We start from the raw sequence: 199,424 nt of genomic DNA, 5'->3' as shown, positions 1-199,424 counted from the left end.
TCTTGCCATGGTCAACGTGACCGATGGTGCCGATGTTGCAGTGCGGCTTATTACGTTCGAACTTTTCCTTGGCCATCGTCTCTTACCTTCGCGCCGGCGGGTGTTGTTGGGGTGACTCATATGGGGAGCTGGAGCGGGTAGCGGGAATCGAACCCGCATCCTCAGCTTGGAAGGCTGCTGCACTACCATTGTGCTATACCCGCCTAATCACCCAGTGAGGGCTAGCGGGGTCGCGATCGGCTCCCGGTCTCTGGCTCTGGGACCCGTCCTGGGTTCAGGACGCCCTGCCCTCGGAACTCGTCGCGTGCATGGTGGGGGAAGCAGGACTCGAACCTGCGAAGGCGTACGCCAGGGGATTTACAGTCCCCCCCCTTTGCCACTCGGGACATTCCCCCAAGCACGCGACGGAGTTCCGAAGCCGGCGGCCTTTACCCGGTTCAATGCGCAACAGCAAGCCGTTGAACTTCGAACTGGAACAAAAGCTTCTTGGACCGGTGACGGACGATGCTAAGAGCAGCGCCGGCGGCCCGAGAAGCCCTTGGGGCCCCAAATCGGAGCGCGTCTTATAGTGTCCTCTCATTCCGAACGCAACGACCGGAAACGTCCTTCTGCACCCGGACGCGATTTTCGTTCCAAGCCACGGAATAAAAACGAGTTTTCTCGCGGCCAAGGTGACGCCAAGGACTGGATCTGGGGGACTCACGCCGTGGAAGCGGCGCTTTCGAACCCCCGCCGACCGGCTCCGAAGCGCCTTCTGGCGACCCCGGACCGGGCCAAGCGACTCGCGCCGAATCTGCAGAAGCTTTCCTGCCTGCAGGTGATGGAGGGCCAGGAGATCGCCAAGCAGCTGCCGCAAGGCGCGGTGCACCAGGGCCTGGCGCTGAAGATCGACGAGCCCGAGGCCATGAGCCTCTTCGAGATGGGGACGCCGGCGAAGGGCCTCTTGGTCATGCTGGACCAGATCACCGACCCGCAGAACATCGGCGCCATCTTCCGCTCGGCCGCCGCGTTCGGGGCCACGGGGGTCATCCTGCAGGATCGCCACGCGCCGGTGCTGTCGGGCGTGCTGGCCAAGACCGCCGTCGGCGCGGTCGACAAGGTGCCTTACGCGCGCGTGGTCAATCTCTCCCGAGCGCTGGAGGAACTGGCCGAACTGGGCTGGCGCGCTATCGCCCTGGCCGGCGAGGCCGAAGAAAGTCTCGAAGCCGTACTCGACGGACAGGCGACTGTACTTGTTCTGGGTTCGGAGGGCGAAGGTGTCCGCCGCCTGGTCGCAGAGCATTGTGATGCCTTGGGAAAGATCCCGATGCCGGGTGGTTTTGAGAGCCTGAATGTCTCGGCAGCGGCCGCGATCGCACTCTACGAGGCGTCCAGAGTTCGCCTCAGGGAAGAATTGAGTTCGTGAATCCTCTTTAACCGTTTTGATTTCGTCGCAAGCTCGTGCTTTTCTCGCGAACAGTGGTCCGCGAGCGCCTGCTCGCGGAGAATTTCGACATGGGATCGGGGGACCCGATGTTTGTACGTAATGTACGCGTGGCCGCTCTGGCGACTTCGGCGGCCGGTGTGCTGCTGCTGGCCGGGTGCAGCGCTGGCGACCAGGCCAGTGCGCCGCCGCCGCGCAGCGACTACCAGCAGGCCGATGCGGGTACGCCGGACCTGATGGGCGCCGCGCCGGCGCCGGACGCCAGCCAGGCCCAGGACGGCCTGCTGGGTGGTCCGGTGGCCGCGACCGGCGACACCAGTGTGTCGTCGCAGCCCCTGCCTCCGCCGCCCGCGCGCAACACGCATCTGAAGACCTGGCGCCGTCCGGACGGCACGCTGGTTACGGCCATGCGCCCGATCGCCAATCCGAAGGGCTCCAGCCGCTACGAGCAACAGCGCCCGGCCGCCAAGCCGCACCGCGTCTATGCGACCATCCCGGCGACGCCGAAGCCCGCGCCGCATCCGGTCGCCAAGCCGGCCGTGGCCGCTAAGCCGGCGATCGTGGCCAAGCCCGTCGCGCCGAAGACGGTCGCTCCGGCCCCCGCGCCCGTGCAGGCCGCCAAGCCGGTGCTGCCCGCGACGCCGCTGAACAAGCCGCCTGTCGTGGCCGCCAAGCCGGTCGTTCCGGCAGCTCCGGCCAAGCCGGCCACCAAGCTCGAGAAGCTGCAGGCCGCCGTCGCGCCTGAGGCCACCAACGGCGCCGTCCTGGCCGCCGGCGAGAGCCTGGGCAAGAACCAGCCGGGCCAAGTGACCCTGTCGCTGCCGGCCACGCTGGGTGACCTGATCAAGCAGGAAGCCGCCAAGCTGGGCCTGACCAAGGCCGCCAAGAAGACCAGCGCCTACGCCGAACTGTCGGGCGAAGGCTATGAAGTCACCCCGAACGGTCGCCAGACCGCCGTGGTCAAGCCGGGCGAGCCCACCACCTTCGCGTGGCAGGTCAAGCCGGGTCCGGAAGCCAAGGGTCAGCTGAAGTCGGACTTCGGCCTCGAGCTGAACGGCGCCAAGCAGCCGCAAGGCTTCGCCCTGGGCACGATCAGCAAGCGCGTCGCCGCCCTGCCGGAAAAGGTCAAGAAGGGCTTCGGCCAGCTCGACCTGGGCGCCCTGAACGGCAACATCTCGCTGCCGGGCCTGGGCTCGGTGCCAATCAAGACCGCCCTGGGCGTGGCCCTGGTGCTGCTGGCCCTGATCATCCTGGTCGGCGTCTCGCGCAGCGCCTCGGCGGCCCGCCGCAAGGCCGAGCGTCAGCGCAAGTACCGCACCCTGACCGACTACGGCCGCAACGAGATGGAGTTCGAGGATCCCAAGCCCTCGTCGGCTCACGTCTCGTACGTGAACCCGTTCGTGGCCGCCGCCGGTGGCGCGGCCGTGGGCGCTGTGGCCGCCTCGGCCATGTCGCACCATGACGATCACGGCCACGGCCATGATGATCACGGTCATGGGCACGGTCACCACGACGCCCATGCCGCGCCGGCCGACCACGGCCACGGTCATGACGATCACGGCCACGCGGACCACGGTCACGCCGATCACGGCCATGGCCACGACCTGCACGCCCAGGCTCATCCCGAGCCGCACGCGCCGGCCGAGCATGTCTCGTACACCAACCCCTTCATGGCCAACACGTCGGGCCATGACGACCACAGCCACGGTCACGAGGCTCACGCTCCGGCCGATCACGGCCACGGCCATGACGAGCACCACGCTCCGGCTGACGGGCATGGCGACCATGGCCACGACGCCCATCACGGCGACCACGGCCATGCGGCTCACGACCCGCATCACGCCAAAGAACCCGAGCACGCCCACTAAGGCGAGCGCCTGAAAAGCGGACGCCCCGGATCACCGATCCGGGGCGTCTTTGCTTTTGCGCCTAACCCGGCGTTTTGCGCCTTGCATCGCTGGGCGCGTCACCGCATTGAGGACGCATGTTCGAAGCTCTGAGCGCCAATCTCGGCGGCCTGCAAGGCCCGCTGACCGCCCTGCTCCAGGTCCTGATGATCGACCTGGTCCTGGCCGGCGACAACGCCGTGGCCGTGGGCCTGGCCGCCGGCGGCCTGCCGCCCAAGGACCGCAAGAAGGTCATCCTGTACGGCCTGGGCGCCGCCGTCGTGCTGCGCATCAGCTTCGCCTTGATCACCACCTGGCTGCTGGGCGTCATCGGCCTCTTGCTGGCCGGCGGCTTCCTGCTGTTGTGGGTCTGCTGGAAGATGTGGCGCGAGATGCGCGAGCAGGCCGCTCACGCCGAGGCCATGGCCGCGATCGACGGCGACGACAGCACCGAACCGCCCGTCCGCCAGGCCAAGACGTTCAAGCAGGCCTTCATCCAGGTGCTGATCGCCGACGTCTCGATGTCGCTGGACAACGTGCTGGCCGTGGCCGGCGCGGCCCGCGAGCACCCCGGCATCCTGATCTTCGGCCTGCTGCTGTCGATCGCCCTGATGGGCCTGGCCGCCAGCGCCATCGCCAACCTGCTGCACAAGCACCGCTGGATCGGCTTCGTCGGCCTGGCCATCGTGCTGTACGTCGCCCTGCACATGATCTGGGAAGGCCACCGCAGCGTGGTCATGGACCTGCACCAGACGGGCGCCTACAACGCCGCCGCCCCGGCCCCGCTGGACATCCAGCCGGACGAAGTGGCCCAGCACAACAAGCACAAGTAGCCGGGGCGTTCAGCGCCCCGGCAGCGGCGGCAGGTCCAGTCGTCGCAGCTCGGCCATCTTGGCGTAGAGCCTGAGGATCGCGTGGTGGCGCGCCGTGTCGCCCCGCGTCTCGACCTCTTCGTGCAGACCGATCAGCGCCGTGCGCAGGGCCGCGTTGACGCGGTCCAGGGCCGAGAAGGTCAGGCCCTCCGTCGACGGAATTTCCGCCACGTCCAGCCCGTAATCGGCCGCCGCCTCGTCCAGCACGGCGCGGATGGCGATGTTCTCGGCGACCCGCGCGGCCACGCCGCGCTCGGTCTCCTGGGCGGCCAGCAGCGACAGGATGGCGACGATGGCGACCTTGCCGGCCATGAACTCGCCCTGCTGCTCGGGCGGGCCGGGGTCCATCATGCACAGGAAGTTGCCGACCAGGACGTCGGGCAAGCTGGGGGTCATGACAGGTCCTCCAGACGCAGCAGCATGGCCGCCAGGATCTCGTCATGACGCCGGGCGGTATACCAGCCCGACACCGCCAGGATCGGCTCCTTGAAGCCACCGTCGCGATATTCCTTGGCCGCCGAGGTCCAGATCGCCTGGCCCTTCACCGCCGCGAACAGCGACCACCAGGACAGCGCCTCTTCGTCGACCGGCAAGCCGCTGGCCCGCGACCAGATCGCCAAGGCGTCGGCGCGCGGGACCATGCCCGCGACATTGGCGGCGTCGAAATGGCCCCACAGCGGATCGATCGCCCAGGCCAGGTCTTCGAGCGGATCGCCCAGATGGACCATCTCCCAGTCCAGGATCGCCAGGATCTTGCCCGCCCCGTCATGCAGGAAGTTGCCGGTGCGATAGTCGCCATGCACCACCCGCACCGCCGTCGCGGGTGGCGGCGGCTTGCGACGCAAGGCGCGGATGGCGGCGCGGACAATCGGCTGCGGATGCTGCTCGTCGGCCTCGATCACGTCGGACCACTGGTCCAGGCCCACACGCCAACAGTCCTCAGGCGTCGGCGCGGGCGAGGCCTTGGTCAGCGGCAAACCGGCTGGATCGGCGGCGGCGATGATGCCCAGGATCTGGAAGAAACGCTCGCCGATCGCCCGGGCGTGATCGCCATACGGCAGCACCGTGAACGGCGAGGCCGCCGCCCCGCCCTCGACCCGTTCCATGATGAAGAACGGCCGCTCCAACTCCGCGCCCTGCGCGTCCATGGCCACCGGGCGCGGCGCGGGCAGCTTGTCGTGGAAGCTCTCCAGCGCCAGATATTCGAGATTGCGGTCGGTCTCGATCAGGCTGCCGGTGGGATCGCGGCGCAGGATCAGCGGGCGGGTCTCGTCCCCGACCTTGGCGGCGAAACGATAGGTCTCGCGACTGGCCCCGCCGGGGATGCGTGAGAGGTCCGCGACCGTGGCCGGCTGACCCCAGGTGCGGGTGAGATACGCCTCCAAGCGCTCGGCCAGGCTCACGGGGCCATGTCCAGGATCGCGGCGAAGCCCGACGGCGCGTGCGGGCCGATGGCCAGTTGCTCGAAGACGCCCCTGCCCTTTCGCTCACGGCCCGCGCCGTCGACATAGGTCACGTCGCTCAGGGCCTGCACGTGCAGCAGATGCGGCATCTTGCGGTCCATCTCGGCGGTGACGAAGTCCTCGCGTTCGACCTTCAGCGCGCCGTGGTTCAGGCCATGGCCCCAGACGGGGTGGTTGTAGCCGAGGCCCAGCATGAAGAACTCGGTCTTGGGTTCGACGGTCACGGAGCCATCGGCGCCGAGATCGATCGTGGCGGCAGAGGCGTGGCGCGTGCCGCTCTTCCAGGCGATGGCGCAGGCAGACTGGGCGAAGCCGCCGAAGTCGTCCTCGCGGCCGCCGTCCTCCAGCCAGACCGCGCGGCGGTTCCAGGCCCGGCCCAGCTCGTCGTCATTGGTGTGGAAGAAGAGACTTCCGTCCTCGAAATTGCACGGCGCCCACAGCCAGAAGAACTGCGGCAAGGCCGGCGGGGCCAGTTCCTGCGGGTCACGCGCTCCGACGGGCCGCACACCCCAGGAGCGATCGCGCGTGCCGACGAAACCATCCACGCTGGTCCGCACGCCATCGACCTCGATCCAGCCCGAGTAGCGTCCGTTCTGGGTCAGGCGGGTGTAGTCCAGCAAGGTGCGCGGACCGTTGCGGCGGACAAAGCGCGGCTCCTCGATCGGGAAGGCGCGGCCCTCGAAGACGATCTCGGCCGCGATGCCCTGCTCGGGCGCGGCGACGGTCAGCTTCAGGCGCTGCAGCGGCGTCTCGACCGTGATGCTGATCGGCCCGACGTTCAGGTCCATCCGCTCCATCTTCAGCCAACGGCTGGCGTGGAGGTTCACCTGCTTGCCATCACGCATCACGCAGAAGGCCGCGTCGGCGATGTTGAGGTGCGGATAGACCCCGAAGGCGGCGGCGAAGAACAGGTCGCTGCCGTCGCCTGCCGGCGCGTAGCCGTTGAAGAAATAACGATCGTAGAAGTTCCGATCCGTCCCGGCATAGGCCACGGGTTCGGGCGTCTGATGGATCGGGTAATCGTCGCCCCAGGTGAGCGCCATGCCGTCCTCCCCTGTTCGCTACGGCGCTCTCATTCCGTAAGGAAGCGGCGTCGCTTTACGTCCAGGTGAACGACGTTAAGGTCGCGCTCTGCGATTGCAACGGTGACGGAACGTAAAGCGGATGAAGGCCTGGACTCCCCGGATCTGGACAGGCCTCGCGGCGGTCAGCGGCTTGCTGGCCGTGGTGTTCGGCGCCTTCGCCGCGCACGGCATGTCGCAGCCCAAGCCGGTCGAGTGGCTGCACACCGGCTCGCAGTACCAGATGGCCCACGCCCTGGCCGTGTTCGCCGCCTTCGGCCTGCACCGGGCGGGGATCAAGGGCATGGGCGCGGCGGCGGCCTTCTTCCTGGCCGGGACCCTGCTGTTCTCAGGCTCTTTGTACGCCATGGCCTTGGGCGGGCCGCGTATCCTGGGCGCGGTGACGCCGCTGGGCGGGCTGTCGCTGATGATCGGCTGGGCGGTCCTGGCCTGGCGAGCCTTCGGCTGGCCCGCCGACGATCAGGCCTGAAGCTTCTTCCCGCCCGGCAGGGCCAGGAAGAAGATCGCCAGGGCCGAGCCGACCAGGCAGGCGAACATCACCCCGGCCACCGGCCGCGGCGTGCCGTCATGCAGCAGGCCGCCAGCCCACGAGGCCAGCGCCCCCGCCCCGAACGAAGCCGAGCCCATCAGGGCCGAGATCGAGCCGGCCCGGCGCGGATCGACGCTGAGCGCCCCGGCCATGGTGTTGCCGCCCATCAGGCCATACATCGACAGGGCGCAGAACAGCAGCGGCAGCACCGTCCACTGACCGCCCCAGCCGGTGAAGGCCGCCAGGCTCAGCAGGAAGGCCGCGACGATCGAGGCGATGCTGGCCTTGCTCAGCACCTGGTCCGGGAGGTTTCTGCGGAGCAGAAGCCGGTTGATCTGGCTGGCCCCGATGATGCCGACGGCGTTGAAGGCGAAGATCAGGTTGAAGACCAGCGGCGAGTGGCCATAGGTCCCCATCACCAGGTCCGGCGCGCCCGAGATGTAGGTGAACAGCACCGCCCCGTTCAGCGCGCCGGCGATCGCATAGCCCATCAGGCGGCGCATGCCGAACAGGGCGACATAGGCCCGCAGCGGGTTCTCCGACCGGGCTTGGGCTTCCGTTTCGGCAGAGCGGGACTCGCCCAGGCTGACCATCACCCACAGGGCGATCAGCGCGCCGAAGCCGACCAAGGTCCAGAACACCCCGCGCCAGCCGGCGAAGAACTGCACGACGCCGCCCAGCTGTGGGGCCAGCACCGGCGCCAGGCCCATGATCAGGGTCATCAGCGACAGGACGCGGGCGGTGTCGGCGTGGCTGAAGCGGTCGCGGACCACGGCGCGGGCGATCACCGCCCCCGCGCAGCCGCCCAGGGCCTGGACGAAACGCGCGGCGATCAGGATCTCGATGCTGGGGGCCAGCGCGCAAACCGCCGAGGCGGCGATGAACACCCCGATCCCGATCAGCATCGGCAGGCGGCGGCCGAAGCGGTCAGAGGCCGGGCCGTAGATGATCTGGCCGATGGCCATGCCGGCGAAGAAGGCCGCCAAGGTCGTCTGGGTCTGCTCGGGTCCCGCGTGCAGGCTGCGTCCGATCGCCGGCAAGCTGGACAGGTACATGTCGATCGACATCGGCGCGAAGGCCGTCAGCGCGCCCAGAAGCAGGACGAGACGCCACGGAACGGCGGCGGGCGGCGAAGCTGCGTCAGTCATGGGGCCTTCTACGCCTTTTCGCCCCTACGGAAACCTCAAATGGCGCTTGCCCGGACCCGATGCGGGCTCCACGGTGATCAGCAATCACCTAGAAACGCGGGAGGACGAGCGGTCATGACGGTCAAGAATCCAGGCCTGCCCGAGCCCCAATACGCCGACGTCAACGGCATCCGCATGGCCTATTACGAGGCCGGTCCTCGCCAGGGCGTGCCGATCGTCTTCTGCCACGGCTTTCCCGAACTAGCCTTCTCGTGGCGTCACCAGATCGCCGCCCTGGCCGCCGCCGGCCGCTGGGTAATCGCGCCTGACCAGCGGGGTTATGGCCTGACGCCGGGTCCGCAGGCCATCGAGGCGTACGACATGGAGCACCTGACCAGCGACCTCGTGGGCCTGCTGGATCACCTGGGCGTCGAGAAGGCGATCTTCGTCGGCCACGACTGGGGCGGCATCGTCGTCTGGCAGATGCCCCTGTTGCACCCGGACCGCGTGGCCGGCGTCATCGGCCTGAACACGCCCTTCACCCCGCGCCTGCCGCTGGATCCGATCGAGATGTTCCGCAACGCCTATGGCGAGGACATGTACATCGTCCACTTCCAGAAGCCCGGCGAAGCCGACGCGCGGCTGGGGGCGGATCCGGAGCGGACCATCCGCTTCTTCATGCGCAAGCCCAAGGGCAGTCAGGACGAGTTCCTGGGCCGCCCCGCCGAGCGCCGCAGCCTGGCTTTGCAGGACGCGCTGCTCCACTACGACCCGGCGACGGACGACAACCAGTTTCTGGAGCCCGAGGAGCTGGCCTTCTTCGTGGAGGCGTTCGAGCGCACCGGCTTCACGGGCGGCATCAACTGGTACCGCAACTTCACCCGCAACTGGGAGAAGGCCGAGAGCCTGCCTCGCCGGATCGACGGCATCCCGTGCCTGATGATCATGGCCGAGCTGGACGTGGTGCTGCCGCCGGCCATGGCCGACCGCATGGGCGACCAGATCTCGGATCTGGAAAAGGTGCTGATCGAGGGCAGCGGTCACTGGACCCAGCAGGAAAAGCCCGCCGAGGTGAACGCCGCGATCCTGGACTGGCTAGACCGGCGCTTCTAGTTCTTCGACGCCAGCATCAGTTCGGCGCGCCGGCGCATGGCGGCCGCCAGCTGCAGCATGGCCAGGGCCGAGACCTCGTCGCGCTCGGCGGCGCGCAGGCTGTAGACATTGGCCATGGCGAACAGCGCCTCGATCCGGTCGACGCCCTCAGCCCCAAACATCTCGCCGATCTGACGGTCGAGCTCGGCCAGCTGCGCGGGATTGAGCATCTCGAGCAGTTCGTCGTCGGAATAGTCTTCGGGCGTTCGATTCATGGTCGCAACATAACGCTTCATACGGCGCTCGCATCCCGCGTCTCGCGGAAATTCTGTACTCAAGCCTCCAGCAGCGGCGTGATCAGCGTGTCGAAACTCTCCGTGTCGAAGGCCCCCGCCCGCGCGTGACGCACCAGGCCCTGCCGATCGATCACATAGGTGGTGGGCACCGCGCCGCCGATCACGCCGTAGCCCTTGCCCTTCAACCGACGGATCAGCGGAAAGGACAAGGCGTCCGACAGCGGCTTCAGCTTGTAGGTCGGCACGGAGCTCTCCGTGGCGATGGCGAAGATGTTCAGGCCCGCCTGTGGATGCCGGCGCATGTAGGTGTCCATGACCAGCATCTCGGCCCGGCACGGCGTGCACCACGTCGCCCAGTAGTTCAGGACCACGACCTGCCCGGCCAGCTGAGCCTGGGTGAGCGTCCGGAAATCAAAGGTCGTCACCTCGTACGCCGGGGCCGGCGCGCCCAGCATCTCCTTGCGTTCGCGCGGCTTCTCGGCCGCCTGTGTCGCCGACGCCAGACCCGCGCCCGCGAGGCCGGCCAACATATCTCTGCGTCTGATCATGCGCTTCCCCGATCGCGCGGAAGGGTGCGATGCAAATCGGCTCAACTCAAGGGAGACGCGCGAGTTTGCGATGATCCGTTCACAGGCGGATACAAACCACGTTAGGGTTAGTCTCATGGATCGTAACGCTTCCGCCGCCGTCATGGGCTCCATCGGCCGACGTGGCCTCTTCCGTGAGGTCGAGCCGTTCTCGTTCGGCTGGCTGCCGACCGGCGGCCAACACGAGATCTATTACGAGGAATGCGGCAACCCGCGCGGCAAGCCCTGCGTGATCCTGCACGGCGGTCCGGGCGGCGCGGTCAATCCGACCATGCGGCGGTTCTTCGACCCGACCAAGTGGCGCATGACCCTGTTCGACCAGCGCGGCTGCGGCCGCTCGCGCCCGAACGCCAGCCTGGACGACAACACCACCTGGAGCCTGATCGAGGACATCGAGCGCCTGCGCGAGCATCTGGGCGTCGAGAAGTGGACCGTGTTCGGCGGCTCGTGGGGCTCGACCCTGGCCCTGGCCTACGCCATCAAGCACCCCGAGCGCGTCTCGGGTCTGGTCTTGCGCGGCATCTTCCTGCTGACCGAGCGCGAGCTGCGCTGGTTCTACCAAGAAGGCGCCTCGATGCTGTTCCCCGACGCCTGGGAGCGGTTCCTGGCCCCGATCCCCGAAGACGAGCGCGGCGACCTGATGGCCGCCTATCACCGCCGCCTGATCGCCCAGGACCGCCGCGTGCAGCTGGAAGCCGCCGCCGCCTGGAGCCAGTGGGAAGGCGACACCATCTCGCTGCGAGGGCCGGAGGCCCGTCCCCCCAAGTTCAATGAAGAAGACTTCGCGATCGCCTTCGCGCGGATCGAGTGCCACTTCTTCACGAACAAGGGCTTCTTCGACCAGGACGGCTGGATCCTGAAGAACATCGACAAGATCCGCCACATCCCCGGCTGGATCGTCCAGGGCCGCTTCGACGTCGTCACCCCGCTGGACAGCGCCTGGAAGCTGCACAAGGCCTGGCCCGAAGCCCGCTTCGACATCGTCTGGGACGCCGGCCACGCCTCGACCGAGCCCGGCGTCATCGACGGGCTGGTGCGGGCGACCGAGGCGGCGCTGGTCAGCAGCTAAGGCCGGCTTATCTCGTAGAAGCAGCCGGGTTCCCAGATCCCCCGCGCCGGAGCGTAGGCCGGCCCCTCCCCCGTCAGGCGCATGCCCAGCCGGGTGAGGATCGCCCGCGAACCGGGATTGTCCGGATGGGCCTGGGCCACGATCGTCTGGGTCGGCAGGATGTCCCACATCGCCGCCAAGCCGGCCGTCGCGGCCTCCAGCATGTAACCCTGCCCGTGGGCGTGCTCGGCGAGGTGATAGCCGATCTCGACCCGGCCGTCGGGCGCGCCGCCGCCGAAGCCACCGATCAGCACGCCATCCGAAAGGCGCTCGATGGCGTAGCCCGCATGCCAGCCTTCACGCGCGCCTTGCCGGGCTTCGGCGATGCGTTCGGCGGCGATCTCGATCGTGACCGGATCGGGCCACGAAGTCAGCCAGCGGATCACCGGCGGCGTCAGATTGGCGCTGAGGGCCTGCGCGTCCTCGGGTCGGAAGCAACGAAGGCGAAGGCGCGGCGTGACGAGGACGGGCAGCAGCTCGGCCTCGCCTTCCGCCATCAGACCAGCGAACCCTTGCCGCTGGTCACTTCGGTGTAGCGGTGCACGCGCACAGACTGAACCAACCCAAAGCCCACCATGACCGTCAGCATGACGGTGCCGCCGTACGACAGCATCGGCATCGGCACACCCACGACCGGAGCCAAGCCCATGACCATGGCGCCGTTGATCAGCACATAGAGCGAGAAGGTCGCCGTCACCCCGGCGGCCGACAGGCGTCCGAAGTGGCTGTGGCTGATCGAGGCGATGCGCAGGGCCATGAAGATCACCGCGCCGTACAGGAACAGCACGCCAAAGCACCCGACGAAGCCGAACTCTTCGGCCAGGGTGGCGAAGATGAAGTCGGTCTGCTTCTCGGGCAGGAAGTTCAGCTGGCTCTGCGAGCCCAGGCCAAAACCCTTGCCCAGCAGGCCGCCCGAGCCCAGGGCGATCTTGGATTGCAGGATGTGATAGCCGTCGCCCGAGGGATCCTTCTCGGGGTTCATGAAGGTCAGGATGCGGTTGCGCTGATAGTCGTGCAGCCCGAACATGATGAAGGGCGGGATGGCCACGGCGGCCATGGCGCCCAGCGCGGCCATGATCCGCCAGGACAGGCCCGCCAGCATCATGATCGCGCCGCCGGTCGCGCCCAGCAGGATGGCGGTGCCCAGGTCAGGCTGCTTGGCCACCAGCAGGAACGGCACGCCGATCATCGCCGCCGGGATCAGCAGCCACCACGACATCCGCGCCCGATCGGCCGAGAGGCCGTGGTAAAAGCGCGCCAGGGCCAGCACGAGGCCGATCTTCATCACCTCGGACGGCTGGAAGCGCAGCGGGCCGACCTGCAGCCAGCGCTGGGCGCCCAGCGAGATGTCGCCGACCAGGTCCACCGCGACCAGCAGCAGCACCCCGACCACATAGATCGGATAGGCCGCGTTGAACCACCATCGCAGGTCGCACATGGCCAGGGCGATCATGATGATGAAATAGACGCCGAAGCGCAGCAGGTGCCGATCGGCCCAGGGCTCCCACGAGGCGCCGGCGATCGAGAACAGCATCAGCCCGCCCGTCCCCGCGATCAGGGCCAGGACGAGGCAGAAGGTCCAGTCGACCTCCATGAACTTGATGACCGGACGATCACGTTCGCCGGGCCGGGTCAGGCCGCCACTCAGGGTCATCGGGGGCCTCCCTGCGGGGTGGTGGGCGGAACAGGCGCAACGTCCGGCGCCGGCGGCGCGACGCCCTCGACAGGATCCTCCGGCGCGACGCCTTCCATGATGTCTTCCGGAGCGACCTCGGGCAACGGCGCGGGACGCTCGATCCGGGCGCGGATCTCGGGATCCTTCAGCAGCGCCACGCGCATGACTTCACGGGCGCGCGGCGCGCCGGCGGTGGCGCCGCCCATGCCGCCGTGCTCGATGATGACCGCCACGGCGTAGCGCGGGTCGTCATAGGGCGCGAAGGCTACGAACAGGTTGTGGTCCTTCAGGCGCCAGATCGTGCCCGTGCCCTTGCGGTTGGCGACGCCGTCATAGCTGCGCACCTGGGCCGTACCGGTCTTGCCGGCCATCTGGACGTCGCCCAGGCCCAGCTGGCTCTGGCGATAGGCGGTGCCGCGCACGTCGTTGGCCACGGCCGCCATGCCGCCGCGCACATATTCCAGGTGCTCCTGGGTGAACGGTAGGTCGGGCACGGCTGCGCCGCTGGGCTGCTCGACGCCACCGACCGACTTGATCAGGCGCGGGTTCAGGGCCTTCTTGCCGTTGGCCAGGCGCGCGGTCATCACCGCCAACTGCAAGGCGTTGACCGTCAGAGCCCCCTGCCCGATCCCGTAGCTGGGGGTCTCGCCCGGAAACCAGATCTGGTTGGCCGGATTCTTCTTGAACGCCCGCTTCTTCCAGGCCCGGTCAGGGACGTTGCCCTTCTTCTGGCCGGGGATGCCGATGTCGAACAGCTGGCCAAAGCCCATGGCCCGCGCCGCGGTGGCGATGGCGTCAGGGCCGACCTTCAGCGAGGTCTGGTAGAAATAGACGTCGCACGAGTTCTTGATGGCGTCGTGCATGTTCTGGGGGCCGTGACCGCCCTTTTCCCAGCAGCGCCAGACCCGGCCGCCATAGTACCAGCTGCCCGGGCAATTGATCCGGATCTCCGGATCGATGCCGGCGGTCAGCGCGGCCAGGCCGACGGTCGGCTTGAAGGTCGAGCCCGGCGGGAACGTGCCGGTCAGCGACTTGTCGAGCAGCGGCTTGCGCTCATACTCGGCCAGCGCCTTGTACTCCGCCCCCGACAAACCCTTCACGAAGCGGTTGGCGTCGAAGCTGGGCGCCGAGGCCATGCACAGCAGGTCGCCGTTGCGGATGTCCATCACGACGATCGCGCCGCTCTCGTCGCCCATCACCTCGAGGGCGCGGTTCTGGATGTCGGCGTCCAGGGTCAGGCGGACTTCGGCGCCGGGCGACGGCGGGATGTCGCCGGCCGGATCCAGGCGCACGACGCGCCCCTGGGCGTCCACCTCGGTCTTGGTGGCGCCGGCGCGGCCGCGCAGCTGCTTGTCGAAGGCCTTCTCGACGCCCTGCTTGCCGATCCGGAAGCCCGGATGGTGCAGCAGCTCCTGGTCCTGGGTCGCGTCGCCCTCGGCCGCCTTCAGGTCGCGGTCGCTGACCTTGGCGACATAGCCGATCACGTGGGCGAAGGCGCCGCCGAACGGATAGACCCGCACCTCGCCCATATCGGCGGTGACGTTGGGCAGTTCCGGCGCGCGGATGTTGATGCGCGAGAACTCCTCCCACGAGAGGTCCTCCATCACCACGACCGGGGCCTTGCGCGGGGCGCGGGCCAGCTCCTTGAGCACGCGCGTGCGGCGGGCTTCGTCGATCGGCGCCAGCTTGGCCAGGTCGGTCAGGACGGCCTCGGCGTCCAGGCCCTTGTCCTTGTTGATCATCAGCCGGAAGTTGGGCCGGTTGGACGCCAGCGACACGCCGTTGCGGTCCAGGATCAGGCCGCGCGGCGGCGGCACCAGGCGGTAGTTGAACTGGTTGCCGGCCGAAAGCTTCTGGTAGCGCTGGGCCTCGACCAGCTGCAACTGGGCCAGGCGGCCTCCCAGGGCCAGCAGGCCCAGGCCCGTGAAGCCGCCCAGCAGGAACGCGCGCCGGTGGAAGACCCCCTGACGCTCGTTGACCTCGAAGAAGAAGATGGACGGTTCGCTCATGGCCTCACCGGAACCGCACGTCGGCGTCCTCGAAGCGATCGACCAGGCGGTGGGCGAACGGGAACAGCAGCGCCGTCACCAGGAACTGCCAGAAGACGGCCAGCAGGCTGGGCATGGCCAGGCTGTCGAGCATGGTGAAGAGGAAGCCCGCGACCATGGTCACGGCCGTGACCCCGGCGAACCAGGCCCACATCATCGGCCGGCTCTGGCCGGTCATGGCGTTGCGCAGGATCAGGACCATGGCGTAGGCGACCAGCAACGACAGGCCCCACAGGCCCGTCGGCCCGCCCCAGAAGATGTCCAGGAACAGACCCAGGATCAGCAGGGCGAACGGCGCCAGGATCGACGGCCGGATCATCGCCCAGGCGAAGGCCGGGACCATGGCGAACACCGGCTCGGGCAGTTGCAGGCCCCAGATGCGGATCGGCGCGGCGAACAGGATGGTCGCCACGATGCACAGCAGCATCGGCACGCCCAGCCAGCGTCCGGGGTTCAGCGCTCGCCCGCCGCTCATGCTCATTGGGGCGCGCCCGTGGGTGCGGGAGCAGCCGCAGCCGGCTTCGGTTGAGCCGGCTTGGGCGCGGTCGGCTTCGGCGCGGTTGCCGGCTTCGGCGGAGTGGTCGCCGCAGCGGGCGGGGTCGTGGTCGCAGGCGCGGTCGGCGTCGGCGCCGGCTTCGGAACCGACAGGATCGAGGTCTGCGGATCCTCGGTCGTCACCGGCGGCAGGGTCTTGGCCTGCAGCTCCTTCTCGTTCGCCAGCTGGGCGAAGTCCTTGAACAGCAGGATGCGGATGAAGTCGATCGACGACTGGTCGGCGAACAGCACCACGCGCCAGCGACCGTCCAGGCCCTTCACGGCCGCGCCCACCGGCAGGCCGCGCGGCACGACGCCGCCGTCGCCGGAGGTCACGACCCGGTCGCCCTGCTGGATCGGATCGACGCCGCGCAGGTATTCAAGCTTGGGATTGGGGCCGCCGTCGCCGGTCAGGATGGCGCGGGCGTTGGTGCGGTCGATCATCACCGGCGTGCGCGAGGCGATGTCGGTCAGCAGCAGCACGCGGCTGACACCGTGCGAGACGCCGACCACGCGACCGACCAGGCCGCGCTCGTTCAGGACCGGGTTGCCGACCACGATGCCCTTTTCCGAGCCGGCGTCGGCCAGGCGGGTATTGGCGAAGGGGCCGCGGCTGTCGCTGACCACGCGGGCCGAGGCCATCGGGATCGGCGGATCCGTGCGCAGACCCATCAGCGACTTGAAGCGCTCGTTCTGATCTTGCAGGGCCAGGGCGCGGTCACGCCACTGCCGCATCTCGGCCAGTTCGACCTTCAGGCGGCGGTTCTCTTCGGCGGTGAAGAAATAGCTGCGGACGAAGTCCAGGCCCAGGCCCGTCCAGCGGCCCGGCGCGGCGATGGCGCCGCTGACCGGCTTGGCCACGACGTCCACCGTCTGGCGGGTGACGCCATAGGCCTGCTCCTGGAGTGTCTCGCGACGATCGGCCAACAGGAAGGCGACGGCGATGACGGCCGCCACGATCAGGGCCACCGCCGCCGTCCAGGTAAGCGGCACTTTCAGGTCGCCGAGGGGACCTTCGCGAAAGGGCACGTACTTGTATCTCCCGGCGCCCCCCGAGGCGCCACTAGAGCAATGTTAGCTTACGCCAGCGTGGATTCCAGAACGCCCTTCATCCACTTCGGGTGCTCCAGCACCTTGCCGCAGCCCAGGGCCACGCACGACAGCGGATCGTCGGCCACCGTCACCGGCAGGCCGGTGTGGTCGCGGATCTCGGCGTCCAGGCCGCGCAGCAGCGCGCCGCCGCCGGTCAGCATGATGCCCTTGTCGGCGATGTCGCTGGCCAGTTCCGGCGGGGTGGCTTCCAGGGCCACCTTCACGGCTTCGACGATCTGCCCGACCGGTTCGGCCAGGGCGTCGGCGGCTTGCTTTTCGCTGATGCGGACTTCGCGCGGCACGCCCTGCATGAGGTCGCGGCCCTTGACGTCGATCGACAGGCCTTCGCCGTCGGCCGGCGCGCGGGCGGTGCCGATTTCCTTCTTGATGCGCTCGGCGGTCGTTTCGCCGATCAGCAGGTTATGGTGGCGACGCATGTAGCTGATGATCGCCTCATCCATCTTGTCGCCGCCGACGCGGACCGAGCGCGAATAGACGATGCCCGACAGCGACAGCACGGCCACTTCGGTGGTGCCGCCGCCGATGTCGACGACCATCGAGCCGGTCGGCTCGTGGATGGGTAGGCCGGCGCCGATCGCGGCGGCCATCGGCTCGTCGATCAGGCCGACGCGACGGGCCGAGGCGTTCAGGCAGCTGTCGTTGATGGCGCGGCGTTCAACGGCGGTGGCGCCCGACGGCACGCACACGATCACCTTGGGGTTCACGAAGCCCTTGCGGTTGTGAACCTTGCGGATGAAGTACTTGATCATCTCTTCGGCGACTTCGAAGTCGGCGATGACGCCGTCGCGCATCGGGCGGATGGCTTCCATGTGGCCCGGGGTGCGGCCCAGCATCTGCTTGGCCTCTATGCCCACGGCGTGGACGATCTTGCGACCGCCGACATTACGCAACGCCACCACCGACGGTTCGTTCAGAACGATCCCTTTGCCCTTCATGTAGATGAGGGTGTTGGCCGTTCCGAGGTCGATGGCGATGTCGTTCGAGATCACGCCGAAGAGGGAAGAGAACATTGAAAACCCTGACTGAGGGGTATGAGGGGCGTTACGGACTTCAGATCGAGGAGAAGGAGCCTGATCCGCCCAGAAGACGGGGTCGGCGGAGAGAAAAAGGCTCCTACTTCAATTCAATGCGAGGACAACATGATTCCCGCATTTGGCGGATTCGATCCGGTCAACCTCTCCAGCCGCTCGACGGGAGCGCCGCCCCCTGGCCGCGCCGTCGTCCGAACGGCCAAAAGCACGCTGACGCCCGCCCGTTTGCCCTGCGAAAGCGTTGAATTCAAGGTCTATTAGCGCGGTTTCCGAAGGCTTTTGCGGCCAAGGTCGCCAAGCACCCGAACATGGCGAAATCTAGCCGAGCGCGGCCATGACAACCCCGACCGCCGTTATCGCTCCGGCGGCCATCTGGAACAGCGTCAGACGCTCCTTGAACAGACGACGCCCGGCCAGGGCGGCGACGGGCATCTCGACCACGCCGACCGCCCGCACCGGCCCGACGGGCGACAAGGCCATGGCCGTGAACCACAGGCCCGAGGCCGCCGCCCCGCAGAATCCCGCGCCCAGCGACTGCTTCCAGGCGGCCAGCACGGCCTTCAACGAGTCGGGATTGCGCCAGGCCAGCCAGGCGGTCAGGCCCACGGTCTGGATCGCCTGGACGACCAGGACGGTGGTGAAGGCCGCCGCCGGGGGGTGGACCGGGTCCAGGGCCAGGGCCGCCTGACGGAAGCAGTTGGCGCACAGGGCGAAGGCCGCGCCCGAGGCCAGGCCGGCCAGGATCGCGCCCTTGCGGATCACAACCTCGCCCCTCGGCCAGGACAGGGCGGCCAAGCCCGCGGTCGCCACCAGCCCGCCGGCCCAGGCGATCGGGCCGACATGGTCCTTGAACACCAGCGCTCCGAAGACCAGGGCGAACGGCAGGCCGCTTTGCTGCAAGGCCGTGCCCAGGGCGAAGGACGAGCGGTGCATGGCCGTCAGCATCGCGGCGGTCGCACAGATCTGGAACATCGCGCCGGCGACGCAGGCGATCCAGAACTTGGCGTGCGGATGGAAGTCGAGCCCCGGCGTCAGCAGCACGGCGATCCCGGCGAAGACGGTGGCGAACGGCAGGCCGAACAGGAAGCGCACCAGGGTCGCGCCCCAGGGCCCGGCTCCGCCCATGACCGAGCGCTGGGCGGCGTTGCGAGCGACCTGGAAGATCGTGGCGACGATGGTGATGGGGATCCAGATCATGGCTCAGCGCCTCGCCGCGACGATCAGACCGGACGCCCACGCCAGGCGCGTCACGATCAGGTCGGGATGATTGTCCAACCGTTCGACCAGGGCGTCGACCCGCGCCTGGTGGCCCTCGGGCCAGTTCGGCTGGGGCAGCATGTCGTCGATCACGTACAGCCCTCCCCGTTTCAGCAGCGCCAGGGTCTGGTCCAGGGCCTCGTACTTGCCGGGCCAGGCGTCGGCGAAGATCAGGTCGAAGCTGCCCGGCGGCTGCGCCAAGACGTAGTCCAGCCCATCGGCCAGCACGATGCGCAGGCGCTCGTCCTTCAGGTGCTCGCGGGCCACGTCCTGGACCACCGCGTCGACATCGACGCTGACCAGCCGCGCGCCGGCGTCCAGGCCGGCCAGCAGCCACGCCGTGGCCAGGCCCGTGCCGGTGCCGAGCTCCAGCAACCGCCCGCCGGGCTTGCTGGCGGCCAGGAGGCGCAGCAGCGCGCCGGTATCGGCCTCGGAGGGCATGTCGAAGCCGAGCGCGGCCGTGCGGGCCTGGATAGCCGCCCAGGCGGGCGGCGCGGCATGGGCGTTGTCGCCGAACATCACGTCGATCCTTACGCGGCCCTTATGCGCAAGGGCCTGTTTCCGAATGGAGCCCTTGCGGGCCTTGGACGCACAAACACCGGGTCGGCCCGCCGTGCGGACCAGTCAGAAGAAGGCTTACCGACCATGTCGCCCCACCCACTTCGTCAAGCTGCCCAGTTCCTGCTGGGCGTGCCGACCGATGGGATCAATCCCGCCCTGGACCGCATGCTGGAGCTGGCCCAGGCCACGCCGCTGTGCTTCGTGGCCGTCGCCGGTCCCGGCGCGGGCGAAGCCATGTGCCAGCTGTGGCGTCGCGGCTATCAGCGCGTCGAGGCCGCCCGCCGGGCCACCTGTGGCGCGGCCGACGAACGCAGCGACGTGCTGCTGGTGATGGACTGCCAGAACCTGCACGACACCCGCGCGGTCATCGCGGCGACCTACGCCATGCTGCGTCCGGGCGGCACGCTGGTGATCGACGCCAGCGCCCTGCTGGACGAACTGCCCCGCCGCGCGCTGGCCGACAGCCTTCGCGAGTTGGGCATGGACGTGCAGCCCCAGGCGCACCTGAGCGCCGAGATCCTGGCCACGCGGCCGTTCAGCAACCGTCGCGCGGCCTAAAGGCTCGCGACGCGCTTCCAGTTTGGGAGCTTGTGGGGAACCCGGCCTGGCGCGAGCCCGGCCGGGTTTTCCAGTTTAGAAGCCGCTGGCGATCGCCGCTTCGGGCCGGCTCTTCTCTTTACGCGCGAAGAGGTTGTTGAGCGCGTTCACGTACGCCTTGGCCGAGGCCGTGAGGGTGTCGGTGTCGGCGGCCGCGCCGGTGGCGATGCGGCCGTCCTCTTCCAGACGCACCGAGACCTGGGCCTGGGCGTCCGTGCCTTCGGTCACCGCGTGCACCTGGAACAGGCGCAGGGCGGCGCTGTGCGGCACGATCTTGTGGATGGCGTTGAACACCGCGTCGACCGGACCATCGCCGGTGGCTTCCGCCGTGCTCGAGACGCCGTCGACGTCCAAGGTCAGCTCGGCCGACTGGCCGTCGGTGCCGGCCACGACCCGCAGGTGCGAGACGCGGATCTTCTCCGAGCCGCGCGCCAGGGCGTCGTCGACCAGGGCGATGATGTCGTCGTCGTAGACGTGCTTCTTGCGGTCAGCCAGGTCCTTGAAGCGGCCGAAGGCTTCCTTCAGCGCGTTCTCGCCCAGCTCGTAGCCCAGGTCCTTCAGCTTGGCGCGGAAGGCGTGGCTGCCCGAGTGCTTGCCCATGACCAGGCTGGACGGGGCCTGGCCCACCGACTCCGGCGTCATGATCTCGTAGGTCTCGCGGTTCTTGAGCATGCCGTCCTGGTGGATGCCGCTCTCGTGCGCGAAGGCGTTCTTGCCGACGATGGCCTTGTTGTACTGCACCGGGAAACCGGTGATGGCAGAGACGTAGCGGCTGGCGCGGGTGATGTGCGTGGTGTCGATGCCGGTCTGGTAGGGCAAACGGTCGCCGCGCACCTTCAGAGCCATGACGATCTCTTCCAGCGCGGCGTTGCCGGCGCGCTCGCCCAGGCCGTTCACGGCGCACTCGACCTGGCGCGCCCCGCCCTGCACGCCGGCCAGGCTGTTGGCCACGGCCAGGCCCAGGTCGTTGTGGCAGTGGGTCGAGAAGACGACGCGGTCAGCGCCGTCGACGTTGTTGACCATCCAGTTGAACAGGTCGGCATATTCCGACGGATAGGTGTAGCCCACCGTGTCGGGCAGGTTGATCGTCGTGGCGCCGGCCTTGATGGCGGTCTCGATAGCGCGACGCAGGAACTGGCGGTCGCTGCGGGTGGCGTCCTCGGCCGACCACTCGACGTCGTCACGCAGATTGCGGGCGTGGGTCACCGAGCGGGCGATCACGTCGATGACGGCGTCCGGCTCCATCTGCAGCTTGTGCTTCATGTGCAGGTCGGACGTGGCGATGACCACGTGGATGCGGCCGCGCTGCGTGGGCTTCAGGGCCTCGGCGCAGCGGTCGATATCGACCTGGTGGGCGCGGCACAGGCCGGCGATGGTCGAGTTCTTGACGATCTTGGCCACTTCACGGACGGCCTCGAAGTCGCCGTTCGAGGCGATCGGGAAGCCGGCCTCGATGATGTCGACCCCCATCTCCTCGAGGATCTTGGCCAGTTCCAGCTTTTCTTCCAGCGACATCGAGGCGCCGGGCGATTGCTCGCCGTCGCGCATGGTCGTGTCGAAAATGACGACGTTGTCGCGCTTGTCGGAAGCGCTGTTTGCTACGGAAGTCATGGAGATACTCGTCGAATGGGGTGTCTGCGTGCGGGCTGCGGGTTCAACTGTCCCCTGTGCGCCCGGCCACGACGATGCGCGGCCCCTAGAGCGCCCAGGGGCTGGTAAGCAGAAGCGGAAGCAGCTTGCGCGCGACGGTCATGGCGCACTTTCTACACAGCAGCCCAGAACCGAGCAAGCAATTTGCGCCGGCGGACCAATCGGCCGCAGCCGGCGCAATTATTTTCCAGGCACCGGTTAATTCGGGCGCGTAACGATCGGGAAATCCGTCGGGAAGGCGTCGAACCAACCCGTCATCCGGCCCATCGCCGCGCGATCGCCCTCAAGCTTGACCTCCCCGCTCAGGATTTTGGGGAGCAGCGACTTGCCGGTGAACAGCGAGTCCAGGAACAGCGGCCGCGCGACCGTCAGGGTGGCGTCGGCCTTTTCGCTCTCTCCGGCGGATTGGGCGACCAGCACGCCGTTGCGCACCTCGACCAGGAACCGCTCGTTGCGATCCGGGAAGACGAAGACGATGCGCAGGTGGGCGTCCTTGGCCTTGTCGGGATTCAGGCGCACCGACAGCACGTCGAAGATCATCTGGCTATCCAGCGCCGCCAGCATGTCCATCGGCGTCATCGAGGGCGGCAGCTTGCGCACCCCGCCCCGCAGCTCGTCGGCGCCGGTCAGGTAGATGTTGCGCCACAGGCTGTTCTCGGTCTGGTAGCCCAGCTGCGTGTAGGCGGCGGCCAGCAGCGTCTTGGCCTCCTTGTCGCCGTCGTCGGCCATGACCGCGTGGTTCAGCAGGGACGCGGCCCAGGCGTAGTCGCCCTTCCCCGCCGCCTCCTTCGCCATCGCCTTGACCTTGGCCGCCCCGCCCATGGCCGCGACATAGCGCTTGCCCGCATCGGCCGGCGGCGCGGGAACCAGGTGGGCTGGATTGGCGTCGTACCAGCCCATGTAGCGCTGATAGACCGCCCGGCTGTTGAAGCTCATCGAGCCGTAGTAGCCGCGGTTGAACCAGTCCTTGGCCAGGGCCGGCGGCAGCTCGATCTTCGCGGCGATCTCGTCGCCGGTCAGGCCCAGGTTCATCATCCGCACCGTCTGGTCGTGCAGGTACTTATAAGCGTCGCGGTGATCGGCCAGGAAGTCGCGCACCACCGCCCCGCCGAAGCGCGGCCAGCCGTGGCTGGTGATCATGGTGTCGGACACGTCGCCGAACAGCCGCAGGGACTCGGTCAGGTCGTCGGCCCAGGCCTTGCTGTCGCGAACCAGCGCGCCGCGTGGCGTGAGGATATTGTGCATCGAGACATTGGCGTTCTCGGCCATGTCCAGAATGCGCAGGTCCGGGAAGTAGAGGTTCATCTCGGCCGGGGCTTCGGTCGAGGGCGTGTACTGGAAGCGGACCTTCACCCCGTCCAGGGTCAGTTCCTGGCCCGTGTGGTCGACGATCACCGTCGGCGGGATCAGGGTGATCGAGCCCCGGGCGATGGTCTGGCCGATGCCGGAGGTGATCTGCCCCTCCACGCCCGGCGGCAGCATGATGCCGAACTGGTACTGGGCGCGGCGGCTCATGGCGTTGCCAGCCAGGATGTTCTCGGCGGCGACCTCCTCCATGAAGCCCTTGGGCGCGACGATGGCGACCTTGCCGGCCTTGACGTCGGCCTCATCCACGACGCCGCGCACGCCGCCGAAGTGGTCGCTGTGGCTGTGGGTGTAGACCACCGCCTTGACCGGCAGCTTGCCCAGCTTGTCGTTGACCAGGTCCAGGGCCGCCTTAGCCGTCTCCTTCATGGTCAGCGGATCGATGACGATCCAGCCGGTGTCGCCGCGCACGAAGGTGATGTTGGAGATGTCGAAGCCGCGCACTTGATACACGCGGTCCGACACCTGGAAGAGGCCGTGCTTGGACAACAGCTGCGCCTGCCGCCACAGGCTGGGGTTCACGGTCGCCGGCGGCGCGCCTTTGAGGAAGTCGTAGGCCGCCAGGTTCCAGGCCGGCTGGCCGTCGTCGCGCTTGATCAGCGGATCGGCGCGGGTGCCCAGGAAACCCTTGTCGGCGAAGTCGAAGTCTTGACGGTCCTCGACGGGCAGGCTGGCCGCGAAGGCCTTCTGCTTCTCGACCGTGATCGCGCTGGCCGGATCCCCTGCCCGCGCCGCGCTCGCCGTCATGACCAAGGCCAGCACGCTCGCCGCGACCATTCCCTTGCGCATTCCACCCTCCCGCTTCTTATTTGAAACTTTATAGTTTCATTCTACATAGCACCGATGACCGATGTCGCGAAAGTCCCCAGAGGCCGTCCGGGTCAGCCCAAGCCGCGCGTCGACAAGGCCGCGCGCGGCCTGGCCGTGCTGGAAGCCGCCGTCGAGGTGTTCGCCGAAAAGGGCCTGCAGGTCGCTACCATGCAGGATGTCGCCGACCGGATGGGCGTGGCCAAGATCCTGATCTATCGGCTCTATCCCTCGCGCCAGAGCATCATCGACGCCCTGTTCGGCGAGATGCTGGCCCGGATCGAAGCCGACGCCGGCCGGCCCTGGGGCGGCTATGGCTCCAGCATCGCGCGGCTGGTGACCCTGTCGCGGAGCAACCCCAAGCTGGCGCTCCTGCTGTTGCGCGATGCCAGGGGAGCGCCGGAGGCCGTGGCTTGGCGAGAAGCCCTTGAGGCGCTGCTGACCAAGCTGATCGAGCCGTTCGTGGCCCCCACGGCCGGCGCGTCGGAGACCCAGCGCGCGACGTGCAAGCACGCGGCCCGCACCTTCATGCCGTTCGTGATCGAGGCCTGGGCCGCCGGGGTCGAGGAGACCGACGGCATGACGGATGAAACCCGCACCCGCTGGTTCGGCGAGATCGTGAAGGCGTGGCGCGAGGCGACCTACGCCGCGGCGGGGCTTAGCCCTCCTGCTCTTCCGCCGCCTCACGCTTCTTGAGCCAGGCGCGGCTGACCAGGCCCATGGCCAGCCAGATGACGATGGCCAGGGCGATCATGACGATGTGCTGCTTGCCGCCGCCCTTCATCGCCTGGACGATCGAATTGCCAGCGAAGGCGGTCAGGGCGATCTTCGGGATGATGCCAATGGCGGTGCCAGCCGCGAAGTGGCGCAGCTTCATCGGCGTGACGCCGGCGGCCATGTTGACCACGATGAACGGCGCCGAGGGCACCAGGCGCACGATCAGGCTGGCCATGAAGCCGTTCTTGCCGATCATCCGCATGAACTTGTTGACGCCCTCGCCCGCGAAGTCGCGCAGGATCTTCGCGCCATAGGCCCGGCCCAGCCAGAACCCGACCAGGGACGAGACCAGCGTGCCGATCCAGCTGTAGACAAAACCCGTCCATGGCCCGAAGGCCACCACCGCCGCGGCGATCAGCACGAACTGCGGCACGCCCAGGAAGGCCATGACCGCGAAGGCCGCCACGGCCGCCGGCAGGGCCCAGGGCCCGCTGGCCGCGCCCAACCAGTGCTCGACCGCCGCCTCGCCGTTGACGCCCAGCAGCTGCGCGCCGAACAGGAAGACCACGCCCACGCCACCGAACAGCACGAACGAGACCGCCACCGTGCGCCAGGCGCGGGCGTCCATGTTCGTGAGAAAGTCGATAATGCGGCGGATCACGGCCCCTCCTCGCGCAGGCGGCATCCTGGGTCAAGCGGCAGGGTCAAGCGGCGCCGCTGAAACGGCGGGCGGACATCTGCCGGAGAACGAGGCGTTTTTCGGACCACAGCCCCGAAACGCGATCCGGGGACGACATGATTCGCGCGCTGCGACATTTCGGTTGCGTGAGCTTCACATGACAGCGTTACTTATCCACAGGCTGCAAGGGCAGAAAACCTTGGCCCGGTAAGGAGTTTGATCGTGAAGACCCTGGCTGTGATCTCCCGCAAGGGCGGCGCCGGCAAGACGACGCTTTCGGTCAACCTGGCCATCACGGCCCACCTGGCCGGCCTGCGGACCATGCTGGCCGATATCGACCCGCAACGCTCGGCCTCGGACTCCCTGCGCGCCCGCACCGGCGACGGTCCGGTGCTGTCCGAGATCAACGCCGGCAAGCTGTTCTCGACCCAGGTCCAGGCCCAGCACAGCAATTACGACGCCCTGGTCATCGACACCCCGGCAGCGCCCGAGGCCGACGGCCTGCAGGCGATCAATTGCGCCGACCTGTGCATCCTGGTCTGCCGCCCGACCTTCCTGGACATCGCCTCGGTGGTCCGCTCGGCCGAAGCCGTCCGCCGCCTGGGCAAGAAAGGCCTGATCGTCCTCAGCCAGGCCCCCTCGCGCCGCAACGGCTTCGAGCCGCCGGCCGTGCTGAAGGCCGCCGAGGCCCTGCGCTTCACCGGCATGCCCCTGGCCCCGATCGGCCTGCGCGCCCGCACCGCCTTCCAGCAGTCGGTCGCCCATGGTCGGTCGGTGTGCGAATGGGAGCCGGGTTCGGCCGCCGCAGAGGAAATCTCGCGCCTGTGGGACCTGATCGCCCCGATGCTGCTGACAGCGGATCGGAGCCACAGCGCCCAGGCGGTCTAGGCGCCTGCCTTCGAGATTTCGGAGGACGCCAAGCAGCCACGCGAGCCTGACGCCAATAAATCCCCAGATTGAGTTTCTGTTTACACCTTCACCATAACAATGATCGCCGTCGGTGGTCTTGCGACCTCTAGAAGTCGCGAGCCGGGGGACGGAGCGAGTAAGCCGTGAAGACGATTGCGGTACTGTCGCGTAAGGGCGGTTCGGGCAAGACGACACTCGCCGTGAACTTGGCCCTGATGGCCTTTCTGGCCGGCCGCAAGGTCATGCTGGCCGATATCGATCCACAACGCTCCGCGTCGGACGCGCTGAGAGCGCGCACAGCCCCGGGCCCGAGCCTCTTCGAGGGCGGCGGCGGCAAGCTGTTCAACGCCAAATCGAACGCCATGCGCGAGGGCTACGACTATCTGATCATCGACACGCCGTCGGCGTGCGAGGGCGACGTCGCCCAGGCGGTGAACCTGGCCGACCTGTGCCTGGTGGTCGGACGCCCCTCATTCCTGGACCTGGCGCCGATCGTGCGCACCGCCGAGGCCGTGCGGCGGCTGGGCAAGGGCGGCTTCCTGGTGCTCAACCAGATCCACACGAGCAAGCCCGACGCCTCTCCGGCGGCCTGCCCCGACATCCTTGAGGTGCTGCGCTTTTGCGGCCTCCCCCTGGCGCCGCATGGCCTGCGCTCGCGCGACGCCTTTCAGAAGGCCATGGCCCAGGGCCGCTGCGTGGCCGAGTGGGAGAAGGCCGGGCCCGCCGGTCGCGACCTGGAACTGCTCTGGGCCTTCGTCGAGGCCAATCTGGACGGCCAGCGGGCCGCGATGATGCCGGCCGCCCTGGCGGGATAACGCCGCTCGACCATTCCTGTCTTCTTCGCGGGGCTTGGCCTGACTAGGGTCCACGCCTCAGCGATGGAGCCACAATGAAGATTCTCGCCGTCTCCGGCAGCCTGCGCGCCGCCTCTTACAACACCGCCCTGCTCCACGCCGCCCGCGAGCTGGCGCCGGAGGAGATGACGATCGAGGTCTTCGGTCTGGGCGACCTGCCGTTCTTCAACCAGGACGTCGAGGCGCAAGGCGATCCCGCCCCGGTGGCCGCCTGGAAGGACGCCGTGCGCGCCGCCGACGGCCTGCTGATCGCCTGCCCGGAATACAACGGCGGCCTGACGGCGGTGCTGAAGAACGCCATCGACTGGGCCTCGCGCGGCAAGCCTGCCCCGCTGGACGGCAAGCTGGCCTGCGCGCTGGGCGCCAGCCCCGGGATCACCGGCACCGTCCGCGCCCAGGACGCCCTGCGCCTGAACCTCAAGCGCACCGGCGCTGACCTCGCCCCGCTCAGCGACATCCTGGTCGGCCAGGCCCACACCAAGATCGAGAACGGCAAGCTGACCGACGAGCGCACCCGCCAGGCGATCGCGCGTCACCTGGCGAGCTTCGCGGCGGTGCTCCGCGCGCGGGCCTAGTCGCCGGCCAGCTTCTTCAGGTCGTAGTCCGGCCCGAAGTCGAGCACGAACACCGGTCCCAGGAACACGGTCTGCTTGGCCGAACCCAGGTGCAGCGACACGTTCGCCCCACCGGCCGGGATGTCCATCGAGGCCCGGCCGGGCACGGTGTACATCTTCCATTCCGCGCCGCTGACCTTCACCGCCCCTTGCGTCGCCGCGTCATAGGGCGCGGCGGCCTGCTGGACGCGCACCGCCGACAGATTGGCCTCGGCCGCGCCGCCGTCGACCGCCTCGGCCTTGGCCCAGAAGGCGACCAGGATGACGTCGTTCTTGCTGACCTTGCCGGTGATCGCCTGCTGGGCGCCGACTTCCCACGGCTTGTCGCTGGCCTTCGAGACCTCGACCCGCATGCCGCCGCCGCCGGCGACGGTCTTGTCCTTCACCGGGCTGTTCTTCTGGTTCGCCCCATAGACGGTCCAGTTGGCCGACGGCTTGTTGATCGCCTTCTGCAGGATGTCGCCGTCGTCCGACTGGGCGAATCCCGACGAGGCCGCGCCCAGCGCCAAGGCCACGACGGCCAGGGCGAAATACAGAATCTTCGTCTTCATGGTGGTTTCCCTCCCCCTTTGGCCGTCATCGCGGCCTTGCGTTTCCCCCGAGGGCCGTCCCCGTTCGCCGGAGATCGATCCTACAAATGGTAGCGGTATCTTGGAGATCGGCGACGCGCAAGAACGCCGGTCCCCAAAAGCGTCGCCAAAATGTCTTGGAGCGCGGCCTTGCTGCGTTGCGCCATGGCCAGCGGGAGCGTAAAGACCGCCGCAATCCTGAAACGGTCCTTCCAACGGACCAAGTCACCCCAGGGGAGTTCTGCAAGATGTCGCTCGAGTCCGCCGCACTGCGGCGCATCGCACCGTCGGCCACCATCGCCATCAGCGCCAAGGCGCGCGCGCTGAAAGCCGCCGGTCGTGACGTAATCGCCCTTTCCGCGGGCGAACCGGACTTCGACACGCCGGACAATATCAAGAATGCCGCCATCGACGCGATCAAGGCCGGCAAAACCAAATACACCGACCCCGACGGCATGCCCGAACTGAAGGCCGCCATCTGCGCCAAGTTCAAGCGCGAGAACGGCCTGGAGTACAAGCCGAGCCAGGTCCACGTCGCCCCGGGCGGCAAGCCGGTGATCTTCAACGCCCTGGTCGCCACCCTGAACCCGGGCGACGAAGTCATCATCCCCGCGCCGTACTGGGTGTCGTACCCCGACATGACCCTGCTGGCCGGCGGCACGCCCGTCTCGGTCGAGACCACCGCCGAGAGCGGTTTCAAGATCACGCCGGAAGCGCTGGAAGCGGCGATCACGCCCAAGTCCAAGTGGCTGATCATCAACAGCCCGTCCAACCCCTCGGGCGGCGCCTATAGCCGCGCCGAGCTGCAGGCCATCGCCGACGTGCTGCTGCGCCACCCGCAGGTCTGGGTGCTGACCGACGACATGTACGAGCACCTGGTGTTCGACGACTTCGAGTTCACCACCATCGCCCAGGTCGAGCCCAAGCTCTACGACCGCACCCTGACGATGAACGGCGTCTCCAAGGGCTATTCGATGACCGGCTGGCGCATCGGCTACGCCGCGGGTCCCGAAGCGCTGATCAAGGCCATGGGCAAGATGATCAGCCAGACGACCTCGAACCCCTGCTCGATCTCGCAGTGGGCCGCGCTCGAGGCGCTGAATGGCGTGCAAGACTTCATCAAGCCGAACGCCAAGCTGTTCCAGGAGCGCCGCGATCTGGTCGTGTCGATGCTGAACCAGGCCCAGGGCCTGCAATGCCCGACGCCGGAAGGCGCCTTCTACGTCTATCCCTCGTGCGCCGGCCTGATCGGCAAGACCGCCCCCTCGGGCAAGGTCATCGAGAGCGACGAGGACTTCGCCGGCGAACTGCTGGAAGCCGAAGGCGTGGCGGTCGTGCACGGCGCGGCCTTCGGCCTGTCGCCGTTCTTCCGCATCAGCTACGCCACCAGCAGCGACGTGCTGGAAGACGCCTGCCAACGCATCCAGCGCTTCTGCGCCAGCGTAAAGTAGTCATCCATCGCCCGCCGGTCCGCCCCTCGGGTGGATCGGCGGGATGATTTCACGCTAATGAACAGCTGTCGCGCTAGGCGGCCATATGGAGGCCGCCGACATGGCTCGCACGCCGAACTACTCCTTCGAACGTCAGGAACGCGAACGTCAGAAAGCGCGTAAGGCCGCCGAAAAGGCGGCCGAGAAAGCCGCCGCCAAACAGGCCGCTCAACCGAGCGAGACCCCTCCCCAAGACCAAGACGGCAATTGAAAGAGCGTTCGTGATCACTTCGACCAACTACAACCACGAGACCGTCGCTCTCGACGGCGAGCATTTCTCTGCTTGCGAGTTCCGTGGCTGCCGCCTCGTCTATTCCGGCGGCGAAGCGCCGATCTTCGACAACTGCCGCTTTGAAAACTGCGAGTGGAAGTTCGACGACGCCGCCGAACGCACCCTGGCCCACCTCAAGCTTGTCTGGAACAACGGCGGCAAGGCTCCGGTCCAGGCGCTGATCAAGGAGATCACCGGCGGCGGGCGCTAGGCCCTAGTCGTTGATCCAGTCCGTCAGGCCCTCGCGCGCGTGGACCTCGCGCAGCGCCGGGCGCTGACGGATCGTATCCAGATAACGCTTCAGGTTCGGCCAGGCCGTCGCGGGCTTGGGCATGTTGCGGGTCCAGCGGCACAGGATCGTCGCCAGCAGGTCGACCGTCGTGAAGTGGTCGGAGACCAGGTAGTCGCGGTCCGCCAGTCGCGCGTCCATCCGCGCCAGGCCGGCCTCGATCCGCTCGCGGGCCGCCTGTTGCACCGCGTCCTGCGCCTCGCCGCCCGCCGGCTCGTGCGGATAGAACCAGGCGCGGAAGTTGGGCTGGAAGCTGTTGGCCAGCCAGAGAGTCCAGCTGAGGTACTCCGCCCGCTCGATCGTGCCCAGCGGCGGCGCGAAGCCGGCCTCAGGGTGGCGTTCGGCCAGCAGGGTCGCGATGCCGGCCATCTGGGTGACGGGCGCGCCGTCGATGATCAGGGTCGGCACAACGCCGTCCGGGTTCAGCGCCAGATATTCGGGCGTCTTGTGCTCGGCCTTGTCGAAATCCAGCAGGCGGGCCTCGAACGGGACGCTCAGCTCCAGCAGCATCCAGTGGATGGCCGTGCCGGCCGTGCTGGGCGAACCATAGAGCGTGTACATCGAGGACTCTCCGCGCTGATGGCCGGGGATAGGCGGCTGCTTCTGCGAGCCGGTCAAGCAAAAGGCCCCCGCCCTTTCGGGCGGAGGCCTTTCATGTTTACCGAGCGTGCGCGGCTTCAGTGCTTCTCGCGCCATTGGGCCTTGGCGTCGTCCTTGGTCAGGGCCAAGTGCACCTTGTCGTCGTCGATATATTCCACCCACGACAGCGGGATCAGGTGGTGCTTGAAGCCGCCGCCCAGGTCCAGCTTGGCCAGCTCGATCTCGCCGTTGGCGATGTGGTCCACGCGGCCGACGTGGCCGCCGTCCGAGCCGACGACTTCCTGGTGTTCCTTGATCTGCGAGAGGTCGATCATCCGTCGTCTCCTGGGTTAGAGCGGGACCGTCGCGGTCCCTCGCGACATCAAACGGCCACGTCTCCAGTGAAGTTTCAGCTTGCCATGCACGCATGGATTGTTCTTGATACGTTCCTGAAGACCTAGAGGACGAGGCATGAGCTTCCGCGCCCTTTTCACCGCCGCCCTGTTGCTGGTCGCCGGCCCCGCCCTCGCCGATCCCGCGATCGGCAAGCGGGTCGACGCGATCTTCGCCGACGACGCGGTGACCCTGACCGAGGCCGGCAAGACCTTGCTGGTCTATCGCACCAAGCCGCTGGATCCCGCCGCCGAACCCGGCCGCGCCAACTATGTCGGCCAGCTCTACGCCCCCGACGGCACGGCCCTGACCGAGGACAAGCCCGGCGACCACCCGCACCAGCGCGGCGTCTGGTGGGCCTGGATGAAGGTGCAGTCCGACGGCAAGACCGTCGCCGACGGCTGGTACATGAAGGGCCTGACCTACTTCGTCCGCTCAAAGACATTCCTGGGCGACGCCGAGGGCGGCGGCACCCTGACGGTCGATGTCGACTGGATGGTCAATTCCGGTCCGGAGCTGGTCTACATCGCCACCGAGACCACCAAGGTCACGGTCCGCCCGCTGAAGGCTGGCAGCCGGCGGGTGGAGTTCGATACGATCATCAAGTCCCGCGTCGACGCCCTGGGCCTGGGCGGCAGCGAGGATGATCGCGGCTTCGGTGGCTTCTCGATCCGCCTCGTTGAGCCCGAGAAGCTGACCTTCTCGTCGGGCGGCAAGACGATCGTGCCGAACGGCTCGGCGATCACGGCCGGGGCCAATATGGGCTTTGCCTGGACCGACGCGGCCTCGCCCGCCTGGGCGGTGGGCCTGGCCTGCAAGGCGAACGGTCAGGCGATCACGCGCTGGATGCTGTATAATGACCGCTCGATGCAGAACTGCGTCTTCCCCGGCCGAGCGCCGCTGGTCCTGAGGAAGGACGAGGTGTTGCGCCTGCAGGAGACGCTGGTGATCCGTCCCGTCGCGAAGAAGAAGACCCCGTAGATCCATGGCCGACATCGTCAATCTGAACCAGGCCCGCAAGGCCAAGGCCAAAGCCGACGACAAGACCCGCGCCGCCGAGAACCGCGCCAAGTTCGGCCGCACCAAGGGCGAGAAGACCCTGGACGCCGCGCGCGCCGACAAGCTCAAGCGCGACCTCGACGGCGCCAAGCGCGAGGACTGAGGCCCTGGCTGGTTTGAAGAAGCGGTCGGTGAACCTGGCTGGCCACGCAACCTCGCTGGCCCTGGAGCCGGAGTTCTGGGCCGTGCTGGAACGCGCGGCGACCGACCAGGCGCTGAGCTTGGCCGGCCTGATTCAGAAGATCGATCTGGAACGCGGCGAGCGCCCGCTGGCCTCAGCGTGTCGGGTGTTCGCGCTAGTGCGGGCCAGCGCCTAGCGAAACCTCGTCCTTCGACAAGCTCAGAATGAGGTTTCTATTGGTACGGCATCAAAAGTAGTCCTCATCCTGAGCCTGTCGAAGGACGAGGACGGCCCCTACCGCTGCTCCACCGCCGGCCGGCGCTGCGTCGGGATCGGCACGGGCTGCGGGTTCGGCCCCTGACGCAGGGCCGAGGGGATGTCTCGGATGCTCTGGCGCAGGTCGACCTTGTCGCCGGCCATGACGCCCAGCTTCCAGGCGCCCCAGACCGCCAGCACCAGCACCGCCACGACCAGCAGCGCGGCCATCAGGCCGCCGCCACCGTCGCTGCGATGCGCATGGTCGTTATGAGCGAGTGTGCGCGCCATGATCAGCCGCCCGGCGCCTTGGGCGCTTCAGGCAGTTTCGGCGCATCGGGCAGCTTGGGCGCCGAGGCCGAGATGTTCACGTCCACCCGCTTCTTCTGGGTGAAGCCGCCGGACATCATGAAGAAGGCGAGCACCGCGACGATGACCACAAGCCCGCCTACGATGAACGCCAAGCCACTGTTGCCACCGCTGTTGCTGGTACCTTCGGCCATGAGAGTCTCCGCGCCATGCTGGCGTTGTTGCTGTTGGCGGATCAACGGTACGCGAGCCGGGAGGTTCCGCTTCGGCTGTCTCTAGGGACTTAAGTCCCGCGCACTTTGTGCTACATATGTTCCCATGTTTCCCGATGATGACTCGGCCGGCTTCCCGGGCGACCTCCCCTCTCCGCGCATCTCCGACCTGGCCCGGCCGCAACCGCCGACGGGCGGTCATGCCATGCCCAACTACCTGGACGGCCTGAATCCCGAACAGCGCGAGGCGGTCGAGACCACCGAAGGCCCGCTGCTCGTTTTGGCCGGCGCCGGCACCGGCAAGACCCGCGTGCTGACCACCCGCCTGGCCCACATCCTGGCCACCGGCAAGGCGCGGCCGTGGGAGATGCTGGCCGTCACCTTCACCAACAAGGCCGCGCGCGAGATGCGCGAGCGGATCACCCACATCATCGGCCCGGAGGCCGAGGGCCTGCGCTGGCTGGGCACCTTCCACTCGGTGGCCGCCCAGATCCTGCGCCGCCACGCCGAGCTGGTGGGGCTGAAGTCGAACTACACGATCATCGACACCGACGATAACGAGCGGCTGCTCAAGCAGCTGATCGAGGCCGAGAACATCGACGCCAAGCGCTGGACCCCGCGGATCCTGTCGCAGATCATCGACAACTGGAAGAACCGCGGCTGGACGCCCGACCGCGTCCCGGCCAGCGAAGCCGGCGAGTTCGCCAACGGCAAGGGCATCAGCCTGTACCGTCAGTACCAGGAGCGCCTGCGCATCCTGAACGCCTGCGACTTCGGCGACCTTTTGCTGCACAATATCAGCCTGTTCACCGGCCATCCCGACGTGTTGGACGAGTTCCAGCGTCGCTTCAAATACGTGATGGTCGACGAGTATCAGGACACCAACGTAGCCCAATATCTGTGGCTGCGGCTGCTGGCCCAGGGCCGCCAGAACGTCTGCTGCGTCGGCGACGACGACCAGTCGATCTATGGCTGGCGCGGGGCCGAGGTCGACAACATCCTGCGCTTCGAGCGCGACTTCGCCGGCGCCAAGGTCGTGCGGCTGGAGTGCAACTACCGCTCGACTGAGCACATCCTGGCCGCCGCCTCCGGCCTGATCACCGCCAACAAGGGCCGCCTGGGCAAGACCCTGTGGACCCCGGCCAAGGGCGGCGAGAAGGTCAAGGTCAGCGGCGTCTGGGACGGCGAGGCCGAGAGCCGCATGATCGCCGACGAGATCGAACGCGCGAAAAAGGCCGGCCGCAAGTACAACCAGATGGCCATCCTGGTTCGCGCCAGCTTCCAGATGCGGGCCTTCGAAGAGCGCTTCGTGCTGCTGCAGATCCCCTACAAGGTGGTCGGCGGCCCGCGCTTCTTCGAACGGGCCGAGATCCGCGACGCCCACGCTTACTTGCGCCTGATCCAGTCGCCCGACGATGACCTGGCCTTCGAGCGCATCGTCAACACGCCCAAGCGCGGCATCGGCGACACCTCGGTGCAGAAGCTGCTGCAGATCGCTCGCCTGAGCGGGATCTCGACCGTCGAGGCCGCCCGCCAGATCATCGCCAGCGACGAACTGCCGGCCCGCACCCGCACGGCGCTCAGCAACTTCATCCGCGACCTGGACCGCTGGCGCTCGCTGATCGGCAATGTCCACCACCAGCGCCTGCTGGAGACGGTGCTGGAAGAGAGCGGCTATACGGACGCCCTGCGCCTGGACAAGGGTCCGACCAGCCAGACGCGGCTGGAGAACCTGAAGGAACTGGTCCAGTCGATGGGCGCCTTCGACACGCTGGAGGCCTATCTCGAGCACGTGTCGCTGGTCATGGACCTGGACCGCGAGGCCACCGGCGACGCCGTCTGGATCATGACCCTGCACTCGGCCAAGGGCCTGGAATTCCCGCTGGTCTTCCTGCCCGGCTGGGAAGAAGGCGTGTTCCCCAGCCAGCGCAGCATGGACGACAAGGGCGAGAAGGGCCTCGAGGAAGAGCGCCGCCTGGCCTATGTCGGCATCACCCGCGCCCGCGAGGAGGCCCGGATCAGCTTCGTCGCCAACCGGCAGGTCTATGGCCGCTGGACGTCGCAGCTGCCGTCGCGGTTCGTCGACGAACTGCCGCTGGCCCACGTCGATGCGGCGTCCGAGACCGGGTATTACGGCGGCGGCCCCGGCATGCAGTCGACAGCCGCCTCGCGCTGGGACGACCCCGGCACGTCCGCCTTCCAGGCCGGCAGCTACGACAGCCCCGGCTGGAAACGCGCCCAGGAACGCACGGCGGGCTTCGGCGAACGCAACGCCGCCTGGCGGGGCCCGCAAGGCGTGCGCGCCGGCTCGTCCGCCCGCTCGGCCCCGATCGAAGGCGAAGGCCGCCTGGTCGCCGTCTCGGCCCCGACCAGCAGCGCCTATTCGCGCGGCGACCGCGTGTTCCACGTCAAGTTCGGCTACGGCCAGGTGAGCAGCATCGAGGGGAACAAGCTGACGGTGGCGTTCGACAAGGCGGGGGAGAAGAAGGTCATCGACAGCTTCGTCGAGAAGGCTTGAGGTCGCCTAGATCCTCCCCCTAGCGGGGGAGGTGTCGGCGTAGCCGACGGAGGGGGAAGAGGCAGGCTCAGCAGCACTTCCCCCTCCGGCCTTCGGCCGCCTCCCCCACTGGGGGAGGATCTATGTCCGCGCCCCGATGCCGCAGGGGTTGAACGCGACACGCGGCTAACCATATGGTACTCAGGAAGCCGCCAACCGCTTCAGCCCAAGACGGCTGAACCTCACGGCGCTCCTACCGCCCACCGCCTCTAACGGCCACCGGGCGCTTATCTCCACCCTTTAAGGAATATCGGGTCCGGCGACACGCCAGGCCCTTGTCTGGAACTTTATGAAAACCACTGTTACCCGCGAAGCCGCCAAGCGCGCGCCCCGCAAGATCAACACCATCCGCACCAACACCGCGCCGACGCGCGCCGCTCAATCCGACTGGGTCTGGCCCGGCCTGACCCGCGCCCAGCTGCGCGACATCGTCATCGACCAGATCGGCTGACCAACAGCGTCTCCCAGGCGCCGACCACCACCAGCGCCACGGTCGACAGCATCGACAGCACCAGCGGGCTCACATGCCCCGCGATCGGAACCAAGGCCGCCAGCAGGCCTAAGCCGACCAGTCGCGTCAGCGACCACTGCTTGAACACCGCCAGCTTGAAGACCAGCACGCCCAACAGGAACAGGGCCGGCCCGCCGATCACGGCGGCGGCGACCTTGAAGTCCGTATGGCCTGAGGCGTGGTGGATCACCCACTCGTCGCCCACAGCCGCCACGATGATCCCGGCGATCGGGATCAGGTGACTGTAGGTATAGGCCAGGCGGGCGATCGCGCCGGGGTCCTCGGACTCGGCGATGGCCTCGCTGGCCGCCTCGGCGGTGAACGAAAAATAGATCCACCACATGGCGATGCTGCCGACCAGCGCCGTAGCGAAGGCCGCCACGGTCTCGAGCGTCCAGGGCATGCCGACCACGGTGGCGCCGGTGACGATGATCGACTCGCCCAGGGCGATGATCGTGAACAGCGCCGTGCGTTCGGCCAGGTGGCCGCCTTCGACGACCCAGTCGCTGGTGGCCGAGCGCCCCAGCCCCGGCGTCCAGAACCCGACCAGCGCCGACAGGTAGTCGATGCCGATGGCGATCGCCCAGGCGATCAGGCGCGCCTCGTCATGCAGCAGGCCGCCAGCGATCCAGAACACCGCCGACAGCGTCACCCAGGCGAAGATGCGGCCGACGTTCATCCGATGCGCCGGCTCGCGCCACGTGCTGATCAGGAAGAACAGGCTGCGGCCGACCTGGATGAAGGCATAGGCGCCGGCGAACATCAGGCCGCCGCCCTCGAACGCATTGGGGATGGCGGCCGACAGCACCAGCCCCGCCGCCATCAGCAGGAACATCATCAACCGCACCGGGACCCGCTCGGGGTCCAGCCAGTTAGTGATCCACGACGTGCAGACCCAGGCCCACCAGACCGCCGCCAGCAGCATGGCCGCGTGCAGCACGCCCAGCGGCGTCGGATGATGCAGAACCGCATGCGACAGCTGGGTCACCGCGAACACGAAGACCAGGTCGAAGAACAGCTCCACATAGGTGACGCGGGCGTGTTCGTGCTTGTGGCGTTCGCGCAGCAGCGGGCGGGTCGTGGTCATGCGGGGTCCCCTCGCCCCTCACACTAAGGCGAGTCTCGCGAACCTTTTCGGCCTCTCGCGCGCTATGCCGACATGGACGCCCGCCTTGAACATATGCTGGCCCGGCTGAAGGGCTTCGCGCTGACCCGCCCTGTGGCCTATGGCGCGCCGGCCTGCGCCGTCATCGGCATCCTGGCGGGTCTCGCCATGAAGACCGGACCGCAGGACGCGGGCTATACGCCCGAGATGGAACCCGTGCTCGCCGCCTATGAAGCCCAGGCCGAGCCGATCGCCTGGCCGGCCGGCAAGACGCCTGACTATGTGGTCGGCACCGACTTCCTGAAGATGAGCCAGCCGCCGCCCGTGCAGATGGTCTCGTACGACGAGCCGGCCTATGCGCCGCCGCCGGAGATGGACGTGCCGCCCCATGTCGTGGCCCAGCATGGTCCCGCGACGCCGCCTCCGCCCGCCGACGCGCCGCATTGGGCGTCCGAGCGTGGCGACATCCTGAACGTCTCCTTGCCCGAGGACCGGCAGCCGCGACAGCCGCCCGTCCCGACGGTGCTGGCCGAGGCCGCCGACGTCGCCGCCACGGGCATGACCTCGCGCTGAAGGCTCGCTTTTCGCCGCCTTTGACGCTAACAGGCGCGGATGACCGACTACACGCCCCAGCAGATCGTCGCCCGCGGCACGCGCATTGAATCCGAGACCGCCGCCGACGCCATCGACAACCATCCGGGCCTGGAAGGCGCGACCTACTCGATCCTGGAAGAGGACGAGGACAAGAACGTCTGGCGCATCGACGCCTTCCCGACGACGCAGGAAGAAGACGAAAGCCTGATGGCCCTGCTGGGCGAGTACGACCTGAAGGTCGTGCGCGACACCCTGGCCGACGCCGACTGGCTGGCCATGGCGCTGTCGGGCCTGCCGCCGGTGCGCGCCGGCCGCTTCTTCGTCTATGGCATGCACGATCGCGGCCGCCTGCCGGCCAGCACCGTCAACCTGCGCATCGAGGCCGGCGCGGCCTTCGGCACGGGTCACCACGGCACGACCGTCGGCTGCCTGCAGGCCTATGACCGTCTGCTGAAGGCCAGGAAGTTCAACAAGGTGCTGGACGTCGGCGCCGGCACGGGCCTGCTGGCCATCGCCGCCGCCCGCACCGGCACCAAGCTGGCCGTCGGCACCGATATCGACAAGCCCTCGGTGCGCATCGCCAAGGAAAACGCCCAGGTCAACAAGGCCAACGCCCGCTTCGTGCACGCCTCGGGCCTGGGTCACCGCCTGGTCGCCCAGAACGCGCCCTACGACCTGGTGTTCGCCAACATCCTGGCCCGCCCGCTGATCAGCCTGGTCCAGGACATCAAGCACGCGCTGGTTCCGGGCGGCACGGTCATCCTGTCTGGGCTGCTGCGCACCCAGGAGCGGATGGTCAAGGCCGCCTACCTGTCGCGCGGCTTCAAGGTGGTCAGCCGCATCCACCGCGATGCCTGGGCGACGCTGGTTCTCCAGCGGCCCTAGGAACCTCCCGCATCGGGGTCACGTTTTCTCGGCCAGAGACATTGGCCGAGGAGCCGCCCCGATGACCTATACCGATCCCAACCTTCCCCCGCAGGAACGCCCCGTCGAGCGTCGCGTCGAGATCCACGAGCGCGGCGGCGTCGGCGGCTGGCTGGTCGCCGGCCTGATCGCCATCGTGGCGGTGATCGCTGTCGGCTTCCTGGCCATGCGCCCGACCTCGAACGATCCGAACCAGTTGCAGGCCGCCCAGGAACAGGGCCGCCAGGCCGGACTGGTCGAAGGCGCCCAGGGCGCGGCCCAGAACGCCCAGATGGCCGCCGAGAACGCCGCCCGCGAGGCCCGCACGACCGCTGACCAGGCCCGCGCCGACACCGCGCAGGCTGCCCGCAGCGCCGCCCAGTCGGCCCAGGACGCCGCCGACCGCGCCGCCTCCAGCCCCAACGACCAGGCTGCCTCGCCCGACAATCCGCCGGCGCAGCCCCAACAGTAATCCGTGAAATAATCGACCCTTCCCAGGCTCGGGTCGGGGGATTACATCCGAGGCATGCGCCAGACCTTCGATGAATCCACCGACCCGTCCTTTGGTCCCAAGCACGTCCCGCTGATCCGCGCCGCCATGGCCGCGCAGGGTCTGGACGGCTTCCTCGTGCCGCACGAGGACGAGCACCAGAACGAATATCTGCCCGCCGCCAACGATCGCCTGGCCTGGGCCAGCGGCTTCACCGGCTCGGCCGGCGCGGGCGTGATCCTGAAGGACCGCGCCGCCGTCTTCGTCGACGGCCGCTACACGCTGCAGGTTCGCGACCAGGTCGACCAGGGCGTCTTCGAGATCCGCGACCTCGTCGAGGGCGGCGTGCCCGCCTATCTGGAGACCGCCGAGAAGGGCGCGGTGATCGGCTACGACGCCCGCCTGCACAGCCCCGCCGCCCTGGACGGCCTGAAGGCCGCCGCCCACCGCGCCGGCGCGGTGCTCAAGCCCGTCGCCGCCAACCCGGTCGACCAGGCCTGGGGCGAGGCCCGCCCGGCCCAGCCGATGGCCCCGATCGTCCCGCACCACGTCGAATATGCTGGCGAAGAGTCCAGCTCCAAGCGCGCCCGCGTCGGCGCGTCGGTGGCCGCCTTCGGCGCGGACGCCACGGTGATCACCGCCCCGGCCTCGATCGCCTGGCTGTTCAACATCCGCGGCGGCGACGTCATCCGCTCGCCCCTGCCGCTCTCGCAAGCCATCCTGAACGCCGACGGCACGGCCCGCCTGTTCATCGAGCCGGCCAAGGTGACCGAGGATCTGCCCGCCTGGCTCGGCAACCAGGTCTCGCTGGAGACCCCGGACAAGCTGGCCGAGGCGCTAGGCGATCTCTCCGGCAAGAGCGTGGTGGTCGACCCGACCCAATCCTCGGCCTGGTACTTCGACATGCTGGCCGCCGCCGGCGCCAAGGTCGTGCGGGCCATGGACCCCTGCACCCTGCCCCGCGCCTGCAAGAACGACATCGAGCTGGACGGCACCCGCGAGGCGCACAAGCGCGATGGCGCGGCTCTGACCCGCTTTCTCCATTGGCTGGCCACCGAGGGCCAGATCAATCCGCCGGACGAGAAGGAAGCCGTCGCAAAGCTGGAAGGCTTCCGCGAAGCCACCGGCCGGCTCAAGGATCTCAGCTTCGACACCATCGGCGCGGCCAACGGCCACGGCGCCCTGCCCCACTACCGCCCGACCGAGCGCAGCAACGAACGCGCCGCGATGGGCTCGCTGCTGCTAGTCGACAGCGGCGGCCAGTACCTGGACGGCACCACCGACGTCACCCGCACCGTGGCGATCGGCGAGCCGTCGGCCGAGATGATTAACCGCAACACGCTGGTGCTGAAGGGCCACCTGGCCATCGCCCGCCTGCGGTTCCCGGCCGGCACCACCGGTTCGGCCATCGACGCCCTGGCGCGGATGGCGCTGTGGGCGCACGGGCTGGACTACGACCACGGCACGGGTCACGGCGTCGGCGTCTATCTGGGCGTGCACGAAGGTCCGCAGCGGATCTCCAAGGCCCCGAACGTCATCGCCCTGCAGCCCGGCATGATCGTCTCGAACGAGCCCGGCTACTACAAGGACGGCGAATACGGCATCCGGATCGAGAACCTGGAAGTCGTCATGCCGGCTGAGGACGTCCCTGGCGGCGACCGCCCGATGCACCGCTTCGAGGCCCTGACCCTGGCCCCGATCGACCGCCGCCTGATCGACAAGACCCTGCTGACGGCCGAGGAAGTGGCGCAGTTCGACGCCTACCACGCCCGCGTGCTGGCCGAGATCGGACCGCGCGTGGAGCCCGAGATCCGCGCTTGGATGGAAGAGGTCTGCGCGCCGCTCTAGGTCGGCGCCTTGACCGCGTGCAGGGCCATCTCGGCGGCGAACTCCGCGTCGCTGACCGGCTGCTGGGCGACCAGCAGGCTGCAGTCGACATTGTCGATGATGTAGGCGCCCGACTTGCCGCTCCACCAGCGCTCCAGGAAGCTGCGGCGTCGATGGCCCAGCACGACCAGGTCGGCGCCGACCTCGCGGACGAAGTTGCTGATCGCCGAGGACGGGTCGCCCCGGACGACGTGACCGGTGGCGTTCAGCCCGACGCTCTTGAGCTTGCCCACGCCCTCATCGACCAATTGTTGGCTGGCGGCGGCGATCTGTTCGGCCGCGCCGGGCTGGACGCCCTCGGCCATGGCCACGGCGGCGTTGTCGCCCAGTACGCAAAGCAGCCAGACCCTGGCCTCGCAGCGCAAGGCCAGCAGCGCCCCTTCCCGCAGGGCGCTGCGCGCTTCATGGCTGCCGTCGAAAGCCAGGACGATCTTCTGGTACATGCGCACCTCCCCCAAGGAGTTTTGAGGAAGGCTAGGTCAGACCCGGCCGGGAGTCGACGCGCCCTATTTCAGGCGTGTCCACTTCTGGGTCTTGCACAGCGGCGCGACGATGCAGCCCTTCAGCTTCAGCTCGTTGGCGCTGAGCAGCTCGATCGTGCCCGAATAGGTGCCGCCGTCCTCGGGATTGTAGACCTTGCCGCCGGTCCACTTGGTCGGCCCGCCGGTGAAATCGTACAGCATCTGCAGGTTCTTCAAGGTGCGACCGCGCTGGGCTTCGTCCTTGTTCTTGACGTCCTTGCGGGTCGGGTCGGTCTTGATGTGGTCCGAGGTCACCAGCTTGCCGCACAGGCTGTTGCCGCAGTGGGCGATCTCGACCTGGCCGCCGTTGCCGGGCGTGGCCCACAGGCCGGTGACGTCGGCGGCGAAGGCCGAGCCCGACACGAGCGTCAGGGCCGCGGCGATCAAGGCGGTGCGGATCATCTGTTTCTCCCTAGTGCGCGGCTGAAACGCGCGTTTGGGTCCCTCGTTGCGCGATCCATCCAGTCAGGACAAGAGCCAAGGCGAAAACGAGGCGGGAATTGCGGTTGCGGCGATGCGCCTCAGGCCCAGGCGCGGGCTTTGCGAGCGCCCGCCGCCGCGCGCGAGGGCGTGTAGCCGTCGGGATCCAGCCGGCCCAGGCTCATGCCTAAGCGCCCCGGTAGCTCCCGCACATGGCCCAGGCTGTTGAGGCTGGTCGCCGCCAGCGCCACCTGCCCGCAGGCATAGGCGTCGCCGGCCGCGTCGTGGTGCTTGAAGTCGACGCCCAGGTGGCCGCAGACCACGTTCAGCTTGTGCGACGGCAGGTCCGGCCACACGCCGCGCGCAACCTGCACCGTGCACAGATAGTCAAAGCCCGGCGCCGGCACGTCGTAGTGCTCACAGCTGCGGCGGATCACGCTGATGTCGAACGAGGCGTTGTGGGCCAGGACCAGCGCGCCCTCCAGCTCGGGTCGCAAGCGTTCCAGCACGTCCGGCCACTCCTCGGCGTCCTCGACATCCTGAGGGCCGATGCCGTGGAAGGCGATGTTGAACCGCGCGAAGCGGTTGCCCGGCGGGCGGATCCAGTGGTGCTCGACGCGCGCCACCTGGCCGTCCTCGATCCAGGCCAGGCCGATGGAGCACGGGCTGGACCGCTGCTCGTTGGCGGTCTCGAAGTCGAGGGCGATGACCTTCATCAGGCGCCCACCATCGCCAACCACTCGTCCTCGGTCATCACCTGGATGCCCAGCTCGGTGGCGGTCTTCAGCTTGGAGCCCGCGCCGGGGCCGGCGACCACGAGGTCGGTCTTCTTCGACACCGACGAGGCGACCTTGGCGCCCAGGCCCTCGGCCTGCGCTTTCGCCTCGTCGCGGGTCATCTTCTCCAGCGAGCCGGTGAAGACGATGGTCTTGCCGGCCACGGCCGTGTCGGTCTTGGGCTTGGCGACCGGCTGGATGTCCAGTTCGGCCACGAGGTTGTCGACCTTCCGGCGGTTGTGTTCCTCGGCGAAGAAGCGGGCCAGCGACTGGGCGGCCACAGGACCGACGCCATCGACGGCGGCCAGGTGCAGATAGTCGTCGCCCGGCGCGCCCGAGGCGGCCTCGACCAGGCCTTGGGCGAAGGCGTCCCAAGTCCCGTAACGCTGAGCCAGGGCCGCCTTGGCGGGCTTGGTCAACTTCGGGACAGCGTGGCCGATCTTGATTTCCAGGTCCGCGGCTTCCGGCCACGGATCGGCCAGCAGACCGCCCTTCCCCGCCTCGATCAGCAGGTCCAACGCCTTGGGGCCGACGCCCTGGGCGGTGGCGAGTTCCAGATAGGTCTCGCCCGGCAGGCCCTTGGCGGCGGCCTCGGCGGCGGCTTGCAGGTCCTCGAAGCGGTCGAAGTTGCGGGCCAGCACGGTCGATGTCGTCTCGCCGATGTCGCGCGCGCCCAGGCCGTAGATCATCCGGTCCATGCCGATGGTGCGGCGGGCGTCGATGCCCTTGACCAGGTTGGCGATCGAGGTCTCGCCATAACCGTCGCGCTCGCGCAGGGCCGCCAGCTTTTCCTCGTCCTTGGCCAGGCGGAAGATGTCGGCCGGCTCGGTGATCCAGCCTTCGTCGAAGAAGGCCTGCAGCTGCTTTTCGCCCAGGCCCTCGATGTCGAAGGCGCGGCGGGAGACGAAGTGGCGCAGGTGCTCGACCCGCTGGAACGGACAGGCGAACTCGCCGGTGCAACGGCGCACCACCGACTCCTGGCCCGAGGCCGTGACCTCGCGGGTCAGCGCCGTCTTCAACGGGCACTCGCAGACGTGAGGGAATTCGTAAGGCGCCGGCGCCGGGTCGGGACGCGCGGCGAGGTCGACCTCGACGATCTGCGGGATGACATCGCCGGCGCGCTGCAGGACGACCGTGTCGCCGATGCGGACATCCAGGCGGGCGATCTCGTCGCCATTGTGCAGCGTGGCGTTGGTCACCGAGACGCCGCCGACGGTGACGGGCTTCAGCCGCGCGACCGGCGTGTGGGCCCCGGTGCGGCCGACCTGGATATCGATGGCTTCCAGGATCGTGCGAGCCTGCTGGGCCGGGAACTTGCGGGCGATGGCCCAGCGCGGCGAGCGCGAGACAAAGCCCAGGCGGCGCTGCTGTTCCAGGTCGTCGACCTTGTAGACGACGCCGTCGATGTCGAAGTCCAGGGTCGGGCGCAGCGTCTCGAACTGGGCGTAGACGTCCAGCAGGCCCTGGGCGTTCTCGACCCGCTTGGCCGGCGGGGCCGTGGTGACGAAGCCCCATTCCGCCAGCTTCTCCAGCGCGCCCCACTGGCTGTCGGCGAACGGCGCGGACACCAGGCCCCAGGCATAGCCGAAGAACCGCAGTGGCCGCTGGGCGCTGATCTTCGGGTCGATCTGGCGGAGAGACCCGGCGGCGAAGTTGCGCGGGTTGGCGTAGGTGCGCTGGCCGGCTTCCTCGGCCGCCGCGTTGAAGGCGGAGAAGGCTTCGAGCTCGACATAGACCTCGCCGCGCACCTCGATCACGTCGGGCCAGCCCGAGCCCTTCAGGCGGTGGGGGATGTCGGCGATGGTGCGCAGGTTGGCGGTGACGTCCTCGCCCACCCGGCCATCGCCGCGCGTCGCGCCCTGGACCAGCACGCCCTTCTCGTAGCGTAGCGAGGCCGACAGGCCGTCGATCTTGGGTTCGGCGGTGTAGGCGACGGTGTCGGAAGGCGACAGGCGCAGGAACCGCCGGATGCGGGCGTCGAACTCGGTCGCCTCGTCATTGGAAAAGGCGTTGTCGAGGCTGAGCATCGGCACGCCGTGCTCGACCGGCGAGAACTGCTCGGCCCGCGCCGCGCCCACCCGCATGGACGGGGAATTGTCGCGCACCAGGTGCGGGAAGCGGGTCTCGATGTCGAGGTTGCGACGCTTGAGGGCGTCGTACTCGCCGTCGCTGATCGTGGGCGCGTCCTGCTGGTGATAGGCCAGGTCGTGGGCGGTCAGCGCGTCGGCCAGATGCTCCAGTTCCTCGACGGCCTGGGCTTCGGTGAGGTCGGCGATGGGGATCAAGGACACGTCGGCGAATCCGGAAGGCGGGAAGTTCCGGCAGGTTAGCAACGTGGCGCGGACCTTGCGACCGAAGGCTTGAAGGAGCCTTCGATGTTCAAAGCCGGCACAAATACCGCCCTGCCCGTCCTGTCACGGGACGGTCCGCTGGACGCCCTGCGCTTCCTGGCGGCCCTGTTCATCGTGCTCTACCACGTGGCCGAGCGGGCCCCGGTGTCGCTGTTCAGCCTGAGCCCCGCCTTCGGGCGTGGTTATCTGGCGACCGACTTCTTCCTGATGCTGTCGGGTTATGTGCTGGCTCGCACCTACGGTCCGCGCGTTCTGGGGGCTGAAGTCGACACTCTGGGCTTCCTCAAGCGCCGCGTGCAGCGCATCTGGCCGTCGCACCTGGTGATGCTGGCCGCCTTCGTCGCCTTCTTCGTCGGGACCTCGGCCATCGGCCTGGCCCCGCAGAACCCGCAGTGGTTCGCCTGGGACCAGCTGCTGCCGCAGGTCTTCCTGGTCCAGGCCTGGTTCGTGCCGGGGACCTCGGGCTGGAACATGCCGACCTGGACCCTGTCGGCCCTGATCGCCGCCTACGCCCTGTTCCCGATGGTCTGGCGCAAGGTCGCGGCGACGCAGCGTCCGCTGCAGCTGCTGGCCATGGGCGTCTGCGCCTGGGTGGCCATCGACTTCACGGCCCTGATGGCCTTCGACGTGCCCAGCTATCAGCTGCCGCTGAAGTTCGGCCTGATCCGGGGCGTGCCGCTGTTCATGATCGGCCTGCTGGTCGCCCGCCTGCCGGTCACGACACTGGCCCGCCGCCAAGCCCTGCCGCTGGCGCTGGCCACCCTGGCCATCGTCATCGGCATCCAGGGCCTGGGGAATTTCGACCACTTCAGCCTGGCCCTGTTGGCCTTCCTGATCTACGCGGCCGGCGCTTCGAAGCCGCGTGCGTGGCGCTGGGCGGGTCAGGCCGGGAAGCTCAGCTTCTCGCTGTTCCTGACCAATACCCTGACGGCGGCCGTGTGGTTCGGCGTGGTGCGGATGGTCGAGAGCAAGCTGGGTCTGCCGACCGCCGCCGAGTGGGCGCTGTGGGCGCTGGCCATCCCGGCGACGATCGTTGTCGCTTGGGTGTTCGAGCGGATGGTGGATGCGCCGCTGCAGAAGTGGATCAAGAACCGTCGGGCTAAGCCGCTGGCGATCGACGCCACACTGGTCAACGCCTAGGAACAGAAACCTCGTCCTTCGACAAGCTCAGGATGAGGTTTCTACTGAACCGCTGTCAAAAGTAGTCCTCATCCTGAGCTTGTCGAAGGACGAGGACGGGCTCTAAGCCATCAACGCCCGAGCCGCCGCCCGCGCGGCTTCGGTGACCTCGGCCCCGGACAGCATCCGGGCGATCTCTTCCTCGCGCTGAGCGGGGGTCAGGGGTTCGACCTTGGTCCGGGTCGAGGTGTCGTCGCCGGACTTCGAGATCCGCCAGTGGGCGTCGCCACGCGCGGCGACCTGGGCCGAGTGGGTCACCACCAGCACCTGGGCGTTGGCCGCCAGGCGCTTCAACCGCAGGCCCACCGCGTCGGCCACGGCCCCGCCGACGCCCTGGTCGACCTCGTCGAAGATCATCAGCGGCTGAGGCCCGCCGCTGCGCGTGGCCAAAGCCGCCTTCAGCGCCAAGGCGAAACGCGCCAGCTCGCCGCCGGAAGCAATCGCCTCCATCGGCCCGAACGGCGCGCCGGGATTGGTCGAGATCTCGAAGGCGATGCGGTCCAGGCCCGTCGGGCCGGCGCGGTCCTCGGCCAGCGGCTCAACCGCGACGCGGAACTTGGCCTTTTCCAGCTTCAGCGGCGTCAGCTCGGCCTCGACGGCCTTGGCCAGGGCGTCGCCAGCGGCGCGGCGTTCGGCCGACAGGGCTTCGGCGGCGTAGAGGAAGGCCTCGCGGGCCTCGGCGGCCTCGGCGTCGGCGACCTTCAGGGCGTCTTCCGAGGTCTCGATGGCTTGCAGGCGGGCGGCGAACTCGGCGCGCTTGGCCGGCAGGTCCTCGACCAGGACATTCAGCTTGCGGGCCATGCCGCGCAGGGCGAACAGCCGCTCCTCGGCCTTTTCCAGGCGGTCGGGTTCGAACTCGAAGCTCTCGGCGACATTGTCGATGGCGGCAGTGGCTTCCTGGGCCTCGACGATGGCGCGGTCGACGGCCTCGCAGGCGGCCGACAGGCGGGTCATGGCCGTGCCCTCGGCGGGCGCGCCGGCTTGCAGCGCGCGGTCGCGGGCCCGTTCCAGGGCGCGATAGGCCTGGGCCAGCTTGCCCGTGAAATTGTCGCCGCCCAGGGCGTCCTGGGCCGAGGCGATGTCGGCCATGGCCTTTTCAGCCGAGCTCAGCAGCGCCCGCTCGTCGGCCAGCGCCGTCTCCTCGCCTTCTCGCGGATCCAGGCGGTCCAGTTCGGAAAGGCGGAGGGTCAGTTCCTCGGTCTCGGCGGCGGCGCGGCCGGCCAGGTCCCGTAGCTCTTCGGCTTTCGTGCGGGCGGCGCGCCAGCCGCTCCAGGCCGCGCCGACAGCGCCGACCGACACGCCACCAAAAGCGTCCAGCAGGCCGCGATGGGTCTTGGGATCCAGCAGGCCGACCGTCTCGTGCTGGCCATGGACCTCGAGCAGCAGCGCGCCGAGATCCTTCAGCACGCCCACGCTGGTGGCCTGGTCGTTGACGAAAGCGCGGCTGCGGCCATCGGGCGACAGCTGGCGACGCAGGACCAGGTCCTCGTCGCGAGCGTAGTCCAGACCCTTCTCGTCCAGATAGGCGAAGGCCGGGTGGTCGGCGACCAGGGCGAACATGGCGGTGGCCGAGGCGTGGCCGGCAGCCCCGCGACGCACCAGGCCGGCGTCGGCGCGCGCGCCGGTGGCCAGGCCCAGGGCGTCCAGGATGATCGACTTGCCGGCCCCGGTCTCGCCGGTCAACGCGGTCAGGCCCTCGCCTATGGCAAGGTCCAGGCTCTCGATGAGCACGACGTCACGGATGGAGAGGCCGATCAGCATGAAACGCAAGATCGCCGGGAATCAGAGTTTTTCAAAGCGCAAAGACAGAACAAAACAGGATCAGGCCGTTTCCGACGTCCGATCCTGTCGTCGTTACATGCCGAGCACGCCCATCAGGCCCTTCTTGGCCTTCTTTTCGCCGGGGGGCGCCAGGGTCGTGGTCTTGTCGCGCGTCAGCACGCGTTCCAGCGCATTGCGCTTGGTGCCGGCCTTCAGCGGCTCGACGGCGGGACGCAGGCCGTTGTCGTTGAGCAGCTTGTAGGCGTCGGCGTACCAGCGGTCGCCCGGGAAGTTGTAGCCCAGGATCGCGCCGTTGCGCTTGGCTTCGTCCAGCAGGCCCAGGGTCATGTAGCCCTCGACCAGTCGGAACAGAGCTTCGGGCGTGTGCGAGGTCGTCTGGTGACGCTCGAGCACGGTCTTGAAGCGGCCGATGGCGGCCAGGGTCTGGCCGTTCTTCAGGTAGTAGCGACCGATGGCCATTTCCTTGCCGGCCAACTGGTCGTTGACCATGTCGATCTTCAGGCGGGCGTCGGTGGCGTATTCGGTGTTCGGATAGCGCTGGACGACGTCGCGCAGCGAGGCCAGGGCCTGCTCGGTGGCGGCCTGGTCGCGGTTCACGTCGACGATCTGTTCGAAGTAGCAGATGGCCTTCAGATAGAAGGCGTACTGGGCCGACGGGTTACCCGGGTACAGCGAGATGAAGCGGTCGGCGTCGCCGATGGCCTCGTTGTATTGGTTGCCCTGGTAGTGGGCGTAGCCGGTCATCAGGATCGAGCGGCGCGACCATTCCGAATACGGGTGCTGGCGCTCGACCTCGCGGAAATAGTCGACGGCCTCGTTCCAGTTGCCGCGGTCCAGGCGATCGGCGCCAGTGGAGTACAGCAGCTCGACGGGGCGCTCTTCGTAGGCGAGGCTCGGCTTCTTGGACTTGCCGGCGCAGCCCGCCACCGACACGGCGGCAAGCACAGCGGCGATAGTGACGGCCGAACGTCCCGAGAAATTACGAAGCACGGAGTCTCTCACCTTCGAAGCAAACGCGCGCCCCTGCGCCGTGCAAGGCTTCTACACCACGCCGTGAAAGGCGCAAATGCGAAGGCAAAGTCCGTACGCGGGGAGCTCCCCTTTAGACCGCTTCGGCTAGTTCCGACGCGAGAGCGCGAAGGCGCCAGGCGCGCGGCTGGGACAGCAACGCTCTAACCACGGCGTTATTGAGGCCGTGACCGGCCAGAACGCCTTCGAAGCGGCCCAGGATGGGCTTGCCCAGCACATACAGGTCGCCAATGGCGTCCAGGGCCTTGTGGCGCACGAACTCGTCCGGACGGCGCAGGCCTTCCGGGTTCAGCACGCGGTCGCCGTCGATGACCACGGCGTTTTCCATCGAGCCGCCACGGGCCAGGCCGATGGCGCGCAGGGCTTCGACGTCGCGGACGAAGCCGAAGGTGCGGCAATCCGACAGCTCGGCGCGGAACGATTCTTCGTCGACGACCAGGTCCACGGCCTGACGGCCGATGGCCTTGGAGCCGAAGGCGATCTCGAAGGCCACTTCGAAACGATCGGCCGGCAGCAGGCTGGCGCGCTTGTCGCCGTCCTCGACCGTGATCGGGGCCAGGATCTCGATATATTGGCGGACGGCTTCCTGCTTGCGGCGGCCGGCGCGGTCCAGGATCTGGACGAAGGGCTCGGACGAGCCGTCCATGATCGGCACTTCCGGGCCGTCCAGCTCGACGACGCAATTGTCGATCGACAGGGCCGCCAGGGCCGCCATCAGATGTTCGATGGTCGAGACGCGAACGTCGTCGCCATTGCAGATCACGGTGCCCAGTTGCGTCTGGCAGACCGACTCGGCGGTGACGGGGACACGATTGTCGCGGTCATGCACATCGGTCCGCACGAAGATGATCCCCGCGTCGGGAGCCGCCGGGCGCACGGCGACGCGCACATGCGCGCCCGTGTGCAGGCCGATCCCCGCAAAGATCACCGGCCCTGCGACCGTGTGCTGAAAATAACCCGAAGCCGACACTAGAGACCCTTATCGTTGGACGGACAGCTCTGCGGCTATCCTATCGCCCCGCTTAAGCATGTAAGGAGGATGCTGCGTCGCGGCAAAGCAAGTCCTGTTTCGGATTGTTACGCGCTAAGCGACGGATTTTATTACGGATTTGTCACGCGAACGCATACGCCGAAACAGACCGCCGATCGGCGATCCGTGGTCGGGAATCTCTTGCCCGGCGGCCCTAGCCGGTGGCGAAAAGCGGGACTAGGCTCCGCCGCCAGATGGGATAACCGTTTCCGGGATTTTCGGTTTCATGATCAAGACCTTGCGTTTCGCGGCTTCGGCTGTCGCCCTCTCAGCCGCCCTCGCCGGCGTGGCTCATGCGCAGGCGCCGCAAAAGCCGCACGTCTTCACCGCCAAGGACATGGCCAGCCTGGATCGCCTGTCCGATCCGCGCGTCTCGCCCGACGGCCGCTTCGTGCTCTATTCGGTGCGGACCATGAACTATCCGGCCAACAAGGCCGCGATGTCCCTGTGGGTCGCCGACCTAAAGACCAAGATGGCCCCGCGCCGCTTGAAGATTTCGGACGGCGGCGCGTCCAGCGGCCGTTGGAGCGCCGACGGCAAGGCCATCTATTTCTCGTCCAGCCGCGCCGGCGGGACCGAGCAGGTGTTCAAGACCGACGTCAGCGGCGAAACCGCCACCCAGGTGACCTCGGCCCCGTTCGACGTGCTGGCCTACAAGGTCGCGCCGGACGGCAAGAGCATCGTCGTCGGCCAAGCCGTGTTCCCCGACTGCCCGGACCTGTCGTGCACCGAGGCCCGCCTGGCGGCCAAGACCGCGACCAAGGCCACCGGCGTCGTCTATGACAAGCTGTTCGTGCGCCACTGGGATACGTGGAACGACGGGACCAAGAACCACCTCTTCGCCTGGAGCCTGGACGCCAACGGCGTGGCGGCGGGCCAGCCCGTCGACCTGATGAAGGGCTTCGACGGCGATACGCCGACCAAGCCCTACGGCGGCGACGACGACTTCTCGATCAGCTCCGACAGCAAGCTCGTGATCTTCTCGGCCAAGATCGCCGGCAAGGACGAGCCCTGGACCACCAACTACGACATGTGGGGCGTCCCCCTGGACGGCTCGGCCAAGCCGGAGAACTACACCGCCAAGAACAAGGCCTGGGATACGGTCGAGATCACCTCCCCGGACGGCAAGCTGATGGCCTATCGCGCCATGAAGCGCCCGGGCTTCGAGGCTGACCGCTTCGCGATCATGATCTGGGACGAGGCGAGCAAGACCGAGCGTGAGCTGGCCCCGACCTGGGACCGTTCGGCCGACGCCATCGCCTGGAGCCGCGACGGCAAGACGATCTACGCCACGGCCCTGGACGTCGGCCAAGGCAAGCTGTTCGCCATCGACGTCAAGACCGGCAAGGTCACCGCCCTGACCGGCGACGGCCACGTCACCGCCTTCGACGTGGGGCCAAACGGCATCGTCTACGCCTCCGACTCGCTGAAGAGCCCGTCCGAGCTGTTCCTGCTGCCCGCCAAGAAGGGTCCGCCGATCCGCGTGGCCAGCGTCAGCGACGAGGCCCTCAAGGACGTGGCCTGGGGCGAGCCCGAGCAGTTCGACTTCAAGGGCTGGAACGACGAGACCGTGCACGGCTTCGTGCTGAAACCCGCCAATTTCGACCCGGCCAAGAAGTATCCGGTGGCCTTCCTGATCCACGGCGGCCCGCAGGGCTCGTTCAGCAACAGCTGGTCGTACCGCTGGAACCCCCAGGTCTACGCCAATGCCGGCTATGCCGTGGTGATGGTCGATTTCCATGGCTCGACCGGCTACGGCCAGGCCTTCACCGACGCGATCAGCCAGCACTGGGGCGACCGCCCGCTGGAAGACCTGCAGAAGGGCTGGGCCTTCGCGACTCAGAAGTACTCGTTCCTCGACGCCGACCGCGCCTGCGCCCTGGGCGCCTCGTACGGCGGCTACATGGTCAACTGGATCGCCGGCAACTGGGCCGAGCCGTGGAAGTGCCTGGTCACCCACGACGGTGTCTTCGACACCCGCGCCATGGGCTACGCCACCGAGGAGCTGTGGTTCACCGAGTGGGAGAACGGCGGCACGCCGTGGCAGAAGGGCACGACCTACGACAAGTTCAACCCGGTCGATCACGTGGCGCAGTGGACCAAGCCGCAGCTGATCGTGCAGGGCCAGCTGGACTACCGCATCCCGGTCGAACAGGGCCTGGGCGCCTTCACCGCCCTGCAGCGCAAGGGCGTGCCCAGCAAGTTCCTGTACTTCCCCAACGAGAACCACTGGGTGCTGAAGGCCCAGAACTCGGTGCAGTGGCACAAGGAAGTGCTGGACTGGCTGGACCAGTGGACGGGGAATAGTCGGCCCGGCAAGTAAGGCTCAGAGACGGCCCGTCGCCACCGCCAAGGTGAGGCGGGCCTTCTTCTCCAGCTCGCCCATCTCGCGTCCGGCCACATAGGCCCGCGCCAGCGCCGCCGGGGCCACGGCCGGGAAGGCCGCCACGGGCAGGCCCCTCACCTCGCCGCGCGCGGCTCTTAACTGATCCTCGACACGACGCTTCAGGTCGGCCTGCGTCCAGTCCGCCGGTAGCCGGTCACGCCCGGACTGTTTCAGCCGCCACAGGCCCGACAGCCCCCAGGCCCGCGCCGCGCCCTTAACGGCATGCGGGTCCGCAGTCGGGTCCAGCCGACGCGCCGCCAGCACCGCCAGCGCCCCGGCCGTGCCGTCGACATAGGCCAGCACCGCCGCCTCGTCCTTCAGCGGGCCTTCATCCAGGTCGGTGAAGCGGGCTTCCGACAGCGCCGCCAGGGCGTTGGGGTCGAACTTCGAGGCGGCCAGGGCCTCGACATTGGGATGCTTGCGCGGGGTCTTGCCGGCCGCGATCTCTTCCATGGCCTCGCGCCACCAGGTCAGGCGGATCTCGCCCATCAGGGCGTTGGTCACCCCGCCGGCCACCCGAGCCAACTCGTAGTTCATGGCGAAGAGCGCGATGACGTCGGCCCGCGCGGCGGCGTCGCCGATGAAGCGGCTGGCCAGCCAGCGGTCGGGATCGACGCGGCGGACGAGGTCGTCGAGGGTTTCGGTGTCGGCCATGAGCTCAAAACGAAGAAGGCCCGCCGAACCTGGCGGGCCCTCCCCTTACAGCGTGTCGCGCCCGGCGTCAGCCGAACAGCGTCTGGTTCATCGCCATGGTCGCCAGCATCGGGATGCTGAGCAGGGTGTTAGTGCGCGAGAACAGCATGGCCAGCTTGGCCGCCTTGGCCTTGGCGTCGGCGTCCGCCTCCACGATGCCCAGGGCGATCTTCTGGTTTGGCCAGATGAAGACCCAGACGTTGATGAACATCACCGTGGCCAGCCACATGCCGGTGCCGATGAAGGTGAAGCCCATGTCGACGCCGGGCGTATAGCCGCCGGCCAGGCCCAGGGTGGCCGCTTCCAGCAGGTAGCCGCGGCTGAAGGCCAGGATCACGCCCATCACCCAGGTGAACAGCGCCGCCCAGCGGAACCAGAACAGGGCTTCCGGCGCGATGTACTTGCTGACCGCCGGCTTCAGCTCGGCCGGGATCTGCGGCATCACCCGGATCTGCACGAAGTTGAAATAGTACAGCAGCCCGATCCACAGGATGCCGAACCAGACGTGCAGCAGCCGGAAGATGGCTTGGAAGTAGCTGCTGTCATGGCCGTGCGGGCTGTGCCCGTAGCCGATGATGATCACCAGGCCCAGCACGACGCTGACGATGATGGTGTTGCGGAAGTTCGAAAGCAGTCCAGACATCGGTTTCCCCCTCGGATCCCTATTGCTTGAACAGGACCTTAGGACCGTTTGCAGAGTCGGGCAAAGTCAGCGACTTCACCCTCTCCGGGACTTGGAAGATCAGACCGCGATCAGGGCCGCGGCCATCCGCCGGCCTTCGCTGGCCAGCACGTTGTAGGTCCGCGCGGCGGCCTCGGTGCTCATGAACTCCAGGCCCAGGCCCGCGGCCTTGATCGCGTCGCGGATGGGACGCGGCGGCAGGGCGTTGACCAGGCCCGTGCCCAGCAGGACGAACTCGACGGCCCCACCGGCGGCGAACACCTCGGCGAAGGCCTCCGGCGTCAGGTCCGCCAGGGTGGTCGCGGCCCAGTCGCGCGGCTGATCGTCGATGATCAGCAGCGAGCCGGGCCGCCAGTCGCCGGCGACCCGAAAGCCGCCGCCGCCCCAGGCGTCGATGGACGGCGGCTGACGCATCAGGGACGCGAGGCCGCGCCGAGCTTGATCGGCGTGGCTTCTTCGTCGCCACGCTTGACGCCCCACACCAGGATCAGCGGCAGGGCGATGTAGATCGACGAATAGGTGCCGATGATGATGCCGAACACCATGGTGAAGACCAGCGGGAACAGCACCGGACCGCCGAACGCCATCGTGCCGCCCAGGGCCAGCAGGGCCGTGGTGCCGGTGATGATCGTCCGCGACAGACGCTCGTTCTCCGACAGGTCGATGATGTCGCGCAGCGGGGTCGTCTTGTACTTGCGCAGGTTCTCTTTCAGACGGTCGAAGGTGATGACCTTTTCGTTCATCGAGTAGCCGATGACCGTCAGCAGGGCCGCGATTTCCGTCATCGAGAACTCGATGCCCACCACCGACAGCAGGCCCAGGGTCAGGACGATGTCGTGGATCACGGCCACGACCGCGCCCGTGCCGTACGACAGGCCGAAGCGGAACCAGATGTAGCCCAGGGTCAGCAGCAGGGCGACGCCCAGGGCCTTGAAGCCGGACATCAGGAGCTCGCCCGAGACCTTGGCGCCCACTTCCGAGCGGCTGGTCACCTTCAGGTCGGGGAAGCGCTTCACCAGCTCGGTCTCGACGTGCTTGGACGCGGCCGTGGCGGCCTCGCCCTCGGCGGGACGGAACTTGACCATGGCGGCGTTCGGCGAGCCGAAGCCCTGGACCTGGCCGTCATGGGCGCCGATCTGGTCCAGCGCCGTGCGCAGCTCGCCCTGAGGCACCGGGCGCGGCATGTTGATTTCCAGGGCGACGCCGCCCTTGAAGTCGATGCCCAGGTTCAGGCCGTGGAAGACCAGCGAACCGATCGAGCCCAGGATCAGGATGGCCGAGAAGACGGCCGCGACGGGGGCCCAGCGCACGAACTGATAGTGGGTCGCGCGCGGGATGTAGCGAATGAGGGGCCAACGCATGGTCGGATCTCCTATGCGATCGGCAGCTTCTTCGGCTTGGTGGCCTTGAACCACCAGCCGATGAGCACTTGCGTGATGATGATGGCGGTGAACAGCGACGTGAACACGCCGATCACCAGGGTCCAGGCGAAGCCCTTCACCGGGCCCGAGCCGAAGCTGAACATGATCAGGCCCGAGATCAGGCTGGTGATGTTGGCGTCCAGGATCGAGGTCAGGGCCAGCTTGTAGCCGTGGTCGGCCGCGGCCATGGGCGTTCGCCCGGCGTTGGCCTCGTCGCGCATGCGCTCGTAGATCAGCACGTTGGCGTCGACGGCGACGGCCAGGGTCAGGATCAGGCCGGCGATGCCGGGGAAGGTCAGGGTCGCCTGGGTCATCGACATGATGCCGATGATCAGCAGCACGTTGATCACCAGGGCGATGGCCGCGAAGCCGCCGAACAGGCCATAGGCCAGGATCACGAACACGAACATCGACAGGGCGCCGATGGCCAGCGAGATCGAGCCGGCCTTGACGGCGTCGGCGCCGAGCTCGGCGGTCACGGTGCGCTGGTCTTCGATGTTCAGCGGGGCCGGCAGGGCGCCCGAGCGCAGCAGCAGGGCCAGCTCGTTGGCGCTCTGGGCCGTGAAGCTGCCGGTGATGATGCCGCTGCCGCCGGTGATCGGGTCGTTGATCGTCGGGGCCGAAATCACCTGCTTGTCCAGGACGATGGCGAAGCGCTTGCCGCGATTGCGGGTGGTGACGTCGCCGAACTTCTTGGCGCCCGAACCATTGAAGGCGAAGCCGACGGCCGGCGAGCCGTTCTGGTCGAAGGTCTGCGTCGCGTTGGTCAGTTCGTCGCCCGACACCACGGCGCGCTTCTTGACGACGTAGACCGGCGCGAAGCGGTCGCCTTTCAGCAGTTCCGAACCGGGCGGGATGCGGCCAGCCTGCATGTCCTCGGGCGTGACCGTCTCGTCGACCATCTGGAAGGTCAGCTTGGCGGTCTTGCCGATGACGGCGCGCAGGCGCTCGGGATCGCTCTCGCCGGCCGCCTGGATCATGATCCGGTTGGCGCCCTGGCGGTTGATCGAGGGTTCCTTGGTGCCCAGGCTGTCGATACGGCGACGGACCGTCTCGATCGACTGGTCGACGGCCTTGGCGGCGTCGGCGCGGATCGCTTCCGGCACGTATTCCAGCTGGATGCGCTGATCGCCCTTGCCCGTGACCGCCACGTCCTTCCCGCCGATCACGCCGGCCAGCGGCGCGCCGATGTTCTTGCGCAGCACGTTCATCGCGTCGTCGTAACGCGAGGCGTCACCGATGCGGACGCTGACGACGTCGCCCTGCTGGGCCAGCTCGCCGAACGGGATCTGCTCGTTGCGCAGCTGGAGGCGCACGTCTTCGACCAGGTTCGACAGGCGTTCGCGGTGCAGAGCGTCGGTGTCGACCTCGTACAGCAGGTACGAACCGCCCTGCAGGTCGAGGCCGAGGTTCAGCTTCTGGTGCGGCAGCCAGCCGGGCATGGCGTCCAACGTCTTCTGCGGAAGCACGTTGGGCAGGGAGAACAGGATGCCGAAGATCACCGACAGCGTAACGGCGATGATCTTCCAGCGGGAAAGGGTCAGCATGGATCAGTGACTTTTCAGGCGGCGTCCATACGAACGCCTCGAGACAGGGTTTTAAAGCGCCTTAGTTCTTGGCGTCGTTGGCCGCGGCCGGTTCGCCCTTGGCGCGGACCTCGGTGATCATGCCCTTGACGACCTTCACGGTCACGCCGCTGGCGATCTCGACGCCGACTTCCTTGTCTTCGACGCGCATCACCTTGCCGATGATGCCGCTGGACAGCACGACAGTGTCGTTGCGCTTCAGGTTGCCCAGCATGTTCTGGTGCTCTTTGGCGCGCTTCTGCTGCGGACGGATCAGCATGAAGTAGAACAGCACGACCATCAGGAGGATGGGGGCGAGCTGGATGATCTGGGCGTTCAGGTTGTTCATAGGGACTCCGAGAATTCCGTTAGGCGCGCCGCCTTCAGATAGGGTCGCGCCAAGTCGGCGGAAGCTATGCGTTCGCCTCCCCTTTTGCAATGCAAGCGCACCCGGTATGCAGCGTGCCCATGACTGAAGCGTCCACTCCCCTGCTCGCCCGCATCGCCGACGCCCTGGACCGCCTGGCGCCGCCGCCCCCGCCCGCCCCGGATTTCGGAGCCGCGCGCCTCTTCCGGCACGAGCCCCAGAGCGGCGCCTTCGTACCCGCGCCGGACTATCCGCTGTCGCTGGACAGCCTGGTCGGCATCGATCGCCAGAAGACCCGTTTCGTCGAGAATCTGCGCCGCTTCGCCGTGGGCGTGCCCAGCAACCACACCCTGCTGTGGGGCGTGCGCGGCACGGGCAAGAGCTCGGTGACCAAGGCCGCCTTCGTCGCGCTCGCTGACGAATTCGCCGACCTGAAGCTGATCGAGGTCGACCGCGACGAGGTCACCGCCCTGCCGCCGCTGTTCGACCTGCTGCGCGCCCGCTCCGAGCGGTTCGTGGTGCTGTGTGACGACCTCTCGTTCGAGGACGGCGCGGCGGCGGCCAAGGCCCTGAAGTCGGCGCTGGAAGGCGGCGTTTCAGGTCCGCCCGAGAACGTCCTATTCGTCGCCACCTCGAACCGCCGCCACCTGATGCCGCGCGACCACGTCGAGCGCCAGGGCGCCATCGCCGCCGCCGAGAACGCGGAAGAGGAGATGAGCGTCTCGGACCGCTTCGGCCTGTGGATCGGCTTCCCGCCCATGGACCAGGACACCTACCTGGCCGCCATCCGGGGCTATGCCGAGCAGTTCGGCCTACACGCCCAGGACCTGGACCGCCGCGCCCTGCAGTGGTCGACCCAGCGCGGCGCTCGTTCGGGCCGGGTGGCCTGGCAGTTCATCCGCGACCTGGCGGGCGAACTGGGCGTGAAGCTGCCGGCCTAGTTCCAGGTCGGCCCTTGCGTGGCGATCATATGTGAGAATAATTCCCGATTATGGGAATCACATCTGACGCCGTCGAGCCTTCCGACCACGCCCTGGCCGCCCGCCTCGAGGCCCTGCGCCACGAGCGCGGCCTGTCGCTGGACGCCGCCGCCGGCCTGACGGGCCTCAGCCGCGCCACCATCTCACGGATCGAGCGCGGCGAGACCAGTCCGACCGCCAACGCCCTGGGCCGGCTGTGCGGCGCCTATGGCCTGACCATGTCGCGGCTGATGGCGGCGGTCGAGGAGAACGCCCCTCGCCTGCTGCGCGGCGCCCTGGCGCCCCAATGGCGCGATCCCGAGAGCGGTTACCTGCGCACCCTGATCGCCCCGCCCAGTCAGGACTACGCCACCGAGCTGGCCCTGGGCGAGCTGCCGGCCGGAGCCGAGATCCACTATGACGGCCGCCAGGCGCCGGGCCGCGAGCAGTTCTTTTACCTGCTGGAGGGCGCGCTGAGCCTGGACGTCGACGGCGAGACTTACCGCCTCGAACCCGGCGACTGCCTGCGCCACCGGGGCGTCGACGCCGCCCGCATCGGCAATCCCGGCGCGGTCCCGGCCCGCTACCTGATCATCAACAGCACGACGACCTGAGCCCATGACGCAGCTTCGTATCGTTCCCGGCGACTTCGACGACGCGCGGGTTGTCGCCCTGCTGGCCAGCCACTTCGCCGCCATGCGCTCGACCGGCCCCGAGGAGAGCTGTCACGTCATGCCGCTGGACGCCATGCGCGAGGCGGGTCTGGACTTCTTCGCCGCCTGGGACGGCGAGACCCTGGCCGGCGTCGGGGCGATCAAGCGGCTGGACGCCGAGCATGGCGAGATCAAGTCGATGCACACGGCCGCCGCCTATCGCCGTCGCGGCGTGGGCCAGGCGACGCTGGATCACTTGATCGCCCATGCGGCCGCCCTGGGCCTGTCGCGCCTGAGCCTCGAGACCGGGGCCGGCGACTTCTTTGTCCCCGCCCGGGCCATGTACGCCCGCAACGGCTTCGCCGATTGCGAGCCGTTCGGCGACTACAAGCCCGACCCGAACAGCGCCTTCATGACCCGCCAGCTCTAAAACAAAACGGCCCGCCTCTTTCGAAGCGGGCCGTTTGTTTTTAGCGCGGCAGGACCAAGGCCGGATCGACCGGCTTGGCCTTGTCCTTGGGCGTGGGCGCGTAGCGCATCTCGAAGTGCAGCTTGGGCTCGTTGGTCCCGCCAGTAGCGCCGACGGCGCCCAGCTGTTCGCCCTGACGCACGTCCTGCTGCATCTTCACATTGATGCTGGAGAGGTGGGCGTAGGCCGTGACCCAGCCGTCGGCGTGACGCACCAGCACCAGGTTGCCGTAGCTGGGCACCTGGTTGCCGGCATAGGCCACCTTGCCCTCGGCGGCCGACAGGACCGGCGTGCCCGAGGCGGCGCGGATGTCCAGGCCGTCATTGCGCTGGCCCGTGCTCTTGGCGCCGAAGTCCGAGATGATCTCGCCACGCACCGGCCAGGCGAACTTGCCGCGGCCCGAAGCGATGATCTCGGCCTCGGTCGGGGCGGCGCTGCTCTCGATGATCGGACGGGTCGTCGACGGCGGCGGCGTCACCGGCTGGGCGGCGATCGGCGCGCTGGGGCGCGAATAGGTGTTGCCGCTGGGCTGGTACGGTACCGGGCTGGACGGGGTCGGGACTGGACGCGAGGTGGTCGGCGACTCGACCTTGGCGTAGCTGTTCGACGGCGTCGACGGCGCCGGCTTGGTCACCGTCGTCGTGGTCTTGATCGGGCCCTTGTCCTTGAAGCCGTCGGGCAGGACCAGCTTCTGGCCCTTCTTGACCGAGGCGCTGGTCTTCAGATCGTTCTCGGCCGCCAGTTCCTTGACGCTGACATTGAAGCGCTTGGCGACGCCGGTCAGGGTGTCGCCGCTCTGGGCGACATAGGCCTTGGACGTCGTCGCCGGGCCTTTAATCTTCGCGCCCAGCTTCAGCGGCTTGTCGCTGTCCAGGTCGTTGGCGTCGGCCAACTCCTTGATGCTCATGTCGAACTTGCGGGCGATCGCGGTCAGGGTGTCGCCCGACTTGACCGTGTGGACCTCGCGCGGGCCGGCCACCGAGACGACGGCGCCGGTGACGCTGAGCGTGGTGGTGCTGACCTGGGTGGTCGCCGGCTCTTCGTCGGCGGGCGGGGTGTAGGTCGGGCGCGAGGGCGTGGGACGGGTCGGCGTCGGCGCGGCGGGCTCGGCGCCGGCCAGGCTGGTCGACGAGCCGGGCGTGCCCGGGATCACCGTCGTGGTCTTGATCGGGCCCTTGTCCTTGAAGCCGTCCGGCAGGACCAGCTTCTGGCCCTTCTTGATGGCCGAGCCGGTCTTCAGGTCGTTCTCGTCGGCCAGGGCCGCGGCGGTGACGTTGAAGCGCTTGGCGATGGCGAAGATGGTGTCGCCCGTCTGGACCACATAGGCCTTCTGCTCGCTGGCGGGGCCGGTGATCTTCTGGCCCAGGCGCAGGGTCTGGCCCTTCTTGAAATCATTGTCCTTGGCCAGGTCGTTGACGTTAACGTCAAAGCGCTTGGCGATCGAGGTCAGGGTGTCGCCCGACTTCACCACATGCACCTGCGGCTTGCCCGGCACAGTGACCACCGAACCCGTGACGGTGGTGGTGACGACGGTCTTGGGCGGAACCGGACGGATCACCGGCTGTGGGGCCGGCGCGGGCGGCAGCTCGGTGCGGCTCACCGGCGGGGCCAGGGGCTGGCTCTGGATCGGCTGAGGCGGCGGCAGGCGCTCGCTCTCGGGGGGCGAGGTCGGGACGGGCGCCTCGGCCTGCGGCTGGGCCGGAGCCTGGGTGATCGGGAAGTTCGGCGTCGGACGCGTGGTCGCCGGCGCGGGCGCCTGGCCTTCACGCGCCGGATACTGCGGCGCGTCGGTCGCGCAGGCGGAGAGCGTTCCAGCCGTCAGGGCGATCACCGCCGCTTGCGTCCACAACTGCCTCATAACGTCTCCTTTCCCGCCGGAGCCACCAAAGGGCTTCGTCAGGGTGAATCAACCTTTAACACCGAAGGTCGCGGATGCCGCGACCTCCAAACTCACTGATCCTTGGCGACGCCCGCCAGCAGCGGCACGAAGCGCACGTCGCACAGGATCTCTACCCGGAAGCCCCCCTTGCCGTCGCCGGCGTAGCGGCGAAGGCTCTGCACAGGCCCCTTCCCGACCGGCGCGACCAGCACGCCGTTGGGCTTCAGCTGCGAAAGCAGCCGCTTGGGATCATCTTCGGCCGCAGCCGTGACCATAATACGGTCGAACGGCGCCTGTTCGGCCCAACCTTCACCACCGTCCCCGAATTTGGTGATGACATTGGTCAGGCCCAGGGTGTTGAAGCGGCTCTCGGCCTCCTTCATCAGGGTCCGGTAGCGCTCGATCGTATAGACGAGGCGCGAGACCTTGCTGAGGATGGTGGTCTGGTAGCCCGACCCCGTGCCGATCTCCAGCACGCGCGAGCGCGGCTCGACCGTCAGGGCCTGGGTCATCAGGCCGACGATATAGGGCTGGCTGATGGTCTGGCCGCAGGCGATCGGCAGGGCCGAGTCCTCCCACGAGCGGTCCTTGAAGAGGTCCGGCGTGAACAGGTCGCGCGGCGTGGTCTCGATGGCCTTCAGCACCTGCTGATCGGTCACCCCCTGGTCGCGCAGAGCCTGCATCAGGCGCGGCAGGTCGGCCTTGGCGTTCTCGGCGGCCTTGGTCGTCCTTCCGCTCATTCGCTCACCTTGAGCTTTGGCGGAGCGCCGCCCAGGACGCTCTTCAGCTTGTGAACGCTTTCGTGGTGCGTCAGGTCGATGTGCAGCGGCGTGACCGAGATGCGCCCCTCGTAGATGGCGCGCAGATCGGTGCCCTCCACCGGCTGCGAAGCCTTGGCCGAGAAGCCCATCCAGTAGTAGTCGCGGCCGCGCAGGTCGGTGCGCTTTTCCATGTTGCGCAGCAGACCGTCGCGGAAGCCCTGGCGGGTCACCTCGACCGCCGTGACCTCTTCGATCGGCAGGGCCGGGAAGTTGACGTTCATGACCACGTCGCTCGGCCAGCCCACCTCCAGCAGGCGCTGGACGATGCCGGGGCCGAAGTGCTCGGCAGTCTCCCAGTGGGCGACAACCTCGTCGTGGAAGAAGGTCATGGTCTGCGACAGGGCGATCGAGCGGATCCCGTGGGCCATGCCCTCGATCGCGCCGGCCACCGTGCCCGACAGGGTGACGTCCTCGGCCAGGTTCTGACCGCGGTTGACGCCCGACAAAACGAGATCCGGCGCGGGGCCGTCGATCAACTGCTGCACGGCCATCATCACGCAGTCGGTCGGCGTGCCTTCGACGGCGAAGCGGCGGTCGTCCAGCTTGCGCACGCGGATCGGGTCCGACAGGGTTAGGGCCCGGCTGGCGCCCGACTGCTCGTATTCCGGCGCGCAGATCCAGACATCGTCGCTCAGGGCGCGAGCGATCGTCTCCAGGGCCTTCAGGCCCGGCGCGTTGATGCCGTCGTCGTTGGTGAGGAGGATCCTCACGCATCGCCTCCGATGTGGGTGACCCCGCCCATATAGGGCTGCAGCACGGCCGGGATGTGGATGCGGCCGGCCTCGTCCTGATAGTTCTCCAGCACGGCCACCAGGGTGCGGCCGACGGCCAGGCCCGAGCCGTTCAGGGTGTGCACGAAGTGGCCGCCCTTCTCGCCAGTCTTGCGGTAGCGGGCGTCCATGCGGCGGGCCTGGAAGTCGCCGCAGTTCGAGCACGAGCTGATCTCGCGGTACATGTCCTGCGACGGCAGCCAGACTTCCAGGTCGTAGGTCTTCTTGGCGCCGAAGCCCATGTCGCCGGTGCACAGCAGCATGGTGCGGAACGGCAGCTCCAGCTTCTTCAGCACGGTCTCGGCGCATTCGACCATGCGCTGGTGCTCGGCTTCCGACTGGTCGGGCGTGGTGATCGAAACGAGCTCGACCTTGTAGAACTGGTGCTGGCGGATCATGCCGCGCGTGTCGCGGCCGGCCGAACCGGCCTCGGCGCGGAAGCTGGGCGTCAGGGCCGTCAGGCGCATCGGCAGCTCTTCCTCGGCCACCAGCTGCTCGCGGACGATGTTGGTCAGCGAGACTTCGGCGGTCGGGATCAGCCAGCGGTCGTCTTCGGTGTGGAACAGATCGTCGGCGAACTTGGGCAGCTGGCCGGTGCCAAACAGCGCCTCGCTCTTCACCAGCAGCGGCGGGCTGATCTCGGTGTAGCCGTGCTCGACGGTCTGGACGTCCAGCATGAACTGGCCGATGGCGCGTTCCAGGCGGGCGATCTGGCTTTTCAGGACCACGAAGCGCGCGCCGCTCATGCGGGCGGCGGCCTCGAAGTCCATGCCGCCCAGGGCGTGGCCCAGGTCGACGTGATCCTTGGGGGCGTTCAGCTTGCCGGCCGGCAGGGCCTTGGCGTCGCCCCACACGCGCTGCTCGACGTTACCGCTCTCATCCTCGCCCACGGGAACTTCCGAGGCCGGGACGTTGGGCAGCGAGGCCAGCAGCTCCTTCAGCTTGCCGCCGACGATGGCTTCCTCTTCGGCGGCGGTCGCCATGACGCCCTTCAGCGCCTCGACCTCGGCCATCAGGCGCGAAGCTTCCGCCTCGTCCTTCTTGGCCTTGGCCATGCCGATCAGCTTGGAGCTCTCGTTGCGCTTGGCTTGAGCTTCCTGCAGGGCGGTCTGGGCCGCGCGCAGCTGGGCGTCGAGTTTCACGGCCTCGGCGGCCGCGCCCGACCGGCCCTTGCCCGACCAATGCAGGTCGAACGCTTCGGGATTGTCGCGGATGGCCTTGATGTCGTGCATCGAACGCTAGCTCAGAAGAGGCAGGAGAAACGCCCTCTCTAAGGCGCGTCGGCGGGGGCGCCAAGCTTTCCGGGCGGCCTGCCCGGCTCTCAACGGCTTCGTGATCCGGCGCGACGGCGGCGAAACCTGGGCGTCATTGCGCGAAAACCCGATTTCGGGACACGTGCGACCGCATGACGCAGGCCTAAAAAGCCGTTCTTTCCCTGTTTTCGCGCCGATCCGCACGAACCATCCAACTGTTAACGGAAATTAGCCGCGCTTTGTCATGACGGCTTAATCCCGATGCCCGAAAAGCCGCGCCAAGTTCAGTACGCGTCCTTTTTCAGCGGCCCTCCCCGGCCCTCCCGATCATTCATTAGGAACAAGAAACACCATGAAGACGTTCGCCGCTTTCGCCGCCCTCGCCATCGCCGCCGCCATCGCCGCCCCGGCCGGCGCCAAGACCGCCGCCGCTGAAGTCCGCGTCTCGATCGCCGGCAAGAACTCGGTCCAGATCGAAAACGACATCAAGGCCGCCGCCGCCGCCGTCTGCGCCGACAGCTCGAAGCTGAACGCCCAGGACTGCATCGAAGGCGCCACCACCAGCGCTCACCGCCAGCTGGCCTCGCTGCTGCGCGCTCGCGACTCGGGCAAGGCCTTCGCCAACGAAACCGTTTCGGTCGTCCGCATCTCGCTGAAGGGCAAGACCCGCGACCAGATCCACTCGGAAATCCGCGCCGCCGCGGCCACGGTCTGCAAGGCCCAGCCGAACTTCAGCGTCGTGAGCTACCAGGCCTGCGTGACCGACACCGTCCGCGCCGCCAAGGCCCAACTGCAGGCGCGCATGGGCGCCGCCGCCTAAGTTTTCACTCGCTTATCTGAGTGGAATACGGAGGGCTCCGCGGCTCAGTCGCGGGGCCCTCTTCGCGTCTATGCCCCTCCCCTTGATGGGGAGGGGTTGGGGTGGGGTGACCACGGCGGCGGACGCCAGGCGCCGAGGCCAGCTCAGCAGTCACCCCCATCCCGACCTTTCCCCATCAAGGGGGAAGGAGAAGAACCCCTAGACCGACACGATATCCGTGCCGGCTTCTTCGTCGTCTTCCCGCTTGCGGCGGCGTTCGATCAGCCACACGCACCAGATCGAGATCTCGTAGAGCAGGCACAGCGGCACGGCCAAGGTGATCTGGCTGATCGGGTCCGGCGGGGTGACGACGGCGGCCACGACGAAGACCGCGACGATGGCGTAGCGACGCCCGGTGCGCAGCATCTGCGAGGTCACTAAACCCGCCAGGCCGCCCAGCGACAGCACCACCGGCAGCTGGAAGCTGAGGCCGAAGGCCAGCAGCAGGGTCGTGACCAGGGTCAGATATTCCGACACCCGCGTCTGCAGCACCACCTTCACGCCGTCGCCGACGATCTGCTGGCTCAGCGAGAACCACAGCACGAACGGCAGCATCACGTAATAGACCAGCGACGCGCCCATCAGGAACAGCACCGGCGAGGCGATCAGGAACGGTAGGAACGCGTTGCGCTCCTTCTTGTACAGACCCGGCGCGACGAAGCGGTACAGCTGCCAGGCGATGATCGGGAAGGCGATGATGATCGCGCCGAACGCCGCCAGCTTGATGTTGGTGAAGAACTGCTCCAGCGGCGCGGTGGCCTGCAGGGTGATTTGGGCCAGCGAGGCGGCCGGGACCTTCTTCACGCCGATCAGCGCCAGGATCAGATCGAACGAGCCGTGATGGCCGCCGGCGTCCTGCACGGCCTTCAGGCCCTCGGCCACCGTGAACGGGCGGACCAGGAACAGGAAGATCGGTTTGACGAACGCAAAGCAGATCCCGAACGCCACGGCGATGGCGCCGACGCAGATGATCAGGCGGGTGCGCAGCTCGACCAGATGGTCCAGCAGCGGGGCGCGCGAGGACTCGATCTCGTCCTCGGTGTCGTATCCGATGGCTTTATCGTTCACGAGACGATGTCCGAAGCGGTCGAGCCGCCGGCCTTGGCGGCGCGCTTACGCGGCGCGCGGACGGCCTTCGGGGCTTCGACGGTAATGTCTTTCTTGGTCGCGGCGGCGGCCTTCTTGCGCGGCGCGGCCTTGGCGGGCTCGACCACGGCCGGCTCGGCAGCGGCCACAGCCTTCTTGCGCGGCGCGCGCTTGGGCTTCTCGACAATCTCCACGCCGGGCTCGGCCGGTGGGAGGATCGCGTTGTCGGTGGTCAGGGCCGGATTGTGGATCTCGCCCCCGGCATAAGGATGCATTTGCGTCGCGCCGCTGGACAGCGAGGCGTCGATGTCGGCGAAGACCTGGTCGACGCCGGTGTCCTGCACGGGATTGGTGAACTGGCCGGCGCGCATGGCCTGCACTTCGCGGCGCAGCTCGTCCAGTTCGGACTGGCGCGCCATCTCGTCGAAGCTGGCTCGGAATTCCGAAGCCATGCCACGCATGCGCCCGACGAACTGGCCGAGCTTGCGCAGGAGAACGGGCAAATCCTTGGGACCGACCACGATCAGGGCGACGGCGGCGATGACAAGGAGTTCAGTGCCGCCGATATCAGGTAGCATGGACGCGCCTTAGAACGGCGGAGCGTTACTGCCCCCCGCGTGGTTGGATCGTCGCGCGCGAAGAGCCCCTCCCCGCGCGCCCTAAAGCCTTACGACTTGCGAAGCTCTTCGGCTTCCTGCTCGGTGCGCGGCAGCGCGCCCTTGGCCTTGTTGTCAGCCACTTCGCTGCTCGTGTCGTCGTCCTTCAGGCCTTCCTTGAACGCCTTAATGCCCTTGGCCGCATCGCCCATGATGCCCGACAGCTTGCCGCGGCCGCCGAACAGCAGCAGCACCACAATGGCGACGATGATCCAGTGGATAGGACCGAAACTTCCCATAACCGAGACTCCTTGCGACAAGCGCCCTGTAGCCGCTGTGACGCGTCGTTACAACATGCCGGACAATATAGGCGCTCGCGGGGCCGCCGACCATCGTTCACCCTGCGGGCGAGACGTCGCGGGAGCCTCGGCAAGTTCTGCTCGGTCAAGTTGACCGCCTGGCGAAGCTTTCACCGAACCCTTACGCCACAAGCCGTTGAAAAGCATAGCTAAGCGCAACTGGCGCGGTTCTTGCCAGAATGTCGCACCCATTGTGTCCGGGAGCGCGTTCGCATGTCGATTTCCTCGATCGGTTCTTTCTCCCCCTACGCCGGGGTCTCTCCCGGCCTGAGCACCTCGTCCAACGCGCCGGTCGGCGAGCCGTCGGCCCGCGACGAGTTCCTGAAGTTCCAGAAGATGACGCCCGCCGAGAAGATGCGGGCCATGATGCTGGCCAAGCTGGGCGTGACCGAGGAAGAGCTCAAGGCCATGAAGCCGGAAGAGCGCAAGAAGGTTGAAGACAAGCTCAAGGAAATGATCAAGCAGGAGGTCGAGCAGGACCCCAACCGCAAGGATCAGAAGGGCCTGGTGGCGAACATCTTCGCCTAGTCCGCCTTTTCAGGCTCGCCCAGGAAGTCCTGGGCGAACTCCGGCTGTTCGCCGTCGTCCAGGTCCAGCGGATCCTCGTCTTCGTTCGGGCGCAGACCCAGCGGATCGGGCACCGAGAAGCCCGGCGGCAGGTTCATTTCCAAGAGGCCCGCGGCCTTCATCTCGGCAATGCCCGGCAGGTCACCCAGATTGGCCAGGCCGTAGTGCTCCAGGAACGCGTCCGTCGTCCCGAACGTCACCGGCCGGCCTGGCGTGCGGCGACGACCGCGCATGCGGATCAGCCCCAGCTCCAGCAGGACGTCGATCGTGCCCCGGCTGGCCTGGACGCCGCGCACGGCCTCGATCTCGGCCCGAGTCACCGGCTGGTGGTAGGCGACGATGGCCAGGGTTTCTTGCGCGGCCTTGGACAGGCGGCGCGGCTCCTCGCGCTCTTCCGTCATCAGGAACGACAGGTCTTGGGCCGTCTGAAAACGCCAGCGCCCGGCCACCTCGACCAGTTCGATCCCCCTGCCCTCATAGCGCGCCCGCAGGCCCGCCAGGCCGGCGGCGATGTCCGCCCCTTCCGGCAGGCGCTTGGCCAGGTCGACGTCGCTGAGCGGCTCGGCCGCCGCGAACAGCAGGGCCTCGATGCAGCGCTCGACGAAGAGAGGTTCCAACTCGACGGTCATTCGATGACCTCTAGCGGCTCCGCTCTCGTCCGCAAGTAGATGTCCTTGAAGTGTTCCAGCTGGCGGGCCTCCAGGATGCCTTCCTTCACCAGCTCCAGCGAGGCCGACAGGGTCGAGGCCAGGTAAGAGGCGGGCGTTGGGCCGTCATCGTCCTCCAGCGCCTTCTCGATCGGGGCGATGGTGGAAAGGACCGTCCAGTCCTTCATCTTCGGCAGCAGGCTGCGCAGGCGGTCGCGGGCGTCTTCCAGCGGATAGGCCGTGGGCGGGCGCGGCGCGTAGTGGCGGCTGTGCTCGCGCTTGCGCTGCTCGATATAGGCGCTCATCAGGCCGTAAAGGTCGCCCTCCAGCCGGGTCGAGGAGACGATCTTCACCGCTTCCGGATCGCCGCGCATGAAGACGTCCTGCTTGAGGATCGGACGTTCCTTGAGGGCCTCGACGGCCTTGCGCATGACGTCCAGCTTGGCCAGGCGGAAGGCCAGCTGGGCGGCCATTTCCTCGGCGGGCGGCTCCTCGGCCTTGGCGCGTTCGGGCTTGGGCAGCAGCAGGCGGGATTTGAGGTAGGCCAGCCAGGCGGCCATCACCAGATAGTCGGCGGCCAGCGAGAACCGCACGCGGCGCGCCTGCTGCACGAAGGCCAGATATTGCTCAGCCAGCTTGGTGATCGACAGCTGCAGCAGGTCGACCTTCTGACTACGCGCTAGCGCGAGCAGGACGTGCAGCGGGCCTTCGTAGCCGTCGATATCGATGACCAGCGCCGCGCCGTCTTCGGCCGCTTCATCGGCGGCGGCAAAGTCGAAAGTGGGCTGGAAGCCCGTGTTCAAGCGTACTTGCCGTCGAACGCCGCGTCGAAGCGGGCGCGGGCCTCGGCCACGTCGAAGGGCTCGGGAACCTTGACCAGACGGCCCATCACGGCCTGGGCGCGGCGACGAGCTTCCTTGGAGAGCTTGCCGACACCCGACATCACGGCCTTCATCTCGGCCATGTCGCCATTGCAGTGCAGGACGACGTCGCAGCCGGCCGACAGGCTGTCCTTGGCGCGCTGCTTGAAGTCGCCCGACAGGGCCTTCATCGACAGGTCGTCGCTCATCAAGAGGCCGTCGAAGCCGATGGACTCGCGGATGATTTTCTTGATGGCCTTCTTGGACGTCGTGGCCGGGTTCTTGCGGTCGATGGCCGTGTAGACGACGTGGGCCGTCATCGCCATCGGCATGTCGGACAGCACGCGGAACGGCGCGAAGTCGCGCTTGTCCAGCTCGTCCAGCTTGGCCTTCACCACCGGCAGCTCCAGGTGGCTGTCGCTCATGGCGCGGCCGTGGCCGGGGATGTGCTTGATGATCGGCAGGACGCCGCCGGCCAGCAGGCCTTCGGCCGCCGCGCGGCCCAGGGTCGCCACCTGCTCGGGCGTGTCGCCATAGGCGCGGTCGCCGATGATCTCGTGGCCCTTGGGATCGGGCACGTCCAGCACCGGCACGCAGTCGACATTGATGCCGAGGCTCAGCAGGTCATGGGCGATAAGGCGCGAGCCCAGGCGGGTGATCTCACGCGCCGTCAGCGGGTCGTTGGCGACCAGGGCGCCGTAGGCGCGGCCCGGCGGATAGATGCGCCAGTGCGGCGGTTGCAGGCGAGCGACGCGGCCGCCCTCCTGGTCGATCAGGATGGGCGCGTCAGGCCGGCCGACCGTCTCGCGCAGGGCCGCCGTCAGGGCGCGCACCTGGTTGGGATCGGCGATGTTGCGCTTGAACAGGATGAAGCCCCACGGCTTCACGTCCCGGAACAAGGCGACCTCTTCGGCCGTCAGCGTGGTGCCGGCGCAGCCGAGGATGGCGGCGGAAGACGAGGCGCCCATCAGGAGGCTCATTTGACGAAGCAGGACTTGCCCGAGGCCGAGATGGCCTCGCAGAACGCCTTGGCCGCTTCACGCGAGGCAAAGCCCGTGACCGAGGTGCGGTAGAGCGTGGCGCCGTTCTTATCGATCGCCTCGACCTTCTTGCCCTTGCCGGCGGCCAGGCCGGGGGCCAGGCGGGTGGCTTCGGTCCAGGCCTTGTCGGCCAGGGCGGGCGAGGACAGCGCGCCGATCTGCACCGAGGCCGGACCGGAGGCGGTGGCGACAGGCTTGGGAGTCGGCGCCGGGGTCGCGGCGGCGACCTGAGCAGGCTTGGGCGCTGCGGCGACCGGGCGCTGGGCGGCGGCCGTGGCCAGGGACTCGATGGTCGGGGCCGGCTTGGCGGCCGGGGTGGCCGGCTGGGTCACGGTCGGCGCGGGCTTGGCGGCCGGCAGAGCGGCGGTCTGGACCGGCGCGGTGGGCAGCGGCGCGGCCGGACGGGCCTGAGGCGTCTCGGGCGGCGCGGCGAAGGTCGCCGACGGCTGCGGGTCCTCGTTGTGATAGATTTGCAGGCCCGCGGCGGGGTCCTGCGGCTGGCTGCCGGCCGGCGGCGGGGTCTTCATCTGGGCGACCTCGGTCCCCACGGCCTGCGGCGGCTCGTTCGGATTCCGGATGCCGCCGCGATAGATCATCACCACCGCGACGACCAGCGTCACCAGCACCACCGCGCTGATGATCAGGGTCATGGGCAGAGGGCGAGCGCCGCGCACGGGCTGACGCGCGTCGAACGACAGCGGCGCGTCGGTGGGCGGCGTATAGGCCCCGCGGTGCGGATCGGACATTTCAGCTAGGCTCCAAAGTACTCAGGCACGCGGATCGAACGCCTCGAATCAGACGCGCGCGACCCTAGGTTACCCTTCGAGGGCGCGTCTCAGAAGCGTCCGCCCCGCTCAGGTGGCAGACTTCAAGCCGCTCGCGTCCCCGTTCCGAGTCTTGAGCCTTACGGCCTAGTTCCAGACGTCGAGGTGGAACAGCTTGCGATGTTCTTCTATCGCGAAGCGGTCGGTCATGCCCGCGATATAGTCACACACCACGCGAGCTCGGCCGGCTTCGTCGCGGTTCTGCGACTTGGCGAACCAGACGGTCGGCAGGACCTCCGGCTCCCTCAGGAATAGCGTGAACATTTCGCCGAGAATACGGCGAGCCTGGCTGCGGGTGCGGTTGACGCGCCAATGGCGGTACATGCGCTCGTAGAGGAAGGCGCGCAGGCGGGCCAGGTCCTCGGCCATGTCCGGCGAGAAGGCGACCAGCGCGTGGTCCAGGCCGCGGACGTCGTCGGCCGAGCTCACGCCGGTGGCGGCGGCGCGCTGCAGGGTCTCGCCCATCACGTCGTCGATCATCGCGCCGATCATGCGGCGGACGGCTTCCAGGTGGGTCAGGCGCGGGTCGAGGTCGGGACGCTCGCTCTTCACCGCGAACAGGATCGGGCCGATCAGCGGCACGTCCAGCAGTTCGTCCAGGGTGAACAGGCCGGCGGTGACGCCGTCATCGACATCGTGGTTGTTGTAGGCGATGTCGTCGGCCAGGGCCGCGACCTGCGCCTCGGCCGACGCCCAGGTGTTCAGGCCCAGCTCGTACTCGTTGTCGTACTTCTGGATGGCCTTCCAGGACGGCTTGCCCAGCTTGTTGGTGACGGGGCCGTTGTGCTTGATGATCCCTTCCAGGGTCTCCCAGGTCAGGTTCAGGCCCAGATAGTCCGGATAGCGGTGCTCCAGCTCGGTCACGACCCGGAACGTCTGGACGTTGTGGTCGAAGCCGCCGTACTCGCGCATCTGGATTTCGAGCTCATCCTCGCCGGCGTGGCCGAACGGCGGATGGCCCAGGTCGTGGCCCAGGGCGATGGTCTCGGCCAGGTCGCTGTCCAGGCCCAGGGCCGTGGCCAGCGAGCGCGCCACCTGCGCCACTTCCAGCGAATGGGTCAGGCGGGTGCGGAAATTATCGCCCTCGTGCGCCACGAAGACCTGGGTCTTCTCCTTCAGGCGGCGGAAGGCCGAGGTATGGATGATGCGGTCGCGATCGCGCGCGAACGGGGTCCGGGTGCGGCTTTCGTCCTCCTGGAACCGGCGGCCCTTCGATTTGAAGGGATCTTCGGCATAGGGCGCGCGGGGGACGAAGTACGGGGTCGAGGACATGAACCGCCTTTATCGCGTTTGACCATTTGACCTCTTCCGTAGAGGCCGCGTCACCCTCATATAAGCGCAAGGTGACTTTTCCACAGCCATGACCCAGACAGACTTAACGCTTTCCGAAAACGCCGCGCGCCGGATCAAGACCATCGCCGCCAGCGAGGGCCGCCCCTTGATGCTGCGCGTCGCCGTCGACGGCGGCGGCTGCTCGGGCTTCCAGTACCGCTTCGACCTGGTCGACACCGTCGAGGACGATGACCTCAAGGTCGAGCGCGACGACGCCGTGGCCCTGGTCGACGTCGTCTCCCTGGCCCTGCTGAAGGGCTCGGAGATCGACTTCGTCGACGAACTGGCCGGCGCCGAGTTCCGCGTCCGCAACCCGAACGCCAAGACCAGCTGCGGCTGCGGGGTCAGCTTCTCGATCTAGGTCGGGACAAACTGTAAGAGCGTCAACGCCACTGCGCCCCAGGCCAGCGGGGCGGCCATGGCGGCCCAGGACAGGGTCGTCTCGTTCTTGCGCCACAGGATCCAGCCGGCCAGCGGGGCCAGCAGGCACACCACCCAGAACGAGGCGGCGAACACGAAGCCCAGCCAGGCGACCGGATTCATCAGGTTGCCGGAGCGGTCGAAGACCAGCGGCGTGAAGATCGCCAGGATGCCGCCCAACACGGCCAGGCCCAGGCATGCGCCGGTGGCGACGACCATCAGGATGACCTGTCTCTTGTCGATCGTTCGTTTGCCCGACTTGAGCGCATTCGTCATGGGCTCTAGCCTCCCGCCGCTGTCTGGAGCCGTCAATGCGTATAGCCACCTGGAACGTCAATTCGATCAACGCTCGCCTGGAAGGCGTGCTGGCCTGGTTCGAATCGGAGGCCCCGGACGTCGCGGTGCTCCAGGAGATCAAATGCGTCGACGAGAAGTTCCCGACCGAAGCCTTTGAGCGGCTGGGCTACAACGTCGTCGTCCACGGCCAGAAGACCTATAACGGCGTGGCCCTGCTGTCGAAGTTCCCGATCGACGATGTGCGCAAGGGCCTGCCTTTCCTGTCCGAGGACGAGGTCGACGAGCAGTCGCGCTACGTCGAGGCGGTGATCAATGCGCCCACGCCGTTCCGGGTGGTGGGCATCTATCTGCCCAACGGCAATCCGATCGGCACGGAAAAGTTCGACTACAAGCTGGCCTGGATGCGTCGCCTGCACGCCCACGCTGCCGGCCTGTTGGCCTTCGAGGAGCCCCTGGTCATCCTGGGCGACTACAATGTCATCCCCGAGGCCGAGGACGTGGCTAATCCCGAAGCCTGGCTGGGCGACGCCCTCTATCAGCCCGAGAGCCGGGGCGCGTTCCGGGCGCTGAAGAACCTGGGCTTGGCCGACGCCTACATGCAGGTCGACGGCGCGCCGGGCGGCTACACCTTCTGGGACTACCAGGCCGGGGCCTGGCCGCGGAACCTGGGGATCCGCATCGACCACCTGCTGTGCTCGCCCCAGGCCGCCGACCGCCTGGAGGCCGTCGTCATCCACCGCGACGAGCGCGACAAGGAAAAGCCCAGCGACCACGTGCCGGTGGTCGGCCACTTCCGCGACTAGCCGCCGCCTGTCCCAGAAACACGACTCTCGCTAGCCTGAGCCTCACTATGAGCGAGCTTGCGCGTCTCCTTCTGTTTGTCGCCATCGCCGGTACGGCGGTGACGTTCCTCGGCAGCCTGGCCATCTGGTACGGCGACGAGGACCGGCGCATCCGCCGCGCCCTGCGCAATGTGCTGAAAAGCGAGCCAGAAGGCCTGATCGTCGCACGCGGCCGGGGTCGCGGCGCGGGCTTCTCGTTCGCCACCAACCTGTTGGCCGTGGCGTGGGACCGGGGCGCCTGGTGCCTGGTCTATCGCCTGGACGAGATGATGGGCGCCGAGCTCTTGGTCGACGGCCAGGTGATGGGCCGCGTGTTCCGGGGCGAAGGCCGCCGGGCCATCGACCACGTCGCGCCCCAGGCCGAGCGGGTCACCCTGCGCCTGATCTTCGACGATCCGCGCCATCCCGACTTCACCCTGGACCTGTGGGCGCCCGGCGACGAGCAGCGCCGCGAGACCGCCTCGCCGGCTGAACTGGTGCAGGAGGCCAACCGCTGGCTGGCCCGCTGCGAGGCCATCGTCCGCCGTCCGCTGCCGCCGCGTCCGGAGAAGCCGGTCGCCGCTCCGGCGACAGTCGCCACTCGCCCGGCTCCCGCGCCCACGCCGCCCCCCGCTCCTCTGGTCGACGACTTCGACGACGAGGCGTTCGAGGACGAGGACGACGACTTCCAGGCGCCGCCTCCGCCCCTGCCCGACACCCCGCCGCCGCTGTCGCGTCGCTCGTCGTTCGACAACGTTCCCCGCGCCGGCGCGGCCCGCCCGATCTCGCGCCCGAGCACGCCAGCGCCCGCGCCGGCTCCGGCTCCGGCTCCGGCCAAGGCGCGCCCGGCCGAGCCCGACATGTTCGACGACCCGCCGTGGGACGAGGAAGATGAGCTGCCGGCTCTGCGTCCCGCGCCGGAACCGGAATACAAACCCGTCTCGAAGGCCCGTCGCGAGACCGCCAGCGACCAGGACGAGCTGCCGTTCGACTTGGACGACTAGCGCCGATCACGCTTTCGGGATCGGCTATCGCCGTTCTGCCTTTTTCGATTGCTGCGACGCAGCGACGGGCGTAAAGCGCCGGCCGCCGGTCGCGAACCGGCGCTTTGGAGCCTCGTGCTTGCATGGCGGGTAAAGACCCCCTCGCCGCGTCCGAACCAACCACCCCGACAACTCAAGCTTCCCACCACACCGGTCACGCGGCGTCGCGTTTCTGGCCGTTGGCGCTGGGCAGCGTGGGCGTCGTGTTCGGCGACATCGGCACCAGCCCCCTCTACGCCTTCCGCGACGCGCTGGGCGAGGCCGCCCGCGACGGGCTGGTCCGTCCCGAGATCATGGGCGTGCTGTCCCTGGCCCTGTGGGCGCTGATCCTGGTCGTGACGGTCAAGTACGTCCTGTTCCTGATGCGCGCCTCCAACAAGGGCGAAGGCGGGGTGCTGTCGCTGATGGCCCTGGCCCAGCAGGGCGCGGCGGGCCGCACCGGCCTGATCTTCGCCCTCGGCGCCATCGGGGCTGCCCTGTTCTACGGCGACGGCGTCATCACCCCGGCGGTCTCGGTGCTGTCGGCGGTCGAGGGCCTGAAGTCGGTCAAGGGCTTCGAGCACTGGTTCGGCACCCAGGAAGTCATCGTCGTCAGCCTGGTGATCCTGACAGGGCTCTTCAGCTTCCAGGCCAAGGGCACGGCCAAGGTGGCCGGCATCTTCGGCCCGATCATGGTCTGCTGGTTCCTGTGCCTGGGCGCCCTGGGCGTCTGGCACATCAAGGACGATCCCAGCGTGCTGGGCGCGATCTCGCCGACCTACGCCATCTATTTCCTGACCCACCACGGCCTGACCGGCTTCCTGGTCATGGGCGCGGTGTTCCTGACCGTGACGGGGGCCGAGGCCCTGACCGCCGACATGGGTCACTTCGGCCGCGGACCAATCCAGATGTCGTGGTTCGGCCTGGCCCTGCCGATGCTGGCGCTCAACTATTTCGGCCAAGGAGCTCTGGCGTCCAAGGCTCTGACGATCGCCGAGGCCTCCGGAACCGCCCTGCCCAACGCCGACTGGTTCTTCCTGATGGCCCCGCACCAGTGGCGCCTGGGCCTCGTCTTGTTCTCCGGCGTCGCCACCGTCATCGCCAGCCAGGCGGTGATCACCGGCGCCTTCTCGCTGACCCAGCAGGCGATCCAGCTGGGCCTGTTGCCCCGCATGGACATCAAGATCACCTCGTCGACCGAGGCCGGCCAGATCTATGTCGCGCCGATCAACTGGCTGCTGTTCGTCGGCGTGGTGCTGGTGGTGCTGTCGTTCCGCTCGTCCAGCGCTCTCGCCCACGCCTACGGCATCTCGGTGACCGGCACGATGGTGGTGACCACGCTGCTGGCCTACATCGTCGTGCGCCACGTCTGGAAATGGCGCCTGGTCACGGCGCTGGCCCTGATCGTGCCGCTGTTCGCCCTGGACCTGACCTTCTTCACCGCCAACCTGCTGAAGGTGCTGACCGGCGGTTGGGCGCCGCTGGCCCTGGGCGCGGGCCTGTGCCTGCTGATGTCGATCTTCGTCAGCGCCACCGAGCGCCTGCGGCTCAAGCTCAGCAAGGACGGCCTGCCGTTCGGCGACTTCCGCGAGATGATCCTGCGCCGCCCGGCCGGCTCGACCGCCGGCACCGCCGTGTTCCTGACCTCGGACCCCGACACCACCCCGCCGGCCCTGATGCACAGCCTCAAGCACTTCAAGGTGCTGCACGAGCGCAACGTGCTCTTGAAGGTCGTCGCCGAGACCCGTCCGTATGTGCCCGACGCCGAGCGGATCGAGACCCAGACCCTGGACGACCGCTTCTCGCTGGTCACCCTGCGCTACGGCTACATGGAAAGCCCGAACATCCCCAAGGCCCTGGCCGCCTGCCGCAAGCAGGGCCTGAAGTTCGACATCATGAGCACCTCGTTCTTCGTCAGCCGCCGCACCATCGTGCCATCGACGGCCAGCGACGCCCTGCCGGCCTGGAAGCGCAAGCTGTTCACCTTCCTGACCCGCAACGCCGCCGACCCGACGACCTTCTTCCACCTGCCTCCGGGCCGGGTGGTGGAGCTGGGCACTCAGGTCAGTTTGTAGGACTCTTCAAGTGCCGGCCCAGCGCGTCGATGAACAGGCGCGTCTTGGCCGGCACCAGGCGGGCGCTGGGATAGACGGCCCAGATCGACCAGGACTCCAGCACCGCATCGGCCAGCGGGATCTCGACCAAGCGGCCGGCGGCGACGTCCTCGCGGATGTTCCAGTCCGACAGCATGGCCAGGCCCAGGCCGCCCAGGCAGGCCATGTGCAGGGTCTCGATCCCGCTGGCGGTGAAGCGTCCGGCCACGCGCTGCTGTACCGGCTTGTCGCCGATCATGAAGGTCCAGTGGCTGACGCCGGTGATCGCCAGGCACTGGTGGTCGGCCAGGTCGGCCAGGATCTTCGGCGCGCCGTGCTCGGCCACATAGGCCGGCGAGGCGTAGAGCTTGCGCGGATTGCCATCCAGGCGGCGGGCGATCAGCGAGTTGTCGCGCAACACCGCGATGCGGATGGCCACGTCGATGCCGCTGGCGACGATGTCGGTGATGGCGTCGGTGACCTGCAGGTCGACCTGCAGGTCCGGGTTGGCCCGCATGAAGGCCGGGATCATCGGCGCGACCATCTTGCGCCCGAACGGGGCCGAGGCCGTCACCCGCAACATGCCCGAGGCCCCGGCGCTGGAGGGCCGGATCGCCGCCCGCGCCGCGGCCTCGCCCTCCAGCATGGCCTGGGCGTGGGGCAGGAACGCCTCGCCCTCGGGGGTCAAGGACAGGGCGCGGGTCGTGCGGTGGACCAGTCGGGCTCCGACCTCATCCTCCAGCGCCGCCAGCCGGCGCGAGGCGGCCATCGGCGCGATGCCCAGCCGGCGAGCGGCCGCCGCCAGGCTTCCGGCCCGCGCCGCCTCGACAAAGACGCCTACGTCCACAAGATCCATTATATCGAATTCCGATCGTCCGACTTATCTATTAAGGCCCATTATACTCGAATTCGATAGCCCATACATCCCGGCCCGACGGAGAGCGAACGCTGCTCTCCCTGGAGCCGACCATGACCTTCATCATCCCCCGCACGGCTTTCAAGGCCGCGCCTTTGGGCCGGGGCCTGACGTTCTCGATGGCGACCGCCGCCGGCCTGGCCGTCGCCAACATCTATTACAGCCAGCCGATGCTGGGCCTGATCGAGCGCGACCTGCCCGGCCCGCTGACCGCCTTCGTGCCCACCGCGACCCAGCTGGGCTACGCCGCCGGCCTGCTGCTGCTCGCGCCCCTCGGCGACCGCGTCGAGCGCAAGACGCTGATCGTCGTCCAGTTCATGGCGCTGGCCTTCGCCCTGGTCCTGGCGGCCCAGGCGCCCACCGCCGGCTGGCTGCTGGTCGCCTCGCTGCTGCTGGGCATGGCAGCCACGGTCGCCCAGCAGATCGTGCCGCTGGCCGCGCATCTGGCCCCGGCCGACAAGCGCGGCGCCACCGTCGGCGTCGTCATGTCGGGCCTGCTGTGCGGGATCCTGCTGAGCCGCACCGTCGCCGGCTTCGTGGCCACCGGCCTGGGCTGGCGGGCGATGTTCTGGCTGGCCGCGCCGGTCGCCTCGGCCGCCGGCTTCCTGATGGCCGCTACCCTGCCGCGCAGCAAACCCGACAGCGACCTGTCGTACGGCGCCCTGCTCGCCTCGCTAGGCAAGCTGTGGGCCGAGCACCCTGCCCTGCGCCTGGCCGCCTTCACCCAGGCCAACCTGTTCGCCGCCTTCACCGCCTTCTGGACGATCCTGGCCCTGCACCTGCAGGAGCCGCGCTTTGGCCTCGGCGCGGACGTCGCCGGCGTGTTTGGAATCGTCGGCGTGGTCGGCGTCATGGCCGCGCCCCTGGCCGGACAGTTCGCCGACAAGCGCGGCCCGCACCTGGCCATCGCCCTGGGCGCGATCCTGACCCTGGTCGCCTGGCTGATCTTCGGCCTGTGGAGCTCGGTCGCCGGCCTGCTGATCGGCGTGGTGGTGCTGGACTTCGCCGTGCAGGGCGCCCTCGTGTCGAACCAGGCCCTGGTCTACGCCCTGAAGCCTCAGGCCCGCGCTCGGCTGAACACCCTCTTCATGGGCGCGATGTTCTTAGGCGGCGCAGGCGGCTCGGCCGCGGCGGCGGCGGCCTGGACCCATGGCGGCTGGAGCGCGGTGGCGGTGCTGGGCGGCGGCCTGGCGATGATCGCCGTGCTGCTGCAGGTGTCGGGCGGAAGACGGCGCTAGCGGCCCTTGCGCTGCGCCGCCACGGCCTGACGGACGGTCCGCAGCCACGGATCGTCCGCCTTGGGCACGGCCAGATAGCCGGGACCGCGACGCCGATAGTTATCCCAAGGGATGACCTCGCCCACCAGCGCTCCCTTGGCGTCGCGGAAGACGAGGTAACGCACGCCCTTCAGCGCACCGGGGAAGGACAGGCACGTGCCCGGCGTCAGGTTCAGGGGCGTCAGCTCCACCGCCGTGATCACGGGCGCGTCGTTGTACATCGCCAAGGACTGGATCGTGCTGTCCGACGCCGGCCCGACACCGGTCAGCTGGAAGCGCTTTGCGCCCTGACCTTTGAGCGTCTCCACGACCCTGTAGCTGAGCCGCGTCACCTCGAACTCGTCGGCCAGCGACACCTGTCCTTCGAACAGGTCCTTGCTGTAGCGGATCTGGCCGGGACCGCTTCCGAACGCCTTTCGGGCGAACGGGGCTGACGGCAGGCGCTCGGACCGCTCAACGACCACGATATCGATCGCGGCGGCATGGGCGACCAGATGCTTGGCGAGATAGGCCAGAGACGGCTGGGGTCCCCCCGCAGGCACACAGGCTTGAGCCGCGCTCGCGCCGAAGCTCAGAACGGTCGCGAAAAGGAGCGTCCCGAGCCGCTTCATGTTCAGCCCTCCGCCGCCCACTCCACCGCCAGCGCCAGGTCCAGCGCCCGGGCGGCTTCCTCACCGGTGACCACCGGACGCGGGGCCTCGCCGCGCACGGCCTTCAGGAAGCCGGCGACCGACAGGCCCAGCGGGTCCTTGCCGGCCGGGGTCTCGGTGAAGTTCTCGATCAGCGGGAACGGGGTGGTGTTGCGGAAGGTGCGAGCGAGAAAGTCGATCTCGACCTCGCCCGAAGGGTAGACGACCTTCATCGTCCGCTCGCGGGCCTCGGCCACGCGGGAGCTGTCGAAGATGGCGATGAAGCCGTTGTCGAAGGTGGCCTCGGCCCTCACCCAGTCCAGCGAGCTCGAGCGGGTGACGTCCCCCTCGCCTTCCACCGTGATCGGCTGGCCTTCGCAGAGGGCCAGCGCCAGGTCGATGTCGTGGATCATCAGGTCCAGCACCACCGAGACGTCCAGGTTGCGGTCCGAGGGCGTGCCCCGGCGGACGGCTTCCAGGCGCAGCGGCTGCTCGGGAATGTCCAGCAGGCCCATGGCCTGGAACACCACCCGCTCCTGATGACCGCAGGCCAGCGGCACGCCGGCCTTGGCGGCGGCGGCGACCATCTTGTCGGCGTCCTCGGGCGACACGGCGATCGGCTTTTCGGAATAGACCGGCTTGCCGGCCTTCAGCGCGGCCAGGGCCGGCGCGGTGTGGTGAACGGCCGGCGCGGCGACCGTGACCACGTCCACCTCGGCCAGGAAGGCGTCGATGTCGTCGAAGGCCTTGGCGCCCAGCGGACCGGCCAGGGCCTCGGCGCGGGCCAGGTCGACATCGTAGACGCCGACCAGCGTGACGCCGTCCAGCTCGACATACTTCTTGGCGTGATAGCCGCCGAACACACCGGCGCCGACGACGCCTGCCTTGAGGTCTTGGGTCATGCCGGCTGTCTACCGCGCTTCGGGACCGCTTAGAAGCACTGGAGACTTCCGTAAGGGCGCGCTAAACATCCGTTTAAATTAGCAACGCTCGCCAAGAGCCTGTCGGAGGAAACCCATGACCACCTCGCGTGAGATCCGCCTGAAGAGCCGCCCCGTCGGCCTGCCCAAGGCCTCGGACTTCGACCTGGCGACCGTCGAGCTGGCCGCGCCGGGCGACGGCGAAGTGCAGGTCCGGAACCTGTGGATGTCGGTCGACCCCTATATGCGCGGCCGCATGTATGACCGTCCCAGCTATGTGCCGCCGTTCCAGATCGGCCAGGCCCTGCAGGGCGGCGCGATCGGCGAGGTCACGGCTTCCAACGATCCGGACTTCAAGCCGGGCGACATCGTCAACTCGATGTTCGGCTGGCGCGAGGCCTTCAACGCCAACCCGAAGGCCCTGGCCGCCGCCGGCATGGGGGCGATCACCAAGATCGATACGCAAGGCGTCCCGCCCCAGGCCTTCTTGGGCGTCGCCGGCATGCCGGGCATGACCGCCTATGCCGGTCTGCTGCGCGTCGCCGCGCTGAAGGACGGCGACGTGGTGTTCGTCTCGGCCGCCGCCGGCGCCGTAGGCTCGGTCGTCTGCCAGATCGCCAAGCTGAAGGGCCATACCGTGATCGGCTCGGCCGGCGGGCCCGAGAAGGTCGCCTTCCTGAAGTCGATCGGCGTCGACCACGTCATCGACTACAAGGCCACGCCCGACGTCGTCGCCGAGCTGGCCAAGGTCGCGCCCAAGGGCATCGACGTCTATTTCGAGAATGTCGGCGGCATCCATCTGGAAGCGGCCATCAACTCGGCCCGCCCGTTCGCGCGCTTCGCCCTGTGCGGGATGATCTCGCAATATAACGAGACCGGTAAGCCGGAAGGCCCGTCCAACATCATCCTGGCCGTCGGCAAGAGCCTGCGCCTGGAAGGCTTCATCGTCTCCAACCACTACGACCTCTATCCGCAGTTCGCCAAGGACATGGGCGAGTGGATCAAGGCCGGGAAGATCAAGTGGAACGAGACGGTGGAAGATGGCGTCGAGCGTGCGCCGGACGCCTTCCTCAAGCTGTTCTCAGGCGAGAACCTGGGAAAGATGCTGGTGAAGCTGAAGTAGAGGCCTACTCGCGGGGTTCGAGCTTCGACAGCTCGAGCCCCGTCGAGGTCTTCTTGAACTGGAACTTCACCCGCGTCCCCGGCGTGATCGGGGCCTCGGCGATGACGTCCGCATAGACCTTGAACTGGTTGCGGCCGGGCTTGAGGCCCGCCGCGCTCGCGCCGTCGTGATCGAGCGTGAGAATCTGGCCGTCCAGGCTGGAAATCACCCCCTGCGCGTCATAGGCGGGTAGCGATTCCGTTGACGGCATGGCCTCGACCACGCCCGGTTTTGAACGGCCGTCCTGCGAAGCTTGTCCGCATGCGGCCAAGCCCAGAACGGCGATGGAAGCGACAAAGTACCGAATATTCATAGCCTTACCGAAATTCCCCAAATCGGCGAGCCCCGCTCGCGCGACGCGTTTCCGATGTTTTTTCTCGCAACTGCGAAATCGGCGTGATTTCCGGTAGCGAATTTGTGATCGAAGTTTTACTGTAGGGATGACCGGCGGCTCTCCACGCCGGTTTCGACCGTCACGAAGCTGTCACAACCGCCCTGCCCGTCCCTAGCGGATGCGCAGGCCAGCGGAAAGAGGCTCCAGGCGTCGAAGCGTACGGAGAGAGCCCGGCCCGCCGGAAAAGTCCGAGATCTGACGATATGAGCGATCGCTCCAGCCTCTTCGACGTACGCTCCTCCACGAGCGTCACCCTCGATCAGGTCGTTCGCCGTGACACGGTCGAGATCCCGGCGGAAGTGCCGCTGGCCATGCCCGTCCAGCCGCTGGGCTTCTGGCAAGGCGGCTCGCGCCGCGCCACGGCGCTGGCCGCCAACATGACCATGCGTCGCTGGATCGTGGCCGTGGCGACCATCATCATGGGCTTCGCCGGCTGGAAGGCCACCTTCGACACCGTGGCCCTGGGCGGGGTGACCCGTCTGGAAGCCGTGGTCGTGGTGCTGCTGGCTCCGCTGTTCCTGGCCCTGTCGCTGTGGTTCTGCACGGCCGTCGCGGGCTTTGCGATCCTGCTGGGCAAGCCCAAGGATCCCCTCGGCATCGACGGCGAAGCGCCCATGCCCAAGCTGCACACACGCACCGCCATCCTGATGCCGGTGCACAACGAAGACGCCGCCGGCGTCTTCGCGCGCCTGCGCGCCATGGACGCCTCGATCGCCGAGACGGGCATGAGCCGCCACTTTGACATCTTCGTCCTCAGCGACACCCGCGACGCCCAGGTGGCCCTGGCCGAGCAGGCCTGCTTCGCCCGCTTCCGCCGCGAGGCCCACAGCAACGTCTTCTATCGCGTCCGCAAGGAAAACACGGGCCGCAAGGCCGGCAACGTCGCCGACTGGGTGCGCCGCTGGGGCAGCGCCTACGAGCACATGCTGGTCCTGGACGCCGACAGCCTGATGACCGGCGAGGCCATGGTCCGCCTGGCCGACGCCATGGAGCGTCACCCGGGCGCCGGCCTGATCCAGACCATGCCGATGATCATCAACGCCCAGACGATCTTCGCGCGCACCCTGCAGTTCGCCACGCGCCTGTACGGCCGCGTCGCCTGGACGGGCCTGGCCTGGTGGTCGGGCACGGAGAGCTCGTTCTGGGGCCACAACGCCATCGTCCGCACCCGCGCCTTCGCCGAGACCTGCGGCCTGCCGCACCTGGGCGGCCCCAAGCCGTTCGGCGGCGAGGTCATGAGCCACGACGCCCTGGAAAGCGCCCTGCTGCGCCGTGGCGGCTGGAGCGTGCACCTGGCTCCGTACCTGGAAGGCTCGTACGAAGAGAGCCCCTCGAACCTGCTGGACTTCGCCACCCGTGACCGTCGCTGGTGCCGGGGCAACGTCCAGCACGTGCCGCTGGTCGCCCTGCCCGGCCTGCACTGGATGAGCCGCCTGCACCTGGTGATCGGCGTGCTGAGCTACGCCCTGTCGCCGCTGTGGTTCATCGCCCTGAGCGCCGGCATCACCTCGCGCGCCCTGATGCCCGAGCTGAAGAAGGCGGCCTTCACCATGGCCGACCTGCAAGCGGCTGCCCACGCCCTGATCGACTGGCGCGAGATTCAGGCCACCGCCTGGGCCATGATCATCACCTTCGTGCTGCTGTTTGGCCCCAAGATCCTGGGCTCGATCCTGGTGTTCTCGCGCAAGGCCGAGACCAAGGGCTTCGGCGGCAAGCGCCGCGTGGCCGCCGGCCTGGCCGTCGAAATGCTGCTCTCGGCGCTGGTCGCCCCGATGCTGATGTTCACCCAGACCCGCGCGATCATCGAGATCATGGCCGGCAAGGTCGGCGGCTGGGCCACCCAGCGCCGCGACGCCGACAAGGTCAGCTTCAAGGAAGCCAGCGCCGCCATGGGCTGGATCAGCGCCACCGGCCTGGCCCTGGGCGCGGTGTTCTGGTTCACGCCGGACCTGTTCACCTCGACCGCCCCGATCCTGCTGGGCCTGATCGTCGCCGTGCCGCTGACCATGCTGGGCGCCAACAAGGTCGCCGGCCTGAAGCTGAAGACCAACGGCCTGTTCATGACCCCGGAAGAGCGCCGCCCGCCGGCCATCGTCCGCGCGGCCCTGGGCCCGTCGTGCGAGCCGCCGATCCGCTGGTTCGCCCGCAACGGCAGCCCGATCGGCCCCAGCAACGAAGTGCGCGACGCCGCCTGATAACAGGCGTCAAGCGCTTTCCTAGGCTGGTTAGAAGGCTCTCGGCGGAGTAGAAGCGCGGCTTCCTCTCTCTCGGAGCCGCGTGCCGTGTCGCGTCTGTTCAGCGCCTATGTGATCGTCGACTGGAGCGCGGCGGCCAAGCCGACCACGGGCGCGGATTCCATCTGGATCGGCGTGCTCAAGCGCGACGTGCGCTTCCGGCTCACCTTCGAAAGCTACAATCCCGCGACGCGCGGCGAGGCCGAGACCCGGCTGGCCGCCATCCTCGACGACCTGAAGAAGCGCAATGAGCGCGCCCTGGTCGGCTTCGACTTCCCGCTGGGCTTCCCGCGCGGGCTGTCGCAGGCGCTGTCCCTGCCGGGCGAGGTGCGCTGGCGCGCGGTCTGGGACCAGCTGGCCAAGATGGTCAAGGACAAGGCCGACAACACCAATAACCGCTTCGGCGTCGGGTCCGAGATCAACCGCCGCCTGACCGGCGGTCCGTTCCCGTTCTGGGGCTGCCCGCCCAAGGACGCCCTGACGACCCTGCAGCCCAAGCGTCCGCGTGAGCATGGCCCGGACGACCTGCCGGAGTTCCGTTATGCGGACGAAGCGGCCAAGGGCGCGCACTCGATCTGGAAGCTCTACTACAACGGCTCGGTCGGCGGTCAGGCGATCGTCGGCATCCCGGCCGTGCGCCGCCTGAAGGACGCGCGCGGCGACACCGTGCGGGTGTGGCCGTTCGAGACCGGCTTCAAGACCCTGACCGAGGCCGACCTGGACGGCGTCGCCACCGTGGTCGCCGAGGTCTATCCGTCGCTGATCAAGGCCGTCCCGGGCGCCGGCGAGGTCAAGGACCTGGCCCAGGTGCGGGGCCTGGCCGAACACTTCGCCAAGCTGGACGAAGCCGGCAAGCTGGGCGCGATCTTCGCCGCGCCCAAGAGCCTGTCCGAAGACGCCGTCGCAGCCGCCGAGACCGAAGAAGGCTGGATCCTGGGGGCCTAGGCCCCCTTCCCCGCCAGCTTCCGATCGCGCCAGTCCAGCATCCGGAACCGGGTCAGCAGGAAGGCCGCCGCCAGGAAGCTGGTGACGATGATCGAGATCAGCACCCCGTTCAGGCCCATGCCTTGGGGGATGGCCAGGAACCAGGCCAGCGGACCCATGACCAGGGCGTAGCTGATCAGGTGGGTCACCGTCGGGACCCACACCTCGCCCCGCGCCCGCAACGCCTGGGCCGCCACCACCTGCACCGCGTCCGGGGCCAGGAAGAAGCAGGCCAGCACCAGGGCGGGCAGGATCATCGCCAAGGCCGCCGGGTCGGTCGTATAGGCCAGGGCCACCCAGTGCTTGGTCGGATAGAGGATCAGGCCCGACAGCACGCCGACGGCGCCGATCACCGCGAAGGCGATCCAGCCGGCGCGCTTCATGCCTTCCGGATCGCGCGCGCCATAGGCCCGGCCGACCTGAACGGCCGTGGCGGTCGCCATGCCCAGCGGGATCATGAAGATGATCGCCGAGACGTTCAGCACCACCGTATAAGCGGCCACCGCGATCGCGCTGATCCAGCCGCAGACCAGGTTCATGCCGGCGAAGGCCGAGACCTCGAAGAAGTTCGACGCGCCCGCGCCATAGCCGATCTTGCGCTGCTCGATCTCGGCCGGGCGGTCGCGGGCGGGCTTGTCGAAGACGCCCAGCGCGCGGGCCTCCTTCATGCGCAGGACATAGATGGCCAGGGCCAACATCAGGGCGGTGCGGGCGATGAAGGTCGACCAGGCCCCGCCCGTCGCGCCCAGGGCCGGCAGGCCAAAGGTTCCAGGCACCAGCAGCAGGTTGGCGGCCAGGTTGACGAGATTGGCCAGCCACATGAACACCGCCCCCGGCCCCGGCCGTGCCAGCCCCTCCAGCCAGAAGGTCAGGACCACCGAGATGGCGTAGACTGGCAGCGACAGCGAGAAGACGATCAGTGGAACCGTCGCACCGTCGGCCAGGCCGTCCTTGAGCCCCAGGCTGTGCAGGAACAGCGAGCCGAACAGCGCCAGCAGCACCATGGAGGCCAGGCCCAGCCAAAGGCCGTAGCTGAGGCCCCGGCGCAGCACCGCCCCGGTCTCGTGCCGCTTGCCCGCTCCGATGGCGCGGGCGGTCATCACCTGCACCCCGACCAGCAGGCCGACATTCATGGTCACGAAGATCGACGACGGCGCCCACGCCATGGCGTGGAAGCCCAGCTGCTGGGCCGAGAAGTGGCCGACGACGATGGCGTCCGTCAGGCCCATGACCATGATGCCCAGGCGCGACAGGATCACCGGCCCCGCCAAACGGAGCAGTTCGATCAGATCGGTCATGATGGGGCCGCGCGGCCGCTTCGGAGGAAGCGCCGTTCCGGCCGCGTCGCGCGGCATGGTCGTCACCAATGTCAAAGAAGGCGCGCAGGGTGGCCCATGCCCGTTTTTCGGGCAACCCGCATTCGGCGCAGGTTGGAACGTCGCGCGAGCCCAGTGGTTTTCGGGGCTCAGCCCTTCAGGAGCGCGCCATGTCCGAGACCCAGACCCCCGAGTTCGAACAGACCGGCGAACGCGTCGCCCAGGCCTATCGCGACATCCAGGCCCCGCTGGACGCCAAGGAGCAGCGGTCCTTCGAGCCGAAGGAAGAGGACCACAATCGCAGCCACGCCATGCAGGCCGGAGCCCGCCCCTACCCGGCTCCGCCCTTTCCCGAGCAGCACCAGGCCAAGCCCGGCGAGGAATACAAGCTCGACCCCGCTCCGATGTACGACGCCCCCTTCTACAAGGGCTCGGGCAAGCTGGAGCACAAGGTCGCCCTGATCACCGGCGCCGACAGCGGCATCGGCCGGGCCGTGGCGGTGCTGTTCGCCCGCGAAGGCGCGGACGTGGCCATCGGCTATCTCAGCGAAGACACCGACGCCGAAGAGACCAAGGCCGCCGTCGAGAAGGAAGGCCGCCGCGCCATCCTGCTGCCCGGCGATGTCGCCGATCCGGCCTACGCCAAGGCGGCGGTCGAGCGCACCGTGGCCGAGTTTGGCCGGCTGGACATCCTGGTCAACAACGCCGCCTTTCAGGAGCACGTGCTCGACTTCGAGGACCTGACCGAGGAGCACTTCGACCGCACCCTGCGGACCAATCTCTACGGCTATTTCCACATGGCCAAGGCGGCGGTGAAGCACCTGCCCAACGGCGGCTCGATCATCAACACCGGCTCAGTGACCGGCCTCCTGGGTAACAAGGACCTGCTGGACTACTCCCTGACCAAGGGCGGCATCCACGCCTTCACCCGCTCGCTGGCCACGCACCTGATCGAGAAGGGCATCCGCGTGAACGCCGTGGCCCCCGGCCCGGTCTGGACCCCGCTGAACCCGGCCGACAAGCTGGGTCCGGACGTCGCCCAGTTCGGGGCCAAGACCCCGATGAAGCGGGCGGCGCAACCCGAGGAGATCGCGCCGGCCTATGTCTTCTTGGCCTCGCCGCAGACGTCCAGCTACATCACGGGCGAGATCCTGCCGATTATTGGCGGGTACAACGGGGGCTAACGCAGCGGGTCCGAAACCTCGTCCTTCGACAGGCTCAGGATGAGGTTTCTAGTGAACCGACGTTAAAAGTAGTCCTCATCCTGAGCCTGTCGAAGGACGAGGACGGCCCCTCAGTGCGGCCACACCTCGGCCAGCACCTTGGCCTTGCCGTCCTTCAGGCTGACTTCCATCGAGGGCTCGTCCGGCTTGCCGGCGGCGAACAGCTCGTAGATCACCATGCCGTCGGTCTGCTTGCTCTCGATCACGCGCACCGGCTTGATCGCCTTGCCCGAGGCGGCCGCGGTATCGCGGACCAGCTGCGGCGCAGAGGCCCAGGCGATGTCGCGCTGGGTCTCGACGATCTCCCAGGCGCCGTTCTTCTCCAGCAGGTCGAACTCGATCTCCGAGCCGTCCGGCATCACGCCCTCGACGTCGTAGTAGCGGCGGTCGGCGCGTTCCTTCAGCTCGGCTTCCTTGATGGTCATGCCCGGCGCGGCGGCTTTCACGACAGAGGTGACGGCGGCGGGAATGTCCTTGACCGCGACCTCGGTCACCTTGGTCTTGGGCGCGTCGGCGAACGCCGCCGGGGCGATGGCCAGCGCGGCGAGGGTCAGGATGAGGGCGCGGTTCATGGGGTAATCTCCTGGTCTTCGGGAAGGATGGACGCGCTTCTAGACTGACGACGCTGACAACCGCCTGACGCATGCTATGCAATCGGCTCCGAACAAGGAGTCGCAAATGGCCCGCCGCGTCGCTCTCGTGTCCCTGCTCGTCGCCGACTATGACGAGGCGATCGGCTTCTATGTCGGCAAGCTTGGGTTCACCCTGGTCGAAGACACCGACATGGGCCACGGCAAGCGCTGGGTCGTGGTCTCGCCCGGCAGCGATGGCACGAACTTCCTGCTGGCCCGCGCCGTCGGCGAACAGGCCGCCGCGATCGGCAATCAGGGCGGTGGTCGCGTCTGGCTGTTCCTGCACACCGACGACTTCGCCGGCGACCACGCCCGCATGAGCGCCGCCGGCGTCACCTTCCTGGAGGAGCCCCGTCACGAGGCCTATGGCACGGTGGCGGTGTTCGAGGACCTGTCCGGCAATCGCTGGGACCTCCTGCAACCCAAACATTGAGAAGAACAATGGCCCGCCTGCTGACCCTCATCGCGGCGGTCGCCGCGCTCTCCATATCCGTGGCCGAAGCCGCGCCGAAGATCCGGGTGCTGTATCTCGACCAGTCGGTCGGTTTCGTGCACCGCCCCGTCGCGCGGCCCAAGAACAGCAACGGCCCGACCCCGTCCGAGATCGCCCTGGCCGAGATCGGCGCCAAGTCGGGGGCCTTCACCGTCGAGTCGACCCAGGACGCCCGCACCATCACGCCCGAGAAGCTGAAGGACGTCGACGTCCTGGCCTTCTACACCACCGGCGAGCTGCCGATCCCGGCCGAGAGCTGGGCGGCGATCCAGAAGTGGGTCGAGAGCGGCAAGGGCGGGTTCGTGGGCCTGCACAGCTCGACCGACACCCACTGGGACTATACGGGCCCCGGCCAGACCTACACCGCCCTCATCAACGGCAAGTTCGCCGGCCATCCGTGGACGCAAGGGACGCCGATCACCGTGCAGGCACTGGGCGGCAAGGATCCGCTGAACACCGCCTGGCCGGCGCGTTTCGCCTTTGCGGAAGAGATTTATCAGTACTCGGACTATGAACCAGCCAAGGTCCGCGTGCTGCAGGCGCTGGACTTCACCGAGACGCCGCTGAAGCGCCCGTGGTTCGTGCCGATCACCTGGACCCGCCAGATCGGCCAGGGCCGCCTCTACCACACCAATCTGGGCCACACGCCCAGCACCTGGGACGACCCGCGCTACCGCGACCAGGTCTTGGACGCCGTGCGCTGGACCGCGCACCGGGCTCCGGGCTCGGCCAAGCCGAACGCCGACGAGCAGGCCCTGTGGGCCCTGCGCTCGCTGCTGGCCTATGACGGCCGCCCCAAGGCCGATGTCGAGGCCCGCGTCGCCAAGCTGGCCAAGGCCGATCCCGCCTGGCTACGCGACGCCGCCGCCCGCACCGCCGCCCTGCGTCCACTGTGGCCGGCCAAGCCCGACAGCGACAAGGCTCCGTTCGAGACCGCCTACAAGGCGGTGCTGGACGAAGTGGTCGCCAAGTCCGGCGGCTAGTCCGCTCCGAAGGCCTCGGCGGCATAGGTGCGCAGCTGGCTGGCGATGTCGGCCGGCCAGGCCTGGATCTGCGCCTCGAAGCCTGCGTCGTCGCCGGCGAACAGCGCCCGCATGGCCTCCTCGAAGCCCGGCAGGTCGCCGCCTATCGCCGAGGCGAAACGGTAGGCCGCCTCGCGGGCGGCGCGGATGCGGTCGGGACCCTCGCTCTCGCGACGGGCGGCCTCGACCAGCTTGCGCAGCGCCACCGACGCCCCGCCCGGCTGGCTGGCCAGCCAGTCCCAGTGGCGCGGCAGCAAGGTCACTTCGCGGGGCACTACACCGAGCTTGGGTCGGCCACGTCCACGCGGGGCTTCCTCCGGCGGCGCCAGGCGCGCGGTCAGGGCCTCGGGTCCGCCGCTGAGGTCGAAGTCCACGCCCCGGCCGTCGGGTCCGAAGATCAGCACGCCCGCCTCCCCCGCCAGCCGTTGGGCCGCCAGGGCCGCATCCAGGCGCGAGCCGGCCGCCACACGATCCTGGCCGTGGAACACCACGTACTGTTCTTCCATCACATCAGCCCCGTGGCGTTCAGCGCCGCGATCCAGTGGACTCGGCGTTCCTTCAGTCGGCTGTCGCGGCCGAACCTGTCCAGCCCCTCGACGTCGATCGCCTCCACAGCTTCGAAGGCAAAGGCCTCTGCCCCATACGCGGTCCAGGCAGCCTGCAGGGACTTTTCACGGTGCGAACCCAGCCGCAGCGAGAACCAGATGCCGTTCTGGCGGGTGGACAGATCGGCCGTCGACCCGATCCAGACCTGATCGGTCGCCAGGCAGCGCACGGCGTATATGCCGGCCTCGACCTTGCGTTCCTTGTATTCGCGCAGCAGCGCCTTGCGTCCGGACATGACGGCCTCCTCAGGCGCGCCTTTTACCCGGACGAAATGTAGAGTCAATAAGATCCGGGTAAATTAGGCTTGCGAGGCGCGGTACGGGATGTAGCCCCGCTCGACCATGCGCCGCGTGGCCTCATAGACCGCCGACAGCTCGTCATAGGCCGACCGCAGGTGAGCCAGGCGCGCGACCTGCGCCTCGGACAGCGAAGCCCCCGCCTCGGTCATCGACGCGGCCTCGGCCACCCACTTGGCGCGGGCGGTGGCAGCGGCGACGGCCAGACGCTGAAAGCGTTCGGCGTCGGCATGGGGGATGGTCGCGCCCAGCACGGCCTTGTTCGAGGCGAACGCGGTGTAGTCGATCTGCTCGAGATAGCCGCGCAGACGCCGCTGGACCTGGGGATCGACGTCGCTGGGCTCGAAATGGTCGCCCGTACGCCGCGTGCTGGAAGTCATGATCGCCATGACGGTCTCCGATCCGGCCGAAAGCGACCGCTCAGACGCACAGGGTGCGCCTGACAGCTTAAGGACGGGTTGAAGCCCGTCCCGCGCGGATCAGAGCAGCTTGCGGAAGTTGATCCGCACCGTGCGACCCAGCGGGTCCAGATAGTCCTTCTGATAGGCCTGCGGCGTGGCGCCGTTCTGATCGCGGACGGTCTGCTTGGTGTCCAGCAGGTTCTCGAAGTTCAGCGAAACCTGCGCCCCTTTGAGGATCGGGAACTTGTCGACCGCCTTCTTGCGCGCCGGGACACTGAAGTTGGCGAAGAAGTTCACGCCCACCGTGGCCAGGTCCGAGAAGTACAGCGTCTGTCCGCCGGTCGCGCCGCCATTGACCCAGGTCGAGGCCTTCCAGGCGCCGTTGAAGCGCATGCCCAGGCCGTCCTTGAAATAGCCGCCCTGGATCTGCAGCTCATGCCGCGCCTGGCCGCCGCGCGCGCTCAGCGCCGAGCCGTCCAGCTGGTCCAGCACCGGCAAGCCCTTGCGGACGGTGATCTCATCGGTCAGGCGCCAGGTGTGGTAGACCGACAGCTGGAACATGCCCTGCCCCGGCCGCATCATGCCGGGAGGCGGGCCGCCCATGCCGCCGCCGCCCGGACCACCGGGACCGCCGCCGCCCATGCGCATCATGCCGCCGCCACCGGGTCCACGACCACCGCCCGGACCGCCAAAGCCTCCCGGCGCCCCCGGGGTCGGCGTGCCGACCGCCTTGAACAGGTTGAAGCCCCAGCGGATGTTCTCAGCCTCGGCGCTGGCGAAGTTCACCGGCCGGGCGTCGATGGCCAGCAGGCGACCGCTAGCGTCACGCGTGAAGCGGTCGGGGAACGCGGCCTCCAGGTCCGGCGTGATGGCCGGGAACGAGGCGATCATGTTCTTGGTCTCGGACCGCGTGTACGTCGCATTGAAGGTCAGCTCGACCTTCTCTAGCGGCTTGTAGTTCACGCCCAGCTTCTGGACCTGGCGGTTGTCGTTGCGCAGGGCCGCGTTGCCGCCGTCGGTGCGGCTGATGATCACCGTCTGGCCAGTCGTGAAGTCGAACACCGAGACGTTGGGGGTCACGACCACCGGATCGTTGATCTGGTTGGTCGAGGGCGCGCCCTCTTCGTCGGTGAAGCTGGCGATGAAGCTGATCTTCTTGATCGGCGACCAGTTCACGCCGCCGCCCAGGGTGGTCAGCCCCCCCAGGTCCGACAGCTCGTCATAGCCGGCGTTGAAGTTGACCGACAGGTCGCCGACCTTGGCCAGCACGTTCTGGCGGGTGCTGGTCAGGGGCAGGCTGAAGCTGCCCTGAACGCTCTCGGTCGTGCGGGTGATGTCGCGTGTCGTGGTCACGCCCGAGCGGACGGTCTTGGAGTCCAGGCTCTTGCTGTTGGCCCCGATCTTCAACGTCGTCTGCAGCGCCCCGGCCGGGACCTGGAACAGGTTGCCGTTGAGCACCAGCTCGGCGCTGGCCGAGGTCGAGACCGAGTGTGCGGTGTCGGGCGCGGCGTTCTTGTACAGGCTGGGCGAGATGTAGCCGAACGGATTGACGTTCGGATCGCGCGCCGTCACCGCCGCCTGGAAGGCGCTGATGTCCAGGCCGCGCCCGGTCGTGGTGTCGGTCGTTGTGCGGTCGAAGTCGCCGGTGATGTTCCAGCGCCAATCCTTGATCCGGCCGTTGGCGGCCGTGCTGACCTGGGTGCGCAGGGTGTCGACATCACGGGCCATGGCGCTCGGCGCGTCGATGAAACGATAGCCGGTCACGGCCTGCGAGAACGGTGAGAACGGGCTGCCGGCCGGCAGGTTGAAGGTCACGCCCGGCAGGCCCAGCAGCGAACGGCTGCTGCCGTCTTCTAGATTGCCGGTGATCGTCAGCTGGGTCTGCTTGTTCAGGTCCAGGCTGTAGGAGCCCTTCAGCGTGGCCTTGTCCGACTGCGCGATCAGTGAGCGGTCGCGGGTCAGGTCGCCGGTGTTGTAGCGGTTGGCGCCGGAGACGAACTCCGACAGCCCCGCGCGGCCGACCAGGGCCGAGCTGGGCACGCCAGCGAAGGTCACGGGACTGCCGACCAGGGCCGACAGGGCCGGATCCAGCTGAGCGCCGCCGATGCCGCTGACATTGCCCACCAGATCGAACGGCTGGCCGTTGGGCGAGCGGACGATGTCGCGGTCCTTCTCCAGCAGGTACGGGTCGTGGGAGACCTGAAGGTCGATGTTCCAGCGCTTGTCGCCGTTGATGTGCACGCGGTTGGCGCCGGCGTTCGGGTCGATGCGCCCGCCGTCCGTGGCGACCGTGGCCGCCACCTGGGTCATCAGGGCGTTGTAGTTCTTCTTGAGGATGATGTTCACGACCCGCTGGTCGGCCTTGTAGCCGTAGCTGAGCGCGACCTCCTCGGGCAGGACCTGGAACTTCTCGATCGCCTCGGGCGGGATGCCCTGGATCTCCTGGAAGCCCGAGATGCGGCGGCCATTGACCAGCATCACCGGCCCGCCGCCGCCATCGCGGCCGCGCGTGCTGGTGGTCTGGGGCGTCAGCATGGTCAGCAGTTCGCCGATCGAGCCCGCGCCGAAGCTCTGGATCTCGGCCTCGTTCAGCTCGATCTCGGGCTCGATCATGCCCTCGACCTTGCCACGCCGGTCGGCCTGGATGGTCAGGCCCTCGACCTCGTTGGGACCGTCGTCCTTCACCTGCGGCCTGGCCTGCTCCACGGCCGCCGGCGCCAAGGGCGCGCTCACGGCGGTCGCGGGGTCCAGCGCGGCGGCGGCCAGGCCGTAGAGAAGCACGGTCGAAAGGGTCATTGAGGCCCGTAAAACAGGAGTGACGGAAGACGCCGACACCTGTCGACGCCAACGCTGGGTTGCCGCTCCTTACGGGCCTGCGCCCCACCTCGCAACGCCCCCCGGCGTTAAGACAAGGCAATGCAGCATAAAGCGCACACTGGTGTGTCTTCCAGAGCCGATATCACGGCCTGAGCATTGAAATAACGTCACATTTTAAGCAGCGACGTGTTGCATCGGAAATGATGTTACAAATGGGAAACAAACTGCGCTGTTGGGCCGCAGAGCGCACGAGGCGCTGGAATCAGACGCCGCCCGCGAGGCTGTCCCCTCGAGCGGCGCAACCTGGACGCGTCAGCGCTCCAGGAACGGCTGGAAGCCGCCGAAGATCATCCGTTTGCCGTCGAACGGCATCTTGTCCATGTAGCCGTTCAGCCGCTCGTCGGCCATGACCTTGGCGTTGATCTCGTCGCGGCTGGCGCGGTCCTTGTAGGTAATCCACGAGAAGATCACGATCTCGCCCTCCTCGGCATGCACCGCGCGCGGGAACGAGGTCAGCTCGCCATAGGGCACGTCGTCGGCGACGCACTCGACGTACGACAACGCGCCGTACTCCATCCACACCTTGGCCCCGAGCTCGGCCATCTCCTTGTAGGCGTCCAGCTTGTCCTTGGGGACCGGCACCAGGAAACCATCGACATAGGCCATGACGTTCCTCCTTGTTGGTCGTCGTTGACGAACCAAGGACGTGGGAAGACCGCCGGTTCCGACAGCCTAGCGCACGTCCTCGCGAATTTTCTGCATCAGAGCCTGGATGACCTTGGCGTGGCCGCCGTTCAGGTCGGTCTCGGGGAACACCGCCAGCGGCGTATCGGGGGCCAGACCCCGGCCCTCCAGGTCCTCGCCCTTGGGGCCTTTGTAGACCTCGACCGGCAGGCCCAACGCCCAGCCGTTCGGCAGCGGCTTGGGCATCTGGTCCGAGAAGGCGCCGCGCGTGGTCCCGCCGACCTGCTTCACATTGGGCAGGGCCTTCATCATCAGGGTGAAGGTCTCGCCGGCGCTGACCGTGACGTCGCTGGTGACCAGATAGACCGGCCCGGTGAAGCGCACGCCGCTGGCCGGCTCGACCCGCACGGGCTGCAACGGCGCCTTGGCCCCGACGCCGACCTTCGAATAGGCCAGGTGCGAAGCGTCGGCGAAGCGGCCGGCGACCCGCGCGCTGATGGTGTCGTAGCCGCCGCGGTTGTTGCTGACGTCGACGATCACCGCCTTGGCCCCGGCGAAGGCGGCGATCGCCTCGTCCAGGATGGCGTCCAGCGGCCGAGGATCATCCGGCGCGGCGTTGCGGGCGAAGGCGCCCATGGTCACCAGGTTCAGATAGCCGATGTCGTCGACCCGACCCCAGAAGACACGGTTGTTGCCGGCCTGGCGGCCACGACCTTGCAGGACCTGGGTCAGGATCCCCTCGCGATAGGCCTGCAGCCAGGCCTTCTCGTCGCCGGCCGGATCGGCGGCGCGCACGCGCATCAGGGTCGGGGCGTCGCCGGGCTCCAGGTCGCGGCGATTGCCGTCGACCATGCCGTGCAGCTCAACATGAGGATCATCCAGGCCCGCCAGCAGGTCGGCCAGGGCGGTCCACAGCTGGAACTCGGTCGAGGTCGGCGTGACCTTGGCCAGCACGGCGGCCTTGCGCGCCTTCCAGTCGATGCCGGGGCGCGGATAGAGCTCGGCGAAGGTGTCGGCGGCAAAGGCGACGATGCGGTCGGGCGTCCAGCCGGCCGCGCTGATGCAGGCGTTGGGGACGTTGGGCAGGCGATCAAACATGTAGCGCGTGCCGTCCGGATCCCCGGTCAGGCTGATCGCCCCCTGCCCCTCTGGCCGCCATTGGCTGAGCACGCCGTCGGGATCGGGCTCCCGGCGCGGGTCGGGATAGCAGGCCTCGCCCGCGGTCTGGAACAGCTGGGCGCCATCCGGCCCGAACTGGACGATCCAGCCATAGCCCCGCGACTTCCAGGCGCCCCGCAGCTCAGCCGCCACGGACCCGCCCTTGGGCTGGACGGGCCAGAACGGGCTCTCGGCGAAAGCAGGCGAGGACAGGGCAAGAACGGCGGCGGCCGCCAACAGACTCAAGCGTTTCATGGGCGCGACGGTGAAGGTGTCCCCGCCGCCGCGCCAGTGAAAATCGCCTACTCGGTCTTCAGGTAGATCTCGGACCCCTGTTCCTTGAATTTCTCGCTCATCTCCGCCATCCCGAGCTCGGCGCTGTTCGGCGCGAGACCGGCGGCGAAGTCGCGGACCTCGTGGCTGATCTTCATCGAGCAGAACTTGGGACCGCACATCGAGCAGAAGTGGGCGGTCTTGTGCGCCTCCTTCGGCAGGGTCTCGTCGTGGAACTTGCGGGCGGTTTCGGGGTCCAGGCCCAGGTTGAACTGGTCCTCCCAGCGGAACTCGAAGCGCGCGCGGCTGATGGCGTCGTCCCACATCGCCGCGCCAGGGTGGCCCTTGGCAAGGTCGGCGGCGTGGGCGGCCAGCTTGTAGGTGATGACCCCCGTTTTCACGTCGTCGCGGTCCGGCAGGCCCAGGTGCTCCTTGGGCGTGACGTAGCAGAGCATCGCCGTGCCGAACCAGCCGATCATCGCCGCGCCGATCGCCGAGGTGATGTGGTCGTAGCCAGGCGCGATGTCCGTGGTCAACGGGCCCAAGGTGTAGAAGGGGGCCTCGTGGCAGTGCTTCAGCTGCTCGTCCATGTTGGCCTTGATCTTGTGCATGGCCACGTGGCCCGGCCCTTCGATCATCACCTGGACGCCGTGGTTCCAGGCCACCTTGGTCAGCTCGCCCAGGGTGCGCAGTTCCGAGAACTGGGCCTCGTCATTGGCGTCGGCGGTAGAGCCCGGACGCAGGCCGTCGCCCAGCGAGAACGACACGTCATAGGCGCGCATGATCTCGCAGATGTCCTCGAAGCGCTCGTAGAGGAAGTTCTCCTTGTGGTGGGCCAGGCACCACTTGGCCATGATCGAGCCGCCGCGCGAGACGATGCCGGTGACGCGCTTGGCGGTCATCGGGATGAATGGCAGGCGCACGCCGGCGTGGATGGTGAAGTAGTCGACGCCCTGCTCGCACTGCTCGATCAGGGTGTCGCGGAAGACCTCCCAGTTCAGGTCCTCGGCCACGCCGTTGACCTTCTCCAGCGCCTGGTAGATCGGCACGGTGCCGATGGGGACGCTCGAGTTGCGGATGATCCAGTCGCGGATGTTGTGGATGTTGCGGCCCGTCGACAGGTCCATGACCGTGTCGGCGCCCCAGCGGGTGGCCCAGACCAGCTTGTCGACCTCGTCGGCGACGGTGGAGAGCACCGCCGAATTGCCGATGTTGGCGTTGATCTTGACCAGGAAGTTGCGGCCGATCGCCATCGGCTCCAGCTCGCCGTGGTTGATGTTGGCCGGGATGATGGCGCGGCCGCGGGCGATTTCCTGGCGCACGAACTCGGGCGTCACGAAGTCGGGGATCGAGGCGCCGAAGTCCTCGCCGTCGCGCACGCAGGGGCGGTCCTGCTCGCGGCGCAGGTTCTCGCGGATGGCCACATATTCCATCTCGGCCGTGATGATGCCGGCGCGGGCGTATTCCAGCTGAGTGACCAGCTTGCCGGGCTTGGAGCGATAGATCGGGCGGCTGTTGTCCGGGAATTCCGGGGCCAGGTGCTTGCCCTGGGCGAAGCCGTTGTCCTCGGGCTTCACCTGGCGGGGATCGGTGACCAGTTCGACATCGCCGCGCGCCACGACGAAGGCCTCGCGAGTGCGCGGCAGGCCCTTCTCGATGTCGATGCTGACGGTCGGGTCGCTGTAGGGGCCCGAGGGGTCATAGATCGTCACCGGCGGCTCGTTGGCCGACGGGTGGACAGCCACCTCGCGGAACGGCACGCGCAGCTCGGGGAACAGCTCGCCGGCCTGATAGACCTTGCGCGAACCGGGGATCGGGCCGGTCGAGATGGTCTCGGCCACGGATTTGATGGTCGTCTGGATATTCATAGTCGGGCGCTCCTTCGGCTTTAAGGAGACCCGGACGTGTCGCGCTAAGTCGGTTTACGGACGGGCTGCGAGCCGCGACCGCGTTCCCTCCCTTCGCCGGCATGACCCGGATCAGGTTCTACGGGTCAGGGCCAAAGCCCAATCTCAGCCGCGCGAGCGACCCCCCGGTGAACAACGGCCGGACACTAGGCTCGCTGACGCACAGGTCAAGCGCCGCGTGCGGCCAGGATCACGAAGCCGTCAACGCCGTTACCTTTGCTCTTGCCGCCGCGAATGGAGCGTGACCGCCTCTGGTTCACCGCCTCCGAGGGCAAGCTCATGACCTTTCAAACCGACCGCCGCGCCGTCCTGCTGGGCGCGCTCGCCGCTGGCCTCGCCACGCCGGCCCTGGCCAAGACCACCGCCCGCAACATCGTTCTGGTCCACGGCGCCTGGGCCGACGGTTCATGCTGGAGCGAGGTAATCCCGCTGCTGCAGGCCAAGGGCTTCAACGTCACGGCGGTGCAGAACCCCCTCACCTCGCTGGCCGATGACGTGGCGGCGACCCGGCGGGTGCTGGCGCGGCAGGACGGCCCGACCGTGCTGGTCGGCCACTCGTGGGGCGGCGTGCCGATCACCGAGGCGGGGCTGGATCCCAAGGTCACCGCCCTCGTTTATGTCGCCGCCCGCGCACCGGACGTCGGCGAGGACTTCAACGCCCTGGCCGCGACCTATCCGACCATGCCGGTCCGGGCGGGCGTGGTGACGGTCGATGGCTTTTCGTGGCTGAACAAGGACGTCTTCGTCCGCTTCTTCGCCGGCGACGTCGCGCCGGCAAAGGCCCTGGCGCTGTACGCGACCCAGCAGCCGATCGCCGCCACGCTGTTCGCGGGCAGGACCACGGTCGCGGCCTGGCACGAGAAGCCCAGCTTCTATGCTGTCTCGGCCAACGACCAGACGACCAATCCGGACCTGGAGCGCTTCGTGGCCAAGCGGATGAAGGCCACGACGATCGAGCTGCCGTCCAGCCACGTGTCGATGATCTCGCACCCCAAGGCGATCACCGACCTGATCATCCAGGCGGCCGGGTGACGGTTATTTCACTTGCCGGCGGCGGGTAGCCACGCGATCCGGGAGACCAACGTTCTTCCGGAGATCCGCCATGATCCGCCGCCTGATCCTGCCCGTCCTCTGCGCGCTCGCCGCGACGCCCGCCCTGGCCCAGGAGGCCTATCCCAAGAAGATCCCCGCCCCCGGCGGCGAGGTGATCATCCCCAGCGAGCGGCACCAGAAATCCTACGATGAGATCAAGTACGCCCCGGCCCGCCGGGTCGGCGACATGCTGTACGTCTCGGGCGCCATCGTCGGGCGCGCCAAGGACGAGGGCACGGACCCGGAGTCGTTCAAGAAACAGGTGCGCCGCACCTTCGCGAACCTGGACGCGGTGCTGAAGGCGGCCGGGACCAGCTTCGACAACGTGGTGATGATCAACAGCTTCCACGTCTGGGAAGGCCCCGATCAACCGGCTCCGCGCTGGGAGCAGATCAACATGATCAACGCCGTGAAGAGCGAGTTCATCAAGGGTCCGAACCCGGCCTGGACGGCCGTCGGCACGACCGGCCTGCTGGCGCCCGGCGGGATCGTCGAGATCCAGCTGATCGCCTACATTCCCAAGTAGTTTTGGCCGCCGAAACCCTAGAGCCGCGTCGCCGAGAAGGTGTCGCAGGCCGCCGGGTCGCCCTGGTCGAAGCCGCGCGTGAACCAGCGCTGGCGCTGGGCGCTGGTGCCGTGGGTGAAGCTGTCGGGCACCACCTCGCCCTGGCCGCGCTTCTGGATGGTGTCGTCGCCGACCGCCGCCGCCGCGCCCAGGCCGTCCTGGATGTCGGAGCGGTTGATGACGATCTGGCCGCCCGAGGCCTTGTTGGCATGCGCCGCCCAGACGCCGGCATAGCAGTCGGCCTGCAGCTCCAGCCGCACCGAGCCGCTTTCCTCGCCGCGCGCGCCCAGGCGGCGGGCCTGCTGGTCGGCGCCCAGCAGATGCTGCACGTGGTGGCCGATCTCGTGGCTGATGACATAGGCGCGGGCGAACTCGCCCTGGGCGCCGAAGCGGGTCTCCAGCTCGCTCCAGAACGACAGGTCCAGATAGACCTTCTGGTCGGCGGGACAGTAGAACGGCCCCATGGCTGACTGGCCCGTGCCGCAGCCGGTGCCGGTGGCCTGCTTGTACAGCACGATGGCCTCGGGCGGCCGGTAGTCGACGCCCTCGTTGCGGAAGATCGGCGTCCAGACCTCGCGGTTGGAGGTCTCGATCACGTCGACGAACCGGCCGTCGCGGTCGCTGACCTCGCCCCGCACGCCTTCCTGCTGCGCAGGTTGTTGCAGGTTTTGGGTCGCCTCCAGGGTCGTGCGCGGATCGATGCCGAACACGAAGTAGCCGATGGCGGCCAGCACCACCGCGCCAATGCCGCCGCCGGCGACGCCCACAGGCCCGATGCCGCGCCGATCCTCGATGTTGCCGGACCGGCGGCCGCCTTCCCACTCCATGGGTGATCCTCTGTCTGGTGCTACTTGGGTTCGCTGGCCGGCCGGATGGCCCGCATGCGCGCATTGCTCTCGGCCAGAGCTTCCGCCGTCAAGCGCTCAAGCTGCTGGGTCGAGGCGGAAGGGTCGGTGTCGCGGCTGGGAACCGCATCCGTCGTCAGCGGCCGCAGGCTGGGGGCGGCGCGCTGCTCCTCCAGACCACGCAGCCGCACGGTGGTGTCGGCGCGTGCCTGGGCGTTCTGGATCTCGGTCTGAGCAGCCATCAGGTCGCGACGGGCGTCCTGCAGGGCGTGCTCGGTCATGAACCGGTCCTGCAACGCGGTCTGCGCATAGGCGCCGCCGCCCAGCACCGCCAGACTTCCGAAAAGAAGGCTGGCCGTCAGCAATAGAAGCCCACGCGTCATCGGATACTCCTCGTCGACGAATCTTCGACTTGGGCGGCCGATGACGCGCAGAAGCGTATCAGGGCCGCTTGACCGTGAAACGCGCGAGCTCGGTCTTCGGCGCCAGCCAGTCGGGAGCCAGCTCCGAGGCGCGGTTGTAGTCGCGATAGGCCGCGTTCAGGTCGCCCAGGCCTTCATTGGCCAGGCCACGATTGAAGAACGCCTTCTCGGGATCCTTCACGCCCAGGGCCAGGCCCTTGTCGATCTGCTCGACGCCCTCGCGATAGCGGTCCTCGCCGACAAAGGTCGCGCCGCGGTTCACATAGGCCTCGCCCAGGTCCGGATCGATGCTGGAGGCCTGGTCGAAGTCGGCGCGGGCGGCGCCGAACTGGCGCTGGCGCATCTGCAGCACGCCGCGGTTCACATAGGTGCGGGCGCGGTCGCGGAAGTTCAGGGTCTCGACCTGCAGGGCCGTGGTGCAGGCCAGGACGGAGCGGCTGTCAGCGCGGCCTTTGAGGGCGGCGTCGGAGCACTCCTGGGCAGAGCCGCTGCCGATCACCATGTTCGAGGCGGCGGCCGCGCCGGCAACGGAAAGAAACGCCGCCGCGCCAAGCGCGACGAGCGGGAACGTACGGTTCATGTCGTCCTCCCTGGGCCGGTCTCGGGGCCGGCCTCATGATCCCGATTATAGCACCGTCCAGGCCCGGCCTGACAGGGATTCCGCGCGAGGCGCGCGAACCGCCCGCCCTAAATTTAAGGTTGCGAACCACCCGCCCCGGGTTCACCATCGCGAAGCTTTCAAGGAAGCCCCAGCATGTTGCTTCTCGCCATCGTGGCCCTGTTGGCCATCCAGGACCCCGCCCCTCCGCAGGACGACAACGTCGTCGCCCCGCTGGTGATCGAAGGCAAAAAGGCTGCGGAGGTTCCGTCCAGACTGGAGATCACCGACGGATTGAACGACCTGCTGAAAACAGACCCGGATCGTATGATCTGCCTGATGATGAAGCCGACCAGCTCGCGCATCCCACGCTGGAATTGCGGCACGCTTCGCCAGTGGTATCGGTTCCAGACTCGGAACGGCGTTTTTGAAGGCGCGATCAACCCCGAGCCGCCCACCGAACTGGTCGCCGCCGTCCAGGACCAGTACGTCCGCAAGGCCACGCAGATCCGTGAGCAGAAAAAGGCGGCCGAAGCCGCCGGCAAGCGCTAGCGCCATGCTGCTTCTCGTCTTCACGGCCCTGCTGGCCACCCAGGACCCCGCCCCGCCACCGCCCGGCAACCTCGTCTCTCCGCTGGTGATCGAAGGCAAAAAAGCTGCGGAGGTCCCGTCCAGGCTGGAGATCACCGACGGCCTGAACGACCTGTTGAAGAAAGATCCCGATCGCGTGGTCTGCCTGGACCGCAAGCCGCTGGGCAGCCGCATCCCCAGGATCCAATGCGACACCCTGCGTGGCTGGTATCGATGGCAGGCCAATACCGGCGGACGGAATGACGGTCCGATCGAGGACGTGCCGCCCACCGAACTGGTCGCGGCCGTTCAGGCGCAGTACCAGCGCAAGGCCGAGCAGATCCGCGAGCAAAAGGCGGCGGCCGCGGCCGCCGGCAAGCGCTAGCTCGCGCTTTTCCCGCGTCGTGCTAACAGAGGCGGCGAGTCCCTTCAGGAACCGCGTCTCATGCACCTCGCCCGCTTTCCTCGCGCCCGCTTCGCTCACCTGCCGACGCCGCTGGAGCCCCTGCCCCGCCTGGGCGCCGAGCTCGGCATCGATCTCTGGGTCAAGCGCGACGACTGCACGGGCTTGGCCGGCGGCGGCAACAAGACCCGCAAGCTGGAGTTTCTGTTGGGCGAAGCCCTGGCTCAAGGCGCCGACACCCTGGTCACCCAGGGCGCGGTCCAGTCCAACCACGTGCGCCAGACCATCGCCGCCGGCGCCCGCTTCGGCCTGAAGACCGAGGTGATCCTGGAAGAGCGCACTGGCTCCAAGGCCAGCGACTACATGGGCAACGGCAATGTGCTCTTGGACAAGCTGATGGGCGCGACGATCCGCTACGTCCCCGGCGGCACGGACATGGTCGCCGAGCTTGAGAGCACGGCGGAAAGCGTCCGCCAGCGAGGCGGCAAGCCCTATGTCATCCCCGGCGGCGGCTCGAACACGGTCGGCGCGCTGGGCTATGTCGACTGCGCCCGCGAGCTGGTGGTCCAGGCCGACCAGATGGACCTGAAGATCGACCGCCTGGTCACCGCCACCGGCAGCGCTGGCACCCATGCGGGCCTGGTCGCGGGCTTTGCGGCGCTGTCGGTCGACATCCCGATCCTGGGCTTTGGCGTCCGCGCCCCCAAGCCTAAGCAGGAAGAGAACGTCTTCAACCTGGCCGTCGCCACCGCCGAGAAGATCGGCGCGGCGGGCCGCGTGACCCGCGAAATGGTCGTGGCCGACTGCGACTATGTCGGCGAAGGTTATGGCCTGGTCGACCAGGGCGTGATCGACGCCCTGGCCCTGGCCGCCCGCACCGAGGGCCTGCTGTTTGACCCGGTCTATTCGGGCAAGGCGCTGAAGGGCCTGATCGACCAGGCCGGCAAGGGCGCGTTCAAGGGGGAGCGGGTCGTGTTCCTGCACACTGGCGGCGCCCAAGGCCTGTTCGGCTATCAGAGCATCCTGGAGCCTGCCCTCTGATGAGCAAGATCCTCGGGGTTCTGGGCGGCATGGGTCCGGCGGCGACCCTGGACTTCCTGGCGAAGCTCCAGGCCGCCACGCCGGTCAAGCGCGAGCAGGATCACCTGCGGGTGCTGGTCGACATCAATCCGCACGTGCCGGACCGCAATGTCTCGACATCCGATCCCGGCCCGGTGCTGGCGGCCATGGCGGCCGGCCTGCGCGACGGCGGGGCCCAGGTGCTGGCCATCGCCTGCAACACCGCCCACGCCTATGCGCAGGAGGTTCGCGCCAGCGGCCTGCCGCTGGTCGATATGCTGGAGACCGCCGGCCAAGCCGCCCAGGCCAAGGGCGCCAGCATCGTCGGCGTGCTGGGCACCAGCCTGGCCTTAAGCCTCTATCGCGATCGCTTCTCGCACATGGGGCTGGAGGTGGTGATGCTGGACGACCATGAGCAGGTCGAGTTCATGGCCCTGCTCTATCGCATCAAGCAGGGCGATGTCGGCGCGGGCTCGCGCGAGACCATGGCCGCCCTGGCCCACCGCCTGGTCGGCAAGGGCGCGCAAAGCGTCGTGGCGGGCTGCACGGAGGTGCCGCTGGTGCTGAGCGCAGCGGACCTGTCGGTGCCGTTCCTGGATGCGACGGAAGAACTGGCCAAGCGCTGCGTGGCCGTCTGCCTCGAGTCCTAGCTGTTCAGGGTCCTGAACGGGACGTCGTCATACGAGTCCTCGAACATGCCCAAGAGGGCCGCCGCCCCGCGCGAGGCCTGGGCCATGCGCAGCAGCGCCGCCCGGGCGTGGGCGTTGTCGGCGATCTCGGCTTGACGCTCGAGACGCTCGGCTTCGGACAGGTGATCGTTTCGGTTCCCCATGCTGCAAACGTTTACAGGACATGAATGACACCACCATGCGACCGCTGGACGCACACGGTTCATTAACCAAGGTTTGGCGTGCGCCCGATTGTCACAGAATGTTAAATCGCAAGCATAGCGACCAATGAAAACGCCCCCGGACCTGGAAGGTCCGGGGGCGTTGTCCTGTTCCCCAACAGGACGGCGTCGGCGGCGCTGAAACTCAAGCGCGGCGGCGTCGCCTCAAAACTGATGACGCCTTTTCGCCGAACGCGGATCGGCAGGCAACGCGTCGCCCTGTCGCAGGCCCCATTTTGAGGAGGCGGTCAAGCTAGAAATCGTTTGCGATCAATGGGCTCGGCCAGAAACCAAGATTTCCCTGCGACGAGCCGCCGCACTTATAGGCCACGGATGGGACCGGTCGCAAAAATGGGTGGTCAAATCAATGACACCGGTAGCAAGCTGCGCCCAGATCGTCGCTACAAGACGACGGGGCCCTTATCGGCCCGGGAGGAACGCTTTTAAGGCCCATCCCTTGGCCAGCCCCTTCCGGTACGATGACGGCTCCGCGCCAGCCGGAGTTACCGCATGCCGCTCAGCCCCATCTCCCGTCGCCGCCTGATGGCCACCACCGCCGCCGCGTTCGCGGCTGCCGGTCTGCCGTTCAAGGCCCTGGCCCAGACCAGCAAGGCCCAGGCGCTGGACGTGATGAAGAAGGCTTCCACGTTCATGGTCGAGAAGGCCGCCTACAAGGGCGGCTACGTCTGGAGCTACCTGCCCGACTTCTCGCGCCGCTGGGGCGAGATGGAAGCCTTCCCGACGATGATCTGGGTGCAGCCCCCCGGCACCGGCACGGTCGGCCACCTGTTCCTGGACGCCTATCACGCGACCGGCGACGAGTATTACTACGACGCCGCCTGCAAGGCCGCCGACGCCCTGATCGCCATCCAGAACCCGGCCGGCGGCTGGAACTACATCGGCGACATGGCCGGCGAGGCCTCGCTGAAGAAGTGGTACGACACCATCGGCAAGAACGGCTGGCGCCTCGAGGAATTCCAGCACTACTACGGCAACTGCACCTTCGACGACGAAGGCACCGCCGAGTGCTGCAAGTTCATGCTGCGCATGTACGTCGAGAAGAAGGACGCCAAGTACAAGGCCGCCTTCGAGAAGGCCCTGAAGTTCGTCCTCGACAGCCAGTATCCGGTTGGCGGCTGGCCGCAGCGTTATCCGCTGAAGGACGAGTTCCACCACCACGGCAACCCGGACTACACCAGCTTCATCACCTTCAATGACGACGTGGTCGGCGAGAACATCGAGTTCCTGATCATGGTCTACCAGGCCCTGGGCGATAAGACCGTCCTGGACCCGATCCGCCGCGCCATGGACTGCTATGTCGCCTGCCAGCAGCCCGCGCCGCAGCCGGGCTGGGGCCTGCAGCACACCGTCGCCGACCTGAAGCCGGCCGGCGCCCGCACCTACGAGCCCAAGGCCTTCGCCACCCACGCCAGCGCCAGCTGCATCTCGCAGCTGATGACCTTCTTCCAGCTGACCGGCGACCCGAAGTACATCGCCCGCGTGCCGGAAGCCCTGGATTGGCTGGACAGCGTGCGCCTGCCCGACAACGTCATGCCCGGCAAGGCCCGCTATCCGACCTTCATCCAGATCGGCAACGGCCGGCCGCTGTACGTGCACCGCACCGGCTCGAACGTCGTCAACGGCCGCTACTACACCGACGAGAACCCCGAGAAGACGGTCACCCACTACTCGTCGTTCCGCAATGTCGACGTCAAAGGCATGCGCGCGCGCTACGAGAAGCTGAAAGCCATGGGTCCGGAAGAGGCCAGCAAGCACTCGCCGCTGAAGGGCACCCGCGCCCTGCCCAAGTACTTCATGGTCAAGGATCTCTCGGTCGACGACCTGACCGTCGGCGGCGACCTGTCCAGCTCGGCGACCAAGGGCGTCCAGGCCGATCCGGCCAAGGTCGCCAAGCTGACGGCCGAGCTGAACGCCGAGGGCTGGTGGCCCACGCCCCTGACCTCGACCAGCCAGCCCTATATCGGCGACGGTCCCGCCACCCCGACGCCGGGCGACTTCTCCGAGACCAAGGTCGGCGACAAGTACGACACCTCGCCGTTCCCGGACCCGCATCCGGCGATCGGCATCTCCACGGGGGCCTTCATCGCCAACATGGCGACGCTGATCAAATACGTGGACGCCCAGGCCTAAGGCCCGCTACTCGCAGGCGCGCCGGAGGTTCATCAGGACCTTCGGCGTGTCCTTTCGCAGGGCCTCGCGCATCATCGCCTTGGGGACGGGCCAGTCGACGGCCAGGCGATTGTCGTAGAACACCCGCGTGCCGCGCCCGCCGTTCAGCGGCTGCAGGCGCCACTCGCCCTGCTCGACCTTCAGGTCGCCTTCCACCAGATGAAAGCGGATCCGGCTGACCGGCTCGTAGTCCGAGCGGAACACGATCCGCATGCCCGGGAAGATGAGGGTCCGTCGGATGACATGCTCGCGCACGTCCCAGCCCTTGCGTTGATCGCCAGAGACGATGCGGCAGCTGGCCAGGTTGGTGATCATCCGGCCAGCCGTCGCGCAATCGGTCATCATTGCCCAGACCTTCTCGGGCGGCGCGGCGATGTCGATCACCGCCCGGACGCGGCCGGAGACGCCGTCCGGGTCGGGCGTCACCTCCGCATGAGCCTCGCCGCGGTCCAGGGCGGCCTGCGCCTTGGGCGTCAGGTCGAAGGCCTGGGCCGGCCCGCCCAAGCTCCACACGATCGTCGTCGCCAAGATCCATCGTCGCATGCGCGCGCTCCTGTGTCAGGAACAGCTACGACGGCGAACGGCGACTGGACGCCTGGACTTAGCGATCCAGCGCTTCGCGCACGACCTCGGGGGCGTGGTCGATGACCCGCAGATAGGCGGTCAGGGCCGCGTCGGGACGGGCGTCGCCGTGCTCCAGGTCTTCCAGCAAGGCCCGGTCGATATGGAAGACACGGGCGAAGTCGGTCTGCGACAGCCCGGTGCGCCAGCGCACCGCCTGGACCAGAGCGCGGGCGGAACGCGCACGCGCGGGCGTTGCGGCTTCATCGATCGCGGGGTCTCGGGTCATCATGGCTACGCTCCTGGACTTACTGCCTCCCCCTCTGACGCCCTTTTAGGACGTCCCCATTGCAGAAATTCGACGGCTTTGAGTCAGCGTGTATTTGTCAGCGCGCGAGCCTTGGCGTCGACCTGGTCGACACCGCGCAGGGCGTCGCCCGACGCCTCCAGCATGGTGTTGAACACCTTCAGATCGGCGGTGGTGATGTGCTTGACCGTCTTGTCGCGCGACCACTCCAGCCCGATCAGCTGGCCCAGGCGACAGGCTTTCGGCAGCAGGGCTGACTGTTCCTTGGGACCGCCCTTGATCAGCAGCTTGCCGACCACCTCGTTCCAGTTGGGCGCGCCGGGCAGGCACAGGGTCAGGTGATCGCAGTCGCCGGTCCAGAAGCGCTTGTACCAGCGGGCGTGCTCGGCGGTGTCGTACTTCAGGGCGGCGCTAGGCGCGACGACGCCCCGGCAGTCGCCGCGCACGAACTCGTCGGCGCGCGCGGCGCTGGCCGTCAGAAACGCTCCGACCACGATCAAACTTAGAAAACGGATCAATCCGAAAAACCCCGAGACAAGCTGGGCTGTTCTTAAGACCGTTCCTTCGACAAAAATGCGGCGGTGGCCTCGATCGCTTCGACCAGGCTTACCCGTTCCAGGGTTACGCCCTCGGGCAGGCTGGAGAACAGCCGCGTCGGCGCGGCGGCGTCCAGCATGACGAACACGCCCCGGTCGTCGGCGCGGCGGATCAGGCGGCCGAAGGCCTGGCTGATGCGGGCGCGGGCTACGGCGTCGTCATAACCCTTGCCACCGAAGCGCAGGCGGCGAGCCTTGTGCAGCACGTCCGGACGCGGCCAGGGCACACGGTCGAAGACCAGCAAGCGCAAGCTGCGCCCCGGCACATCGACGCCGTCGCGGATGGCGTCGGTGCCCAGCAGGCACGCGTCCTCCTCGGCCCGGAAGATATCGACCAGCGCCCCCACCTCCAGCGGATCGACGTGCTGGGCGTAGAGCGCCAGGCCGTTGTCGGCCAGCGGCGCGGCGATACGCTCGTGCACCGCCTTCAGGCGGCGGATGGCGGTGAACAGGCCCAAACCACCACCGCCCGCAGCGAGGAACAGCTCGCGCATGGCCGCCGAGACCTGGCGCGGGTCTTCCTTGTTCACGTCGGTGACGACGTAGGCCTTGGCGTGGTTCTCGTAGTCGAACGGCGAAACCAGGCGCAGCACCTTGGGCGCGGACGGCAGGCGCGCGGCGCCCGTGCGCATCTCGGCCAGGGCGAAGGGATCTTCCAGCGCGGGATCGACCAGGGTGGCGCTGGTCACCAGCACGCCGTGGGCGGGCGACAGCACCGCCGCGCGCAGCGGCTCGGTCGGGTCCACCCAATGGCGGCGGCAGGCGGCGTCGACGACCCGGCCGTACAGGAAGGTGGCCTCGAACCAGTCGACGAAGTCGGGATCGCTCTCGGTCGGCTCGACGTCGTCGTCCTCGATGGCTTTCAGGATCGAGCGCCAGGCCGGCAAGGTCATGCGAGCCCGGCGGTCCAGCCCCCGCAGCGCGCCTTCGATCCGGGCGCGTTCGGAGGCGCCCAGGTGCTCGGCGTCCTCGTCCAGCACGTCTTCCAGCGCGCGGGCCAGGGCCAGCAATGGGGCCTCGATAGCGGCCAGGGCCTTGGCGGCCTCCGGCGCGCGCTCGCGGACAAGGTCGGTGGCCGGACGGGCGTCGCATTGCAGGCCAAGGTCGGCCCCGCCCCGGTCGCTGGTGCGGGCGCGCAGCTGCTCGATGACCGCGACCAGGAAGTTCTCGATCGGCCCGATCGGATTGATCTGGCCGTCCGGCGGCGCGACCCGGCCCGACCAGCCCTCGCCCGGCAAGGCGGCGGCGGCCTGGATGACCTGGTTCATCGCCCCGCGCGCGCCTTCGCGGTCGCCCAGGATGTCGAGCAGACGCGCCTCCAGCCCCCGGCCCCGTCGGCCACGGCCTTCGGGACCTCGGATCCAACGGCGCAGCTCAGCGGCCTCCGCCCCCGAGAGCGCCGCCGAGAAGGCGCTGTCGGCGGCTTCGAACAGGTGGTGGCCCTCGTCGAAGACGATGCGCTTGAGACTGGTCGTCTCGCCGTCGCTCTTCAGCCCCCGCGCCGTCCGGGCGCCGTCGAAAGCGGCCTGGGTCAGGACAAGGGCGTGGTTGGCGATCACCAGGTCGGCGCGCTTGGACGCCCGTACGGCCTTTTCGATGTAGCAGATGCGATAGTGCTGGCAGCCGGCGTGGATGCACTCCCCGCGTCGGTCGACCAGATTCGACGGACTGGCCTGGGCCGAGGGCGGAACGGCCGACAGCGTCGGCAGCCAGGCCGGGAAGTCGCCGCCGGTCATATCGCCGTCTCGCGTGGCGCGGGTCCAGCGGGCGGTCAAAGCCAGGCCGATCAGATCGCCATTGCCCAGTTGGGCGCTGTTGATCTGTTCCTGGAAGTTCAGCAGGCACAGATAGTTCTCACGCCCCTTGCGAACGACGGCCTTCTTGGCCCGCTCCTTGGGGTCGGGATAGATCGACCGGCTCTCGCGCTCGATCTGGCGCTGCAGGGCGCGGGTATAGGTGCTGACCCAGACCGACGGGCCATTGGCCTCGGCCCACAGCGAGGCCGGGGCCAGATAGCCCAGGGTCTTGCCGACACCGGTGCCGGCCTCGGCCAGCATCATGCGCGGCTCGCCCTCGCGCTCGCGCGGCTGGAAGGCGTAGGACGCCTCCCTGGCGAAGGTCGCCTGGGCCTCGCGCACCTCCTCCAGGCCCGAGCGTTGCAGCAGCTCGTTCAGGCGCAGTTCGACGCGTTCGGGATCGATCGGCCGCGAACCGGCCTCGCCGGGCGGCGCCTGGTCTTCCCATTCCAAGAGGCGCGCCCAGACGTCCAGGCCCGAGCCTCGGAAGTGGTTGCCGGCCTGCACCGAGCGCAGCGCCCCGATCACGGCGGGTCCCCAGGACCAGCCGGCCTTGGCCAGGGTCTCGGCCACGGCCAGGGCTTCCTCGCGCGACGGCACCGGCGTCAGGGCCAGCTCGCGCAGCAGGGCGTCGGCGCTCTCGCGCAAGCTCTGGGCCTGTCCGGCCGCGCCGTGCGGTTCGCGCAGGCCCAGCGCCATGGCCAGGCCCACGGCCGACGGCGCGCAGAAGGTCGCCGGCCGCACGAAGGTATAGAGCTCCAGCACGTCGAACAGGCGGGCGTGGCGCGAGGGCGGCGACAGGTTCAGGCGGCGGGCGGTCATCGCCGCGTGGGCCACCAGCACCGGGCCGTGCTCGAACAGGTCGCGAGCGTCCGGCGGACGCAGCATCCGGCCTTCACCGCCGCCATCGGCCATGCCGGCGCGCGGCCCGGGCAGGACGACCAGGGCGGGAGCCAGGTCCAGAGTCGGCGGGAAAGCGGTCACGCGAGTCTGTTAGCAAAAACCGGCGCGAAACAGAATAAGAACAACGACGTATCTAGCCGATCGCGCCGTCGTCTTCCTCGTCGTCCAGGCCCAGCAGCCGGTTGACCGCCTTCTGCGCCTTGCGGCGCAGCTCCGGCTCATCGCTCTGGGCGGCCTTGCGGTACATCACCAGGGCCAGTTCCTCATTGGCCGCGATGCCCTGGCCGCGCTCGCACATGATGCCCAGGTCGTACCAGGCCTCGAGGTAGCCCCGGTCGGCCGCCCGCTGGAACCAGCGCATGGCCTCGGTGTAGTTGACCGGCACGCCCTCGCCATTGTGATGCACGACGCCCAGGTTCGACATGCCGGCGGCCAGGTCGTTGCTGGCGGCGGCGGCGTAGAAGCGCACCGCCTCGGCGTGGTCCTGCTTCACACCCGTTCCGTCCGAGTGCAGCCGGCCCATCTCGTTCATGGCGTCGGCCGAGCCCATCTCGATCGCGCGGCGCAGCATGGCCACGCCCTTGGCGTTGTCCTTGCGCGTCCCGTAGCCCGCCAGATAGGCCTCGCCGGCGCTGTAGGCCCCGCGCGCCGAGCCGGCGTCGGCGGCCTTGAGGTACCAGATCATCGCCAAGCGCGGGTTCTCCGGCAGCCCACCGCCGCCCTCGTGGCTGACCCCGACATTGTACATGCCGTTCGGATCGCCCCGGCGCGCGGCTTCGCTGTAGAGCTTGAAGGCCGCTTTCCGGTCCTTCGGCACGCCATCCGCCCCGTCGAAATAGACATTGCCCAGCTCGACCATGGCGTCGGTGTCGCCCCGCGCCACGCCCTTGCGCAGCCAGGCCAGGGCCTGGGGCACGTCGCGACTGACGCCCTCGCCGTCCAGGTAGAACATGGCCAGATCGACGAAGCGGCTGGCGTCGCCGCCCTGCGCGTCGCGCAACGCAGCCTCGAAGGTCGCCTTGGCTTCTGGCGTCCCGACATCCGCCCACGCGCGGGCCGCGCCGCCGGAAGCCGACAGCGCCAGAGCCAACATCGCGGGCAATAGTCTCTTACGCATCGCACCCCACCGTCCCCGGATCGTCGCACTGACGAGCGAGGCGTCAAGCCAGACAGCGGAAACACGTCGCCCGCGCAACCGGACTCGCCCGTCAGGCGGCGACGAATATCGCGGCGCCCGATTGCCAAGCCTTTCGACCTCACCGAATACTCGCCGCGCAACCTCCAATGGAGCCCCGATCCGTGCGCCACGCCCTCCTCGCCGTCAGCCTGCTCGCCATCGCCATGCCGGCGATCGCCGCCGAAGCGCCGGCGCCCACGATCAACGTCATCGGCAGCGGCAAGGCCGAGCGCCTGGCCGACTACGCCTTCCTGAACTTCACCCTGCGCGGCGAAGGCGCGACCTCGCCCGAGGCGGTCAAGGCCCTGGCCGCGGCCCAGGCCCGGCTGGAGGCCAGCCTGCCGAAACTGCCCGGCAAGCCGGCGACCGAGACCCGCAGCTTCAACCTGCAAATCCGCGAGGTCCGCGCCAAGGGCTGCGAGAACCGGGGCTATCCCCAACTGACCAGCGGCGACTGCACGATCGTCGGCAGCATCGCCACCCAAGGCTTCCAGCTTCGCGTCACCCCGGCTGCGAAGGCGGGCGATGCGGCCTCGCTGGTGGCGCAGCTGGGCGGCGTGGACGTCAACGCCTCGGGCGGCGGCGTGACCGACGAGAGCGCGCTGGGCGACGCGGCCATGCGCGACGCGATCGCCGACGCCAAGCGCCAGGCCCAGCTGATCGCGACCGCCTCCGGGGTGAAGCTGGGTCCGATCATTCGCGTGCAGGACAACCAGGCCGGCCCGGTGGTCATGGGTTATTCCAGAGACGGCGCGCCGCCGCCCCCTCCTCCGCCGCCCCCTCTGCCAGTTCCCGCCGTTTCGCTGGCCTCGCCGCTGAACTACGCGCCCCAGCCGATCACGCGCACGGCCCGCGTCATGGTGACCTACGGCCTGGAGCCGTAATCGCTGGACGAAACAGAAGGGGAACATGCTATATCGCGATCAATGCTCGCGGCTGACGCCCTTCCCCCCAAGTTCCGAGACTGGTTCGCCGCCCGCGGCTGGAGCCCTCGCGCGCATCAGCTGGCCATGCTGGAGAAGGCGCGAGCCGGGCGCGGGGCGCTGTTGATCGCCCCCACCGGCGGCGGCAAGACCCTGGCGGGTTTCCTGCCCAGCCTGATCGAGCTGTCAGAACGCGCGCCACGCAACACGCCGGCCGGGATCCACACCCTCTACATCTCGCCGCTGAAGGCCTTGGCGGTCGATGTCGAGCGCAACCTCCTGACCCCCATCCGCGAGATGGGCCTGCCGATCGTGGCCGAGAGCCGCACCGGCGATACCGGCGAGAGCCGCAAGGCCCGCCAGCGGATCAAGCCGCCGGACATCCTGCTGACCACGCCCGAGCAGCTGGCCCTGTTCTGCGCCTGGGAAGGCGCGCGCGAATACTTCGCCGACCTGCGCTGCGTGATCATCGACGAGGCCCATGCGATCTGGCCGTCCAAGCGCGGCGACCTGCTGGCGCTGGATCTGGCGCGGCTGCAGCAGTTCGCACCGAACCTTCGGCGCGTCGGACTGTCGGCGACGGTCGACGACCCGGACCTGGTCCGGAAATGGCTGGGCGCTGGCGAGGCGGTCGATCTCGTTCTCGGCTCCGGCGGCGCTCAGCCCGTGGTCGAGGTGCTGGTCTCGGGCGGTCGCGTCCCCTGGGCCGGCCACACGGCCGAGCACGCCATGGCCGAGGTCTATGAGATCATCAAGTCGTCCCAGACGGCGCTGATCTTCGTCAACACCCGCTTCCAGGCGGAGTTCGCGTTTCAGCGCCTGTGGGAGCTGAACGAGGACGACCTGCCGATCGCCCTGCATCACGGCAGCCTGTCGGCCGAGCAGCGCCGCAAGGTCGAGGCGGCCATGGCGCGTGGCGAACTTCGCGCGGTCGTCTGCACCTCGACCCTGGACATGGGCATCGACTGGGGCGACGTCGACCTCGTCATCCAGCTGGCCGCGCCCAAGGGGGCCTCGCGGATGGTCCAGCGGATCGGTCGCGCCAACCACCGCCTGGACGAGCCCAGCCGCGCCCTGTTCGTGCCCGCCAGCCGCTTCGAGATGCTGGAGTGCCGCGCCGCCGCCGACGCCATCCTGGAGAACCACCTGGACGGCGATCCGCCCCGCGTCGGCGCCCTGGACGTGCTGGCCCAGCACATCATGGGCTGCGCGTGCTCGGAACCCTTCAAGCTGACCGAGCTGTATGACGAGATCCGCTCGGCCGGGCCCTATGCCGAGCTCTCCTGGGAAGACTTCGAGACCGTCGTCGATTTCGTCTCGACCGGCGGCTACGCCCTGCGCACCTACGACAAGTTCCGCCGCATCGTGCAGACCCAGGACGGCCTGTGGACCGCCCGCGACGGCCATGCGCGGCAGCAGCACCGGATGAACGTCGGGGTCATCGTCACGCCGGGCATGATCAATATCCGCATCGGCGGCGGCAAACGCCCCATGGGCGGGCGCAAGATCGGCGAGGCGGAAGAAGGCTATTTCGAGCAGCTGACGCCGGGCGACACCTTCATCTTCGCTGGCCAGGTCTGGCGCTATAACAGCCTGGTCGGGGCCGACGCCTTCGTCTCGCCCGCGCCGAACGACGACCCGAAGATGCCCAGCTGGGGCGGCTCGAAGTTCCCGCTTTCCACCTATCTGGCCAGTCGCGTGCGCCAGATGATGCACGACGAGAACGAGTGGAAGGCCCTGCCCCCAGACGTCCAGGAATGGCTGGCCTGGCAGAAGATCCGCTCGGCGATCCCCGATGAAGGCGAGATGCTGCTGGAGACCTTCCAGCGCGGCAAACGCTTCCACATGGTCTGCTATCCGTTCGACGGACGCCTGGCCCACACCACCCTGGCCATGCTGCTGACCCGGCGGCTGGACCGGCTGGGCGTCGGGCCGCTGGGCTTCGTCTGCAACGACTATGCGCTGAACATCTGGTCGCTGCGGCCGATGGACAGTCTGGATCTCGACGAACTGTTCGCCCAGGACATGCTAGGCGACGACCTGGAGGCCTGGCTCGACGAGAGCTTCATGATGAAGCGGGCCTTCAAACATTGCGCCCTGATCGCCGGGCTGATCGAACGCCGCCACCCCGGCGCCGAGAAGTCCGGACGACAGGTGACCTTCTCGACCGACCTGATCTACGACGTGCTACGCAAACATCAACCCGATCACCTGATGCTGCGCTGCGCCCGCCATGATGCGGCCACCGGCATGCTGGACATCGCCCGCCTGGGCGACATGCTGGCCCGCGTGCGCGGCCATATCCGCCACGTCCAGCTGGACCGCGTCTCGCCCTTCGCCGTGCCGATCATGCTGGAGATCGGCCGCGAGCGCGCGCCGGGCGACGCCGCCGGCGAAATGATCCTGGCCGAGGCCGAGGAAGACCTGATCGCCGAGGCCATGTCGTGACGCGTTTCTCCCCTTCCACCTGCGGCGGCCTGCGGATCGGCCTCTCGAACGTCGAGGTCATGCTGCGCTGGTCGGGCGGCCTGTGGCTGGAGCGCGAGCGCGCCCTGGTCGTGGCCGACCTGCATTTCGAGAAAGGCAGCAGCTACGCTGCGCGCTTCGGCCAGATGCTGCCGCCCTACGACACCCGCGAGACCCTGGACCGCCTGGACCGTGAGATCGCTCTGCTCTCGCCCGCGCGGCTGATCTTCCTCGGCGACAGCTTCCACGACGGCGACGGCGAGGCCCGCCTGGCGGCCGACGATTACAGGCGCCTGGAGGGTCTTGCGGTGGGCCGCGAGCTGGTCTGGGCGGTCGGCAACCACGACGCCGATGGCCCCAAGGCGCTGCCGGGCGAGATCATCGATGAGGCGCAGATCGCGGGCCTGACGCTACGCCACGAGCCCCTGCCCGGCGTCCAGCTGGGCGAGGTCGCCGGCCACCTGCATCCAGCGGCCAAGGTCGCCAGCGGCCGCGCCACCACCCGCCGCCGCTGCTTCGTCACCGATGGTCAGCGCCTGGTGCTGCCGGCGTTCGGCGCGTTCACGGGCGGGCTGAACATCCTGGACGAGGCGTTCTCGAACCTGTTCGCCGGCCCGCTGCTAGCGGGCGCGCTGGGGCCTAGCCGCGTCCACGCGGTCGGGATGAAGTCGCTGCGGCCGGATTAGGCCGCGAGCGGCGCTACATATGCAGCGCCTGCTCCAGCGAGAACGCCAGCGAGATGGCCGCGCCGGCGGTCAGCAGGGTGCGCATGCGCGGGCGCCAGGTGGGGCCGTCGTGGTCGGTGACGTCCCAGACCCATTGCAGCAGGAAGACCAGCAGGAAGCCCGACAGCTGCCAGGCCGGCTCGAACTTCAACTCGCCCAGCAGCAGGCCGAATCCCGCCAGGGGAAACAGCAGCGAGATGCCCAGCACCGACCAGCGCGGGCTGACGTTCTCGATCTCGAGCCCGCTGCGCACGCCGCCAAAGTACGAGACCATGGCGGCCGAATAGGCCAGCAGGCCCAGCAGGGCCGACTTCTGGATGGGCGCGGGGCCGTAGCAGAACAGCATCGACGCGATGAAAAAGGGAATAAGGGTCGATAGACCAAAGACCCATACCGCCGGCGGCACCGGCGTCCGCACCCCCGCGGACTCGTTCATGACTCAACTCCTTCGGAAGGCCACCGAAGCGGCCCACCCTGCCCCGAGCGCGACTATTACCGACACGAGCCCATAGGTCCACGGACGATCTTTGGCGAAGACGTACAGGGCGCGTTCGGCCCCCGCCTTCTCGACCACCAGGGTGCGGTCGCGGATCGAGACGGGTTTACCGTCCTGGAACAGGACGATCCGGGCGCTGTACCGGCCGATCGGAGCCTCGGCGGGCAGATCCAGCTGGGCGCGGAACAGGCCCTTGTCCACAAAACGGACCCCTTGCGGATCGGCGGCATAGAGGCCGGCCTTCTCCTTCAGGCGCAGCACGGCGCGTCGCCAGTCCAGATAGTCGGCGCCGAGTCGGCTGACTACGACGTCGCGGACGCCGTAGGTGGTCTCGACCCGCTGCTCCAGCGGCGCGGCGATGGCCAGGTGCTCCAGGCCCGCGCCCAGGTGGCGCAGCGGCGCGAAGCCGGCGATGTCCTGCAGCTTGCGGGTCGAGGCCACGCGGTAGAACCCGGGCGCGCCGTGGAACACCACCGGGCGGCTGTTCAGCCACAGGCCGGCGACCTGGGTCTTGCGGGCGATGCGTAGCGGCTGGTCGGGGCCGCGCACAATGACGACGATGTCGCTGGGCCGGTCCTTGGGATCGAAGACGGCGCCGTAGAGCACAATCCGCGCGCCCCGGAAACCGGAGCTGACCCGGATCTCGGTGTCGGTCAGGGCGGCCGAAACCGCGGGGGCCGGGGGCGCTTCTACCAGCGGGATCATCGCGCCGTCCCCGTCATGATGACGAAGGCCTCCTCGGGCTTGATGAACAGGTCCGCGCCCATGCGTAGGCCGACCAGCAGCACCAGCAGCGCCAGCAGCGCCCGCAGTTCCTCGGCCCGGAAACGACCCGAGGCCCGCGCACCCAGCTGGGCGCCGATCACCCCGCCGATCAGCAGCAGAGTCGCCAGGACGATGTCGACCGTCTGGTTGCGGCCGGCCTGCAGCACGCTGGTCAGCGAGGTGGTGATGACGATCTGGAACAGGCTGGTGCCCACCACCACCGGCGCAGGCATGCGCAGCAGGTAGATCATGGCCGGCACCAGGATGAAGCCGCCGCCCACGCCCATCACCGCCGACAGGATGCCGACAAAGACCCCCAGCAGGATCGGCGGGATGACACTGATGTACAGGCGCGAGCGCGGGAAGCGGACCTTGAACGGCAAGGCGTACAGCAGGGCCGGCCGGCGATCGCGGCGCGGCTTGGGCGGCTGGCCGCTGCGACGGCGCAGGATCGCGCCCACCGACTCGGTCAGCATCAGCGCGCCGATTACGCCCAGGAACAGCAGGTACGAGACCGAGACGGCCAGATCCGCCTGGCCGATCAGCCGCAGCCAGCGGAACACCTCGACCCCGGCGAACGAGCCGATCGCCCCGCCACTGGCCAGGACGGCTCCCATCTTGAAGTCGACAACACGCTTCTTGCTGTAGGCGATGACGCTGGAGACCGACGAGGCGGCGACATGGTTGGACTCGCTGGCCACGGCCACGACCGGGGGAATCCCCAGGAACACCAGCACCGGCGTCATCAGGAAGCCGCCGCCGATGCCGAACATGCCCGAGATGAAGCCCACGAGCCCGCCCAGCACTACCAGCAGCAGCGCGTTCACCGAGACTTCGGCGATGGGGAGGTAAAAGTGCAAAGCTCGCGCGGCCCTTGCGGCGTCAGGGTTTACCCTGATTGCCGGGCCGCGCCTTGCGCGTCAACGCGTTGTGCTTAGCGCGCGTAGACCGACAGCTTGTTCAGGGTCTCGCCATCGACGCTGCCCGAGGCCGGCAGGCCCTGGTCGCGTTGATAGGCGGCGATGGCCATGCGCAGGGCCGGCGAAGCGACGCCGTCGCGGGGACCTTGGTAGTAGCCCAGTTGCGACAGCACCCGCTGGGCCATGCCCAGATTGGCGTTGGCGGCCGGCGCGGCGGCGGGCGACAGGCTGGCCGTGACTTGCGTCTGCGGACGGAAGGCCAGGGCCGAGCGGTCGGCGGTCTGCTGGGCTTCGGCGGTCAGCTGAGCGCGCAGGGCCGTGGCGCGGCTGCGGGCGGTGGCGTCACCGGCGCGGCCGGCGATCACGTACCACTTGTAGGCCTCGGCCGGGTTTTGGCTGACGCCGTAACCGCCTTCATACAGTTGGGCCAGGTTGAACTGGCTGTCGACGAGGCCCAGGTCCGCGGCCTTGCGGAACCAGGTCGCGGCGGTGGTCACGTTGCGCGGACCGCCCTCGCCCTTGAAGTAGTAGAGCGCCAGGTTGTGCATGGCGCGCGGGTCGCCACCGGCGGCGGCGCGTTCGCTCCAGCGGCGGGCCTCCGGCATATCCTGCTTCATGCCCTTGCCGGCCTCGAACATCTTCGAGAGGTAGAACTGAGCGGCCGGATAACCGCCGTTGGCGGCCTTCTTGACGCCGTCCAGGCCCGTGCGGTCGCCGGTCTCGATCTTGCGGACGCCGTCCTCGAACAGGGCCTTGGCCTCGTCGGTCGGCTGGGCCGGCGCTTCGGCGGCGACCGGGGTCGCCTGGCTGGCCGTCAGGGCCACGGCGGCGCGCGGGGCGCCCGGCGTGGTGTCGGCTTCCGGGCCGTTGATCTCGACGTCGGCGTTGCGACCGGCGATGGCGTTGGCCACGCGCGGCGGCAGCGCGCCGGCGCCGTCGGTGTTCAGCAGCAGCAGGCCGCCGACGCCGGCGCCCAGGGCGGTCGCCGAGCCGATGGCCACCGCAACGGTCGCCACGGTGGCGCCCAGGCGGTTCTTGGTCTTCTTGCCGGCGAAGCCGAAGCCGCTGAACAGCGACGAACCCGACTTGTCGGCCTTGGCTTTCGCCTTCTTCTCCGGCTTGGCCTTGCCAGCGCCCTTGGCGTCGGCAGCGGCGGCGGCGCGGGCGGCGGCGCGGGCCTGCTCGATGATGTCGCGGGTCGACATCGGACGAGCGGGTTCGGCCGGGGCGAAGTCGGAGACTTCCGGTTCGATCTCGTAGCGCGGCGCTTCCGGCTCGAAGCCATCGGCCAGGGCGTAGTCGTCGTGACCGAAGGCGCGGTCTTCCGGCTCGACAGCCGGGAACTCGGCGACGTCTTCGGCATACGAGGGCGCCGGGGCGCGCGACGGAGCCGGCGCGGCGGCGAAGACGTCTTCTTCTTCGACGTCCTCGTGACCGCTGAACGAGGCCGACTGGTTGAAGTAGCTCTCTTCGAACGGCGAGACCGGCGGCGGCGCGGCGCGGGCCGGCGCGGGAGCCGGGGTCGGCGCCGCGGCGACGGGCGCGGGGGCCGGAGCGGCCTCCAGCTTGCGGGCCGTGTCGTGCAGGCGGGTGTCGATCTTCTCGCGCGCTTCCTCCAGCATGCGGAGCGTGCGCTCCTCGCTCTGGCGGATGCGGTCGATCAGTTCCTGGCTGGAGCGTTCGTGACGCTGGTTCAGGCGCTCGGTGACGCGGGCGACCTGTTCGCCGACATCGTCGATGGCCAGGGCGTTGCGGCGCTCGGCGCTGCCGATGCGCTCGGCCAGCTTCTCGGTGATGCGGGCGATCTCGCTGCCCAGCTTTTCCAGGGCTTGAGCCTGGACGCTGTCGTTGCGGTTCAGCTTGTGCTCGACGGTGGCGGCGATGCGCGCCACCTCGCCGCCGACCTGCTCGATGGCGGTGGCGTTGCGCTGCTCGGCGGCCTGGACGCGGCGGTTGAAGGCGTCGGCGACGCCGACCACTTCACGGCCCATGCGCTCGATAGCCTGGGCCGAGCGCTGCTCGGCGGCCTGCACGTGCGCGGCCATCTCGCCCAGCTTGCGCTCCATGCGGTCGAAACGACCGTCGGCGCTGTCGCGCAGCTTGGCGGCCATCTCGATGCGAGCGGCTTCCATCTTCTGGGTCAGGGTGGCGGCCAGGCTGTCCAGGCGCTCCTGCACGCCGGCGGCCGGATTGGCGCCTTCGACCGCGCCCATGCGCTGGTCCAGGGCCGAGAACGACGAGCTCATTTCGCGCAGGGCCTCGCTGGTGCGGGTCTCGGCGGCTTCAAGACGTTCGGACAGGCGCGCCACGACGGCGTCGACCAGAGCGGACGGGTCTTGAGGAGCAGCGGCGGCCGAAGCCGCGGATTGTTCGTTGATGCGGGCTTCCAGGGCGGCGATCGCCTCGCGGGTGCGGGCCTCGCCGTCATAGAGATGGCCGGCGACCTTCCCCAGAGCGCCTTCCAGGGCGCGCAGAGCTTCGGCCGAACGCGGGCCAGCCGCCTCGGTCTCGATGCGACGCACGCGCTCGGTCGCGCGGCTCTGCTCGGTCTTAAGCTCGTCCACAGCACCTTCGAAACGGGCGGCGACGGCGATCTGTTCACGCTCGGATTGTCCCAAACGCGTGAGCGCGTCGCGGACCGAGTGGTCGATGCCGGAAATGGCGGCGGCGTTGCGGCCTTCGGCGGCCTCGATGCGCTGGGTCAGGCGGTCCAGGGCCACGGCCACGCGGCCGACCTCGTCCGCCGGGTGTTCGGCGATCTCGATGCGCGAGGGCGCGTCGTCCTTGACGATTTCCAGATAGGCGCGGTTCGGCGTGTTTTCAGAACCGGAATTAAGATCCGGACCCTGACCATCGCCTTCGATGATCATGCGATTGAGCCACTCGCCCAGAGTCATGCCGGAGCGACGCGCGAGGTCTTTAGCGACCTCTCGTGCCTTGGGGTCGATCCCCTTTACGCTCCATGGCGACGCCGCAGTCATTGCGAATCGATCTCCTCGCATCTGAGGAAAACGCTAGTCACCGATTCCTGGGGTGTAAACGCGACCAAAACGCCAGATGTAGTGGCCAGACGATTCATTGTGGAGGAATCGGAACGGAGTCCCAAGGTTCTGTAGCGTGGTTAAAACGCAAGAGGGTTAACGCACGTTAACCATTTGCCAGGCCGATTGTCGCAGGCCTAGAAGCGGCCATGGACTTGACCCTAACGATCATCGCCGCGGCAGCGTTCCTGATCCTGACCGTGTTCTGCGGCTGGCGCGGCGCGCGTCCGATCAACGTTTTAAAGGGCCCGCGCATGATCCCGTGGCGTCCTTTGATGATGGTCTGCGTGGTCGCCCTGATGCTGATGCTGGTGCATCTGTTCAACCTGCTAGGCGTCCAGACCGGCAACCAGCAGCGCTACTAGGTCGCAGGAGTCGCAGGGACCTTCTTGGGCCGTTTCGTCAGCCCCGACATGCCGCCCGAAGACAGCAAACCGATGTCGGCAAGCAGGAAAGGGATGGCCCACTTGTGGGGCGCGGCAATGTAGCGCGGCTGCCAGACGGGGTCGTACTTGTCCTTGTAGCGACGCACGCCCTGGAAATTGTAGATCTCCTCGCCGCGCTCATAGAGCAGCCGGCCGACGCGCGACATGATCGGCGCCAGGGGGCGATCGTCCAGGCCGGCCAGCGGAGCCATGCCGAACTCGAACGCCTGGTAGCCCTCATCCTTGCCCCACTGCAGCAGTTCGACGAACAGGTAGTCCATGACGTTCTTGGGCGCCTCGTCGGAGTAGCGCATCAGGTCCATCGAGAACGAGGTCTTGCAGGCCGTCAGCCACAGGGTGGCGAAGGCGACGATCTTGCCCTCCTCGCCGCGCACCACCGCCACCGGGAACTCGGCCACGTAGCGCGGGTCGAAACCGCCCATCGAGAAGCTCTTCTCGCCGCCGGCGTGATGGCTGAGCCAGGCGTCGGAGATCGACTTCAGCTCGTCCATGATCGCCATGACCGGCTCGCCGACCGGCAGGATCTCGAAGGCCGCCCCGCCCTCCCCGGCCTTGCGCCAGTTGCGACGCAGGACCTCGCGACGGCGGCCGACCAGGCTGAAGGCTTCCAGCGGCACGGCGGCGCTCTCGCCGGTCTTCTGGATGGCGAGACCCAGGTCGACGGTGTCGGGCAGGTCCTCAGGACCCAGGCCATAGAAGCCCGCGCGCGCGGCGTGGGCGTCGGCCAGCTCACGGAAGCGCCAGAACAGCTCCATGCGCTCCTCGTCCTTGCCGACCGGCGCGCCCAGGGCGACCCACGACCGGCCACGCACGCCGAACATCAGGAAGCTCTCGCCCGAGGCCGAGAACAGGAAACGCTTGTCGCCCAGCAAGGCCAGGTTGGCGGCCGGCTCGGCGTCCTGGGCCTTGGCCAGGATGGCGCGAACCCGGTCGAACTCGGGATCGGTGTCGTCGACCACGCCGGGCGTGGCGGCGGTGGCGATCAGCCGCCAGATGCCGACGGCCAGCAGCACGATGGCGGCGGCCACCGACGAGCGGATGGCGCGGGCGGCCTCGTCATGGTCCTGCAGGACGCGGATCCAGGACTTGTCGGCGAATTCGGTGTGGTTGAACGACCACCAGCCCAGCAGGCTGGCCCCGATGACCGCCGCGGCGGCCGACAGCAGCCAGCCGGGCGTGATCTCCATGCGGGTCAGGGCCGCCTTGCGCGGGAAGGCGTCGTGGAACGGCAGGATGGCCAGGAAACAGACGGCCAGCATCGCCGTCTCCTCCCAGTTCAGGCCCTTGAAGATGGCCAGCACCGCCGAGGCGGCCAGCACGATCAGCACCGCCCACCAGGCCGCCCCCAACCGCGCGCGCAGGCCGAACGCCAGCAGCAGCAGGACCAGGCCCAGGATGGAGGAGAAGAAGTGGCTGATCTCGATCAGCAGGTCCGGCGCGAAGGCCAGCAGCAGCAGGAAGCGGGTCGGCTCGGACGGCGTCGCCCCCGAAGCCAGCAGCATGACCCCCGCCGACGCGGCCAGGATCGCCGCCAGGGTCGGGGCGATCGCCAGGGCCGCGGGCCTGAAAACTGTCGAGGACATCCAGATCCCGGAGAGACGAATCCCCAGCGGGATTCAGCAGTGATCCCCCGTATAGCGCGCAAACGATGACATGGTCGCGAGCCAAGATGCGAACGATCGTTTGAATCGACTTGCCGCCGTCGTCGCGTGGCGTAGTGTGTGCGCCAACTACAGACGTCCGCCTAGGGAGAAGAATGATGGCCGATTTCGGGGGAACCGAGCTCGACGCCTTCCGCGCCGAGACCCGCGCCTGGCTGGAGGCCAACTATCCCAAGTCCCTGAACGCCCCGATGGGTGAGGACGACGCCCCCTGGGGCGGCCGCAAGATGGCCTGGAAGAACCCAGACGCCAAGCTGTGGCTGGACCGTATGGCCGAGAAGGGCTGGACGGCCCCGATGTGGCCCAAGGAATATGGCGGCGGCGGCCTGTCCAAGGCTCAGAACAAGGTGCTGGAGCAGGAGCTGCGCCGGCTGAAGGCCCGCCCGGCCCTGATGAGCTTTGGCATCTGGATGCTGGGTCCGGTGCTGCTGGAATACGCCACCGAGGAGCAGAAGCAGCGCTTCCTGCCGCAGATCGTGAAAGGCGAGATCCGCTGGTGCCAGGGCTATAGCGAGCCGGGCGCGGGCTCTGACCTCGCGTCCTTGCAGACCAAGTGCGAGGACAAGGGCGATCACTATCTGATCAACGGCCAGAAGGTCTGGACCAGCTATGCCGACCAGGCCGACTGGATCTTCTGCCTGGTGCGCACCGACACGACCAAGAAGCACGAGGGCATCTCGTTCGTGCTGTTCGACATGACCTCGCCCGGCGTAGAGGCCCGCCCGATCAAGCTGATCAGCGGCTCCTCACCGTTCTGCGAGACCTTCTTCGACAATGTGAAGGTTCCCAAGGAACAGCTGGTCGGCAAGCTGAACGGCGGCTGGGACATCGCCAAGCGGCTCCTTCAGTACGAGCGCCAGAACATCAGCGCTTCGGGCTTCGGCGGCGGCGGCGGCCTGTCGCCCGTCGAGGCGGCCAAGAAGGAGATCGGCGTCGACAGCGAAGGCCGCATCGCCGACGGCGACTTCCGTGCTCGCCTGGCGGCCCACTCGATGGACGCCCACGCCTTCATGCTGACCGTGCGTCGCGCCGAGGCCGAGTCCAAGCAGGGCTCGGGCCCCAGCGCCGCCGTCTCGATCATCAAATACGCCGCCGCCAAGATGAACCAGGAGCGCACCGAGCTCTTGGTCGAGGCGCTGGGGCTGCAAGGCCTGGGCTGGGAAGGCCAGGGCTTCGCCGCCGAGGAGCTGGCCGCGCCGCGCGCCATGCTGCGCGCCAAGGGCAACTCGATCGAGGGCGGCACCAGCGAGGTGAACCTGAACGTCGTCGCCAAGCGCGTCCTCGGCCTGCTGGACCACCAGTAAGCCGATGATCGAGTTCTGGTACGAGTTCGCCTCGACCTACTCCTATCCGGCGGCCATGCGCATCGAGCGACTGGCCGCGGACAAGGGCGTGGCCGTGGCCTGGCGGCCGTTCATCCTGGGTCCGCTGTTCCATGAGCAGCAGGGGCTGAACGACAGTCCTTTCAACGCCATACCGGTGAAGGGTCAGTACATGTGGCGCGACCTGGAGCGGGTCTGCGACCAGCAAGGTCTGCCGCTGCATCACCCCAGTCAGTTCCCGCGCAACAGCCTGCTGGCCGCCCGCGTGGCGCTGGTCGGGATCGAGGACGGCTGGACCCCGGCGTTCAGCCGCGCGGTGTACCAGGCCAACTTCGTCGACGACCTGGACATCGGCAGTCCCGAGGTCCTCAGCGTCCTGATCGCCGAGGTCGGCGCGGGTCCCGAGCACGTCCTGGCCGCCGCCCAGTCCGATCCGATCAAGGCCTTGCTGAAGGACCATGTCCGCCAGGCCAAGGAACGCGGCCTGTTCGGCGCGCCCAGCTTTCTCACCGCCGACGGCGAGCTCTTCTGGGGCAACGACCGTCTGGAACAGGCCCTCGACTGGGCCGTCCGTCATCAATCCAGGGAGCACGCCTGATGGCCGTCCTGACCGAAGAACAGACCATGCTGCGCGACGCCGCCAAGGGTTGGGCCAGCGAAAGCGCCCCCGTCGGCGCCCTGCGCAAGCTGCGCGATGGCAAGTCCAAGCAGAGCTTCGATCCCGCCGCCTGGGCCGAGATGGGCGAGATGGGCTGGGCCGGGGTCATCGTCCCCGAAGAGCATGACGGCTCGGCCTTCGGCTATCTGGGCCTGGGGCTGATCCTGGAAGAGACCGGCCGCACCCTGGCCGCCTCGCCCCTGCTCTCCACCGCCATGATCGCCGCTTCGGCGCTGAACCTCGCCGGTTCGGACGCCCAGAAGGCCGCTTGGCTGAGCAAGATCGCCACCGGCGCAGCCGTCGCCACCCTGGCGATCGATGAGGGCTCGCACCACAACCCCGCCCGTACGGCCCTGACCGCCACCAAGGGCGGCGCGGGCTACGTCCTGAACGGAACCAAGACCTTTGTGCTGGACGGCGAAACGGCCGACCTGCTGATCGTCGTCGCCCGCACCAGCGGCGCCGGGACCGAGGGCCTGACCCTGTTCCTGGTCCCCGGCGACGCCCCCGGCGTCACCCGCACCCACCTGTCGCTGCTGGACTCGCGCGGCGCGGCCCAGATCGCCTTCGACGGCGTCGAGGTCGGGGCCGACACGGTGCTGGGCGAGGTCGACAAGGGCTGGGCGGTGCTGGAGCCGGTGCTGGACCGCGCCTATGCAGGCCTGGCGGCCGAGATGCTGGGCAGCGCCTCGGCGGCCTTCGACATCACGTTGGACTACATCAAGACCCGCACCCAGTTCGGCCAGGTCATCGGCACCTTCCAGGCGCTGCAGCACCGCGCCGCCAAGTGGTTCACCGACATCGAGACCACCCGCTCGTGCGTCGAGGCCGCCTTGGAAGCCTTCGACGCCGGCGGCGACACCCGCGCCCTGGCCTCCCTGGCCAAGGCCAAGGCGTCGGAGCTGGTCCACCTGGCCTCCAACGAGATGGTCCAGATGCACGGCGGCATCGGCATGACCGACGCCCACGACAGCGGCCTGTTCATGAAGCGCGCTCGCGTCACTGAGGCCCTGTTCGGCGGTGCCAGCTTCCACCGCGACCGCTACGCCCGCCTGATGGGCTTCTGATACCCCCAGTCCTGGGGATAGGCCCTCCCCACAGCCCCCGGATACCGTCGTTCTCGAACTGACGGACCGGGGGTCCCGCTGAGCGCGGGTTTCAAAGACGGCTTCCGTCCAGGGGAGCCATCATGACCAAGCTTATCGCCACCGTTACCGCCCTGGGCCTCGCCCTCGCCGCGACCACCGCCCACGCCCAGACGCTGCAGCTGACCTATCCGACCGACGCGTCGATGAGCTGCGACCAGATCAGCGCCGAGATGGTCCGCATGGACCAGGTGATGGGCGTCTCCAACGGCAATATCGCCAGCGCCGAGGGCGCCGCGCGCGGGGCCGAGACCGCCGCCAGCCTGGGCGTCAATGCCGCGCTCTACAGCGGCGCCCTGGGCCGGGTGCCGGGCCTCGGGATGTTCGCCAACGCCGCCGCCGCGCAAGCCAAGGCCGCTGCCGCCGCCAAGGCCCAGCGCGAGGCCCAGAACATCCAGGTCGCCCAGCAGCGCCGGGCCGTGATGGCCGGCCTGTATCAAGGCAAGTGCGGCGCGGCCGCCGCCATCGTCCCGGCCACGCTCACGACTACCGCCCCGGCCCCCGCCGCCTTGCCCACCCTGGCCACGACCCAGGACGTCATCCTGCGTGGCTCGGCGGCCCCCAACGGCGCGGCCGTGGGCACGGTCAAGGCCGGCGGCGCGGTCTATCCGACCGGCCAGCGCAACGGCGTCTGGATCGAGGTCGACGACGAGAACGGCGCCCGGGGCTGGATGTCCTCGGCCTTCGCCAAGGCGAAGTAGTCACCCCCCAACCGAATCCTTCACTTGGGCCGCCGCGAGGCGGCCTTTTTCTTTGCCCATCCTAGATGATCTCAGGTTGAGGACCGCCTAGACTGAGCAGTTATGTCGGGAACCCGACAAACTGACAGCATGTCAAATGATCGACACCCACAAAGAGTTCGCCGGACTCTTTTGTTTTTGCTCCGCTCCTGACTGGATTGTGTCGGCTAAGCGACGGCGCGGCCCAGCTGTCCCACCTATAGCTTGCAACCCTTGCCGTGAGACGGCGTTCGATTCGTCATGACTGGGCCGTTGGCGACCTTGAAGAACCGCTTGCTTTCCGCATTACCGTCCGAAGACAGGGCCCTGCTCGCGCCTCATCTTTCTACGGTCGACCTCGAGAAGGGCCGCCTGCTCTATGATCCGGGCGACCTGATCGATCACGTCTATTTCCCGACCGACTGCATCATCTCGCTGATGACGCTGATGGAGAACGGCGCGGCCATCGAGTCCGCCACCATCGGTCGCGAAGGGGCGCTGGGCCTGATGGCTGCCGTGGCTCCGCGCCAGTCGCTGAGCCGCGCCATCGTCCAGGCCCCTGGCTCGGCCCTGCGCATCGCGTCGGGTCCCCTGCACGAGGCCTGGAGTCGCAGCGCCGCCCTGCGCGACCTGGTCGACCGTCACAACGAGGCCCTGTTCGGTCACGCCATCCAGTCGGTGGCCTGTAACGCCCTGCACGCGGTCGAGGCGCGCTTCTGCCGCTGGCTGCTGTCGTGCCACGACCGCCTGGACAGCAACACCATCAGCCTGACCCAGGAATTCCTGGCCGACATGCTGGGCGTCCAGCGCACCACCGTCACGGCTGTGGCCGGCTCGCTGCAGGCCAAGGGCCTGATCCGCTATCGCCGAGGCGTGGTCGACATCCTGGACCGCGCGGGCCTCGAGGCCATGACCTGCGAGTGCTACGGCGCGGTGCGTCGGGGCTACCAGCGGCTGCTGCCGGCGTCATTCGCCTCATAAAGAAAATCCCGGGCCTTGGCCCGGGATCTCTATTCTCAGTTAGCGGCGGCGCGCTGGCGCCGGTGCGTGCGCCAGACGCAGCAGGTTCGCCGCGCCCGGGGCGCCGAACGGCGTGCCCGCGACGACCAGCAGGCGTTCGCCCGGCGCCACCAGGCCCAGCTCCAGCGCCTTGCTCGAGGCGTCAGTGGTCACGACTTCCAGGCTGTCGGGCTGAGCGCTGACGCGCGGCTCGATGCCCCAGCACAGGGCCATGCGGCGCACGGCGTTGATGTCCGGCGACAGGGCCAGAACCGGTTGCAGCGGACGTTCGCGCGACAGACGACGGGCGGTCGCGCCGGTGGTGGTGAAGGCCACCAGACACTTGGTCGAGCCCGACTTGGCGGCGCCGGCGGCGGCGACCACCAGCACGTCGGCGTCGTCGTCGTCGTGGCTCTGCTCGGCCTGCATCAGCTCGGGCCAGCGCGGGTCGCGTTCGACGCGCTCGATGATGCGGTTCATCATCGACACCGACTCTTCGGGATATTCGCCGGCGGCGGACTCGGCCGACAGCATCACCGCGTCCGCGCCTTCATAGACGGCGTTGGCGACGTCCGAGGCCTCGGCGCGGGTCGGGGTCGGCGAGCTGATCATCGACTCCAGCATCTGGGTCGCGACGATCACCGGGATGCCGCGCGCGCGCGCCTCCCGCAGGATTTCCTTCTGGGCCACCGGCACTTCTTCCGGAGCCATTTCGACGCCCAGGTCGCCGCGAGCGACCATGACGCCGTCGCAGAGATCCATGATCGGACCCAGCACCTTCAGGGCCTGGGGCTTTTCGATCTTGGCCAGCACGGCGGCGCGGCCTTCGACGATGCGGCGCAGCTCGGCCATGTCCTCGGGGGCCTGCACGAACGACAGGGCGATCCAGTCGACGCCCAGGCGCAGGGCGAAGGCCAGGTCCTCGCGGTCCTTCGGGGTCAGGGGCGACATCGGGATGACGACGTCCGGCACCGCCACGCCCTTGCGCTCCGACAGCTTGCCGCCGTTCGAGACGGTGGTGTTGGCGTAGCCCGGACCGGCGTCGGTCACGACCATGCGCAGCTTGCCGTCGTCCAGCAGCAGGGTCGCGCCCGGCCGCATGGCGGTCAGGATCTCGGGGTGCGGCAGGTGGACCCGCGTCTCGTCGCCCGGGGTCGGGTCGTTGTCGAAGCGGAAGGCCTGGCCGGCCTGGAGCACCACCGGACCGTTGGCGAACTTGCCGACGCGCAGCTTGGGACCTTGCAGGTCGGCCAGGATGCCCAGAGGACGCCCCACGGTCTTCTCGGCCTCGCGGATCGCCGCATAGACGGCCGCGTGGGTCTCGTGCGCCCCGTGGCTGAAGTTCAGGCGGAAGACGTCAGCCCCGGCCTTGGCCAGGGTGACGATCATTTCGGGCGAGCTCGACGCGGGGCCAATGGTGGCCACGATGCGAGAGCGACGGGCGCGGATCATGCCGTCGCTCCTTCTTTTTGGGTCAGCTTGGCGGACAGAAGGCGTCGCCCTCGTTGGAGGCCAGTCTGATTTCGGTGAATGACAGAGTCATGCGTCCGGCGGTGGACAGCGAGAACGGGGACGAAACATGCGTCACGTCCGCGCCCTTGGCCTTGAAGCAGGAAAGTTTGATCTTGGCCGTACGCCATTCGCCGAGTTTCGCACCTGACAACGTTGACGTTACGTCTACCGTCGCCCCGCAGGATTCGCCACAGGCGATCCCTAAGGAAACCGGTTTCCCTGGGGACGCATCCACCCTGTAGCGGATCGAAATCGCCATGTCGCCGGTGGTCTGGCGTGACAGATCCACAGGCGGGCCAGCGATGGTAACGGTCCCATCCCCGTCGCCGCTCCAGGTCGCCTGGCGTGCGTTTTCTTGAGCGCCCGCGTCGACTGTTTTCAGTGAGACGGCCCCGCCCACGTTCAAGGTCCACGGCGCGGGAACGTGGCCGGCGACAAAGTAGCGGTCGGCATTGACGGCGGCCGAGGTGGCGCCAGGGTTTTCCGACAGAGCCGCCACCTTGCCGGGCTTGGCGTAGCTCAGGCCATAGCCATAGGCGAACAGCGGATCGTAGCCCGCGTCGCCGACATTGATCGGCTCCTGGTCGGCGCGCTTGGGCCAGCTGAACGACAGCTTGCCCGTGAAGTCGTTGCGCGGCTTGCCGGCCGCATCACCCACCAGCACATCGGCCACGCCGCCGCCTTCCGACCCCGGCAGCCAGGCCGCCACGAAGGCGTCCGAGGCGTTGATCTCGGGATTGGTCCACATCGGCCGGCCGCTCAGGAACACCGACACTACCGGGATGCCGGCGGCCTTCAGCTTCTTCAGCAAAGCGAGGTCGGTCTTGTCGCCGGGCTGGTACTCGGTGCTGGCGACGTCGCCCTGGAACTCGGCATAGGGGTTTTCGCCGAACACCACGATGGCCACGTCGGGCTTCTGCTTGAAGTCACCCGAGGTCGATAGCTCGGCGCTGCCGCCGCCGGCCTTCACCGCCTGCGCGATGCCGCCATAGATCGACTGGCCGTGCGGGAAGTCGCTGTTCTTGTTGCCCGTGCCCTGCCAGGTCAGGGTCCAGCCGCCGGCCGCCTTGCCGATGTCGTCGGCCCCGTCGCCGGCCACCAGCACGTGGGCCGAGCTCTTCAGCGGCAGCACGCCGTCGTTCTTCAGCAGCACCAGCGACTTGCGCACCGCCTCGCGGGCCACGGCGCGGTGGGCGGGCGAACCCAGCAGCTCGTACTTGGCTTCCAGCGGGCGCTTGTTCTCGAACAGGCCCGACTTGACCTTGACCCGCAGGATGCGGCGCACGGCGTCGTCGATGCGCGCCATCGGGATCTGGCCGGCCTTCACCTGGGCCAGGGTGTTGTCGTACAGGCCCTTCCAGCTGTCGGGGGCCATGATCATGTCCATGCCCGCGATATAGGCCTGGGCGCAGTTGGTGTTGGTGCAGCCCTCGACCTGGCCGTGGGCGTTCCAGTCGCCGACCACGAAGCCCTGGAAGCCCAGACGGCCCTTCAGCACGTCGGTCACCAGGCTCTTGTTGCCGGTGTGCTTGACCCCGTGCCAGCTGGAGAACGAGACCATCACCGACAGGATGCCGGCGTCGATGGCGGGCGGATAACCGGCCGCGTGCAGGCCGACCAAATCGGCCTCGGAGATCTGGGCGTCGCCCTGGTCCTTGCCACCCTCGGTGCCGCCATCGGCCAGGAAGTGCTTGGCCGAGCCGGCCACGTGCGCCGCGCCCAGCGGCTTGCCGGCGACCAGCGGACCTTGCAGGCCCAGGGTCATCGGGCCGGCATAGCTCTTCACCACCTCCGGATCCTCGGCATAACCCTCATAGGCCCGGCCCCAGCGCTCGTCGCGGGGCACGGCCACGGTGGGGCCAAAGGTCCAGTCGGCGCCGGTGGCGACCATCTCCTCGGCGGTCGCCTCGCCGATGCGGCGGATCAGGTCCGGATCGCGCGCCGCGCCCAGGCCGATATTGTGCGGGAAGATCGTCGCGCCCACGACGTTGTTGTGCCCGTGCACGGCGTCGACGCCGAACATGATCGGGATCTCCTGGTGGCCGCCCCGGTTCTCCAACGCCGCGGCGCGGAAGGCGCGGATCCACTCGACCCAGCGCTGGGGCGTGGCGCGGTCGTTGCCGTCGGGCGCGCTGTTGCCGCCGACCAGCACCGAGCCCAGGCGGTATGTCTTGAGCTCCTCCGGCGTGATCGAGGCGCCGTCGGCCTGGATGGTCTGGGCGACCTTCTCCTCGACGGTCATCTGGCCCATCAGCTTGGTGATGAAGGCCTCGGTCTTGGCGTCGGTGATCGCGGCGGGGCTGGCGGCCTTGGGCCACATCTCCGGATGGGCGGTGGCGGCAGCGGAATTGGCCTGGGCCGAGGCGACGTTCGCCAGGCCTGCGGCGAGGATCAGGGTCAGCGCCGAGGCGGCGGCGAGACGGCCGTATGCGGACATGGTGTTTCCCAGGATACGCCCGCCCCCCTGGCGGACCATGTGAACTCGAAAAGCGCTCGACGCGGCGCTTGCGGGATGACCGCGCCGAGCGAAAGAGAAGCGGTTCAGGGCCGCTTGGAGGGGAGTGATCGTGCGCACAGGATGGCGCGACGGACGCTGGTCCGGTCAGGCGAGGTCATGGCGTTTCCTCCTGACGCCGCCTTACCGTGGGCGACCGTCTTGATCACTCCGATCTCACGTCGATCGGACAGCGCTGTCAAGGACAATATGATTGCGGTAACATCGATTACATCCCTGAAGTGCGTCTAACGCGGGCCCCCTCTTAGGAGATTGGACCCGTGGATTCCCGGACGACCAGCTCGAAGTCCAGCAGGCGCGACGGCGGCGGCGCGCCCTCCTCCCGCTCAACGCCGTGCATCAGCATGTCAGCGGCCGCGCCGGCCATGGCGTGGATCGGCTGGCGGACGGTGGTGAGTTGCGGCCAGGTGATCTTGGCCCCCGGCGTGTCGTCGAAGCCGGCCACCGACAGCTGGGCCGGCAGGTCCAGGCGCATGCGGTTGGCCACGGCCATGACGCCCAGGGCCATGTCGTCGTTCGATGCGAAGATGGCGGTCGGGCGGTCGGCGCCGCCCAGCAGCTTCTCGGCCGCGTCGAAGCCCGAGCGGAACGAGAACCAGCCCTGCTCCACCCGGTCGTCGCGGATCGGCAGGCCCGCGTCGCGCATGGCGTCGATGAAACCCTGGTGGCGCTGATGCGAGGCGCCGTGGTCGGGGTGGCCGATGATGAAGCCGATGTCGGTATGGCCCAGCTCGATCAGGTGCTTGGTCATCTCATAGGCGGCCAGGCGGTCGTCCATGCTGACCCACGGGGCGCGGTCGATGTCGCCGCCCGGCGCGATGCGGACATAGGCCACGCCTTCCCGCTCCAGCGCGGCCAGCACCACGGGATGGTCGCTGAGCGGCGGCGTCAGGATCACGCCGTCCATGCGCAGGGTCGCCAGCATCGGCGCGACCTGGTCCTCGACATCGCCGGTCGAGTCGATCGGCTCGACGATCAGGTGGAAGCCTTCCTGCCGGCAGCGCGCGATGGCGCCCAGCTGCACGTCGGTGACGTAGCCGGGGCTGGGGTTGTCGAAGAAGACGCCGATCAGATAGGCCTTGGAGCCCGCCAGGCTGCGAGCCGAGATGTTGGGGCGATAGTTCAGCGCGGCCACGGCGGCCTGCACCCGGTCGCGGGTGTCGGCCTTGACGTTGGGCTCACGGTTCAGCACCCGCGACACCGTCTTGATCGAGACCCCGCTCTCGCGGGCCACGTCGTGGATCGTGATCTTGGCGCTCAATTCCGTCCCTCGCCGCCCCGATTCGTGCGTTATGGCGGCTACTTAGCCATGACAAGGCTGTCATGGCGAGCCCCCTCTGACACGCCCTAAAACCGCCCCACGGTCGCCCTGCTATCGCGCCGCCGCGTCCATCACGCGCGACAGAGGGGCTGCCACCCATGAAACCACGCGACCTGATGACGGCTGTGGTCGTCGGAGCCTCCCTGGCGGCCCCGTCCCTGGCGGCGGCCCAGTCATCCATCACGCCCCAGACGATGGGACGGCTGGACGTCCTGGGGCGCTTCGCCGCCGCCGCGCCCTTCTGCGAGGCCCTCGGCTACACCCAGACCGATCGCGACGGGCAGGCCTTCTCGCGCGAAATCGCCAAGATCGCCGAGCGTATCGGGGCCAGCCCGCAGGAGGCGCAGGCGGTGGTGGCGGCGTCCAAGGCGCGCGAGACCGCCGAAACGCAAGCCGCGCGAGACCGCGTCCAGGCCAATTTGAAGGATCCCGGCGGCGACAGGGCCCTGCGCGAGTTCGCCGATGGGCTGTCCTTCCGCTGCCGCCGCGCGGTCGACGATCCCGTGGGCAGCGTGCTGATGAAATCGCCGGCGGGCGCGATCAGCACCCTGTCGCTGCGCTATGTCGACAGCCAGCTCACGCCCTACGGCCGAGCAGGCTGGCAGTCGCCGTACGTGCTGGCGGGCGGCGACTTGGCCGAGGCGGTCGGCACGTGTGACGCGCGGGTCAGCCGCGCCCAGGGCCGCGCCTATCTGGCGGAGCTGCGGGATCCCAGCCGCTTCTCGCCCGACATCAACGACACGATCCAGGCCTGGATCGACGCCAGGATCGCCAAGGGACGCGAGGCCGCCAAGACGACGCCGCCCAGCGCCGCCCAGTGCGGCCAACTGCTGGCGCGGCGCAAGGCGGCGTTGCTGAAGGCGCCGTTGACCTAGGAGACGGCCGCCCGGCCCTCGGGCGTCAGGGCCACCGCGGCGCCGATCAGCGCGGTGTGCGGGTGCAGGATGACGTGGGTCGGGATCGCCTGGGTGAAGCCCGACAGGCGGCCCTTCTCTTCGAAGCGCTCACGGAACGGGCTCTTTTCCAGGATGTCGATGATCCGGGGCGCGATGCCGCCGGCGATGAACACGCCGCCGCGCGCGCCCAGGGTCAGGGCGATGTCGCCGGCCGTCGAGCCCAGCACCGCGCAGAAGCGGTTCACCGTGGCCAGGCTGTCGGCGCAGCCTTCGGTCGCGCGTTCGGTGATCTGCTTGGCGGTCAGGGTCTCGACCTTGCGGCCTTCAGCGGCGGCGAGCGCGACGTGCAGGTCTTCCATGCCGGGACCCGACAGGATGCGCTCGACCGAGACGCGGCCGCCGTCCAGCTGCTTGGTCAGGGCGCGCAGCACCTCGATCTCGACCTCGTCCAGCGGCGCGAAGGCGACGTGGCCGCCCTCGGTGGCCAGCGGGATCTCTTGCCCATGACGACGCACCAGGCCGGCGACGCCGAAACCGGTGCCCGGACCCAGGATGGCCAGGTCACCCTCGCCCGAGGTCGGCAGATGGCCGATCTGGCGCAGGTCCTTGGGACCCAGGCGCGGAGCCGCGAGAGCTTGAGCGGTGAAGTCGTTGATCAGCTTGGCATTCCGGAAGCCGCCGGCGCGACGCAGGCTGTCTTCCGAGATCCGCCAGTCGAGATTGGTCATGTGGACCGAGCCGTGCTCGATCGGGCCGGCCACGGCCACCACCGCCTGGTCGGGATGGCGCACGCCGACCTTCTGCAGATAGGCCTCGATGGCGCTCTCGGCCGTGCCGTAGTCCTCGCCCTTATAGGTCGTGGGCTCGATCAGGCGCGGGTCCTGACCGTCGAATTCGACCAGGGCGAAGCGGGCGTTCGTGCCGCCGATATCGCCGACGAGACCCAGACCCGGGCTGTGATTGCCGTCCATAACCTAGCGCTTCCTCAAGCAAAGACGGAGGCGCCGGCGTCGGCCGCGCCGACCCCGCTGCGCATCCATCCAAACAGTTCCCTACCAAAGCCCGGCTTGCTCGCCGGGACGTTCGCCGGCGTGCGGGCGCGCAGAACGGCCTCGTCCACCAGGATCTTCAATTCGCCGGTCTCGGCATTGACGCTGATCACGTCGCCGTCCTGGACATAGGCCAGAGGCCCGCCCTTGGCGGCTTCCGGCGTCACGTGGATGGCGGCGGGCGTCTTGCCCGACGCGCCCGACATGCGGCCGTCGGTGACCAGGGCGACCTTATAGCCGCGATCCAGCAGCACCGAGATCGACGGCGACAGGTTGTGCAGCTCGGGCATGCCGTTGGCCGACGGGCCTTGGAAGCGGACGACCACGACCACGTCGCGATCCAGCTCGCCGCGCTTGAAGGCGGCGATGAAGTCTTCCTGCTCCTGGAACACAGCGCAGGGGGCTTCGATCACATGGTGCTCGGGCTTCACGGCCGAGATCTTCATGACACCGCGGCCCAGGTTGCCGGCCATCAGACGCAGGCCGCCTTCCTTGCTGAACGGGTCGGAGACGGGGCGGACGATGGCGGTGTCGAGGCTCTCGGCCGCGCCCTCGCGCCAGCTCAGCACGCCGTCCTCGAGGTGCGGTTCCTGGGCGTACAGCGACAGACCGGGGCCAGCGATGGTCTGGACGTCTTCGTGCACCAAACCTGCTTTAAGCAGCTCGCGGATCACGAAGGCCATGCCGCCGGCGGCCTGGAAGTGGTTCACGTCGGCCGAACCGTTCGGATAGACGCGGGCCAGCAGCGGCGTGGCCTTGGAGATGTCGTCCAGGTCTTCCAGCGTCAGCTGGATGCCGCCCGCATGCGCCATGGCAATGATGTGCAAAGCCAGGTTCGTCGAGCCGCCGGTGGCCATCAGGCCGACCACGCCGTTGACGATCGACTTCTCGTCGATCATTCGGCCGACCGGGATGAACTCGTTGCCCTTGTTGGTCACGGCGGCGGCGCGGCGAGCGGCTTCCTTGACCAGGGCTTCACGCAGCGGCGTGTTGGGGTGGACGAAGGCCGAGCCGGGCAGATGGAAGCCCATCAGCTCCATCAGCATCTGGTTGGTGTTGGCCGTGCCGTAGAAGGTGCAGGTGCCGGGGCCGTGATAGCTGGCCTGCTCGGCTTCCAGCAGCTCGGCGCGGCCGACCTTGCCCTCGGCGTAGAGGGCGCGGATGCGGGCCTTCTCGCTGTTGGGCAGGCCCGAGGTCATCGGGCCGGCGGGCACGAACAGGGCCGGCAGGTGGCTGAACGTCAGCGCGCCCATGACCAGGCCCGGCACGATCTTGTCGCAGACGCCCAGATACAGCGCCGAGTCGAACGCGTCGTGGGTCAGGGCGACGGCCGTGGCCATGGCGATGACGTCGCGCGAGAACAGCGACAGCTCCATGCCCGGACGGCCCTGGGTGACGCCATCGCACATGGCCGGCACGCCGCCGGCGAACTGGGCGGTCGCGCCCACTTCACGCGCGGCGACCTTGATCAGCGCCGGATACTCTTCCAGCGGCTGGTGGGCCGACAGCATGTCGTTATAGGCCGAGACGATGCCGATGTTCGGCGCGTTCGGGTCCAGCGCGCGCACCTTGTCGACGCCCGGCGAGGCGGCGAAGGCGTGAGCCCAGTTGGCGCAGGACAGCTTGGCCCGGCCCGGCTGGCTGTCGATCGCGTGCTGCATGTTGGCGAGGTACGCCGCGCGGCTGTCCTTGCTGCGCTCGACGATGCGGGCGGTGACTTCGGCGATGACCGGGTTCATGACGCTTACTCCGCCCAGAGGATGCGGACCTTGGCGCGGTCCTGCTTCAGGATGGCGGCGACCGGCAGGGCCGGATCGACGTCGCCTTCCAACAACGCTTTCTTGGCCGCACCGGTCACCAGCAGCACGATCAAATCGGTGCGGGTCAGGGCGGCCAGGGTCAGGCTCAGGCGCTGGATGTCCGGGGCGGGATCACCGGCCGGCACGGCCAGGACCGAGCGCTCCGAATGCGGGTCCAGCCCGCGCGCCAGCACCGGATTGCCCGGGAACAGCGACGCGAAGTGGCCGTCGGCCCCAACGCCCAGCAGCACCACGCCGAACGGCGCGGCGGCGTCGACGCCCTTCTGCGCCTTCAGCGCGCTCTCCTCGTGGGTCACGCCCTCGAAGAACAGCGGCGCGAACTCGGCCTTGGCGGCCTCGCCCGTCAGCAGGTGGCGACGGACCAGGCCTTCGTTGCTGCCCGGATCGGTCGGCGGCAGGAAGCGCTCGTCGGTCAGGGTGACCGTGATCTTGTCCCAGGGCGCGGTCATGCCGGCCATGCGGTCATAGACCGGGGCCGGCGTCGTGCCGCCGGTGGCCGCGAAGCCCGCCTTGCCATGCGTGGCGACGGCCGTGGTCAGCGCCCCGACCAGGATCGAGGCGGCGGCGTCATAGAGGTCTTCACGCGAACCGAAGGTTTCGAACTTGGCCATCGCTTAAGCCTTCCAGGACCGGCCGCCGGGCGAGATCAGCCCCTGCGCCGACTGCGGTCCCCAGGTGCCGGCCGCGTAGTGAGCCGGCTCGACCCCGGCTTCGGCCCAGGCGGCCGAGACGGCGTCGATGAACTTCCAGGCCTGCTCGACCTCGTCACGACGCACGAACAGGGTACGGTCGCCGCGGAAGGCGTCCAGGAACAGCTTCTCGTAGGCGATCCGGCGACGGCCGCCGCTCTGGCTGAACGACAGCGACAGCGGCAGCGATTGCAGGCGCATGCCCTCTTCCGACAGGCCCGGACGCTTGTTCATCAGCGTCAGGACGATGTTCTCGTCCGGCTGCAGGTCGATGACCAGGCGGTTGGCGCACAGGTCGGTGTCGGTGCCCTTGCCGAAGATGTTGTGCGGCAGCGGCTTGAACTGGACGACGATCTGGGTGCGGCGGTCCGGCAGGTTCTTGCCGGTGCGCAGGAAGAACGGCACGCCGTCCCAACGCCAGTTGTCGATCGCCACCTTCATGGCCACGAAGGTCTCGGTCTTGGTGGGCTTGCCGACTTCCTCGACATAACCCGCGCGGGCCGAGCCCTCGACCACGCCGGCCACGTACTGGCCGCGCACGGTGTCGTGGGCCACGCTCTCCTTGGTGAAGGGGCGCAAGCTGCGCAGCACCTTGACCTTCTCGTCACGGACCGCGTCGGGGTCGAAGCCCGACGGCGCCTCCATGGCGACCAGGCACAGCAGCTGCAGCATATGGTTCTGCACCATGTCCCGCAGCGCGCCGTACTCGTCGTAATAGGGCCAGCGGTCGCCGACCTTCTCGGTCTCGGCGATGGTGATCTGCACGTGGTCGATCGTGTTGCGGTCCCACAGGGGCTCGAACAGCACGTTGGCGAAGCGCAGGGCGGTCAGGTTCTGGACCGTTTCCTTGCCCAGATAGTGGTCGATCCGGAAGACCTGGCTTTCGTCGACCACGGCGGCGACGGCGGCGTTGGTGACCTTGGAGCTCTCCAGGTCGCGACCCAGCGGCTTTTCCAGGATCAGGCGAGCCTTGGGACCGGTCAGGCCGGCGGCTTGCAGCGCCTGGCAGGCCGGGCCGTACAGGCTGGGCGACAGCGAGAAGAAGATCACCAGGTCGCCGTGGGCGCCGATGCGCTCGGCCAGCTTCTTGGTGTCGTCCTCGCTGGTGATGTTGGCGGGCACGTAGTCCAGACGAGCGGCCAGGCGGTTCCAGGCCGCCTCCTCCACCGTCGCGCGTTTGCCCAGCTGCTCACGAACCAAGGCCTTGTAGCTGGCGGCGTCATGATCCGCGCGAGCAACGCCGATGATCCGCAAGTCGTGCGGCAGCAGTCGATCAAGTTCCAGGAAGTAGAGCGAAGGCAAAAGCATTCGCAGAGCCAGATCCCCCGCGCCGCCCAGCAGCACAAGGACCTCGCGGCCATTCTCGCCGTCTTCTTTCTTCTTAACCAATGTCGTCCACCCTATGACAACGTTGTCATGACATGCCTGCGGCAGAAAGGCAAGCGCTCGACGCTCCTCCCGTCATATGGGACGGTGAGCGGGCTCTAACTAGGCTAAACGTCTAGAGCCCGCCATAAGACCAATCGGGTTTTGCCGGGTGAATTTTCGGTGACGCAGCAAGGCTTCCAGGGCTGGTCATGCCTCGAAGTTCAGCGGAATCGAGGCGTAGGGGAAAACCCCTGCCCTAGCGAGCGCCGGCCGGCTTTCCAGTACGGAAGCGGTCCTTCATCCGACCGATCCAGCCGTTGAAGGCCTCGTTGTCGGCGGTGACGCGGCTGAAGTCCGAGGCCGACAGCGATTCGACGCTCATGCCCTGCAGGGCCACGCGCAGGCCGTCGGGATTGCCGGCGCTGTCGACGAAACCGGACCACCGCTGACGCAGGCGGGCCAGGGACTTGTCGTCGTCGGCCAGGCTGTAGGCGACGGCCGTGCGCAGCAGGCGGGCCTCGTCGCCGGGGCTGAGCGCGCCCGGCGTCTTGAAACGGTCGCCCAGCGAGCGCTCGTACATCGCCCCGGCCAGCGGCCAGGCGTGCTGCTTCCAGGCGATCTCGGCGCGGATCTCCTGGCCGTCGCGGCTGTTGTCCTTCTCGATCAGCTCCAGGGCGTCGTCATAGCGCCCCAGGCTCATCAGGGCGCGAGCCGTGGCCAGGCGACGCTCGACGTTCAGGGCCGGCGGCAGGATGGTGGTCCGGGTCGCGTTGATGGTCTCCAGCGCGTCTTCCGGCTTCTTGTTCATCAGGTAGATCCAGGCCAGGTCGGTGGCGACCTGGGCCTTGGGCACGCCGTTCAGGCGGTTGTCGACCTGGTACTTGAGCAGCTTGGCGGCGTCGTCCAGCAGGTCGACATCGACCAGGCGGCGCACCAGGTTGCGGACCATCTGGTCGCCGTCGGCGCCGATCGGGGTCAGGTCCTGGAAGTCGTAGAACAGGCCCACGGCCTGCACCGGCTGCATGCCGTCCGCCAGGCCTTGCAGGAACAGCTGCCGGAAGGTGTTCGACAGGTCGTTCTGCAGCGCCACCGCCTCGGGACGGTCGGGCAACTGGCGACCGGCCGAGCGCAGCACTTCCAGCGCCTCGCGATAGCGGCCCTGGTCGATATAGAGCTTGCCCAGCGCCCGGATGACTTCCAGTTCGACGCCGTCGCCGCGCCAGCGATAGCGCAGCTGGTTCAGGGTCTCGGCGGTCTTCTGGGCGGTGATCTGGCCCTTGGCGTAGCCCAGCTGGGTCGCGTGCAGGATGGCCGGCGTCGCCAGCCGGTCGATCGGCGCCTTCGCGATGGCTTCGAACATGCGGCGGGCGCGGACCTTCTCGCCCTTGGCTTCGAAGATGCGGGCCTGGGTCAGGCGGATGTCCAGCTGGTCGGGCACCGGCACCTTGGGCACGGCCAGGGCCTTGGTCACCAGCTGCATCGCGCCGGTCAGGTCGCCGACGCCCAGCGCCGCCTGGGCCTGGGCGTGCAGGAAGCGCGCGCGCCAGATCGGCGGGAACAGGTCCAGGGCTCGGCCGCCGCCTGCGAACTTGGCGCGCGCATCGGCCCACTGGCCCTGCTTGGTCGAGATGTAGCCGCGCCACAGGGCGCTGGACGGATCGTCGCTGAGCACCGGCGAGGAAAAGTCGGCGTCGGCCTCGGTCAGGCGGCCGGCCATCACCTTGGCCACGCCGCGCAGGCCGCGGAATTCGGCGTCGCCCAGCAGGGTCTGGTGCTTGCGGCCCGCGGCGTTCAGCACGCCGATGGCCTCGAACGACATCTGCGAGCCGACCAGGAAACGAGCCAAGGCCATGCGGGCGCCGGTGTCGCTGTCCTTGCCGTCGCCTTCCGGCGCGGCGGGAATGGCGCCTTGCAGGGCATTGTAGCGGGTCAGGAAACCGCCCGAGCCGGTCTTGGGCCAGTTGTCCAGGTCGATCAGGGCCGGCATCGACATCGGCTGCGGCGCGCCGGCGGCGGCCTCTTCCGGTGGGGTGTTGGCCGAGATCGGCGACAGGATCAGGCCCTTGGGCCGGCCGATGCGCAGCAGGTCGCCGTCGGCCTGCACCAGCAGGTCGGCGGCGTAGGTCTCGATGGCCAGGCCCTGCACCGATTGCAGCAGCGCCATCTCGACATATTCGCGACGCGACGGCAGGCCCTTGGACGGCGCCAGGGCCGGCGCGACGATCATCTTGTCGCCGACGGCCGGGTCGGCGACCCAGACCGCCTTGGTCACGCCCGAGACGCTGGCCGACAGGGTCGCCGGATGCACGCTCTCGTCGCGCGCGACCTTGATAATGTCGGGGCTTTCCTGCGAGCCGGGACCCAGGCTGATCTTCCACAGACCGCCCTGCCCTTCGGCCACATAGGGCTTGCCGGCCTGGGTGACGATCCGCAGGGCGCTGTAGTCCGCGCCCTTGAAGACCTGGAACTTGGAATAGCCGACGCTGGACGACGGCAGCTTGGAGGTGTCCAGGCGCGCGGGCGTGTCGAACACGATCCAGACCGCCTCCCCGCGCCGGAACACCGCGGCCCCGGCCGGAGCGGCCCAGTTGAAGCTGAGCGTGACCTGCTGGTCCTGGCGCTCGAACTCGACCTTGACCACGCCGCCGGCGGGCATCGGGTTGGGACGGCCGATCGGGGCTGCGGCCTGGGCGCTCGTCTGGCTGGCCGGCGGCGCGCCCGGACGGGCGAAGATGTTGACGAAGTCGACCCCGTCGGCGTTGCCCAGGCGGGCGTCGGCGTCGTCGGTCAGGGTCAGGACGATCTCGAGCACGCCGTTGACGTGGCGGGCTTCGGAGTTCTTCACCCAGCGCGGCGGGGCGATCTTCAGGCTGGAGAGATCGGGGTTAGCGTCGCGGCTGAACCGCATGACCAGCGTCTGGCCCTCGCGGTGCGAAACCATCTTCGCGCCGCCGGCCCAGTGGAATTCGACCCGCGAGAAGTCAGCCGCCTGCGCCACGCGCACGTCCAGCGAACCGCGCGCCGCGGGGGGCGGCGGCGCGGCGTAGCCGGACGGCGCCAGCGTGCCCGCGATGACCGCGGCGGCGACGCTGGAGCGCAGGAGCTGACGAAGGGTCATGGGCCTCCCTTAGCCGGCTTTTTTGGGCGCCGACTTGGCCTTAGGCGCCGCGGCGCCGGCCAGGCCGGCGTCGGCCTGCTGCGTGGGAGCAGCAGCGCCAGGAGCGGCCGCAGCATTGTCGGCGATCGCGGCCTTGCCCTTCTCGACGGCCGGGTTGGCCATGCGCGAGGCCAGGCGCTCGGTCAGGATCTTGGCTTCGCCCGGCGCCATGTTGGCCAGGATCTGCGACAGAGCCCGTTCCTTCATCTTGGCGGCGATCGGCAGGCGAACCTCGTCCGACAGCAGGGTGATGCGGGCGGCGGCGTCCTTGGGCTTCATGCCCTGATAGACGGTGACCAGGCGATCGACCTCGGCCTGCTTCTGGTTGTCGACCTGGCCCAGCAGGCCCTGGATGTCGCCCTTCAGGCCCGTCAGGGACTTCATCTTGGCGTCCAGCTTGGCCTCGGCGGCGGCCAGCAGCTGCAGCTGGACGTCGATGTCCTGCTCGCGCTGGTCCAGCTGACCGCGACGGGCGCCCAGGCTTTGCAGCACGCGAAGTTCGGCGGGCGAGAGGCCGGCTTCCTTGGCCAGGGCGTCGGCCGACGGGGCGCAGACGCGGGGCGGCGGGGCGTTGGCGGCGGCCGGCTGGCCAGCGCCCTCGGCCGAAGCGGCCTCTTCACCGCCCTTAGCGGCGTCCTTCTTGCCATCCGGCTTGGCGACGCCTTCAGCAAAAGCCTTGGCCCCACCCAGCAGGTCGGGCAGCGACTTGGCGCCGGCCATGGCGTTGATCGCCAGGACGCCGCCAACGGCGACGCCGACCAGGGGGAGGATGCGAGGAACGTTCTTCATCAGCGGGGCGCTCTGGGGTTGCTTCCGGGACGCGAGCCATCGGTCGGTCCGTCGAAGAGGTCATCATCGATCCGCGCCCGTGAACGCGGGGTTTCGCGGGAGGCGCTGGGGCCTCCCAGGTTGGGGCGAGCGGCCGGCGGGAGACGGTCTTCCCGGTCCAGCAGGCGCTCGAAATCTTCAGCCTTCAGGCGGCGCTCCGCCTGAGGGGGGGCTTCCGGCTCGCGGCGGGTCAACGCCGGACGCTCGAAGCGCTCTTCACGCTCGACCGGACGCTCATCCAGGCGCTGGGGGCGTTCCGGACGGACCGTCGGTGAGGCCGGCAGCGGACGGCTGGTCCGCTCTTCCAGCTGGGCCGCCAGGGCCTGGGCGCGCTCGATGCGCACCGCCAGGGTCTCGGCCGCCTCGTCGGTGGCCGCGCGCAGGTCGGCCAGGCCCTGCTCGGCGCGGGCCGCGGCCTGGTCCAGCTCGGTCACCGCCTTGGCGAAGCCCTCGTGGCTGTCGCGCAGGGCCTTCAGGCGGCGCTCGAGACGCCAGCCGAAGACCAGCGCCGCGATCAGCAGCACCGCCAGGAACCCGTTCATGGCGAAGGCGATCAGGCTCATTTCAGCTTCTGCACGGCCTTCTTGGCGGCGGGCGTCAGCGGCGCCTCGGCCCGGATGGCGATCGAGTGGTTGCGACGACCCATGCGGCCGCGCGTTAGCCGGATGGTCCCGGCCCGCAGCTCGACCAGGCTCTCGGGCGTGGCGTTCAGCATGAGGGTGTCGCCGACCTGCATGTTCAGCACCCGCGACAGCGGCACCTGCTGCTCGTCCAGCACGGCGCGGACCTCGGTCTGGGTGGTCCACAGCTCGGTGGCCAAGTGGCCTTCCCAGATGTTGTCGCGGCCGAACTTCTCACCCATGAACTGCTGCAGCAGCATCTTCCGGATGGGTTCCAGCGTGGCGTAGGGCAGCAAGAGCTCGATGCGGCCGCCGCGGTCTTCCATGTCGATGCGCAGCTTCACCAGGATCGCGGCGTTGGCCGGACGGGCGATGGCGGCGAAGCGCGGGTTGGTTTCCAGGCGGTCCAGCGAGAAGCCGACCGGGTGCAGGGGCTCGAAGGCGCTCTTCAGGTCTTGCAGCACCACCTCGATCATCCGCTGCACCAGCACGCGTTCGATCGTGGTGTAGGGACGGCCTTCGATGCGCATCGCGGCCGTGCCGCGACGGCCGCCCAGCAGCACGTCGACGATCGAGTAGATCAGGTTGGAGTCGACCGTCAGCAGGCCGTAGTTGTCCAGCTCCTCGGCCCGGAACACCGCCAGGATGGCCGGCAGCGGGATCGAGTTCAGGTAGTCGCCAAAGCGGATCGAGCTGATGTTGTCGAGGCTGACTTCGACGTTGTCCGACGTGAAGTTCCGCAGGGACGTCGTCATCAACCGCACCAGGCGGTCGAAGACGATTTCCAGCATCGGCAGGCGCTCGTACGAGACCAGCGCCGAGTTGATGATGGCGCGGATGCCCGTGCGGTCTTCACCGCCGTCGCCGGAGAGGTCGAAGCCCAGCAGGCTGTCGATCTCGTCCTGGTTCAGGATGCGTTCCGAGCCAGCCTCGCCGCCGCCGTCATCCCAGCCGCCCATGCCGCCGGAGAAGTCGCCGAACTCGTTGCCGCCGCCGCCAGCGTCGCCGCCGCCGTCGAAAGCCCCCGGGGGGTTCTGCGAGGCCCATTGGGCCATCGCGGCCTGATCGTCCAGTTCGTCCGCCATGTTTGTTCGCCCAACCAGCCCGAAGGCTTAGTTGATCAGCATCTCCTCGATGAGGACCGCATTCACCTTGGCCGGCGCGGCGACCAGGTTCACCCGGCGCAGCAGTTCGACCCGCAGTTGGAAAGTGCCCTGCGAACCATTCAGGTCCTCGGGGCGCAGCTCGCGCAGGAAGGTCTGGAACATGTCCTGCAGCCTGGGCAGATTCGGCGTCAGCGCCTCGGCGGTGTCCTCGTCGGGCAGCTCGAAGGTCAGCTTCAGCTTCAGGAAGGTCGACTTGCCGTCGGCCGTCTGCATGTTCACGACGATGTCGGGCAGCGTGTAGAAGACCACGCCGTCGGGGCCCTCCTTGATCACGGGCGCCGGACCGCCAGCAGCGGCAGCGCCGCCCTCGCCTTCCTTCTTCTCGCCGTGACCGCCCTTTTCTTCCTTCTTTTCCTTCTTCTCTTTCTTTTCCTTGCCGTGCTCGCCTTCAGCGGCAGCCTCCGGCTTGGGCTTCATCAGGAAGAAGGCCGCAGCGCCGCCGCCGCCCAGGACGAGGACGCCCGCGGCGATCGCTATGATCAGGATTGGCGGCTTCTTTTTCGCCGGGGCTTCGCCCTCGACGCCCTCTTCCCCTTCGGGAGCGGGAGCTTCCTTTTCCGGTTTCTTGGCCACGCGCGCGGTTCCTTGGAATCTATGCCCGTACACATGCGGGGGACATGGTTAACGATGTGTTTTGGCGGCCATTCTGTCGCAGGCTGAATCTGCCCGGCAGACTCCTCCCAACACCCCAGCGTTAACCTTCCTATTTGTTGATTTATAACGCGATTTAGGACTGGCACGAAGGTTGCTTCTAGGGATGCGGCGCATTTGTCGCGCCAGCCGCCCGAGTTAACTCGCCATGGACAACGCGCTTTATGTCGGCCTGTCGCGTCAGATGACGCTGCGCCGCCAGCTCGACATCGTGGCCAACAACATCGCCAACGCCAACACCACGGGCTTCAAGACCGAAGACCTGATGGTCGCCACCGAACAAGGCAAGCCGGCCAAGACCCTGGACGGCAAGGCCACGGTCAAGTTCGTGCTGGACACCGGCGTGGCCCGCGACTTCACCCAAGGCGCCATGACCAAGACGGGCGGCGACTTGGACCTGGCGATCGAGGGCAACGGTTTCTTCCACGTCCAGGCGGGCGGCGCCGACCGCTACACCCGCGACGGCCGCTTCACCACCAACCCGGAAGGCCAGCTGGTCACCCAGGAAGGCGCCCTGGTCATGGACGACGGCGGCGGCCCGCTGACGATCGACCCGACGCTGGGCCCGGTCGCGATCGGCAAGGACGGCACGGTCAGCCAAGGCGCGGTCCGCGTCGGTCGCCTGGCCGTGGTCCGCCCCGACGACCTGGCCTCGATGGCCAAGGACGGCGACAACCTCTACCGCAACACCGCCAACACCACCCTGGCAGCCGCCCCGGACGCCCGCGTCCACCAGGGCATGCTGGAATCCTCGAACGTCCAGCCAGTCATCGAGATCACCAAGCTGATCGAGATCCAGCGCGCTTACGAGAGCGTCGCCAAGATGATGGACAACACCGCCGAACTCTCCCGCACCGCCGTCGATCGGCTGGGCAAAGTCAATTAAGGGACGCTAGCCGATGCAAGCTCTCCGCACCGCCGCTTCGGGCATGTCAGCGCAACAGCTGAACGTCGAAGTCATCTCGCACAACATCGCGAACATGAACACCGTGGGCTTCAAGCGCCAACGGGCCGAGTTCCAGGACCTGCTGTACCAGCAGGTGGAACGCGCCGGTTCGCAGTCGTCCAGCAACGGCAACATCGTCCCGACCGGCGTTCAGGTCGGCGGCGGCGTCAAGGCCGGCTCGGTCTATCGCATCACCGAGCAAGGCACCCCGACCCTGACCGACAACCCGCTGGACATCGCCATCCAGGGCAAGGGCTACCTGCCGATCCTGATGCCGTCGGGCGAGACGGCCTATACCCGCGCCGGCAACTTCTCGACCAACGACCAGGGCCAGATCGTCACCGAGGACGGCTACACCGTCCAGCCGGGCATCACGGTCCCGCAGAACGCCACCGACATCATCATCGGCAAGACCGGCCTGGTGCAGGTGAAGTTGGACGGCCAGACCCAGCCGCAGACCATCGGCCAGATCCAGCTCGCCAACTTCATGAACGAAGGCGGCCTGGAGCAGATCGGCGATAACCTGCTGCTGGAAACCTCCGCCTCGGGCGCGGCCACCCTCGCCGCCCCCGGCGAGCCGGGCTTCGGCATGCTGATGCAGCACTACACCGAAGCCTCGAACGTCGACGCGGTGACGGAAATCACCTCGCTGATCACGGCCCAACGCGCCTACGAGATGAACTCGAAGGTGATCACCACGGCCGACCAGATGCTCCAAGCCACCTCGCAGCTGCGGTCGTAAGCTCATGAAGACCCTCCTCTTCGCCGCCGCCGCCACGCTGGTCATCACCCTGCTGGGCGCGCCCGCCTTCGCCGGCACGCCGGTGTCCTTGCGCATGGACACCACCGACGCCGACGGCCGCATCACCCTGGGCGACCTGTTCGACGGCGTGTCCGGCCCGGCCGCCAACATGGTCGTCGCCGCCCGCATGGGCTCCACCGCCGTGCTCGACGCCGGCCAGGTGCAGGTCTCGGCCCGCCGCGCCGGCTTCGACTGGACTAACAGCAACGGCATCCGCCGCATCATCGTCCGCGAAGGCCTCGACAACGGCGGCGTTTCGGCGGGCGCTGGCGGCGCTTCGGCCTCGGCCGCGCGCGGCAATGTGGAAGTTCTTGCCTATGCCCGCAGCATGATGGCCGGCGAAATCGTCCAGCCGCAGGACCTGGTCTACGTGAAAATGGCCGGCGCCCCGGCCGACGCCCCACGCGACTCCGACGCCGTCATCGGCCTGGCGGCCAAGCGCCCCCTGCGTGAAGGCGCCGCGGTCTCCCTGCGCGATGTTGCCGCAGCCCAGGTCATCAAGAGCGGCGACCTGGTCACCATCACCTATGACGAAGGCGGAATTTCCCTTTCGCTTCAAGGCAAAGCGATGGCCGCCGCCGCCACGGGCGACGTCTTCGCCGTCCAGAACACGCTCTCCAAGAAGGTCATTCAGGCTGTCGCGACCGGTCCCGGTAGCGCCGCCGTGGGTCCGCAGGCCCGGAGCTTGCAAGCCCGTTCGCAACCCGTCCGTTTCGCCGCTCGCTAAGAGGTAGCTCACCCATGCGTCGCCCCGTCATCATCGCCGCCGCCGTCCTGCTGGCCCCGCTGGCTGCCTGCTCCACCGTCCAGGAAGCCGTGAAGGGCCCGAACCTGGCTCCCGTCGGCTACCCGGCCGAACTGGCCCCGATGCAGCAGCAGTACGTCTCGGCCCGCGAGCCCTCGCCGCAAGCCGCCTCGGCCAACTCGCTGTGGCGCGTTGGCGCCCGCGCCTTCTTCAACGACCAGCGCGCCAGCCGCGTCGGCGACATCCTGACCGTGATGATCGACATCGACGACAGCGCCAGCACCAAGAACCAGACCGCGTCCTCGCGCACCTCGAACATGAAGGCCGGCATCCCCAACCTGCTGGGCCTGGAATCGAGCCTGGGCAAGGTGCTGCCGGGCGGCTTCGACCCGGCCAACGCCCTGAACACCAACTCGGCCACCACCAATGCCGGCGCCGGCAGCGTCCAGCGCTCGGAAAAGATCAGCCTGACGATCGCCGCCGTGGTCAGCCAGGTTCTGCCGAACGGCAACATGGTCATCCAGGGCACCCAGGAAGTCCGCACCAACGCCGAGCTGCGCCAGCTGACCGTGGCCGGCATCGTGCGTCCCGAGGACATCTCCTCGGCCAACACCATCAAGCACACGCAGATCGCCGAAGCCCGCATCAGCTACGGCGGCCGCGGCGACATCAGCCGCGTGCAGAAGACCCCGGCCGGCCAGTCGCTGGTCGAGAAGTTCTCGCCCTTCTAAGCGGGACGCAGCGTAACGCCTGAACGGGCGCGGCGGCCGCGAGGCCTCCGCGCCCGATTTCGTTTCAGGAGCCATTCAGGTCCCCGCTGCGTTGATCGAGCGAGGAGGACCATCCCATGGCGTCCCGTATCGCCCTCGCCGCTCTCGCGCTGATCACCGCCGGCCTGGCCGGCTGCGCGCACGAGAAGGTCGCCGTGAGCGGTTATCGCTGGGCCTATCTCGAAGCCACGCAGGAAGCCCCGCGCCTGGCCTATGGACGCCCGAACAGCGACGACGTGGTGCTGATGATCAGCTGCCGCCCCGGCCAGGATCAGGTGGACGTCTCGGCCGTGGGCCTGTCGGGCGGCGAGATCGTCCTGGCCTCGGGCCGCACGGAAAGCCGCTTCGCCGCCGCCAAGGTCGACAACGCCATGGGCGACGGCGGCCTCTTGGAAGCGCGTGGCAAGGCCAGCGCCCCGGCGCTTGCGGGTTTCAGGAAATCAGGCGACCTGGCCCTGCTGACCAAGGGCGAACGCCACGACCTGGCGGCAGGTTCTGCCGACCAGGGTCACGTGAAGGCGTTCTTCAAGGCTTGCGGGGCTTAACTTAAGCCCTACGGCCTGCCCCCGCCGCACTGACATTGTCCATGCCCAGGGCCGACAGGGCGCCGCGCAGGATGCCGTCGGCGTCGAGGCCGGCTTGGGCGTACATGGCGTCGGGCTTGTCCTGGTCCTGGAAGACGTCGGGCAGGCACAGCGTGCGGACCTTGAGGCCGCGATCGAAGGCGCCGTGCTCGGCCAGGGCCTGCAGCACGAAACCGCCGAAGCCGCCCATGGCGCCCTCTTCCACCGTGATCAGCGCCTCGTGCTCGCGCGCCAGGCGCAGTAGCAGGTCGATGTCCAGCGGCTTGGCGAAGCGGGCGTCGCAGACCGTCGCGGAAAGACCGCGGGCGGCCAGCAGGTCGGCGGCCTTCAGGCTTTCGGCCAGGCGGGTGCCGAACGAGACGATGGCGACGCTGGTCCCTTCGCGGACGATGCGGCCCTTGCCGATCTCCAGCGGGTCGACGGTCGCGGGCATTTCCAGGCCCAGACCCTCGCCGCGCGGATAGCGGAAGGCGCTGGGACGGTCGTCGATGGCGGCGGCGGTGGCGACCATGCGGGCCAGCTCGACCTCGTCGGCGGCGGCCATCAGCACCATGCCGGGCAGAGCGCCCATGAAGCCGATGTCGAAGCTGCCGGCGTGGGTCGGACCGTCGGCGCCGACCAGGCCGGCGCGGTCCATGGCGAAGCGCACCGGCAGGCCCTGGATGGCCACGTCGTGCACCACCTGGTCATAGCCGCGCTGCAGGAAGGTCGAATAGATCGCCGTGAACGGCTTCATGCCGTCGGCGGCCAGGCCCGCGGCGAAGGTCACCGCGTGCTGCTCGGCGATGCCGACGTCGAAGGTGCGCTGCGGGAACGCCTTGCCGAACAGGTCCAGGCCCGTGCCCGAGGGCATGGCGGCGGTGATGGCGACGATCTTGTCGTCCTTCTCCGCCTGCTTGATCAGTTCCTGGGCGAAGACCTTGGTGTAGCTGGGCGGGCCGGCGGCCGCCTTCTGCTGCTGGCCGGTGACCACGTCGAACTTGGCCACGGCGTGCAGCTTGTCAGCCGCGCCCTCGGCGGGGGCGTAGCCCTTCCCTTTTTGCGTGACGCAGTGGACCAGCACCGGCTTGTCGCCGAAGGCCTTGACGTTCTTGAGCACGCTGACCAGAGCGTCCATGTCGTGGCCGTCGATCGGGCCGACATAGTGGAAGCCCAACTCCTCGAAGAAGGTGCCGCCGGTGACCATGCCCCGGGCATATTCTTCCGCCTTGCGGGCGGCTTCGCGCATCGGGGTCGGCAGCTTTTCGACGACGGTCTTGCCCAGCTTGCGCACCGAGCGGTAGGCGCCGCCCGAGACCAGGTTGGCCAGGTAGGCGCTCATGCCGCCCACCGGCGGGGCGATCGACATGTCGTTGTCGTTGAGGATGACGATCAGGCGCTTGGTGGTGTCGGTCGCCGCGTTCATCGCCTCATAGGCCATGCCCGCGCCCAGCGAGCCGTCGCCGATCACGGCGATGACGCTGTTGTCTTCACCCTTGGCGTCGCGCGCGGCGCAGAAACCCAAGGCGGCCGAGATCGAGGTCGAGGCATGGGCCGCGCCGAACGGGTCGTATTCGCTCTCGGCCCGCTTGGTGAAGCCCGACAGGCCACCGCCCTGGCGCAGCGTCTTGATGCGGTCGCGGCGGCCGGTGAGGATCTTGTGCGGATAGGCCTGGTGGCCGACGTCCCAGATGACGATGTCCTTGGGCGTCTCGAACACGTGATGCAGGGCCACGGTCATCTCGACCACGCCCAGGCCCGCGCCCAGGTGCCCGCCCGTCACCGACACCGCGTCGATCATCTCGGCCCGGACCTCGGCCGCGAGCTGTTTCAACTCGGGTACGGAGAGCCCGCGCGTATCGGCCGGCGAAGCGATGGTGTCGAGCAGAGGCGTTTTGGAAGACATGTTTGACAAAAGCGCGGTCAGTTGCGGCGGTCCAGCACGAAATCAACGCTTTCGCGCAGATGTTCGGCTCGGTCGCCAAAGATTTCCAGATGGGAACGGGTCTGGTCGGCCAGAAGCGCCACGCGCTCTTTCGCCGCGTCCAGCCCCAGCAGGGTGACGTAGTTGGCCTTGCCCATGGCGGCGTCCTTGCCGCCAGTGGCCTTGCCCATGGTCTCGGGATCGCCCTCGGCGTCCAGGATGTCGTCGACGATCTGGTAGGCCAGCCCCAGGTCTTGAGCGAAGGCCATCAGGGCGGCGCGCTCGGCGTCCTTGGCGCGGGCGATGATCAGCGGGATCTCGAAGGCGAAGGCGATCAGCGCGCCGGTCTTCAGGCGCTGCATGCGCGCCACCGCGCCCAGGTCGTCGCGAACGCCCAGGATGTCGATCATCTGGCCGCCGGCCATGCCGCGCGCGCCCGAGGCGATGGCCAGCTTGCGCACCAGCTCCGACCGGACATGGCCGTCGTCGTGGGTGTCGGGGTGGGCCATGATCTCGAAGGCCGCCGTCTGCAGGGCGTCGCCCGCGAGGATGGCGGTGGCCTCGTCATACTGCTTGTGCACGGTCGGACGGCCGCGGCGAACGTCGTCGTCATCCATGGCCGGCAGGTCGTCGTGGACCAGGCTGTAGGCGTGGATGCATTCCAGCGCGCAGGCCGCGCGCAGCACCGGCCGCTCGGCCAGGTCGAACATCTTGCCAGTCTCGAGCGCGAAGAACGGGCGCAGGCGCTTGCCCGGCCCCAGCGCCGCGTAGCGCATGGCCTCGGTCAGGCGGGTCTCAGGCCCTTCGGCGCGCGGCAGCAGTTCGTCCAGCGCCACGGTGACGATGTCAGCGGCCTGGACGATCCGCCTGGCCAGATCGTTTTCCGGACGCGGGGCCGCCATCAGTTGAACTCAGCCGCTTCGGCCGAAACGGCGCCGCCCTGACCCAGGACGATCTTCTCGACCTTGAGGCGCGCGGCCTCCAGCTTCTTCTCGCAGTGGGCCTTCAGGGCCGCGCCGCGTTCGTAGATGTCGATCGAGCGCTCCAGCGGCGCCTGGCCCGACTCCAGCTCGGCCACGATCCGCTCCAGCTGCGCCAGGGCTTCCTCGAAGCTCAGGGCGGAGATGTCTGCGGGGGCGTTAACGGCGTCGGTCATTTCAACTCTCAGGTGAACAGGCGTCAGCCTAGTGTCCCTGGCCGATGCGAGCAACGGCCTAGAGCCAAGGCGTGGTTAAGGGAAGAGGCTTTTGAGATCAGGCGCGGCGGAAGCGCTTGATGCTCCAGTAGGCGTGACCTTCATCCACCAGTTTCGCCAGTCCCCGCGCCTTCAGCGCGTCGGCGATCATCCAGTTGAAGAAGCCGTGGGCCACGACCAGAACATCCTGGCCCTGATCCGACAGCTCGACCAGCAGGTCGGCGGCCTTGCCGGCCCGGACTTCGGCCTCGGCGCGGGTCTCCTGGCCGCCGTGGTTGTTGAAGAACCACCACCAGAAGCGGGCGAAGAACCCCAGGCGCTTGGGCGACATCTTCAGCCACAGGGGCCAAGGCGGCGGCGGCAGCGGGGCCTCGATGAAGGTCGGGTCGGTAGCGAAGGCCCGGCCGCCCGTCACCGCCTGGGCCGTCTCGATAGCGCGACGGCGGGTCGAGGCGATCAGCACATCGGCGTCGCGGGCGATCTGGATCAGCTGGTCCGGCGGGGTCTGGCCTTCTTTGAGGCCGCCCACTTCGTAACGCGCCCACCAGTCGCCGTATTCAGGCGCGTTGAGCTTCACCTTGCGCGACAGGGCGGGTTCGCCGTGGCGGGCCAGGGTGATGGTCCCCGACTTCACGGGTTGGGACGCTTGGTCGGCGGTGGTCACGTCGGCCATATTGTAGAGAAGTCGATCGGCGAAGGCCGGTCCGTCTTCTCACCCCTCCTGAAGAGCGCGCACATGCGCGGCGGCGGATCGCCCCAGCGCCTGGAGGTCGTAACCGCCCTCGAGCGAGGACACAACCCGCCCCTTGGCCCGGGCGTTGGCCACCGAGACGATCGCCCGGGTCGCCCAGGCAAAATCGTCCTCCTCCAGGCTCTGGGCCGACAGCGGGTCGCGGACGTGGGCGTCGAAGCCGGCCGAGACGATGACCAGCTCGGGCGCGAAGGCGTCGACCTTGTCCATCAGCCCCTCGAATCGCGACCGCCAGGTCTCGCGCGGCGCATGCGGGGCGACGATGGCGTTGGCGATGTTGCCCACGCCCCGCTCCGACGGATCGCCAGTGCCGGGATACAGCGGCGACTGATGGATCGAGGCGAAGAACACGGTCGGGTCGTTCTCGAACACCGCTTGCGTGCCGTTGCCGTGGTGGACGTCGAAATCGACGATCGCCACCCGCTTCAGCCCCGCCGCCTGGGCCGCGCGCGCCGCCACGGCGACGTTGGAGAACATGCAAAAGCCCATGGCCGTGCCTGGCTCCGCATGGTGCCCCGGCGGCCGCACGGCGCAGAACGCCCGCTCGGTCTCGCCCGTCGCCACGGCCCGCACCGCCGCCGCGCAGGCCCCAGCCGCCCGGCGCGCGGCCAGCAGGCTGCCGGTGGACATCACCGTGTCGGGATCCAGCGCCCGGCGACCGCTGCTGGGCGCGGCGGCGAAGACGGCCTCGACGAAGGCTTTGGGGTGCACCCGCAGCAGGTCATCGACATCGACCAGCGGCGCGTCCTGGGGCTCCAGCTCCAGATTCGGATCATCGTTCAGGGCGTCGATCACCGCCCGCAGGCGCTGGGGGCTCTCCACGTGGCCGTCGCCCGGCTGGTGGTCCAGCATGTCGAGGTGGGTGTAGAGCGCCAGGGTCATCGGTCAGCAGGCCTCTCGCTCGGGCTCGGTCGCCAAGCCTAGCACATTGGCGTCGCCCCAGGCCTTCAGCGCGCAGATCACCGGCTCCAGGCTCTTGCCCTTGGTCGACAGCGAATATTCCACGCGCGGCGGCACCTCGGCATAGACGGTGCGGATGATCAGGCCGTCAGCCTCCAGCTCGCGCAGCTGCTTGGTCAGCATGCGCTGGGTCACCGCGCCCAGCTTCCGCGCCAGGGCGTTGAAGCGCATGCGGCCGCTCATCAGGTGGAACAGGATCACGCCCTTCCACTTGCCGTCGATCAGGCCCAGCGCCGCCTCGACGCCGCACTCCTTGGGATCGTCCATAGCCGCCTCACAGTATACAAACGGGTACTACATACAGAAAATGACCGTACTTGCGAAGATCGTATCGTGGCGCGATCTCCCTGCAGCGGTTCGAAACCGCCCATCTTTCTGGAGACCATCATGAAGATCGTCGGCTTCCGCGAGCTCAAGCCCGCCACCGATCCCACCGCCCTGCTCGACCTGGAAGCGCCCGATCCCGTGGCGACCGGCCACGACATCCTGGTGCGGGTGAAGGCCGTCTCGGTGAATCCTGTCGACACCAAGGTCCGCGGCCGCGCTCAGCCCGCCGACGGCGAGGTCCGCATCTTGGGCTACGACGCCGCCGGCGTGGTCGAGGCGGTCGGCGAGGCCGTCACCCTGTTCTCGCCGGGCGACGAAGTATTCTACGCCGGCGCCATCCACCGCCCGGGCTCGAACGCCGAACTGCACCTGGTCGACGAGCGCATCGTCGGCAAGAAGCCCAAGACCCTGGACTTCGCCCAGGCCGCCGCCATGCCGCTGACCTTCATCACCGCCTGGGAGCTGCTGTTCGACCGCCTGGGCGTGGCCCGCGACGGCGGCGAGGGCCAGAGCCTGGTGATCATCGGCGGGGCCGGCGGCGTCGGCTCGGCCCTGATCCAGCTGGCCCGCAAGCTGACCAAGCTGAACGTCGTGGCCAGCGCCTCGCGTGACGAGACCCGCCAGTGGGTCGAGGGCCTGGGCGCGCATCAGGTGTTCGACCACACCAAGCCGCTGGCCGACGAACTGGCGCGCCTGGGCCTGGACGCCCCAGCCTATATCGCCGTGCTGACCCACAGCGCCGAGCACTTCCCGCAGGTCGTCGAAGCCATCGCCCTGCAGGGCAAGATCGGCGTCATCGAGGCCGACGGCGACCTCAACATCCGCCCGCTGCAGCTGAAAGCCGCCTCGATCCACTGGGAATATATGTTCGCCCGCCCGCAAGGCACGCCGGACATGATCGAGCAGCACAGGCTGCTCACCGAAGTCGCGGACCTGGTCGACCAGGGCGTGTTGCGCACGACGCTCACCCAGGTAGTCGGCAAGATCCGCGCGGCCGACCTCCTGGAGGCCCACCGCATCGTCGAGAGCGCCCGCACCATCGGCAAGGTCGCGCTGGAAGGCTTCTAGAGCGCGTTGCAAAGGTCCGGTCATGGCGGCTACCAAGTCGCCATGACCGACACTCTCCGCCGCGCCACCGTTGAAGACGCCGACACCGTGTCCAGCCTGGGCGCGCGGACCTTCACGGAAACCTTTGCCCACCTCTACCCGCCCGAGGACCTGGAGACCTTCCTGGCCTATGCCTACGGGCTGGAGCGGACCCGCAACGACCTGGCCCATCCCGACAAGGCGACCTGGCTGCTGGAAGACGAGGACGGCGAGGCCATCGGCTACGCCCTGGCCGGGCCGTGCGACCTGCCGCACGACGAGGCCGCGCCGGGCGATGGCGAGCTGAAGCGGATCTATGTGCTGAAGAGCCATCAGGGCGGCGGCCGCGGGTCGCGGCTGCTGAACACCGCGCTGGAGTGGCTGGGGCCGCGCCGGATCTGGATCGGGGTGTGGTCGGAGAACTTCGGGGCTCAGAAGCTGTATGGGCGGATGGGGTTCGAGAAGGTCGGGGAGTATTTCTTCAAGGTTGGTGAGACGAACGACCTGGAGTTCATTCTGCGGCGGGATTGATCCTCCCCCTAGCGGGGGAGGTGGCGCGAAGCGCCGGAGGGGGTAGTTGTCCTGGCCCGGTCTCTTCCCCCTCCGTCGGCTGCGCCGACACCTCCCCCGCTAGGGGGAGGATCTGGATTGCGCCGGCTCGCGATCACCTCCACAATCCGAACATCCGTTCGAAAGCCGCGCCGATGTTCCTTCGTTTCTTCTCCGAGCTCCGCCAGGCAAAGGTTCCCGTCAGCCTGCGCGAGTACCTCCTGCTCATGGAGGCCCTGGACAAGGACGTCATCGACCGCCGGATCGAGGACTTCTACTTCCTGTCGCGCGCCAGCCTGGTGAAGGACGAGAAGAACCTCGACAAGTTCGACCGCGTATTCGGCCACGTCTTCAAGGGGCTCGAAACCGTCAACGAAGGCCTCGCCGCCGACATCCCGGAAGAGTGGCTCAAAGCCCTGACCGAGAAATTCCTCACCGACGAGGAGAAGGCGCAGATCGAGGCCCTGGGCGGCTTCGAGAAGCTGATGGAAACCCTGCAGGAGCGCCTGCGCGAGCAGAACAAGCGCCACGAGGGCGGCAACAAGATGATCGGCTCGGGCGGCACCAGCCCGTTCGGCAACAACGGCTACAACCCCGAAGGCGTGCGCATCGGCCAGGACAAGAGCCGCCACGGCCGCGCGGTGAAGGTCTGGGACAAGCGCGAGTACAAGAACCTCGACGACAGCGTCGAGCTGGGCACCCGTAACATCAAGGTCGCCCTACGCCGTCTGCGCAAGTTCGCCCGCACCGGCGCCGCCGACGAGCTGGACCTGAACGGCACCATCAAGGGCACGGCCGAGAAGGGCTATCTGGACATCCAGATGCGCGCCGAGCGTCGCAACGCCATCAAGGTGCTGATCTTCTTCGACATCGGCGGCTCGATGGACGGCCACATCAAGCTCTGCGAGGAGCTGTTTTCAGCCGCCAAGACCGAGTTCAAGAACCTGGAATTCTACTACTTCCACAACTGCCTGTACGAGACGGTCTGGAAGGACAACAAGCGCCGCCACACCGAGAAGATCCCGACCTTCGACGTGCTCCACAAGTTCCCGGCCGACTACAAGATCATCTTCGTCGGCGACGCGACCATGAGCCCGTACGAGATCACCTATCCGGGCGGCAGCGTCGAGCACTGGAACGAGGAGCCCGGCGCGATCTGGATGCAGCGGGTCACCGACATCTATCAGAGCTGCATCTGGCTGAACCCGACGCCCGAGCGGCACTGGGACTACACCCAGTCGATCGGCGTGATGAAGCAGATCCTGTCGGACCGCATGTATCCGCTGACCCTGGAAGGCCTGGACAAGGCGATGCGGGAGCTGGTCAGGGGCTAGAGCCCCTGCCCCTTTAGCGGGTCGGCGAAGAGTCGCTGGGATGGCCGGCGATGTCGCTGGTGGTCGACTGACCGACCAGGCCCACCTTCGCGTCGTCGAAGTGATCGTTGGCGATCGTCGTGCCTAGCTTGAAGGTGGCGGTCGTCGCGCCGCCCAGCAGGATGAACACGTCCTCGCGCCCGTCGCCGTCCAGGTCGAAGCCGACGCGGACGCCCGACACGGCCCGGGTCACGTCGGTCACCTGGGCGGCGACCGCCTCGTTCAGGGTCGCGCCCTGCACGGCCAGCACGTCGTTGACGGCGGCCGTGGTGACCACGGTCATCTCGCCCTTGCCCATCACGGCCAGGTGGTCGCCCTTGCTGGCCTGGTAGTCCAGCACGACGCCCAGCAGGGCGTCGGTCTTGTCGGTCGGTTGCTGGGCCGAGACCAGGAAGGTGTCGGCGCCGGCGCTGCCCGAGGCCACGACACGAGCATTCATGACGATGCGGTCGTCGCCCGCGCCGCCGTCGATGCGGTCGATCTGGCCTTTGCCCGCGCCGCCGCCGTCGATGTAGTCGTTGCCCGCGCCGGCGGCGATCACTTCGCCTTCGGCCGTGCCGTGCAGGACGTCGTCGCCATTGGTGCCAACCACGGCCGCCTTGGCGCCGGCGAAGGCCAGCTCACGGACGTCGGCATTGTGCAGCGACAGCTCGTACAGACCTTCACGCTCGCCGCTCGCCGCCTCTGGGAGCGGCGCCGAGGACGTGGACGACGACGAAGCGTGGTTCAGATGCGAGGCGTCGACCTGCGGCAGGCCGTCGTGGCCCTGGGCGGCGGTCTCGATCGCAATGCCTTGCGCCGTCACGGCCTTCGCCGGCGCGGCGCCGGCGGCCTGGTCGGCCGAAGCGGCCTGCGGCGGCGTATGGGCATGCCCGCGGTCGGCCTCGAGGTTCAGCGCCGCGATCAGCTTGGACGCCACGCCCTCGATCGCGGGATCGTCGATGCGCGGCAGGTTCTCGAAGTTCAGACGGCCCGCCTCGCCCAGGTCGACGCCGCGCAGCTCCAGATAAAGGCCGACGGCGATGACCAGCGACAGGAAGGACTGAGCCTCGCGGCTGGCCGGATTGAACGCGACCACGACGCCAGTCTGGCTCTCGACGTTCGAGGACAGCACCTGGCGCAGGGCGCCCCACAGGCTGCCGACCTGGTGGAACATGTCGATCGCCGCGTCGTGGACCACGAACTGGCCGTCGATGCGGGCGATATGGACCAGCACATCCTGGTTGGCGTCGGTGACGACGAACCAGGGATCGCCGGAATCGGTCTGACCGAACACGACGTCGATGTCGCCATAGGTCGACTCAAGCTGCTGGGTGAGCAGCATCAGCAGGCCCCGCTCGTTGGCGGACCAGTCGGTGGCCGGAGGCCGGGGGCTGAAGGCTAGGATCTCACCCATCAAGCGGCTCGTCAGGCTTGCGCCGCTCTGTCGGCGACAGGCTCGGCCTCTTCGGCCGTCCCGTCGAACAACAGGCGATACAGCTCAGGTTCGTAGTACCGCAGCAATGTGCGGGCGAATTGACCGGGTTCAAGCCCCAGGCTCTCGGCCCAGACGGCCTGGGCCTCGATCGGCACGCGACCCAGACCGTTCTCCACCTGGGACACGAAGGTATAATAACGCAGGCCCGTCTTCTCGGCCAACTCGGCCTGAGTCAAGCCTACCGACTCGCGTGCGGCCTTAAGCCACCGCCCCGCTTCACGTCGGAGGGTCTTCGTCAACGCCGCCTTGGCGGGGTTCATCGCCGTTCTGGACATCGCTAAGCCGCTTTCGCGCCCAACTGCGGGCGCTCCCCTAGTTGTTACACATTGCGTAAAAACGCAACAATCTGTTGCGACCTCATCGAGAGGCCTTGCGGAACATGAATTCCGCACATACAGTTTTTATGCAACTATTTTGAGCGCAACAAACACATGTTTGTCTCGATCGACCCCGCCCACTCCCGCGCCGCCGCCCTGAGCAGCGTCCAGCCCCGTCTGTCGCTGATCATGGTCGTTTATATGACCGGTCCGGCCCTGATGGAGAGCGTGCGTCACGTCCTGGACGAGCCGCTGGTCGAGGAGTTCATCCTCGTCGACAACGGCTCCTCCCTGGCCGACGCGGCGTGGCTGCGCGAGCTGGCCCGCCGCGAACCGCGCGTGCAGCTGCTGCAGGGCCTGGGCAATATCGGCTTCGCGCGCGCCGCCAATCTGGGCGCGGCCGCGGCGAAGGGCGATGCGCTCGTCTTCCTCAATCCGGACGCGTTCCTGACCCCCGGCGCGGTGGCGGCCCTCGTGGACGCCGCCCGCGACCGCCCCTCGCCCTGCGTGATCGGGGCCCGGGTCTTCAACACCGACGGCACAGAACAGCGGGGCGCGCGACGCGGCGAAATCACGCCGGTCACGACCCTGCTTACCCTCTCGAAGCTTAGCGCCACCCTGCCCCCGCTGCGCCGCTTCGAGATCCACCGGGAGAGCGAGGCCCCCCCTTCGCACCCGGTGGACACCCCTACGATCTCGGGCGCCTGCTTCTATATGTCGGCGTCCGACTTCCGCGTCCTGCGCGGCTTCGACGAAGGATTCTTCCTGCACGTCGAGGACATCGACCTGTGCTGGCGCGCCCGCCAGCAGGGCGGCAGCGTCTTGTTCCAGCCCAACGCCCGCATCATCCACGTCGGCTCGACCAGCAAGGAAAACCCGCTGGTCGTCGAGTGGCACAAGGGCAAGGGCCTGGTGCGCTACTTCCTCAAGCGCGCCGACAGCCCGCAGCGCAAGCTGCTGGCCCTGGTCCTGGCGCCGCTGATCCTGGGCACCGCCGTCGCCCGCCCGCTGCTGCGCCAGCTGCTGCGTGGCCGCATGGGCCGTCCGGTCGAGCGCCTGGCGCCCCTAACCAAGCCACCCTTGACGAAGCCGGCCGTCTGAAGCCTCACTGGATCACCCGAAGGTTGATCCAGTCATGCGCCGACATCTCGCCCTAACTGCCCTGACCTGCGGCCTGTTAGCCGCTTCGAGCGCGCACGCCCAGCGCCAACGCGGCGACGAGAGCTGGGGCAAGACCGGGATCTCGTACCTGCAGTACCGCACCGACGCGGTCGAGTGCGCCTACAAGGTCGGCCAGGAGGCCCCGGTCGAATATGCCGAGGTTGACCTGATCTTTCCGAACAACATGCCAGGGACCCCCGCCGGCTCCGACGCGATCTCCATCAGCCAGATGATCGAGGCGGCGGATCCGGGCAGCGGCCGCATGAGCCGCCCCTTCCGCCAGATCTCCAGCCAGCTTCGAGAACCGCTGGCCAAGTGCCTGGGCGAGCGCGGCTATCGCCGCTTCCGCCTGACCAAGGAGCAGGTCAAGGAACTCAGGGGCCTGTCGCCCGGCTCGAAGGCCCGGCAGGTTTATCTGTGGAATCTGGCGGTCGACCCGCAGGTCCAGCAGCACCAGCGCCGCTAGCCGGCCAGCGGCTGCATGCAGGCCGCGTCGACCACGCTCTCGTCGAACGCGCCCGGCTCAGGCTTGGTCCAGGCGCGGTCTTCGAAGGCATAGGCCGTCTCGGCGCCCTTCAGATTGTTCTCGGGATAGCGATAGACCGCCAGGCTGCGGAAGCTGCGCGCCTGGCAGTCGACGTCCTGGGCCATGCGTTCGGAGCGGAAGGTCAGGCCCGCCTCGCTCTGCGGGGCGCGGAACTCGTGGCGCACCCAGACCCGCTGCCATGGCTGGCCCGCCGGCGTCTTGCCGGTCTTGGCGAAGGTGATGATGCCCTTGTCCTCGCCCACGCCCAGGAACGGCCAGCCGATCCCCTCGATGCGTTCCGACCATCGCGGCGCCGCCTTGGTCTTCTGGTCCTGGGCCGTGATCGTTACGGAATCGACCTTGGCCTGGTCGTCCTGAGCCTGAACCGGCGTCGCCGCCTGCCCGCCCAGCAGCAGAAAGGCCGTCAGCATGCCGATCATTGGTCGCACTCCGCGCGTTAAGCGGGAAAAGCCTAAACGTGAACGCCGTTACGCGCTACAGCAGGCTCTATTGACGCTTGCGCCAAATTCGAACGCCCGTAAGACTTCCCTACGGGTAAAGGGGAATATGTAGTGAGTCCGACCACCGACGCCGCCACCTCAACCGAGGTCGAGGCCGCCGAAACCGAAGCCGCCACCAAGAACCTGGTCTTCGTCGCCGCCGAGCGCCTGTTCGCCCTGCACGGTTTCCAGAACGTCTCGGTGCGCGACATCACCGCCGCCGCCGGCGTGAACCTGGCCTCGGTGAACTACCACTTCGGGTCCAAGGACGCGTTGCTGTTCGAGATCTTCCGTCGCCGCACGGCCGAGCTCAACCGCGAGCGCGCCAAGATGCTGCACGAGGCCAACGACCGTAACGCCGGCGCGCCGCCGGTCCGCGAGATCCTGGCCGCCCTGCTGACCCCGCCCCTGCGCTGGCTGGCCCCGGACCATGAGCGCCGTATCTCGCTGCAGTTCCTGATCCGCGCCCGCAGCGAAGGCACCGACGAGATCCGCACCGTGCTGAAGACCGACGTCTCGCACCTGCGCCGCTTCTCCGACGCCCTGCTGCGCGCCCGCCCCGACCTGTCGCCGGAAGACGTCTACTGGCGGCTGCACTTCACCCTGGGCATGCTGCACAACAACCGCTTCGCCGAGTTCGACCGCCTGAACGTGCTGTCGGAAGGCCAGACCAGCGAGTCCGACGTCGTGGCTCTGCTGGAGCGCATGCTGGCCTTCGCCGAGGCTGGTTTCAAAGGCTAGGAACCTCAACCATGCCGGGCGCGTTGTCGCTCCGGCATGGGACGGCTGCGGATCCTTCACGAGACCCGGTACTATTATGAACGGCCGGTGCGGTTTGGACCGCAGCGGCTGCTCATCCGTCCGCGCGACAGTCACGCCCTGCGCATCGTCGAGGCCAGCTTGCGCCTCTACCCGCCCGGCGCCACGCGCTGGAGCTACGACGCCAACGGCAACTGCGTCTGCATCTTCGAGCCGACCGGCAAGTCGGACGCCATGCGGGTGGCCAGCGAGCTGGTCATCGACCGCTATCCCGCGCCGCTGGTCCCGCAGCGGGTCGAGAACCCCGACACCCTGATGCCCATCGTCTATTCCCGCGAGGATCGCACCACGCTGGAGCCGTTCATCGCGCCGGTCACCGACGATCCCGACGCGGTGCTGCTGCGCTGGCTGCGCGGCCTGGCGACCCACAAAGACGAGCCGGCCCTGGCCTTCCTGCTGCGCATCAACGAGTTGATCCATAGCCAGTTCAGCTACTGCACCCGCCTCGAGGAAGGCGTGCAGACACCGGTCGAGACCCTGCAGAAGCGCAGCGGCGCCTGCCGCGACCTGGCCTGGCTGATGGTCGAGGGCTTGCGCCGCCTGGGTTACGCGGCCCTATTCGCCACCGGCTACATCCATTCTCCCGGAACCGGCATCCGCGGCGCGGGCGCGACCCATGCCTGGTGCGAGGTGTTCCTGCCGGACCTGGGCTGGCTGGAGTTCGACCCGACCAACGGCCTGGCGGAATCGCCGGACCTGATCCGCGTCGCCGCCACCCGAACCCCGGCTCAAGCGTTACCCGTCTCGGGCGCCATCATCGGCGACCCCGGCGCGGCGCGTCTTCAAGTTTCCGTGGACGTGCGGTTGGTCGAGGAAATCAACCATGCGGTGTGATAAGTTCAGTGGCGTACGGGAGGAAAAGCCCATGACCAGAGGCTTCCAAAATCAGGACCCGATGCAGAACGTCTGCTTCCCCAAGGCCGAACCCAAGCCTCAACACGGCCAGAAGCCGGATCAGGCCTGCGTGAAGCTGAAGGAAAAACGGACCTTCGAGCCCAAGCCAGGCCACTAGTCCGGCACGCGTAACCCCTTGCAGTCACTCGCGGTTCGGTTGTCAGGCGAGCCGTCTATACATGTGCGCCCCAGGACGTTAATTTACGTTAGGGGATATGGGGAGCTGCTCGAGCATGCGACGCGTCACGCTCGTATGTCTGCTGACGACGGCCGGCGTCGCGATCGTTGGATCGGCGACGGCGCTGTCGACTCGCGCCCCTGAAGAATTCAACCAGACCCTGACCCTGGCCGGCGGCCCCGAGGCCGCGCATACGCCTGCCTATATCGACGATCCGGACGCTCCGATCGCCACGGCGCGCTACGGCGGCGAGCGCTCGCGCGCCCCGTCGGTCGAGGCCTATGCCGCGCCGGCGGGTGCTACGGTCGCCCTGGCCGGCGGTCCTGCGGAAGTCGCCTTGGCTGGCGCACCGGTCGCGCCCGCGCCGGTCGTCGTGGCCGAGCAGACCGCGCCCAAGCCCGTCCCTGCCAAGGCCGAGCCGGTCCGTCCCGCCGCCCGCATCCTGGCTGAAGCGCCCGCCCCGCGCCGCGCGCCGGTGCTGGCCCTGACCCGCATCCACGAGGTCCGCCCCTACGGCAAGGTGCTGAAGGTCGAGGTCAACGACCAGCCCCTGCCCTTCACGCCCCTAGGCATGCAGTCCAGCGCGGTGAAGCGCATCACCCTGACCGCCTCGAACATCATGTCCCGGACCCGCGCCTCGGCCGATGATCTGAAGCGCGGCCGCTGGATGCTGTTCGCCGCCAGCTCGGGCAAGGCCTATGGCCTGAACCTGATCCGCGACACCCTCGGCGGCTGGCGCAACGCCGGCTACAGCGAAGACAAGGTCGCCCGCTTCGGCAGCCGCCAGATCGGCTTGGGCTGGCGCAAGGACAATCGCCAGGTGTCGCTGACGGCGACGCGGCGGAAGCTGAACTCCATCGACTATTCCGACAAGGATACGGTGGTTGGGGTGACGGTCTCGGTGCGCGGGAAGTAGGGCCTACCTCCCCAAACCCGACTTTCCCCGCGAAAGCGGGGATCCAAGCCGAGTCAGAGGATCATCGCTCGGCCTCACCCCATCCTGAAAGCCAGCTTGGGTCCCCGCTTTCGCGGGGATGATCGGTGATGGGGGAAAGCTTATACTCAGCCCTTCTTCACCGGCCACAACACGTCCACCGGCCGCCCCAACACCTCCGCCGCCTTGGCATGCAAACTCGCCGGCGCGAGCTTCCCACCCTTGGCCGCCGCGATCGTCCAGGCCTCCAGATTGCCGCCCGTCCGGTCATAGCCGTCAGCCTTCAGCAGGCCGTACAGCCCGGCCGCCAGCACGTGCATGCCGTCATCGGCCTTCTCCCAGCGCAGGTGCGGCTCGACCGCGAACCCAAGGCGTTCGCTGACGATCTGCTCCAGCGCCTCGACCATGTCCTCGTTCAGCAGGCCCTCCAGGCTGTTGTAGCCGAAGGAAGGATCGTGCTCGGCGACGATCTTCTTCAGCAGGGCGTCCTGCTCCAGCACCGCCAGGGCGGCCTTGGCCGCGGGGCCGTCCATCGGGAACGGCGGGTGCAGCACCTCGTGGGCGGCGTTGCGCAGCACGATCTCGTCGGGCCAGACGATGCCGGTGATGAAGCGCTGGCCCTGCACGCGGATGCCGTGCGGCTTGTTGAACCACAGCAGGACGATCTCCAGCGAGGCGTCCAGCGGCCGGCCCAGCAGGCGTTCCTGCTCGGCGATCACGTCATAACCGGCCAGCTTCTGGCGCAGGGCCGGCAGGCGGGTCTCGGCGGTCGGCCCCATCGCCTTGCGACGCAGGTCGACGAAGCCCGCCTGGCGCAGGCCGTCCAGCACCAGCCGGATGCGCGGCCGGCGGGCGATGAACTGATCCCAGTCCTTCTGGTCCCAATAGGCGCTGGCCTTGTAGGACGGCAGGATCGCGGTCTCGGCCGCGTCCAGGGCGGCGATCACGGCGTCCAGCGTGTCGAGCCACGCGCCCGACATCAGGGTGCAGAGGCCCGGGCCCAGCAGCTGGCTTTCCTTGTCGGCCTCGGCCTGCAGGCTGGCCATGGCCTCCATCGCGGGCTTGGGCATGCGCGGCAGGATGTCGGCCAGCTCGTCCTTGTAGTAGCGGGCGTAGAAGTCCTTGCCCGACAGCGGCCCCAGGAAACACAGGGCGTCGAAGCCTTCGGACAGGCTGACCGTCCACTGGGTGCGGATGGCGGCGCGCGCAGGCGAAGCGGAAACAGCCGCCAAACCACTCAAGGAAAGCGCGGCGGCGGTGAGGAAAAGCTGTCGTCGGTTCATGAACCGGACCTTCACCGCGCTCCGCTGTTTCGGTCTTGAAAGGATGTGACCGCCGGGCGTCTGGACCCTCGCGCCCCATGGGCGTAAAGCGCCCCCTGTGTCCGATCAGCCTCCCTCCCCGCTCGCCACCCGCCTGATCTCGATCGCGGTGGCCAGCGCGTTGCTGATGGAGTTCATCGACTCCACGGCGCTATCGACCGCCCTGCCGACGCTGTCGCGGGCCTTCGCCGTCGACCCGATCCACCTGAAGCTGGCCCTGACCTCCTACATCCTGGCCCTGGCGGTGTTCACGCCGGCCAGCGGCTGGGCGGCCGAACGGTTCGGCGCGCGGCGGGTATTCCTCAGCGCCATGGTGGTCTTCCTGCTGGGCTCGGCGCTTTGCGGCCTGTCCCGCAGCCTGGAGGTCCTGGTCGCCTCGCGGATCCTCCAGGGGATCGGCGGGGCGATGATGACGCCGGTGGCGCGGCTGATCGTGGTCAGCGCCACGCCCAAGGACAAGCTGCTGACCGCCATGGGCTGGTTCACCATGCCCGCCCTGATCGGTCCGCTGATCGGCCCGCCGATCGCGGGGCTGGTGCTCAGCGTCGCCGACTGGCCGTGGATCTTCTACATCAACCTGCCCGTCGGCATCCTGGGCATGACCGCCGTCATGCGTTTCGTGCCCAAGAGTGAACCGCGCAAGGACCTGGGCCGCTTCGACACTCCCGGCTTCATCCTGTCGGCCCTGGCGATCAGCGGCCTGGTGGTCGTGGCCGAGACGGCGGGGATCAACCTGCTCTCGCCCTGGACGCAAGGCGGCCTGCTGGCGCTGTCCCTGGCCTGCGGCGTCATCTACCTGCGGGTCGCCAAGCGCACCGGGCGGCCGATCCTGGACCTGACCCTGCTGCGGTTTCCCACCTATCGCGCCAGCCTGCTGGGCGGGACGCTGGTTCGCTTAGGCATCGGCGCCAGCCCGTTCCTGATGCCGCTGCTGCTGCAGGTGGCGCTGGGCTGGAGCCCGCTGAAGGCCAGCTTCGTCACCTTGGCCACCGGCGTCGGCGTGCTGGTCGCCCGGCCGTTCGCGGCGGCGGGCCTGAAGCGGTTCGGCTTCCGCACCTCGCTGATGGTGTTCGTCAGCCTGACGGCGCTGTTCACCGCCGCGCCCGGCTTCTTCGGCCCCACGACACCCATGTGGCTGATGATGGCCGCCCTGACCCTGGGCGGGTTCTGCCGCTCGAACCAGTTCATCGCCGCCAACACCATCGCCTATGCCGACGTGCCGGAAACCTCGACGGCGGCGGCCTCGACCTTGGCGGCGGTCTCCCAGCAGGTCGGGCTGGCGCTGGGCGTCAGTTTCGGCGGCATGATGCTGCACTGGGCGCGCGGCGCGGATGGCGCGCTGACGCCGGACCGGTTCACGATGCCGTTCGTGGCGATCGGCGTGGTGACCTTGCTGGCCCTGCCGGTCTATCTGGCGCTGGACAAGGACGCCGGATCGGCGATCAGTGGCCGGACGACTTGAGCTCGTCGTCTTCCCGCCGCTGGTAGTACGAGGCCTGAGGCGCGTCCTCGATACCCCGGATCTTGGCGCTATGGCGGATGGAGTCGATCTCGGCCCGCAGCCGCACGGCCGTATCGAAGTCCTGGGCGGCGACCGCCTCGCCCAGCTGTTCCTTCAGTTCGTCGAGATGCGACATGGACGCCTCCAGGGGACTTGCCCCTGGAGAACGCCTGAAGTCGTGGTTTAGCCCCGCGCGGCGGCGATGCGGGCGCGGGCGATCTCGTCGGCGACCAGATTGGCCGGACGCTTTTCGCTGATGGACTGGTCGATGACCTCGGCCAGGGTCTGGGCCAGGCGGTCCAGCTTGCCGGCCACCCACTCACCGTCGAACGCGGCGCCGGCTTCCAGGCCCCGGATCTCGGCCGCCACGTTGATGATGCCGCCGCCGTTGATGACGTAGTCGGGGGCGTAGAGGATGCCGCGGTCGAACACGGTCTGGCCGATCATGGCGTCGGCCAGCTGGTTGTTGGCGCCGCCGGCGATCACCTTGACCTTCAGGCGCGGCAGGGTCGTCGCCGAGATCGCGCCACCGAGCGCGCAAGGGGCGAAAACGTCGGCCTCGACGTCGAAGATGGCGTCGGCCGGGACGATCGTCGCGCCGGTCTTGGCGGCGACCTCGTTCAGGGCCTGCTGGTTCACGTCGGCGATGGTCAGCACCGCGCCGGCGGCGTGCAGCTTCTCGGCCAGATAGGCGCCGACATGGCCCACGCCCTGGATGGCGACATGCACGCCCTTCAGGTCGCGCTTCAGGGCGCGCTCGACGCACAGGCGCACGCCGCGGAACACGCCCTCGGCGGTCACCGGCGACGGATCGCCCGAGGCGGCCGCGTGGCCTTCCAGGCCAGCGACGAAGCGGGTGGTCTTGCGGGTGTTTTCCAGGTCCGACGGCGAGACGCCGACGTCCTCGGCGGTCCAGTACTGGCCGCCCAGGCTGTCGACGGCGCGGCCGAAGGCCTCGAACAGTTCCGGCGTCTTCTGGCTGCGGCTGTCGCCGATGATCACGGCCTTGCCGCCGCCCAGGTCGAGCTCGGCCATGGCGTTCTTGTAGGACATGCCGCGCGACAGGCGCAGGGCGTCGGTCACGGCCGCGTCGCTGCTGGAGTAGTCCCACATGCGGCAACCGCCGGCCGCCGGGCCGCGCGCGGTCGAGTGGATCGCGATAATCGACTTCAGACCAGTTTTTTCATCGAAGAAAGCGTGGACGCCTTCGTGTCCCTCGAAATCGGGGGAATCGAACAAGGTCATGCCGTCGGTCTCGCGTCAGCTAGAATGAACGTGGCGGCGGTGTACGCCCCCTCGCTCCGCGTCACAAGCCCGAACGCTGACGCTGCGACGACTTGTGTTTCTTCGGTTTCGGCGGGTCCAACGCTGTCATGGCCGCGACGCTGGACGGAATGGGCGGCGCGCCCGACGGCGGCCAGGGTCCGGGCGCATCGCGCAGGAAAGCCTCGGCGTCGCCCCAGACATTGACCGCCTGCTTGTCGACCAGCAGCAGGTGGTAGCCCTTGGCGTAGTAGGCCGTCTTCGCGCCGGGCTTCAGCCGCCCCACCGCCTCGACCGTCGGCTCGCGCGGGATGACCTTGTCGTTGGCGCCGTAGAACCAGGCGGTCGGGACCTTGATGTCATCCGTCGACTTCCATGCCCGCTCCATCAGCCCGACCAGGCCGTAGATGGTGTCGGACCGCGCCCCCCAGATCAGCAGCGGATCGCGGCCCATGCGGCGCAGCTCGTCGATATTGTCGGACGCCATGATGTCCTTCACCAGCCAGTCCGGCGGCTTGACCACCCAGCTGCCCGTGGCGTGGGCGGTGAGCCACAGGCTGAGGCGGTTGGGCAAAGGCTGGTTCGACCAGCCCCAGACGGCCGGCGCGAACAGCATCAGCTTGTCGACCGGCGGCGGGTTGTCCGAAGCCATGGCGCTGATGGCCAGACCACCGCCCATGCTGATCCCGGCCAGGGCGACCTTGGCGTTCGGGTGGCGCTCGCGGACGGCCGTGATCAGCGCCCGGACGTCGTCCAGCACCAGGTTGGCCGGCGCCCAGACCCCGCGCTCGGGCGAGCGGCCAAAGCCCCGGACGTCCAGGGCGTAGGTCGCGATGCCCCTGCCCGCCCACCAGTCGGCCGCCAGGTGATAGGCGTTCGAATAGTCGTTCATGCCGTGCAGGCCGACGATCACCCAATCAGGCTCCGTCGTGGGCAGCCTGCGCATCAGGCCGAGCGTCGCCCCGTCAAAGCTGATGAAACCGTCGTCGGTGATCCGGGGGCCGCGAAAGCCCAGGGCCGCCAGCTCGGGCCCCTGCCGGAGCGGCGCGCAGCCGGCAAGGACGGCGGCCGAGGCGGTCAGGATCAGGGCGCGGCGGTTCATGGCCTGAGAATGTCCGCGACACGTTGGCGAAGGAAGGGCACGACCTCGTCCTCGAACCACGGATTGCGCTTCAGCCAGCCGGTGTTGCGCCACGACGGATGCGGCATGGGCAGGACGTTCGGGCCAAACTCACGCCAGCGGGCGATGGTCTCGGTCATGGTCTTGCTGGTTCGCCCCGGCAGCGCCCAGTCCTGGGCGTAGCTGCCAACCAGCAGGGTCAGCTCGACGTTCGGAAGCTCCGCCAGCAGCTGCGGCCGCCACAGCGCAGCACAGCGCGGCGGCGGCGGATAGTCGCCGCCCTTCGGGTTCGTGCCCGGAAAGCAGAAGGCCATGGCCGCCACGCCGATCTCGGGCCGGCCGTAGAAGGTCTCGCGGTCGATCCCCATCCACTGGCGCAGGCGATTGCCGGACGGATCGTTGAACGGCAGGCCGGTCTCATGAACCAGCCGCCCCGGCGCCTGGCCAGCGATCAGGATCCTCGTCTCCTCGCGCACCCGCGTCACCGGCCGGGGCACGTGCGGCAGGTACGGCGCGCACGCCCGGCAGGCGGCGATGTCGGAAAGGATCGTGTCGAGAGGCATCGGCGGGGATTTAGGCGTCCTTCGCGCGATGCCAAGCGTGACTAGTCTTCGTCGCCGTCGATGTCGGCTTCCGGCGCCTCTTCGAACGAGGTCGGGTCACCTTCCAGGCGCGTGCGGATGCGGTAGACGCCGCGGAATTTCTCGGGGTTCACCGGCTTGTTGTGGCGCAGGATCACCACCTTGCCCTCGCGGGCCAGTTCGATGGCGTTAGTGCGCACGTGGCCCAGGATCTGCTGCCAGCGCTCGGGCTGGACCGCCTTGGCGACGTTCATCGGGTCGATCGACTTGCCCTCGGCCAGAGGCGCCAGCAGGGACAGGATCGTGTCTTGGATCGGGGAGGTCATGGGCGCTCTCCTGCCACGGATTGTCAGCGGAGGCGAGACCGACCGCTTGCGCGCGGCCATACGCCCTTCTAACTGAACAACGATAAGAACAAGCGGAGGGGTGGAGCCATGGACGGCGGCAACGACATCTGGAGCGGCCCGCGCCTGGTGGAAGACGGCGAATGGGCCGGCTGGCGCACCTGGACCGGCATGGACCCATTCGAGGACCGCGCAGGCCCCTTCTACTTCAAGGAAGAGGACGACGGCGCCATCACCGCCGCCTTCCGCGCCGAGGCCCACCACATGAACGGCGGCGGCTTCATGCACGGCGGCTGCATGATGACCTTCGCCGACTATTCGCTGTTCGCTATCGGCTGGAAGGCCCTGGCCGACAGCCGCGCCGTGACCGTCAGCCTGAACGGCGAGTTCATCGGCCCCGCCAAGCCCGGCGACCTCGTCACCTCGACCGGCGAGGTGATCAAGGCCGGCGGTTCGCTGCTGTTCATCCGCGGGCTGATCTCGACCGGGACAGGGCCGATGCTGAACTTCTCGGGCGTGGTGAAGAAGATCCGCAGCCGTTGAGGGACCGAAAACCTCGTCCTTCGACAAGTTCAGGATGAGGTTTTCTACTGAACCGGCGTCAAAAGTAGCCCTCACCCTGAGCCTGTCGAAGGGCGAGGACGGCTCCGCTGACTAAGCCGCCATCCCTGCCTTCGCCGCCGGCCTAGCCAACATCGCGTCGAACCAGCGGTTCACGTGAGCCAGCTCCGGATCCGGCCGCCACTTGATCATGCGGCCGAAGTCGATGCTGGCCACGGCCACCACGTCGGCGATGGTCACGCGATCGGTGGCGATGAAGGCGCTCTCGGCCAGGCGGCGGTCCAGCATCTTCAAGCTGCGCTTGGCGCCGTCGAGATTATAGGCCGCCACCTCGGGGATCTGCGGCTCCAGTGCCGCCATGCCCGGATGGCTGTGCCGCACGCCCTGCATGATCGGCGTGGCGACCATCATCTCGGCGCGCCGCAACCACATCTCGATGATCGCCGTCTCCTTGGGATCGCGCCCGAACAGGTTCGGCTCGGGATAGACGCTTTCCAGATAGCGACAGATGGCGACCGACTCGGTGATCACCGTCCCGTCGTCCAGCTCCAGCGCCGGCATGTGCGCCAGCCCGGCCTTGGCCCGGTACTCCGGCGACTTGTGCTCGCCGCCCATGATCGACAGCGTGACGATCTCGACGTCATCGATCCCCTTCTCCGCCATGAACCAGCGGACGCGCCGGGGATTGGGCGCGCGGAGGCAGTCATAGAGTTTCATGTGGTTTCCTCCCATTGCCGGCAGGATGAGCGCTTTCCGTCACGGAACAAAAGCCCTTCCCCCTTGATGGGGGAAGGGTTGGGATGGGGGTGACTGCTGGATCGCCGCCGCGACGCGCTCGGCCACGAGGTACGGGTTGCCCGCGGCCTCACCGTCGCGGATGCGCATGACGCGGTAGCCCTGCTCGGCGAGCCAGGTGTCTCGCTCGGCGTCCCTCAACTGAGCTTCGGGGTGGTCGTGCCAACCGCTATCGACCTCGATCACGAGGCGGGAGCCATGATGGACGAAGTCGGCGATGTAGCGACCGATCGGCGCCTGGCGGCGGATGTGGAGGTCCAGGGCGCGAAGGGCCTTCCAGAGGGCCTTTTCGCTGAGGGTCATCTCGCTGCGGAGACGGCGGGCGCGCTTGACAGCGCCGGGTGCGTGCCGAGGTCTTGGAGTTTCTTCGGACACGCTGTCACCCCATCCCCAACCCTTCCCCATCAAAGGGGAAGGGAGAGAGTGAAGCAACCAATAGTTGATTACAGCCCGAACAGCCCGCGGGGCATCAGGCCGATCAGCGAGCCGGTCAGGCAGGTGGCCAGGAAGCCGGCCATCATGGCTTTCCAGACCAGGCTCAGCACCTCGGCGCGGCGCTGGGGGACCAGGACCGAGAAGCCGGCGACGTTCATGCCGACCGAGCCGATGTTGGCGAAGCCGCACAGGGCGTAGGTCATGATCATGCGGGTGCGTTCGTCCAGCGCCACGCCGCCGACCTTGGCCAGCTGGATGAAGGCGGTGAACTCGGTGAGGATCAGCTTCACACCCAGCAGGCCGCCGGCGGTGCCCGCTTCCTTCCAGGGCACGCCCATCGACCAGGCCAGGGGCGAGAAGACCACGCCCAGGCCGCGCGCGATGGTCAGCGGCTGGCCGCCGACCATCGGCATGGCGCCCAGGATCTTGTCGACCATGGTGGCCAGGGCCACGAAGACGATCAGGGTCGCGCCGACGTTCAGCGCGATCTGCAGGCCGTCGGTGGTGCCCTTCATGACGGCGTCGATCGCGCTGCCATAGGTCTTGTCCTCGGCGGCCAGATCCAGGTCGCCGCCCTTCTCCATCGGGTCGGACGGCACGATGATCCGGGCCAGCAGCACGCCGGCCGGGGCCGAGATGATCGAGGCGGTCAGCACGTGGGCGGCGGCGTTGGGCAGCACGCCGGCCAGGATGGTGGCATAGGCGACCATGGTCGAACCCGAGACGCAGGCCATGCCGACCGTGATCAGCATGAACAGCTCCGAGCGGCTCAGCTTGTCGAGATAGGCGCGGATGAAGATCGGGCCTTCGATCTGGCCCATGAAGATGGTGGCGGCGGTGGCCAGGGCCGGCGGGCCGCGCAGGCCCAGCGTCTTCTGGAAGATGAAGCCGAAGCCCTGGGCGGCCCACTTGAGGATCTTCCAGTGCCACAGCAGCGCCGACAGGGCGCAGACCACCAGGATCACCGGCATGACGCGGAAGGCGAAGATGAAGCCCGCGTTCGGGTTGCTGATCGTGTAGGGCTGGTCGCCGCCGGCCAGGAAGCCGAACACGAAGGCGGTGCCGGCCTGAGTCGAGCTGGCCAGGCCCTCGACCGCGCCGTTGACCCCCTGCAGCAGTTGGCGCGCCTGGGGCAGGCCGAACAGCACCACCACCAGCAGCACTTGCACGACGAGGGCGGCGATCGCCAGAACCCACGGGAATCGCTTGCGATTCTCGGAAACGAGCCAGCAGAGGCCCAGGGTGAGCGCCAGACCCGCCAGGGCCTGAACGTTCTCAGGACGGAACATCAAGACGAAGACCTTACTAAAGTGGCGCGCGCCCCCGCGACGCCGGCCAAGGGCGAAGAATGACACCAAGTCAGCGGTCGCACGCAAGCGCCTTGCTTAGGAAATAGTTAAGGAAGGCGTCGACTGCCTAAGTCAGAGGACACTTACCACCCTATCTTGTCATCCCGGACGCCCCGGAGGGGCGATCCGGGACCCAGGGGTCGGCGCAATGCGGTCGCCCCTGGGTCCCGGCTCTCCGCTGCGCTGCGGCCGGGATGACACGCTAGGTAGGCCTAAGCCGTGACACTCGTCCCACTGCTGACGCTGGAGGACGAAGATGTCAGCGCCGTATCCAGTTGCGCCAGCAGCTTCTGCATCAGATCCGCCGCCGCCGTGGAGCCCGAGAGCAGGCTGGTCAGCGACGTCTCCGCACCGGTCTCCTTGCCCTGATCGAGCATGGCCTGGAACTCTGTCCCGCTCAGCGCGCCGTCGCCATCCTGGTCGGCGGCCTTGATCAGATCCGAAGCGGCGCTCGTCGCATCCGTGCTGTCGCTGCTACCGGCGGCGGCCAGCTCCTCGGCGGAGACGATGCCGTCCTCGTTAGTGTCCAGGCTCTCGAACACGCCGCTGGCGCTCGACGAACCACTCGCGCTCTCCGCCCCACCACTCGGCGGCGGGCCCGGCGGCGGACCGCGCGTGGCCTGGGTCGACTGATTGGCGGCCGCATTGGAGATCGCGCTCGAGATCTCCTCGGTCGACAGGCTGCCGTCGCCGTCGCTGTCGAGGGCCGAGACGATGTCGGCGGCCATCTTGTCCTCCAGCCCCTGCCCCTTCGCCTCGTCAGGCGCGTTGGCGGCCAGGGCGGTGGAAATCTCGCTGGCGGTCAGCAGGCCGTCGCCGTCGGCGTCGCCGGCCGACATCACCGAGCTGGCGACGTCGTCGACCGACTGGGTCGACAGCAGCGACGACAAGGTATCGCCGCCGAAATGTCCGCCCGGTCCGCCGCCGCCGCGCATCGGCGGCGGGCCACGGTGCTCACCGCCCGAGCCCTGCACATTTTGCCCGATGGACTGGAATTCGGCCTGCGACAGCTGCCCATCGCCGTCGGCGTCGGCGGTCTTGAAGGCCTCCGCCTGCTGAAGCTGGCGCAGCTGCGCCCAGTTTGTAGAGGAAGTGGCGCTGGTGACGCTCATTTCGCTCTCCCTTGTTGAAGGCGTCGAAAGGCCGACGCCCCCGAAGAGGAGCTAGAAGTATTCCAGCTTGCCGCGTGTTGCGGACGTGAAACGAAGCGCCTTCAGCGCCCCGTCAGTTCGCTGACCAGATCGCCGCGCTCATAGACCTTGTCCAGCGCCTGGAGGATCGCCGGGCCCGACAGCGAGACGGTCCGGTTGCGGGTCCCGTCGTAACCGTAGGCCCCGCCCAGCGAGGGCAGGTTGCCGTCGAACGCCACCCCGATCAGCCGCCCCTTGGCGTCCAGCACTGGCGAGCCGGAATTGCCGCCGACGATGTCGTTGGTGCTGGTGAAATTGAAGACGGTGTCCAGCTTCAGCCTGTCCTTGGCCTCCAGCCAGCGCGGCGCGGCGGCGAAGGGCTCGGCGCCGGTCACCCGGTCGTAGAAGCCCGCGAAGGTCGTCGCGGCCGGGATCGCCCTGCCCCGCGCCTCCCAGCCGGCGACATGGCCGTAGGACAGCCGCAGCGAGAACGTCGCATCCGGATAGACGCTGTCGCCCAGCACGGCGAAGCGGGCCTTGGCGACTTTCTCGGCGGCGATGTCGACCGGTCCCGAGACCCGGGTCTCGTAGGCCGCGCGAGCCTCGCGGGCGATCGGATCGGTGCGCAGGATGAAGCGGACCAGCGGGTCTTCCGAAGCCTGCACCGCCGCCAGGCCGCCCTTCCAGAGGGTCATGCGCGTCTCGGGGTCGGAGAGCTCCGTCTTGGCCAGGGCCTCGGCGATCTGCTCGGGGCTCTCGCGGCCCAGCAGCGCCTTCACCTGTGCGGAGTCGACGCCCAGGGCCTCGCGGGTCTTGAGCAGCCAGTGCTCCAGATAGATCCGCTCCAGCGCCGGATCGCCCATCGGCGCGTCGGCCAGCTTGCGCTCGATCAGGGCCAGGCGCGCGTCGACATATTCGGGCAAGCGCTCGGCGTCGGGCTTCTCGCGCTCCAGGGCCCCGCGCACCAGGAGGCGGGCGTAATAGTACAGTTCCGAACCGACGCCGGCGTTGTACTCCAGCATCCGCCAGGGCACGAACAGCTCGGCGGCGGCGTCCTGGGCCCGCGCGATCTCGTCCCAGGCCGCGCCGGTCTCGGCCGCCAGCGCGGGATCGGCGGCGACCTTGGCGCGCACGGAGTCCTCGTCGGTGCGCTTGGCGTCCATGAAGGCCTTGTCGTTCAACGCCAATTGCTTGCCCACGCCCAGCTTGTAGCTGTTCTGCACCCAGGCCAGGGCCTGGCTGACGATACGGGCCTCGTCGGTCCCCTGCCGGCCGAACTGGATCAGCCGCCCGCGCACCTCGGCCCGCTGCAGCTGGGTGAGCGGCAGGACGAGATCGCGCTGGGTCTCCAGCTGGGCCACGGTCAGCTGTCGCTCGGTCGAGCCCGGATTGCCGACGACGAAGGTCGGCTCGCCCTCGACCGGCGGCGCATCACGCCAAGTCAGGTGGTCCCGCGTCGCGGCCGGCTTGCCGTCGACATAGAGCCGCACGAAGGCGACATCGAACGCATAGCGCGGGAAGTTGAAATTGTCGGGATCGCCGCCGAACGCCGACGCGGCGATCTCGGGCGCGAAGACCAGCCGCACGTCGTTGTAGCGGCGGTACTTGTAGACCTTGTACTGCCCGCCCCGGAAGAAGCCGATCGCCTGGCAGCGCAGGGTCTGGTCCATGCCGCAGGCGGCCAGCTCGGCCACCGCCATCGTCGCCTCGCGGGTCCGCACGAAGTCGCGGCCGGTCTTGCCGGCCACGGCGGCCCGCACCTGGTCGGTGACGTCGAGGATGGTCAGCAGCACCTCGGCCTGGACGCCGGCGCACTTGCGCTCCTCGTCGCGGCCATCGGTCAGGAAACCGTCCTTGGCGTAGTCCTCGCCCTCGCTGGAAGACAGCACTTGGGCGCAGTCGGCGACGCAGTGGCTGTTGGTGATCGCCAGCCCCTGGCCGCTGACTAGGCCCGCCGAGCAGCCGTTGGTCAGCCGCACCGCCGAGGCCTGGGCGGCGTCCAGCCAGCTCTGGTCCAGGGTCACGCCCGTGGCGGTCTTGATGCGCTCGACCGGGATCTTGTCGAAGGTCCACATGCCTTCGTCGGCCCGCGCCGACGCCGTCGCGGCGAACGCCAGCGCCAGGCCGGAAGCCGCGCGAAGGCCAAAAGCCAGGACGGTGAGGGGCGCATCGTTTTTCTGCACTGGAGATGTCGTTAGCCCCGACGACGGCGCCCAGCCAGCCCGTTCCGCTCGCTGCGCGAATATTTCACACCGGAAATGCGCCTTACCCCGATTTAACTTGGCCGGTCAGCGATCGACGGTCATTGCTGCAACCAACGGTTTGGGGGAGCAAGAGTCGGAATGTCGTTGGCCTTGGCCACTCTTCTCTACGAGTGGCGACGTTACATGGCGGCCGTCGTCGCCCTGGCCTTTTCGGGCCTGCTCATCTTGGCCCAGGTCGGCATCTTCGTCGGCATCGGCAAGGGCTTTACCGCACAGATCGACCGCGCCCGCGCCGACATCATGGTGCTGGGCCCCGGCGCCAAGGCCCTGTTCGGCGGCCCCTCGGGCCTGCCCCGCCGCATGATCCCGCTGGTCTACAGCCATCCCGAGGTCACCCAGGTGGCCCCGCTGGACGGCTCGGGCGGCCGCTTCCAGAACATCCTCTCCCCTGAGGAGCAGGCCAAGGAAGAAGCCCGCGCCAAACGCGCCGGCAAGGGCCAAGGTGGTGGGGGCAAACCCGGCGGCTCGGCCCGCAAGAGCGAGTTCGTCAACGTCACGGTGATCGACGCCATTCCGGGCTACGTGACCGTGCCCACCGACTACACCCAGTCGATGATCGAGGCCCTGCGCCGCCCCTACGCCATCGCGGTCGACGAGACGGCGCTGAAACGCCTGGGCGTCAAGAAGGGCGACAAGGCCCTGTACAACGGCAAGACCGTCTATGTCGCCGTCGTCACCAAGGGCTATCCCAACATCATCCAGCCCACCCTGGTCATGTCGCGCGACACCCTGCGCATGCTGGGCGAGGCCGACACCGGCCAGCGCGTCGGCCCGCTGATGGTCGAGATCCAGGATCCCTCGCGCGCCGAGATCGTCGTGGCCCAGCTGAACAAGAAGGCCGACGGCAAGTTCCGCGCCTGGACCCGCCAAGAGCTGGCCGACGCCAATTCCGGGGCCATGCTGGACGACCAGATCATCGGCATCATCCTGGGCTTCTCGGCCTTCCTGGGCCTGCTGATCGGCGTGATCATCACCTGGCAGACCCTGCGCGGCGCGATCATGGCCAACATCAAGGAGTTCGCTAGCTTGCGCGCCCTGGGCGTGTCGATGGGCGACCTGCGCAACATCGTCATGGAGCTGAGCTTCTGGGTCGGGATCGTCGGCGTGTTCGCCGCGGGCCTGCTGACCTGGCTGGTGTCGCTGATCGCGGTGGCCGGCGGCGTGCCGATGTACTTCCCGCCGACCCTGATCATCATCGTCGCCGTCTTCCTGGTGATCATCGCCATGGTGTCGGGCTTCCTGTCGCTGGGCATCCTCAAGAACAGCCAACCTGCGGATCTTCTGCGATGAGCGGGACCAACAACGCCCACAAGCGCGGCGAGACCGCCCTCGAGGCCAAGGGCATCGTCAAGCGGTTCAAGACCGGCCGCACCTTCATCGAGGTGCTCAAGGGCGTGGACTTCGACGCCAAGCACGGCGACGTGACCATGGTCATGGGCCCCTCCGGCTCGGGCAAGTCGACCCTGGTCGCCGCCCTGTCCGGCCTGCTCAAGCCCGACGAGGGCCACGTGGCGGCGCTGGAGGCCGACGACCTGTGGTCGCTGTCGCGCGGCAAGATCGACAAGTTCCGCCTCGACCACTGCGGCTTCATCTTCCAGGGCTTCAACCTGTTCCCGGCCCTGTCGGCCAAGCAGCAGGTGATGACCGCGCTGAAGTACCAGGGCGTCGGCAAGGGCGAGGCCGCGCGCCGCGCCCAGGCCGCGCTGGAGTCGGTGGGCCTGGGGAACCGCGTCAACCAGCGCCCGTCGGAACTGTCGGGCGGCGAGAAGCAGCGCGTCGCCATCGCCCGGGCGCTCGCCAAGAACCCCAACCTGCTGTTCGCCGACGAGCCGACCTCGGCCTTGGACGGCGAGAACGGCCAGATCGTCATCCGCCTCCTGCGCGAGGCCGCCTCCATCCGGGGCGCGGCGGTGATCTGCGTGACCCACGACCCGCGGCTCGAGGCCTATGCCGACCGCGTCATCCACATCGAAGACGGCCGGATCCTGGACGACGTGCGCCGCACGCCCGACGCCAATCCCGCGCCGCTCAGCCACTGATTTCCCGGGGGAAGTAAGACCATGCCCGCGTTCCTGCGCCGTCCCGCCTTCTACATCGTCCTCGTCGTGGCGCTCGTGCTCGGCGGCGGCTTCTTCTACATGAAGGGCCAGGCGGCCGAGAAAAAGAAGAAGCTCGAAGCCGCCGCCGCCCAGGAGGAGCCCTCCCCCTACGCCGCCATCGCCCAGGGCAAGGCCGACGTCGAAGGCGGCGTGATCCAGGTGGCCGCGCGCCGCCAGGGCATCGTCCGCGAGGTCTATGTCCAGGAAGGCGACATCGTGAAGATGGGCCAGCCGCTGGCCAAGCAGGAGGACGACGACGTCCGCCTGGCCTCGCAGACCGCCGCCGCCGCCCTGGCCTCGGCCCGCGCCCAGCTGACGCTGTTCCAGGTGCAGCTGCGCACGGCCCAGCGCGAGTATAACCGCCTGCAGAACCTGTCGGCCTCGAACTTCGTCGCCGGCCAGCGCCTGGACGCGGCCCGCGACCAGATCGCCTCGGCCCAGGCCAATATCGGCGCCCAGCAGGCCGCCATCGGCGTCGCCTCGGCCCAGGTCGCCCAGGCCCAGTACAACCAAGAACTGACGATCATCCGCGCCCCGGCCGACGGCCGCATCGCCCGCCGCCAGGCCAATCCGGGCGCCGGCGCCTCGACCCTGAACGTCACGGCCATGTTCGACCTCGAGCCCAACACCCAGCGCATCGCCCGCGCCGAGATCGTCGAGGCCGACATCCCCAACGTGAAGATCGGCCAGGAGGTCGAGATCCAGCCGGAAGGCAATCCCGACCAGACCTACACCGGCAAGGTCCTGCGCCGCGCCGCCGTCTTCGGCGCCCGCAAGCTGGCCTCCGACGACCCCAGCCAACGCAGCGACGAACGCGTCGTCGAGGTGGTGGTCAGCGCCGACGGCGCGCCGCTGCTGGTGGGTCAGCGGGTGCTGGTGAAGTTCATGAAGCCTGGGCAGAAGGCGGGGGTGAAGCGGGATAAGCCGGCGCAGCCGGTGGCTGGCGGGATGACGAAGAAGAAGGCGTAGGGTTCGATCTACGCCAAACCTCAACTGGACGCCGCGCGGACACCTGCGCGGCGTCTTTACTTGAGTAGACGCCCACTCGATCTAATTCGAGCCTCGATGGAGCTAGCCTCGAGGCGATACGTCTGGGCCCACAAGAACAGACCTGCCTGTGCTCGCACCTTGGCGGCAACGTGCAAGGCCCTGACCAAATCCCCCATACGTTGCTCATCGTCCAACTTCAGCCAGTCACGCATTCGAAGGATCGAAATGCTGTGTTCGCTTATCTTCAGGGCGGATACAGTATCGTCCTCTAAGGCAAAAAGTCCCGCGAGCCTCAGTAGTCCGAGCGCCATTTCCCGCGCGATCTGTCCGTATCGTTCTTCGATCTTTGAGAGGCGCAAACGCCGAGCAAATGCCTCTGCGTAAGCTTCTAAAGCTAGTTCGGGCTCACCCAAAGCCTGATGGGCAAAGGCGACTCTATCCCAGCACTCAGCTACGTCTCGGACGCGAAGGAAGTTGTTCGGGTCAGCCTTTAGCAAGCGCCTTGCAAGTGCTAGCGCCTGCTGAAAACTCCACAGGGCCTCTTCGACGTTCTCCTGCCAAAGAAAATGCTCTCCCCAAGTCACCCAACTTTCGAGGGTGCGGTCATGAACATCATTGAAAAGCATAGGTTTGATACCGCTAATCTTGGATACCCTCTCTCTTAGAGAGAGGGAGGGGCCCGCCGCCGAAGGCGGTGGGAGGGTGAGTGGTTACGGCCTCGCCGATCGGAGCGCGGCCAGGATATCGTCGGATACCCCGCCGGGGTCGGTCATCACCCGCTCGTTGCGGAACCTCAGAACGACATATCCGAACCGCTCAAGCGTTTCGGTGCGATCCTCATCATAGTCCTCGCGCCCCTCATGAGCCGCGCCGTCCAACTCCACGATCAGCTTGCCGGCCTCACAGACGAAGTCCGCGAAATAGCGGTCGATCGCGATCTGCCGCATGAACTTGAAGCCGCCGAGGCGGCGGTTGCGGACGAGCTTCCAGAGGGCCTTCTCCGCCAGAGTCTGGTCCTGGCGCAAACGACGGGCGTAAGCGGTCTTGTCCATGGCCGAAGGGTGGCCACAGGCCTCGAGCGGTCTCAACCGAAGGAATCGGGATTTCCCGGCAGTCGGTGAAACCACTCACCCTCCCACCGCTGCGCGGCGGGCCCCTCCCTCTCTCTAAGAGAGAGGGGATTTAGGGTGCTGTACGCTCGGCGTTCGTGAAATCGAATGCAGCGGAATCAAACACTTGTCGATTTTACACCCTGCCCAATCCCCCGCCTTCCCCACCGCCCCATACTAACCCCACCTGACGGCTTGGAAGGGACGTCCGGCCGGCGATCGTGACGGCTGTCAGGGGTGGTCGAGCGGGAAGCGCTCGCCGGGCCTCTTCGGAGGCTCGCCTTCGCGGCGGATCCAGGCGCAGGTTCCCTGAAACATCGGGACGAAGCCCTGGCGGCGACGGCTTGGCGGACGCAGCAGGCGTGGGCTGAAATCGCCCGTGTATTCCGGGACCGGGGTTCGTCGCCTCGGCCCGCCCGTCGGGGGCCTCTTTCGGAAGCGGGTTAAGACCCCGCGCGTCGAGGGCTCACCGGATAACGGCTGCGCGGAGCGCTCTGGCTTCGTCGAAACGGTAATCACTCTCCAACCTCCGGGCGTCGCCCGGGCGCTCCGCTTCCCTTCCCTCGCTTCAGCGGCCGAGCCGCGTGAAGGCGAAGAACCGTGCGTGCGGAGCTCCCCTTGACCTCCCCTCTCCCGCGCCGCACAAACGGCGCAAACCAAACACGCGTTTGAGGAGACGACGGGCATGACGGACATCCGCTTCGACGGCAAGGTGGCGATCGTGACGGGGGCCGGTGGCGGTCTGGGCCGGCAGCATGCCCTGGAGCTGGCGCGGCGCGGCGCCAAGGTCGTGGTCAACGACCTGGGCGGCAGCGTCGACGGCTCGGGCGGCTCGTCCGAAGCGGCCCAGAAGGTCGTGGCCGAGATCGAGGCCTTCGGCGGTGAAGCCATCGCCCACGGCGCTTCGGTGACGGATGACGCCGGCGTCGCGGACATGGTCAAGACGACCATGGAGAAGTGGGGTCGCATCGACATCCTGATCGCCAATGCCGGCATCCTGCGCGACAAGACCCTGACCAAGATGGAGCTGGCCGACTTCGAGCTGGTCATGCAGGTGCACGTGTTCGGCACCTTCAAGCCGATCAAGGCGGTCTGGGACATCATGAAGGCCCAGAACTACGGCCGCATCGTCGTCACGACCTCGTCGTCGGGCATGTACGGCAACTTCGGCCAGAGCAACTACGGCGCGGCCAAGATGGCGGTGCTGGGCCTGATGAACACCCTCAAGCTCGAGGGCGCCAAGAACGACGTGAAGATCAACGCCATCAGCCCGGTCGCCGCCACCCGCATGACCGAAGGCCTGATGCCGCCGGAAGTGCTGGCCAAGCTGGCTCCGGAATATGTCACGCCGGGCGTCGTCTACCTGGCTTCGGAAGAGGCCCCGACCGGCGCGATCCTGACCGCCGGCGCGGGCGCCTTCGCCCTGTCGCGCATCTTCGAGACCGAGGGCGTCTATCTGGGCGAAGGCGGCCTGTCGGCCGAGGAAGTCCGCGACAGCTGGGACAAGATCACCGCCGAGGACGGTCAGAAGGCCTACTTCAACGGCGGCGAGCAGGGCCAGAAGTTCTTCCGCAAGATGGCTGGCGGCTAACCTTAGGTAAAGCGCCAGAATTCGGCCCATTTTGACAGAACAACGATTGATGCGGGGCCTTTGCGGCCCCGCTTCTTTAACAAAACCGACAAAATTGCTGTTCAGGACAATTTATAGCAACGCTATTTGAATGAGTACGTTAAAGGCGGCGCTCCTCGAGCGTCACCTGACGTTCGGCGGGCCTCTTCCTCCCCAAGAAGGTCGCTGTAAAATGTCTCTCTCGCGTAACAGCCTCGCCGCCGGCGTCGCTCTGCTGGCGCTCGCCGCCGCTACCCAGGCCTCCGCTTCGGCCTTCTACCTGCAGGAACAGTCGGTGCGCGGCACCGGTCGCGCCTATTCGGGCGAAGTCGCCGACAAGGGCGTCGGCAGCCTGTGGTGGAACCCCGCCGCGATCGCCGGCATCGAAAAGAGCGAAGCCGTCTTCGGCCTGAACATGATCCAGGTGAATTCGAAGGTCACCAACAACGGCTCGACGATCACCCGCCCGGTGCCGCCGGCCGGCGTGACCACCCCGATCGGCGGCGCGGGCATCGCCTACGACCCGATCAATGACGGCGTCGTGCCGAACGGCGGCGTCGCCTTCAAGATCAACGACAAGCTGTCGCTGGGCGTCAACATCGCCGCGCCGTACAACTTCACCACCGAGTACAACGCCGACAGCTGGACCCGCTACGATGCGCTGAAGTCGCATCTGCGCACGATCAATGTCGACGGCGTCGTGGCCTACAAGGTCAACGACCTGATCGACCTGGGCGTGGGCGTCACCGCGCTCTACGCCGACGCCGAGCTGACCAACGCCCTGCCCAACATCTCGCCGCTGCAGCCCGACGGTTCGCAGTCGCTGAAGGGCGACGGCTGGGCCTATGGCTACACGGTCGGCGCGCAGATCCACCCGTCGTCGGCGTTCACGATCGGCGCCAGCTATCGCTCCAAGATCGACCAGAAGCTGGACGGCACCGTGAAGGTCGCCGGCCTGCTGGCCCCGATCCCGGCCGCCAACAACTTCACCGTCGATGGCCAGGCCAAGATCACCCTGCCCTGGATCGCCAACCTGGGCGCCCGCTGGGCCGTGAACGACCAGTGGACCCTGAACGCGTCGGTCAGCCGCGTGGGCTGGGGCGAGTTCGACGCTATCCGCGTCAGCTTCCCGGGCTCGGCGACGACCAACGTCCAGAACTACAAGGACGTGACCACCTACGCCGCCGGCGTCGACTACCAGGCCTCGCCGCGCCTGACCCTGCGGGCCGGCGTCCAGTTCGACCCGACCCCGACGCCGGACGTCGGCCGCACCGCTCGCGTGCCGGACGGCGACCGCATGATGTACGCCGCCGGCGCCACCTGGGCCGCGACCGACAACATCAAGCTGGACGCTGCCATCAGCTACATCAGCTTCGACGACACCAAGATCACCCGCGACGACCTGACGGCGACCAGCTCGACCGTCCGCCTGCGCGGCGACGTGACGGGCTCGGCCGTCGTGATGTCGCTGGGCTCGCGCTTCAGCTTCTAAGGCTGACGCAAGACTGAAACGAGAAGCCCGCCCGGAGCGATCCGGGCGGGCTTTTTGCTTAGTGGATGACCGACTTCCAGAGCGTCTGGGCCGCCGCGACGAACACTTCCGCCGCCTGGCCCTTGGGCTCGGAGATCACCGCCGGCACGCCTTGGTCGCCGCCGACGCGGACGGCGATCTCGATCGGCACGCGGCCCAGCAGCGGGGTCTTCAGGCGCTCTGCCTCGGCCACGCCGCCGCCTTCGCCGAAGATCGGGATCGGGGCGCCGGTCGAGGGATCGGCGAAGAAGGCCATATTCTCGACCAGGCCCAGGATCGGGGTGGCGGTCTTCTCGAACATCGCCGCGGCGCGACGGGCGTCGATCAGGGCGATCTCCTGGGGCGTGGTCACCAGCACGACGCCATCGATGCGCAGCTTCTGCACCAGGGTCAGCTGGACGTCGCCGGTGCCGGGCGGCAGGTCGACGACCAGCACGTCCAGCGGCGCGGCCTCCGAGCCCCAGGCCACGTCGTGGATCATCTGGCGCACGGCCGACGAGGCCATCGGCCCGCGCCAGATCATCGCCTTGCCCTCGTCGACGATGAAGCCGATCGACATCAGCTTGACGCCATGGGCTTCCAGCGGCTGCAGCTTGTCATTCTCGAACAGCGGATCGCCGTCGACGCCCATCATCTTGGGCGCCGAGGGGCCGTAGATGTCGGCGTCCAGCAGGCCCACCCGCAGGCCCATCTTGGCGAAGGCGACAGCCAGATTGGTCGAGACGGTGGACTTGCCCACCCCGCCCTTGCCCGAGGCCACGGCGATGACGTGGCGGACGTGTGCGGGCTTTTCGGCTTCAGGCGGCGGGACGACGCGGGCCTGCGGGTCCTCGGTGACCTTGGCGCCCTTGCGCACCCGGGTCGCGCCCTCGGCGGCCTGGGCGGTCAGCACGACCTGGGCCTGCTCGACGCCGGGCAGAGCGGCCAGAGCCTTCTCGGCGGCGTCGCGGATCGGGGCGTAGGACGCGGCTTGGCTGGCCGGGACTTCCAGCATGAAGCCGGCGCGGCCGTTGCGGACGACAAGGCCCTGCACCAGGCCGGCGGCGACCAGCCCCTGCCCGCTCGCCGGGTCGACGATACGGTCCAGCGCCACGCGGGCGTCATCGAGGGTTGCGGTCACGGGAAGGCCTCCAGTCAGGAGGGCCTCATATCCGCGTGACCGCCAGTCATTTCAAGCGCCTTAGCGATTACGAGCACGTCGAGCGGCGAAACCGCTTCGCACTTTCGCCTACGCGCTCTTAGCGCTCGACGATGTCCTTCTGCTGCGGGGCCAGCTTGGCCAGCAGCTTGTTCTGGGCGCCGAACGGCACGCCTTCCTTGTCCATCGCGAACTGCAGGTTCTCGATCAGGGCGTTCATGTCGCGATTGGTCGTGCCCTGGTCCTTGTGCGAGTCCTTCATGTCGCGGCCGGTGTAGTCGCAGCCACCGCCCAGGATGTAGCAGAACTGCTCCTTCAGGGTCCGCTTCAGGCGCACCTTGTCGGCGGCGGCGAAGAAGTCCTTGATCCGGGGATCGGCGAAGTTGCGCTCGACCAGGGTCTCGACGATGCGGTCGATGCCGTCCTTGCCGTGGAAGGCCTCGAACACCTTGGCGTCGGTCATCGGCGTCGCGCCGGCATTGGCGTTCGACTGCTTGTAGGCGTCGACCGGCTTCTCGCCGGGCGGCGTGGCGTCCTGGGCGAAGGCCGAGCCGGAAAGGGTCAGGGCCGCGACGGTGGCGAGCACGAAGATCTTTTTCATCGGCGCGGTCCTCTTAGAAGCTGGCTTGCAGCGACAGGTAGAACCCGCGCTGGTTCTTGAAGGTGGCGATGTCGCCCAGGTCCACATAGGCCCCGGTCACCGACAGATGCTTGTTCACGGCATAGGCGACGAACAGGTCCTTCCAGTCGTCTTCCTTGGCGAAGCCCAGGTTGCTGGGCTTGGTGCGGTACTCGGCCCCCACCACCAGGCGCTTGCTGAGCAGATAGCCGGCCGAGCCCTCGAACTGCGGCTTGTAGCTGTCGCCCTTGTCGCCGCCGAAGCCCAGCAGGCCCGACTGGTTGGCCTTGGTCAGGCGCACCGTGCCGTTCAGCACCAGCGACTGGTTCAGCAAGAGCTTGGTCGCCGCGACGTAGAAGTCGACGCCGCTGTCCTTCTTGGCGCCGACGGCGCGGACGATGGCGTCCTGGCTATTGTCCTTGTACTGCGCCCCGACGCTGACCTGCGGAATCCAGGTGTCTTGAGTGTAGACGGCGTCGCCCAGCACCCGGACCTTGGCGCCCAGCACCGTCTGCTTGAAGGTGAAACCCTTGCCCAGGCCGAGCTTCGCGCCCGTCGCGCCGGTGTCGAACTCCTGGCGGGCGGCCGACAGCTCGACGCGGTCATGCCAGCCGACGGCGGCGCCGTAGGTGCGCAGGCTGTAGTCCTTGACGTCGACATAGGTCCCGTGGACCTCGCCGCCGACGCCGTGATCGGTCTCGCCGCCGGCGATCACGGCCCAGGTCGAAAGACCCCCGCCCGCGCTGCCCTCGACGGTGCTGACACCGTGGGTCAGCAACAGCTTGCCGCCGGTCTCGATCTCGCCGGCCTGTGCGCCCGATGCGCATACGGCCAACAGGGTCGCGGCGATCGCCGCGCTCGAAAGTCGCTTCATAGCCCCCTCCTAAAGAGAGCCGGCGACAAGCCCCACTCGAGCGCCGACGAGCGGGACCGTGACCGCGAAGCTTTTACAGAGGGTTTCCAAGTAAATGCCGGATACCCGAAACAGTGTCGCACCCCGTGTCGCACCCGTTAACGCGCATTTCACCCCGCCACAGCTAGAAAAGGCGCCATGAAACGTCTCGCTCTACTTCTGATGGCCATGCTTTGGGCGGCGCCAGCCATGGCGGGTGATTTCACCGTCACGGTGCGCGGCGTCGACGGCAAGCCCGTGCCCGACGCCGTGGTCATGGTCTATCCGAACGGCCAGCCGACCAAGGGTCCGATCAAGTTCCCCTGGCCCTACCGCGTGGCGCAGCAGAACATCCAGTTCACGCCGTTCATGCTGGTGGTCCCGGTCGGCGCGGACGTGGCGTTCCCCAACCTCGATAAGGTCCGCCACCACGTCTACTCGTTCTCGGCGGGCAACAAGTTCGAGATCAAGCTGTACGGCCACGAAGAGAACCGCACCGCCAAGATGAGCACGGTCGGCGTCGCCGCCATCGGCTGCAACATCCACGACCAGATGGTCGGCTTCATCCGCGTGGTCGACACCCAGTACGCCGGCAAGACCGACGCCAACGGCGTGGTGACGATCCAGGACGTCCCGGCCGGCGCCATCAAGGCCAGCGTCTGGCACCCGTACATGCGGGCCATGAAGAACGAAAAGACCCTCTCGACCGCCAGCGTCGGCACCGGCGCGGCCCGCGAGCAGGTCTCGGTCGAGCTGCGCGCACCGGCGGGGCGCTGAACCGCCAATGTTCAAGCGCCTACAGACCAAGCTCACCGTCCTCTACGCCGGGCTGTTCGCCCTGGCGCTTAGCCTGGTGGCCGTGACGGTCTATGTGGCGATCGCCAAGAACGCCCAGCGGGCGGTGCGCGAAGAGATGGCCGCGTCGGGCACGGTGTTCGACCGCATCTGGGCCCTGCGCACCCAGCGCCTGCACGACGGCGCCGAACTCTTGTCGCGCGACTTCGGCTTCCGCGCCGCCGTCGCCACCCATGACCGTCCGACCGTGGAGTCGGCCGTCGCCAACCTGCGCCAGCGCCTGGGCCTGGACCTGGCCTTCACCGTCGGCGTCGACGGCGAGGTGGTCGGCGTCGATCCGGCCCGCCTGAACATCGAGAAGCTATGGAGCGCCCTGGACGCCGAGGACGGCGCGCAAGGCGTCTTCGCCATCGACGGCAAGCCCTACCAGCTGATTTCGGCCCCCATCCTGTCGCCGACCCTGACCGGCTGGATCGTCTTCGCCGCCAAGCTGGACGAGCCCGAGATGCAGGCCCTGGAGACGCTGTCGGCCATCGGCCTGGACGCCCAAGTCTTCGACCAGCGCGGCGACCAGTGGGTCTCGGCCGACACCGGCCCCGCCAACAAGCCGCTGGCCGCCTTCGTGGCCAAGGCCATGCATGACAAGCTGCGCGCCCCGGCCCTGCTGCGCGGCGGCGCCGACAGCCTGGTGCTGGTCAAGCCGATCCGCACCCTGGACAAGACCTCCGGCGCGGCCCTCGTGCTGCGTTATCCCGTCGCCCAGGCCATGGCGCCCTACCAGCCGCTGATGGCCGCGGTGCTCGCCGTCGGCCTGATCGGCGCGGCCCTGGTCGCCGCCGCCAGCTGGGCGCTGTCGCGGGGCCTGGCCAAGCCCATCACCGCCTTGGACGTCGCCGCCAGCCGCCTGCGCGACGGCCAGGACGTCAGCGTCGAGGTCACCACCCAGGACGAAATCGGCCGCCTGGCTCAAAGCTTCAACCAGATGGCCTCCGAGATCCGCGAGCGCGAAGCGGAGATGATCCGCCAGGCGCTGCACGACGGCGAGACCGGCCTGCCCAACCGCCGCGCCCTGGAGCGCGCCATCCAGATGCGCCTGGCCGACCTCGAGCCCGGCGAGCAGGTGGTGATCAGCGCCATCGGTTTCGACCGCTTCCCGCAGGTGCGCGCCGCCATCGGTTACGAGCTGGCCACCAAGCTGGTCGCCAAGCTGGGCCGCCGCGTCACCGAGACCGTTCCTGGCGTGATGGTCGGCCGCCTGACGACCTCGATCCTCTGCACCGTCTCGGCCACCAAGGACCTGGATAACGTGCTGAGCCGCGCGGACGGCCTGCTGGCCGGCCTGGAGGCTCCGATCCTGATCGGCGGGGAACCGGTCGACGTCCACATCACCCACGGCCTCGCCGCCACGCAGGCCGATGGCGCGGACGCCGGCCGCCTGATCGAACGCGCCCTGATCGCCCTGGACCAGGCCCGCGCCGCCCACAAGAAGCTGATGGTGTTCGACCCCGTCGCCTATGGCGACCCGGCCGCGAACCTCTCCTTGATGAGCGAGATGCTGGAAGCCGTCCGCAAGGGCGAGCTCTATCTGAACCACCAGCCCAAGCTGGACCTGCGCAACGGCCGGATCACCGGCGTCGAGGCCCTGGCCCGCTGGAACCACCCGACCCGCGGCTTCATCCGCCCCGACCTGTTCGTCGGCATGGCCGAGGAGACCGGCCATATCCGCGCCCTGACCGACTATGTCCTGGGCCAGGCCATCGAGGACCAGGCCCGCCTGCGCAGCGCCGGCCACGACGTGCTGATGTCGGTCAACGTCTCAGGCCGCCTGATCGACGACCACGCCTTCGCCGAGCACGCCATCGCCCAGGTCGCCGCCTCGGGCGCCCGCCTGTGCTTCGAGATCACCGAGACGGCCGTGATCGGCAATCCCGATGTCGCCCTGTCGGTTCTGGACCGCCTGGCCGAGGCCGGCATCCCGGTGTCGATCGACGACTATGGCTCTGGCCTATCGTCCCTGGCCTATCTGAAGCAGATCCGCGCCGACGAGCTGAAGATCGACAAGGCCTTCGTCATGACCCTGGAGGCCGGCGGCAAGGACGCCCTGCTGGTCAAGTCCACGGTCGACCTGGCCCACAGCCTGGGCATGAAGGTCACCGCCGAGGGCGTCGAGACCCGCGAAGGCCTGGCCGTCCTGCAACTGATGGGCTGCGACCTGGCCCAGGGCTACCACATCGCCAAGCCGATGGGCCTGGACAAGCTGGTCGACTTCCTGGGCGAGTGGTCGATCGAGCTGCCGGCCGAAATCTCGGACAGCGAGAAGCGTCGGGCCTAGTTCGGCTTGGGCGGCGCGTAGCACCTTTCCACATCGAAGAAGATGTCGGAGCCGCCGGACGAGCACTGCGGCCGGACTGACAGCGCGATGCGCGCATAGGTGGTCGCATAGCGCCAAGGCAGTTCCGGACTGCCGCAGCCGGCAAGCGCATAGTGGGAACCCTTGGCGTCGAACGTCCCGACGACCATGCCGCCGCCGTGGCAGATGGGCGGCGGAGCCGGCGGCGCCTTGGCGTATTGCTTCATGTCCGCGACCCAGGTCTCGTACTTGGGAAACGCGTCCTCGGCCGCTTGCTCCTGGGCCATGAGGTCGCTCCACGCGGTGCTCGGAAGCTGGCCCGTCGCGACCACCGCGCCTTTCACGGCGACGGTCATCTCCACACGCCCGTCAGCCAGGCGCATGAATTCCATTCCGACCGGGCCGACAAATCCGTAGGCGTTTTCGTAGGCGATCTGGCGTCGCTCACCGCCCGCCAGCAGCGCCCGCTTGAGAGGCTGCAGCCCCGAAGCCCCCAGGCGTTGCAGATGCCAGGACTCCGCCTTCGCGTGACCTTGCTCGAAAGCGCCGCGCGACAGATCCGGTTTCTGGGCCAGCGCGGACGCGGGGACCAGAGCCAGCGCGAGAACCAGGACCCTGAAGCGCACGCCATCCTCCATCGCAGGCTCGCCATTTCGGCGAGCCGCTCAACTCGTGGAGGAGCCTAGACCGGCGCCTTCAGCAGATCCAGCACGTGGTGCAGGCTGTCGGCGATGTGGACGCACTTGTCGTGCATCTCCTCGTTGGGATCGAGGATGTCGGGGACCATCACCGTCATCATGCCGGCCGCGTGGGCGGCGCGGACGCCGGGGTGGCTGTCTTCCAGCGCCAGGCAGTGGGCCGGGTCGACGCCCAGGCGCTCGGCGGCCAGCAGATAGGGATCCGGGTTGGGCTTGTGCTTGGTCACGTCCTGGTGGGCGACCACCGCGTTGAAGCGGCTCAGCAGGTCGAAGCGCCCCAGATACTTCTCGACCGCGACCATGCCGTTCGAGGTGGCGATGCCGCGCGGAATGCCCAGGTCGTCCAGATAGTCCAGGATCTCGATGACCCCGGCCTTCAGCTTGGTCTCGGCCTCCAGCAGGTCCTCGACATCGGCCCAGACCCGCTCGAAATAGGCCTGGACCGGGAATTCCTCGCCGTACAGCTCGCGCAGCATGACCCCACATTCGGGCGTCGTCTTGCCCACCATCGAGGCGTAGGTCTCGCCGGTGAATTGAACCCCGAACACCTGGCCCGCCTCGATCATGGCGGCGCGGTAGACGATCTCGGTGTCCAGCAGCAGGCCGTCCATGTCGAACACGACGGCGTCTACCCGGCGGGGAAAGCTCACTGGTGGAAGTCCTCGGTCTTGTAGCCCTGGAAGTAGAGCAGCGTGGTCAGGTCGGTGTGGTCGACTTTCGCATCCGCCTGGGCGGCCACGATCGGCTTGGCGCGGTAGGCGACGCCCAGGCCGGCGGCCTCGATCATCGCCAGGTCGTTGGCGCCGTCGCCCACGGCCAGGGCGTCGGCCGGGGTCACGCCCAGGTCCGCCGTCTCTTCGTTGAGGGCCGCCAGCTTGGCTTCCTTGCCCAGGATCGGATCGCCGACCTGGCCGGTCAGGGCGCCGTCCAGTTCGATCAGCGTGTTGGCGCGGTTCAGGTGGAACCCCGCCGCCTGCGCCACCCGGCTGGTGAAGAAGGTGAAACCGCCCGAGACCAGGGCGCAGCGCGCGCCGTGCTGGGCCATCGTGCGGACCAGGGTCTCGGCGCCCGGGTTCAGCCGAACGCGCTGGTCGTAGCAGCTCTGCAGCGCCTCGACGCCCAGGCCCTTCAGCATGCCGACCCGCTCGCGCAGGGCGCCTTCGAAGGCCAGCTCGCCGCGCATGGCGCGCTCGGTGATCTCGGAGACCTGCTCTTTCACCCCGGCGAAGTCGGCCAGCTCGTCCAGGCACTCGACGTTGATGATCGTCGAGTCCATGTCGGCGATCAGCAGGCGCTTCTTGCGGTTTTCGACAGGTTGGATCGCGAAGTCGACCGGCAGGTCCGCCAGCTCAGACTTCAGCGTCTCCAGGTCGCCGCCCTCGATGAAGAAGTCGGCGGCCAATGGCCCCAACGCTTCACGACGGCTGGACAGCCTGGCTTCGACGCGCGACACGGCTTGTGCGTATGCGTCGGGGTTCGCCCCAACGATGGTGAGGACGGTCGGAATGGTGTTGAGTTCGGACATCGCGCCCCGCATCTGGCTGATCGCGGGGCCGACCGCAAGCGGCAAGTCGGCCTATGCGCTGGATTTGGCGCAGCGGATCGGCGGCGAGATCGTCAATGCCGACTCGATGCAGATCTATGCCGGCCTGCGTGTGCTGACCGCTGGCCCCTCGTCGGAAGAGACCGCCCGCGCCCCGCATCACCTGTTCGAAGTGGTCGACGCCGCCGTCGGCTGGTCGGTCGGTCGTTGGCAGGAAGCGGCCATCAAGGCGCTGGCCGAGATCGAGTCGCGCGGCAACCCGGTCATCATCGTCGGCGGCACCGGCCTCTATTTTCGCGCCCTGACCCATGGCCTGGCCGATGTGCCGCCGGTGCCCGAGACCCAGCGCGAGATCTCTGGCCTGCTCTACGCCGCCCGAGGCGAGGAAGAATTCCGCGATATCCTGAAACCCCTCGACCCCGAGGCCGAGGCCCGCATCGAGGTGGGCGACCGCCAGCGCCTGGTCCGCGCCCACGCCGTGGCCATCGCCACCGGCAAGTCGCTGACGTCGTGGCAGACCGACACCAAGCCGGCCATCGCGCCGGGCGCCTGGAAGGGCGTGGTGCTGGATCCGCCGCGCGCCGACCTCTACGCCCGCTGCGACGCGCGGCTGTCGATCATGGTCGAGCAAGGCGCCCTGGACGAGGTGCGGGCCATGGAAGCGCGCGGCCTGGACCCTTCCCTGCCCGCCCTCAAGGCCGTCGGCTATCGCGAGTTCGCCGCCCACCTGCGCGGCGAGACCACCTTGGATCAGGCCCTGGACGCCGCGCGGCAGGAAACCCGCCGCTACGCCAAGCGCCAGCTGACCTGGTTCCGCAACCAGACGCCGGACTGGGAGAAGGTCAGCGTTCCGTGATCGTCACGCCGGTGCGGGTAAGGCGCGGCTTGATGGCCAGCTGATAGTCCTCGTCGAACATCTGGTCCTTGATCCGGTCCAGGGTCGCGATCACCCGATCCTCGGCCGCCGTCACCGGCTTGGCGAAGACCTCGCAGGCCGTGCCGGTCGGCAGATCGGTCTGGCCGTTCTCGATCGCCTGCAGCGGCTTGGTCGCGCCCTCCTCGCAGCCGAGGAAGCCCGAGATCGAATAGAAGCAGAGATCGCGCTGCAGGTAAGACTCGATGACCCAGGCGCACGGGATGGCCGACACGGTCACGCCCTCCGGAGTCGCCGGAATCGCGCCCGGCTTGGCGATGGTGCGCAGGAAGATCTGGTAGCGCACCACCACGTTCTCGATCCGGCCGCCCTTGGCCAGGGTCAGGGGCTTGGCCTTCTGCGCCACCGGGGCCAGCCGTTGCAGCTGCGGCGGCAGGGGCGCGGCGGGGGCGGTCGCGGCCGGTGGCGGCGGAACGTCTTGCAGCAGCACGAAGGTCTCCAAGGTTGAGCTTGGCCATGATGAGCACGCCCGCTCAATCTTGGCGATAGCCGCTGTTTGCAGACCCGCGACTTGCGCCTATGGAGGGGTCAACACCAAGGAAGCCCGATGTCCGACCTCAACGCCCTCGCCGAACGCGTCGCCGCCGCCCTGATCGCTCGCGGCGAGACCGTCGCCATCGCCGAGTCCTCGGCCGGCGGCCTGATATCGGCGGCGCTGCTGGCCGTGCCGGGCGCGTCGAAGTTCTATGTCGGCGGGGCGGTCGTCTATACGGCGCGGGCCCGCCTGACCCTGATGGACATCCCGCAGAAGGCGATGGATGGCCTGCGCTCGGCCAGCGAGCCCTATGCCGTCATGCTGGCCCGCGTGGCCCGCAAGAACCTGAAGGCCAACTGGGCCCTGTCGGAGACCGGCGCGGCCGGCCCCGACGGCAACCGCTATGGCGACGCGCCCGGCCATTGCTGCTCGGCCGTGGTCGGAGAGGAGGTCTCGGTCAGCGCGACTCTCGAAACCGGCAGTGACCACCGCCCCGCCAACATGCAGGCCTTCGCCGCTTTCGCGCTGGAGCAGCTGGCCCAAACCCTCGAGAAAGAGACGCTGGAGGCTTAGGCCACGGCGAACAGGCTGTAGGCGAACTCGTCCATCGCCTTCTGGGTGATGCTGGTATTGTTCAGCAGCACGACGGTGGTCTGGTCGTCGAAGCGATGGGCCAGCACCGAGCGGTAGCCGGCCGTCCGTCCGGTCTCCCAGGCGAAGACGCGCGGGAAGCCGTCGGCGAACAGGCTCTTCACCCGACCGCCCAGGGCGTAGTCCTGATCGGGCCAGCCCACGCTCAACAGCGCCTTCTTGCTGGTCGGCGACAGGAACGGGCCGTCGAAGACCGCGTGAGCAGCCTTCAGCAGGTCGCCCGCCGTGCTGACATAACCGCCGCTGGCCGCGAAGAACGGGAAGCGGTCATTGGCCTGGCGGACCAGCGGCTCCAGCGTCCGGTACGAGATGGCGACGTCCGCCGGATCGACCGGCGCGGTGTGGGTCAGGCCCAACGGCCCGGTCAGCAGCTCGGCCATCGCCTGCGCATAGGCCTTGCCGGTCACCGCCTCGACGATCGCGGTGATGATCACCCAGTTGGTCAGGACGTAGTCGAACTTCGTTCCCGGCTCGAACGCCAGATCGCCCGAGCACCACAGCTTCACGGCCTCCCCGGTCGTGAAGCTCTTCTTGAACAGGTCCGGATCGGGGTTGGCCTTGGTCCAGGTCGCAAAGCCGTTCGGGATGCCGCTGATGTTGGTCAGCAGGTGGCGCACCTTGACCTTGGCGCCCGTGTCGGCGCGGTAGTCGGGCAAATAGGTCGAGATCGGCGCGTCCAGATCCAGCTTCCCCGCCTCGACCAGCTTCAGCAGCGCCGTCGAGGTCAGCCATTTGGAGATCGAGGCGATCGCATAGGGCGTGCCCAGTGTGGCGGGCTTCTTGGCCTCAATGTCGGCGAACCCGATGGTCCGCGAGTAGATCGGCTTGCCGGCCTTGCCGATCAGCACCACGCCCTGGAACGGCTGGATACGGAGGAAAGCGTCGACCGCCTTGTCCGCCGCGCCCCCTGACAGCACCGTCGCCGATGCGTTTTCGACCAGACCCAGAGCAGCCGCTCCGGCCAAGAATTCACGCCGTCCGAACACTCAAACGCTCCTCGATTTCAGGAGCGCGACCGTGGCGGGGAAAACCTGCCCCTGTCACGTGAAGTTTCGGTAAGACCCACCGCCCGGGAAAGGCACATCCTTGCGGCAAACCGCGCCTTGACGCTCCGACTGGCGCATGTCATGACCCCTTTCGTAGCTTTGGAGCAAGACTCGTGCGCAAAACCATGATCGTACTTATGGAGCGGCCGTTCGCGGGGTGACCTAGAAGTCACGTCGTAGCTCGGTCGCGCGCGCAAAGGTCCTTCGGGACCTTTTTTCTTTTCCGCCTACCACCAGTCCAGCTTTCCGCCCCCTCCCTCACCGGACCCCTCCCATGACCGCCCACCAGACCATCGAGAGCAAGGCTCCCGCCGACACCGCCGATCGCGCCATGACCGGCGCCGAGATCGTGGTTCGCGGCCTCGTGGACCAAGGGGTCGAGGTGCTGTTCGGCTATCCGGGCGGCGCGGTCCTGCCGATCTATGACGCGCTGTTCCACGAGCCGCGCCTGCAGCACATCCTGGTTCGCCACGAGCAGGGCGCGACCCATGCCGCCGAAGGCTACGCTCGCAGCTCGGGCAAGCCGGGTGTCGTGCTGGTCACCTCGGGTCCCGGCGCGACCAACGCCATCACCGGCATCATGGACGCCCTGATGGACTCGATCCCGATGGTCGTCATCACCGGCCAGGTCCCCACGCACCTGATCGGCACCGACGCCTTCCAGGAAGCCGACACCGTCGGCATGACCCGCTCGTGCACCAAGCACAACTACCTGGTCAAAGACGTCCGCGACCTGCCGCAGATCATCCACGAGGCCTTCAAGATCGCCACCACCGGCCGTCCTGGCCCGGTGCTGATCGACATCCCCAAGGACGTCCAGTTCGCCAAGGGCGAATATTACGGCCCCACCGAGGTCGCCTCGACCCACGCCTATGCGCCGAAAACCAAGGGCGACGCCAACCGCATCGCCGACGCGGCCAAGCTGATCGCCGGCGCCCGCCGCCCGATCTTCTACACCGGCGGCGGCGTCATCAACGCGGGTCCCAAGGCCAGTGAAGCGCTGCGCGAGTTCCAGGCCCTGACCGGCGCGCCGGTGACCTCGACCCTGATGGGCCTGGGCGCCTTCCCGGCCGCCGATCCGGCGTGGCTGGGCATGCTGGGCATGCACGGCACATTCGAAGCCAACAACGCCATGCACGACTGCGACGTGATGATCTGCGTCGGGGCCCGCTTCGACGACCGCGTCACCGGCCGCCTGGACGCCTTCTCGCCGGGCAGCAAGAAGATCCACATCGATATCGACGCCTCGTCGATCAACAAGAACGTCCGCGTCGACCTGCCGATCGTCGGCGACGCCGGCTCGGTCCTTGAGGACTTGATCGCCGCCTGGAAGGCCGGCGGCCACCAGCCCAACAAGGCCGCCCTGACCGACTGGTGGGCCCAGATCGACCAGTGGCGCGCCCGCCAGTGCCTGAACTACCGGCGCTCCGAGACGGTCATCAAGCCGCAGTACGCCATCGAGCGCTTGTACGAGCTGACCAAGGACAAGGACGTCTACATCACGACGGAAGTCGGCCAGCACCAGATGTGGGCCGCGCAGTTCTTCCGCTTCGAGGAGCCGAACCGCTGGATGACCTCGGGCGGCCTGGGCACCATGGGCTACGGCCTGCCCGCCGCCCTGGGCGTGCAGCTGGCCCATCCTGGTTCGCTGGTCGTCGACATCGCCGGCGAAGCCTCGATCCAGATGTGCATCCAGGAGCTGTCGACCGCGATCCAGTTCGACCTGCCGGTCAAGATCTTCATCCTGAACAACGAATGGATGGGCATGGTCCGCCAGTGGCAGCAGCTGCTGCACGGCGAGCGCTACAGCCACTCGTATTCGGATAGCCTGCCCGACTTCGTGAAGCTGGCCGAGGCCTATGGCGCCCACGGCATCCGCTGCTCGGACCCGGCCGAGCTGGACGCCAAGATCCTGGAGATGATCAACAGCGACAAGCCGGTGATCTTCGACTGCCGCGTCGAGAAGCACGAGAACTGCCTGCCGATGATCCCCTCGGGCAAGGCCCACAACGAGATGATCATGGGCGAGGTCGAGGACATCGGGAACGTGATCGGCGAGGATGGGGCTGGGTTGGTCTAAGCCCCCTCGCCCTTCCCCGTTCCTTTGGCATAGAAGCGATCCATGACCGCCAACGTCCAACCCGCTCCCGCCTCGGCCTACGACCTTAGCCCCACGGGCCAGGTCGAGCAGACCGCCACCTTCGCGCTGCTCGTCGATAACGAGCCCGGCGTCCTGCACCGCGTCGTCGGCCTGTTCGCCGCGCGGGGCTACAATATCGAGAGCCTCACGGTCGCCGAGACCGATCGCAAGGCCCACACCAGCCGCATCACTGTGGTGACCCGCGGCACACGCCAGGTGCTGGAGCAGATCGAGGCCCAGCTGAACAAGGTGGTCAACGTCCGCCGCGTGCACGACGTGACCCGCGATCCCAACGGCGTCGAGCGCGAGCTGGCCCTGGTCAAGGTGCGCGGCTCGGGCCCGGACCGCGTCGAAGCCCTGCGCATCGCCGAGATCTTCCGCGCCAAGCCGGTCGACACCACGCTGGAAAGCTTCGTGTTCGAGATCTCGGGCGCGCCGTCCAAGATCGACAAGTTCCTGGACCTGATGCGCCCGCTGGGCTTGGTGGAACTTTCCCGCACGGGCGTCCTTTCCATCGAGCGGGGCGTCGAAGGGATGTAGGCGATGAGCGGCTTGGCAGGACTGATCGCGGGGCTGGCCCTCGCCACCGTCCAGCAGGCCCCGCCGCCGCCCGCGCCCTTCCCTGACCCGGCGACCTGGTGGTCGCCGGAGGTCCCGCGCCCGCCGTCAGAACTCGAGCCGCTCTACAACCGCCGCCTCGGCCGTGACGAGCGTCCCATTCCCATCGACAACGGCGTCGAGCCCCTGCTCTACCGCCTGTGGGGCCTGCCACCGTTGCAGAGCCAGGTGCTCAAGCGCGGCGAGCTGATCCTGGAGGTCTGGGCCCGACCCGCGCGCGGCGTGCGCCAG

At 68.2% G+C, this 199,424-nt stretch carries 205 protein-coding genes, 2 tRNA genes, 3 pseudogenes and 1 riboswitch (1 of these 211 only partly in view); of the genes and pseudogenes, 87 read left to right on the top strand and 123 right to left on the bottom strand.

What is annotated here, in order from left to right; genetic code table 11:
• From AC07NF_RS20740 to AC07NF_RS20730, 3 genes are all read right to left on the bottom strand, one after another.
• Positions 1–76, bottom strand: a 76-nt coding sequence (locus tag AC07NF_RS20740; protein WP_334349513.1) for a hypothetical protein, incomplete at its 3' end; no start/stop codon positions are given.
• 53 nt (positions 77–129) lie between these two features.
• A tRNA-Gly gene (locus AC07NF_RS20735) sits at positions 130–203 on the bottom strand.
• 106 nt (positions 204–309) lie between these two features.
• Positions 310–395: transfer RNA gene (locus tag AC07NF_RS20730), tRNA-Tyr, on the bottom strand.
• Between the two features lie 173 nt (positions 396–568).
• On the opposite strand from AC07NF_RS20730, the gene rlmB reads away from it, so the two are divergent.
• From rlmB to AC07NF_RS20715, 3 genes are all read left to right on the top strand, one after another.
• Positions 569–1,405 carry a 23S rRNA (guanosine(2251)-2'-O)-methyltransferase RlmB gene (rlmB, locus tag AC07NF_RS20725; protein WP_494630645.1) on the top strand — a complete coding sequence of 279 codons (837 nt, stop codon included), beginning with the start codon at positions 569–571 and terminating at the stop codon, positions 1,403–1,405.
• A 107-nt stretch (positions 1,406–1,512) separates the two neighbouring features.
• Positions 1,513–3,291 carry a stalk-specific protein StpX gene (stpX, locus tag AC07NF_RS20720; RefSeq protein WP_494630640.1) on the top strand — a complete coding sequence of 593 codons (1,779 nt, stop codon included), beginning with the start codon at positions 1,513–1,515 and terminating at the stop codon, positions 3,289–3,291.
• Positions 3,292–3,407: 116 nt separating this feature from the next.
• Positions 3,408–4,142: a TerC family protein gene (locus tag AC07NF_RS20715; protein ID WP_492817563.1), complete on the top strand. Its 735-nt coding sequence runs from the start codon at positions 3,408–3,410 to the stop codon at positions 4,140–4,142.
• Between the two features lie 9 nt (positions 4,143–4,151).
• Here AC07NF_RS20715 and AC07NF_RS20710 read toward each other — a convergent pair whose 3' ends face one another.
• From AC07NF_RS20710 to AC07NF_RS20700, 3 genes are read right to left on the bottom strand one after another with little or no spacing between them, the layout of a single operon-like run.
• A complete protein-coding gene (locus AC07NF_RS20710; protein WP_494630634.1) occupies positions 4,152–4,577 on the bottom strand; it encodes a hypothetical protein in 426 nt (141 codons plus the stop codon).
• Positions 4,574–5,584, bottom strand: coding sequence for a phosphotransferase family protein (locus AC07NF_RS20705; RefSeq protein WP_494630630.1), 1,011 nt, complete (start codon positions 5,582–5,584; stop codon positions 4,574–4,576). The genes AC07NF_RS20710 and AC07NF_RS20705 overlap by 4 nt, the downstream gene beginning before the upstream one ends.
• Entirely contained in the window at positions 5,581–6,687 is a 1,107-nt protein-coding gene (locus AC07NF_RS20700; RefSeq protein WP_494630627.1) for an Rv3169 family protein, read from the bottom strand. The genes AC07NF_RS20705 and AC07NF_RS20700 overlap by 4 nt, the downstream gene beginning before the upstream one ends.
• Positions 6,688–6,808: 121 nt before the next feature.
• On the opposite strand from AC07NF_RS20700, the gene AC07NF_RS20695 reads away from it, so the two are divergent.
• Entirely contained in the window at positions 6,809–7,195 is a 387-nt protein-coding gene (locus tag AC07NF_RS20695) for a DUF423 domain-containing protein (RefSeq protein WP_494630623.1), read from the top strand.
• Here AC07NF_RS20695 and AC07NF_RS20690 read toward each other — a convergent pair.
• The gene (locus AC07NF_RS20690; protein WP_492817553.1) at positions 7,186–8,403 is read right to left on the bottom strand and encodes a multidrug effflux MFS transporter; all 1,218 of its coding nucleotides are present in this window, start codon (positions 8,401–8,403) and stop codon (positions 7,186–7,188) included. The two genes, AC07NF_RS20695 and AC07NF_RS20690, sit on opposite strands and share 10 nt — an antisense overlap.
• Positions 8,404–8,517: 114 nt before the next feature.
• Here AC07NF_RS20690 and AC07NF_RS20685 point away from each other — a divergent pair, with 114 nt between their 5' ends.
• Positions 8,518–9,495, top strand: coding sequence for an alpha/beta fold hydrolase (locus AC07NF_RS20685; RefSeq protein ID WP_494630619.1), 978 nt, complete (start codon positions 8,518–8,520; stop codon positions 9,493–9,495).
• Here the strand turns inward: AC07NF_RS20685 and AC07NF_RS20680 are convergent.
• Both AC07NF_RS20680 and AC07NF_RS20675 read right to left on the bottom strand, forming a co-directional pair.
• A complete protein-coding gene (locus tag AC07NF_RS20680) occupies positions 9,492–9,749 on the bottom strand; it encodes a low temperature requirement protein A (protein WP_492817549.1) in 258 nt (85 codons plus the stop codon). The two genes, AC07NF_RS20685 and AC07NF_RS20680, sit on opposite strands and share 4 nt — an antisense overlap.
• 59 nt (positions 9,750–9,808) lie before the next feature.
• Positions 9,809–10,318, bottom strand: coding sequence for a TlpA family protein disulfide reductase (locus AC07NF_RS20675; RefSeq protein WP_494630614.1), 510 nt, complete (start codon positions 10,316–10,318; stop codon positions 9,809–9,811).
• 115 nt (positions 10,319–10,433) lie between these two features.
• Here AC07NF_RS20675 and pip point away from each other — a divergent pair, with 115 nt between their 5' ends.
• Positions 10,434–11,426 (top strand): prolyl aminopeptidase, encoded by a 993-nt coding sequence (pip, locus tag AC07NF_RS20670; protein WP_492817545.1) that lies wholly within the window; start codon positions 10,434–10,436, stop codon positions 11,424–11,426.
• Here the strand turns inward: pip and AC07NF_RS20665 are convergent.
• The 8 genes from AC07NF_RS20665 to AC07NF_RS20630 form a co-directional block, all read right to left on the bottom strand.
• On the bottom strand, positions 11,423–11,962 hold the full coding sequence (locus tag AC07NF_RS20665; RefSeq protein ID WP_494630606.1) for a GNAT family N-acetyltransferase: 540 nt from the start codon (positions 11,960–11,962) through the stop codon (positions 11,423–11,425). The two genes, pip and AC07NF_RS20665, sit on opposite strands and share 4 nt — an antisense overlap.
• Positions 11,962–13,119 carry a rod shape-determining protein RodA gene (rodA, locus tag AC07NF_RS20660; RefSeq protein WP_492817541.1) on the bottom strand — a complete coding sequence of 386 codons (1,158 nt, stop codon included), beginning with the start codon at positions 13,117–13,119 and terminating at the stop codon, positions 11,962–11,964. Before rodA ends, AC07NF_RS20665 begins: the two co-directional genes overlap by 1 nt.
• On the bottom strand, positions 13,116–15,149 hold the full coding sequence (gene mrdA / locus AC07NF_RS20655; protein ID WP_492817539.1) for a penicillin-binding protein 2: 2,034 nt from the start codon (positions 15,147–15,149) through the stop codon (positions 13,116–13,118). The genes rodA and mrdA overlap by 4 nt, the downstream gene beginning before the upstream one ends.
• A gap of 4 nt (positions 15,150–15,153) precedes the next feature.
• Positions 15,154–15,669: a hypothetical protein gene (locus AC07NF_RS20650; protein ID WP_291870563.1), complete on the bottom strand. Its 516-nt coding sequence runs from the start codon at positions 15,667–15,669 to the stop codon at positions 15,154–15,156.
• Positions 15,666–16,751: a rod shape-determining protein MreC gene (gene mreC, locus AC07NF_RS20645; protein WP_494630596.1), complete on the bottom strand. Its 1,086-nt coding sequence runs from the start codon at positions 16,749–16,751 to the stop codon at positions 15,666–15,668. Before mreC ends, AC07NF_RS20650 begins: the two co-directional genes overlap by 4 nt.
• A gap of 50 nt (positions 16,752–16,801) precedes the next feature.
• Entirely contained in the window at positions 16,802–17,845 is a 1,044-nt protein-coding gene (locus AC07NF_RS20640; RefSeq protein ID WP_004623009.1) for a rod shape-determining protein, read from the bottom strand.
• Between the two features lie 339 nt (positions 17,846–18,184).
• On the bottom strand, positions 18,185–19,063 hold the full coding sequence (locus tag AC07NF_RS20635) for a DMT family transporter (RefSeq protein WP_494630590.1): 879 nt from the start codon (positions 19,061–19,063) through the stop codon (positions 18,185–18,187).
• Between the two features lie 3 nt (positions 19,064–19,066).
• Entirely contained in the window at positions 19,067–19,642 is a 576-nt protein-coding gene (locus tag AC07NF_RS20630) for an O-methyltransferase (protein ID WP_494630585.1), read from the bottom strand.
• A gap of 126 nt (positions 19,643–19,768) precedes the next feature.
• Here AC07NF_RS20630 and AC07NF_RS20625 point away from each other — a divergent pair, with 126 nt between their 5' ends.
• Positions 19,769–20,242 (top strand): hypothetical protein, encoded by a 474-nt coding sequence (locus tag AC07NF_RS20625; RefSeq protein WP_494630581.1) that lies wholly within the window; start codon positions 19,769–19,771, stop codon positions 20,240–20,242.
• 75 nt (positions 20,243–20,317) lie between these two features.
• On the opposite strand, the gene AC07NF_RS20620 is transcribed toward AC07NF_RS20625, so the two are convergent.
• Together AC07NF_RS20620 and AC07NF_RS20615 are read right to left on the bottom strand one after the other, a co-directional pair.
• Positions 20,318–21,892 (bottom strand): 2-isopropylmalate synthase, encoded by a 1,575-nt coding sequence (locus AC07NF_RS20620; RefSeq protein ID WP_494630577.1) that lies wholly within the window; start codon positions 21,890–21,892, stop codon positions 20,318–20,320.
• A 237-nt stretch (positions 21,893–22,129) separates the two neighbouring features.
• Entirely contained in the window at positions 22,130–24,085 is a 1,956-nt protein-coding gene (locus AC07NF_RS20615; RefSeq protein WP_494630573.1) for an alkyl/aryl-sulfatase, read from the bottom strand.
• A 54-nt stretch (positions 24,086–24,139) separates the two neighbouring features.
• Between AC07NF_RS20615 and AC07NF_RS20610 the strand changes: the two genes are divergently transcribed.
• Positions 24,140–24,799: a TetR/AcrR family transcriptional regulator gene (locus AC07NF_RS20610; RefSeq protein WP_494630570.1), complete on the top strand. Its 660-nt coding sequence runs from the start codon at positions 24,140–24,142 to the stop codon at positions 24,797–24,799.
• Here AC07NF_RS20610 and AC07NF_RS20605 read toward each other — a convergent pair.
• The gene (locus AC07NF_RS20605) at positions 24,762–25,481 is read right to left on the bottom strand and encodes a TVP38/TMEM64 family protein (RefSeq protein ID WP_494630567.1); all 720 of its coding nucleotides are present in this window, start codon (positions 25,479–25,481) and stop codon (positions 24,762–24,764) included. The genes AC07NF_RS20610 and AC07NF_RS20605 overlap by 38 nt on opposite strands.
• Positions 25,482–25,721: 240 nt before the next feature.
• Here AC07NF_RS20605 and AC07NF_RS20600 point away from each other — a divergent pair, with 240 nt between their 5' ends.
• The 3 genes from AC07NF_RS20600 to AC07NF_RS20590 all read left to right on the top strand — a co-directional run bounded on the left by AC07NF_RS20600 (position 25,722) and on the right by AC07NF_RS20590 (position 27,837).
• On the top strand, positions 25,722–26,387 hold the full coding sequence (locus AC07NF_RS20600; protein ID WP_492817520.1) for an AAA family ATPase: 666 nt from the start codon (positions 25,722–25,724) through the stop codon (positions 26,385–26,387).
• Between the two features lie 164 nt (positions 26,388–26,551).
• Complete coding sequence (locus tag AC07NF_RS20595) at positions 26,552–27,223, top strand: AAA family ATPase (RefSeq protein WP_494630565.1); 672 nt, start codon at positions 26,552–26,554, stop codon at positions 27,221–27,223.
• Between the two features lie 74 nt (positions 27,224–27,297).
• The gene (locus AC07NF_RS20590) at positions 27,298–27,837 is read left to right on the top strand and encodes an NADPH-dependent FMN reductase (RefSeq protein ID WP_494630564.1); all 540 of its coding nucleotides are present in this window, start codon (positions 27,298–27,300) and stop codon (positions 27,835–27,837) included.
• Here the strand turns inward: AC07NF_RS20590 and AC07NF_RS20585 are convergent.
• Positions 27,834–28,427: a hypothetical protein gene (locus tag AC07NF_RS20585; RefSeq protein WP_494630563.1), complete on the bottom strand. Its 594-nt coding sequence runs from the start codon at positions 28,425–28,427 to the stop codon at positions 27,834–27,836. The two genes, AC07NF_RS20590 and AC07NF_RS20585, sit on opposite strands and share 4 nt — an antisense overlap.
• 266 nt (positions 28,428–28,693) lie before the next feature.
• Here AC07NF_RS20585 and AC07NF_RS20580 point away from each other — a divergent pair, with 266 nt between their 5' ends.
• The 3 genes from AC07NF_RS20580 (at position 28,694) to AC07NF_RS20570 (ending at position 30,417) form a co-directional block, all read left to right on the top strand.
• Entirely contained in the window at positions 28,694–29,896 is a 1,203-nt protein-coding gene (locus AC07NF_RS20580; RefSeq protein WP_494630562.1) for a pyridoxal phosphate-dependent aminotransferase, read from the top strand.
• An 85-nt stretch (positions 29,897–29,981) separates the two neighbouring features.
• On the top strand, positions 29,982–30,146 hold the full coding sequence (locus AC07NF_RS20575; protein ID WP_494655330.1) for a hypothetical protein: 165 nt from the start codon (positions 29,982–29,984) through the stop codon (positions 30,144–30,146).
• A gap of 10 nt (positions 30,147–30,156) precedes the next feature.
• Positions 30,157–30,417: a hypothetical protein gene (locus AC07NF_RS20570; RefSeq protein ID WP_454715241.1), complete on the top strand. Its 261-nt coding sequence runs from the start codon at positions 30,157–30,159 to the stop codon at positions 30,415–30,417.
• A gap of 3 nt (positions 30,418–30,420) precedes the next feature.
• Here the strand turns inward: AC07NF_RS20570 and AC07NF_RS20565 are convergent, their stop codons facing one another.
• Together AC07NF_RS20565 and AC07NF_RS20560 are read right to left on the bottom strand one after the other, a co-directional pair.
• The gene (locus tag AC07NF_RS20565; RefSeq protein WP_494630558.1) at positions 30,421–31,056 is read right to left on the bottom strand and encodes a glutathione S-transferase family protein; all 636 of its coding nucleotides are present in this window, start codon (positions 31,054–31,056) and stop codon (positions 30,421–30,423) included.
• A 116-nt stretch (positions 31,057–31,172) separates the two neighbouring features.
• Positions 31,173–31,409 carry a DUF2171 domain-containing protein gene (locus AC07NF_RS20560; RefSeq protein WP_291870538.1) on the bottom strand — a complete coding sequence of 79 codons (237 nt, stop codon included), beginning with the start codon at positions 31,407–31,409 and terminating at the stop codon, positions 31,173–31,175.
• Between the two features lie 136 nt (positions 31,410–31,545).
• Between AC07NF_RS20560 and AC07NF_RS20555 the strand changes: the two genes are divergently transcribed.
• From AC07NF_RS20555 to AC07NF_RS20545, 3 genes are read left to right on the top strand one after another with little or no spacing between them, the layout of a single operon-like run.
• Positions 31,546–32,448 carry a DUF6807 family protein gene (locus tag AC07NF_RS20555; protein WP_494630549.1) on the top strand — a complete coding sequence of 301 codons (903 nt, stop codon included), beginning with the start codon at positions 31,546–31,548 and terminating at the stop codon, positions 32,446–32,448.
• 4 nt (positions 32,449–32,452) lie between these two features.
• Positions 32,453–32,629: a DUF4169 family protein gene (locus tag AC07NF_RS20550; protein ID WP_172262546.1), complete on the top strand. Its 177-nt coding sequence runs from the start codon at positions 32,453–32,455 to the stop codon at positions 32,627–32,629.
• Positions 32,630–32,633: 4 nt separating this feature from the next.
• Complete coding sequence (locus AC07NF_RS20545; protein ID WP_494630695.1) at positions 32,634–32,843, top strand: ribbon-helix-helix domain-containing protein; 210 nt, start codon at positions 32,634–32,636, stop codon at positions 32,841–32,843.
• Positions 32,844–32,941: 98 nt separating this feature from the next.
• Here the strand turns inward: AC07NF_RS20545 and AC07NF_RS20540 are convergent, their stop codons facing one another.
• Together AC07NF_RS20540 and AC07NF_RS20535 are read right to left on the bottom strand one after the other, a co-directional pair.
• A complete protein-coding gene (locus AC07NF_RS20540) occupies positions 32,942–33,193 on the bottom strand; it encodes a hypothetical protein (RefSeq protein WP_494630543.1) in 252 nt (83 codons plus the stop codon).
• 2 nt (positions 33,194–33,195) lie between these two features.
• Positions 33,196–33,405, bottom strand: coding sequence for a hypothetical protein (locus tag AC07NF_RS20535; protein ID WP_494630541.1), 210 nt, complete (start codon positions 33,403–33,405; stop codon positions 33,196–33,198).
• A 124-nt stretch (positions 33,406–33,529) separates the two neighbouring features.
• On the opposite strand from AC07NF_RS20535, the gene AC07NF_RS20530 reads away from it, so the two are divergent.
• Positions 33,530–35,941, top strand: coding sequence for a DUF3553 domain-containing protein (locus tag AC07NF_RS20530; protein ID WP_494630539.1), 2,412 nt, complete (start codon positions 33,530–33,532; stop codon positions 35,939–35,941).
• Positions 35,942–35,950: 9 nt separating this feature from the next.
• On the opposite strand, the pseudogene AC07NF_RS20525 reads toward AC07NF_RS20530, so the two are convergent.
• Positions 35,951–36,055, bottom strand: a pseudogene (locus AC07NF_RS20525) (hypothetical protein); the annotation flags it as partial.
• A gap of 214 nt (positions 36,056–36,269) precedes the next feature.
• Here AC07NF_RS20525 and AC07NF_RS20520 point away from each other — a divergent pair.
• Positions 36,270–36,431 carry a hypothetical protein gene (locus AC07NF_RS20520; RefSeq protein ID WP_494630537.1) on the top strand — a complete coding sequence of 54 codons (162 nt, stop codon included), beginning with the start codon at positions 36,270–36,272 and terminating at the stop codon, positions 36,429–36,431.
• Here AC07NF_RS20520 and AC07NF_RS20515 read toward each other — a convergent pair.
• Positions 36,412–37,578, bottom strand: a complete 1,167-nt coding sequence (locus AC07NF_RS20515; protein WP_494630533.1) for a low temperature requirement protein A — start codon at positions 37,576–37,578, stop codon at positions 36,412–36,414. The two genes, AC07NF_RS20520 and AC07NF_RS20515, sit on opposite strands and share 20 nt — an antisense overlap.
• A gap of 72 nt (positions 37,579–37,650) precedes the next feature.
• Between AC07NF_RS20515 and AC07NF_RS20510 the strand changes: the two genes are divergently transcribed.
• The 4 genes from AC07NF_RS20510 to AC07NF_RS20495 all read left to right on the top strand — a co-directional run bounded on the left by AC07NF_RS20510 (position 37,651) and on the right by AC07NF_RS20495 (position 41,431).
• Entirely contained in the window at positions 37,651–38,169 is a 519-nt protein-coding gene (locus AC07NF_RS20510; protein ID WP_494630528.1) for a hypothetical protein, read from the top strand.
• A 39-nt stretch (positions 38,170–38,208) separates the two neighbouring features.
• Positions 38,209–39,075 (top strand): 50S ribosomal protein L11 methyltransferase, encoded by an 867-nt coding sequence (locus AC07NF_RS20505; protein WP_494630526.1) that lies wholly within the window; start codon positions 38,209–38,211, stop codon positions 39,073–39,075.
• A gap of 61 nt (positions 39,076–39,136) precedes the next feature.
• Positions 39,137–39,565 (top strand): hypothetical protein, encoded by a 429-nt coding sequence (locus tag AC07NF_RS20500; protein WP_494630524.1) that lies wholly within the window; start codon positions 39,137–39,139, stop codon positions 39,563–39,565.
• A 54-nt stretch (positions 39,566–39,619) separates the two neighbouring features.
• A complete protein-coding gene (locus tag AC07NF_RS20495) occupies positions 39,620–41,431 on the top strand; it encodes an aminopeptidase P family protein (RefSeq protein ID WP_494630522.1) in 1,812 nt (603 codons plus the stop codon).
• Here the strand turns inward: AC07NF_RS20495 and AC07NF_RS20490 are convergent.
• The 4 genes from AC07NF_RS20490 to ligA form a co-directional block, all read right to left on the bottom strand.
• The gene (locus AC07NF_RS20490) at positions 41,428–41,913 is read right to left on the bottom strand and encodes a universal stress protein (protein ID WP_492817483.1); all 486 of its coding nucleotides are present in this window, start codon (positions 41,911–41,913) and stop codon (positions 41,428–41,430) included. The genes AC07NF_RS20495 and AC07NF_RS20490 overlap by 4 nt on opposite strands.
• A 63-nt stretch (positions 41,914–41,976) precedes the next feature.
• A complete protein-coding gene (locus tag AC07NF_RS20485) occupies positions 41,977–42,393 on the bottom strand; it encodes a DUF2147 domain-containing protein (protein ID WP_492817481.1) in 417 nt (138 codons plus the stop codon).
• A 119-nt stretch (positions 42,394–42,512) separates the two neighbouring features.
• Complete coding sequence (locus AC07NF_RS20480) at positions 42,513–43,127, bottom strand: 3'-5' exonuclease (protein WP_494630519.1); 615 nt, start codon at positions 43,125–43,127, stop codon at positions 42,513–42,515.
• A complete protein-coding gene (gene ligA, locus AC07NF_RS20475) occupies positions 43,127–45,478 on the bottom strand; it encodes an NAD-dependent DNA ligase LigA (RefSeq protein ID WP_494630517.1) in 2,352 nt (783 codons plus the stop codon). Before ligA ends, AC07NF_RS20480 begins: the two co-directional genes overlap by 1 nt.
• Before the next feature lie 84 nt (positions 45,479–45,562).
• Between ligA and AC07NF_RS20470 the strand changes: the two genes are divergently transcribed.
• Entirely contained in the window at positions 45,563–46,678 is a 1,116-nt protein-coding gene (locus AC07NF_RS20470; RefSeq protein WP_494630515.1) for an acyltransferase family protein, read from the top strand.
• Between the two features lie 102 nt (positions 46,679–46,780).
• Here AC07NF_RS20470 and recN read toward each other — a convergent pair whose 3' ends face one another.
• The 3 genes from recN to lpxC all read right to left on the bottom strand — a co-directional run bounded on the left by recN (position 46,781) and on the right by lpxC (position 50,498).
• Positions 46,781–48,478, bottom strand: coding sequence for a DNA repair protein RecN (recN, locus tag AC07NF_RS20465; protein WP_494630691.1), 1,698 nt, complete (start codon positions 48,476–48,478; stop codon positions 46,781–46,783).
• Positions 48,479–48,571: 93 nt separating this feature from the next.
• Positions 48,572–49,501, bottom strand: coding sequence for an outer membrane protein assembly factor BamD (locus AC07NF_RS20460; protein WP_492817473.1), 930 nt, complete (start codon positions 49,499–49,501; stop codon positions 48,572–48,574).
• 100 nt (positions 49,502–49,601) lie between these two features.
• Positions 49,602–50,498 carry a UDP-3-O-acyl-N-acetylglucosamine deacetylase gene (gene lpxC / locus AC07NF_RS20455; protein WP_492817471.1) on the bottom strand — a complete coding sequence of 299 codons (897 nt, stop codon included), beginning with the start codon at positions 50,496–50,498 and terminating at the stop codon, positions 49,602–49,604.
• A gap of 286 nt (positions 50,499–50,784) precedes the next feature.
• On the opposite strand from lpxC, the gene AC07NF_RS20450 reads away from it, so the two are divergent.
• A complete protein-coding gene (locus AC07NF_RS20450) occupies positions 50,785–52,881 on the top strand; it encodes a S9 family peptidase (protein WP_494630512.1) in 2,097 nt (698 codons plus the stop codon).
• Positions 52,882–52,884: 3 nt separating this feature from the next.
• Here AC07NF_RS20450 and AC07NF_RS20445 read toward each other — a convergent pair whose 3' ends face one another.
• The 6 genes from AC07NF_RS20445 to yajC all read right to left on the bottom strand — a co-directional run bounded on the left by AC07NF_RS20445 (position 52,885) and on the right by yajC (position 57,654).
• Entirely contained in the window at positions 52,885–53,598 is a 714-nt protein-coding gene (locus tag AC07NF_RS20445; RefSeq protein ID WP_494630510.1) for a squalene/phytoene synthase family protein, read from the bottom strand.
• A gap of 67 nt (positions 53,599–53,665) precedes the next feature.
• Entirely contained in the window at positions 53,666–54,280 is a 615-nt protein-coding gene (locus tag AC07NF_RS20440; protein WP_454715210.1) for a urate hydroxylase PuuD, read from the bottom strand.
• 99 nt (positions 54,281–54,379) lie between these two features.
• Complete coding sequence (locus AC07NF_RS20435) at positions 54,380–54,733, bottom strand: Mth938-like domain-containing protein (protein WP_494630507.1); 354 nt, start codon at positions 54,731–54,733, stop codon at positions 54,380–54,382.
• Complete coding sequence (gene secF / locus AC07NF_RS20430; protein WP_492817461.1) at positions 54,733–55,680, bottom strand: protein translocase subunit SecF; 948 nt, start codon at positions 55,678–55,680, stop codon at positions 54,733–54,735. Before secF ends, AC07NF_RS20435 begins: the two co-directional genes overlap by 1 nt.
• Before the next feature lie 11 nt (positions 55,681–55,691).
• On the bottom strand, positions 55,692–57,287 hold the full coding sequence (gene secD / locus AC07NF_RS20425) for a protein translocase subunit SecD (RefSeq protein ID WP_492817459.1): 1,596 nt from the start codon (positions 57,285–57,287) through the stop codon (positions 55,692–55,694).
• A gap of 61 nt (positions 57,288–57,348) precedes the next feature.
• Positions 57,349–57,654: a preprotein translocase subunit YajC gene (gene yajC / locus AC07NF_RS20420; RefSeq protein ID WP_454715204.1), complete on the bottom strand. Its 306-nt coding sequence runs from the start codon at positions 57,652–57,654 to the stop codon at positions 57,349–57,351.
• 119 nt (positions 57,655–57,773) lie between these two features.
• Here yajC and AC07NF_RS20415 point away from each other — a divergent pair, with 119 nt between their 5' ends.
• Genes AC07NF_RS20415 through AC07NF_RS20405 form a run of 3 tightly spaced genes read left to right on the top strand, consistent with a single transcriptional unit; the run spans position 57,774 to position 59,714 of the window.
• A complete protein-coding gene (locus AC07NF_RS20415) occupies positions 57,774–58,613 on the top strand; it encodes an ATP-binding protein (RefSeq protein WP_494630503.1) in 840 nt (279 codons plus the stop codon).
• A 50-nt stretch (positions 58,614–58,663) separates the two neighbouring features.
• Complete coding sequence (locus AC07NF_RS20410) at positions 58,664–59,245, top strand: helix-turn-helix domain-containing protein (RefSeq protein ID WP_494630501.1); 582 nt, start codon at positions 58,664–58,666, stop codon at positions 59,243–59,245.
• Between the two features lie 4 nt (positions 59,246–59,249).
• Positions 59,250–59,714 carry a GNAT family N-acetyltransferase gene (locus tag AC07NF_RS20405; protein WP_494630499.1) on the top strand — a complete coding sequence of 155 codons (465 nt, stop codon included), beginning with the start codon at positions 59,250–59,252 and terminating at the stop codon, positions 59,712–59,714.
• A gap of 40 nt (positions 59,715–59,754) precedes the next feature.
• On the opposite strand, the gene dipM is transcribed toward AC07NF_RS20405, so the two are convergent.
• The 4 genes from dipM to serS all read right to left on the bottom strand — a co-directional run bounded on the left by dipM (position 59,755) and on the right by serS (position 64,455).
• Positions 59,755–61,611 carry a cell division endopeptidase DipM gene (gene dipM, locus AC07NF_RS20400; protein ID WP_494630497.1) on the bottom strand — a complete coding sequence of 619 codons (1,857 nt, stop codon included), beginning with the start codon at positions 61,609–61,611 and terminating at the stop codon, positions 59,755–59,757.
• A gap of 92 nt (positions 61,612–61,703) precedes the next feature.
• Positions 61,704–62,372 (bottom strand): protein-L-isoaspartate(D-aspartate) O-methyltransferase, encoded by a 669-nt coding sequence (locus tag AC07NF_RS20395; protein ID WP_291870469.1) that lies wholly within the window; start codon positions 62,370–62,372, stop codon positions 61,704–61,706.
• A complete protein-coding gene (gene surE / locus AC07NF_RS20390) occupies positions 62,369–63,163 on the bottom strand; it encodes a 5'/3'-nucleotidase SurE (protein ID WP_494630494.1) in 795 nt (264 codons plus the stop codon). Before surE ends, AC07NF_RS20395 begins: the two co-directional genes overlap by 4 nt.
• Complete coding sequence (serS, locus tag AC07NF_RS20385; RefSeq protein ID WP_494630492.1) at positions 63,160–64,455, bottom strand: serine--tRNA ligase; 1,296 nt, start codon at positions 64,453–64,455, stop codon at positions 63,160–63,162. Before serS ends, surE begins: the two co-directional genes overlap by 4 nt.
• Positions 64,456–64,828: 373 nt before the next feature.
• Here serS and AC07NF_RS20380 point away from each other — a divergent pair, with 373 nt between their 5' ends.
• Positions 64,829–65,296 (top strand): hypothetical protein, encoded by a 468-nt coding sequence (locus tag AC07NF_RS20380; protein WP_494630489.1) that lies wholly within the window; start codon positions 64,829–64,831, stop codon positions 65,294–65,296.
• Positions 65,297–65,494: 198 nt separating this feature from the next.
• Here AC07NF_RS20380 and tatC read toward each other — a convergent pair whose 3' ends face one another.
• The 3 genes from tatC to AC07NF_RS20365 form a co-directional block, all read right to left on the bottom strand.
• The gene (tatC, locus tag AC07NF_RS20375) at positions 65,495–66,403 is read right to left on the bottom strand and encodes a twin-arginine translocase subunit TatC (protein WP_492817441.1); all 909 of its coding nucleotides are present in this window, start codon (positions 66,401–66,403) and stop codon (positions 65,495–65,497) included.
• On the bottom strand, positions 66,400–66,999 hold the full coding sequence (tatB, locus tag AC07NF_RS20370; RefSeq protein WP_494630483.1) for a Sec-independent protein translocase protein TatB: 600 nt from the start codon (positions 66,997–66,999) through the stop codon (positions 66,400–66,402). Before tatB ends, tatC begins: the two co-directional genes overlap by 4 nt.
• Positions 67,000–67,088: 89 nt before the next feature.
• The gene (locus AC07NF_RS20365) at positions 67,089–67,316 is read right to left on the bottom strand and encodes a twin-arginine translocase TatA/TatE family subunit (RefSeq protein ID WP_291870457.1); all 228 of its coding nucleotides are present in this window, start codon (positions 67,314–67,316) and stop codon (positions 67,089–67,091) included.
• A gap of 273 nt (positions 67,317–67,589) precedes the next feature.
• Here AC07NF_RS20365 and AC07NF_RS20360 point away from each other — a divergent pair, with 273 nt between their 5' ends.
• On the top strand, positions 67,590–67,904 hold the full coding sequence (locus tag AC07NF_RS20360; RefSeq protein ID WP_492817437.1) for a hypothetical protein: 315 nt from the start codon (positions 67,590–67,592) through the stop codon (positions 67,902–67,904).
• Here AC07NF_RS20360 and scpB read toward each other — a convergent pair.
• The 5 genes from scpB to AC07NF_RS20335 form a co-directional block, all read right to left on the bottom strand.
• Positions 67,901–68,572 (bottom strand): SMC-Scp complex subunit ScpB, encoded by a 672-nt coding sequence (gene scpB / locus AC07NF_RS20355; protein WP_494630473.1) that lies wholly within the window; start codon positions 68,570–68,572, stop codon positions 67,901–67,903. The two genes, AC07NF_RS20360 and scpB, sit on opposite strands and share 4 nt — an antisense overlap.
• Positions 68,569–69,393: a segregation and condensation protein A gene (locus tag AC07NF_RS20350; protein ID WP_494630471.1), complete on the bottom strand. Its 825-nt coding sequence runs from the start codon at positions 69,391–69,393 to the stop codon at positions 68,569–68,571. The genes scpB and AC07NF_RS20350 overlap by 4 nt, the downstream gene beginning before the upstream one ends.
• Complete coding sequence (gene nagZ, locus AC07NF_RS20345; RefSeq protein ID WP_494630467.1) at positions 69,390–70,430, bottom strand: beta-N-acetylhexosaminidase; 1,041 nt, start codon at positions 70,428–70,430, stop codon at positions 69,390–69,392. The genes AC07NF_RS20350 and nagZ overlap by 4 nt, the downstream gene beginning before the upstream one ends.
• Complete coding sequence (gene ftsN / locus AC07NF_RS20340; protein ID WP_494630465.1) at positions 70,427–71,236, bottom strand: cell division protein FtsN; 810 nt, start codon at positions 71,234–71,236, stop codon at positions 70,427–70,429. The genes nagZ and ftsN overlap by 4 nt, the downstream gene beginning before the upstream one ends.
• A 165-nt stretch (positions 71,237–71,401) precedes the next feature.
• Entirely contained in the window at positions 71,402–72,586 is a 1,185-nt protein-coding gene (locus AC07NF_RS20335) for a deoxyguanosinetriphosphate triphosphohydrolase (RefSeq protein WP_492817427.1), read from the bottom strand.
• Between the two features lie 88 nt (positions 72,587–72,674).
• Here AC07NF_RS20335 and erpA point away from each other — a divergent pair, with 88 nt between their 5' ends.
• Positions 72,675–73,007 carry an iron-sulfur cluster insertion protein ErpA gene (erpA, locus tag AC07NF_RS20330; protein ID WP_492080922.1) on the top strand — a complete coding sequence of 111 codons (333 nt, stop codon included), beginning with the start codon at positions 72,675–72,677 and terminating at the stop codon, positions 73,005–73,007.
• On the opposite strand, the gene AC07NF_RS20325 is transcribed toward erpA, so the two are convergent.
• Positions 73,004–73,342: a hypothetical protein gene (locus AC07NF_RS20325; RefSeq protein ID WP_494630461.1), complete on the bottom strand. Its 339-nt coding sequence runs from the start codon at positions 73,340–73,342 to the stop codon at positions 73,004–73,006. The two genes, erpA and AC07NF_RS20325, sit on opposite strands and share 4 nt — an antisense overlap.
• A gap of 35 nt (positions 73,343–73,377) precedes the next feature.
• Between AC07NF_RS20325 and xth the strand changes: the two genes are divergently transcribed.
• The 3 genes from xth (at position 73,378) to AC07NF_RS20310 (ending at position 77,281) form a co-directional block, all read left to right on the top strand.
• Positions 73,378–74,166 carry an exodeoxyribonuclease III gene (gene xth, locus AC07NF_RS20320; RefSeq protein ID WP_494630459.1) on the top strand — a complete coding sequence of 263 codons (789 nt, stop codon included), beginning with the start codon at positions 73,378–73,380 and terminating at the stop codon, positions 74,164–74,166.
• A gap of 47 nt (positions 74,167–74,213) precedes the next feature.
• A complete protein-coding gene (locus AC07NF_RS20315; protein WP_494630454.1) occupies positions 74,214–75,188 on the top strand; it encodes a hypothetical protein in 975 nt (324 codons plus the stop codon).
• A gap of 122 nt (positions 75,189–75,310) precedes the next feature.
• A complete protein-coding gene (locus tag AC07NF_RS20310; protein ID WP_494630453.1) occupies positions 75,311–77,281 on the top strand; it encodes a potassium transporter Kup in 1,971 nt (656 codons plus the stop codon).
• On the opposite strand, the gene AC07NF_RS20305 is transcribed toward AC07NF_RS20310, so the two are convergent.
• Positions 77,271–78,155 (bottom strand): LysR family transcriptional regulator, encoded by an 885-nt coding sequence (locus AC07NF_RS20305; RefSeq protein WP_494630451.1) that lies wholly within the window; start codon positions 78,153–78,155, stop codon positions 77,271–77,273. The genes AC07NF_RS20310 and AC07NF_RS20305 overlap by 11 nt on opposite strands.
• 113 nt (positions 78,156–78,268) lie before the next feature.
• Here AC07NF_RS20305 and AC07NF_RS20300 point away from each other — a divergent pair, with 113 nt between their 5' ends.
• Positions 78,269–79,453 (top strand): MFS transporter, encoded by a 1,185-nt coding sequence (locus tag AC07NF_RS20300; RefSeq protein ID WP_494630449.1) that lies wholly within the window; start codon positions 78,269–78,271, stop codon positions 79,451–79,453.
• Here the strand turns inward: AC07NF_RS20300 and AC07NF_RS20295 are convergent.
• Both AC07NF_RS20295 and AC07NF_RS20290 read right to left on the bottom strand, forming a co-directional pair.
• A complete protein-coding gene (locus AC07NF_RS20295; RefSeq protein ID WP_494630446.1) occupies positions 79,450–80,103 on the bottom strand; it encodes a hypothetical protein in 654 nt (217 codons plus the stop codon). The two genes, AC07NF_RS20300 and AC07NF_RS20295, sit on opposite strands and share 4 nt — an antisense overlap.
• A 2-nt stretch (positions 80,104–80,105) precedes the next feature.
• Entirely contained in the window at positions 80,106–81,023 is a 918-nt protein-coding gene (locus tag AC07NF_RS20290; RefSeq protein WP_494630444.1) for a Gfo/Idh/MocA family protein, read from the bottom strand.
• Positions 81,024–81,138: 115 nt separating this feature from the next.
• Between AC07NF_RS20290 and AC07NF_RS20285 the strand changes: the two genes are divergently transcribed.
• Positions 81,139–82,164, top strand: coding sequence for an NADP-dependent oxidoreductase (locus tag AC07NF_RS20285; protein ID WP_492817410.1), 1,026 nt, complete (start codon positions 81,139–81,141; stop codon positions 82,162–82,164).
• Between the two features lie 4 nt (positions 82,165–82,168).
• Here the strand turns inward: AC07NF_RS20285 and AC07NF_RS20280 are convergent, their stop codons facing one another.
• Positions 82,169–82,414, bottom strand: coding sequence for a copper-binding protein (locus AC07NF_RS20280; protein WP_494630438.1), 246 nt, complete (start codon positions 82,412–82,414; stop codon positions 82,169–82,171).
• A gap of 386 nt (positions 82,415–82,800) precedes the next feature.
• On the opposite strand from AC07NF_RS20280, the gene mdoH reads away from it, so the two are divergent.
• Both mdoH and AC07NF_RS20270 read left to right on the top strand, forming a co-directional pair.
• Positions 82,801–84,792 carry a glucans biosynthesis glucosyltransferase MdoH gene (gene mdoH / locus AC07NF_RS20275; RefSeq protein ID WP_494630433.1) on the top strand — a complete coding sequence of 664 codons (1,992 nt, stop codon included), beginning with the start codon at positions 82,801–82,803 and terminating at the stop codon, positions 84,790–84,792.
• A gap of 87 nt (positions 84,793–84,879) precedes the next feature.
• Positions 84,880–85,776 (top strand): cobalamin biosynthesis protein CbiG, encoded by an 897-nt coding sequence (locus tag AC07NF_RS20270; protein ID WP_494630430.1) that lies wholly within the window; start codon positions 84,880–84,882, stop codon positions 85,774–85,776.
• On the opposite strand, the gene AC07NF_RS20265 is transcribed toward AC07NF_RS20270, so the two are convergent.
• Positions 85,773–87,188, bottom strand: a complete 1,416-nt coding sequence (locus AC07NF_RS20265) for an MATE family efflux transporter (protein ID WP_494630427.1) — start codon at positions 87,186–87,188, stop codon at positions 85,773–85,775. The two genes, AC07NF_RS20270 and AC07NF_RS20265, sit on opposite strands and share 4 nt — an antisense overlap.
• 113 nt (positions 87,189–87,301) lie before the next feature.
• Here AC07NF_RS20265 and AC07NF_RS20260 point away from each other — a divergent pair, with 113 nt between their 5' ends.
• Positions 87,302–88,315 (top strand): SDR family oxidoreductase, encoded by a 1,014-nt coding sequence (locus AC07NF_RS20260; protein ID WP_494630423.1) that lies wholly within the window; start codon positions 87,302–87,304, stop codon positions 88,313–88,315.
• Positions 88,316–88,425: 110 nt separating this feature from the next.
• Here AC07NF_RS20260 and AC07NF_RS20255 read toward each other — a convergent pair whose 3' ends face one another.
• Positions 88,426–88,926, bottom strand: coding sequence for a hypothetical protein (locus AC07NF_RS20255; RefSeq protein ID WP_494630420.1), 501 nt, complete (start codon positions 88,924–88,926; stop codon positions 88,426–88,428).
• Positions 88,927–89,032: 106 nt separating this feature from the next.
• Here AC07NF_RS20255 and AC07NF_RS20250 point away from each other — a divergent pair, with 106 nt between their 5' ends.
• Positions 89,033–89,419: a VOC family protein gene (locus tag AC07NF_RS20250; protein ID WP_494630418.1), complete on the top strand. Its 387-nt coding sequence runs from the start codon at positions 89,033–89,035 to the stop codon at positions 89,417–89,419.
• An 8-nt stretch (positions 89,420–89,427) separates the two neighbouring features.
• The gene (locus tag AC07NF_RS20245; RefSeq protein ID WP_494630415.1) at positions 89,428–90,462 is read left to right on the top strand and encodes a ThuA domain-containing protein; all 1,035 of its coding nucleotides are present in this window, start codon (positions 89,428–89,430) and stop codon (positions 90,460–90,462) included.
• On the opposite strand, the gene AC07NF_RS20240 is transcribed toward AC07NF_RS20245, so the two are convergent.
• From AC07NF_RS20240 to thiC, 7 genes are all read right to left on the bottom strand, one after another.
• The gene (locus tag AC07NF_RS20240; RefSeq protein ID WP_494630413.1) at positions 90,459–91,007 is read right to left on the bottom strand and encodes a DUF2239 family protein; all 549 of its coding nucleotides are present in this window, start codon (positions 91,005–91,007) and stop codon (positions 90,459–90,461) included. The genes AC07NF_RS20245 and AC07NF_RS20240 overlap by 4 nt on opposite strands.
• Entirely contained in the window at positions 91,007–91,342 is a 336-nt protein-coding gene (locus tag AC07NF_RS20235; RefSeq protein ID WP_494630411.1) for a GIY-YIG nuclease family protein, read from the bottom strand. The genes AC07NF_RS20240 and AC07NF_RS20235 overlap by 1 nt, the downstream gene beginning before the upstream one ends.
• A 63-nt stretch (positions 91,343–91,405) precedes the next feature.
• Positions 91,406–91,792, bottom strand: coding sequence for a hypothetical protein (locus AC07NF_RS20230; RefSeq protein ID WP_492817390.1), 387 nt, complete (start codon positions 91,790–91,792; stop codon positions 91,406–91,408).
• Between the two features lie 90 nt (positions 91,793–91,882).
• Positions 91,883–94,600 carry a TonB-dependent receptor gene (locus AC07NF_RS20225; RefSeq protein WP_494630408.1) on the bottom strand — a complete coding sequence of 906 codons (2,718 nt, stop codon included), beginning with the start codon at positions 94,598–94,600 and terminating at the stop codon, positions 91,883–91,885.
• 333 nt (positions 94,601–94,933) lie between these two features.
• Positions 94,934–95,287 carry a DUF1428 domain-containing protein gene (locus AC07NF_RS20220; protein ID WP_492817386.1) on the bottom strand — a complete coding sequence of 118 codons (354 nt, stop codon included), beginning with the start codon at positions 95,285–95,287 and terminating at the stop codon, positions 94,934–94,936.
• Between the two features lie 66 nt (positions 95,288–95,353).
• The gene (locus AC07NF_RS20215; RefSeq protein WP_494630405.1) at positions 95,354–96,718 is read right to left on the bottom strand and encodes a S41 family peptidase; all 1,365 of its coding nucleotides are present in this window, start codon (positions 96,716–96,718) and stop codon (positions 95,354–95,356) included.
• A gap of 47 nt (positions 96,719–96,765) precedes the next feature.
• Positions 96,766–98,604, bottom strand: a complete 1,839-nt coding sequence (thiC, locus tag AC07NF_RS20210; protein ID WP_494630402.1) for a phosphomethylpyrimidine synthase ThiC — start codon at positions 98,602–98,604, stop codon at positions 96,766–96,768.
• 71 nt (positions 98,605–98,675) lie between these two features.
• A riboswitch (TPP riboswitch) is annotated at positions 98,676–98,781 on the bottom strand.
• Positions 98,782–98,922: 141 nt separating this feature from the next.
• Here thiC and AC07NF_RS20205 point away from each other — a divergent pair.
• Positions 98,923–99,675, top strand: coding sequence for an alpha/beta fold hydrolase (locus AC07NF_RS20205; RefSeq protein WP_494630400.1), 753 nt, complete (start codon positions 98,923–98,925; stop codon positions 99,673–99,675).
• Positions 99,676–99,745: 70 nt separating this feature from the next.
• The gene (locus tag AC07NF_RS20200) at positions 99,746–100,261 is read left to right on the top strand and encodes a RidA family protein (protein WP_494630398.1); all 516 of its coding nucleotides are present in this window, start codon (positions 99,746–99,748) and stop codon (positions 100,259–100,261) included.
• Between the two features lie 17 nt (positions 100,262–100,278).
• Here AC07NF_RS20200 and ypfJ read toward each other — a convergent pair whose 3' ends face one another.
• Genes ypfJ through AC07NF_RS20185 form a run of 3 tightly spaced genes read right to left on the bottom strand, consistent with a single transcriptional unit; the run spans position 100,279 to position 102,147 of the window.
• On the bottom strand, positions 100,279–101,127 hold the full coding sequence (gene ypfJ, locus AC07NF_RS20195) for a KPN_02809 family neutral zinc metallopeptidase (RefSeq protein ID WP_494630396.1): 849 nt from the start codon (positions 101,125–101,127) through the stop codon (positions 100,279–100,281).
• Between the two features lie 20 nt (positions 101,128–101,147).
• Complete coding sequence (locus AC07NF_RS20190) at positions 101,148–101,528, bottom strand: hypothetical protein (protein WP_494630394.1); 381 nt, start codon at positions 101,526–101,528, stop codon at positions 101,148–101,150.
• A gap of 58 nt (positions 101,529–101,586) precedes the next feature.
• Positions 101,587–102,147, bottom strand: a complete 561-nt coding sequence (locus AC07NF_RS20185; protein WP_492817372.1) for a tetratricopeptide repeat protein — start codon at positions 102,145–102,147, stop codon at positions 101,587–101,589.
• Positions 102,148–102,321: 174 nt separating this feature from the next.
• Here AC07NF_RS20185 and AC07NF_RS20180 point away from each other — a divergent pair, with 174 nt between their 5' ends.
• The 4 genes from AC07NF_RS20180 to cuyB are packed head-to-tail and all read left to right on the top strand — an operon-like array spanning position 102,322 to position 104,847.
• On the top strand, positions 102,322–102,717 hold the full coding sequence (locus AC07NF_RS20180) for a hypothetical protein (protein ID WP_494630391.1): 396 nt from the start codon (positions 102,322–102,324) through the stop codon (positions 102,715–102,717).
• A gap of 4 nt (positions 102,718–102,721) precedes the next feature.
• Entirely contained in the window at positions 102,722–103,120 is a 399-nt protein-coding gene (locus AC07NF_RS20175; protein WP_494630388.1) for a hypothetical protein, read from the top strand.
• A 60-nt stretch (positions 103,121–103,180) separates the two neighbouring features.
• Complete coding sequence (gene cuyA, locus AC07NF_RS20170) at positions 103,181–104,179, top strand: D-cysteate sulfo-lyase (RefSeq protein ID WP_494630385.1); 999 nt, start codon at positions 103,181–103,183, stop codon at positions 104,177–104,179.
• A complete protein-coding gene (gene cuyB / locus AC07NF_RS20165; protein ID WP_494630384.1) occupies positions 104,179–104,847 on the top strand; it encodes a cysteate racemase in 669 nt (222 codons plus the stop codon). Before cuyA ends, cuyB begins: the two co-directional genes overlap by 1 nt.
• Here cuyB and AC07NF_RS20160 read toward each other — a convergent pair.
• Positions 104,844–105,029 carry a hypothetical protein gene (locus tag AC07NF_RS20160; protein WP_494630382.1) on the bottom strand — a complete coding sequence of 62 codons (186 nt, stop codon included), beginning with the start codon at positions 105,027–105,029 and terminating at the stop codon, positions 104,844–104,846. The genes cuyB and AC07NF_RS20160 overlap by 4 nt on opposite strands.
• 567 nt (positions 105,030–105,596) lie before the next feature.
• Between AC07NF_RS20160 and AC07NF_RS20155 the strand changes: the two genes are divergently transcribed.
• Positions 105,597–107,237, top strand: coding sequence for a pectate lyase (locus tag AC07NF_RS20155; RefSeq protein WP_492817362.1), 1,641 nt, complete (start codon positions 105,597–105,599; stop codon positions 107,235–107,237).
• 6 nt (positions 107,238–107,243) lie between these two features.
• Here the strand turns inward: AC07NF_RS20155 and AC07NF_RS20150 are convergent, their stop codons facing one another.
• From AC07NF_RS20150 to AC07NF_RS20130, 5 genes are all read right to left on the bottom strand, one after another.
• A complete protein-coding gene (locus AC07NF_RS20150) occupies positions 107,244–107,819 on the bottom strand; it encodes an SRPBCC family protein (RefSeq protein ID WP_494630379.1) in 576 nt (191 codons plus the stop codon).
• 58 nt (positions 107,820–107,877) lie between these two features.
• The gene (locus AC07NF_RS20145) at positions 107,878–108,129 is read right to left on the bottom strand and encodes a helix-turn-helix domain-containing protein (protein WP_494630377.1); all 252 of its coding nucleotides are present in this window, start codon (positions 108,127–108,129) and stop codon (positions 107,878–107,880) included.
• A gap of 80 nt (positions 108,130–108,209) precedes the next feature.
• Positions 108,210–108,638, bottom strand: a complete 429-nt coding sequence (locus tag AC07NF_RS20140) for a hypothetical protein (protein ID WP_494630375.1) — start codon at positions 108,636–108,638, stop codon at positions 108,210–108,212.
• Positions 108,639–108,694: 56 nt separating this feature from the next.
• Positions 108,695–111,520 (bottom strand): ATP-dependent DNA helicase, encoded by a 2,826-nt coding sequence (locus AC07NF_RS20135; RefSeq protein ID WP_494630373.1) that lies wholly within the window; start codon positions 111,518–111,520, stop codon positions 108,695–108,697.
• A 52-nt stretch (positions 111,521–111,572) separates the two neighbouring features.
• Positions 111,573–112,532, bottom strand: coding sequence for an SEL1-like repeat protein (locus AC07NF_RS20130; protein WP_494630371.1), 960 nt, complete (start codon positions 112,530–112,532; stop codon positions 111,573–111,575).
• Between the two features lie 206 nt (positions 112,533–112,738).
• On the opposite strand from AC07NF_RS20130, the gene AC07NF_RS20125 reads away from it, so the two are divergent.
• The 3 genes from AC07NF_RS20125 to pdeM are packed head-to-tail and all read left to right on the top strand — an operon-like array spanning position 112,739 to position 116,691.
• Positions 112,739–113,500, top strand: coding sequence for an SIMPL domain-containing protein (locus AC07NF_RS20125; RefSeq protein ID WP_494630368.1), 762 nt, complete (start codon positions 112,739–112,741; stop codon positions 113,498–113,500).
• A gap of 42 nt (positions 113,501–113,542) precedes the next feature.
• Positions 113,543–115,987, top strand: coding sequence for a ligase-associated DNA damage response DEXH box helicase (locus AC07NF_RS20120; RefSeq protein WP_494630365.1), 2,445 nt, complete (start codon positions 113,543–113,545; stop codon positions 115,985–115,987).
• Complete coding sequence (gene pdeM, locus AC07NF_RS20115; RefSeq protein ID WP_494630362.1) at positions 115,984–116,691, top strand: ligase-associated DNA damage response endonuclease PdeM; 708 nt, start codon at positions 115,984–115,986, stop codon at positions 116,689–116,691. Before AC07NF_RS20120 ends, pdeM begins: the two co-directional genes overlap by 4 nt.
• Positions 116,692–116,704: 13 nt before the next feature.
• Here pdeM and AC07NF_RS20110 read toward each other — a convergent pair whose 3' ends face one another.
• The 4 genes from AC07NF_RS20110 to AC07NF_RS20095 form a co-directional block, all read right to left on the bottom strand.
• Entirely contained in the window at positions 116,705–117,166 is a 462-nt protein-coding gene (locus tag AC07NF_RS20110; RefSeq protein ID WP_291870349.1) for a DUF3429 domain-containing protein, read from the bottom strand.
• Between the two features lie 3 nt (positions 117,167–117,169).
• Positions 117,170–117,931: a TIGR02186 family protein gene (locus AC07NF_RS20105; RefSeq protein ID WP_454759295.1), complete on the bottom strand. Its 762-nt coding sequence runs from the start codon at positions 117,929–117,931 to the stop codon at positions 117,170–117,172.
• Positions 117,928–118,851, bottom strand: coding sequence for a sulfite exporter TauE/SafE family protein (locus AC07NF_RS20100; RefSeq protein ID WP_494630356.1), 924 nt, complete (start codon positions 118,849–118,851; stop codon positions 117,928–117,930). Before AC07NF_RS20100 ends, AC07NF_RS20105 begins: the two co-directional genes overlap by 4 nt.
• A 74-nt stretch (positions 118,852–118,925) precedes the next feature.
• Positions 118,926–121,892, bottom strand: coding sequence for a peptidoglycan-binding protein (locus AC07NF_RS20095; RefSeq protein ID WP_494630351.1), 2,967 nt, complete (start codon positions 121,890–121,892; stop codon positions 118,926–118,928).
• Positions 121,893–122,101: 209 nt separating this feature from the next.
• Between AC07NF_RS20095 and AC07NF_RS20090 the strand changes: the two genes are divergently transcribed.
• Positions 122,102–122,317 carry a hypothetical protein gene (locus AC07NF_RS20090; RefSeq protein WP_494630349.1) on the top strand — a complete coding sequence of 72 codons (216 nt, stop codon included), beginning with the start codon at positions 122,102–122,104 and terminating at the stop codon, positions 122,315–122,317.
• On the opposite strand, the gene AC07NF_RS20085 is transcribed toward AC07NF_RS20090, so the two are convergent.
• Positions 122,314–123,981 (bottom strand): phosphatidylglycerol lysyltransferase domain-containing protein, encoded by a 1,668-nt coding sequence (locus AC07NF_RS20085; protein WP_494630347.1) that lies wholly within the window; start codon positions 123,979–123,981, stop codon positions 122,314–122,316. The two genes, AC07NF_RS20090 and AC07NF_RS20085, sit on opposite strands and share 4 nt — an antisense overlap.
• A 176-nt stretch (positions 123,982–124,157) precedes the next feature.
• On the opposite strand from AC07NF_RS20085, the gene AC07NF_RS20080 reads away from it, so the two are divergent.
• The 5 genes from AC07NF_RS20080 (at position 124,158) to AC07NF_RS20060 (ending at position 128,884) form a co-directional block, all read left to right on the top strand.
• Complete coding sequence (locus AC07NF_RS20080; protein WP_494630686.1) at positions 124,158–125,363, top strand: acyl-CoA dehydrogenase family protein; 1,206 nt, start codon at positions 124,158–124,160, stop codon at positions 125,361–125,363.
• Positions 125,364–125,367: 4 nt separating this feature from the next.
• A complete protein-coding gene (locus AC07NF_RS20075; RefSeq protein ID WP_494630345.1) occupies positions 125,368–125,979 on the top strand; it encodes a 2-hydroxychromene-2-carboxylate isomerase in 612 nt (203 codons plus the stop codon).
• Positions 125,979–127,106 (top strand): acyl-CoA dehydrogenase family protein, encoded by a 1,128-nt coding sequence (locus tag AC07NF_RS20070; RefSeq protein ID WP_494630339.1) that lies wholly within the window; start codon positions 125,979–125,981, stop codon positions 127,104–127,106. The genes AC07NF_RS20075 and AC07NF_RS20070 overlap by 1 nt, the downstream gene beginning before the upstream one ends.
• Before the next feature lie 122 nt (positions 127,107–127,228).
• The gene (locus AC07NF_RS20065) at positions 127,229–127,885 is read left to right on the top strand and encodes an SH3 domain-containing protein (protein WP_494630333.1); all 657 of its coding nucleotides are present in this window, start codon (positions 127,229–127,231) and stop codon (positions 127,883–127,885) included.
• Positions 127,886–128,164: 279 nt separating this feature from the next.
• Positions 128,165–128,884, top strand: a complete 720-nt coding sequence (locus tag AC07NF_RS20060; RefSeq protein ID WP_494630329.1) for a Crp/Fnr family transcriptional regulator — start codon at positions 128,165–128,167, stop codon at positions 128,882–128,884.
• Positions 128,885–128,923: 39 nt separating this feature from the next.
• Here the strand turns inward: AC07NF_RS20060 and pyk are convergent, their stop codons facing one another.
• The 3 genes from pyk to AC07NF_RS20045 all read right to left on the bottom strand — a co-directional run bounded on the left by pyk (position 128,924) and on the right by AC07NF_RS20045 (position 134,190).
• The gene (gene pyk, locus AC07NF_RS20055) at positions 128,924–130,354 is read right to left on the bottom strand and encodes a pyruvate kinase (protein WP_494630325.1); all 1,431 of its coding nucleotides are present in this window, start codon (positions 130,352–130,354) and stop codon (positions 128,924–128,926) included.
• 22 nt (positions 130,355–130,376) lie between these two features.
• Positions 130,377–132,851 (bottom strand): glycoside hydrolase family 3 protein, encoded by a 2,475-nt coding sequence (locus tag AC07NF_RS20050; protein WP_494630322.1) that lies wholly within the window; start codon positions 132,849–132,851, stop codon positions 130,377–130,379.
• Between the two features lie 322 nt (positions 132,852–133,173).
• The gene (locus tag AC07NF_RS20045) at positions 133,174–134,190 is read right to left on the bottom strand and encodes a LacI family DNA-binding transcriptional regulator (RefSeq protein ID WP_492817321.1); all 1,017 of its coding nucleotides are present in this window, start codon (positions 134,188–134,190) and stop codon (positions 133,174–133,176) included.
• Positions 134,191–134,348: 158 nt separating this feature from the next.
• Here AC07NF_RS20045 and AC07NF_RS20040 point away from each other — a divergent pair, with 158 nt between their 5' ends.
• The gene (locus AC07NF_RS20040) at positions 134,349–135,125 is read left to right on the top strand and encodes a hypothetical protein (protein WP_494630314.1); all 777 of its coding nucleotides are present in this window, start codon (positions 134,349–134,351) and stop codon (positions 135,123–135,125) included.
• On the opposite strand, the gene glk is transcribed toward AC07NF_RS20040, so the two are convergent.
• From glk to fliL, 9 genes are all read right to left on the bottom strand, one after another.
• On the bottom strand, positions 135,122–136,117 hold the full coding sequence (glk, locus tag AC07NF_RS20035) for a glucokinase (RefSeq protein ID WP_494630311.1): 996 nt from the start codon (positions 136,115–136,117) through the stop codon (positions 135,122–135,124). The two genes, AC07NF_RS20040 and glk, sit on opposite strands and share 4 nt — an antisense overlap.
• A 14-nt stretch (positions 136,118–136,131) precedes the next feature.
• Positions 136,132–137,934 carry a phosphogluconate dehydratase gene (edd, locus tag AC07NF_RS20030; protein ID WP_494630308.1) on the bottom strand — a complete coding sequence of 601 codons (1,803 nt, stop codon included), beginning with the start codon at positions 137,932–137,934 and terminating at the stop codon, positions 136,132–136,134.
• Positions 137,935–137,939: 5 nt separating this feature from the next.
• Positions 137,940–138,626 carry a 6-phosphogluconolactonase gene (gene pgl, locus AC07NF_RS20025; protein WP_494630306.1) on the bottom strand — a complete coding sequence of 229 codons (687 nt, stop codon included), beginning with the start codon at positions 138,624–138,626 and terminating at the stop codon, positions 137,940–137,942.
• 3 nt (positions 138,627–138,629) lie between these two features.
• Positions 138,630–140,093 (bottom strand): glucose-6-phosphate dehydrogenase, encoded by a 1,464-nt coding sequence (zwf, locus tag AC07NF_RS20020; protein ID WP_494630304.1) that lies wholly within the window; start codon positions 140,091–140,093, stop codon positions 138,630–138,632.
• A gap of 235 nt (positions 140,094–140,328) precedes the next feature.
• Positions 140,329–143,190: a tetratricopeptide repeat protein gene (locus AC07NF_RS20015; RefSeq protein ID WP_494630303.1), complete on the bottom strand. Its 2,862-nt coding sequence runs from the start codon at positions 143,188–143,190 to the stop codon at positions 140,329–140,331.
• A 9-nt stretch (positions 143,191–143,199) separates the two neighbouring features.
• Positions 143,200–144,018 carry a MotE family protein gene (locus AC07NF_RS20010; RefSeq protein ID WP_492817307.1) on the bottom strand — a complete coding sequence of 273 codons (819 nt, stop codon included), beginning with the start codon at positions 144,016–144,018 and terminating at the stop codon, positions 143,200–143,202.
• Positions 144,018–144,620: a DUF6468 domain-containing protein gene (locus tag AC07NF_RS20005; protein ID WP_494630297.1), complete on the bottom strand. Its 603-nt coding sequence runs from the start codon at positions 144,618–144,620 to the stop codon at positions 144,018–144,020. Before AC07NF_RS20005 ends, AC07NF_RS20010 begins: the two co-directional genes overlap by 1 nt.
• Complete coding sequence (gene fliM / locus AC07NF_RS20000) at positions 144,617–145,762, bottom strand: flagellar motor switch protein FliM (RefSeq protein WP_492817303.1); 1,146 nt, start codon at positions 145,760–145,762, stop codon at positions 144,617–144,619. The genes AC07NF_RS20005 and fliM overlap by 4 nt, the downstream gene beginning before the upstream one ends.
• Before the next feature lie 27 nt (positions 145,763–145,789).
• Positions 145,790–146,416, bottom strand: coding sequence for a flagellar basal body-associated protein FliL (gene fliL, locus AC07NF_RS19995; RefSeq protein ID WP_492817301.1), 627 nt, complete (start codon positions 146,414–146,416; stop codon positions 145,790–145,792).
• A gap of 226 nt (positions 146,417–146,642) precedes the next feature.
• Between fliL and flgF the strand changes: the two genes are divergently transcribed.
• The 5 genes from flgF (at position 146,643) to AC07NF_RS19970 (ending at position 150,302) form a co-directional block, all read left to right on the top strand.
• Positions 146,643–147,380, top strand: coding sequence for a flagellar basal-body rod protein FlgF (gene flgF / locus AC07NF_RS19990; RefSeq protein ID WP_492817299.1), 738 nt, complete (start codon positions 146,643–146,645; stop codon positions 147,378–147,380).
• Positions 147,381–147,393: 13 nt separating this feature from the next.
• Positions 147,394–148,182 (top strand): flagellar basal-body rod protein FlgG, encoded by a 789-nt coding sequence (flgG, locus tag AC07NF_RS19985; protein WP_492817297.1) that lies wholly within the window; start codon positions 147,394–147,396, stop codon positions 148,180–148,182.
• A 4-nt stretch (positions 148,183–148,186) separates the two neighbouring features.
• Positions 148,187–148,969: a flagellar basal body P-ring formation chaperone FlgA gene (gene flgA, locus AC07NF_RS19980; protein WP_494630293.1), complete on the top strand. Its 783-nt coding sequence runs from the start codon at positions 148,187–148,189 to the stop codon at positions 148,967–148,969.
• Positions 148,970–148,983: 14 nt separating this feature from the next.
• Positions 148,984–149,718: a flagellar basal body L-ring protein FlgH gene (flgH, locus tag AC07NF_RS19975; RefSeq protein ID WP_492817293.1), complete on the top strand. Its 735-nt coding sequence runs from the start codon at positions 148,984–148,986 to the stop codon at positions 149,716–149,718.
• Positions 149,719–149,834: 116 nt separating this feature from the next.
• Positions 149,835–150,302, top strand: a complete 468-nt coding sequence (locus AC07NF_RS19970; RefSeq protein WP_494630285.1) for a hypothetical protein — start codon at positions 149,835–149,837, stop codon at positions 150,300–150,302.
• 1 nt (position 150,303) lies between these two features.
• On the opposite strand, the gene dxs is transcribed toward AC07NF_RS19970, so the two are convergent.
• From dxs to AC07NF_RS19940, 6 genes and pseudogenes are all read right to left on the bottom strand, one after another.
• Positions 150,304–152,226 (bottom strand): 1-deoxy-D-xylulose-5-phosphate synthase, encoded by a 1,923-nt coding sequence (dxs, locus tag AC07NF_RS19965; protein WP_494630283.1) that lies wholly within the window; start codon positions 152,224–152,226, stop codon positions 150,304–150,306.
• A 17-nt stretch (positions 152,227–152,243) separates the two neighbouring features.
• A complete protein-coding gene (locus tag AC07NF_RS19960; RefSeq protein WP_494630281.1) occupies positions 152,244–153,146 on the bottom strand; it encodes a polyprenyl synthetase family protein in 903 nt (300 codons plus the stop codon).
• The gene (locus tag AC07NF_RS19955; RefSeq protein WP_291870285.1) at positions 153,146–153,400 is read right to left on the bottom strand and encodes an exodeoxyribonuclease VII small subunit; all 255 of its coding nucleotides are present in this window, start codon (positions 153,398–153,400) and stop codon (positions 153,146–153,148) included. The genes AC07NF_RS19960 and AC07NF_RS19955 overlap by 1 nt, the downstream gene beginning before the upstream one ends.
• Positions 153,401–153,497: 97 nt before the next feature.
• Positions 153,498–154,155, bottom strand: a pseudogene (locus AC07NF_RS19950) (histidine phosphatase family protein).
• Positions 154,152–155,072 (bottom strand): histone deacetylase family protein, encoded by a 921-nt coding sequence (locus AC07NF_RS19945; RefSeq protein ID WP_494630279.1) that lies wholly within the window; start codon positions 155,070–155,072, stop codon positions 154,152–154,154. Before AC07NF_RS19945 ends, AC07NF_RS19950 begins: the two are co-directional and overlap by 4 nt.
• Before the next feature lie 3 nt (positions 155,073–155,075).
• Positions 155,076–155,417 (bottom strand): winged helix-turn-helix transcriptional regulator, encoded by a 342-nt coding sequence (locus tag AC07NF_RS19940; protein WP_492817281.1) that lies wholly within the window; start codon positions 155,415–155,417, stop codon positions 155,076–155,078.
• A gap of 120 nt (positions 155,418–155,537) precedes the next feature.
• On the opposite strand from AC07NF_RS19940, the gene AC07NF_RS19935 reads away from it, so the two are divergent.
• The 3 genes from AC07NF_RS19935 to AC07NF_RS19925 all read left to right on the top strand — a co-directional run bounded on the left by AC07NF_RS19935 (position 155,538) and on the right by AC07NF_RS19925 (position 158,446).
• Positions 155,538–156,545 carry a zinc-binding alcohol dehydrogenase family protein gene (locus tag AC07NF_RS19935; RefSeq protein ID WP_494630277.1) on the top strand — a complete coding sequence of 336 codons (1,008 nt, stop codon included), beginning with the start codon at positions 155,538–155,540 and terminating at the stop codon, positions 156,543–156,545.
• A gap of 42 nt (positions 156,546–156,587) precedes the next feature.
• On the top strand, positions 156,588–157,094 hold the full coding sequence (locus AC07NF_RS19930; RefSeq protein WP_494630275.1) for a GNAT family N-acetyltransferase: 507 nt from the start codon (positions 156,588–156,590) through the stop codon (positions 157,092–157,094).
• A gap of 173 nt (positions 157,095–157,267) precedes the next feature.
• Positions 157,268–158,446 carry a vWA domain-containing protein gene (locus tag AC07NF_RS19925; RefSeq protein ID WP_454715076.1) on the top strand — a complete coding sequence of 393 codons (1,179 nt, stop codon included), beginning with the start codon at positions 157,268–157,270 and terminating at the stop codon, positions 158,444–158,446.
• A gap of 13 nt (positions 158,447–158,459) precedes the next feature.
• On the opposite strand, the gene AC07NF_RS19920 is transcribed toward AC07NF_RS19925, so the two are convergent.
• Positions 158,460–159,881, bottom strand: a complete 1,422-nt coding sequence (locus AC07NF_RS19920; protein WP_494630273.1) for a calcium-binding protein — start codon at positions 159,879–159,881, stop codon at positions 158,460–158,462.
• Positions 159,882–159,892: 11 nt separating this feature from the next.
• On the bottom strand, positions 159,893–160,237 hold the full coding sequence (locus AC07NF_RS19915) for a helix-turn-helix domain-containing protein (protein WP_492817273.1): 345 nt from the start codon (positions 160,235–160,237) through the stop codon (positions 159,893–159,895).
• 156 nt (positions 160,238–160,393) lie between these two features.
• Here AC07NF_RS19915 and AC07NF_RS19910 point away from each other — a divergent pair, with 156 nt between their 5' ends.
• Positions 160,394–161,380: a glycosyltransferase family 2 protein gene (locus AC07NF_RS19910; protein ID WP_492817271.1), complete on the top strand. Its 987-nt coding sequence runs from the start codon at positions 160,394–160,396 to the stop codon at positions 161,378–161,380.
• A 34-nt stretch (positions 161,381–161,414) separates the two neighbouring features.
• Positions 161,415–161,906, top strand: coding sequence for a hypothetical protein (locus AC07NF_RS19905; protein ID WP_494630270.1), 492 nt, complete (start codon positions 161,415–161,417; stop codon positions 161,904–161,906).
• Here the strand turns inward: AC07NF_RS19905 and AC07NF_RS19900 are convergent.
• A complete protein-coding gene (locus AC07NF_RS19900; RefSeq protein WP_492817267.1) occupies positions 161,903–162,406 on the bottom strand; it encodes a surface-adhesin E family protein in 504 nt (167 codons plus the stop codon). The genes AC07NF_RS19905 and AC07NF_RS19900 overlap by 4 nt on opposite strands.
• Before the next feature lie 132 nt (positions 162,407–162,538).
• On the opposite strand from AC07NF_RS19900, the gene AC07NF_RS19895 reads away from it, so the two are divergent.
• The 4 genes from AC07NF_RS19895 to AC07NF_RS19880 all read left to right on the top strand — a co-directional run bounded on the left by AC07NF_RS19895 (position 162,539) and on the right by AC07NF_RS19880 (position 165,273).
• Entirely contained in the window at positions 162,539–163,207 is a 669-nt protein-coding gene (locus tag AC07NF_RS19895) for a TetR/AcrR family transcriptional regulator (RefSeq protein ID WP_494630261.1), read from the top strand.
• A gap of 36 nt (positions 163,208–163,243) precedes the next feature.
• Positions 163,244–164,119, top strand: a complete 876-nt coding sequence (locus AC07NF_RS19890; RefSeq protein ID WP_494630259.1) for a transglutaminase family protein — start codon at positions 163,244–163,246, stop codon at positions 164,117–164,119.
• 31 nt (positions 164,120–164,150) lie between these two features.
• A complete protein-coding gene (locus AC07NF_RS19885; protein WP_492817261.1) occupies positions 164,151–164,297 on the top strand; it encodes a hypothetical protein in 147 nt (48 codons plus the stop codon).
• Between the two features lie 115 nt (positions 164,298–164,412).
• A complete protein-coding gene (locus tag AC07NF_RS19880) occupies positions 164,413–165,273 on the top strand; it encodes a hypothetical protein (protein ID WP_494630258.1) in 861 nt (286 codons plus the stop codon).
• A gap of 146 nt (positions 165,274–165,419) precedes the next feature.
• Here the strand turns inward: AC07NF_RS19880 and AC07NF_RS19875 are convergent, their stop codons facing one another.
• The gene (locus AC07NF_RS19875) at positions 165,420–166,574 is read right to left on the bottom strand and encodes a hypothetical protein (RefSeq protein WP_494630257.1); all 1,155 of its coding nucleotides are present in this window, start codon (positions 166,572–166,574) and stop codon (positions 165,420–165,422) included.
• Between the two features lie 97 nt (positions 166,575–166,671).
• Here AC07NF_RS19875 and AC07NF_RS19870 point away from each other — a divergent pair, with 97 nt between their 5' ends.
• Positions 166,672–168,075, top strand: coding sequence for an MFS transporter (locus tag AC07NF_RS19870; protein WP_494630256.1), 1,404 nt, complete (start codon positions 166,672–166,674; stop codon positions 168,073–168,075).
• Here the strand turns inward: AC07NF_RS19870 and AC07NF_RS19865 are convergent.
• The 5 genes from AC07NF_RS19865 to AC07NF_RS19845 all read right to left on the bottom strand — a co-directional run bounded on the left by AC07NF_RS19865 (position 168,056) and on the right by AC07NF_RS19845 (position 171,404).
• A complete protein-coding gene (locus AC07NF_RS19865) occupies positions 168,056–168,250 on the bottom strand; it encodes a UvrB/UvrC motif-containing protein (protein WP_494630255.1) in 195 nt (64 codons plus the stop codon). The two genes, AC07NF_RS19870 and AC07NF_RS19865, sit on opposite strands and share 20 nt — an antisense overlap.
• 47 nt (positions 168,251–168,297) lie before the next feature.
• Positions 168,298–169,359, bottom strand: a complete 1,062-nt coding sequence (locus AC07NF_RS19860; protein ID WP_494630254.1) for a Leu/Phe/Val dehydrogenase — start codon at positions 169,357–169,359, stop codon at positions 168,298–168,300.
• A gap of 61 nt (positions 169,360–169,420) precedes the next feature.
• Positions 169,421–170,479 carry an alpha/beta hydrolase gene (locus AC07NF_RS19855; protein ID WP_494630253.1) on the bottom strand — a complete coding sequence of 353 codons (1,059 nt, stop codon included), beginning with the start codon at positions 170,477–170,479 and terminating at the stop codon, positions 169,421–169,423.
• The gene (locus AC07NF_RS19850; protein WP_494630252.1) at positions 170,476–171,060 is read right to left on the bottom strand and encodes a uracil-DNA glycosylase family protein; all 585 of its coding nucleotides are present in this window, start codon (positions 171,058–171,060) and stop codon (positions 170,476–170,478) included. Before AC07NF_RS19850 ends, AC07NF_RS19855 begins: the two co-directional genes overlap by 4 nt.
• A gap of 41 nt (positions 171,061–171,101) precedes the next feature.
• Positions 171,102–171,404, bottom strand: coding sequence for a DUF3253 domain-containing protein (locus tag AC07NF_RS19845; protein ID WP_494630251.1), 303 nt, complete (start codon positions 171,402–171,404; stop codon positions 171,102–171,104).
• Between the two features lie 108 nt (positions 171,405–171,512).
• Here AC07NF_RS19845 and AC07NF_RS19840 point away from each other — a divergent pair, with 108 nt between their 5' ends.
• Positions 171,513–171,965 carry a PaaI family thioesterase gene (locus AC07NF_RS19840; protein ID WP_494630250.1) on the top strand — a complete coding sequence of 151 codons (453 nt, stop codon included), beginning with the start codon at positions 171,513–171,515 and terminating at the stop codon, positions 171,963–171,965.
• A gap of 111 nt (positions 171,966–172,076) precedes the next feature.
• Here AC07NF_RS19840 and AC07NF_RS19835 read toward each other — a convergent pair whose 3' ends face one another.
• The 6 genes and pseudogenes from AC07NF_RS19835 to AC07NF_RS19810 all read right to left on the bottom strand — a co-directional run bounded on the left by AC07NF_RS19835 (position 172,077) and on the right by AC07NF_RS19810 (position 177,875).
• Positions 172,077–172,700: a glutathione S-transferase family protein gene (locus AC07NF_RS19835; protein ID WP_494630248.1), complete on the bottom strand. Its 624-nt coding sequence runs from the start codon at positions 172,698–172,700 to the stop codon at positions 172,077–172,079.
• Between the two features lie 39 nt (positions 172,701–172,739).
• A complete protein-coding gene (locus tag AC07NF_RS19830) occupies positions 172,740–173,183 on the bottom strand; it encodes an endonuclease domain-containing protein (RefSeq protein WP_494630681.1) in 444 nt (147 codons plus the stop codon).
• Positions 173,184–173,221: 38 nt separating this feature from the next.
• Complete coding sequence (locus AC07NF_RS19825) at positions 173,222–174,502, bottom strand: NupC/NupG family nucleoside CNT transporter (protein WP_494630246.1); 1,281 nt, start codon at positions 174,500–174,502, stop codon at positions 173,222–173,224.
• A gap of 143 nt (positions 174,503–174,645) precedes the next feature.
• Positions 174,646–174,765, bottom strand: a pseudogene (locus tag AC07NF_RS19820) (hypothetical protein); the annotation flags it as partial.
• Positions 174,766–174,774: 9 nt separating this feature from the next.
• A complete protein-coding gene (locus tag AC07NF_RS19815) occupies positions 174,775–175,674 on the bottom strand; it encodes an EF-hand domain-containing protein (RefSeq protein WP_494630244.1) in 900 nt (299 codons plus the stop codon).
• A gap of 101 nt (positions 175,675–175,775) precedes the next feature.
• Complete coding sequence (locus AC07NF_RS19810; RefSeq protein ID WP_494630242.1) at positions 175,776–177,875, bottom strand: S46 family peptidase; 2,100 nt, start codon at positions 177,873–177,875, stop codon at positions 175,776–175,778.
• 159 nt (positions 177,876–178,034) lie between these two features.
• On the opposite strand from AC07NF_RS19810, the gene AC07NF_RS19805 reads away from it, so the two are divergent.
• From AC07NF_RS19805 to AC07NF_RS19795, 3 genes are read left to right on the top strand one after another with little or no spacing between them, the layout of a single operon-like run.
• Positions 178,035–179,246, top strand: coding sequence for an ABC transporter permease (locus AC07NF_RS19805; RefSeq protein ID WP_494630237.1), 1,212 nt, complete (start codon positions 178,035–178,037; stop codon positions 179,244–179,246).
• Positions 179,243–179,995, top strand: coding sequence for an ABC transporter ATP-binding protein (locus AC07NF_RS19800; protein ID WP_494630233.1), 753 nt, complete (start codon positions 179,243–179,245; stop codon positions 179,993–179,995). Before AC07NF_RS19805 ends, AC07NF_RS19800 begins: the two co-directional genes overlap by 4 nt.
• Positions 179,996–180,016: 21 nt before the next feature.
• The gene (locus tag AC07NF_RS19795; RefSeq protein WP_494630228.1) at positions 180,017–181,024 is read left to right on the top strand and encodes an HlyD family secretion protein; all 1,008 of its coding nucleotides are present in this window, start codon (positions 180,017–180,019) and stop codon (positions 181,022–181,024) included.
• A 56-nt stretch (positions 181,025–181,080) separates the two neighbouring features.
• Here the strand turns inward: AC07NF_RS19795 and AC07NF_RS19790 are convergent, their stop codons facing one another.
• Both AC07NF_RS19790 and AC07NF_RS19785 read right to left on the bottom strand, forming a co-directional pair.
• Positions 181,081–181,671 carry a hypothetical protein gene (locus AC07NF_RS19790; RefSeq protein ID WP_494630223.1) on the bottom strand — a complete coding sequence of 197 codons (591 nt, stop codon included), beginning with the start codon at positions 181,669–181,671 and terminating at the stop codon, positions 181,081–181,083.
• 84 nt (positions 181,672–181,755) lie between these two features.
• Positions 181,756–182,097, bottom strand: a complete 342-nt coding sequence (locus AC07NF_RS19785) for an endonuclease domain-containing protein (protein WP_494630218.1) — start codon at positions 182,095–182,097, stop codon at positions 181,756–181,758.
• A gap of 742 nt (positions 182,098–182,839) precedes the next feature.
• Between AC07NF_RS19785 and AC07NF_RS19780 the strand changes: the two genes are divergently transcribed.
• Both AC07NF_RS19780 and AC07NF_RS19775 read left to right on the top strand, forming a co-directional pair.
• Entirely contained in the window at positions 182,840–183,745 is a 906-nt protein-coding gene (locus AC07NF_RS19780; protein ID WP_494630212.1) for an SDR family NAD(P)-dependent oxidoreductase, read from the top strand.
• Positions 183,746–183,956: 211 nt separating this feature from the next.
• A complete protein-coding gene (locus AC07NF_RS19775; protein WP_494630210.1) occupies positions 183,957–185,255 on the top strand; it encodes an outer membrane protein transport protein in 1,299 nt (432 codons plus the stop codon).
• A 58-nt stretch (positions 185,256–185,313) separates the two neighbouring features.
• On the opposite strand, the gene AC07NF_RS19770 is transcribed toward AC07NF_RS19775, so the two are convergent.
• The 3 genes from AC07NF_RS19770 to AC07NF_RS19760 all read right to left on the bottom strand — a co-directional run bounded on the left by AC07NF_RS19770 (position 185,314) and on the right by AC07NF_RS19760 (position 187,925).
• Positions 185,314–186,414 (bottom strand): Mrp/NBP35 family ATP-binding protein, encoded by a 1,101-nt coding sequence (locus AC07NF_RS19770; protein ID WP_494630208.1) that lies wholly within the window; start codon positions 186,412–186,414, stop codon positions 185,314–185,316.
• A gap of 118 nt (positions 186,415–186,532) precedes the next feature.
• Positions 186,533–187,033 (bottom strand): group I truncated hemoglobin, encoded by a 501-nt coding sequence (locus tag AC07NF_RS19765; protein ID WP_494630204.1) that lies wholly within the window; start codon positions 187,031–187,033, stop codon positions 186,533–186,535.
• A gap of 13 nt (positions 187,034–187,046) precedes the next feature.
• The gene (locus tag AC07NF_RS19760) at positions 187,047–187,925 is read right to left on the bottom strand and encodes a DUF3034 family protein (RefSeq protein WP_494630198.1); all 879 of its coding nucleotides are present in this window, start codon (positions 187,923–187,925) and stop codon (positions 187,047–187,049) included.
• Between the two features lie 177 nt (positions 187,926–188,102).
• Here AC07NF_RS19760 and AC07NF_RS19755 point away from each other — a divergent pair, with 177 nt between their 5' ends.
• Together AC07NF_RS19755 and AC07NF_RS19750 are read left to right on the top strand one after the other, a co-directional pair.
• Positions 188,103–188,720, top strand: a complete 618-nt coding sequence (locus tag AC07NF_RS19755) for a cupredoxin domain-containing protein (protein WP_494630193.1) — start codon at positions 188,103–188,105, stop codon at positions 188,718–188,720.
• A gap of 7 nt (positions 188,721–188,727) precedes the next feature.
• Positions 188,728–191,070, top strand: coding sequence for a putative bifunctional diguanylate cyclase/phosphodiesterase (locus AC07NF_RS19750; protein WP_494630189.1), 2,343 nt, complete (start codon positions 188,728–188,730; stop codon positions 191,068–191,070).
• Here AC07NF_RS19750 and AC07NF_RS19745 read toward each other — a convergent pair.
• The 3 genes from AC07NF_RS19745 to serB are packed head-to-tail and all read right to left on the bottom strand — an operon-like array spanning position 191,067 to position 193,311.
• Positions 191,067–191,726: a hypothetical protein gene (locus AC07NF_RS19745; protein WP_494630184.1), complete on the bottom strand. Its 660-nt coding sequence runs from the start codon at positions 191,724–191,726 to the stop codon at positions 191,067–191,069. The two genes, AC07NF_RS19750 and AC07NF_RS19745, sit on opposite strands and share 4 nt — an antisense overlap.
• Positions 191,727–191,770: 44 nt before the next feature.
• Complete coding sequence (locus AC07NF_RS19740; protein WP_494630179.1) at positions 191,771–192,436, bottom strand: HAD family hydrolase; 666 nt, start codon at positions 192,434–192,436, stop codon at positions 191,771–191,773.
• The gene (serB, locus tag AC07NF_RS19735) at positions 192,433–193,311 is read right to left on the bottom strand and encodes a phosphoserine phosphatase SerB (RefSeq protein ID WP_494630176.1); all 879 of its coding nucleotides are present in this window, start codon (positions 193,309–193,311) and stop codon (positions 192,433–192,435) included. The genes AC07NF_RS19740 and serB overlap by 4 nt, the downstream gene beginning before the upstream one ends.
• Here serB and miaA point away from each other — a divergent pair.
• The gene (gene miaA, locus AC07NF_RS19730) at positions 193,292–194,185 is read left to right on the top strand and encodes a tRNA (adenosine(37)-N6)-dimethylallyltransferase MiaA (RefSeq protein WP_494630174.1); all 894 of its coding nucleotides are present in this window, start codon (positions 193,292–193,294) and stop codon (positions 194,183–194,185) included. The genes serB and miaA overlap by 20 nt on opposite strands.
• On the opposite strand, the gene AC07NF_RS19725 is transcribed toward miaA, so the two are convergent.
• On the bottom strand, positions 194,172–194,693 hold the full coding sequence (locus AC07NF_RS19725; RefSeq protein WP_494630172.1) for a hypothetical protein: 522 nt from the start codon (positions 194,691–194,693) through the stop codon (positions 194,172–194,174). The two genes, miaA and AC07NF_RS19725, sit on opposite strands and share 14 nt — an antisense overlap.
• Before the next feature lie 117 nt (positions 194,694–194,810).
• Between AC07NF_RS19725 and AC07NF_RS19720 the strand changes: the two genes are divergently transcribed.
• A complete protein-coding gene (locus AC07NF_RS19720) occupies positions 194,811–195,311 on the top strand; it encodes a CinA family protein (RefSeq protein ID WP_494630169.1) in 501 nt (166 codons plus the stop codon).
• On the opposite strand, the gene AC07NF_RS19715 is transcribed toward AC07NF_RS19720, so the two are convergent.
• Positions 195,308–196,375 (bottom strand): serine hydrolase domain-containing protein, encoded by a 1,068-nt coding sequence (locus tag AC07NF_RS19715; protein ID WP_494630166.1) that lies wholly within the window; start codon positions 196,373–196,375, stop codon positions 195,308–195,310. The two genes, AC07NF_RS19720 and AC07NF_RS19715, sit on opposite strands and share 4 nt — an antisense overlap.
• 173 nt (positions 196,376–196,548) lie before the next feature.
• Between AC07NF_RS19715 and AC07NF_RS19710 the strand changes: the two genes are divergently transcribed.
• The 4 genes from AC07NF_RS19710 to AC07NF_RS19695 all read left to right on the top strand — a co-directional run.
• Complete coding sequence (locus AC07NF_RS19710; RefSeq protein WP_024265762.1) at positions 196,549–196,596, top strand: hypothetical protein; 48 nt, start codon at positions 196,549–196,551, stop codon at positions 196,594–196,596.
• Between the two features lie 113 nt (positions 196,597–196,709).
• Positions 196,710–198,515 (top strand): acetolactate synthase 3 large subunit, encoded by a 1,806-nt coding sequence (locus tag AC07NF_RS19705; protein ID WP_494630163.1) that lies wholly within the window; start codon positions 196,710–196,712, stop codon positions 198,513–198,515.
• 42 nt (positions 198,516–198,557) lie between these two features.
• Complete coding sequence (gene ilvN, locus AC07NF_RS19700) at positions 198,558–199,115, top strand: acetolactate synthase small subunit (protein WP_454759230.1); 558 nt, start codon at positions 198,558–198,560, stop codon at positions 199,113–199,115.
• Between the two features lie 3 nt (positions 199,116–199,118).
• Positions 199,119–199,424, top strand: the 5' end (the start) of a protein-coding gene (locus tag AC07NF_RS19695; RefSeq protein ID WP_494630158.1) for a hypothetical protein. It continues 534 nt past the right edge of the window; the window shows 306 of its 840 coding nt (coding positions 1–306); its start codon is at positions 199,119–199,121; its stop codon lies off the right edge, out of view.

Source organism: Caulobacter sp. GW821-FHT10A06 (genome assembly GCF_059415805.1).
Note: the sequence above shows the minus strand (reverse complement) of the source record. Positions and strands in the feature narration are given on the sequence as shown.

Coding starts and splice junctions, on each gene's coding strand:
- AC07NF_RS19905 (WP_494630270.1), top strand. CDS start 161,415: ATGCGCCGACATCTCGCCCTAACTGCCCTGACCTGCGGCCTGTTAGCC.
- recN (WP_494630691.1), bottom strand. CDS start 48,478: ATGCTGATCGGCCTCTCCATCCGTGACGTCGTGCTCATCGAGAGCCTG.
- AC07NF_RS20485 (WP_492817481.1), bottom strand. CDS start 42,393: ATGATCCGCACCGCCTTGATCGCCGCGGCCCTGACGCTCGTGTCGGGC.
- AC07NF_RS20395 (WP_291870469.1), bottom strand. CDS start 62,372: ATGAGCGGAAGGACGACCAAGGCCGCCGAGAACGCCAAGGCCGACCTG.
- AC07NF_RS19720 (WP_494630169.1), top strand. CDS start 194,811: ATGTCCGACCTCAACGCCCTCGCCGAACGCGTCGCCGCCGCCCTGATC.
- AC07NF_RS20245 (WP_494630415.1), top strand. CDS start 89,428: ATGGCCCGCCTGCTGACCCTCATCGCGGCGGTCGCCGCGCTCTCCATA.
- AC07NF_RS20005 (WP_494630297.1), bottom strand. CDS start 144,620: ATGAGCCTGATCGCCTTCGCCATGAACGGGTTCCTGGCGGTGCTGCTG.
- AC07NF_RS20495 (WP_494630522.1), top strand. CDS start 39,620: ATGCGCCAGACCTTCGATGAATCCACCGACCCGTCCTTTGGTCCCAAG.
- AC07NF_RS19970 (WP_494630285.1), top strand. CDS start 149,835: ATGGCGTCCCGTATCGCCCTCGCCGCTCTCGCGCTGATCACCGCCGGC.
- AC07NF_RS19960 (WP_494630281.1), bottom strand. CDS start 153,146: ATGGCGGCCCCGCGTCCGGAAAACGATCTGGCCAGGCGGATCGTCCAG.
- ftsN (WP_494630465.1), bottom strand. CDS start 71,236: ATGTCCGATCCGCACCGCGGGGCCTATACGCCGCCCACCGACGCGCCG.
- glk (WP_494630311.1), bottom strand. CDS start 136,117: ATGGACGGCAATCACAGCCCGGGTCTGGGTCTCGTCGGCGATATCGGC.
- AC07NF_RS20685 (WP_494630619.1), top strand. CDS start 8,518: ATGACGGTCAAGAATCCAGGCCTGCCCGAGCCCCAATACGCCGACGTC.
- AC07NF_RS20480 (WP_494630519.1), bottom strand. CDS start 43,127: ATGAAGGTCATCGCCCTCGACTTCGAGACCGCCAACGAGCAGCGGTCC.
- AC07NF_RS20715 (WP_492817563.1), top strand. CDS start 3,408: ATGTTCGAAGCTCTGAGCGCCAATCTCGGCGGCCTGCAAGGCCCGCTG.
- cuyB (WP_494630384.1), top strand. CDS start 104,179: ATGAGCAAGATCCTCGGGGTTCTGGGCGGCATGGGTCCGGCGGCGACC.
- AC07NF_RS20225 (WP_494630408.1), bottom strand. CDS start 94,600: ATGACCCTTTCGACCGTGCTTCTCTACGGCCTGGCCGCCGCCGCGCTG.
- AC07NF_RS20235 (WP_494630411.1), bottom strand. CDS start 91,342: ATGTCCGGACGCAAGGCGCTGCTGCGCGAATACAAGGAACGCAAGGTC.
- AC07NF_RS20130 (WP_494630371.1), bottom strand. CDS start 112,532: ATGTTGGCTCTGGCGCTGTCGGCTTCCGGCGGCGCGGCCCGCGCGTGG.
- AC07NF_RS19755 (WP_494630193.1), top strand. CDS start 188,103: ATGAAACGTCTCGCTCTACTTCTGATGGCCATGCTTTGGGCGGCGCCA.
- AC07NF_RS19805 (WP_494630237.1), top strand. CDS start 178,035: ATGTCGTTGGCCTTGGCCACTCTTCTCTACGAGTGGCGACGTTACATG.
- AC07NF_RS19815 (WP_494630244.1), bottom strand. CDS start 175,674: ATGAGCGTCACCAGCGCCACTTCCTCTACAAACTGGGCGCAGCTGCGC.
- AC07NF_RS20295 (WP_494630446.1), bottom strand. CDS start 80,103: ATGAAGCGGCTCGGGACGCTCCTTTTCGCGACCGTTCTGAGCTTCGGC.
- AC07NF_RS20205 (WP_494630400.1), top strand. CDS start 98,923: ATGACCTTTCAAACCGACCGCCGCGCCGTCCTGCTGGGCGCGCTCGCC.
- AC07NF_RS20380 (WP_494630489.1), top strand. CDS start 64,829: ATGAAGACGTTCGCCGCTTTCGCCGCCCTCGCCATCGCCGCCGCCATC.
- AC07NF_RS19925 (WP_454715076.1), top strand. CDS start 157,268: ATGTTCCTTCGTTTCTTCTCCGAGCTCCGCCAGGCAAAGGTTCCCGTC.
- AC07NF_RS20290 (WP_494630444.1), bottom strand. CDS start 81,023: ATGACCCAAGACCTCAAGGCAGGCGTCGTCGGCGCCGGTGTGTTCGGC.
- AC07NF_RS19890 (WP_494630259.1), top strand. CDS start 163,244: ATGGGACGGCTGCGGATCCTTCACGAGACCCGGTACTATTATGAACGG.
- serB (WP_494630176.1), bottom strand. CDS start 193,311: ATGTCCGAACTCAACACCATTCCGACCGTCCTCACCATCGTTGGGGCG.
- stpX (WP_494630640.1), top strand. CDS start 1,513: ATGTTTGTACGTAATGTACGCGTGGCCGCTCTGGCGACTTCGGCGGCC.
- AC07NF_RS19900 (WP_492817267.1), bottom strand. CDS start 162,406: ATGATCGGCATGCTGACGGCCTTTCTGCTGCTGGGCGGGCAGGCGGCG.
- AC07NF_RS20565 (WP_494630558.1), bottom strand. CDS start 31,056: ATGTACACGCTCTATGGTTCGCCCAGCACGGCCGGCACGGCCATCCAC.
- AC07NF_RS20490 (WP_492817483.1), bottom strand. CDS start 41,913: ATGTACCAGAAGATCGTCCTGGCTTTCGACGGCAGCCATGAAGCGCGC.
- mrdA (WP_492817539.1), bottom strand. CDS start 15,149: ATGAGCGAACCGTCCATCTTCTTCTTCGAGGTCAACGAGCGTCAGGGG.
- AC07NF_RS20580 (WP_494630562.1), top strand. CDS start 28,694: ATGTCGCTCGAGTCCGCCGCACTGCGGCGCATCGCACCGTCGGCCACC.
- AC07NF_RS20410 (WP_494630501.1), top strand. CDS start 58,664: ATGGGAATCACATCTGACGCCGTCGAGCCTTCCGACCACGCCCTGGCC.
- AC07NF_RS20065 (WP_494630333.1), top strand. CDS start 127,229: ATGACCAAGCTTATCGCCACCGTTACCGCCCTGGGCCTCGCCCTCGCC.
- AC07NF_RS20560 (WP_291870538.1), bottom strand. CDS start 31,409: ATGATCGACCTCTCGCAGATCAAGGAACACCAGGAAGTCGTCGGCTCG.
- AC07NF_RS20240 (WP_494630413.1), bottom strand. CDS start 91,007: ATGGAAGAACAGTACGTGGTGTTCCACGGCCAGGATCGTGTGGCGGCC.
- AC07NF_RS20070 (WP_494630339.1), top strand. CDS start 125,979: ATGGCCGTCCTGACCGAAGAACAGACCATGCTGCGCGACGCCGCCAAG.
- AC07NF_RS19840 (WP_494630250.1), top strand. CDS start 171,513: ATGGACGGCGGCAACGACATCTGGAGCGGCCCGCGCCTGGTGGAAGAC.
- AC07NF_RS19750 (WP_494630189.1), top strand. CDS start 188,728: ATGTTCAAGCGCCTACAGACCAAGCTCACCGTCCTCTACGCCGGGCTG.
- AC07NF_RS19875 (WP_494630257.1), bottom strand. CDS start 166,574: ATGAACCGACGACAGCTTTTCCTCACCGCCGCCGCGCTTTCCTTGAGT.
- rodA (WP_492817541.1), bottom strand. CDS start 13,119: ATGACCCTGAGTGGCGGCCTGACCCGGCCCGGCGAACGTGATCGTCCG.
- AC07NF_RS19745 (WP_494630184.1), bottom strand. CDS start 191,726: ATGGAGGATGGCGTGCGCTTCAGGGTCCTGGTTCTCGCGCTGGCTCTG.
- AC07NF_RS20220 (WP_492817386.1), bottom strand. CDS start 95,287: ATGGCCTATGTCGATGGTTTCCTGGTGCCGGTCCCCAAGGACAAGCTG.
- thiC (WP_494630402.1), bottom strand. CDS start 98,604: ATGAATATCCAGACGACCATCAAATCCGTGGCCGAGACCATCTCGACC.
- AC07NF_RS20555 (WP_494630549.1), top strand. CDS start 31,546: ATGAGCTTCCGCGCCCTTTTCACCGCCGCCCTGTTGCTGGTCGCCGGC.
- AC07NF_RS19705 (WP_494630163.1), top strand. CDS start 196,710: ATGACCGCCCACCAGACCATCGAGAGCAAGGCTCCCGCCGACACCGCC.
- AC07NF_RS20515 (WP_494630533.1), bottom strand. CDS start 37,578: ATGACCACGACCCGCCCGCTGCTGCGCGAACGCCACAAGCACGAACAC.
- AC07NF_RS20615 (WP_494630573.1), bottom strand. CDS start 24,085: ATGCGCAAGGGAATGGTCGCGGCGAGCGTGCTGGCCTTGGTCATGACG.
- AC07NF_RS20105 (WP_454759295.1), bottom strand. CDS start 117,931: ATGATCCCGCTGGTAGAAGCGCCCCCGGCCCCCGCGGTTTCGGCCGCC.
- tatB (WP_494630483.1), bottom strand. CDS start 66,999: ATGCTACCTGATATCGGCGGCACTGAACTCCTTGTCATCGCCGCCGTC.
- AC07NF_RS20500 (WP_494630524.1), top strand. CDS start 39,137: ATGACCTATACCGATCCCAACCTTCCCCCGCAGGAACGCCCCGTCGAG.
- AC07NF_RS20585 (WP_494630563.1), bottom strand. CDS start 28,427: ATGAAGACGAAGATTCTGTATTTCGCCCTGGCCGTCGTGGCCTTGGCG.
- AC07NF_RS20445 (WP_494630510.1), bottom strand. CDS start 53,598: ATGGCCGACACCGAAACCCTCGACGACCTCGTCCGCCGCGTCGATCCC.
- AC07NF_RS20190 (WP_494630394.1), bottom strand. CDS start 101,528: ATGACGCGTGGGCTTCTATTGCTGACGGCCAGCCTTCTTTTCGGAAGT.
- AC07NF_RS19830 (WP_494630681.1), bottom strand. CDS start 173,183: ATGGGGAAGGGTTGGGGATGGGGTGACAGCGTGTCCGAAGAAACTCCA.
- AC07NF_RS20325 (WP_494630461.1), bottom strand. CDS start 73,342: ATGACGAATGCGCTCAAGTCGGGCAAACGAACGATCGACAAGAGACAG.
- pyk (WP_494630325.1), bottom strand. CDS start 130,354: ATGATCCGCGCCCGTCGCTCTCGCATCGTGGCCACCATTGGCCCCGCG.
- AC07NF_RS19945 (WP_494630279.1), bottom strand. CDS start 155,072: ATGACCCTGGCGCTCTACACCCACCTCGACATGCTGGACCACCAGCCG.
- AC07NF_RS20360 (WP_492817437.1), top strand. CDS start 67,590: ATGTCGATTTCCTCGATCGGTTCTTTCTCCCCCTACGCCGGGGTCTCT.
- AC07NF_RS20610 (WP_494630570.1), top strand. CDS start 24,140: ATGACCGATGTCGCGAAAGTCCCCAGAGGCCGTCCGGGTCAGCCCAAG.
- AC07NF_RS20540 (WP_494630543.1), bottom strand. CDS start 33,193: ATGGCGCGCACACTCGCTCATAACGACCATGCGCATCGCAGCGACGGT.
- AC07NF_RS20280 (WP_494630438.1), bottom strand. CDS start 82,414: ATGCCGTCAACGGAATCGCTACCCGCCTATGACGCGCAGGGGGTGATT.
- AC07NF_RS20675 (WP_494630614.1), bottom strand. CDS start 10,318: ATGATCAGACGCAGAGATATGTTGGCCGGCCTCGCGGGCGCGGGTCTG.
- AC07NF_RS20015 (WP_494630303.1), bottom strand. CDS start 143,190: ATGACCCTTCGTCAGCTCCTGCGCTCCAGCGTCGCCGCCGCGGTCATC.
- AC07NF_RS20310 (WP_494630453.1), top strand. CDS start 75,311: ATGGCGGGTAAAGACCCCCTCGCCGCGTCCGAACCAACCACCCCGACA.
- AC07NF_RS20285 (WP_492817410.1), top strand. CDS start 81,139: ATGACCACCTCGCGTGAGATCCGCCTGAAGAGCCGCCCCGTCGGCCTG.
- AC07NF_RS20215 (WP_494630405.1), bottom strand. CDS start 96,718: ATGAAACGCTTGAGTCTGTTGGCGGCCGCCGCCGTTCTTGCCCTGTCC.
- AC07NF_RS19930 (WP_494630275.1), top strand. CDS start 156,588: ATGACCGACACTCTCCGCCGCGCCACCGTTGAAGACGCCGACACCGTG.
- AC07NF_RS20405 (WP_494630499.1), top strand. CDS start 59,250: ATGACGCAGCTTCGTATCGTTCCCGGCGACTTCGACGACGCGCGGGTT.
- ypfJ (WP_494630396.1), bottom strand. CDS start 101,127: ATGGAGTGGGAAGGCGGCCGCCGGTCCGGCAACATCGAGGATCGGCGC.
- AC07NF_RS20640 (WP_004623009.1), bottom strand. CDS start 17,845: ATGTTCTCTTCCCTCTTCGGCGTGATCTCGAACGACATCGCCATCGAC.
- AC07NF_RS20010 (WP_492817307.1), bottom strand. CDS start 144,018: ATGAAGAACGTTCCTCGCATCCTCCCCCTGGTCGGCGTCGCCGTTGGC.
- AC07NF_RS19765 (WP_494630204.1), bottom strand. CDS start 187,033: ATGAAAAAGATCTTCGTGCTCGCCACCGTCGCGGCCCTGACCCTTTCC.
- AC07NF_RS20470 (WP_494630515.1), top strand. CDS start 45,563: ATGTTCAAAGCCGGCACAAATACCGCCCTGCCCGTCCTGTCACGGGAC.
- AC07NF_RS19910 (WP_492817271.1), top strand. CDS start 160,394: ATGTTTGTCTCGATCGACCCCGCCCACTCCCGCGCCGCCGCCCTGAGC.
- AC07NF_RS20155 (WP_492817362.1), top strand. CDS start 105,597: ATGCCGCTCAGCCCCATCTCCCGTCGCCGCCTGATGGCCACCACCGCC.
- AC07NF_RS20040 (WP_494630314.1), top strand. CDS start 134,349: ATGAAACCACGCGACCTGATGACGGCTGTGGTCGTCGGAGCCTCCCTG.
- AC07NF_RS20260 (WP_494630423.1), top strand. CDS start 87,302: ATGTCCGAGACCCAGACCCCCGAGTTCGAACAGACCGGCGAACGCGTC.
- AC07NF_RS20530 (WP_494630539.1), top strand. CDS start 33,530: ATGTTTCCCGATGATGACTCGGCCGGCTTCCCGGGCGACCTCCCCTCT.
- AC07NF_RS19880 (WP_494630258.1), top strand. CDS start 164,413: ATGCGACGCGTCACGCTCGTATGTCTGCTGACGACGGCCGGCGTCGCG.
- AC07NF_RS19935 (WP_494630277.1), top strand. CDS start 155,538: ATGAAGATCGTCGGCTTCCGCGAGCTCAAGCCCGCCACCGATCCCACC.
- serS (WP_494630492.1), bottom strand. CDS start 64,455: ATGCACGACATCAAGGCCATCCGCGACAATCCCGAAGCGTTCGACCTG.
- AC07NF_RS20175 (WP_494630388.1), top strand. CDS start 102,722: ATGCTGCTTCTCGTCTTCACGGCCCTGCTGGCCACCCAGGACCCCGCC.
- AC07NF_RS20160 (WP_494630382.1), bottom strand. CDS start 105,029: ATGGGGAACCGAAACGATCACCTGTCCGAAGCCGAGCGTCTCGAGCGT.
- AC07NF_RS19785 (WP_494630218.1), bottom strand. CDS start 182,097: ATGGACAAGACCGCTTACGCCCGTCGTTTGCGCCAGGACCAGACTCTG.
- AC07NF_RS20550 (WP_172262546.1), top strand. CDS start 32,453: ATGGCCGACATCGTCAATCTGAACCAGGCCCGCAAGGCCAAGGCCAAA.
- AC07NF_RS20440 (WP_454715210.1), bottom strand. CDS start 54,280: ATGTCTGGACTGCTTTCGAACTTCCGCAACACCATCATCGTCAGCGTC.
- secF (WP_492817461.1), bottom strand. CDS start 55,680: ATGCGTTGGCCCCTCATTCGCTACATCCCGCGCGCGACCCACTATCAG.
- AC07NF_RS19885 (WP_492817261.1), top strand. CDS start 164,151: ATGACCAGAGGCTTCCAAAATCAGGACCCGATGCAGAACGTCTGCTTC.
- AC07NF_RS19790 (WP_494630223.1), bottom strand. CDS start 181,671: ATGCTTTTCAATGATGTTCATGACCGCACCCTCGAAAGTTGGGTGACT.
- AC07NF_RS20050 (WP_494630322.1), bottom strand. CDS start 132,851: ATGTCCGCATACGGCCGTCTCGCCGCCGCCTCGGCGCTGACCCTGATC.
- AC07NF_RS19800 (WP_494630233.1), top strand. CDS start 179,243: ATGAGCGGGACCAACAACGCCCACAAGCGCGGCGAGACCGCCCTCGAG.
- dxs (WP_494630283.1), bottom strand. CDS start 152,226: ATGTCTTCCAAAACGCCTCTGCTCGACACCATCGCTTCGCCGGCCGAT.
- AC07NF_RS20680 (WP_492817549.1), bottom strand. CDS start 9,749: ATGAATCGAACGCCCGAAGACTATTCCGACGACGAACTGCTCGAGATG.
- AC07NF_RS19825 (WP_494630246.1), bottom strand. CDS start 174,502: ATGTTCCGTCCTGAGAACGTTCAGGCCCTGGCGGGTCTGGCGCTCACC.
- AC07NF_RS19860 (WP_494630254.1), bottom strand. CDS start 169,359: ATGACCTTGTTCGATTCCCCCGATTTCGAGGGACACGAAGGCGTCCAC.
- flgH (WP_492817293.1), top strand. CDS start 148,984: ATGCGTCGCCCCGTCATCATCGCCGCCGCCGTCCTGCTGGCCCCGCTG.
- AC07NF_RS20620 (WP_494630577.1), bottom strand. CDS start 21,892: ATGACTTCCGTAGCAAACAGCGCTTCCGACAAGCGCGACAACGTCGTC.
- AC07NF_RS20255 (WP_494630420.1), bottom strand. CDS start 88,926: ATGAACCGCGCCCTCATCCTGACCCTCGCCGCGCTGGCCATCGCCCCG.
- AC07NF_RS20120 (WP_494630365.1), top strand. CDS start 113,543: ATGCTCGCGGCTGACGCCCTTCCCCCCAAGTTCCGAGACTGGTTCGCC.
- AC07NF_RS20535 (WP_494630541.1), bottom strand. CDS start 33,405: ATGGCCGAAGGTACCAGCAACAGCGGTGGCAACAGTGGCTTGGCGTTC.
- AC07NF_RS20690 (WP_492817553.1), bottom strand. CDS start 8,403: ATGACTGACGCAGCTTCGCCGCCCGCCGCCGTTCCGTGGCGTCTCGTC.
- AC07NF_RS19940 (WP_492817281.1), bottom strand. CDS start 155,417: ATGGACGATCCCAAGGAGTGCGGCGTCGAGGCGGCGCTGGGCCTGATC.
- AC07NF_RS19780 (WP_494630212.1), top strand. CDS start 182,840: ATGACGGACATCCGCTTCGACGGCAAGGTGGCGATCGTGACGGGGGCC.
- nagZ (WP_494630467.1), bottom strand. CDS start 70,430: ATGAGCCTCCTGATGGGCGCCTCGTCTTCCGCCGCCATCCTCGGCTGC.
- AC07NF_RS20590 (WP_494630564.1), top strand. CDS start 27,298: ATGAAGATTCTCGCCGTCTCCGGCAGCCTGCGCGCCGCCTCTTACAAC.
- AC07NF_RS20315 (WP_494630454.1), top strand. CDS start 74,214: ATGAGCGAGCTTGCGCGTCTCCTTCTGTTTGTCGCCATCGCCGGTACG.
- edd (WP_494630308.1), bottom strand. CDS start 137,934: ATGAACCCGGTCATCGCCGAAGTCACCGCCCGCATCGTCGAGCGCAGC.
- pip (WP_492817545.1), top strand. CDS start 10,434: ATGGATCGTAACGCTTCCGCCGCCGTCATGGGCTCCATCGGCCGACGT.
- secD (WP_492817459.1), bottom strand. CDS start 57,287: ATGCTGACCCTTTCCCGCTGGAAGATCATCGCCGTTACGCTGTCGGTG.
- flgA (WP_494630293.1), top strand. CDS start 148,187: ATGAAGACCCTCCTCTTCGCCGCCGCCGCCACGCTGGTCATCACCCTG.
- AC07NF_RS20505 (WP_494630526.1), top strand. CDS start 38,209: ATGACCGACTACACGCCCCAGCAGATCGTCGCCCGCGGCACGCGCATT.
- AC07NF_RS20335 (WP_492817427.1), bottom strand. CDS start 72,586: ATGTCCTCGACCCCGTACTTCGTCCCCCGCGCGCCCTATGCCGAAGAT.
- AC07NF_RS19855 (WP_494630253.1), bottom strand. CDS start 170,479: ATGAACCGCCGCGCCCTGATCCTGACCGCCTCGGCCGCCGTCCTTGCC.
- AC07NF_RS20365 (WP_291870457.1), bottom strand. CDS start 67,316: ATGGGAAGTTTCGGTCCTATCCACTGGATCATCGTCGCCATTGTGGTG.
- AC07NF_RS20145 (WP_494630377.1), bottom strand. CDS start 108,129: ATGATGACCCGAGACCCCGCGATCGATGAAGCCGCAACGCCCGCGCGT.
- flgG (WP_492817297.1), top strand. CDS start 147,394: ATGCAAGCTCTCCGCACCGCCGCTTCGGGCATGTCAGCGCAACAGCTG.
- AC07NF_RS20650 (WP_291870563.1), bottom strand. CDS start 15,669: ATGAGCATGAGCGGCGGGCGAGCGCTGAACCCCGGACGCTGGCTGGGC.
- miaA (WP_494630174.1), top strand. CDS start 193,292: ATGGTGTTGAGTTCGGACATCGCGCCCCGCATCTGGCTGATCGCGGGG.
- yajC (WP_454715204.1), bottom strand. CDS start 57,654: ATGAACAACCTGAACGCCCAGATCATCCAGCTCGCCCCCATCCTCCTG.
- AC07NF_RS20185 (WP_492817372.1), bottom strand. CDS start 102,147: ATGAACCGTACGTTCCCGCTCGTCGCGCTTGGCGCGGCGGCGTTTCTT.
- AC07NF_RS19775 (WP_494630210.1), top strand. CDS start 183,957: ATGTCTCTCTCGCGTAACAGCCTCGCCGCCGGCGTCGCTCTGCTGGCG.
- AC07NF_RS20080 (WP_494630686.1), top strand. CDS start 124,158: ATGGCCGATTTCGGGGGAACCGAGCTCGACGCCTTCCGCGCCGAGACC.
- AC07NF_RS19955 (WP_291870285.1), bottom strand. CDS start 153,400: ATGACCGACGCCGTTAACGCCCCCGCAGACATCTCCGCCCTGAGCTTC.
- AC07NF_RS20300 (WP_494630449.1), top strand. CDS start 78,269: ATGACCTTCATCATCCCCCGCACGGCTTTCAAGGCCGCGCCTTTGGGC.
- AC07NF_RS19915 (WP_492817273.1), bottom strand. CDS start 160,237: ATGTCCAGAACGGCGATGAACCCCGCCAAGGCGGCGTTGACGAAGACC.
- AC07NF_RS20665 (WP_494630606.1), bottom strand. CDS start 11,962: ATGGCGGAAGGCGAGGCCGAGCTGCTGCCCGTCCTCGTCACGCCGCGC.
- AC07NF_RS20085 (WP_494630347.1), bottom strand. CDS start 123,981: ATGTCCTCGACAGTTTTCAGGCCCGCGGCCCTGGCGATCGCCCCGACC.
- AC07NF_RS20075 (WP_494630345.1), top strand. CDS start 125,368: ATGATCGAGTTCTGGTACGAGTTCGCCTCGACCTACTCCTATCCGGCG.
- AC07NF_RS20710 (WP_494630634.1), bottom strand. CDS start 4,577: ATGACCCCCAGCTTGCCCGACGTCCTGGTCGGCAACTTCCTGTGCATG.
- AC07NF_RS20695 (WP_494630623.1), top strand. CDS start 6,809: ATGAAGGCCTGGACTCCCCGGATCTGGACAGGCCTCGCGGCGGTCAGC.
- AC07NF_RS20625 (WP_494630581.1), top strand. CDS start 19,769: ATGTCGCCCCACCCACTTCGTCAAGCTGCCCAGTTCCTGCTGGGCGTG.
- AC07NF_RS20510 (WP_494630528.1), top strand. CDS start 37,651: ATGGACGCCCGCCTTGAACATATGCTGGCCCGGCTGAAGGGCTTCGCG.
- erpA (WP_492080922.1), top strand. CDS start 72,675: ATGACCCAGACAGACTTAACGCTTTCCGAAAACGCCGCGCGCCGGATC.
- AC07NF_RS20110 (WP_291870349.1), bottom strand. CDS start 117,166: ATGAACGAGTCCGCGGGGGTGCGGACGCCGGTGCCGCCGGCGGTATGG.
- AC07NF_RS19845 (WP_494630251.1), bottom strand. CDS start 171,404: ATGACCTCCCCGATCCAAGACACGATCCTGTCCCTGCTGGCGCCTCTG.
- AC07NF_RS19835 (WP_494630248.1), bottom strand. CDS start 172,700: ATGAAACTCTATGACTGCCTCCGCGCGCCCAATCCCCGGCGCGTCCGC.
- AC07NF_RS20095 (WP_494630351.1), bottom strand. CDS start 121,892: ATGACTGCGGCGTCGCCATGGAGCGTAAAGGGGATCGACCCCAAGGCA.
- AC07NF_RS20305 (WP_494630451.1), bottom strand. CDS start 78,155: ATGGATCTTGTGGACGTAGGCGTCTTTGTCGAGGCGGCGCGGGCCGGA.
- AC07NF_RS19795 (WP_494630228.1), top strand. CDS start 180,017: ATGCCCGCGTTCCTGCGCCGTCCCGCCTTCTACATCGTCCTCGTCGTG.
- AC07NF_RS20520 (WP_494630537.1), top strand. CDS start 36,270: ATGAAAACCACTGTTACCCGCGAAGCCGCCAAGCGCGCGCCCCGCAAG.
- AC07NF_RS20635 (WP_494630590.1), bottom strand. CDS start 19,063: ATGATCTGGATCCCCATCACCATCGTCGCCACGATCTTCCAGGTCGCT.
- AC07NF_RS20230 (WP_492817390.1), bottom strand. CDS start 91,792: ATGGCGATCATGACTTCCAGCACGCGGCGTACGGGCGACCATTTCGAG.
- AC07NF_RS20415 (WP_494630503.1), top strand. CDS start 57,774: ATGACTGAAGCGTCCACTCCCCTGCTCGCCCGCATCGCCGACGCCCTG.
- xth (WP_494630459.1), top strand. CDS start 73,378: ATGCGTATAGCCACCTGGAACGTCAATTCGATCAACGCTCGCCTGGAA.
- AC07NF_RS20180 (WP_494630391.1), top strand. CDS start 102,322: ATGTTGCTTCTCGCCATCGTGGCCCTGTTGGCCATCCAGGACCCCGCC.
- AC07NF_RS20575 (WP_494655330.1), top strand. CDS start 29,982: ATGGAGGCCGCCGACATGGCTCGCACGCCGAACTACTCCTTCGAACGT.
- AC07NF_RS20090 (WP_494630349.1), top strand. CDS start 122,102: ATGGACTTGACCCTAACGATCATCGCCGCGGCAGCGTTCCTGATCCTG.
- fliM (WP_492817303.1), bottom strand. CDS start 145,762: ATGGCGGACGAACTGGACGATCAGGCCGCGATGGCCCAATGGGCCTCG.
- AC07NF_RS19865 (WP_494630255.1), bottom strand. CDS start 168,250: ATGTCGCATCTCGACGAACTGAAGGAACAGCTGGGCGAGGCGGTCGCC.
- AC07NF_RS19920 (WP_494630273.1), bottom strand. CDS start 159,881: ATGGGTGAGATCCTAGCCTTCAGCCCCCGGCCTCCGGCCACCGACTGG.
- scpB (WP_494630473.1), bottom strand. CDS start 68,572: ATGACCGTCGAGTTGGAACCTCTCTTCGTCGAGCGCTGCATCGAGGCC.
- ilvN (WP_454759230.1), top strand. CDS start 198,558: ATGACCGCCAACGTCCAACCCGCTCCCGCCTCGGCCTACGACCTTAGC.
- AC07NF_RS20250 (WP_494630418.1), top strand. CDS start 89,033: ATGGCCCGCCGCGTCGCTCTCGTGTCCCTGCTCGTCGCCGACTATGAC.
- AC07NF_RS20450 (WP_494630512.1), top strand. CDS start 50,785: ATGATCAAGACCTTGCGTTTCGCGGCTTCGGCTGTCGCCCTCTCAGCC.
- pgl (WP_494630306.1), bottom strand. CDS start 138,626: ATGGCCAAGTTCGAAACCTTCGGTTCGCGTGAAGACCTCTATGACGCC.
- AC07NF_RS19760 (WP_494630198.1), bottom strand. CDS start 187,925: ATGAAGCGACTTTCGAGCGCGGCGATCGCCGCGACCCTGTTGGCCGTA.
- AC07NF_RS19850 (WP_494630252.1), bottom strand. CDS start 171,060: ATGCCTCTCGACACGATCCTTTCCGACATCGCCGCCTGCCGGGCGTGC.
- AC07NF_RS20150 (WP_494630379.1), bottom strand. CDS start 107,819: ATGCGACGATGGATCTTGGCGACGACGATCGTGTGGAGCTTGGGCGGG.
- AC07NF_RS20060 (WP_494630329.1), top strand. CDS start 128,165: ATGACTGGGCCGTTGGCGACCTTGAAGAACCGCTTGCTTTCCGCATTA.
- AC07NF_RS20700 (WP_494630627.1), bottom strand. CDS start 6,687: ATGGCGCTCACCTGGGGCGACGATTACCCGATCCATCAGACGCCCGAA.
- mdoH (WP_494630433.1), top strand. CDS start 82,801: ATGAGCGATCGCTCCAGCCTCTTCGACGTACGCTCCTCCACGAGCGTC.
- AC07NF_RS20630 (WP_494630585.1), bottom strand. CDS start 19,642: ATGTTCGGCGACAACGCCCATGCCGCGCCGCCCGCCTGGGCGGCTATC.
- dipM (WP_494630497.1), bottom strand. CDS start 61,611: ATGAGGCAGTTGTGGACGCAAGCGGCGGTGATCGCCCTGACGGCTGGA.
- flgF (WP_492817299.1), top strand. CDS start 146,643: ATGGACAACGCGCTTTATGTCGGCCTGTCGCGTCAGATGACGCTGCGC.
- cuyA (WP_494630385.1), top strand. CDS start 103,181: ATGCACCTCGCCCGCTTTCCTCGCGCCCGCTTCGCTCACCTGCCGACG.
- AC07NF_RS20200 (WP_494630398.1), top strand. CDS start 99,746: ATGATCCGCCGCCTGATCCTGCCCGTCCTCTGCGCGCTCGCCGCGACG.
- AC07NF_RS20435 (WP_494630507.1), bottom strand. CDS start 54,733: ATGCGTCAGCCGCCGTCCATCGACGCCTGGGGCGGCGGCGGCTTTCGG.